At 38.9% G+C, this 230686-nt stretch carries 203 protein-coding genes, 9 tRNA genes and 6 pseudogenes (1 of these 218 running past the window's edge); 78 read left to right on the top strand and 140 right to left on the bottom strand.

Going from position 1 to position 230686, the window contains the following annotated elements; all coding sequences use genetic code 11:
• From EMK97_RS01315 to ttcA, 6 genes are all read left to right on the top strand, one after another.
• A protein-coding gene (locus tag EMK97_RS01315) for a heavy metal translocating P-type ATPase (RefSeq protein WP_130598707.1) crosses the window boundary here: on the top strand, nt 1-1094 show its 3' portion. Its footprint begins 1339 nt before the window's first position; the window shows 1094 of its 2433 coding nt (coding positions 1340-2433); its start codon lies beyond the left edge, outside the window; the stop codon is at nt 1092-1094.
• Nucleotides 1095-1100: 6 nt separating this feature from the next.
• The gene (gene ccoS, locus EMK97_RS01310) at nt 1101-1328 is read left to right on the top strand and encodes a cbb3-type cytochrome oxidase assembly protein CcoS (protein ID WP_130598705.1); all 228 of its coding nucleotides are present in this window, start codon (nt 1101-1103) and stop codon (nt 1326-1328) included.
• A 2-nt stretch (nt 1329-1330) separates the two neighbouring features.
• Entirely contained in the window at nt 1331-2041 is a 711-nt protein-coding gene (locus EMK97_RS01305) for a sulfite exporter TauE/SafE family protein (RefSeq protein WP_130598703.1), read from the top strand.
• Between the two features lie 52 nt (nt 2042-2093).
• Nucleotides 2094-2813, top strand: coding sequence for a fumarate/nitrate reduction transcriptional regulator Fnr (fnr, locus tag EMK97_RS01300; RefSeq protein ID WP_130598701.1), 720 nt, complete (start codon nt 2094-2096; stop codon nt 2811-2813).
• 186 nt (nt 2814-2999) lie between these two features.
• A complete protein-coding gene (gene uspE / locus EMK97_RS01295) occupies nt 3000-3947 on the top strand; it encodes a universal stress protein UspE (protein ID WP_130598699.1) in 948 nt (315 codons plus the stop codon).
• Between the two features lie 169 nt (nt 3948-4116).
• The gene (ttcA, locus tag EMK97_RS01290; RefSeq protein WP_130598697.1) at nt 4117-5043 is read left to right on the top strand and encodes a tRNA 2-thiocytidine(32) synthetase TtcA; all 927 of its coding nucleotides are present in this window, start codon (nt 4117-4119) and stop codon (nt 5041-5043) included.
• A gap of 41 nt (nt 5044-5084) precedes the next feature.
• Here ttcA and EMK97_RS01285 read toward each other — a convergent pair whose 3' ends face one another.
• From EMK97_RS01285 to EMK97_RS01265, 5 genes are all read right to left on the bottom strand, one after another.
• A complete protein-coding gene (locus EMK97_RS01285) occupies nt 5085-5966 on the bottom strand; it encodes a glucosaminidase domain-containing protein (protein WP_130598695.1) in 882 nt (293 codons plus the stop codon).
• A 36-nt stretch (nt 5967-6002) separates the two neighbouring features.
• Nucleotides 6003-6851 carry a YciC family protein gene (locus tag EMK97_RS01280; protein WP_130598693.1) on the bottom strand — a complete coding sequence of 283 codons (849 nt, stop codon included), beginning with the start codon at nt 6849-6851 and terminating at the stop codon, nt 6003-6005.
• A gap of 86 nt (nt 6852-6937) precedes the next feature.
• Entirely contained in the window at nt 6938-7588 is a 651-nt protein-coding gene (locus EMK97_RS01275) for a LysE family translocator (RefSeq protein ID WP_130598691.1), read from the bottom strand.
• Nucleotides 7589-8180: 592 nt separating this feature from the next.
• Complete coding sequence (locus EMK97_RS01270) at nt 8181-8738, bottom strand: DUF1415 domain-containing protein (protein WP_130598689.1); 558 nt, start codon at nt 8736-8738, stop codon at nt 8181-8183.
• A 30-nt stretch (nt 8739-8768) separates the two neighbouring features.
• A complete protein-coding gene (locus EMK97_RS01265) occupies nt 8769-10562 on the bottom strand; it encodes an ABCB family ABC transporter ATP-binding protein/permease (protein WP_130598687.1) in 1794 nt (597 codons plus the stop codon).
• Between the two features lie 111 nt (nt 10563-10673).
• Here EMK97_RS01265 and EMK97_RS01260 point away from each other — a divergent pair, with 111 nt between their 5' ends.
• Entirely contained in the window at nt 10674-11888 is a 1215-nt protein-coding gene (locus EMK97_RS01260) for a cation:proton antiporter (protein WP_130598685.1), read from the top strand.
• A gap of 158 nt (nt 11889-12046) precedes the next feature.
• Here EMK97_RS01260 and EMK97_RS01255 read toward each other — a convergent pair whose 3' ends face one another.
• The 4 genes from EMK97_RS01255 to EMK97_RS01240 all read right to left on the bottom strand — a co-directional run bounded on the left by EMK97_RS01255 (nt 12047) and on the right by EMK97_RS01240 (nt 15060).
• Nucleotides 12047-12523 (bottom strand): GNAT family N-acetyltransferase, encoded by a 477-nt coding sequence (locus EMK97_RS01255; RefSeq protein WP_130598683.1) that lies wholly within the window; start codon nt 12521-12523, stop codon nt 12047-12049.
• A 110-nt stretch (nt 12524-12633) separates the two neighbouring features.
• Nucleotides 12634-13107 carry a DinB family protein gene (locus EMK97_RS01250; protein ID WP_170176704.1) on the bottom strand — a complete coding sequence of 158 codons (474 nt, stop codon included), beginning with the start codon at nt 13105-13107 and terminating at the stop codon, nt 12634-12636.
• 179 nt (nt 13108-13286) lie between these two features.
• Nucleotides 13287-14540, bottom strand: a complete 1254-nt coding sequence (locus EMK97_RS01245) for an MFS transporter (protein ID WP_170176703.1) — start codon at nt 14538-14540, stop codon at nt 13287-13289.
• A 136-nt stretch (nt 14541-14676) separates the two neighbouring features.
• Nucleotides 14677-15060, bottom strand: coding sequence for an NTF2 fold immunity protein (locus EMK97_RS01240; RefSeq protein WP_170176702.1), 384 nt, complete (start codon nt 15058-15060; stop codon nt 14677-14679).
• A 201-nt stretch (nt 15061-15261) separates the two neighbouring features.
• On the opposite strand from EMK97_RS01240, the pseudogene EMK97_RS01235 reads away from it, so the two are divergent.
• Nucleotides 15262-15750: pseudogene (locus tag EMK97_RS01235) on the top strand (IS110 family transposase); the annotation flags it as partial.
• 11 nt (nt 15751-15761) lie between these two features.
• Here EMK97_RS01235 and EMK97_RS01230 read toward each other — a convergent pair.
• Both EMK97_RS01230 and EMK97_RS01225 read right to left on the bottom strand, forming a co-directional pair.
• Nucleotides 15762-16915 (bottom strand): IS3 family transposase gene (locus EMK97_RS01230; RefSeq protein ID WP_130598651.1). Its coding sequence is split into 2 segments (ribosomal slippage): nt 15762-16657 and nt 16657-16915, totalling 1155 coding nucleotides; the frame shifts between segments, so codons are not numbered across the junction.
• Between the two features lie 792 nt (nt 16916-17707).
• A complete protein-coding gene (locus EMK97_RS01225; protein ID WP_130598675.1) occupies nt 17708-17932 on the bottom strand; it encodes a hypothetical protein in 225 nt (74 codons plus the stop codon).
• A 245-nt stretch (nt 17933-18177) separates the two neighbouring features.
• Between EMK97_RS01225 and EMK97_RS01220 the strand changes: the two are divergent.
• A pseudogene (locus EMK97_RS01220) lies at nt 18178-19402 on the top strand (IS110 family RNA-guided transposase).
• Nucleotides 19403-20726: 1324 nt separating this feature from the next.
• Complete coding sequence (locus EMK97_RS01215; RefSeq protein WP_130598673.1) at nt 20727-21770, top strand: IS110 family RNA-guided transposase; 1044 nt, start codon at nt 20727-20729, stop codon at nt 21768-21770.
• Nucleotides 21771-22238: 468 nt separating this feature from the next.
• Here EMK97_RS01215 and EMK97_RS01210 read toward each other — a convergent pair whose 3' ends face one another.
• The 10 genes from EMK97_RS01210 to EMK97_RS01165 all read right to left on the bottom strand — a co-directional run bounded on the left by EMK97_RS01210 (nt 22239) and on the right by EMK97_RS01165 (nt 26934).
• The gene (locus EMK97_RS01210; protein ID WP_130598671.1) at nt 22239-22544 is read right to left on the bottom strand and encodes a hypothetical protein; all 306 of its coding nucleotides are present in this window, start codon (nt 22542-22544) and stop codon (nt 22239-22241) included.
• A 128-nt stretch (nt 22545-22672) separates the two neighbouring features.
• The gene (locus EMK97_RS01205; RefSeq protein ID WP_130598669.1) at nt 22673-23008 is read right to left on the bottom strand and encodes a GIY-YIG nuclease family protein; all 336 of its coding nucleotides are present in this window, start codon (nt 23006-23008) and stop codon (nt 22673-22675) included.
• An 11-nt stretch (nt 23009-23019) separates the two neighbouring features.
• The gene (locus tag EMK97_RS01200) at nt 23020-23463 is read right to left on the bottom strand and encodes a hypothetical protein (protein WP_130598667.1); all 444 of its coding nucleotides are present in this window, start codon (nt 23461-23463) and stop codon (nt 23020-23022) included.
• Nucleotides 23464-23649: 186 nt separating this feature from the next.
• Nucleotides 23650-23964 carry a DUF6980 family protein gene (locus EMK97_RS01195; protein ID WP_130598665.1) on the bottom strand — a complete coding sequence of 105 codons (315 nt, stop codon included), beginning with the start codon at nt 23962-23964 and terminating at the stop codon, nt 23650-23652.
• A gap of 80 nt (nt 23965-24044) precedes the next feature.
• A complete protein-coding gene (locus EMK97_RS01190; protein ID WP_130598663.1) occupies nt 24045-24515 on the bottom strand; it encodes a hypothetical protein in 471 nt (156 codons plus the stop codon).
• Between the two features lies 1 nt (nt 24516).
• Nucleotides 24517-24933, bottom strand: coding sequence for a type 2 periplasmic-binding domain-containing protein (locus tag EMK97_RS01185; RefSeq protein ID WP_130598661.1), 417 nt, complete (start codon nt 24931-24933; stop codon nt 24517-24519).
• Between the two features lie 122 nt (nt 24934-25055).
• A complete protein-coding gene (locus EMK97_RS01180; protein WP_130598659.1) occupies nt 25056-25373 on the bottom strand; it encodes a hypothetical protein in 318 nt (105 codons plus the stop codon).
• A 160-nt stretch (nt 25374-25533) separates the two neighbouring features.
• Nucleotides 25534-25788, bottom strand: coding sequence for a hypothetical protein (locus tag EMK97_RS01175; RefSeq protein ID WP_130598657.1), 255 nt, complete (start codon nt 25786-25788; stop codon nt 25534-25536).
• A 156-nt stretch (nt 25789-25944) separates the two neighbouring features.
• Nucleotides 25945-26397 carry a hypothetical protein gene (locus EMK97_RS01170; RefSeq protein WP_145963102.1) on the bottom strand — a complete coding sequence of 151 codons (453 nt, stop codon included), beginning with the start codon at nt 26395-26397 and terminating at the stop codon, nt 25945-25947.
• Between the two features lie 96 nt (nt 26398-26493).
• Entirely contained in the window at nt 26494-26934 is a 441-nt protein-coding gene (locus tag EMK97_RS01165; RefSeq protein WP_130598653.1) for a DUF6756 family protein, read from the bottom strand.
• Between the two features lie 183 nt (nt 26935-27117).
• Here EMK97_RS01165 and EMK97_RS01160 point away from each other — a divergent pair.
• Nucleotides 27118-27621, top strand: a pseudogene (locus EMK97_RS01160) (IS110 family transposase); the annotation flags it as partial.
• Nucleotides 27622-27627: 6 nt separating this feature from the next.
• On the opposite strand, the gene EMK97_RS01155 reads toward EMK97_RS01160, so the two are convergent.
• Nucleotides 27628-28781 (bottom strand): IS3 family transposase gene (locus EMK97_RS01155; RefSeq protein ID WP_130598651.1). Its coding sequence is split into 2 segments (ribosomal slippage): nt 27628-28523 and nt 28523-28781, totalling 1155 coding nucleotides; the frame shifts between segments, so codons are not numbered across the junction.
• 65 nt (nt 28782-28846) lie between these two features.
• Between EMK97_RS01155 and EMK97_RS01150 the strand changes: the two are divergent.
• A pseudogene (locus EMK97_RS01150) lies at nt 28847-29164 on the top strand (transposase); the annotation flags it as partial.
• 466 nt (nt 29165-29630) lie between these two features.
• On the opposite strand, the gene EMK97_RS01145 reads toward EMK97_RS01150, so the two are convergent.
• The 6 genes from EMK97_RS01145 to fdhD form a co-directional block, all read right to left on the bottom strand.
• Nucleotides 29631-29966 carry a hypothetical protein gene (locus EMK97_RS01145; RefSeq protein ID WP_130598649.1) on the bottom strand — a complete coding sequence of 112 codons (336 nt, stop codon included), beginning with the start codon at nt 29964-29966 and terminating at the stop codon, nt 29631-29633.
• A gap of 114 nt (nt 29967-30080) precedes the next feature.
• Nucleotides 30081-30368 carry a hypothetical protein gene (locus tag EMK97_RS01140; protein WP_130598647.1) on the bottom strand — a complete coding sequence of 96 codons (288 nt, stop codon included), beginning with the start codon at nt 30366-30368 and terminating at the stop codon, nt 30081-30083.
• Between the two features lie 508 nt (nt 30369-30876).
• Nucleotides 30877-31164 carry a hypothetical protein gene (locus EMK97_RS01135; protein ID WP_130598645.1) on the bottom strand — a complete coding sequence of 96 codons (288 nt, stop codon included), beginning with the start codon at nt 31162-31164 and terminating at the stop codon, nt 30877-30879.
• 448 nt (nt 31165-31612) lie between these two features.
• Nucleotides 31613-34396 (bottom strand): formate dehydrogenase subunit alpha, encoded by a 2784-nt coding sequence (gene fdhF / locus EMK97_RS01130; RefSeq protein ID WP_130598643.1) that lies wholly within the window; start codon nt 34394-34396, stop codon nt 31613-31615.
• A 2-nt stretch (nt 34397-34398) separates the two neighbouring features.
• Nucleotides 34399-36084 carry an NADH-ubiquinone oxidoreductase-F iron-sulfur binding region domain-containing protein gene (locus tag EMK97_RS01125; RefSeq protein WP_130598641.1) on the bottom strand — a complete coding sequence of 562 codons (1686 nt, stop codon included), beginning with the start codon at nt 36082-36084 and terminating at the stop codon, nt 34399-34401.
• 79 nt (nt 36085-36163) lie between these two features.
• Nucleotides 36164-37039 carry a formate dehydrogenase accessory sulfurtransferase FdhD gene (gene fdhD, locus EMK97_RS01120; protein ID WP_130598639.1) on the bottom strand — a complete coding sequence of 292 codons (876 nt, stop codon included), beginning with the start codon at nt 37037-37039 and terminating at the stop codon, nt 36164-36166.
• Between the two features lie 825 nt (nt 37040-37864).
• Between fdhD and EMK97_RS01110 the strand changes: the two genes are divergently transcribed.
• Nucleotides 37865-39529 (top strand): formate--tetrahydrofolate ligase, encoded by a 1665-nt coding sequence (locus EMK97_RS01110; protein ID WP_130598637.1) that lies wholly within the window; start codon nt 37865-37867, stop codon nt 39527-39529.
• An 87-nt stretch (nt 39530-39616) separates the two neighbouring features.
• On the opposite strand, the gene EMK97_RS01105 is transcribed toward EMK97_RS01110, so the two are convergent.
• From EMK97_RS01105 to bamJ, 6 genes are all read right to left on the bottom strand, one after another.
• Nucleotides 39617-40522 carry a peptidoglycan DD-metalloendopeptidase family protein gene (locus EMK97_RS01105; protein WP_170176701.1) on the bottom strand — a complete coding sequence of 302 codons (906 nt, stop codon included), beginning with the start codon at nt 40520-40522 and terminating at the stop codon, nt 39617-39619.
• Nucleotides 40523-40582: 60 nt separating this feature from the next.
• Nucleotides 40583-41215: an NAD(P)H-dependent oxidoreductase gene (locus EMK97_RS01100; protein WP_170176700.1), complete on the bottom strand. Its 633-nt coding sequence runs from the start codon at nt 41213-41215 to the stop codon at nt 40583-40585.
• A gap of 29 nt (nt 41216-41244) precedes the next feature.
• On the bottom strand, nt 41245-41652 hold the full coding sequence (locus EMK97_RS01095) for a GFA family protein (RefSeq protein WP_425462178.1): 408 nt from the start codon (nt 41650-41652) through the stop codon (nt 41245-41247).
• A gap of 6 nt (nt 41653-41658) precedes the next feature.
• Nucleotides 41659-42150, bottom strand: coding sequence for an AAA family ATPase (locus tag EMK97_RS01090; protein WP_130598629.1), 492 nt, complete (start codon nt 42148-42150; stop codon nt 41659-41661).
• 1 nt (nt 42151) lies between these two features.
• A complete protein-coding gene (locus tag EMK97_RS01085) occupies nt 42152-42730 on the bottom strand; it encodes a hypothetical protein (RefSeq protein WP_130598627.1) in 579 nt (192 codons plus the stop codon).
• A gap of 93 nt (nt 42731-42823) precedes the next feature.
• On the bottom strand, nt 42824-43297 hold the full coding sequence (bamJ, locus tag EMK97_RS01080) for a BamJ family beta-barrel-assembly machinery protein (protein ID WP_130598625.1): 474 nt from the start codon (nt 43295-43297) through the stop codon (nt 42824-42826).
• 299 nt (nt 43298-43596) lie between these two features.
• Between bamJ and EMK97_RS01075 the strand changes: the two genes are divergently transcribed.
• On the top strand, nt 43597-45441 hold the full coding sequence (locus tag EMK97_RS01075) for a DUF885 domain-containing protein (protein WP_130598623.1): 1845 nt from the start codon (nt 43597-43599) through the stop codon (nt 45439-45441).
• 24 nt (nt 45442-45465) lie between these two features.
• Here the strand turns inward: EMK97_RS01075 and EMK97_RS01070 are convergent, their stop codons facing one another.
• The 3 genes from EMK97_RS01070 to pbp4b form a co-directional block, all read right to left on the bottom strand.
• Nucleotides 45466-46005: a nucleotidyltransferase family protein gene (locus tag EMK97_RS01070; protein WP_130598621.1), complete on the bottom strand. Its 540-nt coding sequence runs from the start codon at nt 46003-46005 to the stop codon at nt 45466-45468.
• 65 nt (nt 46006-46070) lie between these two features.
• On the bottom strand, nt 46071-46385 hold the full coding sequence (locus tag EMK97_RS01065) for a carbon starvation protein CstA (RefSeq protein ID WP_130598619.1): 315 nt from the start codon (nt 46383-46385) through the stop codon (nt 46071-46073).
• A 431-nt stretch (nt 46386-46816) separates the two neighbouring features.
• Nucleotides 46817-49264, bottom strand: coding sequence for a penicillin binding protein PBP4B (gene pbp4b, locus EMK97_RS01060; protein WP_130598617.1), 2448 nt, complete (start codon nt 49262-49264; stop codon nt 46817-46819).
• Nucleotides 49265-49478: 214 nt separating this feature from the next.
• Between pbp4b and alr the strand changes: the two genes are divergently transcribed.
• Nucleotides 49479-50570 (top strand): alanine racemase, encoded by a 1092-nt coding sequence (alr, locus tag EMK97_RS01055; RefSeq protein WP_130598615.1) that lies wholly within the window; start codon nt 49479-49481, stop codon nt 50568-50570.
• 60 nt (nt 50571-50630) lie between these two features.
• On the opposite strand, the gene EMK97_RS01050 is transcribed toward alr, so the two are convergent.
• The 3 genes from EMK97_RS01050 to queE form a co-directional block, all read right to left on the bottom strand.
• Nucleotides 50631-51908: a GGDEF domain-containing protein gene (locus EMK97_RS01050; RefSeq protein WP_130598613.1), complete on the bottom strand. Its 1278-nt coding sequence runs from the start codon at nt 51906-51908 to the stop codon at nt 50631-50633.
• A gap of 14 nt (nt 51909-51922) precedes the next feature.
• Nucleotides 51923-52921 (bottom strand): ABC transporter substrate-binding protein, encoded by a 999-nt coding sequence (locus tag EMK97_RS01045; protein ID WP_246028848.1) that lies wholly within the window; start codon nt 52919-52921, stop codon nt 51923-51925.
• A gap of 85 nt (nt 52922-53006) precedes the next feature.
• Entirely contained in the window at nt 53007-53684 is a 678-nt protein-coding gene (queE, locus tag EMK97_RS01040; protein ID WP_130598609.1) for a 7-carboxy-7-deazaguanine synthase QueE, read from the bottom strand.
• Nucleotides 53685-53778: 94 nt separating this feature from the next.
• Between queE and queC the strand changes: the two genes are divergently transcribed.
• From queC to EMK97_RS01025, 3 genes are all read left to right on the top strand, one after another.
• Nucleotides 53779-54444: a 7-cyano-7-deazaguanine synthase QueC gene (queC, locus tag EMK97_RS01035; RefSeq protein ID WP_130598607.1), complete on the top strand. Its 666-nt coding sequence runs from the start codon at nt 53779-53781 to the stop codon at nt 54442-54444.
• 18 nt (nt 54445-54462) lie between these two features.
• Nucleotides 54463-55425 carry an ion transporter gene (locus tag EMK97_RS01030; RefSeq protein ID WP_130598605.1) on the top strand — a complete coding sequence of 321 codons (963 nt, stop codon included), beginning with the start codon at nt 54463-54465 and terminating at the stop codon, nt 55423-55425.
• Between the two features lie 454 nt (nt 55426-55879).
• Nucleotides 55880-56092, top strand: a complete 213-nt coding sequence (locus EMK97_RS01025; RefSeq protein WP_130598603.1) for a hypothetical protein — start codon at nt 55880-55882, stop codon at nt 56090-56092.
• A 19-nt stretch (nt 56093-56111) separates the two neighbouring features.
• On the opposite strand, the gene uvrB is transcribed toward EMK97_RS01025, so the two are convergent.
• From uvrB to EMK97_RS01005, 4 genes are all read right to left on the bottom strand, one after another.
• On the bottom strand, nt 56112-58121 hold the full coding sequence (gene uvrB, locus EMK97_RS01020; RefSeq protein ID WP_130598601.1) for an excinuclease ABC subunit UvrB: 2010 nt from the start codon (nt 58119-58121) through the stop codon (nt 56112-56114).
• Nucleotides 58118-59506: an MATE family efflux transporter gene (locus EMK97_RS01015; RefSeq protein ID WP_130598599.1), complete on the bottom strand. Its 1389-nt coding sequence runs from the start codon at nt 59504-59506 to the stop codon at nt 58118-58120. The genes uvrB and EMK97_RS01015 overlap by 4 nt, the downstream gene beginning before the upstream one ends.
• A 547-nt stretch (nt 59507-60053) precedes the next feature.
• Entirely contained in the window at nt 60054-61238 is a 1185-nt protein-coding gene (locus EMK97_RS01010; RefSeq protein WP_130598597.1) for a trans-sulfuration enzyme family protein, read from the bottom strand.
• A gap of 68 nt (nt 61239-61306) precedes the next feature.
• Complete coding sequence (locus EMK97_RS01005) at nt 61307-63262, bottom strand: glycoside hydrolase family 97 protein (RefSeq protein ID WP_130598595.1); 1956 nt, start codon at nt 63260-63262, stop codon at nt 61307-61309.
• Between the two features lie 510 nt (nt 63263-63772).
• Between EMK97_RS01005 and EMK97_RS01000 the strand changes: the two genes are divergently transcribed.
• The 3 genes from EMK97_RS01000 (at nt 63773) to EMK97_RS00990 (ending at nt 64222) form a co-directional block, all read left to right on the top strand.
• Nucleotides 63773-63848, top strand: a tRNA-Asn gene (locus tag EMK97_RS01000).
• Nucleotides 63849-63959: 111 nt separating this feature from the next.
• Nucleotides 63960-64035 (top strand) — tRNA-Asn (locus tag EMK97_RS00995).
• A gap of 111 nt (nt 64036-64146) precedes the next feature.
• Nucleotides 64147-64222, top strand: a tRNA-Asn gene (locus EMK97_RS00990).
• Nucleotides 64223-64408: 186 nt separating this feature from the next.
• Here EMK97_RS00990 and EMK97_RS00985 read toward each other — a convergent pair.
• The 5 genes from EMK97_RS00985 to clpS all read right to left on the bottom strand — a co-directional run bounded on the left by EMK97_RS00985 (nt 64409) and on the right by clpS (nt 73151).
• Nucleotides 64409-67525, bottom strand: coding sequence for an efflux RND transporter permease subunit (locus EMK97_RS00985; RefSeq protein ID WP_130598593.1), 3117 nt, complete (start codon nt 67523-67525; stop codon nt 64409-64411).
• Nucleotides 67525-68763 carry an efflux RND transporter periplasmic adaptor subunit gene (locus EMK97_RS00980; protein ID WP_130598591.1) on the bottom strand — a complete coding sequence of 413 codons (1239 nt, stop codon included), beginning with the start codon at nt 68761-68763 and terminating at the stop codon, nt 67525-67527. The genes EMK97_RS00985 and EMK97_RS00980 overlap by 1 nt, the downstream gene beginning before the upstream one ends.
• 38 nt (nt 68764-68801) lie before the next feature.
• Nucleotides 68802-70334, bottom strand: coding sequence for an efflux transporter outer membrane subunit (locus EMK97_RS00975; protein ID WP_130598589.1), 1533 nt, complete (start codon nt 70332-70334; stop codon nt 68802-68804).
• A gap of 218 nt (nt 70335-70552) precedes the next feature.
• On the bottom strand, nt 70553-72811 hold the full coding sequence (gene clpA, locus EMK97_RS00970; protein ID WP_130598587.1) for an ATP-dependent Clp protease ATP-binding subunit ClpA: 2259 nt from the start codon (nt 72809-72811) through the stop codon (nt 70553-70555).
• Between the two features lie 19 nt (nt 72812-72830).
• A complete protein-coding gene (gene clpS, locus EMK97_RS00965) occupies nt 72831-73151 on the bottom strand; it encodes an ATP-dependent Clp protease adapter ClpS (RefSeq protein ID WP_130598585.1) in 321 nt (106 codons plus the stop codon).
• Between the two features lie 247 nt (nt 73152-73398).
• Between clpS and cspD the strand changes: the two genes are divergently transcribed.
• Nucleotides 73399-73617 (top strand): cold shock domain-containing protein CspD, encoded by a 219-nt coding sequence (cspD, locus tag EMK97_RS00960; protein WP_130598583.1) that lies wholly within the window; start codon nt 73399-73401, stop codon nt 73615-73617.
• Nucleotides 73618-73702: 85 nt separating this feature from the next.
• Here the strand turns inward: cspD and icd are convergent, their stop codons facing one another.
• Complete coding sequence (gene icd / locus EMK97_RS00955) at nt 73703-74953, bottom strand: NADP-dependent isocitrate dehydrogenase (RefSeq protein ID WP_130598581.1); 1251 nt, start codon at nt 74951-74953, stop codon at nt 73703-73705.
• Nucleotides 74954-75241: 288 nt separating this feature from the next.
• Nucleotides 75242-77476: an NADP-dependent isocitrate dehydrogenase gene (locus EMK97_RS00950; protein WP_130598579.1), complete on the bottom strand. Its 2235-nt coding sequence runs from the start codon at nt 77474-77476 to the stop codon at nt 75242-75244.
• A 179-nt stretch (nt 77477-77655) separates the two neighbouring features.
• On the opposite strand from EMK97_RS00950, the gene EMK97_RS00945 reads away from it, so the two are divergent.
• From EMK97_RS00945 to EMK97_RS00925, 5 genes are all read left to right on the top strand, one after another.
• A complete protein-coding gene (locus EMK97_RS00945; protein ID WP_130598577.1) occupies nt 77656-78261 on the top strand; it encodes an rRNA large subunit pseudouridine synthase E in 606 nt (201 codons plus the stop codon).
• 86 nt (nt 78262-78347) lie between these two features.
• Nucleotides 78348-79490 carry a tRNA 2-thiouridine(34) synthase MnmA gene (gene mnmA, locus EMK97_RS00940; RefSeq protein WP_130598575.1) on the top strand — a complete coding sequence of 381 codons (1143 nt, stop codon included), beginning with the start codon at nt 78348-78350 and terminating at the stop codon, nt 79488-79490.
• 56 nt (nt 79491-79546) lie between these two features.
• Nucleotides 79547-80176: a high frequency lysogenization protein HflD gene (gene hflD / locus EMK97_RS00935; protein ID WP_130598573.1), complete on the top strand. Its 630-nt coding sequence runs from the start codon at nt 79547-79549 to the stop codon at nt 80174-80176.
• Nucleotides 80177-80223: 47 nt separating this feature from the next.
• The gene (gene purB, locus EMK97_RS00930) at nt 80224-81594 is read left to right on the top strand and encodes an adenylosuccinate lyase (protein WP_130598571.1); all 1371 of its coding nucleotides are present in this window, start codon (nt 80224-80226) and stop codon (nt 81592-81594) included.
• A 190-nt stretch (nt 81595-81784) separates the two neighbouring features.
• Nucleotides 81785-82258 (top strand): GNAT family N-acetyltransferase, encoded by a 474-nt coding sequence (locus tag EMK97_RS00925; RefSeq protein ID WP_130598569.1) that lies wholly within the window; start codon nt 81785-81787, stop codon nt 82256-82258.
• A gap of 7 nt (nt 82259-82265) precedes the next feature.
• Here the strand turns inward: EMK97_RS00925 and EMK97_RS00920 are convergent, their stop codons facing one another.
• A complete protein-coding gene (locus EMK97_RS00920; RefSeq protein WP_170176698.1) occupies nt 82266-82673 on the bottom strand; it encodes a DUF4826 family protein in 408 nt (135 codons plus the stop codon).
• 281 nt (nt 82674-82954) lie between these two features.
• Between EMK97_RS00920 and EMK97_RS00915 the strand changes: the two genes are divergently transcribed.
• From EMK97_RS00915 to EMK97_RS00900, 4 genes are all read left to right on the top strand, one after another.
• A complete protein-coding gene (locus EMK97_RS00915) occupies nt 82955-83989 on the top strand; it encodes a Leu/Phe/Val dehydrogenase (protein ID WP_130598567.1) in 1035 nt (344 codons plus the stop codon).
• 77 nt (nt 83990-84066) lie between these two features.
• Nucleotides 84067-84921: a transporter substrate-binding domain-containing protein gene (locus tag EMK97_RS00910; protein ID WP_170176697.1), complete on the top strand. Its 855-nt coding sequence runs from the start codon at nt 84067-84069 to the stop codon at nt 84919-84921.
• A 104-nt stretch (nt 84922-85025) separates the two neighbouring features.
• Nucleotides 85026-85670, top strand: a complete 645-nt coding sequence (locus tag EMK97_RS00905; protein WP_130598563.1) for a GNAT family N-acetyltransferase — start codon at nt 85026-85028, stop codon at nt 85668-85670.
• A gap of 134 nt (nt 85671-85804) precedes the next feature.
• Entirely contained in the window at nt 85805-87169 is a 1365-nt protein-coding gene (locus tag EMK97_RS00900) for an IS1182 family transposase (protein WP_130598561.1), read from the top strand.
• Nucleotides 87170-87425: 256 nt separating this feature from the next.
• Here EMK97_RS00900 and EMK97_RS00895 read toward each other — a convergent pair whose 3' ends face one another.
• From EMK97_RS00895 to thrS, 5 genes are all read right to left on the bottom strand, one after another.
• A complete protein-coding gene (locus EMK97_RS00895) occupies nt 87426-88529 on the bottom strand; it encodes a phosphoribosylaminoimidazolesuccinocarboxamide synthase (protein WP_130598559.1) in 1104 nt (367 codons plus the stop codon).
• A 206-nt stretch (nt 88530-88735) separates the two neighbouring features.
• Nucleotides 88736-89095 (bottom strand): 50S ribosomal protein L20, encoded by a 360-nt coding sequence (gene rplT, locus EMK97_RS00890; RefSeq protein ID WP_118959002.1) that lies wholly within the window; start codon nt 89093-89095, stop codon nt 88736-88738.
• A gap of 15 nt (nt 89096-89110) precedes the next feature.
• Nucleotides 89111-89305: a 50S ribosomal protein L35 gene (gene rpmI / locus EMK97_RS00885; RefSeq protein WP_077284678.1), complete on the bottom strand. Its 195-nt coding sequence runs from the start codon at nt 89303-89305 to the stop codon at nt 89111-89113.
• Between the two features lie 146 nt (nt 89306-89451).
• Nucleotides 89452-90009, bottom strand: a complete 558-nt coding sequence (infC, locus tag EMK97_RS00880; RefSeq protein WP_130598557.1) for a translation initiation factor IF-3 — start codon at nt 90007-90009, stop codon at nt 89452-89454.
• A 203-nt stretch (nt 90010-90212) separates the two neighbouring features.
• Nucleotides 90213-92123 (bottom strand): threonine--tRNA ligase, encoded by a 1911-nt coding sequence (thrS, locus tag EMK97_RS00875; RefSeq protein WP_130598555.1) that lies wholly within the window; start codon nt 92121-92123, stop codon nt 90213-90215.
• Between the two features lie 260 nt (nt 92124-92383).
• On the opposite strand from thrS, the gene EMK97_RS00870 reads away from it, so the two are divergent.
• On the top strand, nt 92384-94471 hold the full coding sequence (locus EMK97_RS00870) for a sensor domain-containing protein (RefSeq protein WP_130598553.1): 2088 nt from the start codon (nt 92384-92386) through the stop codon (nt 94469-94471).
• Between the two features lie 6 nt (nt 94472-94477).
• A complete protein-coding gene (locus tag EMK97_RS00865; RefSeq protein WP_130598551.1) occupies nt 94478-95221 on the top strand; it encodes an SRPBCC family protein in 744 nt (247 codons plus the stop codon).
• On the opposite strand, the gene EMK97_RS00860 is transcribed toward EMK97_RS00865, so the two are convergent.
• Entirely contained in the window at nt 95211-96860 is a 1650-nt protein-coding gene (locus EMK97_RS00860; protein ID WP_130598549.1) for an NAD(P)/FAD-dependent oxidoreductase, read from the bottom strand. The two genes, EMK97_RS00865 and EMK97_RS00860, sit on opposite strands and share 11 nt — an antisense overlap.
• Nucleotides 96861-97001: 141 nt before the next feature.
• Here EMK97_RS00860 and fdxA point away from each other — a divergent pair, with 141 nt between their 5' ends.
• The 5 genes from fdxA (at nt 97002) to EMK97_RS00835 (ending at nt 100434) form a co-directional block, all read left to right on the top strand.
• Nucleotides 97002-97334: a ferredoxin FdxA gene (gene fdxA, locus EMK97_RS00855; protein WP_130598547.1), complete on the top strand. Its 333-nt coding sequence runs from the start codon at nt 97002-97004 to the stop codon at nt 97332-97334.
• A 72-nt stretch (nt 97335-97406) separates the two neighbouring features.
• A complete protein-coding gene (locus tag EMK97_RS00850; protein ID WP_130598545.1) occupies nt 97407-98318 on the top strand; it encodes a fructosamine kinase family protein in 912 nt (303 codons plus the stop codon).
• A gap of 140 nt (nt 98319-98458) precedes the next feature.
• On the top strand, nt 98459-98665 hold the full coding sequence (locus tag EMK97_RS00845) for a CPXCG motif-containing cysteine-rich protein (protein ID WP_130598543.1): 207 nt from the start codon (nt 98459-98461) through the stop codon (nt 98663-98665).
• Nucleotides 98666-98829: 164 nt separating this feature from the next.
• Nucleotides 98830-100194 (top strand): MATE family efflux transporter, encoded by a 1365-nt coding sequence (locus tag EMK97_RS00840; protein ID WP_130598541.1) that lies wholly within the window; start codon nt 98830-98832, stop codon nt 100192-100194.
• 163 nt (nt 100195-100357) lie between these two features.
• Nucleotides 100358-100434, top strand: a tRNA-Val gene (locus EMK97_RS00835).
• Nucleotides 100435-100672: 238 nt separating this feature from the next.
• On the opposite strand, the gene EMK97_RS00830 is transcribed toward EMK97_RS00835, so the two are convergent.
• The 13 genes from EMK97_RS00830 to EMK97_RS00780 form a co-directional block, all read right to left on the bottom strand.
• Nucleotides 100673-101044, bottom strand: coding sequence for a hypothetical protein (locus EMK97_RS00830; RefSeq protein WP_130598539.1), 372 nt, complete (start codon nt 101042-101044; stop codon nt 100673-100675).
• 92 nt (nt 101045-101136) lie between these two features.
• Nucleotides 101137-101331, bottom strand: coding sequence for a hypothetical protein (locus EMK97_RS19100; protein WP_211342259.1), 195 nt, complete (start codon nt 101329-101331; stop codon nt 101137-101139).
• 4 nt (nt 101332-101335) lie between these two features.
• Nucleotides 101336-101686, bottom strand: coding sequence for a hypothetical protein (locus tag EMK97_RS00825; RefSeq protein WP_130598537.1), 351 nt, complete (start codon nt 101684-101686; stop codon nt 101336-101338).
• Between the two features lie 9 nt (nt 101687-101695).
• Nucleotides 101696-101956, bottom strand: a complete 261-nt coding sequence (locus EMK97_RS00820) for a helix-turn-helix transcriptional regulator (protein ID WP_130598535.1) — start codon at nt 101954-101956, stop codon at nt 101696-101698.
• A 221-nt stretch (nt 101957-102177) separates the two neighbouring features.
• Nucleotides 102178-102579 carry a hypothetical protein gene (locus EMK97_RS18975; protein WP_170176696.1) on the bottom strand — a complete coding sequence of 134 codons (402 nt, stop codon included), beginning with the start codon at nt 102577-102579 and terminating at the stop codon, nt 102178-102180.
• A gap of 217 nt (nt 102580-102796) precedes the next feature.
• Nucleotides 102797-102955: a hypothetical protein gene (locus EMK97_RS18970; RefSeq protein ID WP_170176695.1), complete on the bottom strand. Its 159-nt coding sequence runs from the start codon at nt 102953-102955 to the stop codon at nt 102797-102799.
• A 16-nt stretch (nt 102956-102971) separates the two neighbouring features.
• Nucleotides 102972-103178, bottom strand: coding sequence for a hypothetical protein (locus tag EMK97_RS00810; RefSeq protein WP_130598531.1), 207 nt, complete (start codon nt 103176-103178; stop codon nt 102972-102974).
• A gap of 674 nt (nt 103179-103852) precedes the next feature.
• A complete protein-coding gene (locus tag EMK97_RS00805) occupies nt 103853-104518 on the bottom strand; it encodes a recombinase family protein (RefSeq protein ID WP_130598529.1) in 666 nt (221 codons plus the stop codon).
• A gap of 285 nt (nt 104519-104803) precedes the next feature.
• Complete coding sequence (locus EMK97_RS00800) at nt 104804-105388, bottom strand: SHOCT domain-containing protein (RefSeq protein ID WP_170176694.1); 585 nt, start codon at nt 105386-105388, stop codon at nt 104804-104806.
• Nucleotides 105389-105558: 170 nt separating this feature from the next.
• On the bottom strand, nt 105559-106530 hold the full coding sequence (locus EMK97_RS00795) for a tyrosine-type recombinase/integrase (protein ID WP_130598525.1): 972 nt from the start codon (nt 106528-106530) through the stop codon (nt 105559-105561).
• A 116-nt stretch (nt 106531-106646) separates the two neighbouring features.
• On the bottom strand, nt 106647-108044 hold the full coding sequence (locus tag EMK97_RS00790) for a tryptophanase (RefSeq protein WP_246028847.1): 1398 nt from the start codon (nt 108042-108044) through the stop codon (nt 106647-106649).
• 228 nt (nt 108045-108272) lie between these two features.
• The gene (locus EMK97_RS00785) at nt 108273-108998 is read right to left on the bottom strand and encodes a substrate-binding periplasmic protein (protein ID WP_170176693.1); all 726 of its coding nucleotides are present in this window, start codon (nt 108996-108998) and stop codon (nt 108273-108275) included.
• A gap of 120 nt (nt 108999-109118) precedes the next feature.
• Complete coding sequence (locus EMK97_RS00780) at nt 109119-110291, bottom strand: porin (protein WP_130598521.1); 1173 nt, start codon at nt 110289-110291, stop codon at nt 109119-109121.
• 92 nt (nt 110292-110383) lie between these two features.
• Here EMK97_RS00780 and EMK97_RS00775 point away from each other — a divergent pair, with 92 nt between their 5' ends.
• Nucleotides 110384-112264, top strand: coding sequence for a methyl-accepting chemotaxis protein (locus EMK97_RS00775; RefSeq protein ID WP_130598519.1), 1881 nt, complete (start codon nt 110384-110386; stop codon nt 112262-112264).
• A 27-nt stretch (nt 112265-112291) separates the two neighbouring features.
• Here the strand turns inward: EMK97_RS00775 and EMK97_RS00770 are convergent, their stop codons facing one another.
• On the bottom strand, nt 112292-112756 hold the full coding sequence (locus EMK97_RS00770; RefSeq protein ID WP_170176692.1) for a TlpA family protein disulfide reductase: 465 nt from the start codon (nt 112754-112756) through the stop codon (nt 112292-112294).
• 209 nt (nt 112757-112965) lie between these two features.
• Between EMK97_RS00770 and EMK97_RS00765 the strand changes: the two genes are divergently transcribed.
• Nucleotides 112966-113445, top strand: coding sequence for a DUF2947 domain-containing protein (locus EMK97_RS00765; RefSeq protein ID WP_130598515.1), 480 nt, complete (start codon nt 112966-112968; stop codon nt 113443-113445).
• Nucleotides 113446-113454: 9 nt separating this feature from the next.
• The gene (gene rlmF / locus EMK97_RS00760; protein WP_130598513.1) at nt 113455-114390 is read left to right on the top strand and encodes a 23S rRNA (adenine(1618)-N(6))-methyltransferase RlmF; all 936 of its coding nucleotides are present in this window, start codon (nt 113455-113457) and stop codon (nt 114388-114390) included.
• Here the strand turns inward: rlmF and EMK97_RS00755 are convergent.
• Nucleotides 114353-115174, bottom strand: a complete 822-nt coding sequence (locus tag EMK97_RS00755; RefSeq protein ID WP_130598511.1) for a class II glutamine amidotransferase — start codon at nt 115172-115174, stop codon at nt 114353-114355. The genes rlmF and EMK97_RS00755 overlap by 38 nt on opposite strands.
• 213 nt (nt 115175-115387) lie before the next feature.
• Here EMK97_RS00755 and fadE point away from each other — a divergent pair, with 213 nt between their 5' ends.
• Both fadE and EMK97_RS00745 read left to right on the top strand, forming a co-directional pair.
• A complete protein-coding gene (fadE, locus tag EMK97_RS00750; protein WP_130598509.1) occupies nt 115388-117817 on the top strand; it encodes an acyl-CoA dehydrogenase FadE in 2430 nt (809 codons plus the stop codon).
• A 109-nt stretch (nt 117818-117926) separates the two neighbouring features.
• Nucleotides 117927-118613 carry a TetR/AcrR family transcriptional regulator gene (locus tag EMK97_RS00745; protein ID WP_130598507.1) on the top strand — a complete coding sequence of 229 codons (687 nt, stop codon included), beginning with the start codon at nt 117927-117929 and terminating at the stop codon, nt 118611-118613.
• Nucleotides 118614-118695: 82 nt separating this feature from the next.
• Here the strand turns inward: EMK97_RS00745 and EMK97_RS00740 are convergent, their stop codons facing one another.
• The 9 genes from EMK97_RS00740 to EMK97_RS00700 all read right to left on the bottom strand — a co-directional run bounded on the left by EMK97_RS00740 (nt 118696) and on the right by EMK97_RS00700 (nt 124861).
• A complete protein-coding gene (locus EMK97_RS00740; protein ID WP_130598505.1) occupies nt 118696-120516 on the bottom strand; it encodes an acyl-CoA dehydrogenase C-terminal domain-containing protein in 1821 nt (606 codons plus the stop codon).
• Nucleotides 120517-120856: 340 nt separating this feature from the next.
• Nucleotides 120857-120933 (bottom strand) — tRNA-Asp (locus tag EMK97_RS00735).
• Between the two features lie 62 nt (nt 120934-120995).
• Nucleotides 120996-121072 (bottom strand) — tRNA-Asp (locus tag EMK97_RS00730).
• Nucleotides 121073-121136: 64 nt separating this feature from the next.
• A tRNA-Asp gene (locus EMK97_RS00725) sits at nt 121137-121213 on the bottom strand.
• Between the two features lie 64 nt (nt 121214-121277).
• Nucleotides 121278-121354 (bottom strand) — tRNA-Asp (locus EMK97_RS00720).
• A 183-nt stretch (nt 121355-121537) separates the two neighbouring features.
• A complete protein-coding gene (locus tag EMK97_RS00715; protein WP_246028846.1) occupies nt 121538-122872 on the bottom strand; it encodes a TIGR03503 family protein in 1335 nt (444 codons plus the stop codon).
• The gene (gene dnaQ, locus EMK97_RS00710) at nt 122860-123630 is read right to left on the bottom strand and encodes a DNA polymerase III subunit epsilon (RefSeq protein ID WP_130598503.1); all 771 of its coding nucleotides are present in this window, start codon (nt 123628-123630) and stop codon (nt 122860-122862) included. Before dnaQ ends, EMK97_RS00715 begins: the two co-directional genes overlap by 13 nt.
• Before the next feature lie 12 nt (nt 123631-123642).
• Nucleotides 123643-124140 (bottom strand): DUF2919 family protein, encoded by a 498-nt coding sequence (locus EMK97_RS00705; RefSeq protein WP_170176691.1) that lies wholly within the window; start codon nt 124138-124140, stop codon nt 123643-123645.
• 4 nt (nt 124141-124144) lie between these two features.
• Complete coding sequence (locus EMK97_RS00700) at nt 124145-124861, bottom strand: DUF599 domain-containing protein (RefSeq protein WP_130598499.1); 717 nt, start codon at nt 124859-124861, stop codon at nt 124145-124147.
• A gap of 199 nt (nt 124862-125060) precedes the next feature.
• On the opposite strand from EMK97_RS00700, the gene EMK97_RS00695 reads away from it, so the two are divergent.
• The 6 genes from EMK97_RS00695 (at nt 125061) to EMK97_RS00670 (ending at nt 132361) form a co-directional block, all read left to right on the top strand.
• Nucleotides 125061-127421, top strand: coding sequence for a carbohydrate binding family 9 domain-containing protein (locus tag EMK97_RS00695; protein WP_130598497.1), 2361 nt, complete (start codon nt 125061-125063; stop codon nt 127419-127421).
• A gap of 88 nt (nt 127422-127509) precedes the next feature.
• Nucleotides 127510-129873: a carbohydrate binding family 9 domain-containing protein gene (locus tag EMK97_RS00690; protein ID WP_130598495.1), complete on the top strand. Its 2364-nt coding sequence runs from the start codon at nt 127510-127512 to the stop codon at nt 129871-129873.
• 10 nt (nt 129874-129883) lie between these two features.
• Nucleotides 129884-130339: an META domain-containing protein gene (locus EMK97_RS00685; RefSeq protein ID WP_130598493.1), complete on the top strand. Its 456-nt coding sequence runs from the start codon at nt 129884-129886 to the stop codon at nt 130337-130339.
• A gap of 220 nt (nt 130340-130559) precedes the next feature.
• Nucleotides 130560-131555, top strand: coding sequence for a cysteine synthase A (cysK, locus tag EMK97_RS00680; protein ID WP_130598491.1), 996 nt, complete (start codon nt 130560-130562; stop codon nt 131553-131555).
• A 139-nt stretch (nt 131556-131694) separates the two neighbouring features.
• A complete protein-coding gene (locus EMK97_RS00675; RefSeq protein WP_130598489.1) occupies nt 131695-132126 on the top strand; it encodes a hypothetical protein in 432 nt (143 codons plus the stop codon).
• A 22-nt stretch (nt 132127-132148) separates the two neighbouring features.
• A complete protein-coding gene (locus tag EMK97_RS00670; RefSeq protein ID WP_130598487.1) occupies nt 132149-132361 on the top strand; it encodes a DUF1653 domain-containing protein in 213 nt (70 codons plus the stop codon).
• A gap of 19 nt (nt 132362-132380) precedes the next feature.
• On the opposite strand, the gene EMK97_RS00665 is transcribed toward EMK97_RS00670, so the two are convergent.
• Nucleotides 132381-132650, bottom strand: a complete 270-nt coding sequence (locus EMK97_RS00665) for an acylphosphatase (RefSeq protein WP_130598485.1) — start codon at nt 132648-132650, stop codon at nt 132381-132383.
• 133 nt (nt 132651-132783) lie between these two features.
• On the opposite strand from EMK97_RS00665, the gene EMK97_RS00660 reads away from it, so the two are divergent.
• Nucleotides 132784-133974, top strand: coding sequence for a class I SAM-dependent methyltransferase (locus EMK97_RS00660; protein ID WP_130598483.1), 1191 nt, complete (start codon nt 132784-132786; stop codon nt 133972-133974).
• Between the two features lie 39 nt (nt 133975-134013).
• Here the strand turns inward: EMK97_RS00660 and EMK97_RS00655 are convergent, their stop codons facing one another.
• From EMK97_RS00655 to EMK97_RS00640, 4 genes are all read right to left on the bottom strand, one after another.
• Nucleotides 134014-134313, bottom strand: a complete 300-nt coding sequence (locus tag EMK97_RS00655) for a PilZ domain-containing protein (RefSeq protein WP_130598481.1) — start codon at nt 134311-134313, stop codon at nt 134014-134016.
• An 82-nt stretch (nt 134314-134395) separates the two neighbouring features.
• Nucleotides 134396-138481, bottom strand: a complete 4086-nt coding sequence (gene hrpA / locus EMK97_RS00650) for an ATP-dependent RNA helicase HrpA (protein ID WP_130598479.1) — start codon at nt 138479-138481, stop codon at nt 134396-134398.
• 135 nt (nt 138482-138616) lie between these two features.
• Nucleotides 138617-139051 carry a CBS domain-containing protein gene (locus EMK97_RS00645; protein WP_130604329.1) on the bottom strand — a complete coding sequence of 145 codons (435 nt, stop codon included), beginning with the start codon at nt 139049-139051 and terminating at the stop codon, nt 138617-138619.
• Nucleotides 139052-139446: 395 nt separating this feature from the next.
• On the bottom strand, nt 139447-139656 hold the full coding sequence (locus EMK97_RS00640; RefSeq protein WP_130598477.1) for a hypothetical protein: 210 nt from the start codon (nt 139654-139656) through the stop codon (nt 139447-139449).
• A gap of 80 nt (nt 139657-139736) precedes the next feature.
• Between EMK97_RS00640 and EMK97_RS00635 the strand changes: the two genes are divergently transcribed.
• From EMK97_RS00635 to EMK97_RS00625, 3 genes are all read left to right on the top strand, one after another.
• Complete coding sequence (locus EMK97_RS00635) at nt 139737-140312, top strand: uracil-DNA glycosylase family protein (RefSeq protein ID WP_130598475.1); 576 nt, start codon at nt 139737-139739, stop codon at nt 140310-140312.
• Between the two features lie 105 nt (nt 140313-140417).
• Complete coding sequence (locus EMK97_RS00630; protein WP_130598473.1) at nt 140418-141701, top strand: hypothetical protein; 1284 nt, start codon at nt 140418-140420, stop codon at nt 141699-141701.
• 41 nt (nt 141702-141742) lie between these two features.
• Nucleotides 141743-142930 (top strand): murein transglycosylase domain-containing protein, encoded by a 1188-nt coding sequence (locus EMK97_RS00625; protein ID WP_130598471.1) that lies wholly within the window; start codon nt 141743-141745, stop codon nt 142928-142930.
• Nucleotides 142931-143026: 96 nt separating this feature from the next.
• Here the strand turns inward: EMK97_RS00625 and EMK97_RS00620 are convergent, their stop codons facing one another.
• Nucleotides 143027-143593, bottom strand: coding sequence for a hypothetical protein (locus EMK97_RS00620; protein ID WP_130598469.1), 567 nt, complete (start codon nt 143591-143593; stop codon nt 143027-143029).
• A gap of 179 nt (nt 143594-143772) precedes the next feature.
• Here EMK97_RS00620 and EMK97_RS19150 point away from each other — a divergent pair.
• Nucleotides 143773-144216, top strand: a pseudogene (locus tag EMK97_RS19150) (NADAR family protein); the annotation flags it as partial.
• A 36-nt stretch (nt 144217-144252) separates the two neighbouring features.
• A pseudogene (gene ribA / locus EMK97_RS19145) lies at nt 144253-144890 on the top strand (GTP cyclohydrolase II).
• Nucleotides 144891-144995: 105 nt separating this feature from the next.
• On the opposite strand, the gene EMK97_RS00610 reads toward ribA, so the two are convergent.
• Complete coding sequence (locus EMK97_RS00610) at nt 144996-145907, bottom strand: LysR substrate-binding domain-containing protein (RefSeq protein ID WP_130598467.1); 912 nt, start codon at nt 145905-145907, stop codon at nt 144996-144998.
• 107 nt (nt 145908-146014) lie between these two features.
• On the opposite strand from EMK97_RS00610, the gene EMK97_RS00605 reads away from it, so the two are divergent.
• Both EMK97_RS00605 and EMK97_RS00600 read left to right on the top strand, forming a co-directional pair.
• Nucleotides 146015-147361 (top strand): S41 family peptidase, encoded by a 1347-nt coding sequence (locus EMK97_RS00605; RefSeq protein WP_130598465.1) that lies wholly within the window; start codon nt 146015-146017, stop codon nt 147359-147361.
• Nucleotides 147362-147444: 83 nt separating this feature from the next.
• Nucleotides 147445-148221: a TSUP family transporter gene (locus EMK97_RS00600; RefSeq protein WP_130598463.1), complete on the top strand. Its 777-nt coding sequence runs from the start codon at nt 147445-147447 to the stop codon at nt 148219-148221.
• Between the two features lie 321 nt (nt 148222-148542).
• On the opposite strand, the gene EMK97_RS00595 is transcribed toward EMK97_RS00600, so the two are convergent.
• From EMK97_RS00595 to putP, 6 genes are all read right to left on the bottom strand, one after another.
• Nucleotides 148543-149184, bottom strand: a complete 642-nt coding sequence (locus EMK97_RS00595) for a hypothetical protein (RefSeq protein ID WP_130598461.1) — start codon at nt 149182-149184, stop codon at nt 148543-148545.
• A 365-nt stretch (nt 149185-149549) separates the two neighbouring features.
• On the bottom strand, nt 149550-150044 hold the full coding sequence (locus tag EMK97_RS00590) for a YgjV family protein (RefSeq protein WP_130598459.1): 495 nt from the start codon (nt 150042-150044) through the stop codon (nt 149550-149552).
• An 80-nt stretch (nt 150045-150124) separates the two neighbouring features.
• Nucleotides 150125-150703, bottom strand: coding sequence for a Crp/Fnr family transcriptional regulator (locus EMK97_RS00585; protein ID WP_246028845.1), 579 nt, complete (start codon nt 150701-150703; stop codon nt 150125-150127).
• Between the two features lie 342 nt (nt 150704-151045).
• Nucleotides 151046-152587, bottom strand: a complete 1542-nt coding sequence (locus tag EMK97_RS00580; RefSeq protein ID WP_130598457.1) for an HD domain-containing phosphohydrolase — start codon at nt 152585-152587, stop codon at nt 151046-151048.
• Between the two features lie 151 nt (nt 152588-152738).
• Nucleotides 152739-153317, bottom strand: coding sequence for a DUF4136 domain-containing protein (locus tag EMK97_RS00575; protein WP_130598455.1), 579 nt, complete (start codon nt 153315-153317; stop codon nt 152739-152741).
• 177 nt (nt 153318-153494) lie between these two features.
• Nucleotides 153495-154979: a sodium/proline symporter PutP gene (putP, locus tag EMK97_RS00570; RefSeq protein WP_130598453.1), complete on the bottom strand. Its 1485-nt coding sequence runs from the start codon at nt 154977-154979 to the stop codon at nt 153495-153497.
• Between the two features lie 183 nt (nt 154980-155162).
• Between putP and EMK97_RS00565 the strand changes: the two genes are divergently transcribed.
• A complete protein-coding gene (locus EMK97_RS00565; protein WP_130598451.1) occupies nt 155163-156386 on the top strand; it encodes an EAL and HDOD domain-containing protein in 1224 nt (407 codons plus the stop codon).
• Nucleotides 156387-156626: 240 nt separating this feature from the next.
• Here the strand turns inward: EMK97_RS00565 and EMK97_RS00560 are convergent, their stop codons facing one another.
• The 8 genes from EMK97_RS00560 to EMK97_RS00520 form a co-directional block, all read right to left on the bottom strand.
• A complete protein-coding gene (locus EMK97_RS00560) occupies nt 156627-157991 on the bottom strand; it encodes an IS1182 family transposase (protein WP_130598330.1) in 1365 nt (454 codons plus the stop codon).
• A 121-nt stretch (nt 157992-158112) separates the two neighbouring features.
• A complete protein-coding gene (galE, locus tag EMK97_RS00555) occupies nt 158113-159132 on the bottom strand; it encodes a UDP-glucose 4-epimerase GalE (protein WP_130598449.1) in 1020 nt (339 codons plus the stop codon).
• 38 nt (nt 159133-159170) lie between these two features.
• Nucleotides 159171-160127: a DHH family phosphoesterase gene (locus EMK97_RS00550; RefSeq protein ID WP_130598447.1), complete on the bottom strand. Its 957-nt coding sequence runs from the start codon at nt 160125-160127 to the stop codon at nt 159171-159173.
• An 84-nt stretch (nt 160128-160211) separates the two neighbouring features.
• Nucleotides 160212-160811, bottom strand: a complete 600-nt coding sequence (gene cysC, locus EMK97_RS00545) for an adenylyl-sulfate kinase (protein ID WP_130598445.1) — start codon at nt 160809-160811, stop codon at nt 160212-160214.
• 27 nt (nt 160812-160838) lie between these two features.
• Nucleotides 160839-162566, bottom strand: coding sequence for an SLC13 family permease (locus EMK97_RS00540; RefSeq protein ID WP_130598443.1), 1728 nt, complete (start codon nt 162564-162566; stop codon nt 160839-160841).
• A gap of 35 nt (nt 162567-162601) precedes the next feature.
• The gene (cysN, locus tag EMK97_RS00535) at nt 162602-164002 is read right to left on the bottom strand and encodes a sulfate adenylyltransferase subunit CysN (RefSeq protein WP_130598441.1); all 1401 of its coding nucleotides are present in this window, start codon (nt 164000-164002) and stop codon (nt 162602-162604) included.
• A 90-nt stretch (nt 164003-164092) separates the two neighbouring features.
• A complete protein-coding gene (cysD, locus tag EMK97_RS00530) occupies nt 164093-164992 on the bottom strand; it encodes a sulfate adenylyltransferase subunit CysD (RefSeq protein ID WP_130598439.1) in 900 nt (299 codons plus the stop codon).
• A 190-nt stretch (nt 164993-165182) separates the two neighbouring features.
• Entirely contained in the window at nt 165183-165512 is a 330-nt protein-coding gene (locus EMK97_RS00520) for a ComEA family DNA-binding protein (RefSeq protein ID WP_130598437.1), read from the bottom strand.
• 365 nt (nt 165513-165877) lie between these two features.
• On the opposite strand from EMK97_RS00520, the gene mfd reads away from it, so the two are divergent.
• From mfd to EMK97_RS00505, 3 genes are all read left to right on the top strand, one after another.
• Entirely contained in the window at nt 165878-169402 is a 3525-nt protein-coding gene (gene mfd / locus EMK97_RS00515) for a transcription-repair coupling factor (RefSeq protein WP_130598435.1), read from the top strand.
• Nucleotides 169403-169474: 72 nt separating this feature from the next.
• Nucleotides 169475-171103: a CsiV family protein gene (locus EMK97_RS00510; RefSeq protein WP_170176690.1), complete on the top strand. Its 1629-nt coding sequence runs from the start codon at nt 169475-169477 to the stop codon at nt 171101-171103.
• A gap of 70 nt (nt 171104-171173) precedes the next feature.
• Nucleotides 171174-171464 (top strand): DUF1244 domain-containing protein, encoded by a 291-nt coding sequence (locus tag EMK97_RS00505; RefSeq protein ID WP_130598431.1) that lies wholly within the window; start codon nt 171174-171176, stop codon nt 171462-171464.
• Nucleotides 171465-171472: 8 nt separating this feature from the next.
• On the opposite strand, the gene EMK97_RS00500 is transcribed toward EMK97_RS00505, so the two are convergent.
• Nucleotides 171473-172627: a sensor histidine kinase gene (locus EMK97_RS00500; RefSeq protein ID WP_130598429.1), complete on the bottom strand. Its 1155-nt coding sequence runs from the start codon at nt 172625-172627 to the stop codon at nt 171473-171475.
• A 14-nt stretch (nt 172628-172641) separates the two neighbouring features.
• Nucleotides 172642-173112, bottom strand: a complete 471-nt coding sequence (locus tag EMK97_RS00495) for a c-type heme family protein (RefSeq protein WP_130598427.1) — start codon at nt 173110-173112, stop codon at nt 172642-172644.
• 265 nt (nt 173113-173377) lie between these two features.
• Between EMK97_RS00495 and EMK97_RS00490 the strand changes: the two genes are divergently transcribed.
• The 4 genes from EMK97_RS00490 to lhpI all read left to right on the top strand — a co-directional run bounded on the left by EMK97_RS00490 (nt 173378) and on the right by lhpI (nt 178352).
• On the top strand, nt 173378-175147 hold the full coding sequence (locus EMK97_RS00490) for an MFS transporter (protein ID WP_130598425.1): 1770 nt from the start codon (nt 173378-173380) through the stop codon (nt 175145-175147).
• Nucleotides 175148-175149: 2 nt separating this feature from the next.
• Nucleotides 175150-176217: a proline racemase family protein gene (locus EMK97_RS00485; protein WP_130598423.1), complete on the top strand. Its 1068-nt coding sequence runs from the start codon at nt 175150-175152 to the stop codon at nt 176215-176217.
• Between the two features lie 21 nt (nt 176218-176238).
• On the top strand, nt 176239-177324 hold the full coding sequence (locus EMK97_RS00480; RefSeq protein ID WP_130598421.1) for a M24 family metallopeptidase: 1086 nt from the start codon (nt 176239-176241) through the stop codon (nt 177322-177324).
• Between the two features lie 80 nt (nt 177325-177404).
• Nucleotides 177405-178352 (top strand): bifunctional Delta(1)-pyrroline-2-carboxylate/Delta(1)-piperideine-2-carboxylate reductase, encoded by a 948-nt coding sequence (gene lhpI / locus EMK97_RS00475; protein WP_130598419.1) that lies wholly within the window; start codon nt 177405-177407, stop codon nt 178350-178352.
• 111 nt (nt 178353-178463) lie between these two features.
• Here the strand turns inward: lhpI and EMK97_RS00470 are convergent, their stop codons facing one another.
• From EMK97_RS00470 to EMK97_RS00465, 3 genes are all read right to left on the bottom strand, one after another.
• A complete protein-coding gene (locus EMK97_RS00470; protein WP_130598256.1) occupies nt 178464-179225 on the bottom strand; it encodes an IS5 family transposase in 762 nt (253 codons plus the stop codon).
• 89 nt (nt 179226-179314) lie between these two features.
• Nucleotides 179315-179503 (bottom strand): hypothetical protein, encoded by a 189-nt coding sequence (locus EMK97_RS18965; protein ID WP_170176689.1) that lies wholly within the window; start codon nt 179501-179503, stop codon nt 179315-179317.
• Nucleotides 179503-180003, bottom strand: coding sequence for a hypothetical protein (locus EMK97_RS00465; RefSeq protein ID WP_130598417.1), 501 nt, complete (start codon nt 180001-180003; stop codon nt 179503-179505). The genes EMK97_RS18965 and EMK97_RS00465 overlap by 1 nt, the downstream gene beginning before the upstream one ends.
• A gap of 318 nt (nt 180004-180321) precedes the next feature.
• On the opposite strand from EMK97_RS00465, the gene EMK97_RS00460 reads away from it, so the two are divergent.
• Nucleotides 180322-180654, top strand: coding sequence for a hypothetical protein (locus EMK97_RS00460; protein WP_130598415.1), 333 nt, complete (start codon nt 180322-180324; stop codon nt 180652-180654).
• A gap of 66 nt (nt 180655-180720) precedes the next feature.
• On the opposite strand, the gene EMK97_RS00455 is transcribed toward EMK97_RS00460, so the two are convergent.
• Nucleotides 180721-181422: a pseudouridine synthase gene (locus EMK97_RS00455; RefSeq protein WP_130598413.1), complete on the bottom strand. Its 702-nt coding sequence runs from the start codon at nt 181420-181422 to the stop codon at nt 180721-180723.
• Between the two features lie 211 nt (nt 181423-181633).
• On the opposite strand from EMK97_RS00455, the gene EMK97_RS00450 reads away from it, so the two are divergent.
• Nucleotides 181634-184834 carry an HD domain-containing phosphohydrolase gene (locus tag EMK97_RS00450; RefSeq protein ID WP_130598411.1) on the top strand — a complete coding sequence of 1067 codons (3201 nt, stop codon included), beginning with the start codon at nt 181634-181636 and terminating at the stop codon, nt 184832-184834.
• Between the two features lie 127 nt (nt 184835-184961).
• Here the strand turns inward: EMK97_RS00450 and EMK97_RS00445 are convergent, their stop codons facing one another.
• From EMK97_RS00445 to ubiU, 4 genes are all read right to left on the bottom strand, one after another.
• Nucleotides 184962-185582 (bottom strand): CCXG family PEP-CTERM protein, encoded by a 621-nt coding sequence (locus EMK97_RS00445; protein WP_170176688.1) that lies wholly within the window; start codon nt 185580-185582, stop codon nt 184962-184964.
• A gap of 173 nt (nt 185583-185755) precedes the next feature.
• Nucleotides 185756-186910: a ribosomal protein uL16 3-hydroxylase gene (locus tag EMK97_RS00440; protein WP_130598407.1), complete on the bottom strand. Its 1155-nt coding sequence runs from the start codon at nt 186908-186910 to the stop codon at nt 185756-185758.
• A 54-nt stretch (nt 186911-186964) separates the two neighbouring features.
• Nucleotides 186965-187846, bottom strand: a complete 882-nt coding sequence (locus EMK97_RS00435) for a U32 family peptidase (protein ID WP_130598405.1) — start codon at nt 187844-187846, stop codon at nt 186965-186967.
• A 46-nt stretch (nt 187847-187892) separates the two neighbouring features.
• Nucleotides 187893-188888, bottom strand: a complete 996-nt coding sequence (ubiU, locus tag EMK97_RS00430) for a ubiquinone anaerobic biosynthesis protein UbiU (RefSeq protein ID WP_130598403.1) — start codon at nt 188886-188888, stop codon at nt 187893-187895.
• A gap of 169 nt (nt 188889-189057) precedes the next feature.
• Between ubiU and ubiT the strand changes: the two genes are divergently transcribed.
• The gene (ubiT, locus tag EMK97_RS00425; RefSeq protein WP_246028844.1) at nt 189058-189645 is read left to right on the top strand and encodes a ubiquinone anaerobic biosynthesis accessory factor UbiT; all 588 of its coding nucleotides are present in this window, start codon (nt 189058-189060) and stop codon (nt 189643-189645) included.
• Between the two features lie 87 nt (nt 189646-189732).
• Here the strand turns inward: ubiT and kdsB are convergent, their stop codons facing one another.
• The 5 genes from kdsB to EMK97_RS00400 all read right to left on the bottom strand — a co-directional run bounded on the left by kdsB (nt 189733) and on the right by EMK97_RS00400 (nt 196352).
• Nucleotides 189733-190539 carry a 3-deoxy-manno-octulosonate cytidylyltransferase gene (gene kdsB / locus EMK97_RS00420; RefSeq protein ID WP_130598401.1) on the bottom strand — a complete coding sequence of 269 codons (807 nt, stop codon included), beginning with the start codon at nt 190537-190539 and terminating at the stop codon, nt 189733-189735.
• A gap of 10 nt (nt 190540-190549) precedes the next feature.
• Complete coding sequence (locus EMK97_RS00415; RefSeq protein ID WP_130598399.1) at nt 190550-190741, bottom strand: Trm112 family protein; 192 nt, start codon at nt 190739-190741, stop codon at nt 190550-190552.
• Nucleotides 190742-190818: 77 nt separating this feature from the next.
• On the bottom strand, nt 190819-191862 hold the full coding sequence (gene lpxK / locus EMK97_RS00410; RefSeq protein WP_130598397.1) for a tetraacyldisaccharide 4'-kinase: 1044 nt from the start codon (nt 191860-191862) through the stop codon (nt 190819-190821).
• Between the two features lie 22 nt (nt 191863-191884).
• On the bottom strand, nt 191885-193687 hold the full coding sequence (gene msbA / locus EMK97_RS00405; protein WP_130598395.1) for a lipid A export permease/ATP-binding protein MsbA: 1803 nt from the start codon (nt 193685-193687) through the stop codon (nt 191885-191887).
• Nucleotides 193688-193820: 133 nt separating this feature from the next.
• Entirely contained in the window at nt 193821-196352 is a 2532-nt protein-coding gene (locus EMK97_RS00400) for a DNA internalization-related competence protein ComEC/Rec2 (protein ID WP_130598393.1), read from the bottom strand.
• Between the two features lie 90 nt (nt 196353-196442).
• Between EMK97_RS00400 and EMK97_RS00395 the strand changes: the two genes are divergently transcribed.
• Nucleotides 196443-196952, top strand: coding sequence for a DUF2062 domain-containing protein (locus EMK97_RS00395; RefSeq protein WP_130598391.1), 510 nt, complete (start codon nt 196443-196445; stop codon nt 196950-196952).
• A 66-nt stretch (nt 196953-197018) separates the two neighbouring features.
• Here the strand turns inward: EMK97_RS00395 and ruvB are convergent, their stop codons facing one another.
• The 5 genes from ruvB to EMK97_RS00370 form a co-directional block, all read right to left on the bottom strand.
• Complete coding sequence (gene ruvB, locus EMK97_RS00390; protein ID WP_130598389.1) at nt 197019-198029, bottom strand: Holliday junction branch migration DNA helicase RuvB; 1011 nt, start codon at nt 198027-198029, stop codon at nt 197019-197021.
• A gap of 57 nt (nt 198030-198086) precedes the next feature.
• Nucleotides 198087-198722, bottom strand: coding sequence for a Holliday junction branch migration protein RuvA (gene ruvA, locus EMK97_RS00385; protein ID WP_130598387.1), 636 nt, complete (start codon nt 198720-198722; stop codon nt 198087-198089).
• Nucleotides 198723-198790: 68 nt separating this feature from the next.
• Complete coding sequence (gene ruvC / locus EMK97_RS00380; RefSeq protein ID WP_130598385.1) at nt 198791-199318, bottom strand: crossover junction endodeoxyribonuclease RuvC; 528 nt, start codon at nt 199316-199318, stop codon at nt 198791-198793.
• An 87-nt stretch (nt 199319-199405) separates the two neighbouring features.
• Nucleotides 199406-201181, bottom strand: coding sequence for an aspartate--tRNA ligase (aspS, locus tag EMK97_RS00375; RefSeq protein WP_130598382.1), 1776 nt, complete (start codon nt 201179-201181; stop codon nt 199406-199408).
• 109 nt (nt 201182-201290) lie between these two features.
• The gene (locus EMK97_RS00370) at nt 201291-204185 is read right to left on the bottom strand and encodes a transporter substrate-binding domain-containing protein (RefSeq protein WP_130598380.1); all 2895 of its coding nucleotides are present in this window, start codon (nt 204183-204185) and stop codon (nt 201291-201293) included.
• Nucleotides 204186-204276: 91 nt separating this feature from the next.
• Here EMK97_RS00370 and cmoA point away from each other — a divergent pair, with 91 nt between their 5' ends.
• From cmoA to EMK97_RS00355, 3 genes are all read left to right on the top strand, one after another.
• Nucleotides 204277-205011 carry a carboxy-S-adenosyl-L-methionine synthase CmoA gene (gene cmoA, locus EMK97_RS00365; RefSeq protein ID WP_130598378.1) on the top strand — a complete coding sequence of 245 codons (735 nt, stop codon included), beginning with the start codon at nt 204277-204279 and terminating at the stop codon, nt 205009-205011.
• Nucleotides 205012-205053: 42 nt separating this feature from the next.
• Complete coding sequence (gene cmoB, locus EMK97_RS00360; RefSeq protein ID WP_130598376.1) at nt 205054-206034, top strand: tRNA 5-methoxyuridine(34)/uridine 5-oxyacetic acid(34) synthase CmoB; 981 nt, start codon at nt 205054-205056, stop codon at nt 206032-206034.
• Nucleotides 206035-206110: 76 nt separating this feature from the next.
• A complete protein-coding gene (locus EMK97_RS00355; RefSeq protein ID WP_130598374.1) occupies nt 206111-207457 on the top strand; it encodes an anti-phage deoxyguanosine triphosphatase in 1347 nt (448 codons plus the stop codon).
• 26 nt (nt 207458-207483) lie between these two features.
• Here the strand turns inward: EMK97_RS00355 and EMK97_RS00350 are convergent, their stop codons facing one another.
• Nucleotides 207484-208530: a patatin-like phospholipase domain-containing protein gene (locus EMK97_RS00350; protein WP_130598372.1), complete on the bottom strand. Its 1047-nt coding sequence runs from the start codon at nt 208528-208530 to the stop codon at nt 207484-207486.
• A 127-nt stretch (nt 208531-208657) separates the two neighbouring features.
• Between EMK97_RS00350 and EMK97_RS00345 the strand changes: the two genes are divergently transcribed.
• Both EMK97_RS00345 and EMK97_RS00340 read left to right on the top strand, forming a co-directional pair.
• Entirely contained in the window at nt 208658-210976 is a 2319-nt protein-coding gene (locus EMK97_RS00345) for a methyl-accepting chemotaxis protein (protein WP_130598370.1), read from the top strand.
• Between the two features lie 88 nt (nt 210977-211064).
• Complete coding sequence (locus EMK97_RS00340; RefSeq protein ID WP_246028843.1) at nt 211065-211754, top strand: TorF family putative porin; 690 nt, start codon at nt 211065-211067, stop codon at nt 211752-211754.
• Here the strand turns inward: EMK97_RS00340 and EMK97_RS00335 are convergent.
• The 3 genes from EMK97_RS00335 to EMK97_RS00330 form a co-directional block, all read right to left on the bottom strand.
• Nucleotides 211743-212963, bottom strand: a complete 1221-nt coding sequence (locus EMK97_RS00335) for an EAL domain-containing response regulator (RefSeq protein ID WP_130598368.1) — start codon at nt 212961-212963, stop codon at nt 211743-211745. The two genes, EMK97_RS00340 and EMK97_RS00335, sit on opposite strands and share 12 nt — an antisense overlap.
• A gap of 179 nt (nt 212964-213142) precedes the next feature.
• Nucleotides 213143-213310 (bottom strand): hypothetical protein, encoded by a 168-nt coding sequence (locus EMK97_RS18960; protein ID WP_170176687.1) that lies wholly within the window; start codon nt 213308-213310, stop codon nt 213143-213145.
• Nucleotides 213311-213601: 291 nt separating this feature from the next.
• Nucleotides 213602-214126 (bottom strand): DUF6942 family protein, encoded by a 525-nt coding sequence (locus tag EMK97_RS00330; RefSeq protein ID WP_130598366.1) that lies wholly within the window; start codon nt 214124-214126, stop codon nt 213602-213604.
• A gap of 132 nt (nt 214127-214258) precedes the next feature.
• Here EMK97_RS00330 and EMK97_RS00325 point away from each other — a divergent pair, with 132 nt between their 5' ends.
• Nucleotides 214259-215371 carry a dipeptide epimerase gene (locus tag EMK97_RS00325; protein ID WP_130598364.1) on the top strand — a complete coding sequence of 371 codons (1113 nt, stop codon included), beginning with the start codon at nt 214259-214261 and terminating at the stop codon, nt 215369-215371.
• 46 nt (nt 215372-215417) lie between these two features.
• On the opposite strand, the gene murQ is transcribed toward EMK97_RS00325, so the two are convergent.
• Nucleotides 215418-216386, bottom strand: a complete 969-nt coding sequence (gene murQ / locus EMK97_RS00320; RefSeq protein ID WP_130598362.1) for an N-acetylmuramic acid 6-phosphate etherase — start codon at nt 216384-216386, stop codon at nt 215418-215420.
• Nucleotides 216387-216673: 287 nt separating this feature from the next.
• On the opposite strand from murQ, the gene EMK97_RS00315 reads away from it, so the two are divergent.
• Nucleotides 216674-216859: a hypothetical protein gene (locus EMK97_RS00315; RefSeq protein WP_130598360.1), complete on the top strand. Its 186-nt coding sequence runs from the start codon at nt 216674-216676 to the stop codon at nt 216857-216859.
• A 106-nt stretch (nt 216860-216965) separates the two neighbouring features.
• On the opposite strand, the gene EMK97_RS00310 is transcribed toward EMK97_RS00315, so the two are convergent.
• The 5 genes from EMK97_RS00310 to rimK are packed head-to-tail and all read right to left on the bottom strand — an operon-like array spanning nt 216966 to nt 221240.
• Nucleotides 216966-217913: a zinc transporter ZntB gene (locus tag EMK97_RS00310; RefSeq protein ID WP_130598358.1), complete on the bottom strand. Its 948-nt coding sequence runs from the start codon at nt 217911-217913 to the stop codon at nt 216966-216968.
• A gap of 44 nt (nt 217914-217957) precedes the next feature.
• Nucleotides 217958-218827 (bottom strand): mechanosensitive ion channel family protein, encoded by an 870-nt coding sequence (locus EMK97_RS00305; RefSeq protein ID WP_130598356.1) that lies wholly within the window; start codon nt 218825-218827, stop codon nt 217958-217960.
• Nucleotides 218828-218849: 22 nt separating this feature from the next.
• Nucleotides 218850-219281, bottom strand: a complete 432-nt coding sequence (locus tag EMK97_RS00300; RefSeq protein ID WP_130598354.1) for an ATP-dependent zinc protease family protein — start codon at nt 219279-219281, stop codon at nt 218850-218852.
• Entirely contained in the window at nt 219278-220312 is a 1035-nt protein-coding gene (locus tag EMK97_RS00295) for a succinylglutamate desuccinylase/aspartoacylase family protein (RefSeq protein WP_130598352.1), read from the bottom strand. The genes EMK97_RS00300 and EMK97_RS00295 overlap by 4 nt, the downstream gene beginning before the upstream one ends.
• Before the next feature lie 22 nt (nt 220313-220334).
• Nucleotides 220335-221240: a 30S ribosomal protein S6--L-glutamate ligase gene (gene rimK / locus EMK97_RS00290; RefSeq protein WP_130598350.1), complete on the bottom strand. Its 906-nt coding sequence runs from the start codon at nt 221238-221240 to the stop codon at nt 220335-220337.
• 132 nt (nt 221241-221372) lie between these two features.
• Between rimK and EMK97_RS00285 the strand changes: the two genes are divergently transcribed.
• On the top strand, nt 221373-222215 hold the full coding sequence (locus EMK97_RS00285; protein WP_130598348.1) for a LysR family transcriptional regulator: 843 nt from the start codon (nt 221373-221375) through the stop codon (nt 222213-222215).
• A 283-nt stretch (nt 222216-222498) separates the two neighbouring features.
• Nucleotides 222499-222705 carry a hypothetical protein gene (locus EMK97_RS19140; protein WP_246028842.1) on the top strand — a complete coding sequence of 69 codons (207 nt, stop codon included), beginning with the start codon at nt 222499-222501 and terminating at the stop codon, nt 222703-222705.
• 307 nt (nt 222706-223012) lie between these two features.
• Here EMK97_RS19140 and EMK97_RS00275 read toward each other — a convergent pair whose 3' ends face one another.
• The 7 genes from EMK97_RS00275 to ftsH form a co-directional block, all read right to left on the bottom strand.
• Nucleotides 223013-224410 carry a sensor domain-containing diguanylate cyclase gene (locus tag EMK97_RS00275; RefSeq protein WP_130598346.1) on the bottom strand — a complete coding sequence of 466 codons (1398 nt, stop codon included), beginning with the start codon at nt 224408-224410 and terminating at the stop codon, nt 223013-223015.
• 418 nt (nt 224411-224828) lie between these two features.
• Nucleotides 224829-224914: transfer RNA gene (locus EMK97_RS00270), tRNA-Leu, on the bottom strand.
• 21 nt (nt 224915-224935) lie between these two features.
• Nucleotides 224936-225319 carry a preprotein translocase subunit SecG gene (secG, locus tag EMK97_RS00265; RefSeq protein WP_211342294.1) on the bottom strand — a complete coding sequence of 128 codons (384 nt, stop codon included), beginning with the start codon at nt 225317-225319 and terminating at the stop codon, nt 224936-224938.
• A 5-nt stretch (nt 225320-225324) separates the two neighbouring features.
• Nucleotides 225325-226095: a triose-phosphate isomerase gene (gene tpiA, locus EMK97_RS00260; protein ID WP_130598342.1), complete on the bottom strand. Its 771-nt coding sequence runs from the start codon at nt 226093-226095 to the stop codon at nt 225325-225327.
• Nucleotides 226096-226248: 153 nt separating this feature from the next.
• A complete protein-coding gene (gene glmM, locus EMK97_RS00255) occupies nt 226249-227586 on the bottom strand; it encodes a phosphoglucosamine mutase (protein WP_130598340.1) in 1338 nt (445 codons plus the stop codon).
• A 95-nt stretch (nt 227587-227681) separates the two neighbouring features.
• Complete coding sequence (gene folP / locus EMK97_RS00250) at nt 227682-228464, bottom strand: dihydropteroate synthase (protein WP_130604324.1); 783 nt, start codon at nt 228462-228464, stop codon at nt 227682-227684.
• A 138-nt stretch (nt 228465-228602) separates the two neighbouring features.
• Nucleotides 228603-230585, bottom strand: a complete 1983-nt coding sequence (ftsH, locus tag EMK97_RS00245; RefSeq protein WP_246028841.1) for an ATP-dependent zinc metalloprotease FtsH — start codon at nt 230583-230585, stop codon at nt 228603-228605.
• Nucleotides 230586-230686: the final 101 nt, after the last annotated feature.

Raw genomic sequence — 230686 nt, 5'->3', positions numbered from 1 at the left:
CGCTGTATTGGCATCAACATCTACCAGAAGAAGCTTTTTGGATCACTCTATCGGTATTAGTTGCCACCTGCCCTTGTGCGTTATCGCTAGCAACACCAACTGCACTGACCTGCGCCACCACGCGGTTAAATCGAGAAGGTATTATGACAAAGTCTGCGCATGTGATGGAAACCATGCCACAAGTCAATTGTTTTGCCTTTGATAAAACCGGTACACTGACCACAGGTGAATTTTCTATCGCAGAAGTAACCCTAAGCGATTTCTCTCTCAGTAACGGTCTTAACGAAGACAAGGTGCTCGCCATTGCTGCAGCACTAGAGGCACACTCTGAGCACCCAATAGCTAAACCATTTACTAAGCATCGCGACTTTACTATTAACGCGCATCAGGTAGAAGTAATTTCAGGCCAAGGCGTGCTAGGAAATATTAACGAGCAAACATACCGCATAGGTAAACCTAACTGGCTGTTAAGCGAACAGGAAGGACATCATTATAAAGAATACTCGTGTGTACTGGTTAAAGTAGTTGAAAATAACCACAGCCAAGTAATCGCAAGCTTTAAGTTAGTTGATGAGATCAGAGATGATGCCGACAAAGTCATCGAACAATTGAATAAGTCTGCGACGACTATGTTGCTTTCAGGTGATAGCCAAATAGCCTGCGATAAAATTAAGCAAACAATCCCTCTGCACTCTGCACAAGGTGGCTTAACCGCTAGCGATAAAATGGAAATTATCCAAGCAAAACAAGCAAAAGAGCACCTCGTGGTGATGACCGGAGATGGCGTGAATGACTCTCCAGTGTTTGGCGCCGCGCATGTTTCTATCGCTATGGGCTGTGGCGCTGATATTGCCAAAAGCGGTGCTGACGTTATATTGCTGAATAATAAACTAACCAGTATTCTGACATTAGCTAAAGTAGCGAAGAAAACCCGAAAAATCATTTTTCAAAATTATCTCTGGGCGTTTGGTTACAATGCTATTGTACTACCGCTTGCAGTATGTGGCTTTATTACGCCCTATATGGCTGTTATCGGCATGTCAGCAAGTTCAATATTGGTTATCACCAACTCCCTGCGTTTACTTAAAAGGTAAGTAATCATGAGCATCATTTATATCTTAATCCCGATTGCAATTTTACTTACCGCCTTAGGTATTTATCTCTTTTTCTGGGCGGTAAAATCCGAGCAATTTGATGATTTAGAAAAACAAGGCATGAGTATCCTATTTGACGATAAAAAGGTTGACGATAAAAAAGGCTCTGAAAACAAGCAAGAGCAAGCTGAACAGACAAAAGATTACGGTAAAGAAGATAACCAGAGTCAATAATTGTGAGCCTAGATTTACTTTCAGCGTTTCTAATCGGCTTGGTTGGCTCAGGACATTGCCTTGGTATGTGTGGCGGTATCACCACCATGTTAACGTCTGCCATTACCACTAAAGCGGATAGCCAAGTTGGCAATATCTCTGTGCAAGTCACTCAAGCAAGACAAAAGCCTAAGCTCATTATTTGCTATCACTTTGGACGCATAGCATCTTACAGTTTAATTGGTGCTCTCGTTGGCTTTACTGGCTCAATTGCAGCGAAAAATATAGGTTTACCTATCGCTGGATTAAGACTTGTCGCAGCCGTATTTTTAATTCTACTTGGGCTGTATATTGGTCAATGGTTTATGTTATTAACACGTATCGAAGCCATTGGCGCCAAATTGTGGCGGAAAATATCACCTTTAGCCAATAAGGTCATTCCTGTTGATTCAGGCAAAAAAGCACTCACCTTAGGGGCGCTGTGGGGCTGGTTACCCTGTGGGCTAGTTTATTCAACCCTCACTTGGGCATTAGCCAGTGGTAACGCCCTAACAGGCGCTGGTATTATGTTACTGTTTGGCTTGGGCACCTTACCGGCCTTACTAGCACTCTCATTTAGCCTTGCTAGCATAAAAAATCTACTAGTCAAGCCAAAAACTAAACAATTTATGGCAATATTAGTTATAGCTTATGGTTTTTACAGTTTTTTTGTTGCATATCAATTAATGTTCTAATAACATTGCCTCATTACAGCGTTTTTTACATATTTGTGAGTAAATAAAAGCTATGCCCAATAAAAGTTGCCCAAGCCAACAACATATTCACTGTCAAAATTGTAGTATTAGTGAATTATGTTTACCTTTCTCCCTGAATGATAGTGAACTCAATTCCTTAGATGAAATTATTGATCGCAAACGCCCTATCCACAAAGGCGATAAGATCTTCCATGATGGCCAAGAATTACACTCATTATATGCAATTCGCTCAGGCACCTTTAAAACCTTTACCGTAAATGAACAAGGTGAAGAGCAAATTACTGGTTTTCATCTAGCAGGTGATTTACTGGGCTTTGACGCCATCGCAGAAAACGCTCACCCAAGCTTTGCCCAAGCGTTAGAAACCTCTATGGTATGTGAAATTCCTTATACCAACTTAGATAGCCTATCAAACACTATGCCTAAGCTTAAAAAGCAAGTATTACGTTTGATGAGTACTGAAATCAAAACAGATCAAGAAATGTTAACCTTGCTTAACAGAAAGAACGCCGAGCAGCGTGTGGCAACTTTCTTAGTCAGCTTAAGTGAACGTTACCGTGCTAGAGGTCTTTCAGCAACTGAATTTCGCTTAACCATGACTCGTAGTGATATTGGTAACTATATTGGTCTAACGGTTGAGACCATTAGTCGTCTACTTAATCGTTTTCATAAAAACGAGTTAATCAAAGTTGATGGTAAATTGATTACTATTTTAGACTTAGATGAACTGACTGATGTAGCAGCGCTCTAAGTTCAGCGCTTTTAGCTTAATAAAAATCCCATAAGTTACTCAATTATTTAATTAAGTAACTTATGGGATTTTTTTATCTCCGTTACAAAGTAAATTGATATAAAACAAGCATTAATCACACTATTTTGCTATAAAGTAATTAGACCAGTTAAACAGAATTGATAATTGCTTAAATAGAGGTTATTCATGGAAATGTATCAAAACATACTCGTTGTTGTCGACCCAACCACCAACGAACAGAAAGCCCTGAAAAGAGCCATTGAGTTGGCCAGTAAGATTAACGAAAACAGCGCAACGCCAACGAAAATTACCGCCTTCTTTAGTATCTTTGATTTCTCTTATGAAATGACCACAATCCTATCAAGCGGTGAACGCGACGCTATGCGTCAAATGGTCATAAAAGATAAACAACAATGGCTCGATGATATTATTGCTGAATTAGATTCAGGTATGGATATTAAAAGCCAAGTGGTTTGGCATAACCGACCATTTGAAGCCATCGTTAACCAAGTACTTGAGCATGGCTATGATTTAGTGATCAAAGGCACTCATCAGCACGATAAATTAAAATCAGTTGTTTTCACTCCTACTGACTGGCATATATTACGCAAGTGCCCTACGCCAGTGTTACTGGTTAAAGATCATGAGTGGCCGAAAAATGGCAATATCCTAGCAGCACTGAATGTTGGCAGCGATGAAGAAGAGCACTTATCTCTTAATAATGATATTACTGAACAAGCATCAGAGCTTGCTAAGCTTATTAAAGCGAACGTGCATCTAGTCAATTCATACCCGGGAACACCTGTTAACATTTCTATTGAAATTCCAGAATTTGACTCTTCAGAGTACAACAACGCCATGTTAAAGCATCATAAAGAAGCGATGGCTGCACATGCTAACAAATTTAATATTGATGTTAAAAACACCTATGTTGAAGAAGGCTTACCAGAGACAGTAATAGAGCAAGCCGCGCAACAAATTGACGCTGAGCTGGTTATATTAGGTACAATCGGCAGAACAGGTATTTCAGCAGCATTAATTGGCAATACCGCAGAGCATGTTATAGATCAGCTCAATTGCGATGTTTTAGCGCTAAAACCACAAGGCTATATATCGCCGCTTGATAATAGTTAAGCTGAACTCGATGTAAGAGATAAGTTACCAGCTATCATTTTCTTAAAGCCAAGCGATATGCTTGGCTTTTTCATTTCTACAAACTGAGTTTTTGTTGGGCTCTCATTGGTAATCCATTTATTTGCGCGTATAATGCGCACAAATTTTTAGTGCTTGCAGTATTAGCCATATGACAAATCCATCTGAAAACACATTAACACCGACACAAAAGACTCAATTAGCTAAGCTTGAAAAAAGACTTAGAGGGCATGTTGGCAAAGCCATTGCGCAATACAATATGATTGAAGACGGTGATAAAGTTATGGTTTGCCTTTCTGGTGGCAAAGACAGCTACGCCCTACTCGCTATCTTAATGTTGTTAAAAGAATCAGCACCAATTCACTTTGATATTGTCGCGGTCAACTTAGATCAAAAACAACCTGGTTTTCCTGAGCATATCTTACCTAATTACCTTGATAGCTTAGGTATAGATTACAAGGTGGTTGAAGAAGACACCTACGCTATCGTTAAAGATAAAATTCCTGAAGGTAAAACCACCTGTAGCTTATGCTCTCGTTTAAGACGCGCAGTGTTATATAGAACGGCAAAAGAGCTTGGCGCAACAAAAATTGCCTTAGGTCATCATAGAGATGACATGATTGAAACACTGATGTTAAATATGTTCTACGGTGGAAAAATGAAAGCCATGCCAGCTAAATTAGTATCAGACAATGGTGAACATGTTGTCATCAGGCCATTAGCATTTTGTAAGGAAAGCGAACTGATCCAATATGGTGAACTAAAAGCCTTTCCTATCATTCCGTGTAACTTGTGTGGCTCTCAACCAAACTTACAACGACAAAACATTAAACGTATGTTAAATGATTGGCATGAGCAATTTCCAGGACGAATTGAGTCTATGTTTACCGCAATGCAAAACGTGGTGCCGTCTCACTTATGCGATAGTGAACTATTTGACTTTAAATCCATTGATGCCACATCAGGTGTCATCAATGGTGGCGATTTAGCTTTTGATCAAGAAAGTTATGCCGCTACAAACACAGCAAATACCGAAACTACGCCAGATAATCAATTAAATATTGTTGAAGTACAATAATAACTATCGGCACTCGCTTAAACTTAAATTAGTCACTTAAATTAATCACTTAAGTGAGTGCTAGTATCCTCATAGGCAAAGAAGCGCTGATTGTGACGCAACATATCCGTAATATCTAACACATAATGAGCACCGCGCTCTGAATACGGTAATAAACCTGTCGCCAGAATTTCTGCATCAAGCGGTTGATTATGCGCTCTTAACTGCGAGCGAATACTTCTAAACACCATGTAGGCGTTATGTGTGTTGATATTTCGAAAATAACCCTTAACCGCATCATCTACGCTATCAAACGCAGCAACTTCATGTTTTGCCCCTTCGTTACGGCCATTGGGTACCATGCCGCACTTAGGTTGATAACACCAAATACCAAAAAAGTTTAAACCAATTCTCGCAAAACGTGAGGTTCCCCATGCTGATTCATTGGCAGCCTGTACCAATACAAGCGACTCAGGAATAATATCAACTCGCTCTAACAGCTCATCAATTTTCTGCAAGGTAGAACTATGTTTATTTACCCGATATCGTTTTGCCAACTTTGCCAATTCAGCTTGTTCTGTTTCAGTCAAACCAATCTCTAAAGTAATTTGCTCTAACCAATATTCTAACTTTTGACGAGTTTGCAATAATCGCTGGTTTTGTTTCGCCACAGCCGGTTGAATAAAATCAAAGAAACGCTTTTTCTTCGTTGCGATATCCCTAATCGAAGCAAAATCAGGCAATTTGACATCGTGAAGCGGCTTTTCTTTAATGGTTTTTGGCTTTTTAACCGCCACAGCCTTTTGCTCACTTTTTGCTAAATCTGAGGTAGTCGTTTTAAGTGGTGCTTTATATTCTGGCGGTGGCATAAAAGTAAATGGCGCAGCTAAGCCAACCAATAAAAAGCCTACTAATAAAACCTTAATTAATCCACGAATCTTCATATATATCTTCCGTTACTCAGCATACTATGACAGCAATTAAGCTGAAAAAGTGTCATCTGAATTCTGCTCATCCTTTTGAGTTTTCTTGATATTTTGACTGGCGTTTGCCGTATTTTCTATGACTTTTTCCGGGTTATTGGAAGCCACTTGAATACCGAAAATATCTCGGTATAAGATACCTTTAACATTGTAGTACCAAGGTGCTAAATACGTCATACCAAATAAAAAGATCACAACACCTACCGGCGCAATACTTGACTCAACTAACAGTGCCATAGGAAATAGCAAAGCCAAAAAGCACATAATTAGCACTAAATATAGCGTCATCAGTTGAAACCATTTAAACCGTAATGCCTGCACAGATATAACAATTGCTTTTACAGGAGATAACTGTTTTTCTACCACCAAAGGAATGGTCAATGACAATACCACAGCTAAAAATATTCCCGGTAAAATCAATAACTGTAAGCCTAAGCTAATTAACGATGAAGTAAGTAAGGCGCAAATTGCCACCCAACTACCACGTTTTAAAAATGAAAAAATCATACTCGGCTTGGTTTTCATGCCAATGGAGTGTAAAACCCCCATCATTTCAACACCTGCCATAAACGGCCAAATAACCACAGTGACTAAAATATTAAGGATCATACTCGCTTGTGGGTCTTGAAAAACGGCTTCTATACCACCTAAATAACCACTCGCAATATAAGATACCAGCATACCTAGAATAAGCGAAAAACCTAAGCCTAAATTAATCGAGACACGAGCCTTTAATGTTTGCTGCCAAGCTTGAGAGAGCACTTGCTTAGTATCAATTGCATAGTCGCCTTTTACTGCTTGCTCTATGCTACCACCTACTTGTACAACAGAAATTTTTTCTGACAAAGCTAAACCCTAATTCTATTACCTTTAAACTAATTGCATGAGATTATACAGTAATAACCGCCAAATTGCTCCTATACCAAAGCGTGTTAGTTTAAGTCACTAATAACCAACTGAATTGCAAGCAGCAATAAAACCGCTCCCATTAGTCTATCAACTAAATAGCCCTTTACTTGTAATAACGAGCGAACTTTTTCTTGGGTAAGTAAAAATGAAAGAAAAATAAACCAAGCGCCTGTGGCAATAACCATATAAAACCCATAGATCATTTTAATATCAATAGGCGTTTGCGGCGCGACCACCACTGAAAATAAGCTAACAAAAAACAATGTCGCTTTAATATTCAAACCGTTTATTAAAAATCCGGTTAAAAATGCTTTTTTAGCACTTGGTAGCAGTTCATTTTGAGCTAGTTTTTGACTTTCTTGGCTATCAAGTTTCTGTTGGCTTGGTTTCTTAGCACGAAGACCATGCCAAGCAATATAGCAAAAATAAGCCGCTGCTAAGTACTTTAACCCAGTGAGTAAACGTTCATCACTGGCAATAATAAGACCAATGCCGACCAGTGAATAAGTCACATGCAAAATAATACCTGCGGCAATACCTAAACTGGTATAAATAGCTATACGGCGATTATATCGAACGCTTTGTTTAATAATTATGGCAAAATCAGGCCCAGGGCTGGCAACAGCAAGAAAGTGCACACCTGCGATTAAAAAGAATTGTTCTAAGTACGACATAGCAAATAAATAGATAAGAATACAAAAATGGCTATAGTCTACCTAATTAATGCTAAATTGTCTGATAGCAAACAAATGAAAACACGCTTATATAGTATTAGCGTGTAAACTTTCTCGCTCAGCTGACAGTATATTACGATAGAACTGCCATAGCTCATCAAAACCATTAAAGCGGTATTTTTTACCATGATAAATAGTCGTCATTACTGTTCTCACCTTGATTAAACATAATACAAGTGTACAAAAACAAGCCAACTAATAACGTAAACTAAATGTAATATTGCGTGTTAAATGGTTTATACCAAGTGGAATAATGCTTTAGTCATCTCAGAGCTATGTCAGAGGAGAGAGAACAAGAAAGATATTGTGACAATATAGTTATTCTACATTGAGCAAGTCTGCCGCAGTTATCTTGCCTCTAACAAGCTCCCAAAGGGCGAGTTTAAAAGGCTGATATGCTGCGTTGCTGAACTCAACAAGGGAATAACCATTCTTTTCATTCAGCGCCTTGCCTCTCAGCCTTTTAATTCTCGCTGAGAGAGCAAATCATTATTTCACTTGGTATTACTCAATTCCCTTTTAACAGTTAAGTTTAACTGTGCTTATGGTGAATATTTTCAAGTATACGCTTAAAATATTCACTGCCTTTTTGTTGTGCTAAAGCAATATTATTTTCAGGAATTTCTTCCGGATTTTTATAAACCGATAATACTCGCGCCATACTCTCTTCACGAATAATATGAATAATGGGATATGGTGATCGGTTAGTATAATTACTGGCATCATCAAAGTCTTCGTCGGCAAAGCAATACTCTGGATGCATACTCGCTAGCTGAAAAACACCTTCAAAGCCCTGCGCTATCAGTAAATCATTGGCATTATCGACTAAATCTAAGTAGCTATTAAAATCCCGAAAGCCATCTTGATAAATAAGTAAAGTTGTCTCGATGCTGTTGTCATCAGCTAGCAACTGACATTGTTCAACAAACTCTAATAAAGCGGCTTTTTGTTTTTTATGGCTAGAAACGTGATAACAAATTGTGTTGTTAACGAATTCTTTTTTAGCAAATGGGCAAAAGTTCAAACCAATAATAATTTGCTGCAACCAAGCTTTGGTTGCAGCAACAACGTTATTTTCTTCACTGTGCATTAAGGAAAACCTATTTGGGTAATGATTTGCTTATTCTGATTGCTGAAGCTGCCACATGGTAGCATACAAGCCTTTTTGATTTAACAATGCTTGATGGTTACCTTGTTCGACAATTTCACCTTGTTGCATCACTATAATATTATCAGCATCAACAATAGTGGACAGCCGATGAGCAATAACGATACTGGTTCTATCTTTAGCAACTTCATTTATCGCTGATAAAATAGCTTGCTCTGATTGACTATCAAGCGATGAAGTGGCTTCATCAAAAATAAGAATAGAGGGATTTTTCAGTATAGTTCTAGCTATGGCTACCCGCTGCTTTTCACCACCTGATAGCTTAAGGCCGCGCTCACCTACGACGGTTTGCTCCTTTTGAGGTAAGCTGTCAATAAACTCGGTAAGGTGCGCCATTTCAATGGCTTGCTGCACAGCTTCTTTACTTGCGCTTGGGTTACCATATTGAATGTTAGCGAATAAGGTATCGTTAAATAACACAGTATCTTGTGGCACAATACCTATATGTTGGCGCAAAGATTGTTGGCTAACTTCTTTAATATTTTGGCCATCAACACGTATTTCTCCTTGAGTAACATCATAAAATCTAAATAATAATTTTACTAAGGTTGATTTACCTGAGCCACTTTTACCAACAATAGCCACCTTTTCACCGGCATTAACTTTAAAAGAAATATCTTTAATAATTTCCCTGTCTTGTTGATAATGAAAACTTAAACGCTTAGCTTCAATTTGCCCTTGTTTAATCACTAATTGTGCCGCATTTTCATCATCTTCAACCTTAGGTTTTCTATCAAGCAAGCCAAACATATTTTCTATGTTGGCTAACGAGCCTTTAATTTCACGATAGACAAAGCCTAAGAAATTAAGCGGCATAAAAAGTTGCATCATAAAAGCATTGATCAAAACAAAATCACCTAAGGTCATTTTTTCATGACTCACTTGATAAGCAGCAAGCGCCAACATAGACGTCATCGCCATCGCAATAATAAAGGCTTGTCCGCCATTTAAAGCAAACAAAGACAATCTGTTTTTAATTTTGGCCTGCTCCCATGTTGCCAACTGTTTGTCATAACTGTTAGCTTCATAATCTTCATTGGTGAAATATTTAACGGTTTCGTAGTTGAGTAAACTATCAATAGCGCGAGTATTACTTGATGAATCCGCTTGATTAGCCTCACGGACATAACGCGTTCTACGCTCTGTGGCGTACACAGAAAAAGCAACATAAGCTAAAATGGAAGCTAATGTTATCAGCGCGAATAAGATGCCGTAGTTAATAAACAATATGCTGATCACCATAATGATTTCTAATAATGTTGGCACAATATTAAATACCATAAAACGCATGAGAAAACTGATCCCAGACGTGCCTCTATCGATATCTCGCGACAAGCCGCCAGTTTGTCTATTTAAATGAAAATCAAGATCTAAACGATGTAAGTGTCGAAATACATTTAAACTAATACGCCTAATGGCACGCTCAGTAACGCGGCCAAATAAGGTATCCCTAATTTCAGCAAAAAGCACGATAGATAAACGAACTAAGCCATAAGCACCCACCAAGCCAAATGGCACAAGAATAGCAACACGCTTGCTTGCCTCAATATTTGCATTCGCATCTAAGGTGTCAACAATATCCTTTAAAATAAAGGGTAAATATACACTGGCTACTTTGGTTAAAACCAAACATAACATGGCAAAAAAGATACGCTTTTTAAACTCAAATAAATAAGGCAATATCAACTTAAAGGCGGACCAATTGATTGAGGTGACTTCTTGATCAGGATAACTACTGCGACGCATAAAAATCTATTAAATAGTTGTTAATGTTTATAATATTACCTTAGTATCGAACAAGAATAACTAGATTAGCTGAGAATTTATTTCTCTGCGGGCATAAACAGGGACTTTTACATGCATGATCATGAAATAATAATACTCACTGTACTTCTTATTTTTGTCTTTGGCTTAGTATCTAAAGTCGCTGAGAACTCCCCTATTTCTGCGCCCATGTTCTTTGTCTTTGTCGGTCTATTACTCAGCCCTTTAGGCTTAGGTATTTATCACCTTGATATTACTGAAACCGACTCAGGCATTATTAAACTGGTTGCAGAGTTAACCCTAGTTATTATCTTATTTGTTGATGCCTCTTTTATTCACTTAAAAAACCTAAGAGCTAGATTAGCTGGGTTACCAACTAGGCTACTTCTCATTGGTTTACCGCTGACAATGATCTTTGGCACCTTAGTCGCTATGGGTATGTTCCCTGAAACGAGTATTTGGTTGCTTGCCATGTTAGCGTTAATTTTATCTCCTACAGATGCAGCCCTAGGACAAGCCGTTGTTAAAAGTCCTGCTGTTCCCTGTAAAATAAGAGAGTCAATCAGCGCCGAAAGTGGTTTAAATGACGGTATTTCACTGCCGCCCATATTTGTTTGCCTTGCAGTTATCGCCAGTGGCGCAGGTCACATTTCTGAAGATGATCATTGGCTAACCTTTATGGCAATGCAGCTAACACTTGGCCCGCTTGTGGGTGCATTCGTTGGTCACTTTGGCGGTAAATTAATCCAGTACGCTCATGACAAGCAGTGGATGAACGAAGTATTTCAACGCTTAACCTGCCTTTCTATTGCCATTCTAGCCTATGCCTTTGCTGAGTCTGTTCATGGTAATGGTTTTATTGCAGCTTTTTGCGCGGGGTTATTTCTTGGAGTGCATAATGAGTTGGTCAGAGAAAGAATACAAGAATTTGGTGAAACAGAAGGCCAAATGCTTACCTTATTTGTCTTCTTAATTTTTGGTTTAGCCTTTGTGCCTACTTTAGCCCCTTATTGGGATTTAATGGCACTGTTCTACGCCTTATTAAGCTTAACAGTCATTAGAATAATACCTGTCTTTATCTGCCTCATTGGTAGTGGTTTGAATAACTACAGCAAGCTATTTATCGCTTGGTTTGGCCCTCGAGGGATTGCCTCGATTTTGTACTTACTTATAGCCATTGACCAAATCGGCAAACAAGGAAATGAAAAGGTATTTGCCATCATAGTTTTAACCGTACTACTTAGTACCTTTGCTCATGGCATGAGTGCCATAGCTATGAGCAACAAGTTTAAAACCTTAAAAAATTAGTTCATCAATTCGGGCTTAATAGCTTTACGGAAATGTTAAGCCCCTCATCTTCAAACGTAACTCATAAAAAATGAAATTTTTATGAGATAAACTAAATTAGGATAAAATCAGCGACGAAAATACACAGGCCAACTGAATTTTCACGCTTAAATGCTTTGTTATAACCGTTTTTCCATGCGTAAAAGATCCCAAACCTCTCCGTCGAAAGAGCGAGAGCCATTTTCATGCGATGTCACGGTAAAACCAAGCAATTCATAGCAATTTTTCGCAACTATGTTTTGTTCAAATACAGCCAACGATAATAAATTAGCACTGTATTTTTCTTTTGCTAGAGTAACCAACTGAGCAAGCATGTGCTTTGAAATACCCTTTCCGCGAAAGCTGTCTGAGACAAATACGCGGCAAATCCTAAAATGCGACTCTGACACTTTAAATAGCTCAACATAGCCAGCACTCTGACCTGAGACAACAAAGATAAAAGGGAACACTTGCACTTGAGAACAGTGTTTAGATATTTGCACTAAATCCAATGGAAACTCAAAGTTTGGACCACCCCATTGATAATTCAATTTATCCGAGTCAATCCAACTAATAAGCAGGTTATAGTCTTCCTTTTCAAATGCTCTAAGTTCCATTTTTCCTTCCTAAGGTTATAACGCCTCACTTAACCAGCGCAAAATAGCAGGCTAAAGTTAACGACGAGAGAGCACAAGCCAACTGAATGTGGCCAAGAATTAACAGTTTGTTATGTACGACGACCTTCTGAAACTATAACAGGTAAATCCATACAGCCATAGTCCAAACCAAATTGACTTAACACACATGTTAGTTGACCACGATGATGAGTTTGGTGGTTAAATAGATGCTGAGTGACATCTGCAACTGCCTTAGTTATTGAGTCGCCCTCTGTTGTTGTGTAAGTAATAAATTTTTCACAATCTTCTTCAGATAAATTAGCACAATAGTAATCGATTAAGTCATCTACTTGTACTCTTAAACTCGCAAGTTCAGGTAACTGATTGTGATAAATATCTTGACGGGATTTAGGTACTGGAAATTTATCAAAGTCTTTGATTTTCAGTTTCCCGATTTCATTTGAAGCTAAGCGACCTAATAAAATAAGATCCCCAAAAAGAATATGATTCCAATAACTAACTATATTAGGAAAAAAGACTTGGTTTCCTTCTCTGTAACGTCTATTGATAAAGCTAAGCAGCAATCCATCAATTACTTATTCATCCGCTTATTGTAAATCGACATCATCCTGAAATGATTAACCAGACTCAATTGGAACTCCTAAATACCAACGCCTTACTAATGGGCGTATAAATGCTTGGCTAAAATTAGCGAAGTATGAGCGCCAGCCAAGCCTTAGACGTCCCATTCCTAATTGACCTGTTAGGCTTTCCTTGGTGCAATTTCTTCGTGATTAAACAAATAACTTCTTAGACTTGAATTTAAACTCGTTGTTATTGTTAGCACTGCGATACCTATAGAACAAACGCTAAAAATCAACTGAGTATTATTATTAGTGACAGCTCCTAAACCACCACCAATTAATAAACCTAAAGGTAGCAACCCACTGGATATAGTCATTAAAAGGCTCATAACCCGACCACGAAACTCTGTTGGTGTGTTTTTTTGGAATAATGTTGTTGCCTGTAAATTAAAAATCCCTAAACTTAATCCCGAAATAAACAAACTAATTAATGCTATTTTTGGGGATATAGTCTGGCTAAATAACATTAGACTACATGAAAATAAAAGCATTGAAAGAAACATCACCATAGTTCTACGGTTTCCTCGTACATTAATAGTTGCTGATAGCCAGTACCCCAAAATACTTCCCAATGCCATTACAGCAAGTAAATAACCATACCAGTGAGCCTCTTCGAGTAATTGCCCTGTAACATAAAAAGGTAAAAGAAGCATAACTGGAGCAATGAAAAAATTTATCGATGAGGCGAATATCATCGTTTGTAGCATACCTTTACAACTGTTCACATAACTTAACCCGTCCATTAAATCAGCTTTATGCTGCTTATACTTATTGGCAATACCACTTATTTTTTTATGCTCTTTGGCATCATATTTGATAAATGATTCACTAAAAGCTGATATAAAATATGAAATAGCATCAAGTAGAAGTAAGATTGGTGCACCTAAAGCACGGTAAAGAATACCGCCCAAAGCTTGACCGATTATTGTAGTACATTGTGTAGTTGACTGAAAAAAAGCAACAGTTTTAGATAGCTTGTTACTTGTAACTAAATCAGGAATAAAAGCATCTACAGCTGGTTGAAAAAAAGCCTTTGATATTCCATTGACTATTGAGACTGTGGCAAACAGCATAACAATAATAAACTGACTTTCATATTCACCGAAAATCATTACCGATAGCAAAAGCACTGACATACCTCGAATAAGATCTGTAACTATGAGAATATTTTTTCGGGAGAATTGGTCTGCAATTACACCTGCAATTGGTCCGAATATAACACTGGGTAATATCGATAATGTTAATATAAGGCTCATTAAAAATGATGAGCCTGTATTTTCCATAAGCCAAAACATCATTGCTATGGTATAGGCTTGCATCCCGAGTTGACTTATTAGTTGTCCCTGCCACAAAAGAAAAATATTTTTATTCAAGAGGAAGCCTTTAAGGTGCAATACATACTGAAAGCCTAACGCCTTACTAATAAGCGCATAAATGCTTGGCTAAAATTAGCGACGAAGGAGCACAAGCCAAGCGTTTTGCGTCCTTTTGAGTAACTTGTTAGCAGTTCTACAAGCACTCATATTTTCCATCATTATCAACATATAAAACAGAAGTTAATCTCCAACAACCATCGATAACTTTCAAGTGGTATTCATAAGTAGACACAAAGTCATGAATATCTTTATGTTGAGAGTGAATTATTGCTTGGTTACCTTTTTTAGAACTTTCTACAATTTTTTCCTGCTCCAAGCTGTGCGTAGACTCTGAGCCAAATGCAACTCCCTGTGGGCTAAGTGTAGAGACGCAATACTTATCTATGAGCAGTTGATAATTATTTGTCGCATTTTTCATTCCATTGATTTTGTCATTTTTATAATTGGCACATGACTCGTTGTTCCATTTTTCGTAATCAGAAATAAATGACTTAACCAACTCTTCCGGTGTTTTCACGAAATACTCCATTATTCACATAGACTGCTAACGCCTCAATATGGGGCGCACAAAAGCATGGCTATACTTAGCGACGAAGGAGCGCAAGCCATGCGTTTTGCGTCCGACGGCCATGATGGCCTTGATACTTATTGAACCTTCTCCCCGAAGCTTAGCGTACAGCTAAACTTCAAGGCGACAAAACCAAAAGGAAAAAGCTCAATGAAATTCTACACCAAATTACATGATTTTTATTGTGGGATCGACCTACATGCGCGAATTCTTTATGTCTGCATCTTAAATCATCATGGTTAAAAGGTACTTCATCAAAAAATTAAAGCAGAGCAAACCTTACTAAATCAGCTTATAGCACCTTATCTTGGCAATATCGTTGTTGGTGTTGAATGTATGCACTGTTGGTACTGGGTCAGTGACTGGTGTGAACAACAGGACATTGATTTTGTCCTCGGTCATGCGCTTTATATGAAGGCGATTCATGGCGGTAAAGCTAAAAATGACAAAATTGATTCGTATAAAATTGCCTGCTTGCTTAGAGGGGGTAATTTCCCACTCGCATATAACTACCCACAAGCCATGCGCTCAACTCGAGACCTATTGCGCAGAAGAACTAAGTTAGTACGTCATGGTGCACAGCTTAAAGCGCATATTGTTAACACCAACAGTCAATACAATTACCCTGCACTTGAGTTGATCTGGTCAAGCTAGGCCGCACACTTTCTCCTTACACTTTCAAACTCGATTGGCGACATATCGTTTAAGGTCGTATGTAATCGAACTGAGTTATAGTATTTGATGTATTTTTCAACATCGATTTTCATGCTTTCTCTTGTTAAGTGATAAACATTTAATAGCCATTCATTTTTCAAGCTTCCGAAGAACCTTTCAACTACAGCATTATCTAAGCAAGCCCCACAACCACTCATGGATGGTGTAATTCGATTAGCCCATAGCTGAGCTCGATAGCGCTTGCTGGTATATTGTGAACCTCTATCGCTATGGAATATTAAGCCTGCTTTGGGTTGGCGTAGGTTAATTGCCATCTGCATAGCTCTCATTGTTAAATCAACGGTCATACGCTTACTTAAAGCCCAACCAATAATACGGCGAGAATGTAAATCCATTACTACAGCTAGATACATCCAGCCTTGGTGAGTTCTCAAGTAAGTAATATCACCAGCCCACGTTTGGTTAGCGCTAGCTGGATTAAACTTACGCTTAAGCAAATTATCTGCAATAGCATGACTATGCTTTCGCATGGTCGTCACTTTGTAAGCTACTCGTTGTTTTACTTGTAAGCTGAGTAACTTCATCAAACTTTTTACTCGGAAAATTCCAATATTAAAACCTTCTTTGCGTAGCAGCTTCATCAAGGTTCTGGCACCAGCACTGCTTCGGCTATCATCAAATAGTCGCTTTATACGACGATATAGTCTTAGCTCATCTGGTGTGATGATTTTAGCTGGCCGCTTAAGCCAAGCGTAATAGGCTGAGCGACTCACTTTTAAAACATTACATAGCGCACTGATTGGAAAGCGCCATTGCTGCTCTTTAATATATTCGAACTTTACTTCATTTCTTTCGCAAAGAAGGCGCTGGCTTTTTTTAGGATTTCACGCTCCATTAGCAAGCGTTTGTTTTCTTTTCTAAGCTTAACCAGCTCAGCTCTTTCATCTTTACTTAATGTTTCGCCTGAAGCTTGCTTAGCAAATTTATCTTTCCAGTTATAAAGCAGCTTCGTTGTAATGCCTAACGAGTTAGCAGCTTCGGTTACGCTATAACCTTGTTCTGTAACGAGCTTTACAGCTTCTTCTCTGAACTCATCTGTATATTTTCTTGGTTTTCTTCTTTGCGTCATTTTCACACCTTTATTGTTGGATTAATTATCCTTCATAAAAGTGTGCGGTGCTATTAAATCAGATCAGAGTTGCACATGAAAAATCGTTTACACCTTGGCTGAGCCTGAAACTAACTGAACATAGCTGATAGGCTATGAATCATTCGCTTGAATAGTGACAGCAAAGGTTAACCGATAACTGTCTAGTGCCCCAACATGACTAAAGGGTTAGCCATGTTGGCAGTGATGAGACACACTAAGAGAGCCTCAATATGTGTTTGTCGTAAATGATTTTAACGACTAACTGACAGAGCGAAGTAATTGGTTTTGTTGATTGAAAAAGATTAGCTGCCTAACGGCAGCTAAAAAAATAACTATTGTCTATTGACGGGAAGAAGGTTCATATGTGTTAGCATTTATGTTAAGTGCTACTCTGTTTAACAAACCTGTAATACTTTATTAACGGAGTTAAAAAGAAAATAGCCACAAAGAAAGTGATATTTCCATAAACCAACATTTCATTTGTAGTGTACCCTCCTGCATTGAATTCATAATAAACAATCAATACAGTTATAGCAATTTGAACAATAATAATAAACAACCAAAAATGAGCGTTACTTATAACCTTTCTGGTTATTATGGCCGCACACGCTATTATAGTTAGAAAATCCAAAACAAAAGCGAAGACTGAGACTATTATGGGATGCTCTGGTTGTAAAATCTCTGGTTCTGTATAAAAAAGTAACAGTCTCTAATACTCGCAGATATTAATAGGAGCAACATACCTTTCCAAAAAATATTTTCTTTCATGGTTTAGTACCAGAAACCATAAGGAATATCGTTTGGGTCTTTAGGTAATTTAAGCCAGCCTTCAGCAGGTGAAACGTACTTTTTGATAAAATTCCTTCTTTTTGCTCCAGTAGGAGCTAGATTTGCTAGCATATTCAACAATCCTTCAGCCTCTTTAGACTCCCTCCCATAGGATTGAATTACATGCAGGGTATGCTCTCCTATATGCTTCATTTGCATCTTTTTCATTGCCAACAAATTGCCGATAAAGAAAGTGTGAGACTGACGCTATTCGTCCTGCTATACCAACTTTTTTTGTTATCTTACTTGCTGCATCCATACATTTATACTCCCTAAGTGATTAATAATACCAGACATAATGACTCCCCACGAGGTGCTAGCCTCCAATATCGTGGGTTAGCTAAAAGCCAGAGCCATAATTAGTTTGTTCATCGCGAATTGCGATAGGTAATTAACTAAAAGCGGAGGCTAGCATGAATAACCATAGCATAATTTTTATCGGTTTAGATACCCATAAATCATTTATACAAATCGCTGTTTTAAAAGATAATAGAGGCGAAAAACCACACAACCATGGCCGCATTAACTGCACTAAATCGGCCATCATCAAATTTGCTCGACAACTACAATCCAAATACCCGCAAGCAACCCTGCATTTTATTTATGAAGCAGGCCCTTGCGGTTATTGGATTTACCGATTGCTCACCAGCTTAGGCCATTGCTGTTATATCATTGCGCCATCACTTATCCCTAAAAAGGCGGGTGATAAAGTTAAAACCGATAAACGTGATGCCGCCAAACTCGCCAAGTTATTTAAAGCGGAAGAACTAACGACTATCTATGTACCTGAAAGCGAAGACGAAGCTATACGCGACTTATCTCGTGCCAGAGAAACCGCCATGAAAGATTTAAAAAATGCTAAGTTTCAGCTTAAAGGACTCTTTTTGCGTAACAACATTAAGCCACCAGTTAACGATAATTGGTCAAATAAACATTTACGTTGGTTAACTGAATTAGTCTTACCCCACCACAGTCAGCAAATTGTTTTGCAAGACAAATTTTTATGGAAAAAATTTGAACAGCTTTAGCTGGCCTATAGGTGAAATACATGGATGTATTTCATAAATGATACAAACCATTACTGAGCGCATCAATCGCGTGAAACGGCTTGATAATGAGCTACATCATCAAATACGAAATTGGCGTTTTTATCCGGTGGTCAAAGCCATTCAAGCATTACGCGGCATCAGAATGCTCGTTGCTGTTGGCACTATTGCAGAATTAGGGGATCTACGTCGTTTTGATCATCCCAGAAAACTCATGGCCTACCTTGGCTTAGTACCTAGTCAACACACCACATCCGATAAACGCAGGATGGGAAAAATAACCCATTGTGGTAATGGCCGTGCAAGGCGTTTATTAATTGAAGGTGCACAAACGTATAAACACAAAGCCAATATCTCCACTGAATTACAAAAGCGTCAAGAAGGATTAAGTAAAGAAATTGTCGATATCGCCTGGAAAGCACAGTTAAGGCTGTGTCGTCGATATCAACGGCTCATGCACAAAGGGAAACACCGTAACCTGGTGGTCACAGCCATCGCCAGAGAAATGATTGCCTATATCTGAGCAATATCTCGCGAAGTGGTCATCAGCCCTGTTAACCCCAAAGATAGAGTAGCGAGAATACCTGCATGATAAAAAGGTTAGAGTTAACGTATGTAGATCAAGCATCGGGTGTGACACAACCACCGAGGGCGTTAGGATGGCAAGGTTGCTAAGGTAACCTTGACCCACGAGCATAGATTGAAGACAGGTGTCACGACGGACTAAGTAAGGTAGGCGCTGTTAGCCAATAGGTTAATAATCCACGAATATCAGCATGATAACCGACGAATTTACTTGCTTCATCTACTGCGTTAACTCATTTACTGAGTAACAAACCAATTATGGCTCGAAAAAAAGCAGGAATTTTTACGGTTTTACTTGACGTGGGGAGTCATACCAACGCTAAGCTAAGCGGAAAAGTGCAGTTGGCTAAAATGTGCGAGGCACGAGCGCGAGCCAACTGTAATTTTTCCGTTTGAGCCCCTTGTTAGTGCTGCGTAACTCTCATACTCTTTCCATGCTTCAGCACAGTACTTGATATAGCTATAAATACAAATATATTAATTATAAGCACAAAAATCGTCTCACTATATTGATAGCCACCTAGCCTATATTCATAGTAATGAGTAACTAATAATAATAATAGATTTGCAAAAACTATTATGTTGTACATAAAAAAAGGCATTATATTAAAGTTAAATGCATAACTTGATAAAAGTAGAAGTAGTAATCCGCTTGCGACTAAGTTGCTGATATTGAGCCAATTAGGTGTATCTAATAAATTAAGGTTAAACAGCTTAATAAAATCATATAAATCATATAGGAAAAAAATTAAGAGTATAACCGTAATGAGCTTCCAGAAATTTCTTTTCATAGTTTTCCCAATTAATGCCAAAAACCATACGGAATATTATCGGGATTAGAGGGTAAATCCCTCCAGCCATTTTCATTAGCAATATATCTACGATTAAAGTTTCTTCGTCGAAGGCCTATACTTGGCAATCCCCCTAAGACGTTAAGTAGCCTAACAGCATCTGTAGAACTCCTACCCTGTTGGTTGATAGTTTTTATTAATACGGGATATAGCTCTCTATACACACTATTTGCCTTTTTTTTATCAATAAAAACTCCCGCGACAGCTGAGCCAATTGAGTAGAGTAGATTGAAAGGTGATGACATAAATTATTTCCTTATAATTAAGTAATATGAAGTGCAATATTATAGCACTAACGCCCTAATAATGGGCAAAATATAGTTGGCTAAAATTAGCGACGAAGGAGCAAAAAGCCAACTGTATTTTGTCCTTGTTAAACAGCTTGTCCTTGTTAAACAGCTTGATACTAATTGAGCCTTCTCCCCAAAGTTTAGCATTCGGCTAAACTTTAAGGCGACCAAACCAAAAGGAGAAAGCTCTATGAAATTCTACACTACTTTTCACCAATATTATTGTGGAATAGATCTACATGCACGACTTTTATACGTTTGTATTCTCGATAAACATGGTAATAAAATTCTTCATCAAAAGATAAAAGCCGATCCTAATCAATTACGAAAACTACTTAAACCTTATATCGGGCAAGTAGTTGTTGGCGTTGAATGTATGCATTGCTGGTATTGGGTCAGTGACTTTTGTCGTGAACTCAATATTGAATTTATTTTAAGTCATGCGCTTTATATGAAAGCTATTCATGGCGGTAAAGCTAAAAATGATAAAATTGATTCCTATAAAATTGCCAGTTTAATACGTGGCGGCAATTTTCCTTTAGCTTATAACTATCCACAAGAAACGCGTTCCACACGTGATTTACTGCGAAGACGAACGCACATCATGCGCCACGGCGCTGACTTAAAAGCCCATGTTATCAATACTGACAGTCAATATAACTTACCTGCTCAATCACTTAATTTAAAAAACGTCAGTGCTAGAGAAGGATTACGTCATCATTATGATGATCCCATCGTGCAACGCATGATTGAACTCGATATGAACATTCTCGATTGTTATATGCGAGAGCTTAAACATGTTGAATCCTTCATCGAAAACAAAGCTAAGCAACATTACGGCGCTCTACTTAATATTGTTCGTACATTCCCTGGTATTGGACAGATACTCGCATTAACCATTCTGTATGAAATAGGTGACATTAACAGGTTCCCAAGTGTTCAACAGTTTGCCTCTTATTCTCGGCTCGTTAAATGTAAAGCAGAATCAGCAGGTAAAGTGTACGGCACCAGTGGCAATAAAATAGGTAACGGCTATTTAAAATGGGCGTTTAGTGAGGCCGCCGTACTTTACCTTCGAGGTAATGATAAAGCGAAACGCTATTTGGCAAAATTACAAAAACGCATGAGCAAAGGTAAAGCGTTATCCGCATTAGCGCATAAAATAGGTCGTTGTGTCTATTTTATGCTACGAGATAAGCAGGTATTTGATGAAGACAAATTTTTAAAAGGTTAAGTCGCACAATGGCGCGAGCTGAACGTCTAACTGGATAATTAAGAGCATGTTGATAATTATTGCACCTGTAAGACAAAAGATAATTATTATGCCAAGTAGTTTAAGCCACATGGCTTGATTAGACTCGCCATTGGTGCGCATTATTGCGATAAGCAAAAGCGTTTACACCTTAACTGAGCCTGAAACTAACTGAACCTTGTTTAACCACAAGTAATCATATTGCTTGAGTAGTGCCAGATTAAGGTTAACCGATAAATGTCTAGTGCCCCTGTTTGCATTAAGGATAAACAAAACAGGCAGTGATGAGATCACACTAAGAGAGCCTCTATATGTGTTTGCCGTAAACGTTTGTTTAATGGCCTATCGACATAGCGAAGTAAATGTTGTTGTAAATTGCCAAACAAATAGCTGCCTAACGGCAGCTAAAAAAATACTATTGTCTATTGACGGGAATAAGGCTCATATGTGTTATACGTTTTTTAACTGGTTTAGAATTGTATTACAAGCACTGATTACTTCTGCTCTGTAGAACTCTATAGTTTCAGCTAACTCTTTATCTACTTTAGCGAGGAACTCAGGAGAACAATTGGCTCGTACATGCTTCAAAGGTAAATGATCAGTATCAGACTCAATTACACCAAATACGTGAAATTCAGTATCCCAACACTGCTCATATTTATTATTGCCAATTCGCCAGAGCCCTATGACATTATCTAAATAATCCTCATCACTCTCTAGTAATTTTGTAGCAAGTTTTATTGCATCATCAGACATTTAATAACACCAAACTCTAGAAACGTATAACGCCTTGCTAAGAGGCTAAAATGGTTGGCTTGCTTTTTTGCGGTACTTTGCAAAAAACGAGCAAACTGTTTTAGTCCTTTTGAGCAACTTGTTATGTGCTAACCACGAAAGTTCCATTTGGGTTTTAGCTTTTTAATTAATTGTATCTCAAGGTTTTCAGCTTCTTTAACAGTTGAAACAACTTGTATACTTATTTTAATAATCTGTTTATTTTTGAACATATTATCACCAGCAGAATAACCTCTAGCACTTTGACTTATACGGGTATAGTCTCTTAAACGTTTCCTAAACCCACCATTATTTCTTTCGGTAGCCTTACCTATGTAAACTAATTCCCCCTTTAATTCTCCTTTGTAAACACCAATACATTTATTGTACCGTGAGAAATCACAATTAGATTCATCTAACCATCCGACATATATCCACTGAGACATTCAATCTATACCTATATGCATTCTAATTTTTTTGATGCCTCTGTAAATCCCATTAAACTTCCTGAATAATAACGATGTCCATCAATAATTATATGTATTTCTTTTCCTTTTTTCATAGAATCCACTAAATTATGAAACATGTATGTTTCAAAGGAATTACTATATTCTGGGGCATTAGAGTTTTTTATCCATTTTCCATCATCGACTATTACTTTAAACAGAATACCTCTTGGATTAAGTCGTGATTTTAAAAATGTAACCTCTGCCTTCACCCCTCTACGGGAGCAGCTTAAAACTAACTCTCCCTCTCCTTGGTATAACTTAGTTCCAATATAGATTTTATCATTATTGTAAGATTGTTTTTCTACTCCAGACCACCAATCACTAGCAGAATAAGCAGGCTTTACAGATAAAAAAGCCATCAGCAAAAAAATATTTATTGATACAGTTTTCATAATATTAGCACTTCTTATATTATTATTGATTATATCGCTAGTACTCTAAAAAGATTTTAGAATACTAGCTTTTGACATAAAACTCTGGCACATAACGCCCACATTAAGAGGCGGATAATGCTTGGCTAAAATTTGCGAGGAACGAGCGTCAGCCAAGCGTTAGACGTCCCTTCCTTTAATTGCTTGTTAGGTGTACTTTCCACTCTCATGCCAAGCAGAAGATAAAAACTCTTTAGGAATTTCTTGCTCACTAGGATCATCAAAACCAAGCTCTTCCAATACATCAAACCATAAATCTCGTTTGGATTCTGGAAGCTTGAAACCACACCATGGGCAATAGCCAATTTCAATGCATGAGCTACCACCATCATGGATAATCAACCCGTATTCATCAAATTTAGCTGTGTAACTAATAAGCACATCAGGGCAATCAAATTCATAATCGTGCTGTTCACATTCTAGCGTCAGCTTCTGCTCCATTTGATTGCAACAATGTTTCATTTCCATGTACACCTAACGCCCACAATAATGGGCAAATATCAGTTGGTTAAAATAAGCGACGCAGGAGCAAAAACCAACTGTTATTTGTCCTGATTAATTTGCTTGTTAGCTAAATATGCACCTGACGGTTTTATAGATAACTCTTTAACTAAAGTTATTGCTTTTGATTTTTTATAACTTTTGATTGTTAAAAGCAGCTTACTTGATAGAATATTTTCGGATACCCATTCAACTTTCACTATTTCACCAAGACTGGATACTTTATAAACCTTATAATCAGCTGAATTATCAAGCTCTGATATGGAAAAATAATAATTATAGTTACAAATAATGTCGGTTTCAGAAACACAAGTAGCTGTGTAGTCAGGAACCTCTATATATTTAATCCAATGCTGTTTATCAAATGTTGTAACAACAGTTTTATTTAAATCATAAATATTTCCAATGGCAAATACTTTACTTGGTATATTTGTTATAGCAGTCAGTTCTTTTGTTGATGCAGCAGAACAATAAGCTGAAATTAAGAATACTAGCAAAATAGATACTTTCATTTTAGTTTACCGAAAAGTGAATGTGATCTTTATGCCCTGAGACTGAATGCGCGCTGCCAAGCTTTTTCTTTGTTGAGGGTCCGAAGTTCTCTCTTCTACCAGGAGCCGATTCGAATTTTTGCTGCATTGCATCTACTATGGCAGTTACTTCTTTATCTGTTCCATAACTCACTGACATTTTTTTGCCATTTATTCTTGATATATCTACAGCTTTCCCTTTTCCTTGTACATGGCGACTAGGAAATTTATGCGAATCATTTGCTGAGGAAATATAAATTTGTGAAAGTGTAAACCCTTTTGCGATATCTTTTTTAATACAATGTTGTAATGCTGTCAAAAGGGCTTGTTCGACATTTAAATTTGCTGAGTTTGCATGCCTTACGGTTACACCGTTAATAGATTGTGGAATTGATGCCATTTGTTTAAACCTCCTTGTTTTAAATTTAGCTAACGCCCTCGTTAATGGGCAAAATATAGTTGGCTAGAATAAGCGACGAAGGAGCAAAAGCCAACTGTATTTTGTCCTGATTTAACAGCTTGTTAGGCTTGCTGTTCATATGGAGCATTAAAATGAATATACAGCATCAATACAATACTTGGCGAAGCAATAAATAAACCATAACCGCCTGTGATTAATATGCATATAATTCCCAATGTAGCACCTATAACTCTAGGAAGCTTTTCAACATAATTATACATTATCCATTTAATAGAAATTTTAAAATAATAAAACCATGCCGTCCAAATCAGAGTACAAAGAACAAATTTCAGAATAATATTATCTTTGGTATTTGTGAAATTAAGAGGCTCAAAAAAAAGCTCATTAAATAAACCAGAAAGAGCTATCCAAGATAACACTAGACCCCAACAAGATAAGACGGTACATAGGAGGAATTTAAATAACCGCATTTTCATATGAAAGCCTAACGCCCACAATAATGGGCAAATAATGCTTGGCTAAAATAAGCGACGCAGGAGCAAAAAGCCAAGCTGTTATTTGTCCTGATTTATTTGCTTGTTATGTTTCAACTGCACCCATAATAACTAAAGTGATACAGATGAAGATAAATTGGTATGTAATTGATATTAAGGTGTATTTACTTTTACTACAACCACCATTTTTGACATACGCGATATAGGTAGTTTGTGAAATACGATCGTAGATTAACCAAAGAGGTAAGAGTATTAAAAAGCCAAAACTAATATGTTTTACTGATACAGAGGCTAATACCACAGCAAAAATATAATACGGAGCACCTATGACCCCAATCAAATATAGCTCCTTAGTAGAAACCTTACTCATCATCTTCCTTGAAACATAACGCCCTAATAATGGGCAAAAAATTGTTGGCTAAAATGTTGAGGAACGAAAACAGCCAACTGTTTTTTGTCCTTATTAATTAGATTGTTATATTGCAACTGTGCTAATTTAGTTTGGCTTGATTTCTTGATTGTTGCACAAAACATGACAACCACCAACAGCTACTTTATCAGTCGGTTTGAAACAAATATTGATAATGAAATCAGAGTTAACAGCAAAGCTATGATAATCAGGATTCCAAAGCCTAAACTCATACTTATTTACACCACTAAGCTTTGCAGCGATAAACACAAAACCAAATAGGTTTGCGTCAGCTGAGATAATTAAGTCTTGCTCAGAGTATTCCCACGTATTTTTAATACGAAAAAACCAACCGATAGTTAAACACAAAAAAACAAAAGCAGTATCGTTTAAAAACGCAGGATAGTGATTGAGTTGATTTAATTCAAATAACAATTTTGAAAGTACAAAAACCATTGCTACGAATATAACCATTTTCAATAATCGAATAGCGAAACTAGTTCCTTTTGGTGGATAATACTCCATGCCTACCTTTTGCAATATAACGCCCGCATAAGGGGCTGATAATTGTTTGCTAAAATGTGAAGCGAAGCGGAACCGAGCAAACTGTTAGCAGTCCCGTGCTTAATGCGCTTGTTATATGGCATTACCAAAATCAAGCTTACTTCCAATACCTATAACTCTATCATGGTGGTTTTCACACAACAGCCATTGTAAATTTTTAGATATTAAATAATATTCAAACGCAAAACACTCACCAATTATTTTTACAGCATTACTAATGGAACACTCAAAGATTGGATAATTTGGTAATTGATCATCTTCTACCATGAACCAAACAACTTCGTCTTTATCTGGAACAATTACAGGTAAACGTTTGTAGCCCAAACCATCACTAAATGATTTGGAGTTAGACTCAACATTGAATGATTCCCACCACCAACGACGATCGCCGCCTTTTACAAAGTGATTCAATAGATTTTTATATAAATCTTCATCATTAATAACCCTTACCACTGAAGATTCAAGAGATAAGTTTTTTATTGCAGTTGAGATTTCATCTAATACTTGAGACATATTCCTTTGCCATATAACGCCCTGTTAATGGGCAAAATTATGCTGGCTATACTGTGAAGCGGAGCGAAACCAAACCAGCGTAATTTTGTCCGCTTTGAACAGCTTGATACTAATTGAGCCTTCTCCCCAAAGTTTAGCATTCGGCTAAACTTTAAGGCGACCAAACCAAAAGGAGAAAGCTCTATGAAATTCTACACTACTTTTCACCAATATTATTGTGGAATAGATCTACATGCACGACTTTTATACGTTTGTATTCTCGATAAACATGGTAATAAAATTCTTCATCAAAAGATAAAAGCCGATCCTAATCAATTACGAAAACTACTTAAACCTTATATCGGGCAAGTAGTTGTTGGCGTTGAATGTATGCATTGCTGGTATTGGGTCAGTGACTTTTGTCGTGAACTCAATATTGAATTTATTTTAGGTCATGCGCTTTATATGAAAGCTATTCATGGCGGTAAAGCTAAAAATGATAAAATTGATTCTTATAAAATTGCCAGTTTAATGCGTGGCGGCAATTTTCCTTTAGCTTATAACTATCCACAAGAAACGCGTTCCACACGTGATTTACTGCGAAGACGAACGCACATCATGCGCCACGGCGCTGACTTAAAAGCCCATGTTATCAATACTGACAGTCAATATAACTTACCTGCTCAATCACTTAATTTAAATGATCTGGTCAAGCTAGGCCGCACACTTTCTCCTTACACTTTCAAACTCGATTGGCGACATATCGTTTAAGGTCGTATGTAATCGAACTGAGTTATAGTATTTGATGTATTTTTCAACATCGATTTTCATGCTTTCTCTTGTTAAGTGATAAACATTTAATAGCCATTCATTTTTCAAGCTTCCGAAGAACCTTTCAACTACAGCATTATCTAAGCAAGCCCCACAACCACTCATGGATGGTGTAATTCGATTAGCCCATAGCTGAGCTCGATAGCGCTTGCTGGTATATTGTGAACCTCTATCGCTATGGAATATTAAGCCTGCTTTGGGTTGGCGTAGGTTAATTGCCATCTGCATAGCTCTCATTGTTAAATCAACGGTCATACGCTTACTTAAAGCCCAACCAATAATACGGCGAGAATGTAAATCCATTACTACAGCTAGATACATCCAGCCTTGGTGAGTTCTCAAGTAAGTAATATCACCAGCCCACGTTTGGTTAGCGCTAGCTGGATTAAACTTACGCTTAAGCAAATTATCTGCAATAGCATGACTATGCTTTCGCATGGTCGTCACTTTGTAAGCTACTCGTTGTTTTACTTGTAAGCTGAGTAACTTCATCAAACTTTTTACTCGGAAAATTCCAATATTAAAACCTTCTTTGCGTAGCAGCTTCATCAAGGTTCTGGCACCAGCACTGCTTCGGCTATCATCAAATAGTCGCTTTATACGACGATATAGTCTTAGCTCATCTGGTGTGATGATTTTAGCTGGCCGCTTAAGCCAAGCGTAATAGGCTGAGCGACTCACTTTTAAAACATTACATAGCGCACTGATTGGAAAGCGCCATTGCTGCTCTTTAATATATTCGAACTTTACTTCATTTCTTTCGCAAAGAAGGCGCTGGCTTTTTTTAGGATTTCACGCTCCATTAGCAAGCGTTTGTTTTCTTTTCTAAGCTTAACCAGCTCAGCTCTTTCATCTTTACTTAATGTTTCGCCTGAAGCTTGCTTAGCAAATTTATCTTTCCAATTATAAAGCAGCTTCGTTGTAATGCCTAACGAGTTAGCAGCTTCGGTTACGCTATAACCTTGTTCTGTAACGAGCTTTACAGCTTCTTCTCTGAACTCATCTGTATATTTTCTTGGTTTTCTTCTTTGCGTCATTTTCACACCTTTATTGTTGGATTAATTATCCTTCATAAAAGTGTGCGGTGCTATTAAATCAGATCAACATTAACAGGTTCCCAAGTGTTCAACAGTTTGCCTCTTATTCTCGGCTCGTTAAATGTAAAGCAGAATCAGCAGGTAAAGTGTACGGCACCAGTGGCAATAAAATAGGTAACGGCTATTTAAAATGGGCGTTTAGTGAGGCCGCCGTACTTTACCTTCGAGGTAATGATAAAGCGAAACGCTATTTGGCAAAATTACAAAAACGCATGAGCAAAGGTAAAGCGTTATCCGCATTAGCGCATAAAATAGGTCGTTGTGTCTATTTTATGCTACGAGATAAGCAGGTATTTGATGAAGACAAATTTTTAAAAGGTTAAGTCGCACAATGGCGCGAGCTGAACGTCTAACTGGATAATTAAGAGCATGTTGATAATTATTGCACCTGTAAGACAAAAGATAATTATTATGCCAAGTAGTTTAAGCCACATGGCTTGATTAGACTCGCCATTGGTGCGCATTATTGCGATAAGCAAAAGCGTTTACACCTTAACTGAGCCTGAAACTAACTGAACCTTGTTTAACCACAAGTAATCATATTGCTTGAGTAGTGCCAGATTAAGGTTAACCGATAAATGTCTAGTGCCCCTGTTTGCATTAAGGATAAACAAAACAGGCAGTGATGAGATCACACTAAGAGAGCCTCTATATGTGTTTGCCGTAAACGTTTGTTTAATGGCCTATCGACATAGCGAAGTAAATGTTGTTGTAAATTGCCAAACAAATAGCTGCCTAACGGCAGCTAAAAAAATACTATTGTCTATTGACGGGAATAAGGCTCATATGTTAGGCATACTTTAGCCTTTTCTCCAGCTGTTTTATTAAACTCTGCCTGCCAATATTGGACGGTAAAGCTTTAAGTTTCTCTAATTCCTGTTCCAGATCGTGACGGTTTCTTACTTTAGCTTTAAATATATCACGCTCATATTCTCTAGCTTCTGAGGCAAGTTGCTCCTGAAGCTTTTTCCATTCTTTGGGTTTACTTTTAGGTGGAACAGGTATTTTGTAGCCTAGGTAATTAAGTTCTCCACCACATTCAGAGCAGATTGCTTTACCTGCAAATCTCGAAGACTTCCTGTTTGTGATTCTGCAACTAAAGCAGACCCAATTTCGATTGCTCATCCTGTATGCCTAACGCTCCGTTAAGGGGCGGATAATGCATGGCTATAATCGTGAGGAACGAACGTCAGCCATGCGTTAGACGTCCATGCCTTAAACGGCTTGTTATGTTTGAGATTAACTCAAACGGGCAATAATTTTTGCTGCCCACTTATCAAGTAGCTTTGCTGGTGCAAAAGATAAGCACAGACCTATTATTGGAAATAATGCCGTAAAAATTGCCGCCACAATTTTGTCCGTTTGGTCTTTAGTTGGAACACCATTGATTTCAATGGAAGCATTTGGGTCTAGCGCGGCTTGAGTAAAAACAAAGACCAAAATACTACCAACAAGTATCAATGTCCCACCGGCTAGGCGGCTTAACCCAACTACAATATCTACTTTTTTCTTTAAATCTTCTTCCATACCTGACTCAAACATAACGCCCCAAACACGGGCATATTTGATAATTAAAACCAAAGGTTACAACGTAATCACTAACCAGAACAACAATAAAAAGCGCGCAAAAATATGTCCCAGTGCTTTGGTTTGTTATGGCAAACGAGTTAGTCGCCACCATCAGATGAACCGCCGCCTCCATCGCCAAACCCACCAGAATCGGAGTGTTCACATGACGAGTCGGAATCGAACTCAAAACCTAAAAGAAATGAACCGTGGGTAAGCTTAGAAAGAATGGCAGCGATTATGAATAGAAATATCCCGAAGTATAACTCTTCACTAAACATTAGATAAATTGACCAAATGTAAAGACATAGATTGATTAAGGTAACGAACATCCTTGCTTATGGAGCTCCTTTTCTCGTGTGCCATAACGCTCCGTTAAGGGGCGGATAATGCATGGCTATAATCGTGAGGAACGAACGTCAGCCATGCGTTAGACGTCCATGCCTTAAACGGCTTGTTATGTTTGAGATTAACTCAAACGGGCAATAATTTTTGCTGCCCACTTATCAAGTAGCTTTGCTGGTGCAAAAGATAAGAACAGACCTATTATTGGAAATAATGCCGTAAAAATTGCCGCCACAATTTTGTCCGTTTGGTCTTTAGTTGGAACACCATTGATTTCAATGGAAGCATTTGGGTCTAGCGCGGCTTGAGTAAAAACAAAGACCAAAATACTACCAACAAGTATCAATGTCCCACCGGCTAGGCGGCTTAACCCAACTACAATATCTACTTTTTTCTTTAAATCTTCTTCCATACCTGACTCAAACATAACATCTTATTAGAAGGAAAAATTCCTTGTTTAAACACGGAATTATTCCTGCTTTCATGTTTTTTAAAACACATACAATACGCCTAGTTTTAATATTAATCAATTACTTATTATAAAAGCACTCAACTGGTTGATGTGTGAAAGGAGGAATTTTTCCTTATTTCACGCAAAATGAGAAATGCGCACCAAAACTGTACAAATACACAGTGCAAATTTACGATTTGACTTAAATGATTTTAGTTATTTTATTCAGCGAATATATACGAACTCAAAAGATAGAAATTAATTAAGTCATATGTTTGTTGGTGGATATACAACAGAAGGATTATGTTAAATAAAACAGAACACATAAAAAAGCCCTGAGTAATATCTCATTTAAGAATTACTCAGGGCACTATGATAAAAGTTTAAAACTTAAACCTTAACTTTGAGATTAAATCACAGGTTCAATACCAACAGATACCACTTTATACTCTGGGCACTTAGTGTGTTTATCCGTAATATCACCCGTAACGCGGTTGATCATTAGTTCTGGGAAATGGAAGGTGGTAAATAAAATACCTTTATTTACTTTATCACTTACTTCTGCCGTTAACTCAATTTCACCGCGAGCAGAAAATAATCGCACTTTTGATCTATCTTCAATCGCTTTTTGCTTGGCATCTTCAGGATTAATCAACAACACGTCTTCGCTTACAATGCGCTCATTGGCGGTTCTTCGGGTCATTGTGCCGGCATTATAATGCTCAAGGTTTCGACTGGTTGTTAAAATAAATGGAAACGCTTCACCGTGCGATAGCACCTCTTGGCTTTCTTCAAACTCATAAAAATGGAATTTACCTAAGCCGCGGGTAAAACTATCAGCATGTAGAATTTTTGTATCAGTACCATCTTTTGCTACGGGCCATTGCAGGCCATTATCACCAAGATTTTGCCAGGTAATGCCCGCAAAAAATGGCACAACTTGCGATATCTCCTCCAACATGGTGTCTGCACTGTAGTCTGCTTGCGCATAGCCAAGGGCATTCATCATATCAACAACAATTTGGCCATCAGTTTTACAACCTGCCTTGGGTGGCACGGCAGCATTTACTTTTTGTACGCGACGTTCACCATTGGTGAAAGTACCGTCTTTTTCTAAGAACGAGCTACCCGGCAATACCACATCAGCCATTTTAGCCGTTTCAGATAAGAAAATTTCTTGTACGACTAAAAGCTCCAAATTAGATAAACTGGCAACCACGTGCTTTTGGTTAGGGTCTGTTTGAACTACATCCTCACCCATTATCCATAACGCTTTTAACTCCCCCGCTAAAGCAGCATTAAACATTTCAGGAATCTTATAGCCAATATTTACTGGCCAATTTGCTTTGTCGGAAATTTGATAATGGCTTTGGTAGTACTCAATATTTTCAGCTTGAGTAACATCTAAGTAACCCGCGCCTTGATGTGGCTGACAGCCCATATCGGCGGCACCTTGTACGTTATTTTGTCCACGTAGTGGGTTCATGCCAACGCCTTTTCTGCCAATATTACCTGTTAGCATAACCAAATCAGCAATACACATAATGGCTCTACTGCCCTGCGAGTGCTCTGTTACCCCTAAGCCGTGAAAACTCATGGCGTTATTGGCTTTAGCGTAAGCAATTGCCGCCTCTTTAACCATGTGTTTATCTACATCAGCAATACTAGCTAGTTCATCCATATCTAATGCTAAAATGGCTGCTTTATAGGCGTCAAACTCTTCTGTTCTATTTTCAACAAAGCTGGTATCAAATACCTTTTCACTAATGATGTAGTACGCCATCATATTCAATACCGCCACATTGGTACCCGGACGCAGTTGAATATGCCAATTGGCAAAGCGTGCAAGCTCAGTTTTAACCGGATCAATAACAATTAATGGCGTACCCTTCATGGCTTTTTGTTTGATTTTAGCACCAGTAACGGGGTGCGCAGCCGTTGGGTTTGCGCCAATAAGTAAAATAAACTCGGTTTGTTTTAAATCCTCAATAGAGTTGGTTGCAGCCCCCGTACCAAAGCTTTGCTGCATACCGTACGCTGTTGGTGAATGACAAACACGTGCACAGCAATCAATGTTGTTAGTACCTAATACCACGCGCATCATTTTTTGTAGTAAGTAGTTCTCTTCATTGGTACAGCGTGCCGATGAAATTCCAGCTAAGGCATCTGCGCCATGCTCAGCTTTTATCGCCAACATTTTATTAGCTAAATAGTCGTAAGCGTACTGCCAACTAACTGGGGTTAGTTCGCCATTAATGCGCACCAATGGGCTGGTTAGCCTGTCTGGATGATTGTAAAAACGCCATGCATAACGGCCTTTTAAACAGGTATGGCCGGCATTAACTTCTGCATCTTTAGGCGCTTGAATGGAGATAATTTTGTTATCTTGCACCGATACTTCTAAGTTACAACCTACCCCACAATATGAACATACTGTGCGTACTGTATCTAACGGTTGGCTTTCATTAATTGTTGTTTTAGCTAATTGCTGCCTAAAGACATCAGTTATCGCTCCTGTTGGACAAGTTTGCGCACAAGCGCCGCATGACACACAGTCTGACTCATCAAAACTAACATCTTGCCCTTTGATAATGCGGGCATCAAAACCACGACCGCTAACACTTAATACTTGCTCACCTTGAATTTCATCACAAGCACGAACACAGCGATTACAATCAATGCATTGGCTTAAATCCATACGCATATACGGGTGCGAGCTATCCTCAACTGTACCATCACTGTTTTTAGGCAAGCTATCAACACTTTGCTTACCTTTGGCAAAACGCACCTCAGTAACACCAGTATCAAGTACTACTTGTTCAAATTCGGTAGTATGCGCACTTGGCTCTATCGGCAATTGTTGCTCAGGCAAGTCACTTAATACCAATTCAACAATATTTTTTCTTAACTTTTCAATACGCTGCGAATGACTAAATACATGCATGCCATCACTTATCGGTGTGTGACATGAGGCCATAACGCGCCTAGGTCCATCAGCCGTAAGTGCTACATCAACCGAACAGACACGACAGCTGCCATAAGGCTCTAAGCGTGAATCATCACATAAGGTTGGAATATTATCGCTAGTTTGCACGCGACGGCTAAACGCTAAAATAGACTCACCCTGCTCTATCGGATAAGCAACACCGTTTAAGAAGGCAGTTTTACTGTTGGTGATATCTTGATTACTCATAATTAGGCCTCCTGTACTTTAGTATTGCTGCTATTAAGAAAAGGTGATATTTCTGCTGAGAAATACTGCAAAATATTTTGTATAGGTAAAGGTACACCGCCACCTAATGCGCATAATGAGCCAAGTTGCATGGTTTCAAGCAAGTCATTTAACAGCGTCTCATCAATCGCTTGCTTACCTGATATGGCATTTTCTACCATTTCTTGCCCACGGGTAGAGCCAATTTGACACGGGTAACATTTACCGCATGATTCTGCCGCAGTAAATTCAAATAAATGCGCCATATAGTCAATCATGGAAAATTCTGTTGGAATACCAATAACACTGGCATGACCAAGTAAAAAGCCAGCTTCGGCAAACGATTCAAAATCAACGCTAAGTTCATCTATTTTACTTACAGGTACCACACCACCTAAAGGCCCGCCTATATGGAGTGCTTTAATACTTTTACTAAAGCCGCCAGCTAAAGCGATAACCTCAGCTAAAGGTGTACCCATGGCGACTTCATATATGCCAGGTTTAACAAAAGCAGAGTCAAGTGAAATCAGCTTAGAGCCAGTTGATTTTCCATTACCAAGCGCTAAATACTTCTTCGCCCCACAGCTTTGCTCTCCAGTATGTTCTGTATCTAAAATAAAATGAATTGAACCGAAAGTTTCAACATTATTGACAACCGTTGGACAGCCAAACAAACCGCTTTGCGTAGGAAATGGCGGCCTTACCGAGACAACTGGGCGCTGCCCTTCAATAGAGCGCAGTAGTGCTGTTTCTTCACCGCAAATATAGGCGCCAGCACCACGAATAATTTTGAATCTAAATTGCCAGTTATTTGGCATAGGTAAAGCTAAGGCAACAAATTCATTAATGGCTTTTTCTGTATTAACAATGGCATCTGGGTACTCATCTCGAATATATAAAATGCCGGTTTGCGCACCTGATAAATAGCCCGCCATTAGCATGCCAAATAAAACCGCATGTGGACGCTGTTCTAATAAATATCTATCACTGAAAGCGCCAGCATCACCTTCATCGGCATTACAAACAATGTATTTTTCACCACCTTGAGCTTCTAAACACGAGCGCCATTTAAAACCGGTAGGAAAACCTGCACCGCCTCGGCCGCGAAGCCCTGAATCACTGACTTTAGTTAATAGCTGATCAACACTGTAGTTATTTACTAGCTCTGTAAATAACTGATAATACTTAGCAACATTATCTATTTCAGCGGTTAAAATAGGTTCATCTAGAGTACAAGCAACATGATAATGTTCTTTTGATTGGGTTTTAGGGTCTTTCGCAATACTAGCTAAATTATCTATATCATCTGCTGAGAAGTTATTGCCTTGAATTTGAAAGGCACTATTTTGCGCACAACGTCCTAAACAAGTAACGTGACCAACATTCCCTTTACCAAAGTGTTCAGACAGTTTATCGACTACCTTATCTTGACTACCCGCACATAAACAGGAAGAGCCATTACACACATACGCCTGCTTATTGGCATTATCCCCTTCAATAAAGTCATAAAAACTGGCCGTACCTTGCACGATAGCTTCACCCACTAAAAATGCTTTGGCAAGCTTTGCTTTACCTTGCGGTGTTTGCTCTTGCTCACTAAGGACAAGCTCTTGAAACAAGGTATGCTCTACAGATTTTCTGCGAGCCAGCTGAGATAAATTTTTCGACATAGTTGCTCTCTCTGTCTTTGTAAGCTCGTTTACAATCCAGGACAGGGACAAACAAGCTCTGCTTTTATAATAATGATGGTTAACTCAATAAGCGCCAATCACCGTGATAAACATTAAAAGAGTGTTCATTGGCAAAACCAATTAAGGTGAGATCAAAACGTTTAGCCGCTTGAATAGCTAAATCAGAAGGTGCGCCAACACCCACTAATACGCTAACGCCAGCCATTAAAGTCTTTTGTACAATTTCAAAACTAATACGGCCACTTACAAGCAGAATGAATAATTTATTTACCCTTTGCTCATTTTCTACTAATAGCTGACCAATAACTTTATCTACGGCGTTATGGCGGCCAATATCTTCATTAAGCCATTGCAGCTTTCCGCTTTGATCAAATAACGCCGCGCCATGCACACCACCCGTTAGCTCGAATAACTGCTGATTTGCCCGCATACTATTAGCCAATGAATAAATTTCATTTACCGAAATAAATTCACCTACTAACAGAGGGAGTTTCGGATTTTTCAGCTCTAAATTTTTGATAGAAGTAGTACCGCATAAACCGCAACTTGAGTAGGTCATTTGATATTGTTCAAGGCTTGCCAATTTTGGTACAACGCCTTGAGCGAGTTGCACACACCATAAATTTGGCTCTGTTTGGTTAGGCTCATGCTCTACTTCAATAACAGCAATATCGGTTTTGCTTGCTATAATGCCTTCACTAAATAACAAGCCCATAATCAATAACTTGTCGTCACCGGGCGTGCGCATAGTAATAGCGAAAACCTTAGTCTCAAGTACATTAGCTTGCTGCCATAACAGTTTAATTTGCAAAGGCTGCTCTACAATCACTTTGTCACTAGCTACTTGTCTTTTACTCGATGCACCATCAGCAAAAGCATAGTGTACTTTATTCACTTTTTTACTTGATGATGTTGAGTTAAGGCTATTTTCCATACAAAGTTCATATATACTATTTTTGCTTTATGTCATTAAAGTCTAACGTTTAACTTTAAAAACGGAAAGCAGATTTATACCAATTGAATTAACTATTTGATCGTTCAGCGAGAATTAAAAGGCTTATAGACAAGGCATTGATTGCAGAGAATGGTTATTCCCTTGTCAAAATCAATAACGCAGTATATGAGCCTTTTAAACTCGCCCTAGGGAGCTTGCCAGGAAGATGATAATTTCACAAATTTCTTGGCTGGAGAATGACTACAGCGGCATAAATTTGCTTTATTCTCACCACCCTGACACAGCTCTGAATTGTTCAAATAATTATTTCACTTGGTATTGCCTATGCAAATACGGAATTAGCAGAAAGATTGTATACCTTTTGTTGCAAATCAAACTTTTTATCTGTAATTCGAGCTAGTCTATGCGCCAAATTATCATAAAGCACATGAATAGTGATTATTATAATTCCTTATTTAGATATAAGAGCGTGTTGCTCTTTGAGGTATAAATTTTGTTCGAATTAAACGCAATTTAATCGCGGCGTCTCGATTGCTGTATAGTTATTCTATATAAAATCGTGACAACAAAGAGTAAATTGCGTTTAAACGAATCTGCAAGACAGCGGCTATTGAGCATTTTTACTGCGTTATCGCCTATTTATGTGGAATAACCACATTTCATAGGCTCTGCCTTGTATAAATCCTCAATAGACAGCTGCAAAAACATACTGCAAAGATCAACACGCTCTAATTAACGCACTTAAAACCAAAGTAATTAACTTACCTTGGTGACACTTATAACAGATATAAGAAGGAAAATTTTATGGCAACTGATGTAGAAATCGCTCAGCAATTTACGCCAAAAGCAATTAATGAAATCAGCGATAAATTAGGTATTGCAACAGAACATGTTCACCCTTATGGGCGTGATGTTGCCAAAATTGACCTTGATGCGCTTAGTCAGCCTAGTCAAAAGCAAGGCAAATTAATTTTAGTTTCTGCAACAACACCAACACCTTCAGGTGAAGGTAAAACCACAACAACCATTGGCCTAGGTCAAGCATTTACTCAGTTAAATGAATCCGTTTGTTTAGCCTTGCGAGAGCCATCTTTAGGCCCATGTTTAGGTATGAAAGGTGGGGCAACTGGCGGCGGCTACAGCCAAATCATGCCGGGTGATAAAATAAACTTACACTTCACTGGCGATTTCCACGCGATTACCAGCGCCAATAATTTACTTTCTGCAGCTATTGATAACCACATTTACCAAGGTAATGCCTTAAGTATTGACCCTCGCCAAATTGTTTGGCGTCGTGTAATGGATATGAATGATCGCAGCTTACGTAACATTGTTTTAGGCTTAGGCGGTAAAATGCAAGGTATTCCTCGTGAAGGCGGCTTTGACATTACCGCAGCCTCTGAAGTGATGGCGATGCTTTGTTTAGCCAATAACGCTGCTGATTTAAAAATTCGTTTAGATAGAACCTTAATTGGTTACACCTATGAAGGTGAGCCTGTTCATGCCAAAGATTTAAATATTACCGGTGCTATGATGGCACTACTTCGTGATGCACTGCAACCTAACCTAGTACAAAGCTTCGAAGGTACACCAACCTTTGTACACGGCGGACCTTTTGCCAACATCGCTCATGGTTGTAACAGTGTTATCGCCACAAGAATGGCCATGCATCATGCTGATTGGGCAATCACCGAAGCAGGTTTTGGTTTTGATTTAGGTGCAGAAAAGTTCTTCGACATTAAGTGTCGTATTGCCGATTTAGACCCTGATGCGGTAGTACTTGTTACAACAGTACGTGCGCTGAAAATGCACGGTGGTAAAGATAAGTCTGATTTAGTCGATGAAGATTTAAGCGCAGTAGCGAAAGGTTTAGAGAACCTAGATAAGCACATTGAAAGCGTTGAGCTTTTCAACAAGCACCCTGTGGTTGCCCTTAACCGTTTTGCTACTGACACCGATGCTGAAATTGCGCTGATTAAAGCACGCTGTGAAGAGCACGGCGTATCATTTGCTGAAACAACACACCACGCCGATGGTGGTAAAGGTGCTATAGAGCTAGCGAAAGCAGTAATGGCATCAGTAGAGAAAAGTAAGCCTTATCAACCGCTTTATGATTTAGACTTAACCGTTGTTGAAAAGGTACGTCGCGTAAGCCGTAAAATGTACGGTGCAACCGATGTTGCTTTCTCAAAACAAGCAGAAAAAGATCTTAAACATGTTGAACAATTAGGATTAACACATTTACCTATTTGTATTGCCAAGGCGCCTAGCTCTTTATCTGATGACCCAACGCTACACGGTCGCCCACGTGACTTTGAAGTAACGGTAAGTTCAATTCAAATTAACGAAGGTGCCGGTTTCTTAGTGGTATTAACTGGTAATATTATGCGTATGCCTGGTTTACCGAAAAAACCAGCTGCCAATGACATAAAATTATTACCAAGTGGTGTAATTGAAGGTCTAGAATAAAGGCTAACAGCCTAATTTTCTGCCTAATTTGCTATTAAAGCCTACATAACCATAACCCTTATGTAGGCTTTTTTATGGGCGCTTATATCAGCCTTGTTTACCAAACACCATGCCACGCTTAGGGGTAACAGCTTGCTCATCTTGACCTAAAAAGGCAAAAGGCACTGAAGTAAACTTAAAACCCGCATTTTTTCGAATAACAAAGTGCAAGTGCGGCCCGGTAGAATAACCTGAAGAGCCAGAGCGCCCTAACTTATCACCTACGCTTACTCTATCGCCAACATTCACAACAGCGGTATCTTGTAATAAATGCGCATACACGGCAAATGTGCCATCATTATGTAGTACTTGTACGTAGTTTGCTTTATCTAGGAAATACTGACTTTTACCACTCATATGATAATCATCTTTAACACCTACAACGATACCCGCTCGTGCGGCATTTATTGATGTACCCACTGGCATAGCAATATCAACTGCATATTGATTTGGCTGTTTTGAGTGAGAGAAACGACCATTAAATGACTGAGTTATCAAAAACTCTCTCCCTGATGATGAGGGAAACTTATATAAACTGTCATCATGTTTTGCTTTAGGATCGCCCTGTAACCAACGGTAACTAAAAGCAGGATGATGAGTTAATTTCGGCACAACAACAGTAGTCGCCTGTGCTTTAACGACATGATGTCGTTCATTATTTGGTATGCTATCGCCCAGCAACTCAATTTCTATCGGTGCGTGAAATGGATTTTTAACGACAATGGCATAGTATGACTGATTCTTCGCCACATAAACACTTGGTTTAATATCAATATTGACTTGATGCTTAAAAGTTAATTCCTGAGTTTCAACTTCCTGCTCAGGTGGCTTATCAGAAAACACCCAATTGCCGTTTTCATCTTTATACTTATAAACGGTACTGCCTTGTACTGTGGTTATATTGCTACAAAGCAGATAAATTAGCGCAACAAGAAGAAAAGAAAAGTTATTCATAAGCATACTACCTAGCTATCTACCTACCTAAGAAAAAAACAAAAAAACAAGCGAGATGAGTTATTGACCAAACGGGTGTGTTTTTGACAATGCAACCAATGATTCCCGCACTGGTTTTAATTGCTCAGCGTATATAACTAAGCTTTCAATACCAATATTTACACGAGATTGAAGTTGAGAGAGTCTATCTTGCTCGTTTGGCGTCCATGGACATTGCAAAAAGTCTTCCACATTATGGATAATAGCGTGTAAAGGCAGCCACACTAAGTGACTATTTTTCGCCGAATATGCTTTTAATAAGGTAACCGGGTTACTACCGCCAGCTGAGGTAGAAACACCAATGGCCATTGCTGGCTTATGCCCTAACGGCAAACCACCTGCTGAGCCATTAGCGGTTAAAAGCAACAAATTAACTAGCGCAGGCGGGATCATACCGCCCCATTCAGGGGTAATAAACACGACAGCGTCGCATTGATATAATTTTGCCAATACCTGCTGCTTTTCAATTTCTACCTGAGATTTATCTTCATCATCAAAACCATAATGCCCGAGCAAAGCACTATAATCAGATAAATCCAATATTGAGCTGGTTATATTGTCTTTATCAAGTAGTGTATGCTTTTGTATATAACGCGCTAATAAGGCGCTATTTGCCTGATTACGTTGGCTGGCATTAACCAATAATATATTCAATTTACTTTCCCTAATAAAAAATAATTAAACTAACTTACACCCTGTGCATAGCGTTTGCAGTTATCGGTAATTTCTAGCCAATCAACCTTATCATCAAGGTAAATGTGATAGCTTGGCTGTACTAAGTTAGCATCATCTAATGAGGCAATGGTCAAGGTAGTATATTGGCGATATCGGGTATCACCATACGTCAGTGTCGAGCCGCATTTGTTACAAAACCCGCGCCTTCCGGTTTCAGATGAAGCGTACTCAGTCGGCTTATCTTGTAGCCAAGTTACCTGCTCTGCTTTAAAGTCCATCCAAGCAACCACAATAGAGCCATTGTGTTTTCGACACTTTGAGCAGTGACAATAATCAACCGCAAAGGGGCTTGCACTAGTTTGGTAACGTATTGCGCCACATAAGCAGCCGCCTGTTAAAACAACCTTTGTCATCAAACCTCCTTAGTCGATATTAACCATTGTATTTTCAATAATTTGAGATTTTTTACCTGAAAACTTGTCAAAAAGTGCTTGGTGAGCCTGTAATGAAAACTCATCACTTCGACTATCGTACTGGCTTATCCAATCAATCAGCATGGTTAAATTAGCATCCTGCTTGCTCTTGCTCGCATATTTATGTGGTTCCCAAGGTCTTTGCTCGGCATTAGCAATACATTGCTCTATAGACAAATTCATAAAGATGACTTCTGTGGCCTCTGACAAGACATGCGCCAGTAAGTCACTATAACAGCCTTCAATAACCCAATCCGTATTGGCTTGGCTAAACTCATCTATTTGTTGACATGATAACTGTTTATCTCGTCTCACAGGCTGCGGCGTCATATCCCATGCTAAGCTATCTAAGTCTAAATGTGCTAAGCCTTGCTCAGCAAAACGTTTAGCCAAGGTTGATTTACCTGAAGCTGAATTACCAAAAATAATGACTCGGCGCATATTAACTTACTTTACTTATTTCATTAGCAGGCGCTTTGCTAATCAGCTCTTCTAGGTGTTCAATTAAGGTAAAGCATAACTCAACATATAAGATAGCTTCCCCCTTACCTACTTGAAAACCTTCCGCGTGAGCAACACGATTACGCAAGGTTCTTAGTTCGTTAAATAACTTGCCTTTTTGCGTATCAATGATATTGGTATTGATTAAGATATCTTCCATGAGTTTATAGCGTGTTGGGCTTGATAAATCAGTAACTTGAGTTGCAGATAAAATCAGTGTCTCTGTCACTTCATCAACACGACGCCAAGCAGATAAAATAGCTGAATTGGGCATATTTTGCGCTAAGGCAATAAGGTTAGCTTTCTTATTTTGCTCTAATTCAGGAAAAGCGTCAGTAGCTCTTTGAGAGACTTGCCTAAGCTCTTGATCAAATTCTAACTCTAACGCTTTAAATTTAAGTTTTTTAGCAAGTGGAATAAGGTGAGTAAAAGGTTGCTTAAAGCTGAGTAAAGCAAACACAAATACTAGCGGCCAAATAAGCTTATCAATAAGCTCAATAATAAACTGCATACCATCCATAGTAATTTCCTATTTAGGGTTTAATATAAAATGAATAAATAAAAGCAAGCCATCGTTTTTACTTAGCTTGCTTTCATTACCAACTTGTTGAGCTTAATTAATCGCAATAAGCTCGACATCAAAAATAAGTAATGAGCCTGGTGTGATTTTTCCAGTAGCGCGATTACCATAGGCTAAATTTGCTGGTATATAAAAACGTGTTTTCTCACCAACCACCATTAATTGTACGCCTTCTGTCCAGCCTTTAATCACTTGATTTAATCCAAATGAAAGCGGCTCACCACGATCGACAGAGCTGTCAAATACCGTACCATCAAGCAAAGTGCCATGATAATGCACAGTCACTTTTGAACTTGCTGTTGGGTGCTCAGTGCCTGTTCCTGCTGTAAGCACTTGGTACTGTAAGCCTGACGCCGTTTCTATTACACCTTCAGCCTGCTTGTTTTCTTGTAGAAATTCATTGGCTCGTTGCAGATTAAGCTTAGCGGCCTCTTTATTGGCATTATTTCTAAAGAAATAAAACACCACAATAGCGATAATAATGACAAGTAATAAGGTTTTATTCATGGGTAAACTCTTGTAATAAATAGGCGTAAATAGTACTGAATTAGCAGGTGTTTTGCTATGCCAAGCTGAAAATATCACGACTTTAGCAGGAAATATCGCAATCACTTTAGCAATTAGGCAACTCAAGTAATCTTGTTATTGTTCTGTAAAGCTGTGCCCGTAAAGACAAGCGCTAGCCATAGTGGTAAACAATCATTAAACTATTTGCAGATTTACCCGAGACATTATTGTATATTGTAGAAAACACCAACCCTGAATTACTCATAATAAGAATAATGACATCCTGTTAGAGGCATATAATGAAAAAGAATTTTTTAGCTATTGCTATCGCCGCGGCGTTATCAACGTCAATCACAGCTTGTGATAATAGCGCTAAGACAACAAAGCAAGCAATGACGCAGCCAACATCTAGTCAAGCAACACCGGCAGTATCAAATCAGCAACAAACATTTCAATTAGCGCAAATTCTTGAAGATTACTTTAATGACATGCTGGTACTTGATCCATTAAGGGCAACACGTGTTGGTGAGCATCAATACAATGATAAATTCTTAAAACCTATATCAGCTCAAAGCTTACAAGAGCAGTTAGCATTCGAACAAAAATACCTTGATATTATTAGCAATATTGATGAAGAAAGCCTTTCAGGGCAAGACTTATTAAGCTATCAAGTGTTTAAGCGTGATAGAGAAATGGCCATTGCTGGCTTTGCCTTTCCTCAGCATCAAGTACCATTTAATCAAATGTACGGGATTCATAACGACTTTGCTATTTTAGGCTCAGGTAGTGGCTCTCAACCCTTTAATACGGCAAAAGACTTCGTTAATTTTGAAAAACGCGCTCAAGGTTTTGCCGACTATATGCAAAGCGCTGTTGAATCTATGCGTGAAGGTGTAAAACAAGGTGTGGTACTGCCTAAAGCAATTATTGCCAAGCTTATTCCTCAATTTCAAACCCACATTGTCAGTGACGTTAAAGACAGTGTTTTTTATGGGCCGATTAACGCGTTAGCAAACAACAGTGAAATAAGCGAGCAAGATAAACAAGCAATCACGCTAAGTTACACTAACATGATCAAGCAAGTGATCATTCCAAGTTATAAAAACACCTTGGCATTTTTAGTCGATGAATACGCACAACACGGTACTGACACGGTAGGCTTAACTGACTTACCTAATGGTGTTGCTTGGTATGATCACATGATTGCCCACCACACCACGTTAAATTTAACTGCTGATGAAATTCATCAATATGGTCAACAAGAAGTGGCTCGTATTCTATCCGAAATGAAAAAAGTTAAAGAAACGGTAAAATTTGACGGTGATTTGGCCGAGTTCTTTATCTTCTTAAAAGAAGATCCGCAATTTTACTTCGATAAACCTGAAGATCTTGTTGCCGCCTATGTTGGTGTAAAAGATAAAATTAATAACCGATTACCGCAATTGTTTGAAGTTTTTCCAAAGGCCGATTACGAAGTACGTGAAGTAGAAGCGTTTCGCGCCGCATCTTCAGCTGGTGCTAGCTATGAAGCACCCGCGCCAGATGGCTCTCGTCCGGGAATTTTCTACATAAATACCTACAATTTAAAAGCTCAACCAAACTTTATTATGGAAACCTTAAGTATCCATGAAGCCTCACCTGGTCATCACTTTCAAGCATCTATTCAGCAAGAAGTTGAATCGCTACCTAAGTTTAGAAAATTTGGTAACTTCACCGTTTATGAAGAAGGTTGGGCGTTATACGCAGAAAGTTTAGGTAAAGAGATGGGTTTATTCACCGATCCTTACCAGTGGTATGGCCGCTTGGTGGATGAACAGTTACGCGCTATGCGTTTAGTTGTTGATACCGGTTTGCATGCCAAAGGCTGGACTCGTCAACAAGCCATTGACTTTATGACACAAAACTCATCAATGGCTGATAGTGATATTGAATCTGAAGTAGAACGCTATATTGCCATCCCAGGCCAAGCGTTATCTTATAAAATAGGTCAACGAGCGATTAGAGCTATGCGAGATAAAGCACAAGCGCAATTAGGGGAAAAGTTTGATGTGAAGAAGTTTCACACGCAAATCTTAATTGATGCCTCGCTGCCCATGCCAATTCTAGCGGACAAAATTGATCGCTGGATTGCCAGCCAGCTTTAAAACAAGCACGAAAGAAGCAATGGCCTAAATTACCCTGCGTAGTTTAGGCCATTTTTGTAACCATTGCTTATCAGCAACACGCTGCTGAAAAACCGACAATGGCCGCTTCGGGTTATAACTTAGCTGTAAATTAAACAAAGACGCTAGCGAAAATGCTGAAATGCATTCATACCTTGCTTCATCTAGCTTTCTGATCGCTACCGCGGTTTCTTTTTCTGGCCAATATGACATTGCATCTAACAGGTTTTGATAAGCTTTATCTTTATTACGTAAATGCATATAAGCTTGATTTCGTACTTGCCAGTTAACGTTTGCCATCATAGCGTTTAACCGCTGCTCGTATTGATATTGCTTTTCTTGCGGCTCATAACAATCAAAGTAGATTACATCAATATCTGTTAATTCTGTTGATTGTGGCAAGTCATGTAGATGATCCCAAACCATATTGCGAACAAAACCTGCACCAACATAAGCATGCTTTATCGGTAACCTATACACGCAATCAAGTATAGCTAGGCGGTGTTTATCATTTTTGAGCAATTCGATAACTTTTTCAGTAGACATTATGTTTATTTAATCTCAGGTTTGCATAAGAAATAGCGCCAACCCTAACCAAGTCAGCAGGCTATTTAACTTTGTACAAATAAATAGAAAAAGTACCCCATTAAACAAATATAAGCCAATGAAAATAAGCTATTTACAGTCCAAAGGCATAGCCATAATCGCCCTTCAAAAAGATGATAACTTCTTACCTTACTATTAAAGAGTGCAATGGATGATGGGATCAGTATCAGTGCAGAAAAACCGAGTAACGGCGTCACCATAAACATCATAGCGATATTTGGGGTACTAGCTGACTGCTGATTGAGTGGCAAAATTAATGAATAGCATGAAAGAAATGCTACTACTGTGGTAATAAACCCTAACATTTGAAGCGCACGCATAACCTTCCCTTAGCGTAAATCGCCCTGTTGAATCTAGAGCGTGTTGACCTTTGCTGTATATTTTCGCAGCAGTCTATTGAGTATTTCTACAAGGCAGAGCCTATGATATGTGGTTATTTCACATAAATAGGCGATAACGCAGTAAAAATGCTCAATAGCCGCTGTCTTGTCGATTCGTTTAAACGCAATTTACTCTTTGTTGTTTCGATTTTATATAGAATAACTATACAGCAATCGAAACGCCGCGATTAAATTGCGTTTAATTCGAACAAAATTTATACCTCAAAGATCAACGCGCTCTTATACTCAATTCAATGGGCATTTATTATTATTGTTAACCAATACCGCTTCAATTTGGCGTTATAAAGCAAAACATACGCTGCTTTTCTGATAACTGCAATAGTCAATTTATGCAAATTTATTGATTAAAATTAATTCACTTTTAAAACAGCCTCATAGACCAAAGAAATTATGCTGCCGTATTTTCCCGTTTCAAATTGCTTACCTTCAAATTGGTAATGGCAACCCTTGCCTTTAATAGGGCTGTGTCTGACGTTTGTTAGTAAAATAATCGCTAAATCATGTGTGGGATCTATCACAGTTGCGGTTCCCGTCCAGCCTGTGTGCCCATAAGCGCTTGCACTGGCATAAGGGCCGAAATGCCAGCGATTTTCCCCTTGATTGGCTCGCTGCCAACCTAGCGCAAAGGCGGCATTGCTATCATCAGCTTTGGTAAATTCTGCCAATACTTGTGGTGAAAATAGTTCAACCTCGTTATAACCGCCTTGGTTTAACAGTACCTGAGCAAGTACCGCTAAGCTTTCTGCATCCGCGAATAAACCTGCATGCCCTGCAACACCCGCAAATGAGTGGTAAGCATTTTCATCATGCACTTCACCTTGTAGAACATAATCTCGCACTTGCTCAAATTCAACACGGCCATCGCGAGTATTGCCATGTATTTCTGTCGCGGCAAATTGGTTTTTATGCCAACCTTTTTTCAGCGGATTAAAAGCAATATTTTCTAATGCAAGTGGCTGATAGATTTCAGTTTCTACATAAGTGTCTAATGCCATACCGGTAATACGCTCAACAAGCAAGCCCAATAGCATATAGTCAGTATCACTATAGATGCGTTTTGACTGCCTAGGCGCAATGAAAGGTACTTGCGTTAAAATTAAGTGTTCAGTGAGCTCTTTATCTTGGGAGTAAAACTCCTCACCTAATCGATTATCTTTACGATGAAATTTAACTTGTGCTGCATAGCCAGCCCTGTGGCTGAGCATATCTTTAATAGTGCGATAACGCCTTCCTTCACCGACATACTCAGGTAAATAGTGGCTAATAGCTTGATTTATATCGAGCTTGCCTTGCGAGATTAATTTCATTAAAGCAAAGTTAGTAGCAAACATTTTGGTATTAGAAGCAAGGTCAAATAAGGTATCAGGACTCATTTCAACACCACGAGTTAATGGCTCTCCCGAATCATGGTATTTGCGATTAAAGCCATAAGCACTGTGCTTTATAATTTCCCCATCTTTTACTACCATCAATACCGCTCCGGGGAAACCATTAGCGACATCGTCTTGAATAAGTTTATCAACCATAGCAAAGTCATAGCGCTTGCTGATATCAGCCTTTTTAAGGGCTGGATAAGGGATGGTTACGCGTATTTCACTGCCTTTAGGTAAAACATTTTCAACTTTAACCGTATTAACACCATCTTGGCTACGACGTTTTAAGCTATAGCGATAACGGCTATGTTGATTCATGGGTTGTGCTATTAAAAGCTTTTCACCATTGATGAAGATATCTGCTGAATTGGCATTGACATTATCAATGATTATTTCGCCACGTTTAGCATAGCCCTTAAAGCTTGCTCTATCATTTACCAGCTTGCGTGAACTAGGTTCTCGCTGTGGAAAGACTTCGCTTAGCTGCCCTTTTTTTACTGGCTTATTACCCTCTACATCGGTCGCTGGGGCTTGCTCATACAGTTTTAGCAAATGCGTTAATTGTTGATGAAAGTACTTGTCTAACAGAGCAAAAATGACTGCTGCCGTTTTAACATCTGGACGTTGGCTTATCTGCCATGGAATAAAGTGTTGCTGAAATGCATGAATAACTGCCCGTGTTTGAGCATCATAATGTCCTGTCACTTGTATTTTATAACCATAGCTAAGTAGCGCTTGCTGGATTAAGGCAACACTAGGAGGCTTGTCATTAAAGCGTTGCCAATACTTAGCTACCGTCTCTTGTTCATACCAAGCACCAATACCTGCTTGATATAATTGATGCCAAGGAAACCTAGGGCCGGGATCGGTTTTACGGTTTGGCGCAATATCACTGTGACCAACAATCGCAGTAGGTTTGATATCAGGGTTGTTTGCTAAAATATCTTTAATCAAAGTAATTAATAATGATATTTGCTCTGCTTGGTAATCAGGATAAAAACATATTTTCTGTTGTGAATAACCATACTCTTGTTCGCGCTTTTGACAATTGGCAAGGTTTACCAACTCAATGCCAATACTTTGATCATTAATGCTTTCTTTACCTTGCCAATAACTGCGACCAGCATGCCAAGCTCTATGCTGCTCCTCTACTAATTGCACAACCTTTAAGGAGTTTTCAGGATAGCTAGCATCATTAAGCGCAGGAATAAGATAATGAGCGCTAGCATGCCCTTGCGTTGTTAACGCTTGCATCGACTCTTGATAATCACCAGCGGTGTAGTGCAGCACCAAAAATTTGATCCGCTGATTGTAATTATCAGACAGTTGCTGCTCTATGGTAAGTTGGCTACAAGCGCTTTGAGTTAACACCATTAAGCCCACGACAAACTTAACTAGCAAACGAGAAATATGCTTAGTTGCCATATTTATAACCATAACATCCCTTCTTTCCTTTTTATCAACTTGTGCATAGTTCAACAAACCCTAGAGAACAAAATATCTGAAAAAGTTTCCTTAATTCAGGTTATCGACAGTTAAATTAATGGTACACTGACCAATAGTTTTTCGATATCTTTTTACCCGTCGATATTGAAAATATTCATTTATATTTCATATTTTTCAAAGGCATTATCGTTTCATGGCCGACACTAAGTCCGTATCTCGCAAAACCAAAGCTGTTATCGACCTCAGCGCTTTAATTAGCAATTATCAGTACCTCGCAAGTTTAGCGCCGCAAAGCAAAACCATGGCGGTTATTAAAGCCAATGCTTATGAACATGGTGCCATTGAAGTTGCCAAAGCACTAGAGCCTGTTGTGCCAGCCTTTGCCGTTGCCTTTGTCGATGAAGCTCTATTGCTAAGAAATGCCGGTATTACCAAAACGATCTTGGTTTTAGAAGGACCATTTAAAAAGTCTGACTTTAGCACTGCCATTGCGCACAAACTTACACTGATGCTACATACTCAGCAGCATATTGACTGGCTAAAAAATCAAGAACAATACAGACACGATACATGGATAAAAGTTGATACTGGCATGAATCGACTTGGTTTTCACTGCGATGAAGTTGCAGATGTCATCAGCCAACTTTCTCCATCACAACGAAAACAATTAGTACTATGCACGCATTTCTCCACTGCTGAAGTGCCTGAAAACCCAAAAACTGCCAGTCAAATTGCCAAACTAAATCAGCTCATTGAGCAGTTCTCCTGTCAATTTAGTATGGCAAACTCTGCCGGTATATTGAATTGGCCTGCCAGTCATGGCGATTTTAATCGTTTAGGATTAGCACTTTATGGCGTCAGTCCAATTAAGCCTTGCGCTATTGTTGAGCCACTTATCCCTGTTATGACATTACAAGCAAATATCATTGCTATTCATGCAATCAAGGCAGGTGAAACTGTCGGTTATGGTGATACCTGGCAAGCAAAAAGACCGACAACTATTGCTGTCATTGCCATCGGCTATGCTGATGGCTACCCTCGCAATGCAAAAGCTGGCACCCCAGTATATATCAATGGTCACATTGCCCCGCTTGCAGGACGCGTATCAATGGATATGATCACAATAGATATTACCGATATTAGCGATGTAGCCGTTGGCGATACCGTAGAACTTTGGGGTAAACATGTTTCAGTTGATACCGTAGCAGCGTATTCAGATACCATTAACTATGAGTTACTCACGCGCTTATCAGCACGCCTACCGAAAACCTTTGTGCAATCCTAGGTGCTGTTAATCTTTATTTAATAGTTCAGCTGACAATGTCACAACAAAAATGGACATCCGCTAATGAAGTGGCGCTGAGTGCGTTACTTCAATACGATTTCTGCCTTTCTTTTTCGCTTGATACATGGCTTGATCGGCATCATTGATCAGCTGTTCAAAGCTTTTATGTCGTTCTGTCATTTCAGTAATACCAATGCTGACGGTCAAATAAACGTCCTTATCATCAGCTTTAAGGGCATGTGATGCCAGTGATTGCTGAATTCTCTTGGCAAAATCAATACCTCCTTGCTCATCACATTCTGGCAAGATGATAATAAACTCTTCTCCGCCGTAACGAGCCAAAAAATCCACCTCTCGAATGGTTTGTTTACATGTTTGGCATAAATGCTGTAACAATTTATCACCAAATAGATGACCAAATTCATCATTGATATCTTTAAAAAAGTCACAATCGAGCAGGACTAAGGTTAATTGCTTTTGATTACGTAACACACGCGAAAATTCCATATGACCACGTTCAAAAAGTGCTCTTCTATTGGCTACTTGCGTTAATGGGTCGGTATTTGAAAGTTGCTCTAATGAATGGGTGCGCTCTTCAACCACCTTTTTCATCACCTCTAAGGAAACCATAGTTTCGTTTAACTTAAGATTCATAGCATTAAATGCTTGAGCAATACTATTAAACTCAGGGGTATTATGGGTTAACTTAATTTTTTGAAAATGGCCACTATGATTCTCTTGAAAAGCGTAAGTAACCTCTTGTAGTGACTTTTTAAACACCTTAGTTAACTTCACAGCGCCGTATAATAAAACGGCTATACACAATAAAAATAACAACAAAATAAACACTACCTGCCTTTCAATCACCTGATTTATATCTTGCTGAACATTTGCAGATAATTGCACAGAGTCAGCCCTAATCGACTCTAATTGGCTGATCAAACGAGATAATAAATGCTCTCTTATTGAGCTGTTAACCGGCGCTAGTTTAACAATTTCACTATATAAGCGAGTAACGCTATGGCTTTGGCTATTAATGCTATTTTGAATAGTCTGCTGTTTTGGTGTCAGTTTAGGTGCTCTTTCTAGTATATTTAGCAATTTCTGATGCAATAAAAGCCAAGCTTCATCTTTATGCAAACTGGCATATAACTGATTACTAATAATATGTTGAGTTAAGCTATTGGTATGGTTATCTACTTGTTGCGCATATTTTTCACGTTTAAACGCCAATTCAATTTTTTGCGAAGCCCAGAGAATGCTGGCCAATAAAATAGCAAATAAAAAACAGCAGCCCACAGTAAAAATATAAATCCTTTGCGTTAAACTAAACTGCATGTGCATATACTCCATTATAAAGACAAGGTGACCGCTCCAGAGTCAACTTGTAGCAAGGCTCGGCTATCAATAAAATGATTAAATTGTGGTAGTTGCTTATGATCACTCACCTGGCTTTCTGCCAACCAAAGTGCTTGCGCTTTGATAGATAACAACAAAGATTGATTAAGGCTCAGCTTAAAAATGTAATCAGGCCAGACCCAGTCTATAAAATCAGGCTCAAGTCCTAATTCATTAATAACAATATTCTGTGCTGCTTGAGGCTTTGACGAAATAAAGTCAATCGCTTTGGCTAGTCCTTCAATGACACATTTTGCTTTATTGACGGTGACATTATCTGCAGGTAGAGAAATTAAATTAAAACTAAGACTATTAAGGTTTTTGGTATCATGAAGGTTAATTTCATTACCAAGTAAATGAATACTTTTAAAAGCAAATGGCTCCCAAGGCACAATCGCGTCGACTTCATTATTTAAATAGGCCGTTAACAACTGCTCAGGTTTATAATTTACTAAATCAACATCAGCAACTGACATACCATTCATCGCAAGCAAGCTACTAAGAAAATATTCACTCGCGGTCACTTTGGTCACGCCAACTCGCCTAGCCCTTAAATCAGCAATAGTTTTAATTTCGGCTGATGGCCTTGAAAGTAACTTTACATCATTATCAGAGTGAACAAAGGTAGCGTGACTAACAAATTTTTTTTGCGCTAAACTTTGAAAGGCAATAACAGAATCTGAAATTGTGCCAAAATCAGCCTGACCTGACATAACATTAGTAAAGGCCATTTGCCCACCAATGACATGATGAAACTCAACATCAACACAGGTATTTTTAAAGGCGTCGATTGATTTAGCCACATAAAAAGGCGTAGATAGCGGTGTTTTAGAAACAGCAATAACAACGGGCAGTTTTTCAGGTTGCCAAAATGACTGAATGCGACTAAAAATAAAGCCTGCGAACAACAAACAGACTACCGCGGCAAACAGCCCAAAATTCCTTTTAACCACTACAGACAACCTATTTTATACTAAACATCCTATCAGTATAGAAAAGAATACCTTAAATTGTATGTTTAACAAACAATTTCAGTGATTATTCAATGCCTATATACTTATGTACCTGTACCGATAGACGCCAATTATTTTCAATACAGGTTGCAATCGCTAATTCAGTCGCCCGTTGCTTTTGACTAATAGGCTGCAAATAAACCGGCGTATTGGTTACCTTATGTTTAGCAAGCAATGATTTAAGATCGTCAACATGTTGCTCAGTTGCCACCGGGTGTTTAATTTCATTTGCTCGTTTCATGGCGCTGGCCAGAATTTCATAACCTCCACGCATGTTTACTTTAGGAGAAACCGTCACCCAGCAATCTTTAGTAGTGCGAACATCAAAAGTACCTGATGTTTCTATCTGACAGCTATAACCTGCTTTTTCTAATGTTTGGCATAATGGCGTTAAATCCACCATACAAGGCTCACCACCGGTGATCACGATATGCTTAGCTTTAAAACCTTGCACTTTAAATAAGCTAAGAATTTGCTCAGGAGAAAAGCTTGCCCATTGCGATGTTTCTTGTGTTTTGGCAATAATTTGCTCTTTTGTTACTTTATCTTCGAGTTCTATTTCCCATGTATGCTTGGTATCACACCAAGAACAGGCAACAGGACAGCCCTGTAAACGAATGAAAATAGAAGGCTGGCCTGTAAATGCACCTTCTCCTTGAATTGTTTCAAACAATTCGTTGATTTTATATTCTACGGTATTCACTTTATGCTTTAGCCTATGAGGTATTTCAAGTAAAATGCTAATTTGCTTACAGTAAGCAAAATGTTTTTTTATTATACCTCAAGAGACTCGTCTAATGACTGAAAAAGTTGTTGTTATTTATTCTGGTGGCATGGACTCATTCACCGTACTCAATCGCGCCCTGAAAGATGGCAAGCAAGTCTATGCATTATCCTTTGATTATGGGCAACGTCACGTTAAAGAATTAGACTGCGCACGCACTGTGTGCAACAAGCTAAAAATAGAACATAAAGTCATTGATATTTCTGCGATAAACCAACTTTTAGCCGGCTCATCTTTAACTGATGATATTGAGATACCAGAAGGTCATTATGAAGCGGAAAATATGAAGTCTACCGTAGTGCCTAATCGCAATATGATTTTACTTTCTCTTGCGGTGGGTTATGCGGTATCGGTTGGTGCTAGCCAAGTATACTATGGCGCTCATTCAGGCGATCATGCAATTTACCCTGATTGTCGTCCAGAGTTTGTCATGAAAATGAATGATGTCTGTAAAATCGCTAACTATGAAAGCGTCGAGATTTTTAGTCCCTACTTAACAGTAGATAAAACCGCTATTTTAGCTGATGGCCTGGCTATGGGGCTTGATTACAGTAACACCTGGACCTGTTACAATGGCCGCGAAAAAGCCTGCGGTAAATGTGGCGCATGCCAAGAGCGTCTTGAAGCATTTCGCGATAACAATGAAGTAGACCCTATCAGCTACGAAAGCAGCTTATAATTTTAATAAAGTGCACTCATGATAAAGCGTCAGAAGACAACAAATGATGTTAAGCCATCACTGCGAATAAGAACTTATCAAGTTTTAGAGTCTGAAGCTCACAAGAGTGTGCTAGCTAAATGTGTAACCTACTTTTTAGTCATCTTAATTATTAGCAATGTTATTGCAGCTATTTTAGCCTCTGAAGCCAGTTATCATCAAAGATTTAAGCAGCAATTCTATCTTTTTGAATTTATCTCACTGAGTATCTTTTGTTTAGAATACCTATTACGCGTATGGTGCTGTGTTGAAGCGCCTAAGTATCACGGCATGTCGGCCACTAAAGCCCGACTTCGCTACGCTATAAGTCCAGTAGCTTTAATTGACTTGATAACAATTTTACCTTTTATCATCGCAATGTTTTTATCCTTAGATTTACGTGCGTTACGTTTATTAAGGGTGTTAAGGCTACTAAAACTCACCCACTACTTTAAAGGTTTTAATATCTTTATCACAGTAGTCAATAAAGAGCTTAAAAGTATTACCGCCGCCATGATGGTGATCTTATTCCTTATCGTAATTGCCGCTAGCTTAATGCACGCGGTCGAAGGTAAGGTGCAACCAGAATACTTTGGCAGCATTTTGCGCTCACTATGGTGGGCAGTAGTAACTATGACTACCGTTGGCTATGGTGATGTGGTACCAATCACCCCGTTAGGTAAACTTATTTCTACCTTTATTATGTTAATTGGTGTAGGTTTAGTGGCCTTACCTGCCGGTATGCTAGCGGCACGCTTTGGTGAAGAATTAAGAGAGCGAAAAAAGAAACTTGATGTCTATATTGAAAGTGCTTTAACCGACGGTACTATCGATAGACACGAGTACCAAGCGCTAACCGATCTCGCAGACAAGTTGGAAATAAGCCCAGAAGATTTACATCGCAGCATTCGTTTAATTAAGCAAGGAAAACACGGTAAACACTGCCCTCACTGCGGAAAATAACGAAAATAAAGTATTATACAAATTTGATTAAATATTTAGTCACTTAGAGTTACAAGAATAGCATTAGAACAAACAAGATTTATGAAGATATAGTCGCTCTACATCAAATAAATATTGTGCGGTTATCATGTTATTCTTGAACTCCCAAAGGGCGAGTTTAAAAGGCTTATACCCAGCGTTGCTAATTTTAACAAGGGAATAACCATTCTTTGCAATTAGCGCCTTGCTTATAAGCCTTTTAATTCTCGCTAAATGATCAAATACTTAATCAATTTGGTATTATATTGTATAAAAGCCTTAAGTAGCTTTAATAATAAATGCCGTAATTTTAATTACTTAAATTACTATAGAATATTATCTTCCTTTGATTTTCTTTTAATAAAAAATCCTTCTAACCCGCGTCATTACTTGTTCTAGACTTAATAGGTGTCCAATTTTTTTCTAAGGATTACCTATGAGCGCTACCTGGAAATATCAAGCAAAGTGCTTAAACCAAATGATCAATGCCAACAATGAAACACAAGCTCATCTGTATTTAGAGCAGCTGTTATTGTTTCCCGTGGATATTCAAGATCGTATTATTGAAGAAATAAGTCATTTAAGTAACTGTAATAGTACCGCTGTGGCCAATATTATTGGTCAATATTCAATAGTCGACCTTAAATGACTTACCCGTAAACCGCCCGTTAACTCGATAATTGCGCTAGTCTTAGCTTAGCAATATCATCACGAATAGCAGCAGCTTGTTCAAACTCGAGGTTTTGCGCATGAGCAAGCATGTCCTTTTCAAGCTGCGCTATTTTTTCATCAATTTCTTTGGTTGTCAGCATTGGCGCATCAACTTGATAATTCGCTGTTTGCTGGGCAACTTTATCTAGCGCCTGTGCATCGCTATAACCATCAACATCCATGACATCCGTTATTTTTCTGATAACGCCTTTAGGCTGAATATTATTGTCAATATTATACTGATGCTGCTTAGCCCTACGACGCTCAGTTTCATCTATCGCCGTGCGCATAGAGCCAGTAATTCTATCTGCATATAAAATAGCTTTACCATTGATATTACGCGCAGCACGGCCAATGGTTTGAATAAGTGAACGCTCTGAACGTAAAAAGCCTTCCTTATCTGCATCTAAAATCGCCACAAGCGACACTTCAGGCATATCCAAGCCTTCGCGCAACAAGTTAATACCGATAAGGACATCAAACTTACCTAAACGAAAATCTCGAATGATCTCCATTCGCTCAACCGTATCAACATCTGAATGTAAGTAGCGAGTTTTAATGCCGTGTTCATCTAAATAATCGGTTAAATCTTCTGCCATACGTTTAGTAAGTGTGGTGGCAAGAACACGTTCATTTAACGGTACGCGCTTATTAATTTCTGAGAGTAAATCATCAACTTGTGTTTCTACTGGCCGCACTTCAATTTCTGGATCTAACAATCCAGTAGGCCTAACCACTTGCTCAGCAATATCACCTGATGATTTTTCTATTTCATATTTGCTCGGTGTTGCTGAAACATAAATAGTTTGTGGTGCTAACGCTTCGAACTCTTCAAATTTCATTGGTCTATTATCAAGTGCTGAAGGAAGCCTAAAGCCGTACTGCACTAGATTTTCTTTACGGGATCTATCGCCTTTATACATAGCGCCAATTTGCGGTACGGTGACATGTGACTCGTCAATAATCAATAAACCATCATCAGGCAAATAGTCAAACAAGGTTGGCGGCGCCTCACCTGGCTCTCTTCCCGATAAATACCTTGAATAGTTTTCAATGCCTGAGCAATAGCCAAGCTCAGTCATCATTTCAATATCAAATTGTGTTCGCTGACTGATACGCTGCTCTTCAACTAACTTGTTATTATCTTTTAATTGCTGTGCCCTGTCCTTTAATTCAATTTTAATTGACTCAACCGCCGCTAAGATTTTATCTCTGGGTGTTGCATAATGCGTTTTAGGATAAATAGTCACACGCGCTAAGGTTCTTTCCACTTGCCCTGTTAGCGGGTCAAACTGGCTGATACGTTCAATCTCCTCATCAAACAGCTCTACCCGTAACGCTAAGCGGTCAGATTCAGCCGGAAAGATATCGATAACATCACCGCGAACTCGATAGGTTGCCCGAGCAAAGGCGACATCATTACGGGTATATTGTAACTCTGCTAATCGCCTTAAAATATCACGCTGATTGATAATATCGCCAACACTGATGTGTAGCATCATCTTCAAGTAAGAATCAGGGTCGCCAAGACCGTAAATTGCTGATACTGATGCAATAATGATCACATCTCGACGCTCTAATAAAGCTTTCGTGGCCGATAACCTCATTTGCTCAATGTGTTCATTTACCGAGGCATCTTTCTCTATAAAGGTATCGGTTGTTGGCACATAGGCTTCAGGTTGGTAGTAGTCATAGTAAGAGACAAAATATTCAACAGCATTGTTTGGAAAGAATTCTTTCATTTCCCCATAAAGCTGTGCTGCTAAGGTTTTATTAGGCGCTAACATCATGGTGGGACGATTAAGCTTCTCGATAACGTTAGCAATAGTAAAGGTTTTACCTGAGCCAGTCACACCAAGTAGCGTTTGATGAGCTAAACCTGACTCAATACCATCAAGCAATTGTTTAATGGCCGTGGGCTGATCGCCGCTTGGCGTATAATCAGAGGCTAATGTTAATGACTTCATATTGACTCTACCTGTGATACTGAACTGGTACTAGTAAACTGTTTGCTAAATAATCTATACGAGATCGTCGCCATAAGGACATTACCCAATAACGCACCGATGAAAAAGCCTTGTAAACCATAAAGGTATGAACCTAAATAAGCTAATGGCACATAACAAACAAATAATCTAACAATACTTAACCACAGTGCAATCATAGGCTTGTGCAGTGCATTAAAAGATGAATTCGTTAAAATAATGATCCCCTGCAAACCATAACCCAGCGGTAAAATCCAAATAAATAACTTGATGATATCTTCAACGGCTTGCTCTTTGGCAAATGCGCTTGCTATCCATGGAGCTAAGCCAACGAGAATAACAAAAATAACTAACTGCCATAGCATGACAAATTTAACTGACACCTTATAAGCTTCTTCAACACGATGCATATGCCCTGCACCAAAGTTCTGACTAATAAAAGGCGGTAATGTCATTGACATAGCAAGTACAACTAAACAGGCAATTGACTCGATACGAGAGCCAACACCAAAAGCCGCAACCGCAGATTCACCATAAGTGGCAACAATCGCGGTCATTATCGCTGCCGCTATTGGTGTTAACATATTAGCGCCAGCAGCAGGTAAACCAATTTTTAAAATACTCTTACAAGCCGGTAGTAATTTGTGAAACGGGATAATATGAGTATGAATTAAATCTAATTTACGCGTTAAAATATTAAGCACAAAGGCTAAACCAAATATCCAAGAAACTAGCGTGGCTATTGCTGCCCCTTTTATGCCAATCGCAGGTATGGGGCCTAAACCAAAAATAAAAATAGGATCAAGTATCGCGTTAACTAAACCGGCACTGCCCATAACCAGACTGGGCGTTTTGGTGTCTCCTGACGCCCTTAAAATAGCGTTACCTATCATAGGACCAATTAAGCAAACACTTCCTATATACCAAATATCAATATAATCATGTATTAACGGTAACAATGAAGCTTGTGCGCCCAATAGAGTAAACAATTCATCGGTAAACAGATAACCAACAAAGGATAAACTGGCAACAATAATCGCAGCTAAATACATAGCGGCTGTTGCAGAGTCTTTCGCCGTACATTGATCTTTTTTGCCGAGTAATTTAGCAATAACCGCTGAAGTACCTATGCCTAAACCAATAGTTAAACTGAGTACGGTAAAGGTCACAGGAAAAGTAAAGCTAATGGCAGCTAATGGTTGCGTGCCTAATAAGCCGACAAAAAAAGTATCGACCAGATTAAAAGTCATTAACAATACCATGCCGTATATCATAGGTATGGTCATTTGTTTTAATGTATCAGCAACAGGGGCTTCTAGCAGATTAGCACGCCTTTTACTCGGCGCAGAATTTGATTCTTTGGTCATTTAGTCTTATCAGTGGTTGGTATTTGTTAGCAAAGCAACACCTATTGTAAAAGAAATAGCTATTTTTACCTAGTATTACCCCAAAGTTGATTTAATAAAGGTGTAAGTAAGCATTTCAATAACAACAGGGACATTCATTCTTAGCTAACAGCAAATGAAATACCATAAACGACAAAGACTTAGTAAATAATTGAAGGAGTATACACACCTAAATAAGGCTAACGCCATGAATGTTCAAAAATCACCCTAAGTAGACAAAAAACCAACAAACCAAGATAACCTTTTGAAACTAAAGAAAAATAAAAATATGTAAAAATCATTTGACTTGCTTGTAGACCAGTAAAAACGAAAATGTACGATTTCATTACACTTTAACTCACAAAGTTATCCACAACTTTAGTGGATAAAGTTTTACTCGGATATAGGGTCAAGATTTGACCAAAGTAAGGTTATTTTTAACAGGCGAGAATAATATGCTTTATGCCTTTACTCTCGCCATAAGGATACAGCTCTGAACTGTTTAAATGACTATTTCAATTGGTATTATTTATAGCTTAGCCAAGGCATTGGCTAAATCGGCAATTAAATCTTCCGCATTTTCTAGACCAATCGATATTCTCATATCGCTATACGAAATTCCCATGCGCTGCATATGCTCAGGCGTCTGCTCAACACTACAACTAATCGCAGGTGCATATATCAGGCTTTCATGCCCTCCCCAACTAACTCCCTTTTGAAATAAGATCAGGGCATTAAAAAACTTTTTGATCTTTGCTAAGTCATCGGTATTAAGTTTAAAACTAAATAAACCACTAAACCCTGTCATTTGTTGCCTTGCAAGCGAGGCTTGCGCAAATGATGGCAAGCCAGGATAAAATACTTTAGCAACTTGGGGTTGTTGTTGTAAAAACTCAGCCACACGCAGCGCGCTTTGTTGATGCCTTTCCATTCTCAGAGGCAAGGTACGTAAACTTCTAAGCAGCATACTTGCTTCCACAGGGGCAAGCTTAGCTCCTAGTAACTCGTACTCTTGTAAGCAAATGTCTTTAATTAACGACTGGCGAGCAATTAAAGCCCCGGCAATGATATCACTGTGGCCGCCAAGATATTTTGAGCAAGAGTGTACCTCTAAATCAATCCCTAACGCCAAAGGCTTTTGATAGATTGGCGTTGCCCAAGTGTTATCTATCATAGTGGCAATATTATGTTTTTTCGCTAACGCGCTAATTTGTTCTAAATCTTGTAAAGAGAAAACCACAGAGGATGGGCTTTCAAGATAAATCAATCGAGTATTCGGCTTTATTGCCTGCTCAATTTCATTAAGGCACTCACCAGATACATAGCTTACTTCAACACCCATTTTAGCAACGAGCACATTGCGTATTAAGGTGGCTGTTGGTCCGTAAATATTTTTTAAGGTGATCAAGTGATCGCCCTGAGCTAAAAAATGAATAATGCCTGCCGATATTGCTGCCATGCCAGAGGAAAACAGCTTAGCTTTTTCACCACCAGCAAGTGAGGCGAGTTTTTGCTCGACAAATTGCACCGTAGGATTATTTCCTCGCGTATAAATCACGCTATTTTCTTTATCGGCAAAAGCCTGCTCTAATGACTCCCAGCTATCAAAAGTAAATAATGAACTTTGATAAACAGGCGGTACGACTGCGCCATAGGGATCAATATTATTGTCACCATCAAAAACTAACTCTGTGATTGGCTGTTGTTTTCTCATCTTTTCTATACCCGTTACTTTCTCTAAGGCAATAACCTCAACTATCCGTTTACATCCATTACCTGTTATTAAGGTAAAGGTACAATCCGCGCCGCCCAGCCGCCATTAGGGGCTAAAGTTACGCTAAACTTACTTTGCTTGGTTACTGTGGTGATATCTTGGCGGATATCACTCGCGTATTTATCAGCATTTATACCATCAGCCATTGACGTTAATTGATAGCGCCCAGCTGATAAAAAATTCAAATCTAGATCAAATGTTCTTGCTTGCTCGTTGCCCATAATACCGATATACCATGCTTTGTCAGAACGTCGTGCCGTTATAATATGATCCTGAAATTTAGCCGATAGCACTTGAGTTTCATCCCAAACCGTTGGTATATGACTAATAAATTCTGTGCTTGGCTTATTGGCTAAATAATTCGATGGGCTATCTGCTAGCATTTGTAAGGGGCTTTCAAAGACAATATATAAAGCAATTTGATGGGCACGAGTCGTTTTGCTCATCGGGCGATTAAAAGACACGCTGAAATTTTCCGGCTGACTATTAACCATAGCCCCTGGGGTATAATCCATAGGTCCTGCTAGCATACGAATAAAAGGTAAGGTCAAATTATGTTTTGAAGTAATATAATCAGCCCACTTATTATGCTCTAAGCCCCTAACCCCTTCCCTAGTAATCACATTTGGGTAAGTTCGTCGTAACCCTGCTGGTTTATATGAGCCATGAAAATTCACCAATAACTTATTATCCGCTGCAACTTTAGCCACACGCCAATAATACTGCACCATGGCTTGATCGTCTCGCTGCATAAAGTCCACTTTAATGCCTTTCACTCCCCAGTCAGCATATTGCGCGAGAATATTTTCTAGATCAGCGGCTACGGTTTCCCATATAACCCATAAAATAATATCAACATTTTTACTCTGTCCGTAAGCAATCAGGTGTGCTAAATCGATATCAGGTACTATCTTTAATGCATCACCTAACTCATACCAACCTTCATCAAGAATGATGTATTCAATACCATACTCTGCGGCAAAATCTATATAATGTTTATAGGTTTGTGTATTAATACCTGCTTTAAAGTCAACACCATAAAGGTTATTGGCATTCCACCAATCCCAAGCGACTTTACCTGGTTTTATCCATGAGGGATCTTCAATCGCTAATTCATTAGCCAACAAAAAAGATAACTCATTGGTTAGCAGCTGTTCATCTGTTTGACTAATAGCAAAAATGCGCCATGGAAAATCCTTTTTCTGCTTGCTAGTTTGCTTAGCAATATCATCATATCTTTGTTTAATATCTTGGTTTCTATCTGAGCCAGGCTTTAATTGCGCAACTTTAACCCGCTTAGGATGCACACCTGATAAGCTGTGATTATTGCCACCAACAACCCATAGCCCAGGATAATCATGCAGCGCTGTTTCAGTAAATACTATTTTTTGTTTCGGGGTTTGCACCAGTAATGGCAAACTCGCTAAATCTTGCTCAGTTAATTGATTTAAACGAGTCGGTAAATAAGCACGTTCATTATGAGAGTAAAAACTCTTCTCTTTTGGATAAAAAACCTTATAGTTTTCATTAAAGGCTAAAGTCATTTCTTCATTTAAAACAGTCAACTCACGCGCGGCATCGCTTCTAAAGCGATATGCAACACCTTCATTGAAAACACGAAATTCAAGTAAGATATGCTGCAAAAAACGTATAGTAAGTTGATTATAGTGCTCAATAATATGCTGAGATTTTTGCTGTACAACCGGCGTAATCGTTCGTGTTGTTGAGCTGACATTATGGGATTGATAGTGCAAACCATTATTAGTAATATCAGCCAAATGAATACCAGCTGATGCCTGTGAAATAATCAGCTCTTGATGTGAAAGTACATCATATTGCACTTTGCCAGACGCGGTATTCACCCTAACCGTAATGTTTTTATCAGGTGAAGATATCTCTATAACCTGAGCCATGGCAGGGAAAACCAAGCAAGTAAACACAGTGAAAAAAAGTATCTTACGCATATATCAACCTATTAAGAACAGACCACATTAGCGGCTAAAAATCATGTCAAAGATAGATTTAATCATGGCTTTTACCTAATAACGTATCGGTTATAAAACAATTTCTCCTAAAAAATAGCGTAAGAAATAATGAAGTCTCTTTATTGTTCATACCAAGTAAGATAACGATTTAAGCTATTCAGCGCTGTGCCTATTGAGTGTCTTCAAATAGTCAATTCAATTGCTATGGTTTTAGGCAAGCGACTCTTTAAAGGCCAACCTTGAAAATAACCATATGTCATAAACATTGACCTTTTCCAATTTCCAAAAATATTCAACAGGAATATGAGTATGTTAAAGCTTACTGAGCACGCATAAATTATCTACGAATGTCGCATTAAAAACACTCTGAGTGAGCATATTTCAAGCAAACAGCATGCTAATTGTTTTTTTTGTAATTTTTGTATTGACACTGCCGCCTCAGGACTTTAATATTCCGCCCCGTTAGCCAAGATGCTAACGCAAAACGATTCCCCAATAGCTCAGTTGGTAGAGCGACGGACTGTTAATCCGTGTGTCACTGGTTCAAGCCCAGTTTGGGGAGCCACATTATAAATTGGTGATAACCTAATCAAAGCGTGTATCACTGATTGGTACTCAAGTATCACTTGAGAAACCAGATCAACTTCACTAATAAACAGAAGTTTAAAAAGTTTATTCCCCAATAGCTCAGTTGGTAGAGCGACGGACTGTTAATCCGTGTGTCACTGGTTCAAGCCCAGTTTGGGGAGCCACATTATAAATTGGTGATAACCTAATCAAAGCGTGTATTACTGATTGATGCTCAAGTATAACTTGAGAAACCAGATTAACTTCACTAATAAACAGAAGTTTAAAAAGTTTATTCCCCAATAGCTCAGTTGGTAGAGCGACGGACTGTTAATCCGTGTGTCACTGGTTCAAGCCCAGTTTGGGGAGCCACATAAAGAAACCTGCTACGGCAGGTTTTTTTTCGTCTTGAAAAAATAAATGAAATATTCTTCCTTTAATAACTCAATTGCTAGAGCGACAGACTGTACTCTCTATAATAAAAGCGTATGTCACTGAGATACTCAAAAGGCTACAACAATTGTAACCTTTTATATCTACTAAGTTCTTGCCAGCAGGCTAAGCGACACCAGCTACACTTTCACACTTTTTTGACTTTGAAGAAAAAATACTTTTTACATCTTCAATCAGCATATAGTTAATTGGCACTAATAACAGTGTAATAAATGTGGCAAAGATAATGCCAAAGCCTAGGGAAACAGCCATAGGTATCAAAAATTGTGCTTGTGTTTCTTTTTCAAAGAGTAACGGCATCAAGCCTATAAAAGTAGTTAACGACGTTAACATAACCGGCCTAAACCGCGCTTGACCAGCTTTGACAACGGAGTCAAGCACAGAGCCTGTTTTAGCCTTAGTTTTATTAATAAAGTCGACAAGCACTAAACTATCATTAACTACCACACCAATTAACGCCATTAAACCAAGCATACTCATAATGGTAAGGTTCATGCCCATGATCCAATGACCAATAACAGCACCTATGGCACCAAAAGGAATAACTGACATAACAATAATAGGCTGTAAATACGATTTAAACGGTATGGCAAGTAAGCAATAAATAATAAAGAACACAAACACTAAACCTATTGCTAAGCTGTTAAAAGATTCCGCCTGCTCTCTCGCCTCACCTTCTAAGGTATAGGTCATGCCAGGGTATTTTAAGAGTAACGCTTGTAAAAAGTTTTCTAGATCTGTATTTAACACGAGCATGTTGGTTTTTTCTTTATCGACATCGGCAGTAATATTCACGGTGCGATATCTATCAATACGCCTAATTTCACTTGGGCTTTTCCCTGGTGTTAGTGTGGCAACATGCGATAAAGGTACTTGTCCACCTGATGGGGTACTAATTAACATATCGGTTAAATTGGCAATTGATAACCGTTCTTCAAGCGGAAACCTTAACATCACCCTAACATCATCTCTGCCTCGCTGTATGCGCTGTACTTCTGCACCAAAAAACGCATCCCTAACTTGTCTAAGCACACTAGTACGGGTCATCCCCATTGCATAGCCCTGTTCAGTCAGCTCTATTTGCAGCTCTTCTTTACCGTCAGATAAACTATCTGAAATTTCAAAAGTAGTTGCATAAGTCGCAATTTGTTGTTTCACTTCGGTAGCGGCGAGTTTAAGCTGCTCTAAATCACTTGCAGCAAGTTGCACATCAATGGGATCGCCACCACGGCCGAACTCAGCTCTAAAAGTAACACTTTCAGCTCCTGGCAACGGCCCAATTAACTTTCGCCACTCCCTAACAATCTGACTCGAGCTAATACCACTGATATTTTTTTCAGCTGGTTGAATTTCAAAACGAACTTGCCCTTTATTACTGCCACCACGGCCTCCTGTAATGGCTAAAATATTAAGAATCAAACTTTCATCTTCACCATTTTTATATTGTTTTTGCAGCTGTTTGGCAGCACTTGCCATTTTGACAACATACAAGTCAACCACATCATAACTCGTACCAACAGGCATAGTTAAACTGGCTCGTACCGTTTCGCTGGGAATACGAGGCATAAAGGTAAATCGCATCCAACCGCTGGTAATAAAGGCAAGCATAACAATAAACACACCAATAAATAGCGAGAGAGTCAATAAACGATGCGCTAAGGCCTTTTCTAACAGTGGCTGATAATATTTTAAAATGCTTCGCTCAAAACCATCAGCAAACTTTTGTTGCCAAACAGAAAACCTTGATTGCTTTGCTTTTTCTTTACGTAACTTCAAATGCTTTAAATGTGACGGTAAAACAAATTTTGACTCTATTAATGAAAAGATGAGTACAGGAATCACTATAACCGGAATTTGCGCAAACATATTGCCGCGATGCCCTTCAATATAGGCTAAGGGTAAAAAAGCCGCCACGGTTGTTAAAATACCAAAGGTCACTGGTGTTGCGACTTCTTGTGTTCCTCTAATAGCCGCTTGCTCACCCGTTTCTGATGTTTGCAAATGTCGATAAACATTTTCACCTGTCACTATAGCATCATCAACAACAATACCCAGCACTAAGATAAAACCGAATAAACTCATAACATTAAGTGAAATACCGAAAAATGGCATAACGATAAATGCGCCCATAAAACTAATGGGAATTCCTACTGACACCCAAAAAGCTATCGAAGGTCTTAAAAATAAAGTCAGTAGTAGTAATACTAAGAAACCGCCTTGAAGTGCGTTAGAGATCAAGGTATTTAAACGCGCTTTAACTACTTGAGAGTCATCATCCCAATAACTTAAGCTATAGCCCTCAGGTAAGTCTTGCTGCCTTTTCTCGATATAATCTTTTACCGCATCTGCCACGCTAATCGCACTTTGATTACCAATTCGGTACACTTCAATTAGCGCAGCTTGTTGACCATTAAATCTTGCTCGTAATGGATTTTCTTCAAAACCATCCGTTAGTTGAGCAACATCAGCGAGTTTAATAATATTGCCATCGGTATGGGTTTTAATCACAATATTGTCAAATTCGTCTTTGCGATAAGCTTGTCCTTTCGTTCTAACTAAAATATCACCGCCATCGGTGCGAATATTACCTGCTGACATATCAACTGAGCTGGCATTAATCGCCGTAGCAATATCAGATAAGGTTAAGCCAAATTCGCGCAATTTATTTTGCTCGACAGCAATGGTAATTTCATAATCTCGCACAGCATCTAAGCTCACCTGAGTGACTTCAGGCAATCTCAATAAATCATCACGTACTTGCTCAGCAAATTCTTTAATTTCTTTTTCGCTATAAATTGAAGCAATCGTTACTGACAACACTTCCCGCTTACGTTGCTGCAGCGCTATGATTGGATTTTCTGCATCAACAGGAAAAGTATTAATAGCATCAACGCGGCTTTTAATATCTGCTAATAATTCTCTTGCACTAAAGCCAGACTCAGCTTCAATTGCCACAGACGCAGAGCCTTCCACTGACTTAGAGGTGATTTTTTCAATACCTTCTAAATCTTGTACCGCTTCCTCGATACGAATAGCAACGCCCTGCTCAACATCTTCTGGTGTTGCACCTCGTAAGCTAACCGTGACACTAATAACCTCAGATTCAAATTCAGGAAATACTTCCAACGGGATACGTGTTTTCACTGATAAAATGCCCACCATTAAAATGGTAATCATTAATAAATTAGCGGCAACGTGATTTTTGGCAAACCAAGCTATCATTATGATTCACCTCGCTTAGCTGCTCTTTTTTCATTTCTCTTTTTGCTGTTTTCTTGCTGCTTAACAGGCTCGCCATCTAATGCAGAAATTGACACTATCGTCCCTGAGTTAACTTGCCCTAAAGGCGTTAATACCAACTTATCTCCTTCGTTAAGCCCTGATTTAATTAATGCAAACGCGTCATTTTGCCAGGTAATGTTAATTTCCTGACGCAACAAAGTATTATTTTTCACCAGATAAACATAGCTTCCTTGATAAATAGCTTTATTCGGAATAATAAGTACTTGCTGTAACTGCTTTCCGGTGATTTTTGCACTAACATACTGACCAATTTTAATTGGCAGGACACTATCATTGTTTAGGCCATAAGGATCATCGATATGAGCGACAACAAATAACTGTTGCGAATTTTGATCAAACGCACCTTCGGTGCGCACAATTTTACCGCGCCATTGCTGCTTTACTGAAATATCAGAGCTAATAATTACCTCTGGTTGCTCCGACACTAGCGCACTGTTATAGCGACTGTTTTCAGGCAGATTGATAAAAGGCAGGTCATTGTTCTTAATAGGTAACCTAACTTCTACGTAATCAATGGCGTATATTTCCGCTAGCTGAGTATTTGATGAAACAACCTGACCAAGATCAACAAACTTTGTCAGAATACGCCCGGAAAAAGGTGCTACTATCTTAGTTCTTTCTAAAGCTAACTCTGCTTTTGAAAGGCTCGCTTCGGCAGATAACACATTCGCTTGTGCCGCCAATAACTGGGGCTTTCTTAGTACTAAATCCGGCGCTTGCTCGCTATTACCTAACCGTTGCCAATCTTGCAATGCTTGCTCAACTCTAGCCTGCTCTTCACTAAGTGCTTGTTTGGCAGTAAATAAACTCGCTTGAGCAATTTTAATTTCAACTTGATAATCTCTATCGTCAATTTCAACTAAAACTTCCCCCTGCTCAAAAAAGCCACCTTCACGAAAATTGGCAGAAATATAATTAATTTGGCCAGCAACTTGTGGTAATAACATACTTTGTGTGCGCGGCTTTACCGTGCCGTAACTCGATAAGTTTAATGCAATATCACGCTTTGCTATGGTTTGCGCCTCAACCACCAATTGTGGCTTGCTACTTGGCTTTGAACGTTTACTCTCGGGCGGATTACTGGTTATCACATAAGCAATACCAATAAAAGTTAGCAATACGGCAAGGGGGATAAGTTTTCGGGTCATAGGCTTCATAGTAAATTCACATTTATATTGATATTTTTAAACAAAGGTTAACGAGCATTTTGCTGTTCAGCGGTATTATTTTCTGAGGTATTATTTTCTGAGGTATTAAAGTTACCGCCTAAAGCGATATAAACATCAATTCTGTTTTGCAATAATTGGTTGGTGAGCTGAATCAGTGTCGTTTGTGCATCAAACGCCCTGCGTTGCGACTCAAGCACTGTGGTATAGCTAACTAAACCTTTCAAATATTGGTTAAAAGATAAGTTCTCTGCTGCGATGGCATTGTCTTTAGCAAGATGGTAATACTTATGCTGCGCTTTTAAAGCATTACGGTTACTAATATGGTTTTCAACATTGGCGAAGGCTTGATAAACCTGCTGTAAATACTCTTGCTCTTTACGCACAACAGCCAACCTTGCCTGCTCCTCTAAAGAGGCTAACTTGCCCGCATTAAATAACGGCATGGTGATATTACCGACTAAAGACCAAGCAAGTGCATTGCCATCAAGTAAGTTATTTAATTCATCAGAGCTTTTGCCCGTGGTTGCATTAAGGGAAATACGTGGGAACTTCTCCTTATGAGCAACTGCCAACCCAGCATCTAACGCGAGTAATTCATACCAACTTGCCTTAATATCCATGCGGCGCGTTAATAACTCTGCTGGAATACCTGTTGGAATATCATCCTTAATTACCGGCAGTTTCTTACTTGCCTTTATCGAGGCATTGGGATAATCCCCCATAAGCAACTCTAAATTTCGACTTGCTTTTAATACTGCCTGTTGCTGCTCAGCAACTCTAGCAACTTCTCTATTTACATCATTTTGGGTCAGGTATACATCTAACGCTTCATTTAAACCTAAGCGATACGCGGCTTGTATTGTTGTTAAATTATCCTTTAAGTTTTTCGCGCGCTCTTGATATAAATCGAGTAGTTGACTTGCTTCTAACAAGTTAAACCAAGCGCTGGCAATTTCTGCAACGGTATTAATTCGGCTACCTTGATATTTAGCCTCTTGTGCCGCATAAGTTAATTTGTTCTGTAATTGTTGATCAGATAATTTTCCCCATAAATCAAGCTCATAAGCGAGCTGTAAACCAACTTCATTATTATTGTTATAGCTTTCACTCTCAGCAGAAACTTGCTTAGCACGTGAGCTCGACATGGCTAGAGATAGTTCAGGAAAGTCTGTTGCTTCTGCTACATTGAGCTTTTCTTTAGCAATAGCAACACTTGCTTGTTGCGCTTTTAATTGATAGTTGTTGCTCAAGGCATAGCGTACCATTTCTGTTAGCTTGGCATCATTAAGGCTAGCAAGCCAACCATCTAATGCTTGATAATCTTGAGCGCTATCTTTTGCCGAGCTCTGATTGCTGGGCGCTTTATTTCCTGATAACGTCATTTGCGATTGCCACTGCTCAGGGCTTTGCAAGTTTCTTGTTTTATCTGTTATCGCTGAATTACTAGCACATGCCGTTAAAGCAAAGACAACTAGCAGCAAACAACTACTTCGAAGTGGCGACTGATTAAAAACGTGATTAGGAATTATCTTTTCTTGTTTGTTAGACATTACTTTCATTTTTATGACTTCTTAAACAAACTACATCTCTATTTATTCAAGCATAATAATTAAAGAAACTCCCACAAACAAAGGACTTTACAAAAGTTTACACTGGCAATTTCGCTATTAACAACTGATAACAAAGGCCTGCTAAATTCTCTTTAAGAGTAAATTTCAGCCATAAAAAAACCTACCAGTTACGGTAGGTTCTTTACGATTAAAATCAGCAAGTAGTGTTATTTTTCCGTTATTAGCTCTTGCTTACTTTCAAAGTTAATCACTAACTTATCTTTTTTAACCGTTACTTTGGCAATACCACCTTGAGTTAACTCACCAAACAGTAACTCATTAGCCAGCTCTTTCTTAAGCTTCTCTTGAATTAAGCGCGACATAGGTCTTGCCCCCATGGCTTTATCATAGCCGTGTTCAGCAAGCCATAGTTTGGCTTCTTTACTAAGCTCTAATGAAACACCTTTTTCATCAAGTTGAGCTTGCAGTTCAACAATAAATTTATCAACAACTTGCTGAATTACCTCTGTAGATAAGTGATCAAACCAGACAATATTATCTAAACGGTTTCTAAATTCAGGCGAGAATACCTTATTGATTTCACTCATGGCATCCAAACTATGATCTTGTTGCTTAAAGCCAATCGATTGACGCACGGTCTCCTGCACACCAGCATTAGTTGTTAAAACTAAAATAACATTTCTAAAGTCAGCTTTACGGCCGTTGTTATCAGTTAACGTACCGTGATCCATCACCTGCAGTAAAATGTTGTAGACATCTTCATGAGCTTTCTCGATTTCATCCAGTAATACCACCGCATGCGGATGTTTTAAAACGGCATCCGTTAATAAACCACCTTGCTCATAACCAACATAACCAGGAGGCGCACCAATTAAGCGACTAACTGCGTGTTTCTCCATGTATTCAGACATGTCATATCTTAATAACTCTACACCTAATATTTTCGCCAGTTGCTGAGTCACTTCGGTTTTACCAACACCGGTAGGACCGGCGAATAAGAATGAACCAACAGGTTTTTCTTCATCACCTAAGCCTGCTCGCGATAGACGAATCACCGAGGTTAATTCTTCTATCGCCTGATCTTGACCAAAAACCACCAACTTTAAATTGCGATCTAAATTCTTCAGGCTATCTTTTTCCGTCAAGGACACAGATTTTTCCGGTATACGTGCCATTTTTGCCACTATGGTTTCAATATCCGTATTATTGATAACCTTCTTACGCTTGCTTGGTGCAACTAATTGCTGCTTAGCGCCTGCTTCATCAATCACATCAATGGCTTTATCAGGTAAAAAGCGCTCATTAATGTATTTAGCCGACAATTGGGCTGCCGCATGTAAGGCTTTATTGGTATAGCGAATGCCATGATGGCTTTCATACTTATCTTTTAGCCCCTGCAAGATTTTAGTGGTATCAGCAATGCTAGGCTCAGCAATATCAATTTTTTGAAAGCGTCGTGCGAGCGCGCGATCTTTTTCAAAGATACTTTGATATTCTTGATAAGTCGTTGAACCTAAACAACGTAACTTACCAGCAGACAATAACGGTTTAATTAAGTTAGAGGCATCCATCATGCCACCAGATGCAGCGCCAGCGCCTATAATCGTGTGAATTTCATCGATAAATAATACCGCATTGGTATCAGCTTCTAGCTCTTTTAATAATGCTTTAAAGCGTTTTTCAAAATCACCGCGATATTTAGTACCAGCTAATAACGCCCCCATATCTAAAGAATAGATAGTGGCATCACTTAAAAACTCCGGCACTTTCTCATTTACAATTAAATTAGCTAAGCCTTCAGCGATTGCAGTTTTACCAACCCCAGCTTCACCAACAAATAACGGATTATTTTTACGACGGCGACTTAACACTTGCAAGGTACGCTCTAACTCATCATCGCGACCAATCAGCGGATCAATATTTCCTTTTAACGCCTCTTCATTTAAATTAACTGAGAAATTTTCAATCGTTCTTGGCTCTTCCTCAGTTTGCTCTCCTTCACCAACCGTATGATTGGCATCGTTATTATCTATTTTCGCGATACCGTGAGAGATATAATTAACAATGTCTAAACGGCTAATATCTGCTTTCTTTAAAATGTAAGCAGCTTGCGATTCTTGTTCACTGAATATCGCCACTAATACATTTGAACCACTTACTTCGCTTTTACCTGAGGATTGCACATGAAAAACTGCGCGTTGCAATACCCGTTGAAAACCTAATGTTGGTTGAGTTTCCCTTTCTTCTTCACCTACAGGGATCATAGGTGTTGTTTCAGTAATAAAGTCTAATAAGCTCTTTCGTAATTTGTTTAAATCAGCCCCACATGCCCCTAAGGCTTCAATTGCAGACGGGTTGTCTAATAAGGCAAGCAATAAATGTTCTACCGTCATAAACTCATGGCGAGACTCTTTCGCTTGGCGAAAGGCTAAATTCAACGAGATTTCTAAGTCTTTGTTTAGCATAGGTACTCCAATTAACTAATTATGCTTTTTCCAGGACGCACTTAAGTGGGTGCTGATGTTCAAAAGCAAAACGGACAACATGATCTACTTTCGTTTCTGCAATATCTGCAGTAAATGTGCCACAAAGGCCTTTACCCTTATAATGAACGGTTAACATTATTTCTGTCGCTTGATCAGCATCCTTATTGAAAAACTTACGCAACACTTCAACAACAAAATCCATTGGTGTGTAGTCATCATTAAGTAAAAAAACATTATATAAAGCCGGTTCTTTTACTCTGTCTTCAACTTCATCTTCAACAACGCTTTCGGTGTCTATTAACTCTTTCCAGTTACTCATATATTTATCTTAGTCTCTAGTTTTTACTTTTGCTGAAACTTTTCCTACATTAAACCATAAAAAACCAGCATTTTTTTGCCTTTTTAACTTGACTAATTCCGTAAATTATCTACGATTCTATAAGTGACTAATTTTTAGTCGCTTAATTGCTTGTCTAATTGCATTGGCTAGTTGTATGCCTTTATTCTAAGGCAAAAGCTTAGTTAAGCATAATTAAATACTGAAGGATATAGAAGGAAGTAGATGTATGGCTCACGGTACAGTTAAATGGTTTAATAACGCAAAGGGTTTTGGCTTTATTCGTCCGGATAATGGTGGTGAAGATATATTCGCTCATTACTCTACCATTGAGATGGATGGTTACAGAACGTTAAAAGCCGGACAGGATGTCAATTACGAATTAAATGAAGGTCCAAAAGGACATCATGCCGCCAGTATAAGACCTGCTGACAGCGACACTGAATAACAAAAACCATATTTCATACCATATAAAAAACACAGCAATTGCTGTGTTTTTTTATACCTACCAGGTTACGCAGTTAGTTATGCAACTACATATGCTCAATTATACAGTCACCAAACTGTGAACAAGTAACCAAAGTAGCGTTGTCCATCAAACGCTCAAAATCGTATGTTACTGTTTTAGCTCCAATGGCGCCTGACATACCTTTTAATAATAAGTCAGCTGCTTCAACCCAGCCCATATGGCGCAGCATCATTTCTGCTGATAAAATTACCGAACCTGGGTTAACCTTATTTTTACCCGCATATTTCGGCGCTGTACCATGAGTTGCTTCAAATATTGCCACTTCATCACTTAAATTAGCGCCAGGCGCAATACCAATACCCCCCACTTGTGCAGCCAAGGCATCAGATAAGTAATCACCATTTAAGTTTAAAGTAGCAATGACACTGTACTCAGCTGGGCGAAGCAGAATTTGTTGCAACATAGCATCAGCGATAACATCCTTAATAATGATCTCTTTACCTGTGTTAGGGTTAATAATTGAACACCAAGGCCCGCCATTTACTGTAGTTGCGCCAAACTCTTCCTTAGCTAGTTCATAGCCCCAGTCTTTAAAAGCTCCTTCGGTAAATTTCATGATATTACCTTTATGCACTAAAGTTACTGAGTCACGATTATTATCAATAGCATACTGAATTGCTTGACGTACTAAACGCTGAGTACCCTCTTTAGATACAGGTTTAACACCAATACCGCAATCTTCAGCAAAACGTATTTGTGTTGCTCCCATCTCTTCCTTTAAGAAAGTTATCATTTTTTGAGCATCTTCGGTTCCTGCTTTGTACTCAATGCCTGCATAAATGTCTTCGGTATTCTCACGAAAAATCACCATATCAACTTCGCAAGGCTTTTTAACTGGGCTTGGTACACCGGTAAACCATTGCACAGGGCGCTGGCATACATACAAATCAAGCACTTGGCGCAGCGCTACATTTAACGAACGCATACCACCACCAACAGGTGTTGTTAATGGTCCTTTAATACCTACTTTATACTCTTTAAATGCCTCAAGTGTTTCATCTGGCAACCAAGTTTCAGAGTCATATATCTGAGTTGCCTTTTCACCTGCATACACTTCCATCCAAGCTATTTTTCTATCACCACGGTATGCTTTTTTTACCGCGGCATCGACAACTTTGATCATAGGTGGGGTCACATCGACACCTATACCATCCCCTTCAATAAAAGGCACAATAGGGTTATTTGGCACACTCAACTTGCCATCTATGTAAGCAATTTTATCACCAGTACTAGGTATAGTTATGTGACTAGTCATAAGGCTTTCTCCTAATAAAATCAAAGTAATCGCCACAACATTTAAAACAAATTATTGCAGCATAGATTGTAATAGTGATTGGTTATCAGCTATTAACCTTTAAGTTAAAGGAAAAAGTTAGGCGACACTAATAACTATTTTGTGATACTGGCTATCACTAAGATGAATGGCGTGGTATTAGACTATAGTCTAATGGTTACAGGATAAATTGAAGGCAAAAAAAAGGCTAAGTTTTAAACTTAGCCTTATGATGATGTTCAGCCGATACTGAACTATTTTATCTAACGATTATAATAATGCAGATAAAATCGTATTAAAGGTTTCACTTGGACGCATCGCTTTATCAGCAAGCTTAGTATCAGCAAAATAATAACCACCGATATCCATAGCAACGCCTTGTGCGCCATTTAACTCAGCAACAATTTTTTCTTCTTGCTTAGTTAATGCTTGTGCAACACTGCTAAATGTTTCTTTAAGCTCACTATCTGTAGATTGCTCTGCAAGCGCTTGCGCCCAGTACATAGCTAAGTAGAAATGGCTACCACGGTTATCTAATTCATTAACCTTACGTGATGGTGACTTATTCTCATCTAAGAACTTACCTGTTGCCGCATCAAGGGTATCGGCTAGTACTTGTGCCTTAGCATTATCTGTACTTTCAGCAACATGCTCTAAAGAAGCTGCTAATGCTAAAAACTCACCTAAAGAGTCCCAACGTAAGTGGTTTTCTTTTTCAAACTGCTGAACATGCTTAGGAGCAGAGCCACCAGCACCGGTTTCAAATAAACCACCGCCATTCATTAATGGTACGATAGATAACATCTTAGCTGAGGTACCTAACTCTAAAATTGGGAATAAATCCGTGTTGTAATCACGTAATACATTACCCGTTACAGAAATAGTATCTTCACCCTTACCACAACGCTCTAAGGTATGCTTACACGCTTCAGTTGGTGCAAGAATGCGTAAATCTAAACCATCAGTGTCATGCTCTGGTAAGTATTGATTCACTTTCTTAATAATTTCTGCATCGTGGGCACGGTTTTCATCTAACCAGAATACCGCTGGTGTGTTAGATAAACGTGAACGAGTCACCGCTAATTTAACCCAATCTTGAATAGGTGCGTCTTTTGTTTGACACATACGGAAGATATCGCCTTGAGCCACATCTTGCGCTAATAATACATCGCCAGTTGCTACATTGACTGAACGAATAACACCATCAGCAGGTGCTGTAAATGTTTTATCGTGTGAACCGTACTCTTCCGCTTTCTTAGCCATTAAGCCTACGTTTGGTACCGTACCCATAGTGGTTGGATTAAAGGCGCCATTTTCACGACAATAATCAACTACCGCTTGGAATACACCGGCGTAGTTACGATCTGGAATAGTAAACTTAGTATCTTTTTGCTTACCATCTGGGCCCCACATTTGACCAGATGCACGAAGTGCTGCTGGCATAGAAGCATCAATAATAATATCACTTGGTACATGTAAGTTTGTGATACCGCGATCTGAGTCAACCATGGCCATAGGTGGGCGTGTTTTGTATACCGCTTGAATATCCGCTTCAATTTCTGCTTTTTGCTCAGCAGATAAACGCTCAATTTTCGTGTATACGTCACCAATACCGTTATTGGCATCAACACCTAATTGCTCAAATACGTCAGCATGCTTGGCAAATACGTCTTTATAGTACACCTTAACGCAGTGACCAAAGATGATAGGATCAGAGACCTTCATCATAGTCGCTTTCATATGCAGCGAGAATAATACGTCTTCTTCTTTTGCTTTATCGATTTCTTGTTCAAAGAATTCAACTAATGCTTTTTTGCTCATTACTGAGGCATCAATCACTTCTTTATCTTCTAATGCTACTTTTTCTTTTAAAACAGAAACATTACCTGATGCATCAACAAATTCGATACGCATATCAGTAGCACCGTCAACAGTCATTGACTTTTCACTGCCGTAGAAATCACCAGCAGCCATATTAGCAACGTGAGATTTTGAGTCTTTTGACCAAGCACCCATTGAGTGAGGGTTATTTCTAGCATATTGCTTAACTGAACCTGGAGCACGACGATCTGAGTTACCTTCACGTAATACCGGGTTTACTGCAGAGCCTAATACTTTGGCATAAGTTAATTTAATTGACTCTTCCGCTTCATTTTGTGGCTCAGCTGGGTAGTCAGGTAAATCGTAACCTTTCGCTTGTAACTCTTTAATGGTTGCTTGTAACTGAGGAATAGAAGCTGAAATATTTGGCAACTTGATAATATTCGCTTCAGGTGTTTTTGCTAATTCACCTAATTCAGCTAACGCATCATCAATACGTTGCTCTTTAGTCAAATATTTAGGAAAATTAGCCAATACACGACCAGCTAAAGAAATATCACGAGTTTCAACATTAATGCCAGAAGATGCAGTATACGCTTGAATAATAGGTAATAAAGAATACGTTGCTAATGCAGGTGCTTCATCAGTAATGGTATAAATAATTTTAGAGTTGTCAGTGCTCATTGAGTTTCCTACTTTAAATTAGCCGAAAGCTAAGGTTTTCGCATAAACATCCACAAAAACGTTATGGTTATTCACCTAAGCATGAAAAATAATTTGCGCGCATAATATAGTAATTCAACACATATTTATATAGCTGAGCCACAAGGCAGTCAGTTTTTTTATTTAACAAAATGGCAATAATGATGCACAACAAAGGTTATTCAAGACATAAAGGCCGACAAAACAAAAAGGTACGACCAGTTGGTCAAGATCGTAAAATTGTACTTTTCAACAAACCATTTGATGTTTTGTGCCAATTTACCGATGAACAAAATCGCAAAACATTAAAAGATTATATTAATGTAAAAGATGTCTATGCCGCAGGTCGTTTAGACAGAGATAGTGAAGGTTTATTACTACTAACCAATGATGGTCAACTGCAGCATAAAATTGCTGACCCTAAAAAGAAAACCAGCAAAACCTACTGGGTTCAAGTTGAAGGGGTACCAACAGAGGCCGATCTTGAAAAACTTCGCCAAGGGGTCGAGTTAAAAGATGGCCTTACCCTGCCCGCGCAAGTAAAAATTATCCCTGAGCCCAACATTTGGCCGCGTAATCCCCCCATACGAGAACGCGCCAACATCCCGACCACTTGGCTTGAATTAACCATTAGCGAAGGTAAAAACCGTCAAGTCAGGCGTATGACTGCCCATATAGGCTACCCAACTTTACGTCTTATTCGATATCGCATAGGTAAATGGACGCTAGATTCCATAGAAAATGGCGCTTATAAAATTATTGAATAATGCAGTGCAAGCCACTATTTAATCACACTTAGTGACGTGTTATAATTTTGCGCCTTTTTATTTAGTACAGTAAATTTTTATCTTATATGACCATTGCAAACGCGTTATCTGCAAAACACCACAAAGCGCCTGAAGAGACCAAAGTTATTGTTGGTATGTCGGGTGGCGTTGACTCTTCCGTATCTGCCTACTTATTAAAAGAACAAGGTTATCAAGTTGAAGGCTTGTTCATGAAAAACTGGGAAGAAGATGATACAGACGAGTATTGTGCCGCCGCAGAAGATTTAAAAGATGCGCAAGCAATTTGCGATAAATTAGGTATTAAATTACATACTATCAACTTCGCTACTGAATATTGGGATAATGTCTTTGAGTATTTTCTTGCTGAATACAAAGCAGGACGTACACCTAACCCTGATATTATGTGTAATAAAGAAATCAAATTTAAAGCCTTTTTAGAATTTGCCTGCGAAGACTTACAAGCGGACTTTATTGCCACAGGCCACTATGTGCAACGCGAATTTCGCGATGGCAAGTGGGTTATGGTACGCGGCCTAGATAACAACAAAGATCAAAGCTATTTTTTATACACCTTAGATGAAAAGCAATTATCACAAACACTTTTCCCTGTAGGCCATATTGAAAAACCTGAAGTAAGAGCTATTGCCGAAAAAGCAGGTTTAATCACTCACAACAAAAAAGACAGCACAGGTATTTGTTTTATTGGTGAGCGTAAATTTAAAGACTTTTTAGCCCAATATTTACCAGCACAACCAGGCGTTATTGAATCAGCCGAAGGTGAAGAAGTTGGTCGTCATGATGGTTTGATGTATCACACCTTAGGACAACGTAAAGGGCTACGTATTGGCGGCTTAGCTAATGCCGGTGAAGAGCCTTGGTATGTTGTTGAAAAAGATTTACTGCGTAATGTGTTAATTGTGGGTCAGGGTCATAATCATCCTAGACTTTTCTCAAAAGGCCTTATTGCAAACCAGCTTCACTGGGTTGATAGACAAGAATTATCTGCACCAATTCGTTGCACCGTAAAAACTCGCTATCGTCAGCAAGACGTTGCCTGTACAGTAACCGCGCTTGATGGTGAACAAGCGGGCAACTATCAAATTGATTTTGAAGAGCAGCAAAGTTCTGTCACACCAGGACAGTCCGTGGTGTTTTACCAAGGAGATATTTGTTTAGGTGGCGGTATTATCGATACCCTAATTAGATAAGCTGAACGCATAATCAACTTAGGCCAAAAAAATAATTCTTCAAACATAGAGATAATATGAACAATCAATTAATTACCTTTGCTGCCTTATGCCAAGTCGCTTATCAAGTGCAACAGGTATCTCGCAAAGGTATGATAGAGGACGCTGAGTTAAGTATTCTGCTCAATAGCATAATGCAGACCTCTCCTGAGAATACATTGGCTGTTTACGGTGGTGATTTACATAATGTAAAACACGGCTTACAGCTAATGATAAATCACTTAGGTGATGAACCAAATCAGGCTGGTAGTGTTAAAGACCCAGAGTTTACTCGTTATATCATCAGCCTAATTAATTTAGAGCGAAAATTAACAAAACAGCCAAATAAGTTAGCCCAATTAGGCCAACGCATTGAAGAGGCTAAAAGGCAACTTGGCCACTATGAACTAACCAGCGAAACACTCATCGCCAGCTTTGCCAGCATTTATAGCGATATTATTAGCCCATTAGGTTCAAAAATTCAGGTAACGGGTGAACCGAGTATATTGAAGCAAAGCAGTAATCAATACAAAATTCGTGCGCTACTGCTTGCTGGTATTCGCGCCGCAGTGTTATGGCGACAAGTTGGTGGGAAAAGACGCACTATTCTGTTTTCTCGCAAAAAACTAGTTCAAGCAGCGAAAGATTTATTAACAACAATTAATTAAGAATTTAATTTTATACCATTTTAGTATTTAACTTTTAGGAATTTATTATGGAACTTTCAGCATTAACTGCAGTATCACCAGTTGACGGTAGATACGGTAGTAAAACCAAAGCCTTACGCCCTATTTTCAGTGAGTTCGGCTTAATAAAATACCGTGTTACTGTAGAAGTTCGCTGGTTACAAAAGCTTGCAGCAACAGCACAAATCAACGAAGTTCCAGCATTTTCAGCTGAAGCAAATCAAGTACTTGATGCTATTGTGAGTGACTTTTCAGAGCAAGATGCTCTACGTATCAAAGACATTGAAGCCACCACAAACCATGATGTAAAAGCGGTTGAATACTTTTTAAAAGAAAAAATTGCTGATAATGCTGAGCTTAATGCGGTTACAGAGTTTATTCACTTTGCCTGTACTTCAGAAGATATCAATAACCTATCTCATGGCTTAATGTTAGAAGAGTGTCGTGCTCAGGTGTTACTACCTGTTATGGATGAAATTCTAGCTGAAATTAAAGCATTAGCTATTGAATATAAAGCCATTCCTATGATGTGTCGTACCCATGGTCAGCCTGCATCTCCTAGTACTTTAGGTAAAGAGATGGCTAATGTTTACGTACGTCTACAGCGTCAACGTGAGCAAATTGCTAACATTGAAATGCTAGGTAAAATTAATGGTGCTGTAGGTAACTACAACGCTCACCTAAGCGCTTACCCAGAAGTCAACTGGCACCAGTTCTCAGAAGAGTTTGTTACCTCGTTAGGTTTAACTTGGAATGCCTTTACCACACAAATTGAGCCGCATGATTATATCGCAGAGCTTTTCGATGCTGTAGCACGCTTTAACACCATTTTAATCGATTTTGATCGTGATATTTGGGGCTACATTGCATTAGGTCACTTCAAGCAAAAAACTATTGCTGGTGAAATTGGCTCTTCTACTATGCCGCATAAAGTTAACCCAATTGATTTTGAAAACTCTGAAGGTAACTTAGGTATTGCTAACGCTTTGTTTAGTCACCTAGCACAAAAATTACCAATTTCTCGCTGGCAACGTGACTTAACAGACTCTACTGTATTACGTAACTTAGGTGTTGGTTTTGGTCATGCATTAATTGCCTATCAAGCAACACTTAAAGGTATTAGCAAGTTACAAGTAAATGAAGAAAGCTTAGCCGTTGAACTAGATAGCAACTGGGAAGTACTAGCTGAGCCGGTACAAACAGTAATGCGTCGCTACGGTATTGAAAAGCCATACGAAAAGTTAAAAGACTTAACTCGTGGTAAGCGTGTAGATGGCGACTCTATGCGTGAATTCATTAACAACCTTGAATTACCAGAGCATGCTAAAGAAGAATTACGTCAATTAACACCGGCAAGTTACATTGGCCGTGCCGTATCATTTATTGACGAGTTAAACTAGTCAGTAGACGCCAATGCCATTGACAAAAAAGAAGACTACGGTCTTCTTTTTTATTGGCTAAAGAAAAATTCTTGAGATTTATTGGCAAAAATGCCACATGTTAACTAGTCTAAGGTAACGGCCTTGGCTTTGTACGCGCTAAGTCACGTAAATACTAGCCTTGAAGAGTTTGAAGGATTAAATATTTCTTATGTCATACAGCATTAGTCGAGTCAATTGGCAACAAGCAGCACCGTTACTAAAAAACATTAGAGAAAAGGTATTTATTTGCGAACGTAGAATTCCTAAAAAAGTTGAATTTGATCAACACGATGCTAGTGCGTTTCATATGTTAGTTTGCGATGATACAAGTCAAGAGCCTATTGCTACAGGCCGAATTTCACCTAATGGCGAAATTAGTAGAATTGCAGTTGTCAGTAGCCATAGAGCAAAAAACATCGATAAAGTAGTATTGCATGGCTTATTTGCCATAGCGCAAGAGCTATCGCTAAAGGAAGTATTTATTCTTTGCCCATTAGAAAAGGTTGATTATTTTATTATGCACCAATTTCAACCGATTGGTTCTGTATATATGGTGGCAGGCAGACCCAAACAGCGCATGGCATGCTCAATAAAAACGGCATTAGAACATGCCAGCCAAGCTAAATATTATCTAACTCATTAAGAGCTTATTAGCTCATATTCCATAAACTATCGTTTTCATAGAGTTTATATAAACCTTCTGCTCTGCCTATTAATAATTGCGCAAATTTATTTTGATCTTGTTCATTAGCTCTTAATAGGTTTTCTGCTTGCATTTGCCATTTTAGGGCAAAATGTCTAATTGCTTCACGAGCATCGGGAGCTACATCAACATTACTATGATCGGTCGGCAAATCACCACAAATAACCCAGCACTGACTTTTATCAGTCATGGTTAACTTCCATACCGCCAAAGCTGGTACTAAATAACGACTTTCTTTATCTGCGACACTTTCAGTAATTAAGCCTTTCTGCGCTAAGTATTTTGTTGCTGCTTGATATTGTGTTCTCACCCACTCCTGCTGCTCTTGCTCTGTCATTTGTTTTTCTTGTGTCATTACTCTTCCTACTAGGGTTTTAAACTCGATTATTTATACATTATTTGCAAGCTGCTCTATCTTGGTTTGTAGCTAATTGTAGATTTAACTGAACACTTTGAATAAATAAAGTGAGTGCTAAATTTACCTCGTTGACTAGCCTGCATATTAGCTAAGTGCTAAGGTTCGCTGGAATATTACAACATCTGTTTCAAATAATATAGTAATGTCCTCACTATCATCGCTATATATAATTAAAGAAACTTCCCCTTGATCTAAATGATAATTGGAGATATTAGGTAATGGCATTTTTTGATTTAGCTGATTTTGATGATCACGAACAAGTCGTTTTTTGTAGTGACAAGGCCAGTGGTTTAAAAGCAATTATTGCTGTACATAGCACAAAATTAGGCGCTGCAGTTGGTGGCTGTAGAATGTGGGATTACGCTAGTGATGAAGAAGCATTAGTCGACGTTTTGCGTTTATCAAAAGGGATGACTTACAAGAATGCATTAGCAGGCTTAAGCATGGGTGGTGGTAAGTCAGTTATTATCGGTGATGCTAAAAAACTTAAGTCAGACGCGCTATTTAAAGCATTTGGCAACGCACTTAATGGCTTAAATGGTCGATACTATAGCGCTGAAGACGTTAACATTACCACCAGCGATATTGCCATTGCCAACTCAGTAACACCCTACGTTACTGGCACTGAAGGTAAAAGTGGTAACCCAGCACCGTTTACTGCACTAGGAACCTTTCTAGGCATTAAAGCCTCTGTTAAACACAAGTTTAAACGTGATGATTTAACCGATCTTACTGTCGCGGTACAAGGCCTTGGTAGCGTTGGTTTCTACTTATGTGAGCACCTACATAAAGCCGGTGCCAAGTTAATTGTGACCGATATTAACCAAGAGGCGCTTGATAAAGCTGCCACTGAATTTGGTGCTAAAGTGGTTGGCTTAGATGAGATTTACGATCAAGATGCTGATATCTATGCGCCATGTGCCTTAGGTGCAACCATTAATGAAAACACTATTGATAGAATTAAGGCTAAAATCGTTGCTGGCTGTGCCAATAACCAACTTGCCACACCTGAGTTTGACCAAGCACTAGTAGAACGCGGAATTTTATATGCACCTGATTATGTTATTAATGCCGGTGGTATTATTAATGTTTCTTTTGAAAATGATTATTGCGCTGAAAAGTCAACGAAAAAAGTAGAAGAAATCTACGATACCTTAATGGATATATTTGCCAAAGCCGATAGCCAAAATCAACCAACAGGTATCATTGCTGATGAAATGGCCAGAGAAATTATCAAAAATGGCGGTAAATAAAACCCGTTAAATTGATCATGCGCTTTTAAAGCCATTGACTATACTTGCTAGTATCTTAAATGATTAAGGTACTAGCAATGAAGCTACTCTCCTTTCTCCTATTTTTCATACTAAGTTTTAATTGTCTTGCGCTGACCACTGTCACCACAACGGGAAAGCAAAAGCCCGATGATGCCAGCCATGATTACTTTATCAACTTGCTGCGCCTTGCTTTAATAGTAACCAGCGAAGAATACGGCAATGCTATTATCCGCACTGTCCCTCACCCAGGCCAAGAGCGCGTCATAAAGCTATTAGCCATGGGCGCATTTTATGATGTCGCCTGGACAGGAACATCAATCGCCAGAGATACACAGTTGCATAAAGTTCCCTACCCTTTGTTTCGTGGTGGTTTAGGTTGGCGAGGCATGGTCATTCGTCGAGATAACCAGCAAAGATTTTCGTCAATTAAATCCATTAAAGACTTAAAAGGTACAATAGCTTGTCAAGGCTCTCATTGGCCCGATGCCGATATACTTGAGCACAATGGCATTACCGTTTACCGCGTTGGCCATTTTGATGCTATGTTACAAATGATAGTGCTAAAACGCTGTGACTTCTTGCCGTTAAGTATTTTTGAAGGAGAAGCTGAGCTAGCTTTAGTTCAACAAAGCTTTCCTGAACTGATGTTTTCTCAAGAATTAATACTACGCTACCCTCTGACGATGCATTTTTTCGTTAACCTAGAAAAGGCGCAACTTGCCAAGCGCATCAACCAAGGTTTAGAAAAGCTTCACGCCTCAGGCGAACTTTCACGTTATATGCAAACGCACCCTCTAACTAAAAATGCCTTCCCATTAAGCAAGTTCGGTAATGCCCAAGTATTAGAACTCATTAACCCCGAAAGCCAAGAGCCTAATCCGTATACTTTTAAGTGGCCCAATAAAAAATAATCGTTCGCCACAGCAAATATCACATGACTTGTTGGTTTAGTTAATAGAAAATAGCAGGCATATTATCCAATTTATCCCAATTACCTTGCTTGGTACTTATAATCATGATGAATCTATCAATAGAGTTTAAAAAACCTGAAATCACCGCATCTTTTGACTGGCAGCTTTCTCAAGAGGTCAATGTTAAAAATGAACAAGATCACGTCATTGCCAAAGCCGAAATAGAGCTAATTACACTGAACAAGCACAGAGATGCAACAAAAAGCTATGAAATGCTTGAGCAACTTGGCAGTACTGACTGGGAAATTCCCCTAAACTTATACTTTAAAGGGCAAAACCTAAACGCCGAGTTATGTGACACTTTAGCCATAACGCCAGATACAAAAAAAGCTAAAACTCACATTATGCTTGAAGCGATAAGCGTTCATCCTGATTATCGTAAACAAGGTGTCGCCAACTATCTTATTAGTGAAATATTCAAGCACTATAACAAAGCACAATCTATTACCGCATTTAGTATGCCGCTTAATAGCTTTGTGAATGCCGAAGATTGCCAAGAAGAGGAAAGTAAAGCGTATTACCAGTCACTTAACTTAGAAAGTGAAACTATCGCAGATGAAGAGCTAGCACAGTTTTTCAAACAAACCGGCTTTATTGAGTATCAAGTAGATGAGGCATTACTGGCAGAGCCACTGGCGTTTAAAATATTTGTTGCCAACCAAGCAAGCATTACTAGCGTCAGTAAATAACATCTTGCCTACTTAGCCTACTTACATAACCAAAAAATCCCAGCATTTGCTGGGATTCAGACTGATGACAAAGTCCTAGACAGTAGTCTAGGACTTTGATCTAATAAAAACATGGAAAATTACAAAAATTAACCATGTTAAGAGAACCTTCCCCGCAACAACATGAACTCGAAATGGTCACGCTAGACCAGTTAGTTCCAGCCAACCATCTAGTTCGTAAACTCGATAAGTATATTGACTTTGAGTTTATTCGAGATGAAGTCAAAGACTTATATTGCACTGATAATGGTCGTCCTCCGGTGGAGCCAGTCCAGCTATTTAAAATTATGCTACTTGGGTACTTATTTGGTATTAAAAGTGAGCGCCAAATCATCAAAGACATCGAAGTAAATGTCGCGTATCGATGGTTTCTCCGCATGGGGCTTACCGAGAAAGTTATCGATGCCTCAACACTTAGTCAAAATCGTATTCGTCGTTTCAATGGCACAGATGTATTTGAACGTATATTTAATCACATCGTCCAACAAGCCATTAAACATGGTCTAGTTGGGGGCAAAACCTTATTCACCGACAGCACACACTTAAAAGCAAACGCCAATAAACGAAAGTTCACCAACAAGCTCAAACCCGTCTCAACCAGTGCCTATATTAAGCAAATCAACAAAGCTGTGGAGGCAGACCGTAAAGCGGCTGGAAAAAAGCCACTCAAGGATAAAGGCTATTGTGAGATAAAGCGGAATAAGGTAAGTAAAACCGATAGTGATAGCGGTTATATGCACCGAGATGAAAAGCCAAAAGGTTTTTTCTACCTAGACCACAGAACCGTAGATAACGACTATAACATTATTGTAGATACGCATATTACGCCAGGTAATGTCCACGATTCTCAACCATACATTGCTCGCCTTGATGCCATTGAAAATCGCTTTGCACTATCCCCTGAATTTGTTGGTATTGATGCAGGCTACTTCACAGCGCCCGTCTGTTTTAATCTGGAACAACGTAACATCCAAGGGGTGTTTGGTTACCGTCGTCCTTCACGAACGAAGAATGCCATTAAGAAAAAGCACTTCAAATACGACGAGAAAGCAGATACGTATACCTGCCCGCAAGAGCAAACGTTAATCTACTCGACCACCAGTCGAGAGGGTTACCGAGAATATCATTCTGACCCCAAGGTATGCGTTAATTGCCCTCAATTAAAAGATTGCACTAAGAGTAAAAGTCATAAGAAAGTGATAACACGCCACGTAATGGCTGCGAGTCAAGATCGGGCTAATGAATTTCGCTTAACAAGCCTTGGTAAATACCTTTACAAACGACGATGCGAAACCGTTGAAAGAAGTTTTGCTGATGCAAAGCAACACCATGGTCACAGGTATGCAAGATACCGAGGTAAGCATAATGTTCAAATGCAAGCATATATGGCTGCGGCAGCACAAAATATGAAGAAGATAGCAATGACGCTATCAAATATTCCCCAAATAATGGCAATCTAAAAAGGATAGCCCTTTAAAAGCTCAATTCGAGACATTAACACGCCAAATAGGGAAGATAAGCCCCAAACAAGTCCAGAAAAACCAAATAAAATAGAAAAGACGTGGCTAGAAAAATATCGAGATCGCAGCCTACGGCTGCTCATAAAAGACAAACCCCGAACAGAATGACGGGGTTTGTCAGTAATCTGAATCCCAGCATTTGCTGGGATTTTTTATTTGCATCAAAGCGAAACTAATTAACTTGAGTTCAGGTTAGTTAATCAACTAATTGATATTGCTCTTTTAAAATCGCAATAATTTCTGCTTTTGGATTATCAGATAATACTATTTTTTCGCCAGTAATTTTCTCTGCAATATCAATATATGTCTTGGAAACATCCATTAATACCGACTCAGGTAAGTCATTATCGCGAGCTAACGCTTCACGCTCAGCCATTCTATCTTTATTCAATAAAATATCTGCATCTGGGAAATGATTTAGTAATAACTGTCTAAAGCCTTCTTTAGAGTTCTCAACTACCTTGCCTGCTCTGTACTGCTCACCATCCCAAATACGTGAAGAATCTGGCGTACCGACTTCATCCATGTAGATTAACTTATCATTACCGGCACTGTCTTTGACATAGCCAAACTCAAACTTAGTATCAACAAAGATCTGATCTATCTTTGCCAACGCAGTCGAGATAACATCAAAGCCCTGCGTTAATAATTTCTCGTATAAAGCAATATCATCAGCCGATTTAAAATTAAACGCGGCATAATTATCTTCAATGTTTTTACGGGTAATATTAACATCATCAACCACAGGAACACCTGGGATACCTTCTAAAATACCTTTCGTTGAAGGCGTTTGTAAAAGCTCAGGTAATTTACTGTCTTTTTCTAAGCCTTCAGGTAGTTCAATACCACAAAAATCACGCTCACCTTTACTATATGAACGCCACATAGAGCCCGTAATATATTGACGACAAATCGCCTCAATCATCACAGGTTTTGCTTTTTGTACTATCCAAACAAAAGGGTGTGGAATATCTAAGATATGGCTATCGGCTAGACCTTGCTCTTTAAATAATTTGAACCAGTGGTTTGATATGGCATTTAATGCCGCACCTTTACCCGGTACGCCCTTCATGCCACCTTCACCGTGCCAAATACAATCAAAGGCAGAAATACGATCACTAATAACCATAATAGCTAATGGCGTATCTGGTGCAACATCATAGCCTTTTTCTTGAATAAGGCGTTTGCTATCAGCAGCGGTTAACCAATAAACACTACGCACCTTACCACTATGCACTGGCGCATCAGTGCGAATAGGTAAATCATTATTTACTGCTAAAACTTTATCAGCAAGACTCATGGTAATAACCCTATATATTAAAACCTATCGTTAATGTAATAAATATTATCTCAGTAATGAAATAGCATTGATTACATAAACTTAAGCTTAGTTCTTACAATTTGTTGTCTATATTTTGCAACTAAATAATATAAAGGCAATAAAATATTACAACAAAAAGAAAAGGACGCCCGAAAGCGTCCTTATCATTTAAAGCTTTTTCAATTCTATGCCGCTAAAGAAGCTTGCGCTTTTTCAACTAAGAATGTGAATGCTGCTTTATCGTATACTGCGATGTCAGCTAGGATCTTACGATCGATTTCAATAGAAGCCTTTTTAAGACCGTTAATGAAACGGCTGTAAGATAAACCATTTTGACGAGCTGCCGCGTTAATACGAGCGATCCAAAGTTGACGGAATTGACGCTTACGTTGACGACGGTCACGGTATGCGTATTGGCCAGCTTTAGTTACAGCTTGAAAAGCAACGCGATAAACGCGACTACGAGCACCGTAGTAACCTTTAGCTTGCTTTAAAACCTTCTTATGACGTGCACGCGCTTGTACACCACGTTTTACTCTTGCCATTTTCTATCTCTCCTATTAACCGTGACGTAAAAGTTTTTTAACTGACTTGATGTCAGAAGCAGCGATCATGCACTTAGCACGTAAGTGACGCTTAACTTTTGTACGACGCTTAGTCAAGATATGACGTAAACCAGCTTGTTTGAACTTATAGCCAGTTGCAGTTGCTTTAAAGCGCTTTGCAGCACCTTTATTGGTTTTCATTTTAGGCATGTGAATAACTCCGCATTGTTATGCCAAATATTAAGTAGCCAAGGCGAAAATAACGTTGCCATTACTTTACTTGCAAGCCTTTACTACCGCGTAAAAGATAAAGTTGGTGAATAACTGAAATCAGTTATTACTTGTCAAACCAAGTTTTATCTATTTTTAGGGGCTAGAACCATCACCATTTGACGTCCTTCCGCTTTACGCGGGAAGAACTCAACTACAGTAAGCTCTTCTAAATCGTTTTTAACACGAGTTAAAAGCTCAATACCAAGTTCTTGGTGGGCCATTTCACGGCCACGGAAACGTAATGTTACCTTGACCTTGTCGCCGCCTTCTAAAAAGCGTTTCAGGTTGCGTAGTTTGACCTGATAATCGCCTTCATCTGTACCAGGACGGAATTTAATTTCCTTAACCTGAATTTGTTTCTGCTTTTTACGTTGTTCTTTTTGTTCTTTAGCTTTTTCGTAAAGAAATTTGCCGTAGTCCATAACTCGACAAACTGGAGGCTTAGCTGTAGGGCTAATTTCCACAAGATCGACACCAGCTTCTTCTGCTTGGTCCATTGCTTCATTCAATGAAACAATACCGCCTGGTTCGCCATCAAACTTAATTAAACGAACTTCGTTACCTGGAATACCTGTGATTAACTCATTTAAACGATGTGCTGGCTCTTTGCGCCCGCCTCGTTGTCCACCTTTAATAGCCATGTTCCTCCAAAAGAACTCTTTTTTATCTACTTAGTTTATTGTTCTTTTGCCCTATTTCGGTGTTGCCTGTACTCATTGACTCTCGTCAACTCCGTGCAGGCTCCTAGAAATAAAGCAAAAGTCCTGCTATCTAAGCAGTAAAATTACTAAATAGATAACTTATTTTATTTTTATTATGTCTGATGAAGCAGATTACCTGCTCATTACTGACGGTTATTTACTTCGTCAGTTAACTTAGCAATAAAGTCTTCTATCGACATTTTTCCTAAATCTTCACCACTTCGCGTGCGGATGGCAATTTCGCCAGCTTCCATTTCTTTGTCGCCTACGACTAACAAGTATGGAACACGCTTTAAAGTGTGCTCGCGGATTTTAAAGCCTATCTTCTCATTTCTCAAGTCTAGTTTTGCTCTAAATCCACTTTCTTTTAGTTTTTTAACAACTTTTTCACAATATTCGCTCTGTTTATCGGTAATATTCATCACAGTTGCTTGAATTGGCGATAACCAAGTTGGGAATTTTCCTGTGTATTCTTCGATTAAAATGCCAATAAAACGCTCTAGTGAACCTAAAATTGCGCGGTGAATCATTACAGGAACATGTTTTTCACCATCTTCACCAATATATGACGCATCTAAACGACCCGGTAAAGCGAAATCTAGCTGAACGGTACCACATTGCCAGTTACGTCCTAGACAATCTTGTAGTGTGAATTCAATTTTAGGGCCGTAGAAAGCGCCTTCACCAGGTAAGTATTCAAACGCAATACCTAAGTTATCAAGTGCATTGGCTAAGCCTTGTTCCGCTTTGTCCCAAATTTCATCTGAGCCAATACGCTTTTCAGGGCGAGTAGACAGTTTTACGATAATATCTTCAAAACCAAAGGTCTTATAGACATCGTAAACCATCTTAATACATAAACTTACTTCGTCTTGTACTTGCTCTTCCGTGCAGAAAATATGAGCATCATCTTGAGTAAAGCCACGAACACGCATTAAACCGTGTAATGAGCCAGACGGTTCATTACGGTGACAACAACCAAACTCACCCATACGAAGTGGTAAATCACGGTAAGATTTTAACCCTTGATTAAAGATTTGCACGTGACCTGGGCAGTTCATTGGCTTAATTGCATATTCACGCTTTTCTGACTCTGTGGTAAACATGGCATCGCCATATTTTTCCCAGTGACCTGATTTTTCCCACAGTACGCGATCCATCATTAACGGACCTTTTACTTCATCATAATCATATTCATGCAGCTTTTGACGAACAAACTTTTCAAGTTCAGTGTAAATAGTCCAACCGTCGTTATGCCAAAACACCATGCCTGGCGCTTCTTCTTGCCAGTGGAATAAATCTAGTGCTTTACCAATTTTACGGTGATCACGTTTTTCCGCTTCGGCTAAACGTTGAATATAAGCTTTAAGCTGTTTTTTATCAGCCCAAGCAGTACCGTAAATACGCTGAAGCATTTTATTTTCTGAATTACCACGCCAATATGCGCCAGCCACTTTCATCAATTTAAAATGATGACAGTGACGCATGCTAGGAACATGCGGGCCACGACACATATCAATATATTCTTGGTGATGATAAAGCGCAGGCGTATCGGTTTTCTCAATGTTCTCATCAAGAATTTCTAATTTGTAGGTTTCACCACGCTCAGAAAAAGCGTCATAAGCATCCTGCCAGCTACCTGTTTTCTTAATAACTTCATAACCTGTACGCGCTAACTCTGTCATGCGTTTTTCAAGCTTAACAAGATCATCTTCTGTGATGGTTTCATCTAAATCAACATCATAGTAAAAGCCATTATCAATGACAGGACCAATTGCCATTTTAGTATTTGGCCATAATTGCTTAATAGCATGACCTAATAAATGCGCACATGAGTGACGAATGATTTCCAGTCCTTCATTATCTTTGCTGGTGATAAGTTGTAGGCTGGCATCTTCAGTGATTAATTCACAGGCATCAACTAAATCACCATTAATACGGCCAGCAATAGTCGCTTTCGCAAGACCAGGGCCAATATCTAGTGCAACATCCATTACCGATACGGCATTGTCAAATGAGCGTTGAGAACCATCAGGGAGAGTTATAACAGGCATGTTTTTTCCTTTAGTCAGTGGCGGCGCATACCAAGCGTCGCATGATTTTTAACATTAATAGAATAAAAAAAAGAGCGAAACGCTCTTTAAAATAATGGCATAGATTGTAAAAGCCTTACTGAAAATAGACAAGCCTTAAATAAAGATTTATCGAGTTTAAAACAATAAAAAATAATCAATACCTCTGAAATAAAATTAAGCTATTATATTTATTATCAATAATATAAAAGTTAACTGCTTTACTCTGCAATATACAAAAAATGGACGCACAACAATTAATTGAGCAATCTGAAGATATATTTAAAGTATTGACTGAAGAGTCAACACAAGGAATTAGTGTTGCCGATTTAGATGGCAATTATATTTATGTTAACCCTGCCTTTTGCCAGATGATGGGCTATAGCGAACAAGAACTATTGCAATTAACGGTTTTTAATATGAAGGCGCCAAAACAAGATCACAGCTCATTCGACAAAACTAAAAACAGCAAAGAAAAACAAGCAGTACAAGTGAACTTGCAGCGTAAAGATGGCTCTATATTTCCCTCAGAAGTTATCGGCAAGAAAATCAATTATAAAGGTGAGCTATGCGTACTTGGCACAGTACAAGATATCAGTGATCGCATTGCCACGCACCAAGCATTAGCAGAAAGTGAATATCGCTATCATTCAGCAATGCAAGTAGCCAATGACGGTATTTGGGATTGGAATATAAAAACTGGCGTAGTTCGCTTTGATGAGCGTTATTTTACCATGGCAGGTTATGAAAAAGATGGCTTTGCTTATACCTTAGTTGAGTGGCAAAAACGTGTTCATCCTGATGATCTACATATTACCAACAAAGCCATGCAACAATACCTAGATGGCAAAGCCAACAGTTATGATGTCGAGTTTCGCTTTTTGCGTAAAGATCAAAGCTATATGTGGATTCGCTCACGCGGAAAAGTCATTGAACGTGATGAAGACAACCAGCCTAAACGCTTTATCGGCACGCATTCCGATATTAGTGTGCAAAAACAACATGAAGAAAAAATTCTTCACCAAGCACATTTTGACTCACTAACCTATTTACCCAACCGATTTCTTTCCTTGGATAGGCTGAAACACAGTTGCCAAGAAGCTAATCGAAAAAACGAGCTGGTTGCCTTGCTCTTTCTCGATTTAGATGACTTTAAAAAAATTAATGATACTTTAGGCCATGAAACAGGTGATTTATTATTAATTGAAGCTGCGAATAGATTACGCAGTGTTGTTCGCAGCGTAGATACTGTCGGCAGACTTGGCGGCGATGAATTTGTTATTATTTTGGGTAGCCTCTCAAATGTTGAAGAAGCACACCCTATTATTGAAAACCTGCTCAACCAATTTAGGGAAATGTTTATCATTCGTGGTCGTGAACTTATGCTCACCGCCAGTGTTGGTGTTGCGGTATTTCCCAATGATGCCAGTGATGCATCAGAATTACTGAGAAATGCTGATTCAGCCATGTATGACGCTAAAGCATGTGGCAGAAACACCTTTTCTTATTACACCGCACAAATGAACCAATGCGCACAAAGGCGCTTAGCGATTGAAGAGCAAATTCACGGCGCCTTAAATCGTCAAGAGTTTTCAATATGTTATCAAGCAAAAACAGACTTAACGTCAGGTGAAATTATGGGGGCTGAAGCCCTCCTTCGCTGGCATAATCCAGTATTAGGTAATGTTCCCCCCGATGAATTTATCTCTGTTGCTGAGCAAACGGGCAATATTATTCAACTGGGTCAGTTTGTTTTAAAGCAAGCACTATCTCAAACGGCGCGTTGGCATAAGCAATTTAATGCAGACTTTCAAATCGCTATCAACCTTTCTCCAAGACAGTTTAGAGATCCTATGTTAGTGAATTTTATTGAAGATTCATTAAAAGCGACGGGCGTTGCAGCAGACAAACTGGAACTAGAAATTACCGAGGGCGTACTGTTAAGTGGTCATAACTATGTCGAGGCCATGTTAACTAATATAACTAACCTTGGGGTACAGTTGGCTATGGATGATTTTGGTACTGGCTATTCGTCGCTTAGCTACTTAAGAAGTTACCCTTTTGACGTACTGAAAATAGACCGAAGTTTTATCAATGAGATTACCAATTCAGACAAGGATAAAGCATTAATCAATGCCGTGGTTTCTATGTCGCATGCTCTCAATTTACGTGTAGTTGCTGAAGGCATAGAAACAGATGAGCAATGTAACTATTTGCGCAAATTAGGCTGTGATTATGGTCAAGGCTACCTATTTAGTAAGCCTATAACGGCTGATGCTATGTCATCCTTGCTAGAGCAAAGCATGCAACTAGCTCAGCCCAAAAACTAGTTAGCTATGAAGTATTCTCTTTTGAAGTATTATTGGCTAATAATACTCGTTGTCAGTACGGGATTATTATTAAATGAAGCTTTTGCAGCAAGCCAAGAGCAAGCTCAGTGGACGTTGTGGCGAAACAACGAGCAACTTAAAGTGAGTTATCGAAATATTCGCCGCCCGCAGTTATCAAGTAAGACAAAATTACTCGAAATAAAAGCTAGTGCTTATGTCAGCTCTTCTATCTCAGGTTTTTTATTATTTATTCAAGATATTGATAATATTTCAGCCTGGTTAGATAACGCAGATAAAGGCCAATTAATAAACCAGTTTAGCGAGAACAAAAATCAATTCTACATACATTTTGCCGGTTTATGGCCGATTAAACCACGCTTGTTAGTTTTACGTTCACACTACTGGCAAAAGCCTGATCTCTCCGTTGAAATCAAACTCACGGATGACAATGATTTTCAAAATAATAACATTCAAGCGCCATACAGTGATGCCATTCGTATTCACATTCACCGTGCTCATTGGCGTATAAGTCCGCAACTTTCAATTGATAACCAGCAAACACTTTTTATAGAGTATCAGTTTATCGCTGATGCAGGCGGCAAGGTACCACAGTGGTTAGCCAATCATTTCGCTCTAAAATCTATTTGGCAAACCATGGAAAATATCACAAGGCTGCTGCCAAGCTCTCAATGGCAACAGCACACCATAACTGGCATTGAAGAAATCACGCCAGAGCCGACTAGTCCTTAGCAACCATTGAAAGTGCCATAGCCTCGGCCACTTTAATACCATCAATACCTGCTGACAGTATTCCCCCAGCATAACCTGCACCTTCACCTGCCGGGTATAAGCCTTTAACGTTAATACTTTGCAAGCTATCTCGGTCACGGGTTATTTGTATTGGCGATGAAGTGCGAGTTTCAACCGCGGTTAAGGTGGCTTCATCCATGGAGAAGCCTTTAATTTTCTTCTCAAAGGCAGGTAATGCTTCTCTTATTGCTTCAACTGCATAACTAGGAAGAGACTCACTTAAATCGCAATATGTCACGCCAGGCTTATACGATGGAATAACGCTACCGTGCTCTCCTGTTTTTCTGCCAGCAAGAAAATCACCCACAAGCTGTACCGGCGCATCATAAGACTCACCGCCAAGTTTAAAGGCCTTTTCTTCTAATCTTCGCTGAAAATCAATACCGGCTAAGACATTACTGGTATCACCATCTTCAGTAAAATCTTTTGGTTCAATACCAACAACAATGGCGCTATTGGCATTACGTTCATGGCGAGAGTATTGGCTCATACCATTTGTCACCAAACGATTCTCTTCTGATGCTGCCGCGACTACAGTACCACCTGGGCACATACAAAAACTATACACTGAGCGACCATTTTTACAGTGATGTACTAGTTTATAATCGGCTGCACCTAATATCGGGTTACCAGCATTTTTACCAAAGCGAGCCGCATCAATAACAGATTGCTCATGTTCAATACGAAAACCAACAGAGAACGGCTTGGCTTTAATAAATACACCATGCTCATGTAACATTTTAAAGGTATCACGAGCACTATGACCGATTGCCAAAGCGATATGGTCGGTGTCAATCGTTTCACCACTGGCTAGCGTTAAGCCAGTAACTTGTTGAGTTTGTTCGCCATCTGCTTTATTAGTCGGGGCAAAGTGTATTTCGTCAACTCTTTGTTCAAATCGTATTTCGCCGCCCAGCTCGATAATTTTCGCGCGCATTTGCTCAACCATAGTAACCAGTTTAAAGGTACCTATGTGAGGTTTGCTTACATATAAGATTTCATCGGGTGCGCCAGCTTCAACAAATTCATTCAGTACCTTACGGCTATAGTGTTTGGGATCTTTTACCTGACTATATAGTTTGCCGTCAGAAAATGTCCCTGCGCCCCCTTCACCAAACTGTACATTTGACTCAGTATTTAAAATTTTCTTACGCCAAAAGCCAAAGGTATCTTTCGTTCTTTCTCTCACCTCTTTACCGCGCTCTAAAATAATTGGCTTAAAACCCATTTGTGCAAGCACTAAACCAGTAAACAAACCACAAGGTCCCATACCAATAACAACCGGACGATGTTTCAAATGCTCTGGCGCTTGCGCAACAAACTTATATTCCATATCTGGGCTTGGCTTAACTTTGTTATCTGCACTAAATTTAGCTAATAAGCCTTCATCATCGGTTGTTGAAACATCCAAGGTGTAGATCAAAATGATTGTATTTTTTTTACGGGCATCATAGCCACGTTTAAACACGGTATAATTAACTAATTGTTGAGGGCTGATCGCTAATTTCGCTAAAATGGCTTGCTCTATTTCATGCCCTTGATGATCAAGTGGTAATTTTATATCGGTTAAACGTATCATAAAGAGATATCCAAAGAAGAAAGACGAGAATTGGCGCGCATTTTACCTGATTGTCACAATCGGTAAAACAAGAGATTGTAATTACTGTCAACAAAGGTATGATCTCGTGCCATTTAGCGCTAGTAAAGATAGGAAAAACCAATGGCCTTTGTAGTGACTGACAACTGCATTCTATGTAAATACACTGATTGTGTGGCAGTATGCCCAGCGGATGCTTTCTATGAGGGGCCTAATTTTTTGGTCATTAACCCAGATGATTGTATCGATTGCGACTTGTGTCCGATTGAATGCCCAGCAGAAGCTATTTATCAAGAAGACAGCGTGCCCGAAGATCAAAAAGACTTTATCAAACTCAATAAAGAGCTTGCGCAAGTATGGCCAAGAATTACCGACTTAAAGCCGCCACTTGATGAAGCAAAAAAGTGGGATGGGGTAAAAAACAAAATTCAGTACTTAAAAGTAGAAGAAGATTAACCAATAAAAGCACGGCAAGTGCCGCTATTAACGCTATACTCTTATCAACTAGATTAAAAATCGGTGGCAATTATGTGGCACTGTATAGAGCAAGCAATTAGTGCGGAAACGGGTCAGCAATTTAATATTGTAGAAAAGCAAACCATATCAAATGGCGGCTTAAGTAACTGCAATTTCGATGATAATGATAAGCCACTCAACCTCTCTTTTAAAATAAGCAATAACGAGCAAAGTTACTTTGTTAAGCTTAATAGCAAAGAGTGTTTAATCAACTTTCAAGCTGAAGCCTATTCACTTAAACAACTCGCAAAACTTACCCAGATACCCTGCCCGAAAATAACCACTATAGGTACCAGCTTAGATAAAAGCTTCTTAGTGTTAGAGTATATTCCTTTTAGTAAAGCAAACCCTAAGCTTTGGTTTGAGTTTGGTCAACAGCTAGCAAAAATGCACAATAACACCAGCCATGGTCAGTTTGGCTGGCAGCACGACAACTATATCGGCAATACCATTCAGCCCAATCACTGGAAACGCAACTGGACAACGTTTTTTTCTGAGCAACGTATTGCATGGCAACTTCAGTTACTTTCGGAGAAATCTATTCTTCTTGGCGATATAGATCACATAGCACAAGTTTGTCATGATCAACTACTTCACCATAAAACAAGACCTTGTCTGGTTCATGGCGACTTATGGCAAGGTAATGTTGGCTTTACTCATGAGCATGCCATGATATTTGACCCTGCCTGCTATTACGGCGATAGAGAGGTTGATATTGCGATGACAGAGCTGTTTGGGCAATTTCCTGATGATTTTTACCGCGGTTACCAAGCCGAATATCCCCTTGATAAGGGTTATGAACGAAGAAGATTAATTTATAATTTTTACCATGTGCTTAATCATGCCAACATTTTTGGCGGTATCTATATAGAGCAGGCAAAAGCCATGTTAACGCGCATTATGGCACTGGCTCATCACGAGTAATGCTTTGAAACAATCGCCAAAGCGTAACAGTGCCTGATAGAGATCAAATTAAGCCCAAATTTATTGGCTTAGCTCTGGCAGATTCAAGCAAAAGTATCATAATTAACGCATAGGTAAAAAAGAAGCACTTGGAGTCGTTTATGCGTGAAGAATTAACTGAAAAACGTATCACCTGCCCACATTGTGGTCATCATTTACATGCAACAATTGACTCATCAGCAGGAGATCAAGATTATTATGATGAATGTCCAGCTTGCTGTATGGAAATTCATTATCGTTTACACATAGATGAATACCATCAAAAAATTCAACTTGCTGTAGATAGCGATGATGAACAAGTATTTTAGCGTTCGAAACAATCCATGACATTTTATTTCTTTCTTGAGCTTGTTTGAGCTAACCTTCTACTCTATGATGCAGCTAATATCTTATATATGCTAATTCAGTACTGATAAAGCTTACACCGTCACGTACTAATTATCATTTTCTTTGCCTTAGCACAGTATTTTCAATGAAATTGTCTGCCTTTATTTTTCATACAAAAAGTTTATTAAAGCTCACCTACCCGATATTAATCGCTCAGTTAATTCAAAACCTTATGGGCTTTGTTGACATTGTTATGGCGGGTCGAGTCAGCGCAACTGATTTAGCAGCGGTAGCTGTTGCCAACAGCATTTGGTTACCACTTATTTTAACGGTTTATGGTTTAATCATGGCACTTGCCGCCATAGTTTCACAGCTATCAGGGGCAAAAAAATATCATCAAGTCATAGAACAAACCTACCAAACAGCGTGGATCGCCTTAACACTTGGTCTTAGCCTAATCGCTTTATTTTACTTACTGGCACCAATAATCATGCCGCAGGTAACCTTAGAGGGAAATTTAGCCAGCTTAATGTTTGATTATCTCAACTTTATTGTTTGGGGAGCGCCGGGCTTTTGTTTATATCTAGTGTTAAGAAACTATTCTGAAGGTTTATCTTTTACTAAACCTACCATGCTAATTAGTTTAATCGGTTTACTGGTTAATATTCCCGCTAACTATATTTTTATTTATGGCAAATTCGGCATGCCAGCATTAGGCGGTGCCGGATGTGGTTTAGCAACAGCGATTGTTTATTGGGCAATGTTTTTTAGCATGCTAATTTATTGCGCTTTTTCAAAAGTTCTAGGTAAAGCCAACTTATTTAGTCGTTTTTACTGGCCAAATATAGCCGAAATAAAAACCATACTTGCCCTAGGCATACCGATTGCGCTGTCGTTATTATTTGAAGTCAGTCTATTTTCAATTGTAGCTATCATACTTGTGCCTTTTGGCGCCCAAGTAGTGGCTAGCCATCAAATTGCACTTAACTTTACCGGCCTTATTTTTATGGTGCCATTAAGTATTGCTATGGCAACAACAATAAAAGTGGGTTTTGCCATTGGTGAGAAAAACTTACAGCAAGCAAAAGATTATTGTTTTTACTCCATTGTACTGGGGCTATTACTTGCCTGCTTAACCGCCTTTATTACCGTAGTATTTCGCCAAGAAATAGCTAGTATTTATAGTGCAGAGCCTGAGGTAATTACCCTTGCTGCCAGTTTAATGCTACTAGCAAGCTTGTATCAATTCTCTGATACAGTACAAGTAGTTTCAGCTGGAGCACTACGTGGTTATAAAGACACTAAATCTATTTTATATATCACCTTTATTTCTTATTGGTTAGTTGGATTAAGCGTAGGTATGATACTTGGTGTTACCGATTGGCTTGTTCCGCAAATGGGTCCTTATGGATTTTGGATTGGCTTTATCATTGGCCTGACAACCGCAGCTATTTTGTTAGCTTGGCGTTTACGCGTAGTACAAAAACGTATGACGTTAACCCTACAATAGCGCCTTTTACCTGCTACCAAGGGTAAAATTGCTTCATAAATAAACAAACACATTGCAAATTGCGAGAAAGTCATTAAAACTACTTGCAAGCAAGTAAGGCAAAAGCTAACATAGCGCCCGTTGAGCTTAACAGCACTATGTAGCTTAACCTTTTCAAGACAATACGTCCGTAGCTCAGTTGGTTAGAGCGCTACCTTGACATGGTAGAGGTCGGTGATTCAAATTCACTCGGACGTACCACTTTTTCTCTTAAATACAAATACTTAATTTAGACTTATAGAAGTTAAAATTCCTGAAAATAGTAGCATAACTGTGAACGTTCACACAACCATTCACAGCACTGTCAAGGTTGGCAATTACAAGTAATTGCTGGCAGCTCTAACAAATGAGCTACGGACGTAAAATAAAACGCTAAAAAACTCTCAATGTGGTAACAACGGCACAAAGTCAATGCCCCATAACACAGTGATTAAATAAATTATTTAGCCAGCCTTTCAATATCAGCGCTATAATCCTCTGTAACCTTTAATTCAATAGCTGCCTTGTGCTCATCACCAAGATTAGTAGTTCCTTTAGGTCTACCAACAGGGCGACCAAAGCCAAGCAAGGACTTAAGCTGACTAACAGCGCTAGCATTCCCCTTTAACACTTCATTAATTAAGCCAGACTTAGCGCCCTCAACTATTCTAAATAGCCTTTCATCTTCCCAAAGGTTTATCTGGTCTCGATTCTTTTCTTCGTAATTCCGCCAACAATCAAAGTTTTTAAAGTTATCCCCTACCCACTCATATAAATTATCAGCATTAACATAGGACATTCGCAATTTAAATTCTTGCGTTTTACTTACCATTATTATTCCTCTTAGCACTATTTAACAGTATGAAGAAAGCCAGTCTACATCTAGCTTTAACCACTCGTTTATTATTTCTACACCCCCTGTCATTACTTACACCGCGCACAGTGAGCTATATAAGAATCAATTGCTTTTTTAGCAAACTCCCTGTTTGTATAAACGCTACGCAGTTGCTTCGGAACGCTCCCTCTACCAACAGGTTTAATATTGATGTAACCGTAAACGCTATCATGAGCTAACTTAAATCCAGCATACTCATCTAAAGAGCTATTATCATAATTCATAAGTCTACTCTCCTGACACACCATATTGTTTATATACCTTAGCCTTGATTACTTTCATTAGCTCGGCTTGGCTTTTAGTAGTATTCATTTCACCTTTGGTAATTGTCACCCTACCATCATCATCTACTGTGAATGGCTTTACTTTATGTGGATTTAGCACAGTTTCTTTGTCTATCTGAACACTGTTATCTATAACGCCTAGCTTTTGATTCACCTCAGCCTTACATCGTTTGTAACGCTCTATTAAGCCATCACATTCTTCAGATGACTGCTCTTGGCTTGCTGTGTTATTTAATTGTTGTGCTGGTTCATCGTCCTGAAATAAGTTATCAGGGTCTTTAAATAAATCTGTCATATATTTCCTTTAGTAGTGTTTGATTATTTGGGTTTGTTCTAGCACTGCCTTGTCATAGTTAATGCTGTATGTGCTAGGCGCACTAGGAATACGGTTAACGATAAGTATCCCTGTTGATTCCCAACGTTTTACAAATCGTATAAAGCCGTTATTACTACGATAACCACACAACTCAGCAGCATCGCTAATACTAATTGTTAGTGAATTATTTGATTGCTTGATGCAAGCTAAAAATACTTGAATCTTTTTTGTTAGATATAAATTAATCATTCATTTCCTTTGTTAAATTTAGAGCGCACTAAAGCGCTACAGCGTAGGTAGTTATGCACTATTCATTGATGTTGTTTCTCAGTAAGATGAGTCTATTTTAGGTAGGGGTTATATATAGTCGTTAGAGCGCCTCAGAGGTCATTTAAGGCACGTTATTATTTAAGATAAACAATCACCTTTTAAAGTAACAGCCTCCTTAAAACGCTTCTGATAACCTCACTTTACCAAGGGTTGTCTAGGTCTTGCTCATAATCTTCTTGATGACCTGGCAACTCTTGAATCTTGTGAGCTGAAGTAAGTTTATTGTCCAATATGTTATCAGCTTTCACTCGCATGGCGCTGGTAGTTAGATTCGCATCATCAACAAATGGAAGTAGCTGTTGAAGGTACTTATTAGCATTTCCACCATTAGGTGCTCTAGATTTATCCACCTTAGCTTCGAGCTTTAATTTTATTGCCCGTATAAATTGTTGATAATCAGCTAGCCCTTTATCTAATATCACAAGGTTACGGCCTAGCTTACCACTATCACTATATCTAAATGGTATTCTTGCAGCCCAGCCTTTCTTGCATAGCCGATTAGTTAAATCTATTACAGCCTGTTCACTCTTCAGACCAAACATTTCAGCTAATACTCCATTCGTCTTGCTATAACATTCAAGTGTATTGTCAAATGGATAACCAACCTCATGCCTCTTCTGGGCTTGGGATGCAAAGCTACAATAGTCTGACCTTAGCAAGCACCAATACTTAAAGTCATTACCATCAAGCTCTTGCATCGCTAGACTTGACACAGATGGACAGTATATTGGGCTACTTAGGTTTGTGGGGTTAAGGTATTTATGTTGTTGATTTCTTTTCGTCATTCAGTTCCTCTTTAAGTTGGGAATTACAGTATTGCGTTATCATCCAAATTACAGCTTGCGTAGCTGAAATACTCTTTGCTTTAGCCACTCTTAACACATGCTCTCTAGGCTTAGCTGGTAGGCTTATTCTCATTGTTACTCCTAAGTTGTTACATACCGTCAGTGGTATTATCAAATGCATCTCCAGATTTAAATCCTATCAATACATTCAAGTCTTTTAATTGCTGCTCTGTAGTTCTGATAGACGCATACCAATCTTCAATAATGTAATTGGCCGCCTGAGTTAGAGATAAGTTACGCTCAAGTGAAATAGCCCTGAGCCTGTCACGATTAAAACCATGAATACCTACTTTCATTAGCACCTCTTAAGTTTAAGTTAGGCAACAGTTAGGTACAGGTAAGCGCAAACCTTCCTGGATAACTGTCACTGATTAATACTGGGGAGCTTAGATTCTTTATGCGTATAAAAGGGAAGCTGTTGATTAACTTACTTACAGAGCTAACTAGGTGAAACCACCCTACAGCCCTTGCTGTTGCCGAAACCCAAGTTTGAGAAGTGTTTTTGTGCATAAATACATGGGAAACTTGGGTGAAAGAAATATCCTTTACTTAAATAAATACCCTTTATATAGACGGGGCTTCGCCCCTGACGCATTAAAGAAAGAGAAAAAAGAACACACTTTCTATTAATTTTTGCGCTTAAGTATGTTTTGTTTATTGAAAATAAACGTCAGATATCACCCATCAAAACTACAGGCCTTTATTTAGACAAGTAATATTTCAAGCGACCAACTATATAACTGCTCAACTGCTGCTAAGTAGAACTTATATATTATTAATTATTAAAACTGCCAGACTGCTTACTAAGCTACAATATTATCTCGTTACACTCGCATAATAGTAAACTAGCTAGTTAAAAATACTAACGCTTATACTAGTATATATCGATTTTTTGCGTAAAAGTTAACACCTCCCTTTCATTTATTTTACAAACCATTGATTTTAAAAACATTAAACAAACAGGTAAATTCTACACTTGTGATTTATATCTTTCCACGGTGCGCTTCACTTGCATGGCTGTGAACTTGCCACCTCTTGCGGTTTTATAATCAAGTTTATTCAATTCGTCAGCTATTCTCTGTAGCGATAAACCTTGCTGACGTAATGGCTCAACAATAGTAATCAGCCTAGTGGCCCTGTCTTTGGCTTGTTGCTGAATAACTTTATTGCGTTCATTGGTTTTATCCCTCAAACCACCTAGCTTAACACCACGAGCCTTAGCCTCTTTTAATGCAGCTTTAGTTCGCTCACTTATAAAGTCTCGCTCCTGCTCCGCTAATACAGCATATAATTGTAATTGGAACTTGTCAGCATTTGGCATACAAGCCACTTTAAAGTCTAGTTTCTTATTCTTAATCAGCTTATCGATTTGGCCTACATCACGGCTAAGCCTATCCAATTTAGAAACAAGTAGCACTGCACCACTATCACACGCTAATCTAATAGCTTCGCTCAATGCTGGCTTGTCGCTATTCTTTCCCGAAATAACATCGGTAAACACTTCGATTACCTCATACGGCTGACCACTGTAGTTACTCAGATATAAATCAGTATCCCTCTTTTGAGCGTCTAAACCAAGCCCTGACTTAGCTTGCTTGCCTGTACTAACGCGATAATAAAGAACATATTTAATCATAAGACTTCCCACTGAATTACTGGCTATAAGTATCAAACCACAACAACATATCCAATGTCAACGTTCGTTGTGACTGTTACACACTCTATTTATCAGGGGAGATTTTAGGCAAGGTTAAGGCTGGGATATCTGACATAAAATTTAGAAAATAAAAGGCAAGTGTTAATTGGGTAACAATTCTAAGGGGTACAGAGGGGGGGATGGGGGTCACTACTCTATATGCAATACCCCTTATATATCTCTAACAAAAATCAAGCTCATTCAGTGCAAAGTTTTATAGAAAAACTATAGTTCGCTTAAAATTTCTTTTCTTTTTTCTTTGTACTCTGACTGAGTAATTATTCCGTCCTTATATAGCTCTGAAATCTTTTGAAGTCTAGATTCAATATTTTGGTTAGATTGGCGAGTGCTAGGCGCCTTATTTAATCTCGTACCATCTCGGTCAAACTCATAAACACCTTTACGAAAATCGAATAAGGTTGTAAGACTGTTTGTTTTATCAAGTTCCACCTTAATATTTTCAATAATATTTGTACTCAATAATGGGTTATTTCCTCGCTCAACAATGGAATAGTAATATCCTTTGATTACGTTACCATCGATGTCCACCCCCTCTGCTGGAATAATTCGTACAGTCGTTTTAAGATAGTCGGGGCCGAAAGTGTTAATCACCTCGTATCCTCGCTCCACGCCCTGAACCTCGTTCACAACCAAGTCTTTTCCTGTACTATTCATCACGCCATACACAATTCGGAACATCTCCTGTTCACCTAATTTGTATATTTGAGTAACTCCATCTTGCTTCAAAGATGATATTTGTGTTGTACAGGCTACTAACAATAGACCAAATATTAAGGGGATGAATTTCATGCGCATTCCTTTAGCACTAAATTTTTCTTCAACTTGAAAAGCTCAGGCTAACAAAATAATGTATAACTTAATAGTGTGTTTATCCTATTTAAAATTAAGTTACATATCTAACTTAAATTTCTATGAATAACAAAATCACTACTCAACGTATAGTCAAGTAGTGAAATGCTTTATCCCAATAAGTCTACAACGCTCTTAGCATTTAAATGTGTATACCTAGCTAACTGACTTAAAGACTTGTGACCTGTCACAGCTGAAAGCTGCAATGTAGTTAAACCTAACTCTGCATAGCGAGTGGCTGCACTATGCCTTAATGAATGTAGAACAAGGGATTCATCCATATTTAACTTTCGGATTGTCCGCTTAAATGCCTGTGTAATAGATTCTTTTTTATAAGGATATAAACGCTGTTGACCTTTAGCTTTACAATAGTTGTAACGTGCAGTGATTATATCTAACGCCTGACTAGATAAAGGGCATAGCCTATCCTCTCCGTTTTTAGTTTCTCTTAATAAAACGGTTCTATTTTTCAAATCAACGTCAGATAATTCTATTTTCACTAACTCAGACCGCCTCATAGCAGTATAAAAATAAACCTTAACAAGCTCACCTTTACCAGTGGGCATAGCATTAGCTATCTTTAACATTTGCTTTTCATTAACAATACTATCCCGACCTTTACTTGGTGGTGGTTTACTCACCCCTTCTGTCGCATCGATTATATTTAGGGAAAGCTCTTTAATTGCAAACCTCAACACTCTACCTAGCAACTCGATTTCTCCCCGAACAGTTGAGTTAGCTCTTCCTAAGTCAAGCCTGTACCATTTATACCCGTTTACCTCTGCCGCACTTTGAGGGATAGTGTTTTTATAATACTTAAGTAGTTGCTTGGCTCTGTCTCTCGCTGCTACCTCACCACTGCGTCCTGTCATAACACGTTCTATATATTCATCAATTAAACCTGATAATGTAAGCTGGTTGTACTTGCTCTCGTTTAACCTGATAAATTCTTTAGATTCTATCCAGTCATCAATAACTGATTGACTAGTATTCTTTGGAAAGGTTTTACTTATTGGCTTTTGTCCAGATAGACGAACCTGAACATTAATTGAGCCTGATTTTAATACCCTTACGCTTGCCATTATAGCTCCTATACTTTCACAGAGACTATAAGCCCAAGATATTTAAGTGTTTATTTTTATTTCTGAATTGACATGGTAGAGGTCGGTGATTCAAATTCACTCGGACGTACCACCTTCTAATCTATCTCTTTTAACCTTGCGGTAAAATGCCTTAGTACTGGCGGCTCATACTCAAACGTTAAACCTTTAATATTTTTGCTATCTGCTTTTATTGCTATTAAACAATCAGCGATGTATTTCATATGGTCATTAGTATAAACGCGTCTTGGAATGGTTAATCGCAACAGCTCTAATGGTGAGTGTTTTTGCTCTCCCGTTTCAGGATCTCGTCCTAATAATAATGAGCCAATTTCAACACCACGAATACCACCTTCAATATAAATACGATTTGCTAAGGCATGTGCTGGAAATTGCTCCGACGGAATATGCGGTAATAACTTACCCGCATCAACAAATACCGCATGACCACCCGTTGGATATTGAATAGGAATACCGCCCTCCCTTAATAATTCTCCTAAATAGGCCACTTGCCCTATTCTATATTCTAAAAAGTCTTCATCTGCACATTCCCATAGGCCGACACTTAACGCTTCCATATCCCGACCATTTAAACCACCGTAGGTAATAAAACCTTCCATAGGTACACAGCTTACTTGTACAGCCCGAAAAAGCGCTAGATAATCATCATTTTTAAAACAGCACAACCCGCCCATATTCACCATAGGGTCTTTTTTAGCTGACATAGTAAAAATATCACCGCAATCAAACATAGCGCGGATAATGTCGCCAATAGGCTCTTGAGCAAAACCTGCCTCACGCTGCTTAATAAAGTAAGCATTTTCGGCAAATCGAGCAGAATCAATCACCACGATGATATTATTTTCTTTAGCAATTCTTGCCACTTCACGCATATTAGCCATAGATACAGGCTGACCGCCCGACGAATTACAGGTAATGGTGATAATAATGGCGACAACATTTTCAGCGCCGTGCTCAGCAATTGTTTTTTGTAGTGCTTCAAGGTCGAAATTGCCCTTAAAATCAAACCAACTTGAGGTATTTAACGCTTCGGGTGTTAATACATTAATGGGCTTAGCACCACTTAACTCTACATGTGCCGCCGTAGTATCAAAGTGATAATTCGATATAAAAACAGGTTTAGCACTGCCCTTATGTTTAACTAAATTAGGAAACAGTATTTGCTCAGCACCGCGCCCTTGATGCACAGGTATAACATGCTGCCAACGAAACAAAGTCTGCACTGAGGCTTTTAACTTTTCAAAACTTCTACTACCCGCATACGCTTCATCACCTATCATAAGCGCCGCCCACTGGTTGGCACTCATGGCACCTGTTCCTGAGTCTGTTAACAAGTCAATATAAACGTCTTCGCTTTTTAGTAAGAATGGGTTGTTACCTGCAGCCGCTAAAGCATCTTTACGCTCTTGCTCTGTCGTCATTTTAATTGGCTCTACCATTTTAATGCGAAATGGCTCTGGAATTCTTTTCATCATATATACTCATGTTTCTATTAATGTAATAGGAAAATTCCCGATACTTAAGGTATTGGAAATTAATTAAGAGTGAATAAATAGAAAATAAATTAATAACGAAAAAGGGACTGAGCTAACCTAAAGTCTAGGTTATACCATTTAAGTGAAGAGTTGGTTATTGAGTGAACACTAAGCATGACTTAATTATGCTCAGTTCATTTTAATTTTGTCAATATCTTATAAAAGGAGCTAATGATGAGATAGGTACTTATTAATAATATTATTCGAAATACCTATTTTTTGAATTTCTAATAAGGCGTCATCCATTTTTTTTATAAAATCAGCTTTATAGGGGTACTTTGCTATTCCTTCCCTTACATATCCTATATGAGCTGTTTGTTCCATAACTAAATACGTTTCCTGAATATTGCTAAAATCGACTTCCGCATGTTGCTTTTGCAACTCTGTTAATTGCCAAAGCGTAGACACTCGGTCGTTTATATAACAATCAATACGTCGAAAAATAAGCTTCATAATGTTTGCTGAAGTATTTTTATTCTCCCATATTCTTATAAGGCCTTGTGCTTGAGCGGTTTTTAATTCTTTATTAAGGATCAAAAAACCAGCATTCATCCCTACTTGTATAACTTGTTGACTGCCTTTTGAATTAATAGCATCTTCTAATGAAACATCTTTATGACAAAATGCTACAACCGTCTCCAAAAATAAAGCGGTTGAATATGGCCAAATATAAGGTCGTTTTGCTTTACGCTTATATGGAGGAATAATGGCAAAGTGCTCAGAATTTTCTAGTGATACTAACCCTCTTTTCCAAGGCATTGTGATAATTTCTATTTGATAATACTTTGCTATTCGCTTAGCTGCGGCCTTAATTATGTCGACATAAATCCCCTTAATCTCCTCGTTTTCAAGATAGCTATAAGGAGGGTATGAATCATCAGCAACAATTGTCACCTTAATAGGCTCGCTTGCTTGAACGAAAAAAGATACTCCGAAGAGCAAACTATAAAAGTAATACTTACACAGATGTTTTCCAAGTAAAGACATCCCTTGAACGAACAACGTTAACAAAGCTTAATACTGCCACGTGTGAGAAAAATCATAGCGAAACCCTAATGTCCACGAAGAAAAGTCGGCTAAATAATCGAAATCCCTATGAAGATATTCTAAATGAAAACGTAAATTATCAGCTGGTAACCACTCTAAGGTTGTATTAACACCGTTGAACTTTCCGCTGCTCACTGAAGAAATACCATCATCAAAATCAAAATAGCCTAGCTTTATTTTAAACAGTTCAGAAAGTTGATAGGCGGCAGCTATATCTAAAGTATGACCGGAGCGCTCCATAGCATTGTTGTGTTTGTATGTACGATCTTGATAACTTGTTGCAAGATAAAAATCATCAGTAATATCATAAGCTAAAGAGACTGCCCATACTTCATCTTCACCCTGCACAAGCTCTTCAACAATATTATCTTCAATTAAGTAGGTAGCCCCTGCATGAAAGCCACCACGATCAAAGCTAGCGCCTAAGTTCAACAAATCGCTACCGCTATCCCCTTTGCTGCCATCAAATTGTGAAACAGCCATCCAAGTAATATCACCAGTCTTTAGTGAGTAACTCAATAAGTTATTAACAAAAAATACACTTTCAGAATCATAAGCAAACGGACTATTACTGTGATTAAAAATATCAACATATTCAGCAATAAATAGATATTGTGTCGGGCGTTGCTTCCCTATTCCTAGCCTGCCAGCTGGACTATTAACCGCTACATATACTTGACGTGCTTTACCAAAGTCAGCATTGTTTGCTAAATCAATACTCCACTCTCCATGTAACTCCGCACTCCAGTTATCGAAAAAATGTTGATTAGCTTTAAAACCAGCATGCGACAAAGCATCTCTAACATCCCAAAAGCTCTCTCCTGATTCTTCAATGTAACCGTAAGTGGGCCTTAACGTTGCATAAAGCCTAACATCATTTTTTTCTTGCTTTTGTTCATCTTTAGCAGCTGGTTGAATGTTATGGTTAACTTGCTCACTTTGTTGTTGCTGTGCATTGTTTTTTTGCTTGCTTTTTTCCCTGTTTTTTTGTTCCAACTGCTCAACTTTTTTAGTTAATAGCATCAGTTGCTTTTTCAGCTCAGCTAATTCTTGCTCGTCGGTCGATTCCACAGCATTAATAGGTGGCGCAACACAAAGCAGTACCATTAATACGGCTAAACTTAAGTTAATATTTTTCATAAAAATAATCCAAAAGTTCACAGTATGTAAAAGTGTAGACTATATTATTCAATATTATGGAATTGTTATTCCTTTGCATGCAGGTAAATCACATGAAAATAAGAACTAAATTTTCCGTCGCATCAGGCATCGTTATTTTTATCGTTATCTCATTGTTATCCTTTTCAACCTATCTACTCGTCGACACTACCTTAGAAGAAAAAACTCAAGCTTATGTTCAAGATAACTCTTCACTGCTTGCTCAAAACATCAGTAGTTGGTTAGCAGGAAAAACAGCACAAATAGAATTAGTTAAAAGTAATATTGAACGTGAATACTCACCAGAATCGTTCCAGAATTCTCTAGAAATTAGCGCATTAAAAACCGATTTTTTACTGGTCTTTGGTACCTTAGATAATGAAACAGGATTGCGTTCAAACAACCCAGACAGGCAAAACCCAAAAAATGTCGATTTTAGACAACGACCTTGGTATGCATTAGCAAAACAAAAAAATGCTACCATTTATACTGCTCCCTATATCGATGCGGCAACAAATGAATTATTACTATCTGTGGTAACCCCTGTTTATGATCAAGGGACATTTAAAGGCGTTTTAGGTGGCGACTTAAGTCTAGATGTTATTGCTAAAAGCGTTAATACCATTAATTTCAATGATACGGGCTTTGCCTTTATAACAGATAGCAGCGGCAAAATAATCACTCACCCAGATGCCAAATTAAATGGAAAAAGTACTCAAGATATTTACCAGCAATCACCAAATAAAACGGGAAAAATCATCAGGTTCAGCCATCAAGGTATTGATCAACTTATCTACTTCTACCCCTTGCCTAATACCAGTGGTGTCGATTGGTATTTAACCGTGTTGCTTGATAAAGATAAAGTCTATGAATCATTATCAGCACTCACATTACGTACGATATTATTCGCAATTTTCAGTATTGCTTTATGTATTTTTATCCTTAGAAAACTTGCTAAACAATTACTACTACCATTAGATGACCTTGAAGCGGCAATAAAAGAAATTGCTTCTGGTGGTGGTGACTTAACGCAAAGGTTATCGATAAAATCAGACGACGAATGTGGCGCAGTTGCCAGTAATTTTAATAGTTTTCTAGAAAGCCTACAAAAGTTAGTAAAAGATATAAAACATAAAGCTGCCCTGGTGGTAGAAAAGAGTGATAGCGCAAAAGAGCTTTCAACTCAATCAAGCCAACAACTTATTGAGCAAGTTGGCTTAGTTGATAGTTTAGCAACGGCAATGAATGAAATGAGCGCCACATCAACAGATATTGCCGCAAGTGCTCAAGATGCCGCCAGCTCGATTACATCCGTTAATGATCGTGCTGAAGAAGGTAGAAGCGTATTCTCCCAAACCTCGCTTGATGTCTCTGAATTATCTGAGTCCATTTCTACCTCACAGCAACTTAGTAATCAATTAGCTGAATATAGCCAAAATATAGAACAAATACTGTCGGTAATTAACGGAGTAGCAGAGCAAACAAACCTGCTAGCACTTAATGCTGCTATCGAAGCTGCACGTGCAGGTGAACAAGGCAGAGGATTTGCCGTAGTAGCAGATGAAGTAAGAACACTCGCCTCAAGAACTCAAGAGTCAACAACTGAAATTAAAGCCATGATAGAACAAATTCAGCACTTTTCTAACAAGGTGCAAACGGCTATGAACGAAAGTAAAAATAAAGCCGAGTCATGTGTGCAGCACACTGAATCTGCCAATGAAATGTTAAGTGAGATATCAGGGGCAGTAAAAGATATTATGGATAGGAATATCCAAATAGCGACAGCAATAGAAGAGCAAAGTGTTGTGATAGAAGAGATTAATAAAAACACCTTACATATTAATGATATTAGCATTCAAGTTGGAGACTTCTCTAAACAACAATTTAATACCAATGAGCAGCTAGTTGAAGAAGTGAACCAACAACAAATATACTTAGAAAAATTTGTTGTTTAACAGCAGACACGAGCAACTTTTTAAAACTTACCACTGAATATAATCAAGTTGCTTATAGCCTTCGGCAAGTACCATGCTGGCAATACGATTATCCTTAGTTACCATAATTAAACGAGGAATACCCGCGCTAGCAAAGCGCTGATAAATCTCCCGATTAGGATCTATTGCCAAGGGGACATTAATCTCATTAATATCTCGCCAAAGCGCAACTGTTTCTGCATCTTCTTCTCTGGCAATGGCAACTACCTCTATGTCATTATCAACAACAAAATCAGAGGTATTTAAAGCCCGCAATAAGCGGTTGGAGTCTGAGCACCAAGTAGCAAAAAGTACAATGAGCTTTCGTTTATTCTGATTTTGTAAATTTATCGTATCACCATCAATTGTCTGAATTTTAGTTAATGGCAAGCTATCACCTTGATTAACGAATACTTGATACTGCGTTTTTGTCATATCGCCATTAAGCTGGCAAGCCGTTAAGGCTATAGTCAATATGAAAGCTATTATTATCTTAACCATGACACCAAACTGATTGATAAATTATTGAAATAACTGTAAACATATCATATTTCCTTATCGTAAAACATTAACTAATTTACCCTGTAATGCAGGACTATTTTGCAATAATTAATTTAAACTCTACTAGGTTATTTTTATAGAGCTGATATAATTTGCGCTCGCTTTCATAAAGAGTTCCATTGATGAATTACCTGCCATTAGATCAACTTAAAAACGCTTGGGTTTTTAAACATAAAAGCTTACCAATAAGTGATGATGACCTGACTAAAATAAAGCCCATGACTTCAAGTCGCTCCAATGTGCTCTGGGACCAATTTATCAGCAAACAAGTAGATCACCCTGATTTTTTTAAAAATGGTGACTGGCCGTTTGATAACAAAAATTGGTCAGAACAAGGAAAGTGGGAAGGTATTTGGGATAGCGATGAAGTAGCCTTACCTGACTTAGTATTACAACACTTAAATTGGGATGTTAATACGGTTGTCTATTACTGCACCGATAGAAACCAAGTATTTGAAACAACGTGGGCCGTATTTCAGCGCTGTTGGAAGAACTTTCTATTTATGGATGATGGCAGCATCTTAATTGGCAAAAAACGTAAAGAAGCAGTGCAATTTAACAGCAATGGCTATTTCAAAATTGGCCAAAAGCCCAACAATTAAGCGCGTATTATGGCTAAACCTTCGCTAACAATTAAGGCTAATTTGCATCCCCGAAATAAACATAGATCAGGTTATCATTTTGACCTTTTAGTAAAAGCGCATACTGCACTTGCCAAACACCTAATAAAAAATGCTCACTCAGGCAAAACCACCATTAACTTTAGTGATGAAGAAGCCGTTAATGCCCTTAATACCGCACTATTAAAGGCACACTACCAACTAGCTTACTGGCAAATCCCTAAAGAGAACCTTTGCCCGGCAATACCTGGTCGTGTTGATTATATTCATTACCTAGCTGATTTACTTAAATCAACAACCAAAGTATTAGTTGCAAACAAACAAACAACACGCGTACTGGATATTGGTACTGGCGCAGGTTGTATCTACCCTATTTTAGGCTTTAAAGAATATGGTTGGCATTTTACCGGCACAGATATTGATAAAAATTCAATTGCCTCAGCTAAAAAAATAATTTCAAAAAACGGTGAGTTAGCTAATGCTATCAGCTGTCAATTACAAAAAAGTCGTAAAAACATTTTTTGCGGCATTATCCAACCTGATGATTTTTACCACTTAACCATGTGTAATCCCCCCTTTCACAAATCATTAGCAGATGCGCAAAAAGGTAGTCAGCAAAAGTGGCAAAACCTCAAGCAAAAAACGGCGGCAAAACAAGGTAAATTAAATTTTAGTGGTCAAAAAGCAGAGCTTTGGTGTGAAGGCGGAGAAGTAGCATTCATCCGCACTATGATTAAAGAGAGTAAACAGTACCAAAAACAAGTACTTTGGTTTACTTCGCTGATTTCGAAAAAAGACAGCTTATCACCGATAAAACTTAGCTTAAAAAAAGCGAATGTTACCCAATTTAAAGTGGTTAAAATGGCGCAAGGGCAAAAAATTAGCCGATTTATTGCTTGGAGCTTTCAGCCGGAACTGTCGCATTAACATCTTCAATACTGCCGGCAACTAGCTCACCCAAACAAAACAACTGCCATTGTGTCGGCTTCATTTTATGCCAAGTTTCATCATCTGTTAATGGCTTAGTCGCGATAACAGTGACAATATCATTCGGCGTTGTTTCTTGTTGAAAATCAACCGCCATTTCCGCATCAATTAAACTGGCTTGGCCAAAAGGAGCTTTTCTTGTTAGCCAATGCAGGTTATTGGAACAATAAGCAAATAACGACTCACCATCAGTGATAATAATATTGGCAACACCCAAAGCATCAATCTTATGACTCAGCTTGGCAATAAAGCTAAACAATACTGTTGCTTTAGGCTGCTCTGCGCCAAACTCAAGATGTAACTGATCGAGTATCCAGCAAAATGCGTGCTCGCTATCTGTTGTACCTATAGGTAAATGTAATTTTATCGGTAAAGCTTTGTGAAAATCCTTAAGCTGACCATTATGAGCATATGTCCAGTTCTTGCCCCACATTTGCCTAACAAAAGGGTGAGTATTCTCTAAACAAACTGCACCTGAATTAGCTTGGCGAATATGACAAACAACCGCTTCACTCTTCATCGGGTATTTAGTCACAAGCTCAGCAATAGGCGATTGAGCACTTGGCATAGGATCTTTAAAGCTACGACAGCCCTTCCCTTCATAAAAGGTAACCCCCCAGCCATCTTTATGTGGCCCGGTATTACCACCACGCTGCATTAGGCCACTAAAACTAAAGCAAATATCTGTGGGTACGTTAGCAGACATCGCTAATAATTCACACATTGTAATCCCCGAATACTTCTGTTTTATCAATACAGTACAGCACTATATAAAGAAAATAATATTCTATAACTTTGCTTGGCTATATTGAGTAAATTGTTCTATAAATAGAGTATAACATTGACTAAAATTTTATTAAATTTCAAATACTTTAAATTCACTGTTAGCCGTTGAATCGGTTAAACAGCATAACAATTGACATTAAAAGGAATCTTTGTGGATATTATTATTTGGCTATTTTTTGCCACAGCATTAACTTGGTTTATGACCTACGCTAGAGTTTCTTTATCAAGCTATACATTAAGCTTTATGGCTCTCATGGCCATTGGCAGCTTTTTCAATGTTATTGGCTTTATATCTTGGTTGCTATTTGCGGTTATTGCACTGCCTCTGAACATTGAGAGTATTCGAAAGCAGTTTATTAGCTTACCTTTATTAACCATCTTTAAAAAAATCATGCCGCAAATGTCATCAACCGAGCAAGAAGCGCTTGATGCAGGTACCACTTGGTTTGATGCCGACCTATTTCGGGGTAATCCTGACTGGAAAAAGCTACATAACTACCCTCAACCTAGACTAAGCTCGCAAGAAAAAAGCTTTTTAGAAGGCCCAGTAGAAGAAGTATGTGCCATGGTCAATGATTGGCATACTACCCATGAAATTGCCGATTTATCAGATGAGGTATGGCAGTTTTTAAAAGACAATCAATTCTTTGCCATGATTATCAAAAAACAATATGGTGGCCTAGAGTTTTCAGCGTATGCACAGTCTCGCGTATTACAAAAACTTACCGGAGTAAGCTCTGTTTTAGCCAGTACGGTTGGCGTACCCAACTCATTAGGCCCTGGTGAATTACTACAAGAATACGGCACAAAAGAACAACAAGATTATTATTTACCCCGTTTAGCACAAGGTAAAGAAATCCCCTGCTTTGCTTTAACTAGCCCAGAAGCTGGCTCAGATGCCGGTGCTATTCCCGATAGCGGCATTGTTTGCTATGGCGAGTTCGATGGCAAAGAAGTATTAGGCATGCGCCTTAACTGGAACAAGCGCTATATCACCCTTGCTCCGATAGCTACCGTGCTAGGTTTAGCGTTTAAGTTAAATGATCCTGAGCATTTATTAGGTGATAAAGAAGAGTTAGGTATTACCTGTGCACTTATCCCAACAGACATAGCGGGAATCACCATAGGTAGACGACATTTTCCGTTAAACGTACCATTTCAAAATGGACCAACCCAAGGAAAAGACGTTTTTGTTCCGCTAGATTTTATCATCGGTGGTAAAGACATGGCGGGGCAAGGCTGGCGTATGCTCGTTGAATGTTTATCTGTTGGCAGAGCCATCACCTTGCCATCAAACAGTGCTGGCGGCATTAAATCTGCGGCATTAGCAACAGGGGCTTATTGTCGCATTAGACGACAATTTAAAATCCCTATTGGTAAAATGGAAGGCGTTGAAGAGCCATTAGCACGCCTTGGCGGTAATGCTTACCTAATGGATGCTGTAACAACTATGTCAACAGGTGCCATTGATTTAGGCGAGAAGCCCTCAGTTATATCTGCCATTTCAAAATACCATTTAACTGAAAAAATGCGCACATCCATCATTGATGCCATGGATATTCATGGTGGTAAAGGTATTTGTATGGGACCGAATAATTACCTTGCGCGCGGTTATCAGGGCGCACCAATTGCTGTGACTGTTGAGGGAGCAAATATTTTAACGCGGAGTATGATCATCTACGGACAAGGCGCTATAAGATGTCACCCTTATGTATTAGCCGAGTTGGCCGCTGCCAATAACGACAACCCAGAGCAAGCACAAAGCGATTTTGATCATGCCCTCTTTGGTCATATTGGCTTTAGTATTAGCAACATCAGCAGAAGCTTATGGTTCTCTTTTACCGGTGCATACTGTCTGAAAGCACCTTTTACTGACGAAACTAAACGTTACTATCAGCTGCTAACTCGTTTTAGTGCTAACTTAGCTATGCTCTCAGATATTGCCATGCTAGCAATGGGCTCAGAGTTAAAACGAAAAGAGCGTATATCAGCAAGACTAGGTGATATTCTTAGTAACTTATACTTAGCCACCGCAGCATTAAAGCGTTATAACGATGAAGGCAGACACCAAGCAGATTTACCATTACTTCAATGGGCTGTAGAAGATTGCCTGTTCAATATTCAACATGCTATTGATGAGCTACTGAATAATTTAGGCAAACCTTGGTTAGCACGAGCATTAAGGTTAATCATATTCCCATTTGGTCGTTGGTTGAAAAAACCAAGTGATCTTATAGATCATAAAGTTGCGCAGTTATTGCAAACGCATAACGCAACAAGAGCTAGACTAGGAAAAGGACAATACCTTACCCGTGATGGCAGTAACCTTTTTGGTAAGCTGGAACAAGCATTGGAAGATATTATTAATTGTGAAGGTATTTATCAAAAGATCTGCTTGTCATTAAAACAAGAGCCACCTTTTTATCAACTAGATAAACTAGCAGAGCAAGCCTTAGCTGCGAAAATTATTTCAAAAGCTGAAGCTGAATTACTGATTAAAGCGGAGCAAAGTCGTCTATGGACAATTAATGTCGATGACTTTGATTCGAGCGAGCTTGTCGCGGCAAAAAACAAAATGTAACTAACTGTACATAAATGTAATGCTGGTATAACAACTTTTTTCACGATATAGCAAAAAAGAATGTTAAAATCTAGTTAATATTCTTTTCTAGATTACAGTAATTACCTCTATGACAGTAGCAGAACTCGACACACTCAATACAGCAAATAAGACTAAATTACGTCACCGCACTAAAGGAGAGCGTACACGTGAAAAGGTGTTAATTGCTGCTATTGATGTCTTAGCCGAGAAAGGCATTAAAGGCACCACTCACCGAGCAATTGCCAACCAAGCACAATTGCAATTATCGCTTACAACCTACTACTTTAAAGATATCCAAGAATTAATTCATCAGGCATTTAAACTAAATTCTGAGCAAATTTTATCACGCAGCGATTCTGTCTTAGAGCAAGCATTTACCTTAATTAATAGTGTCGACAAAGCAAGTTTACGCAAAGTAGCCGTAAAAGAGCAGCTATGTAAGCAATTATCACGTATCACAGCAAACTATCTACATGATCATATTCAAAACCAAGCAACCTCGCTGGCTGTTGAACAACTATTATTTACTGAGATTCAAGTAAGTCCGCAACTTCGCCAACTAGCAAGCCAGCATGAACAGGCACAATTAATGCCGTTTGAGTATTTATGCCGCTTTTTCAATAAAGTTGATCCTGAGTTGGATGCTAAAATAATGCGCACTGTCTTCACTCAATTAAAATACAGTCACTTGGCGCAATGTAAAAAATCTATAGATGTAAAAGAAATAGAGACAACCACACGAAAAATCATTGGCTGGGTAATGGGCTTAAAATAAATTTTCTATTATCTAGCTACAAAAAACGTAGCAACAAAAAAACGCACTACATGTAGTGCGTTTTTTTACATTACTTTTATAACTAAAGGAAAGAAAGTAACTCTTGATCTAATTGCATCAAAGTTTTTGGGTCTGCCATCATAGTTTTTGCATGGGCTTTACAACGAGGAAGTAAACGCTCAAAGTAAAACTCAGCCGTTTTAATTTTCGCTCGATAAAAGTCTCTGTTCTCAACATCCGTTGCCAGCTTTTCATATGCTGATTGAGCCATTTGCGCCCAAAAATACGCCATAACAATATAACCAGAATACATTAAGTAATCGACAGATGCTGAGCCAACAACGTCGCGATTTTTCTTCGCCTTAAGTGCAATTCTTAGTGAATATTGCTGCCAATTAGCAACCGCTTTACTTAATGGCCAAATAAACTTATTCATTTGACGTTTATGAGGGTTTTTAGATAAAACACTTTTGTCTTTACAGAACATCAACACTTCTTTAGTGAAGTTATTTAATGACTTGCCACGAGTTAATAGTATTTTTCGTCCCAGTAAATCTAATGCTTGAATACCCGTTGTTCCTTCATAAAGCGTTGAAATACGCGCATCACGTACAATTTGCTCCATGCCCCACTCTTTTATGTAGCCATGACCACCAAAAATTTGCAAACCATGGTTAGCACTTTCTAAACCAAGCTCAGTTAAAAAAGCTTTCAAAATAGGGGTAATAAAACCAAGTCGTTCATCCGCTTCAACTCTTTCTTGCTCAGTTTTGCCCATTTCAATATCGTCCACTAATTTAGCGGCATAATAAATCATGGCGCGACCACCTTCAGAAATCGCTTTTTGTGTCATTAACATTTTGCGCACATCAGGGTGAACAATAATAGGATCAGCAACTTGCTCTGGATATTTCTTGCCTGTTAAAGAGCGCATAGATAGGCGTTCTTTAGCATAAGTTAATGAGTTTTGGTAAGCCAATTCAGCACTACATACCCCTTGTAATGCTGTACCAATACGTGCGGTATTCATAAAGGTAAACATACACTCTAGGCCTTTATTTTCTGGGCCTATAAGCACGCCTTGAGCATTATCAAAGTTTAATACTGCTGTTGCAGATGCCTTAATGCCCATTTTATCTTCAATTGAACCACAACTTACATTATTAAACTCACCTAAGTTACCTTGTTGATCGGTTTGAATTTTAGGTACGATAAATAATGAAATACCACGAGTTCCCGCCGGGGCATCTGGCAGTCGTGCCAGTACAATATGAATAATATTTTCAGTTAAGTCATGTTCACCAGCAGAGATAAAGATCTTAGTACCCGTGATACTATAAGTACCATCACCGTTAGGTACTGCCTTCGTTTTAACTTGACCTAAATCCGTACCACATTGCGGCTCAGTCAAGCACATAGTGCCTGTCCAAGTACCTTCAGTTAAACGCGTTAGATAAAGCTCTTTTTGCTCTTCGCTACCATGAGTTTGCACCGTATTCATTGCACCATGGCTTAAACCTGGGTACATAGCCCATGACCAGTTTGCCGTACCCATCATTTCAGACTTCACCATGCCTAGCGAAGGGGGCAAGCCCTGGCCACCGTGCTCTACAGGATGAGATAACGACTGCCAACCACCCTCTACATATTGCTGATACGCTTCTTTAAAGCCTTTTGGTGTAAACACTTGGCCATTGTCAAAACGACAACCTTCTTTATCACCACTTTGATATAAAGGTAATAACTCATTTTCACAGAACTTAGCGCATTCTTGGAAAATCGCATCCACTAAATCAGGCGTTGCTTCTTCAAATTCAGGTGTTTTCTGATAATGACCATAGTAATCAAAGACATCTTCAATCAAAAATTTAATATCTGCTACTGGGGCTTTGTAACTAAGCATAAATGAGCTCCACTCATATAAACGACTTTAAGAATAATTATGTCTTGATTAAACACTGGTCGTACCACTAATGCAAGTTTTTTTTAAAATGAGACAAACAAGAACACCTAAAACAATTTCTCATGAACGGTTATGAAAGAAAAATTAGCGAGTACTGAAGATGAAAGATTTACGAAGTTAACTGAAGTGAAGCAAAGCTAGCTCAACCACTTGAACAAAAATAAAAAAGTACTTAAGAGTTGAACAATAAATTTATGGACTAGAAACACGAAAAACCCTAAACGGGCATGAATCAATAAAGAGGGAATATAATAAGAAATACTAATTGATTTAAACAAATTGGCGGAGTGGACGGGACTCGAACCCGCGACCCCCGGCGTGACAGGCCGGTATTCTAACCAACTGAACTACCACTCCGCTATTCGCTTACAGTATTTAACGAAGCTTCCTTCGCATCATATATGATGATTATGCAAAATTGGCGGAGTGGACGGGACTCGAACCCGCGACCCCCGGCGTGACAGGCCGGTATTCTAACCAACTGAACTACCACTCCGCATTATTCGCGTTAAGTTTTTAACGAAACTTACTTCGCATCATTTATGATGATTATGCAAAATTGGCGGAGTGGACGGGACTCGAACCCGCGACCCCCGGCGTGACAGGCCGGTATTCTAACCAACTGAACTACCACTCCGCATTATTCGCGTTAAGTTTTTAACGAAACTTACTTCGCATCATTTATGATGATTATGCAAAATTGGCGGAGTGGACGGGACTCGAACCCGCGACCCCCGGCGTGACAGGCCGGTATTCTAACCAACTGAACTACCACTCCGCGATCTTTGCTAACATTCAACAGCGTCTCGTTGAATGCGGCGAGATAATACGGTTAAGAGACGCCGCAGTCAACCACTTTTTTAATAAAAATTACTGTATGGACAAATGCTAATCAAAATGATGATTTTAACAGCGAATTTTGTCCTATTTTCCATTATCACTATAAAAAACAATGATAATGTTATTTCTTTATCTTTTTCGACTTGCCCTTTCGCTTAATAAAAATAAACACGGCAAATGCTAATGCAATGATAATAGCGTTACCGCCAGCGATGATTAATAATCGGCTTTGCTCGTTTAATTCAGGCTTTTGCTCAACAACTAACGGCTCTTCTACTGCCATATCAGTTATGGCCTCTTGTGACATATCAGCACCGGTATCGGTTAAATCACTTTCTGATAACAGCATAGCCTCTGCTTGCTCTGCGGTTGGCTTAACATGAAAAGTAAACTCAGGCACCACCAAACGAAACTCTCTGCCAGCGATTGTTTTGCCAAATGCGCTCATATTGATACGATAAATACCAGGTTCGGTGTAAGTAAAATCTTTCTCTCTGGTATTGCCTTTCTCATCCATAATTGAAAAAGGTTCGACCTGCCTATCAGGAAAAGTAACTTTTCCTTGAAAGACCAAACTATCAGGATCAACAAAGGTACTATCAATTGTTAAATTGAGTTGATGTGGAGTCTCTTCGTTATCGGATTGCTTAACGGAAATTTCAACAGGCGTTTTATGTAGCATAATTGGCGTTTGCCTTAACTCACGGGTCGCCATTGGCAATTTTACAAGATAGACAGGCTGCCACTCTCCGGGGGCAAAATTTAGTACGAACTCCCCAGTAAAGGTACTGTCATTAGCATACTCATCTAAGCCTCGGCCATCATCACGAAACGAGGTAACTTTAATTGCGTCAGCACCAAAGTTTTCATAACTGGCATTATTGGTACTGTAAAAGTTAACATCGAGCTTAACGACTTCCCTAAAACTTGGGCTATCAATCGTCTTATCACCATTAAAGAGTTGTCCTTCTACTTTCAGTGTTTCGCCAGAAAAAACAATTTCAGGTAAAGGTTTTACTTTAATAACCACATCAGAAACGACTAAGATTTGGCTATTAGGTAAAATATCACCAATGGCCTGCCATGGCCCCGGCATGGGTTTTTTAATTTTAATCATGTCAAAAGTGCGATCGTCATACCACTGCACTGTGTCATGATCAATATTATTGACCCTAATCTTACTGCCGTCAGGCCGTACTAAAATAATTGGGACACTACCGCTTTTACGATAAAAAATAAGCGTAATTTCTTCTAGCTCACCATCGATACGAAAGCGGTTATCAAAATAAGGGATTTGGTTGGTTTTGTTATCGTTTTGATAATACTCCACTTGTGCAGTATCAAACGTTTGCTCTGTAGGCGTTGCACAAAATAAGGAAAATGAGGCAAGGAAACTACTACTAAGTAAGCACCGCATTACCTTGCGAGTAAAATTAATGCGCTTTAGCTCTTCCAAAGTGGCTCTCCCCCTTTTTCTCTTACAATATCAAGACGTTCTTTGTGTGCTATTAATTCATCGGCAGATGCAGCAACAATCTTTAATTTATTCCTATTTTCACTAACGCGACGTATTGCATCGGCATCTTGTGCATTTGATTCACCTACCGATAAATTAAGCGCCGACTGCTTACGCGTCATTTCAATATAAACAAAGGCAAGCAGCTGAGCATCAATTAATGCCCCGTGATAAGTACGATCAACCAACTTATCTACTTTGTAAAATCTCGCTAAATAATCAAGTGTTTTAGGTGAGCCAAATTCATCTTTAGACACGTGTAAGGTATCGGTCACGGTACAGACATCATGCGTCATAGGTACATCAGCTTGATTACGATGACGGGCATTAAACATGGCAAACTCATGATCCATAAAGCCAATGTCAAACTTTGCATTGTGAATAACAAGTTCAGCACCGCGAATAAAGTCAATAAACTCATGTACCACTTCATCAAACACTGGCTTATCGAAAAGAAACTCATTAGTTAAACCGTGAACATCTATAACCTCTTGCTCCATTTCCAACATTTGGCCGCGTTGATCAAGCGGTTTAATATAAGCATGATAAGTTCGGCCAGTCAGCTGACGGTTAATCATCTCGACACAACCAATTTCAATGATTCGATGTCCTTCTTTTGGATTGATACCTGTCGTCTCGGTATCAAGAATAATTAATCGTTCATCTTGTTGATTTGCTTGCTGTTCAACACTTGTCACTATTAACACCTTTTATTTTTCTGGCAACGTCTCGGGAAACTCTGCCAAATTTAACTGAATTCGTTTACTGGTAAAGCAAACAGTAATCAAAGTTACTACTATCACGCCTTGCGTTATTAACCAACTAATCGATTGTAATTGCCATACATAAAAAGCAATAAGGTTAATGAGCAAATCAAATAATAAAGCAATAACTAAAATAGCTCGACAATGTGACCAACAAGCTTTCACCCAAGTTGGCGCATCAGGTTTTCTTAAACTTAATATCAGTGCTACAAATAACCCGAGCACTCCTGAGGCTAGGCTCAAGAAAAATAAATTTTTCTCTGGATATAACCATTCAATTGTGGCAACTCTATCACGCATATTAGTCACTGACATCAGCCAAACTAAATAACCACGTAAAATAAAAATTAATGTCAGATAAAAACGTTTTGATAACTTTAAGCAATCAAACTTATCAAAGTCATTAACACTGTAGTCTTGGTATTTATTTGCACTTGCTTTCACGTGATTACTGCTGACTTTCTCTTTCTTGATGAAGAATTCTTTGCCCTACTGTGATTGCCCTAACCGCTTTAGAGTTAAATTCTCGTGTATATAAAGTATAAACAACCCACAGGCTCATTATCATTAATAATACCGGATGAAAAAACCAGCACATAGCTGCTAAGGCAAAATAATAAGAACGCAAGCCGTAATTATAAGAATGAGCCGCTTGATCTTGCACCACAGCCATTTGCTTAGCATAAGCCTTTAAGTTTTCATTCTGCCCGGCTAAATCTATCGGGGTTGCACCTATCATGACATTTAAAAAGCCATACTGCCTCATAGACCAGGTAAACTGGAAAAATGATAAGACAAAAATAAATGCCAACAAACCGAGTTTTAATTGAATCGCTAAATGACTTGGATAATCAGCAAAGGGTAAAGAGGCAATCACATTTTCTAAGGTTTCAATTTTAGCAAATAAGGTAAATAGACCGGCTAAAATCAGCAAAGTACTTGAGGCAAAAAAAGCAATGTTGCGCTCTAAATTTGCCAATAAAGCAGCCTCACCCACTCTAATTTCTCGGGTAACCACTTCATACATCCAATGAATACGGTGCTGATGTAATGAACGGGCAATGCAATCGGTTGTTTTCGCTTTTTTACGGGCAAATATTGTATAGCCAAGCCATGAGAGAATAAATACAGCAAGGGCGAAGAGGTCTATGATAGAAAATGGCATTTATTTACAGCTTCCAAGGATAAGTAAGAAAAATTATACGTTAACTCACCTATGGGGTTAAGGATAAAATAGTCAAAAAACGCTTAATCTTAATTAAACAACCAGTTATCGCTTTTTTTTTGACATCAACTGTTACATTAAACAACATGCGTTAACGTTTTTCTCATTTTCATATATCCGTCAATTTATTGGAGCTTTGATGTTTGCTCATAGTAAAAAACTCGTGGTACTTTTTACGCTTTGCTTTTCCTTATTTGTTAGTGCCCAAGCACAGTCACCAATTCACATAGCTCGCATACAAGATACCATTAATATAGATGCCAACCTTGATGAAGTTGCATGGCAAAGTGCTACTAAAGTGCAATTAAATATTGTTACTCGCCCATACGATAATACGCCTAGCCCTATCAGCACCGAAGCCTTATTAATGGAAGATGGCAGCACCTTCTATTTAGCATTTATTGCACAAGATCCTGATCCTGAGCAAATACGCGCCTTTTTAAAAGACAGAGATAAAGCATGGGGCAATGATCTCGTTGGTATAAAGCTAGACACCTATAACGAACAGCGAAGCGCCTATCGATTTTTAGTCAACCCTCTCGGGGTACAAATTGACGGTATTGAAAATGAAATCACTAAAAAAGAGAGTGACTCATGGGATGGTATTTGGCAAAGCGCAGGTAAAATCACTTCAACAGGCTACATTGTAGAAGTGGCGCTGCCGTTAAGAATGTTAAATTTTAACGATAAATTACCTCAACAAACTTGGGGTATAGAATTAATGCGCTTTTTCCCTAGAGAGCAAAACCTGCGCATCTCTAATATTAAGCTTGATCGTGGTAACAGCTGTGAAATTTGTCAATTAGCAAAAGCACAAGGCTTTGCTCAAGCAAAGCAAGGCAGCAATTTAATGATAACGCCTTCACTTGTAGCTAGCAGCAGTGAAACACTTGATGATGACGATGATACGCTTTGGCATAAAGAAAATGATGTTGAAGCCAGTTTAGATATACGTTGGGGGATCACACCAGATATCCTATTAAATGCAACCATTAATCCTGACTTTTCCACGGTAGAAAGTGATAATGCGCGCTTAAATATCAATAATAACTTTGCCCTATTTAATGAAGAGAAAAGGCCGTTTTTTCTCGATAACGCTGACTACTTTGACTCTAACTACAACTTGGTATACACCCGTAATATCAATGCACCAAACTATGGTGCGAAACTTACTGGTCGTCATAATAAGCACTCATTAGGCTTTTTTATTACCGATGATAGCGACACCAATATACTTGTTCCTGGTAATAGAGCCTCTTCTATTGCGACAATTGATGGTAAATCTAAAGCAAGCGCTTTACGCTACCAAAATAACTATAATGACGATATCACCTTAGGTTGGATAAGCACTTATCGTAGTGCTAAAGACTACCACAACCTGGTAAACGGAGCCGATGGTCAAATTCGTTTCAATACAGAAGATGTCGCCAAGTTTCAATTTTTGCACTCAAACACCCAGTACCCTACTAACTTTTTCCAGCAATTTTGCGACATTGATAATGAAGAAGATTGCCAAGTTATTGAGCAAAAAGAAAACTGTGATCTAAATGAGTGTACCTATAATGAACCTGCGCTTAGAGCGATGGATGATCAACCTTTTAGTGGTTATGCCTATAAAGCAAGTTTTACTCACACTGACAGCGCTTGGCATTACTTTACTCGTTTTAATAAACAAAATGCTGATTTCCGTGGTGATTTAGGCTTTATGCCACGAGTTGACTTTAATAAATTTGTTATTGGCGGTGACCGCCGCTGGTATGCAGATGAAGGCCAATGGTGGACTAAGTTCAAGGTTTACTCAGACTGGGACATCAGCCATAACGATGCTGGTGAATTACTCGAGCGAGAGTTTGATATCAATGCCCAGCTCAACGCCAAGTATGAGTCATACATTCGCTTATCATATACAGATAGAGAGCAAGTAGGCAGTAGAATAGATAAAAGTTCATTAGCCATCGACGGTAATACAACATTATTTAATGAAAAACAGTGGTCACTGTTTGCTGAAATCAAGCCAATACTTGGCTTATATTTAAATATTAACCTATCAGGTGGAGATGCCATTGACTATAGTAACAACCGACTAGGTCAACGAGAGCAAATTAGCCCAAGAATTAACTGGAATATCAACGAGCATTTAGAAGTTAAATTTAAACAAACCTACCGACGCCTAGACGCTGACAATGCCAAGGTTTTCATTGCTCGCTTAACCGACATTAGAGCAACCTACCAATTTAATGTCATGAGCTATTTACGTTTAAGTGTTATTTACAACAATACTCATAGAAATGCTGACAATTATCTATACAAAGATCCCGATGATATCACCGCTAAGAGCAAAGACCTTTCGGCTGAATTGCTTTATGCCTATAAGCTAAACCCACAAACGGTGTTTTACTTAGGTTACTCTAGCCATCAAGATAGCGAAGAAGACTTTGCCAACTTAACAAGAGATAGCCATAAAGCCTTTGTAAAACTCAGTTATGCTTGGATTAAGTAAACATTGTCTTAACTGCTTAAATTTGTAACAATTTATCCTGAAATCAACTTGATAGAAAATCAAGTCTATAAGAATTAATGGAAGAAATATGTACAAGCTAAGCAGTTATAGCTTACCTCTGCTACTTTGTGGCTTTTTATGCTCAATACCAACTAGTTTTGCCCAAGAGCCTTCACCAAGCAAGAGTAATATAGAAAGCGAGAATTTAGAGAGCAAAAATTTAGCCGTTATCGGCTCAGGTAATATTAGCGTTCCCTATCTAGCCCAAGAAATTACCTTAGACGGCGAATTAGATGATGCCATTTGGCAACAAGCCAATACCGTATCGCTTAATTTAGTTAATAGTCCGTGGCAAAATTTGCCCAGCCCAATAAACACCGAAGCCAAAATCATTGAAAATGGTAAATATCTCTACATTGCCTTTATTGCCGATGATCCTGAGCCTGAAAAAATTCAAGGTTTTTTAGGTGATCGAGACACAAAATGGTCTGATGATATTGTTGGCATAAAACTCGATACCCATAATAACCGCCGCTTAAACTACGAATTTTTTGTTAACCCTATGGGTGTACAAAACGATGCTATTTTTAATGAAATTACCGGTGAAGCCAATGATTTATGGGATGGTATTTGGTATTCCTATGGCAAAATCACTGAACGTGGTTATCAAGTAGAAATTGCTATCCCCTACAATATTCTCAACTTTGAAGAAGACGGCAAAGAAAAGCAATGGGCGATTGAGCTACTGCGTATTTACCCAAGAGAAACTACCTTACGAATCTCACATACGCCGCTTGATAGAGATAACCCCTGCTGGCTTTGCCAATACCCCGAGGCCGTTGGTTTTGCTAATGCTGAAACTGGCAATAATATTCGCTTAACACCAGCCGTTACCGCCAGCAAAAATCAAACTAAAGATATCTATGCTCCCAATAGTCAGTGGCAAGATGATAACGACATGGCGGCAGGCTTAGATTTACGCTGGGGTATTGATGCAAACAACTCTTTAAACGCCACAATCAATCCTGACTTTTCCACCGTTGAAGCTGATGCGGGTCAATTAAGTATTAATAAAACCTTTTCGTTATTTTACGATGAAAAGCGTGCCTTCTTTTTAGATAACAGCGATTACTTTAAGTCTAATTATGATTTAGTTTACACGCGAAACATCGTTGCTCCTGACTACGGGGCCAAATTTACTGGTCGAGCACAAAAGCACAGCTACGGTGTATTTATGACCAATGATACTGAAACCAACTTCTTTATGCCGGGCAATTTAAGCTCAGATATTGCCACGTTAAAACAAGACAGTCATTCAGCTGCCTTAAGGTATCGCTACGATCATAATGAAGACCTTTCACTTGGTGCTATTTCAACCATCAGAGAATCTGATAACTACCATAACTATGTTGCAGGTTTTGATGGCAAATACCGGTTTAATGACTCTAATGCCGTGAGAGCACAGTTTTTAACCTCCAGCACGCAATACCCAGATGACTTATATAAAAGCTTTTGCCTAGACAGTGATTGCGAAGGTGAATTTAGCGACCAAACTTATAAGCTCGACTTTAATCACGACTCTGAATACTGGCAAGCTCACTTAGGCCATGAAAATATCGGTAAAAACTTTCGCGCTGATTTAGGTTATATGCCAAAAGTTGATTTGCAAAAATCACAAGCTAGGCTGTCACGGTTATTCTACGCTGAGCAAAACAGTCTTTGGCAAGAAGCAAAACTTTCGGGTAATTGGCACTTACACCATAATGAAAATGGTGAGTTTATTGAGCGTTATATCAGCACTAACTTTGAAATAGATGGCCCGAAACAGCTTTTTCTTGATATTACCTTAAGCAATGCCGATAAAGTAGGCTTAAGACATGACGATAGCTCGTTAGCAATTGAGGGCAACACCACCACCTTCACAGAAAATCAACTGAACATATTTGCTGAAGCACAACCTCATGCCCGACTATTCTTTTATGTTGATCTCACCTTAGGTGACAAAATAGATTACAACAATGATCGCTTAGGTGAATTAACAGAAGTGGCGACTAATGTTACTTGGCATATTACCAAGCACTTAGAGCTCGACTTAAGTCAAACCTATAGTCAGCTTGATGCTGACAACGAAAATAGACAATACAGTGATAACGTTTATACCGCTAACCTAACTGACTTAAGACTTTCATATCAATTTGATGTGCAAAGCTATATCAAGCTCAGCATGGTGTATACCAATATAGATAGAAACCCACATAATAATCCGCATATCGCGGTATCAGAAAAAAACAATTATTTATCCACTCAACTGCTATATGCGTATAAACTTAATCCACAAACCGTGTTTTTCTTAGGTTACTCAGATAGTAGCTTTCAAGACGATGAGCTAAGTAAACTAACGCGAGAAAAACGAACCTTCTTCACTAAATTAAGTTATTCGTGGATGCCTTAAAGGAGCGCTTATGAAAACCTCTATCACCGCTTTAACTATGACGCTGATATTATTTTTGAGCGCCTGCGCCAATAACGTCAAGCCTTCTGCTACATCAACAGTACCGCCTGGCAAGGCAAACCAGCAATTAATAGGTCATTGGCTAGTTGAGTATATTGACAGCAAACCAGTTATTGATAAAAGCCCAGCTAAGCTCATTTTTTTAGAGAAAAATAAGCTAGCAGGCTCAGCTTCATGCAATAATATTTCCGCACGCTACAATAAAAATGCAGAAAAATTATCAATCACGAAAGTGGCAACCACCAGAAGAATGTGTACTGAAAGTTTAATGACGCAAGAAGCACGCTTTTTGAAAACACTAGCTAAGGTAAGGCATTATCAAATAAAGCACGACATGCTTTACCTTTATAACGAAAACAACCAAGTCGTTTTTAAAGCAAGTCGCAGTCAAACTATATCGCGCTAATTTATATCGCACTTTTATCGATATTATTAGCGTAAAAGGTGCATAGCCCCTTGCCATGCTTAAACTATCAAATCAAGTTAAGGCATGGCGGCTATTTTATACTAGATAATTAGCCATCTATTCCATTTTGCTATATAAGATATAACAAAATATCACTTCTTTTTTTAGTATAACTAGCTAACCTTATACAGTTAATGAAAATAATTCATAGGGTTTCAAAATGTCTACAATATTCAAAGATAATTCAACATCTATTGGCAACACGCCATTAGTGAAATTAAATCGCGTTATTAATGAAAAAAACAGCGATGGTCAAGCAAGTGCTAACGTTTATGCAAAGGTTGAAGCAAGAAACCCAAGCTTTAGCGTAAAGTGCCGTATCGGTGCAAGCATGGTTTGGGATGCAGAAGAAAAAGGCTTATTAACTGAAGGTAAAGAGATTGTAGAGCCTACCAGTGGTAACACAGGTATTGCCCTAGCCTTCGTCGCTGCAGCACGCGGCTATGGCATAACCCTTACTATGCCAAATACGATGAGCTTAGAGCGTCGTAAACTTTTAGCTGCACTTGGCGCAAAATTAGAACTTACTGATGGTGCTAAAGGCATGAATGGTGCCATTGCTCGTGCTAAAGAAATTGCTGAGTCAAACCCAGATAAATATGTATTATTAGGTCAGTTTGACAACCCAGCTAACCCTAAAATTCACGAAGAAACCACTGGCCCTGAAATTTGGCGCGATACTGAAGGTAATATTGATATCTTCGTTGCTGGCGTTGGTACGGGTGGTACATTAACAGGTACAAGCCGTTACATTAAGTTAACTGAAGGCAAAAAAATTACTACCGTTGCTGTTGAGCCAACAGACTCTCCTGTTATTTCTCAAGCACTTGCTGGTGAAGAGTTACAACCTGGTCCTCACAAAATTCAAGGTATTGGTGCTGGTTTCATTCCTGGTAACTTAGATTTAGAAATGGTTGATGCCGTTGAAACGGTAAGCAATGAAGATGCGATGAATATGGCTCACCGCTTAATGAAAGAAGAAGGTATTTTAGCCGGTATTTCTTCAGGCGCTGCCGTAGTTGCTGCAAAACGTTTAGCTGAAGCACCAGAGAATCAAGGTAAGAATATCGTGGTGATCTTACCAAGCTCTGCAGAGCGTTACCTTTCTAGCCCATTATTTGCAGAAAGCTTTTCTGATAAAGAATTAGTACAGTAAAAGCAAAAAGCATTTACTCTGATAAAAAGACACGCTTGCGTGTCTTTTTTTATTTCCGCACAAAATGTACTAGCCGATAGAAAACAATATACGTTATGATGACTGCTATCATTTATGTTTAAAAATCAAATGAGTTGCCATGTCCTACTTAAGATATTTAATACTAATTACCGTATTTATTTTGACTGGTTGTGAATCAGATAAAAATAAAATCACCAAAGTAGATAACCCAGAACATGTTGCTGTAGCATTTTTCAATGCCCTGTATAACGAAAAAGACGTCAAAAAAGCAGCCCTAGTGTGCAACCCTAAACTTGCTAGGTTACTCCTGCATTATCAGACCCCACAAGCCGTAGCACGCCACCTATTTAACATGTCCTATGATAAAGTCGAAATTAAGCCAGATGACAGTGGCGTTAAGCTTAGAGAACAATTTAAAGGCAGTGCAATTATTACCATATATTTTGATGGTTATTATCAAGACGAAAGGCTTAAAGACGTAAAAAGATTATCAATACTGCAGCGCGACGGTAAATGGTACATAGATAAAATTTTAAAAGACCCTTTTTAAGCGTTAAATAGAAGAGAGAAAAATGATACAAGCAGGCATTTATCAACACTTTAAAGGTAGTTATTACAAGGTTCTACATATTGCACGCCATAGCGAAACTGAAGAATACCTTGTTGTGTACCACCCACAAGAAACCCCTGATGACATTTGGGTTAGACCCCTAGCAATGTTTGACGAAACTATTGAGCGCGAAGGTAAAACAATAAAACGTTTTACCTTGATTGCTAACCAATAATTATTTGCCTATCAGCCAACTAACCTATCGAGAAAAAAGGATGATCTTGCCAAGGTATTTTTTTATGTTGAATTGAGGTAACTTCGGCTTGCTCTGGCCCATGAGCAAGCCACTCGAGCATACGTTCAATGTTTTTTTCTTCGCCACATAATAATACCTCAACATCACCATCAGCCAAGTTCCTTGCGTAACCGCTTAAGCCATAATCAATTGCTTGTTGTTGGCTAGAAGCGCGAAAATAAACACCTTGTACTCGTCCTGATATATGAGCAATATAGCTTACATTCATATGTTCATCTCTTATCTTGTCTGTCCAATCTTGTTATTTTCGTTTGCACCAATGCCTAGCATTGACTAAAATCGGCGCAAATCACCTCATTAGGCAGAACATTAGCCTGCCACTTAAAAGTAAGTATAGACCTATGTCATCAAGAATTTATTTAAATGTTGGAAGAGAGAAATCTTTATTACGCCGACACCCTTGGGTTTTCTCAAAAGCTGTCAATAAGATCAAAGGTAAACCTATGCTTGGGGAAACCGTAGATATCTTTGATAGTAAAGGAAAATGGTTAGCAAAAGGCGCCTATTCTCCAGACTCACAGATTCGTGTAAGAGTATGGAGTTTTGATGAACATCAGCAAATTGATAGAGATTTCTTCTTACAAAAATTATCCAATGCGCAAGCGAGAAGAGACTGGTTTATTGCACAAGGAAAGCTAACAGGCTATCGATTAATTGCCGGCGAATCTGATGGTCTGCCCGGCATTACCATAGATAAATACGATAACTTTATTGTTTGTCAGCTATTAAGTGCTGGTGCAGACTTTCACCGATTTACTTTAGTAGACTGCTTAAAGGAGCTCTACCCAGGCTGTCATATTTATGAGCGCTCTGATGTTGATGTCAGAAAAAAAGAAGGTCTTGAGCCGACAACAGGTTGGTTAACTGAGCCGCTAGACTCTACTGAATGCGTTATTGAAGAACACGGTATTAAAATTCACGTTGATGTTGCTAATGGTCATAAAACGGGCTTTTATTTAGATCAGCGCGATTCACGCGTTGTTGCAGGTAAATATGGTAAAGGGAAAACAGTACTCAATTGCTTCTCTTATACCAGCACCTTCTCATTGCACTGTGCTGCTAATGATGCTGAAAAAGTCATTAATGTCGATGTATCACAAGCGGCATTAGATATGGGTAAGCGTAACTTAGCATTAAATAATTTATCCGACAAACAAGTCGAATTTATAAAAGAAGATGTTTTTAAATTGCTACGTCGTTACCGTGAAGAAAAACAAAGCTTTGACATGATAATTCTCGACCCACCTAAATTTGTTGAGTCTAAAGCGCAACTAACCGGTGCTTGTCGAGGTTATAAAGATATAAACATGCTTGCTATGCAATTACTGAAACCAGGCGGCACCTTATTAACCTTTTCATGCTCTGGATTAATGGACGCTAGCTTATTCCAAAAAGTGGTTGCCGATGCTGCCCTTGACGCCAAGCGTAATGTCTATTTTGTTGAGCGCTTACAACAAGCAGCAGATCACCCTATCGCCTCAAACTACCCAGAAGGCTACTACCTTAAAGGCTTAGTTTGCCAGGTGGAATAATGTAAAAAGGCGGTTTACTAAGTAAACCGCCTTTATTAATTAATCTATCTCTTCAATGGTAATGCCGATGAGATAACAATCTTTACTCTCTTCTTCAACACGGACCACTCGACCACTTGCATCGAGTGCTTGAACTTGATTGCTGGCAGAATCAACCTTGACTCGTACACAGGTGGCAATATCTAACGGATGTTCCATCTCAAGCGCCATCCCTGTTGCACTCAAATCTCGGCACGTTGCCGTCACTTGAGTATTCACTTCATCATCAATAATAGTTACCACGACCTCCGTGTTTAACATCATTCGATAAAAGTTTCGCTTATCATCATAACTCGCCATTACTGCTCCCATGTATCTAATACTGACCAAGACATTTATACTGAGCTAAGCTATTAGTGTCAACACAAGCTTTAAGGTCAAGTTACGCAAATGCCTTTAAATGGTTCATGATCCGTTTAACAGATATAGGTACTGATGTACCTAAGTTCTGAGCAAATAAAGAAATTCTTAACTCCTCTATTTGCCATTGCGTTTGCAATAAATCATCACTTATTGGCTTATCTTTACGTTGTTTTGCCAATATGCTTTGGTACGCTTGTACAACTTTATCAACCTCTATCATCTTTAATCTATCCTGATTCGGGTCAATAGGTAACTTTTCCAATCGCCTTAAAATACCTTGTAAATAACGAATGACATCATCAAGACGTTCAATACCACTTGCTTCAACAAAGCCTTTAAAAATCAACTGCTCACACTGCTGCTTAATATCGCCATGTGATTGAATAACATTAAGCGGCACACTGCCCTTAAGTTTTTTGCCTATGTCATGACGTAAGCTAAGCGCTTTTTCTACTTTGATTGCCGCCGACAGTACCGTATCTGCTATTTCAGCCCGCACATAATCAGCACACTTTTCAAATTGTGCTTGGCTTCGAGGTAAACCATCAAGCCCTTGTGCTTGGTGTTGATTAATAAAGACTTGCACCAAATGATTACAAGCCCCTTGAATACAGTCTTGCAATAAATCATTAATTGAACCAAAGGGGTTAAAATACAAGCCCAATTTCGCCTTGTTCGGTAGCTTTTGCTGAAGGTATTTAATCGGCGAAGGAATATTTAATAAAATTAAACGGCTAACACCTTTTAACATGGCCTGTTGAGCATGCTCTTCTTGTTCAAACAATTCAATAGCGACACTGTTTTTATGATCAACCAGCGCAGGAAATGCTTTAATGGTTATATTAGCGACTTTTTTCTCATAACCTGTCGGTAAATTATCAAAACTCCATTGCGTTAACCCTGACTGCTCAATGCCTTTTTCTGCAACCTTTTTAATAGAGGCTTTCACCTTACCTTGCAGCTCGGCTTTTAACTGGTTTAAATCTCTTGCCTGTTTTAGTAGCTTACCTTTTTCATTTACCACCTGAAAATTCATGGTTAAATGCGCAGGTAAATCAACCTCTTGCCAAACATCTTCAGGCAATCTAACGCCTGTCATACGTAATAACTGTTTGGCTAAGGCTTGATAAAAGCTGCCCTGCTCTTGGCTCATATTAGCTAAACAAGCCTCAGCGTAGTTTGGCGCTGGTACAAAATTTCGTCTTAATGTTTTAGGCAATGCTTTTATCAAGGCAACCGCTAAATCAAAGCGCAATGCCGGAATAAGCCAATCAAAGCCCTCTACTTGCACTTGATTAAGCAAAGCAATCGGAATAATGACTGATATACCATCATCAATATCGCCAGGACTAAAATGATAACTAAGTGGTAAAGTTAACTGCTGTTGCTGCCAAGTATCTGGGTACTCTTGCTTATTTAAGGTTTGAGAGCTTTCATTAAGTAAAAATGCCTTAGTGAAATTGAGCAGATTTGCCTCTTGTTGCTTGGCCTTTTTCCACCATGACAAAAAGCTGCGTTGACAAATCACTTGCTCAGGTAGTTTTTCATCATAAAAATCAACAAGCTGCTGTTCATCAATAAGAAAATCTTTACGACGCGCTTTTTGCTCTAATGCTTCAATGCTCGCGACCAATTGTTGATTGTGCTTTAAAAACGCCTCTTTTATAAAGCAATCACCATTAACTAGGGCTTCGCGAATAAATAATTGCCGACAAGTCTCTGGCTCAATTTGATTAAAGTTAACTTTTCTTTTACTAACAATACTCAAACCGTAAAGGGTCACTTGCTCTAGCGCCATCACTGCGCCTTGTTTCTTCTCCCAATGCGGTTCGCTGTAATGTCGTTTAACTAAATGCTCAGCCAGCCCTTCTAACCACTGTGGTTCAATCTTAGCATTCATACGAGCAAATAAACGGCTGGTTTCGACAAGCTCAGCCGACATCAGCCATTTAGGTGGCTTTTTCGCAAGGCCAGAGCCTGGAAATACATAAAACTTGCTACCGCGTGCGCCCTTAAATTCCCTGTCTTCATCCAGTTGGCCAATATGACTTAGCAAGCCTGATAATAACGCTTGATGCACGGGCACTAAGGCATTCGCTTGCTCTTGCTCAAGTGCTTTATTGTTCTCTTGCTTAAGCTCAAACTGATAATCAATTCGTGTTAAGGCAATTTTTTGTTCTTTTAAGGTGAGTTTTAACTGACTAAAAATGTCTTGCCACTCGCGAATGCGAATGTATGACAAATATTCTTTTTGGCATAACTTTCTAAATTGATTTTGCGATAAAGCGCGTTGCTGTTCACTCAAGTAATGCCATAAGTTAAGTAAGCTAACAAAGTCAGATTGCTTATTTTTAAAGCGGTTATGCTTTTCATCACTGGCTTGTTGCTTCTCGTGTGGCCTTTCTCGTGGGTCTTGAATACTTAAGGCACTAACAATAATAAGTACTTGTTCAAGACAACCAAAATCAATGGCCGTTAGTACCATTTTCGCTAAACGAGGGTCAATAGGGAATTTTGATAATAAACGCCCTGCTTTGGTTAGCTGGGTAATGTTTTCGGCATTTTTCTTAGCGTTTTTGTTCCCTTGTTTTTTCTGGCTTGATTCAATTGCAGCAAGCTCTTCCAATAAGCGCATACCATCATTGATATTGCGATTATCTGGCGCTTCTACAAAAGGGAACTGGCTTATATCGCCTAAATCTAGCGCCAGCATTTGTAAAATAACGGTAGCTAAATTAGTACGTAATATTTCTGGATCGGTAAATTCATCGCGATTATTGTAGTCATCTTCACTGTATAAACGAATACAAATACCTTCAGAAACACGTCCACAGCGCCCTGCTCTTTGGTTGGCACTAGCTTGTGATACAGGCTCAATAGGTAATCGCTGAACTTTAGTTCGATAGCTATAGCGCGAAATTCTCGCCGTACCCGGGTCAATAACATACTTAATACCTGGTACAGTTAAACTGGTTTCAGCAACGTTAGTTGCCAAGACAATATTTCGCCCGCTATGTGGCTTAAAAATTCTATTTTGCTCAGCAATGGTTAACCTAGCGTATAAGGGTAAAATTTGTGTATGCTTTAAGTTAGCTTTGATTAATGCTGCAGCGGTATCACGAATTTCCCGCTCACCATTAAGGAAAATAAGAATATCGCCATGGCTTTCTAGCGACAGTTCATCCACAGCATTTAAAATACCCGAGATAACATCAACGCTCTCAGGAGAGCCATCATCGTCATCTGAGCTTTCATTTAACGGTCGATAACGCATCTCTACTGGGTAAGTTCGACCTGATACTTCAATAACTGGTGCTGGCTTTCCTGAACTATCAGCAAAGTGATTAGCGAATCGTTGTGGGTCAATGGTTGCAGAGGTGATAATAACTTTTAAATCAGGTCTTTTAACTAAAATTTGTTTTAGGTAGCCGAGAATAAAGTCAATATTTAAACTGCGCTCATGCGCTTCATCGATAATAATGGTATCGTACTGACGAAGCAGTCTGTCTTTTTGCATTTCCGCCAGCAAAATACCATCAGTCATCAGTTTAATATAACTTTTTTCACTGACTTGATCTTTAAAACGAACCTTATAACCGACCTGTTCACCCAGCTTTGAATTGAGCTCTTCAGCAATGCGATTAGCAACCGTTCTAGCAGCAATTCGTCTTGGTTGGGTATGACCAATAAGTCCATCCACACCACGCCCTAGCGCTAAACAAATTTTAGGTATTTGTGTGGTTTTACCTGAGCCAGTTTCACCGGCAATAATAACTACTTGGTTTTCAGAAATTGCCTTAGCAATCTGCTCGGCACTTTCGGAAATTGGCAAGCCTTCAGGATAGGTAATTTGAGGGCTGTTATCTATTTTATATTGCTTTTCACTGATTGATTGACAAATGGCTTGAAATACTTGTTTGCTCTGCTGCTCGAGCTTTTTTATCGAATGCTCTTTGCCCTTCGCGTTTGTCATTCTTTTAATGTTAATTAAGCGTTTTTTCAAGCGAAAAACATCACACTGTTTAACTTGTGGTAATAGGTCAAATAAAGATTGTAGATCAGGTACTGATTGTTTATCAGTATCAGCAGAGGAGAAATCAGACAAAGCGCGCTCTAAACGAAATAAAAAAGAGGCATTTTAAACACTAAAAGCAAGGAAAGCCAGTAGCTAACCTTGCAATCTTTTCTTCTGAGAATAGCCTAAACAGCGCAATGTAACTATGCTGCAAGGCTAGAATTATTACCGAGCAGCGTGAGCTAAGTTTTTAGCTAAATGTGCACGTCTATGACGGTCAAACGCTTGCAACACTTCGTTGCGGCAGATGGTTCCTAGTAAGTTACCGTCATCATCAATGACAGGATAAACTTTAGGCTTATCTTTTAGCATGTTTTGCGCGAGCTCTAATATACTATCGTAAGGTTTTACCGACAGTACGTCCTTGCGCATAATATCGGCAACATGGGCAATATGTTCATTGTAGTAAATGGTATCAATCATTTTAGCTAACACATCACTTTCAGATAAAAACCCTAAGAGTTTAAAGTTATTATCAATCACTGGACCACCAATTTGTTTGGTTTTTAGAAAACGTAAAGATGCCTCTTCTAGCGCCATATCTACAGTAAACGTAACTGGGTAGTGGTTCATATATTCTTGTACTTTTAATGACTCCATCATAATTCCCTCGCGATTATCAACCTTTTTGCCTTTGTCTATCGTTACTAATAAGCGTAGATAAAGCCTAAGTAAAAAACCAATTTTTCAATGATTTAATTGCAAGTTAATTTACAGAGGTTCATTATCTTAAATGAATTGATAGTTTTGCTGAATCTATAGTAGCGAATAGTGGCGAAACGAGACGAAAATACCCGATATCACCTTAGTTACCTTCTTATGCCAATTGCATTCACTATTTGAGCATTCAGCGAGAGTTAAAAGGCTTATAGGCAAAGTATTGATAATGGTTATCCAGGAGAATTTGCTCTGGCATTCCATAATAAGTTCAGTGCTAAACGCATTTTCTTCCGTGGTTTTAGCTTGATATTATATCCAGCGAGTAAATCCAGCAACTAAATGGAAACATCAACATTACTTCCTAAGCGCTCATTTTGATTTGCTTGAGAAGCCTGTTGTCTTTCCACTTCCTCAACTCGACGTTGCTCTTGTCTAGCCGCTTCTTGCGCCTGTTGCTGTTTTTGCGCTTCAATCTGTTGATTTTGTTGCTGAACAACTTGTGCTACAGCATTTGCACTACTGGTGTTAGTAACGGATGAAACCATAGTTCCTCCTAGCTTGTTCAAGGCTTTATCGCCTACTAAGCTTATGTCATTATACCTTTACTAGTAAGTATACGCGCAAAATATCTATGGACAAATTGCTCAATCAGATAATGCAGTGTCAATTATGCCAAGATAAATTGCCACTGCCGCCAAAGCCAATACTGCAAATAAGTGAGCACAGTAAAATACTGATAGCAGGTCAAGCGCCCGGTATTGCTACACACCATAAAGGTATTCCTTTTGATGATAAAAGTGGTGATAGATTAAGGCACTGGCTTGGTGTAAATAAAAACCAATTTTATGATAAAAACCTCTTTGCTATTGTGCCTATGGGCTTTTGCTACCCAGGTAAAGGAAAGTCCGGCGATTTAGCCCCATTAACCCAGTGTGCCGATACCTGGCACCGCAGTTTACTCGCAAAGTTAACGCAAGTTGAACTGACCATAATCATCGGCAAATATGCCAGTAAATTTCACCTACAAAGCGATGACAGCATCACGGATTTAACACAGCGTTGGCAAACATTATTAACAAAAAATATGATAGTACTACCTCACCCTAGCCCGCGTAATAATATCTGGCTAAAACGAAATCCTTGGTTTGAAAATGAAGTCATTCCTCAGTTACAAATGCGCGTGCAAGGCATTATTAAATAACAGAAAAGCAATACTTGCATAGCTTAGATTAACAAGGTAATTTACTAAAATATCTCAACCAAATTAACCACTTCGCCATAATTGCACTCGCTGCTTGAGGATCTGATGACAACTGCTAACTATACCTATCTAGGGACTGCTGATGATTTAGTACAACGTTACCCTTGGCAGATTGAAATGAATTTAGAAAATTTCAATAACATGCTTATACGTAAAGCATTATTGGGCGAAAGAGTACTCATTAATGATGGTTATTTGCTCAATTTACCTGCCGCGAGACTTGCCTTACTCAAGCCAGAATGTTCACCATTAAAAGCACTTATAGAAGCAAATTTTGTGCGTATCTTATCGCGCAATAATGACTTGGTTTCTATGCCGAGTAATATGGCGAAACAAGGCGTCACCAGTTTTGCTAACCTAGGAAATAACAGTGAATGGCAAGCACTCAGCGCCATGTTAAAGAAATGGCAGCCCAAATTACAACATATTGATAATTTTATCGCATGGCCTAAAAAGCATATCAGTCATGGCTTTGATACCATTATGATGCGTTTATATCAAAAGTCACCACAGCAATTGGGCTTACTGCATACCAGCCATGATGAATTATTGCGTGTTTTTGACAACTACCAACAGCAAAATATGCACGATAAAGAAGCCACCAGAACCCGCTGGGAAAACGCTGTTATCTCTGAGCTTGCAAATTCTAAACATGATAAAGAAAAAATTAATGAGCTTATTGGCTTAGCGTGCGAAGGCTACCACTACAATTTTGGCATTTGTTTAAGTAACTTTAGTGCTTTAGAGAAGGCAAACATTATTGTTGAAACGCGATATAGCCAAGCATTTGATGACTTTATGGAAATAAATGCAACCCAACAAGAATGTTTAGCTGAAATGCCTGTACTGGATATTCCCAAAAACTTACCATTAGATAAACCTGAGCTATGGAAACAAGTTGTCGACCCTTTTAGTGACATTGCTGATTTACAAACAACCTATAAACAATCAATGTCTTTATATAGCGCAGGGCAAACAAGTAAAGAGGCATTAAAGCAAGCTGCAAAAGAATACTCAGTTGCGCTGTCAAAACATTTTGGTCAAAAAGAAGATATGGGCTTAGGCGCTAAAAGCAAACGCGTACTAGGGTTAGGCTTTTTTGGTGCTGGTGCCTTAGTTTCTTTACCTGTTGCTGCATTGTTATGGTTTTCAGAAACTGAGCTATTACCTGCAGTTATGAAGCGATTTCAAATACGAGATAAAAAATTTTTTAGTGAAAATAAAAGTAACTTACCTCTTGTTAATATGCAAAATAAGCCCATGATTACCTCAGTTGCTTTAAACAAAGAAAAAGCGTTAACGCTATCAAAGCATATTCCATCATTTTAATCCGTATCACATGTAACTTTTCAACAAAGGTTGTAGTAGCAATGGCAGCAAAGCTCACTAAATTATTTACCATGTTCTGCAAAGTAACTTGCCTGCTACTCACCTTGACTGCCTTGCAAAGCTGTACCAGCTATGATCAAAAGCAGTTAAGTAAAGCTATCACCAGTAATGATCCTGAAAAAGCAATAAAGCAATACGCAAAAAATAAGTCCCGCCAATACCAACAGTCGCCTGAAAGCGTCATACATGACATTAATCAACTAAATAAGCGTTTCAAAGAGCTAAAAAACATCATTGAATCAATATGGGGCAAAGATAACTCACAATTACCTAGCAAAAAGAAATACGTAAAATACACCAATAAATACCAATCAAAAGCCTTAGTCGATTTTGAACAAGGTCATATTATTGTTGAAACCATAGCAACGAAAGAGCCAATAGAAAAACTGCAAAAAGCAATTGTGACCACCTTGCTTACCTCAGAAAACCCAGCCAATACTGATATTTTTTCAGATAAGTCTCCCACCCTACAAGGTAAGCCTTATTTATTAGGGCAAGTTGTCGATCAAGACAATAAAGCGATTGAATACCAATGGCGTGCCAATCGCTTTGCTCAATATCTCATTACCAAACAACTAAAACAAAAAAGGGCCAATGGTAAAACAATTCGCTATGTTGAAATAGCTATGGTGAACAAGCATCAACAACTACGGAAAAACAAATACGCTAACTATGTACTCGCTTCTGCTAATCGCTATCAAATCAAACCAGAGTTAATTTTTGCCGTCATTGAAACTGAAAGTAGCTTTAATCCTTTTGCCGTTAGCTCATCTAATGCCTATGGTTTAATGCAAATTATGCCGCAAACTGCCGGTAAAGATGTCTATCAACGCATTTTAAAAAAGCCCGGTGTGCCCAGTAAACAAACATTATTTAAAGCAGAGCAAAATATAGAGATAGGCACCGCTTATTTACACATATTAGAACAGCAATACCTGAAAACAATTAACCGCGCCCAAAGTAAGCACTACGCGATGATTTCAGCCTACAATGGTGGTGCTGGTAATGTATTTAAAACCTTTGATAGCAATAGAGGTATTGCTGCAAAGAAAATCAATAAGCTCACTTCGATGCAAGTATTCAATACCTTAACTAAGCGCCACCCAAGAGCAGAAACAAGACGTTACCTAAGCAAAGTTAGCAAGGCTGAAAAGCGCTATCAGCAATAAATTATCATCACAACAAAATAAATAGGACAATAATTGCTTTAGAAATTATTATTTAAAAAACTATCTATTCAAAAGCTGTTATTCAAAAGAAACGATTTAAAAGCCGTCACTCTGTTCCATCAAAGTCATCACCCAAGTAATATTCTCTTGTATAAATTTTTTATCTTGTTCAGAAGTGTTCGCTACCAGTTTTTCCATAAAAGAGCTCATTTTTACTTGCTCAGCCAAATTAGCCTTCAGTTCTGACATCATTTGCTCTGGCATACCATTATTTTGCATTTGCTCTAGCTGCCCTTGCATTTGCGCCATATAATCCTTCATTGACATACCGTTAAGTACTTGAGTTGATTGATAAGCATATAAGCCCCCCATAATTCGATAGCTTAAATCGACAAAATCATCAACACTATCAAAGCCATTTGCTTCAACCACGTCCTGAATTTGAGGATAAATACTTAACGACTTCAGCGCCTTCATTGATTCAGCTTTATCTAACATCATAGTGTTATCTAGCTGCGCCTCCAACTCGGGCTTACCTTCTACCTGAATATTTATTTGTTGTACAGCGTCACCAAAACGCTGCAGTAAGGGTTTGCTCAGCGGCTCCGCTGCCATTACTGAAAAGCTCAATATGAGAGAGAACAATACAATTACTTTTTTCATTTTAATCCCTTAAATCACGATTTCTTATTATTGATATGATTAATTTTCGCTCTTTAGCCTAGCTTAGTTTTACCTTAATGTCGCCCTAACAACCAAAGTAATTATTCTCGCCTAAGTCAAAATGGTACTTGTTTACACTGTACGCATAATGCCTAGGCTAAAAGTACTCTGCGAAGTTAATGATAGTTATGCACTTTATCGCAAAGCTTCTACACTTAAAGAGAATGGTACAAGACAAGGAAGCAAACATGAGTAAAGATCTTTGGTTTTATGAGCCCTTTGACGCCGACGGATACCTATCCAATTTTGCCGCCTACCCTATTACATTTAACCAACAACAATGGCAAACGAGTGAGCACTGTTATCAAGCCAGTAAGTTTAAAGATAAAGCAATCGTTGATAAAATTAGGCAAGCAAAAACCCCAAAAGAAACTTTCGATCTAAGCAGGAAATATGCCGAGCATGTGCGTGAAGACTGGCTAAACATACGCTACCAGTGCATGCTTGATATTGTCAGAGCTAAGTTTAACCAGCATGTTAAATTGGCTTATTATTTAGTGGCAACTGAAGAGCGCATCATTAAAGAGCATTCTCATAAAGATGACTATTGGGGAGATGGTGGTGACGGCCATGGCCAAAATTGTTTAGGAAAAATTCTGATGCAAGTGCGAGAAGAGTTAAAACAAACGGCTCGCTTCTCTCTACTCAGATTTTCTGAATCCACCAAATTACCAACTCAGTTCGGTCAATTTCAAATGCATGGCTTTTATGAGCCAGAAACTGGCAAAGAGCATGTCGCCTTAACCTTTGGTAAATGGCAAGAAAATGAACCTGTACTGTTACGTATTCACTCAGAGTGCCTAACAGGTGACGCATTTTCCAGCTTGCGATGCGATTGTGGTCCTCAGTTACAATTTGCGATGAAAAAATAGCTGAGCATGGCTCAGGTATGCTTATTTACTTGCGCCAAGAAGGACGAGGTATAGGTTTACTTAATAAAATTAAAGCATATAACCTACAAGATAAAGGAGCAGATACGGTAGAAGCCAACGTACTTTTAGGCTTTAACTCCGATCAACGTAGCTACTTTTTCTGCAAAGGTATCTTTGAGTTTTTCAATATCAAACAGGTTAACTTAATGACCAATAATCCATTAAAGCTGCAGGCGCTCGATGAGATAGGCATAACAATAAATGAGCAAGTACCGTTAAATGATGGTCATAACAGTATTAACAAAAAATATTTAACTACCAAGAAAAATAAAATGGGACATACCTTAACAATTGAGAATATCTAAAGGCTCTGTACTTACTAAAACTCAGTTGTACTAGCTCAGACTTGAGCTAGTACAACTAGCGAGATAATTTTTGCGACTAGCCTAATCATTGCTCATATCAAGGTATTACTCATACCAAGGCTTAGCACCAATAACTTCTTTTAATCGTGTTAAGAATCTTGCCGTTCTTTCAGCTCTAGCACGTTGGTCGGTATTAAGTAAGGCGACAATATCTGCTTGCGGTAATTCATAATCACTTAAAAGCCTAACTAAATGTCCCTGGTTAATTTCTTTGGCAACATCCCACTCAGATCTTGAAATTATCCCATAACCATCCATCGCCCATTGCTTTATCACATTACCATCATTACAAGATAATTGCGGAATAATACGGATTGATTCAGTACTGCCAGTATTTCGATGCTGCATTTTCCACATAGTCACATCCTCATTATTTTCCTTTAAGGCGATACAGTGATGTTGTCGTAATTGCGCAGGATTTTCAGGCATACCATATTTGTCAATGTATTGAGGCGATGCACACAAAAAGCGTTTATTCGTAGCTAACGTAGATAGTTTTAATGTCGAGTCTCTAAGCTCGCCAATGTTAATAATAATATCCCACGAATTTTTCTCTGACCAATCCGGGTTATCTGATAATTGCAATTCAACCGATAAGTTCTGATGCTGCTGTTGAAACTCAGTAATTAACGGCGCGATATATTTTCGGCCAAAACCTAGTGGCGCTAAAACTTTCAAACAACCTGCAACTTCATTGCGCTGACTGTATATCGCCTCATGCATATCATCCATTTCGGCCAGAATTAGCGCTGCACGCTCAGCTAGGAATACTCCCTCTTCCGTCAAACTAATACTGCGTTTGTGCCTATCAACTAACTTTAACTTCAGTTTGTTTTCTAAGATTTGCAGCCTTTGTGTAATGGAAGGTGGCGTTACATTCAGTGCTCTAGCCGTTGCCGCAAGAGAAGTATTAGAGGCGACCGTTCGAAAAAATCGCAAGTCATCACTGTTTATCATTAAGTTAAAACCTAATTAAAGAATAAGTTTTAGTTAATATTAATCTACACAAAGCTTACGTACAATCCATTCATCGAAATTAATAACTCATCATTTATAGGATATGTATGTTTAAAAGAATAATCACCTTACTGGCTATTTTCCTGTTAACGCTAAGTGTAAAAGCAACAACTCTGGAACACTATCAGGCAATGCTTCAACCTAGCCAAGCTAAACAAGATATTGAGCAATGGTTAACTTTCATTGATAAAACCCACCCTGACTTATCTTATACCGTTAAAGATATCAACGGCTTCTATCAACAGGTGAATGACTTTAAAAAAAGCATCACTAAGTCTATTTCGGTACGGGAGTTTTGGCTTAAGATGATGACATTTAATAGCCTAATGTCAGATGGTCACGCATCAATTACACCAACAGCTCGAAACAGCTTAATTAAGAGCTACCTTAACAATGGCGGCACATTATTCCCTTTTACGGTAAAATTCGATAATGAAAAACTCATTATTAAAAGCAAGTTAAATGGCTCTGCTACAAAGCTTGCAGGTTGCCGTATTACTAAGATAAATGGTTTATCTATAGATGAGGTGTTGACTCCCTTAATAGAAAGAACTCATGGCGATAGTCATGAACATAGAAAAGTGATTCTAGAAACACGATTTGCAGCCTATTACTGGATGATGTTTGGCGAACAAAAGCAATTTAGCTTAGACATCACTAAAGGTGATATTAATATCGCAAACATTTCAATAGAAGCTGCAAGTGAAATAGCAGCTAAAGACAGCAGTTTTGAAGCAAACTTTCAGTTTTCACAAATTAATGAAAATACCGGCCTGCTGACCGTTAATACCTTTTTATGGCTAGAAGATGAAGCGAGAGTGTTTGATTTTTTCGAATCTACGTTCAAGCAAATTAAAGAAAACAAGTTAACTCATTTAATCATAAATATTAGAAGAAACGGCGGTGGTGATGATCACTTCTGGAAACAAGGTATTGTTAAGTATATTGCCAATAAGCCATGGAAGTCAGGCTCAAATTATAAGGTTAAAGTCATTGCTGGTAGAGTTGGTAAAGATCAAAAAGAAGGTGATGTAGTTGAAGGTGAAATTACTACCATAGAGCAAGTAGATACCGACAACCCACTAAGATTTACAGGTAAGGTATCCGTATTAGTAAGCCCATATACTTATTCTTCCTCAATATTATTTACCAATACCATGCAAGACCATGGATTTGGCACGCTAATTGGCGATAAAACTGGCGGGAAAAGCGGACAAAGCGGTGGCATTCAGCGCATAACATTAACTAACTCAAACTTAACAAGCGTTATACCACGCTTTTGGTTAGCCAGACCTAGTGGCACAGATAACTTAGCACTGATTACATTAGATAAAATCATCAGTTATGATCCACTACAACCTGAACAACTCATTGACAAGCTACTCGCTGAGTAAAAGCGCAATCATTAATGAGCCTATGAGTATCAAGCAATAAAACTACTTGATGCTCTTTTTCAACGATTAACTAGAGTAAACGAATGGAAATCCCAGTCATTACCTTTGAATTAATAGCCATATTATTTGCCATCGCGATCTTAGCTGGCTTGCTCGATACTTTAGCTGGCGGTGGCGGACTCATCACCATTCCAGCATTAATATTAAGTGGTGTTGGGCCATTAACCGCGTTAGGCACCAACAAACTACAAGGCAGTATGGGCACAGCCACCGCAACCTATATTATGCTGCGCTCAAAGCGAGTAAAATGGCGCAAGGTACGAAGCTTAATGCTAATTGCCTTTCTAACAGCAGGCCTTGGCTCACTCGCCGTTCAGTTCATTGATTCTGCCATGCTAAGTTATATTATTCCTGTGGTGATTTCTTTTATTGGCGTGTATTTTTTACTATCACCTCCCCCTTCACAAGATATTGAAAAGTCAGATAAATCTAAACGTTACTACAAGAAAATCGCCGTACCTGCCATTGGCTTTTATGATGGTTTTTTCGGCCCAGGCACCGGCTCATTTTTTACTTTAGCTGGAGTCAGTTTAAAAGGCGGAGATATTATTAATGCGACCGCAGTTGCCAAAACATTAAATTTTGCCACCAACGCCGCCTCGTTAATTGTATTTTTACTCGCCGGCAAAATTGCTTGGCTTATTGGCCTTGCCATGATGTTAGGACAAGCCATTGGCGCTTGGCTAGGTTGTCATTGTCTTTTTAATATCAACCCTAAGTTATTAAGAGTGCTGATTGTGGTTATGTGTTTTGCTATGTTGATTAAGTATTCGTATGAGATGAATTGGCTTGCTTTTTAATAGCCGTTTAAGTTGTGCATTCTGCATTAGCTTGCAAAGTTAATAGCCACGAAAACAGATTACTGTGCGCAGTTTATGTCGGGATTATTGTCTTGACTTGTACCTTGATATATACCTTGAATTGTACCTTGATTTCTATCTTATTTTTCACCTTAATCTTAGCAAAATTAAAGCAGGCTTATCTTTTAACAGCATAGCGAAATAAAGTCCCTGCTAGAGAGCCTTATGATGAACAGGTATAAATAAACCACAACCGTCATCAAGTAAGACTCTCTACTAAGGCGAATAAACCTTTACTGATTTATTAAACAATCAACGCTTTTAATTGATAGTCACATAATCCGCTTGATAACCGTTAGTATGCACTGATAAGCAGTTATCATTGGCATCAGTTACCAGCCACTTATTGCCAGGGTAACCTGTTTGAGTTACACGCTCGCCTTGAGCTAAAGTATAATAGTAAATACGCTCGGCATTCTCATACTTTAACCAGTACACCTTAATATCGCTCTCACGATTATTGGTGAATTCAATACCATAGTACTCATCAAACGTTTCAGCTGTTGATGGCGCAATATTACTACAACTAGTATCTTCTGGTGATGCGATAACAATAGTCTCTTCATCAATATAAGGGCGCAAGTGTGGAACCTGAGCAACCGCTGTTACTTTGTGAGTACCCGGAGTTAATTCTGCAACAGTAGATGTGCCATAGCCTATATTACCATCTATATCTGAAGACCAAATAATATAATTACTAATATCATCACCATAACGCACCGCAGTAGCGCTTAGCGACACACTAGTTCCATCAATGTTGTCAACGCTAATATCAATACAAGTTGCAGGACCTGAAGGGCCACCACCTGTTGAAGTTTCTACATAACATTGTTCGGCAAAGCTTTGCTGACTTGCAAAAGACGTTAGCGCGAATACGAGTACAGAGGCGAGTTTATTTGACATTTCCATAATACCTTTTATTAAAAATAAAAATTGAATCCTAAATTTGTTCGCTAGTTACGAACAAGCAAAGTATACAAAATACAAAACATTTTTAAACAAGATATCATCTGAGTTATTTTGACAAATTCGCATTAGTTTTTTTAAGGGTAATTAGCAAACTTGTCATAAAAGTTAAATAAAACCTCTTAAATATTAATATGATAATATTAATCGAATAAAAAACAAAAATAATACCAAATAAACCCAGTAATAAAAAAATCACAAGTATAAAAATATACAAAAAAAACAAAATCAACGTAGGCACGCTAGCTAAATCACCTTCTTGGCGTTGCGCTTTAGTGCAAAAGCATTAACTGACTAAACCATTAACTTATGGCCGCGACTTTGTGTAATCGATAAAAACCAATGATATTGCTGAGCAAAAATCCACTTTCTAACGCGATCGCCATTGGCGAGCCGACATAAATATTATGGATAAGCCAACTTAAGGTACCAAACATCATAACAATGCGTAAACGCTTCTGCTCAGTAAAAAATGCTCCGAGCGTAAGTAAAGCGCTACCAACAATAGCATATAGCTCATAATACTCAGCTAACTGATTTAAAGGTGGAATAATGATCAATAATAAAAACAAGATCAGTAAACACTTATTCTGATACTTAATAAAAACGGCATAGCGTAGGCTGGCTATTGCCATTAACAGCGCCGCATTGTAAACATCAAGAAGGTAAAAGTGAATTGAGGTTAATGCCGTAGAGGCACTTAAAGCCAATAGCACTTGCCAGCGTTTCGCTAATTGAAACGAAACTATATCTAAACTGATGGCAATAACCATCAAGATCTGTGACAAAAGAAACATAGTGAACTCCTTAAAATCAGCATTATCTAGTGATAATTTTAATAAGTAATTCACTTAAGTTAATTTACTAACAAATAGAGTTAAGATTGTTTTATTCTTGTCTTTAGCCGCGATAATGCCTGAGGAGTGGTCGCTAAATAATTAGCCAGATCTTGATTCGAGACTGCTTCAAGCCAATTTGCTTTATATTGCTGTAAAAATTGATAGCGTTGCTCTAAAGTATTGAGTAATAAAAACGCCTCTTTGGCTTCTTTAAACAGTAATTGTTGCTCTAACAAGCGTAACCTTAATGTTTGCCATTTCAGACTATCAAGTAGCACTAACGGCACCTCAACTACTTGTGCATCAGCTAAAGCGGAAATCTGATAATAGCTCGGTGTTTTACGCAGCCATTCAGCAAATAAAAGGCTTAACTCTGTTGGAAAATAAAACTCTTTATAACGTACCCGCCCTTCCTCATTGACTCTAGATGACACCAACATGCCTTGCTCTAGGTAATAACCAAGCTCTTGTCTGTTACCTTGCATCAACAAAATGTCGCCACGGCGATAATTACGCCGTTTTAACTGTGGATTCTCAGCTAAAAGCGCCAACATCAGTGACTGACAATGCTGACAAATTTCTCCTAAGGCGTGATAAGGCAAATTATTCTCCGGCACGGTTGTTACATATTCGCGTTAATAATAGCCTGACAAAAGAGTTAGTAAGCTATATTTTATCGCTGCAGTTTAACGCCGATAAAAGTGGATTAAAAGCCCTGTTTAAATTACATAAAGTGCGTATGTTTGCCTGCCTGGCGTGGCGGTGGCGACGGCACGAAAAGAGGAACGAGCGCAACCCCAGATACCTGACGTATACGTTAATAAAAAGTTCATTCCTGAACACCGGCAGCTCTCGACACCCATGTTTCGGGTCGAGGCTTGCCATGGCTAGTTAGTCATTTCATTGCTGAGATGGGAGCTAGTTGATCTACTAGCACAGATAAGCCCGAGCTAGCGCACTTATGGTTCATCAGGGAATTGCTCTCGAATTTGTAGAAATTCATCAAAGTTGTCAATAACAATATCAACCAGCTTGGCTTCAAACTTTTTGCCTTTTTCGCTAATTAAAAAAGCCCTAATTTGCTCATTAGGCCATACTTTTTTATAACAGCGTTTAGAGCCAAGCGCATCAAATACATCGGCAACAGCCATAATTCTTGCTTCTAAAGGAATATCTTCACCCGCTAAACCATCAGGATAACCACTACCATCCCAATTTTCATGATGATAATGGGCAAGCTTAGCACCTAATTTAGAGACACTAACAGTAGATTTATTTAAAATTTCTCCACCGAGTTGAGCATGAGATTTCATTATTTCCCACTCTTCCCCTTCGAGCTTACCGGGTTTATGTAAAATGGCTTCAGGTACACCGATTTTCCCTAAATCATGCAACGGAGCAGCTAACTTAAGCGCCTCTATATAGCCCTCATCTAAATTCAGTTTTTTCGCAATTAACTCACAAATAATCGCCACACGTTTAACATGGGCACCTGTTTCTTTACTACGCGCCTCTACAGCCTCACCAACAACAAACAGCAACTCTTTTTGTGTTTTTTCAATTTCTTGTTGTTTGGTTAAACTCTCTAAAATCAGCGCGACATTGGTAGCAAATAACTCAGCTAAATTCGCTTTAAAGTGCTCACTATCGTCTTCAAACTCAATATAGAGCACAGAGGCAGCGCTAGTACCTGCTTTATAATAGCCAACAAAGCAGGTATTGTCGGTATAATGAGACTCTTCTTTAAATACTTGTAGTATTCGTTGTTTAACATCATCGTCAATATCTGAAGACTCCAGCGAATCAGACTCACAAACATACTTTCCCGTACAAGCAATAATTGAGCTGGTTGATTGCTGAGCAAAATCTACTTGGGTTCTAGCAATGTAAAGGGCTGAGCTTTCAACATTCATTAAGGCGAGAAGGTGATTAAGTGCTGCTGAGCCAAACGGCCTAAGCTGATTAATTTTAAGCAAGTCATGAGTTGCTTCTATCAACTTTTTAAAGGCATCTAAACTGCGTTGAATGGTCATAATATCACGGTAAGCCCTTATACTCGCATAGACCGTGGTAATCATCTTATTGGCAGTGAAGTCTGTTTTTTCCTTATAGTCGTTAATATCAAAGTCTTTGATAACCTTAGCTTCTGGAGCACTGCCCGCCTGACCTGTTCGCAATACCAAACGAATCGCCTGATTTTTGTGAACCTTACGTATCCACTCAACCAACTCTAAACCGGCATGATCTGTTTCCATAACAACATCAACAAATGCCATACAAAAGCTATCATCTGTTGATAAAATTGATTTTGCTTCTTCACTACTATAAGCAGAAACTATTTCCAATTGACGATGCTCTATTTCAGCATCGGCGAGCACTAGCTTGGTCACTTGATGAACAGAGTCATCATCATCAATAACCAGGATTCGCCATAGTTTTTCTTGCTTTTTATCGACGCTATTTTCAGTTTCATCTTCATCCTGAAAAATAAAGTTACTCATCTGATTTCAATCACTTAATTAGGCCATAATAATCAGTGTAATTCAGATATAGCATTTTGACTAATCTTGAAGGGGTTAAATTAAAAAATCTTTATTTACACCATAAAAAAAGCGACCTAGGTCGCTTTTTAAATTCTGCTTTAACTAAGGTTTAGTTAAAGCTGTTTACAACCTGAGATACGATATCTCTAATTGCTACTGATGGTGTTTCTTTATCATCAGATGTTAAACGTTTAGTTGCCCAGCCATGCCATACGGGTTGATGTGTTTTTACATCATAAACATCAATTGCTAGCTTTCCTTCAGTATATTGTCTAACCGATGTTTCCGTGCCCATATGAACTGAGCCATAATAACCACGTCCACCATAGTAACCGCGCCCCCAACCAAAGCCAGTGTTGTATGTTGCTGGGTAACTATTCACCTTAATTTTATCTCGACTGCCTACTGTATAGGAAATAGTAAAATCAGCCTGCTCTGGATCATCAATCAGCTTATAGCCCTTAGCAATAAATGCTTCTTCAATAGCGTCATCAACACGCACTTTCATTACCGGGTTAATATCCGCCGGCGGTGCCATAATTTTCCCTTTGGTTAACCAAGCAAAGGTTTTATAGTGGATTGTTTCAATTTCAGTGTTTCTATCAAAATCAACCTTTGCTGCATTTGTGGCGCAGCCGACAACAAACACTGACAAGACAAAAATCATTACTTTTCTAATTTGGCCCATAATACTCTTCCATTTCTTTGGCTTGAATGCCTAAATTAATTCAATTAGTTCAACAAAGCTGTCACAGTTTGTTAACGAGTTTAATATAAATCATATTCAGTCACTAATATAGGGGCTAAACCTCTATATTACATAAAAAAAAGAGCTAACTTGTTAGCTCTTCTATAGTAAGCGTGTCTAGTGCTGTTTTACCATTTCAACAAATTTGCTCTGTATTGGCTCACTAGGCTCGCTATCTAACTTACTAACAATATAAATAGCAATCGCACAAACAATAAAACCCGGTACAATCTCATAGATGTATGAGCTTAACGGCTGCTCATTAATGGTTACTGGCGCATAAATCCAAAGCAGTACTGTTAATGCCCCTAAAATCATCCCCGCTAAAGCACCATTACGTGTCATTCTCTGCCAATACAGGCTTGCAATCACAACTGGACCAAATGCAGCACCAAAACCAGCCCATGCATTACTCACTAATGTCAAAATAGTGCTATTTCTATCATAAGCAAGAAAAACAGCGACCAAGGCCACAATAAGCACAGAGATACGGCCAACTAAAACAAGCTGTTTTTCACTGGCTTGTTTATTTAAAAACACTTGATAAAAGTCACTGGTAAGAGAGCTTGAAGTCACCAGTAATTGCGAAGAAATGGTACTCATAATTGCAGCTAAAATCGCTGCCAGTAAAAAGCCGGCAATAAGTGGGTTAAACAATATTTGAGAAAGCACAATAAAAATGGTTTCCGCATCCTTTAATTCCATCCCTGTTTTAGTTACATAAGCAAGACCTGCCAAACCAGTGGCCATAGCGCCAATTAAAGCGACTATCATCCAACTCATTCCTATACGACGAGCAATTGGCATATCATCAACATGACGAATCGCCATAAAACGAACAATAATATGTGGTTGGCCAAAATAACCTAAGCCCCAAGCCATCGCAGAGATAATACCAATAAAAGTGACGCCGGAAAAAACATCTAGCAGTTCTGGATTAATCTGAGAAATTGTTGCTTGCATTTCAGTTAAACCACCCACTTCACTCACCGTGACTACTGGCACAAGTACAAGCGCGATAAACATAATACAGCCTTGAACAAAGTCGGTAAGGCTGACAGCCAAAAAACCACCAAATAAAGTATAAGCAACAACAACCCCTGCCGTTACATAAAGACCAAGTTCATAATCTAAAGCAAAGGAGCTTTCAAATAACTTACCGCCAGCAACAATACCACTAGAGGTATAAAGGGTGAAAAAAACCACGATAACAATCGAAGAGACCACTCGAAGCAAGCGAGAGTTATCATTAAATCGATTCTCAAAAAAATCAGGTAGAGTGATAGAATCATTAGCCACTTCGGTATAAGTTCTTAACCTAGGCGCAACAATTAAATAGTTAAGGAAGGCGCCAATAATCAAACCTAGTGCAATCCATAAACTACTAACACCTGAAATATACATGGCACCAGGAAGGCCCATTAGCATCCAGCCACTCATATCAGAAGCGCCAGCAGAAAGTGCGGCAACACTCGGTGATAAATTTCTACCGCCAAGCATATAACCAGACACATCACTGGTTGATTTACGATAGGCATAAAACCCTATCCCTAACATAACAATAAAATAAAGTCCTAATGAAAATAGTGTACCGAATTCCAAAAATCACCTATAGCTCACGATTAATAACGCAATTAAATTAACAAGATTGAGGTTAAAAAGATACCATTGCGACAAAAAGGTATAATTTATAAAAATAATGTAACAAAACTAATGAAAAACACTTCGCTTTGCCATATATTCAGTAAATAAGAAAACTAATTAAACAAGCAGTCCGATTTCTCTATGTATTTTTACGCAGCTCGACAACCTATTTTAGATAGAAATAAAAAACTTTTTGCCTATGAGCTTTTATTTCGAGACAGTTTAGATAATGTCTTTCCCGATATAGATGGTGATGAAGCCACCAGTAAAATGATTGAAGCTAGCCAGTTTAATATGGGTATTAGTGAGTTTACTGGTAGCAAACCTGCCTTTATCAACTTCACCCAAGATACTCTGGCAAAAAACTACCCAGAGATGTTAGCACCAGAAGAAGTGGTAATAGAGATACTTGAAACGGTAAAACCAGGTAAAAAGCTCCTTGCGCAATGTAAAGAGCTACATCAAAAAGGTTACACTATAGCCCTAGATGACTATGTTCACCAAAGCGTTTGGGCGCACTTCTACCCTTTCATTAAAATCATCAAGGTTGATATTAAAGATACCAGCCTTGAAGATATCAAGCAGATTATTAACGCAGTAAAAGATCATTCGCATATCCAATTATTGGCTGAAAAAGTAGAAACTTACGAAGAATACAACCAATTATTGCAAATGGGCTTTGAGTACTTCCAAGGCTTCTTTTTTGCTAAACCAGAAGTGGTCAAAACCAAAAGCTTATCACCATCGCAAATGGCAATGGCAGAGCTGCTTTACGAAACATCAAAACCTGAGCTAGATCTTAATAGCATAACCAGTGTATTTGAGCGTGACGTTTCACTATCATACAAATTGCTTCGCTATGCCAACTCAGCTATTTTCAGACGCAGAAGCGAGATTTCAACAATAAAGCAAGCGCTGGTGATTTTAGGCTCAGGTGAGCTTAAGCGCTTTTTAGGTTTAATGTTTGCTGTTACCGCAAACCCTGATAAGCCAACCGAATTAATTAAACTTGCCATGACTAGGGCTAAGTTTTGTGAGCTAATTGCCCATGAAATTCCTTCTAAAATTGATATTTCTATTGCTTTTCTTACTGGGTTACTCTCAATGATAGATGCCATATTAGATGAAGATATGGCAAGTGTTTTAGAAAAGCTGCCGTTAGCGCAAGAAATTAAAGATCCACTCCTTACGCGTAAAGGGGTTATGGCTGCTTTAATTAAGCTAGTTGAGCTAATAGAACATGCTGAGTGGGACAAAACCGATATTGTTATGGACAAATTAAAGTTAAACAAAGAAACAGCGGTTGAACATTATAATCAAGCGCTCAGCTGGGCTGATGAACAAACTCAAGTGACAGGTTCTTAGCACTTTAATTTAGTAATATATACAACAAGAAAGGGAGCGTTTAGCTCCCTTTCAGATTACTGACAAACCCCGTCATTCTGTTCGGGGTTTGTCTTTTATGAGCAGCCGTAGGCTGCGATCTCGATATTTTTCTAGCCACGTCTTTTCTATTTTATTTGGTTTTTCTGGACTTGTTTGGGGCTTATCTTCCCTATTTGGCGTGTTAATGTCTCGAATTGAGCTTTTAAAGGGCTATCCTTTTTAGATTGCCATTATTTGGGGAATATTTGATAGCGTCATTGCTATCTTCTTCATATTTTGTGCTGCCGCAGCCATATATGCTTGCATTTGAACATTATGCTTACCTCGGTATCTTGCATACCTGTGACCATGGTGTTGTTTTGCATCAGCAAAACTTCTTTCAACGGTTTCGCATCGTCGTTTGTAAAGGTATTTACCAAGGCTTGTTAAGCGAAATTCATTAGCCCGATCTTGACTCGCAGCCATTACGTGGCGTGTTATCACTTTCTTATGACTTTTACTCTTAGTGCAATCTTTTAATTGAGGGCAATTAACGCATACCTTGGGGTCAGAATGATATTCTCGGTAACCCTCTCGACTGGTGGTCGAGTAGATTAACGTTTGCTCTTGCGGGCAGGTATACGTATCTGCTTTCTCGTCGTATTTGAAGTGCTTTTTCTTAATGGCATTCTTCGTTCGTGAAGGACGACGGTAACCAAACACCCCTTGGATGTTACGTTGTTCCAGATTAAAACAGACGGGCGCTGTGAAGTAGCCTGCATCAATACCAACAAATTCAGGGGATAGTGCAAAGCGATTTTCAATGGCATCAAGGCGAGCAATGTATGGTTGAGAATCGTGGACATTACCTGGCGTAATATGCGTATCTACAATAATGTTATAGTCGTTATCTACGGTTCTGTGGTCTAGGTAGAAAAAACCTTTTGGCTTTTCATCTCGGTGCATATAACCGCTATCACTATCGGTTTTACTTACCTTATTCCGCTTTATCTCACAATAGCCTTTATCCTTGAGTGGCTTTTTTCCAGCCGCTTTACGGTCTGCCTCCACAGCTTTGTTGATTTGCTTAATATAGGCACTGGTTGAGACGGGTTTGAGCTTGTTGGTGAACTTTCGTTTATTGGCGTTTGCTTTTAAGTGTGTGCTGTCGGTGAATAAGGCTTTGCCCCCAACTAGACCATGTTTAATGGCTTGTTGGACGATGTGATTAAATATACGTTCAAATACATCTGTGCCATTGAAACGACGAATACGATTTTGACTAAGTGTTGAGGCATCGATAACTTTCTCGGTAAGCCCCATGCGGAGAAACCATCGATACGCGACATTTACTTCGATGTCTTTGATGATTTGGCGCTCACTTTTAATACCAAATAAGTACCCAAGTAGCATAATTTTAAATAGCTGGACTGGCTCCACCGGAGGACGACCATTATCAGTGCAATATAAGTCTTTGACTTCATCTCGAATAAACTCAAAGTCAATATACTTATCGAGTTTACGAACTAGATGGTTGGCTGGAACTAACTGGTCTAGCGTGACCATTTCGAGTTCATGTTGTTGCGGGGAAGGTTCTCTTAACATGGTTAATTTTTGTAATTTTCCATGTTTTTATTAGATCAAAGTCCTAGACTACTGTCTAGGACTTTGTCATCAGTCTGAAAGGGAGCGTTTAGCTCCCTTTTATATGTTTGCAATGGGTTAATTAATAACCATTTGGGTTTTCTGATTGCCAACGCCATGTATCGGTAATCATATCGGTTAAATCCAATTTAGCTTGCCAATCTAATAAGTCATTTGCTAAGTCAGCATTAGCAAAAACAGTGGCTAAATCTCCCGCCCTTCTTTTTGCAATCACGTAAGGGATATTTTGACCGCTGATTTTTTCAAAAGTCTCTACAATTTGTAAAACTGAAGTACCATTACCTGTACCTAAGTTAATTGCCTTACAACCAGAAATTTTATCCAAATTTTGCAACGCTTTTACATGGCCTTGGGCAAGGTCAACCACATGAATGTAGTCACGTACACCTGTGCCATCTGGGGTATCATAATCATCACCAAACACCTGTAACTGCGCCAATTTTCCCACCGCTACTTGCGCAACATAAGGTAATAAGTTATTTGGAATACCATTAGGGTTTTCACCAATTAAGCCTGATTGATGAGCGCCAATTGGGTTAAAATAGCGTAAACAAGCGATAGACCAAGCTTCATCACTTTTAGCCAAATCAAATAAGATATTTTCAACCATTAATTTAGTTTGACCATACGGATTGGTCGCTGAGGTTGTCATTGACTCATCAAGTGGTGAGGTATTATTACCATAAACAGTGGCAGATGAGCTAAACACAAGCTTTTTCACTGCGTACTTCGCCATAACTTCAAGCAAAGTTAATGTACCAGCAACATTATTTTGATAATATGCCAATGGCTTCTCATTTGACTCACCTACTGCCTTCAAGCCGGCAAAGTGAATAACGGCTGCTATCTTATATTCCGTAAATAGCGATTCCATCGCGGCTTTATCACAAATATCGGCTTCAACAAAGCTAACTGTCTTACCGGTAATTTGCTTGATACGCTCAAGAACTTTTACCGAAGAGTTTGCCAAATTATCAACAATAACAATATCTTGATAACTTGATTCTTCGGCTAACTGTAATAATTCAACTACGGTGTGGCTACCAATATAACCGGTACCACCTGTGATTAATAAACTCATAACTTGCTGTTTCCTTACAAATTTTTCCAGCAATTGTATTAGGTATAATATTTTGCCACAGCGGTAATAAATTCACCAAGCATTTGCTCTGGTAATGCGTTAATTCCTGCAGCTGCGGCTCTGCCACCACCAGTAGGAAAGGCTGCACAAATATCTCCCGCACCTTGTTTATTATTTAAAGGGGCACGTAAACTCACGGTAAAGCTATTATCACTATTACGCGTTAATACTGCGTGAGCTTTATCTGGTGATTGATTTGCCAGTTCATTACCAAATACACCACTCACCCTTCTAGCCCAAGCTTCATCAGCTAATAATACTGCTTTAACCTTCTCCTGCTCTGCGAGTACTTCCGATTTCGCAGCTAGAGCCATATCCTGATGGTAAGCAGCTTTTAATTTTGCAAAAATTGAATCTGGCTGATTAACAAGTAGAAATGGGTCTGGGTAATCAAGCAATGCTTTATACAAATCAGCAGGATGATAATGTAAGTCTGCAACGCTTCTGCCATAACCATTGTAGTTAATATAAATACCTAACTCTTCAAGCTGTCCTTGCTGGCTTTCACTTAAGCTATATTGCTGAGCAAGGGCGGTTGCTGACGCCTTCATATTATCACCAAAAGCTGCGGCTATAGCCCAATAAACATATTTACCATTTAAATAGCGATTAACCAATAAACTGGTACAAGTATTTGCGTCAGTATCAATAATAGCGTGTAGCTTGTCTGACTCTGGAATATTGCCTGCTCTGTGATGATCAACATAAAAAACATCAATATCATGATTAAGTAGTGAAGTTAACGCATCAGCGTTTTTTTCCATTGAAATATCAAGTGCAGTAACAGACGTTGCCGTATTTTCGTCAACTTGTTGTAACAGACTGATATCACGCTTTACGCCAGTTATTAACTTAGCTTCTTTTGGCGAAGCTAAACGTAGTTGTAACAAGGCAATAATGCCATCAGCATCGCCATTAAATACATCAAAATGCATATTTCAATCTCTATCTATTAAAAACTAAAAAGACAACTGTAAGTACAGTTGTCTTTATAAAGCCCTGTATTTTTATTTCAGCGTTTAAGAAATAAAACCTTGCTCAATTAAGTGGTTAACAATTTGCTCTGCACACTGCTCAACAGACTGCTGATCAGTTTTCACATGAATTTGCGGCGTTTCAGGCACGTCATAATCTGAGTCTATACCGGTAAAATCTTTAATTTCGCCCGCCCTAGCCTTTTTATACAAACCTTTTGGATCTCTTTGTTCGCAAACAGCGATGGGCGTATCAATATAGACCTCAATAAACTCACCCGCAGCAATTTTCTCTTTTGCCAAAGCGCGATCACTGGCAAAAGGAGAAATAAATGCGGTTGAGACAATTAAGCCCGCATCTAAAAATAGTTTTGCCACTTCTGAAATACGGCGAATATTTTCAACACGCTCTTCATCAGAAAAGCCCAAGTCACCGTTTAAACCATGACGAACATTATCACCGTCGAGTAAATAACTATGACAGCCTCGCTCAAAAAGTAACGCATCAACCGCATTTGCCACCGTCGACTTACCCGAGCCACTTAAACCAGTGTACCAAAGCAGGCATGGCTTTTGTTTCTTCAGTTGAGCACGTTGTTCTTTACTCACATGCTGATCATGCCATACCGTATTTTCTGTTTTCATGGGCTCTTTACTCAACTCACTATAAATTTAAAAAGGAAAAATAAATGGGATCATCAGCATGACTGTTAGGCTATAGACAAAAGAAATTGGTAAGCCAAATTTAACAAAATCTTTTAACTGATAATTTCCCGCGTTATAAACCATTACATTCGTCTGATAACCATATGGACTAATAAAACTGCCACTGGCAGCAAAGGCTACTGCCATAACAAACGGCGTTGGATCAACATTTAAACCAATCGCCATATTATAAGCGATAGGAAAAGACAAAGCCGCCGCTGCGCTGTTGGTAATAAGCTCGGTCATAACTAAGGTCAAAATAAAAATAACCACAAAGGCTAAATAAACACTTTGCCCCTGTAACACCTGCTCAATGCCATTGGCAATAAGTTGTGCTATGCCGGTATTTTCAATCGCGGTTGCAAGCGTTAACGCACCAAGCACTATCATCCATATTTCTAATGGAAAGCGGCGTTTAATTTCATTAACGGTAAGTGAACCACTAAAAATAAGATAAGCCACATAAATAAACAGCGAGCTTAATAATGATATTGGTGTAAATACTGAAATCAAAATTGCGGCAAAAAAGCCCCAAACCGTGGTATAATCGCGCCAACCGCTGAGCATATTTTCAGCTTGTCTACCCGAGACAATGAAAAAGTTTTTGCTTAAATTGGTGCGTGTGGCAAAGTCTTTACCAACCGCCAGAACAAGTAAATCACCTGACTGTAAGACGATATCACCTAATTTGCCAGATAAGGCACTACCTTCACGTCTAATCGCGACTACCGCTGAATCAAATCGAGCCCTAAAGCCCGCCTTTTTCAAGGTTTTTCCGGCAATGGCTGAGTCAGGCTTAATCAATACTTCAGTTAAGTTTTCTTTAAGTAAATCATCTTGCTCAGCAAACAAGGTTAAGCCATCAAACTGCTGCAAAGTTAATACTTTGGAAATATCGCCACTAAAGATTAACTTATCTTTCGCCTGTACACTTTCTTCAGGAGTTACAGGGGAAATAAGCCGCCCTTGGCGTACAATTTCAACTAAAAACAGTGAATCTAGATTTCTTAAGCCATTTTCTTCAATACTTTTACCAATCAAGGCAGAAGACGTTGACACTTCAGCCTCTAACAAATAGTCATTAATAACCAACTTAGCTTGTGCCATTTTAGGCAATTGTCTTGCGCGAAAAACAATAAATAACAAGCAAGTAAGTAATGCCGTTAAACCTATAATAGTGAAATCAAAAAACTTAAAGCCGGCAGCGCCTTGCTTAAGCATTAAACTATTAACGATCAAGTTGGTAGAAGTACCAACTAAGGTTAAGGTGCCGCCAAGAATAGCGGCAAATGAAAGCGGTAGTAATAAACGCCCAGGGTTAATTAAGGTATTTTTCTTAACGGTATTTATTAAGGTAGCCACTACAGCAGTATTGCTCATAAAGGCAGAAGCAAACGCTGTACCTAGCAATAAACGCAGACTAGATTTAATTTTTGAGCCATTAAAAACACTGGCAGATAAGCGGCGAAGAATGCTGGTGCGTTCAAAGGCAAATGAACATAACACCAGCAAAATTAAGGTCACTAAGCCTGGATTAACGGCGTTAGCTAAAATATCATCAGCAGTAACAAATGACAGTACTAAACAAACCAACACAGTAACAGAAAAAACCCGCTCTGGTACTTGCTGGTATTTTACTAAACTAGCAAAAGTGGCGATAAATACCGCAATCATCAACCACTGTTCAATTATCATCAATTGCCCTATCTAACGTAAGTTAGTGATAATGATTATTTAGTAATATCACGAGCACCCCAATGAGGGAAGTGCTTGCGTACTAGCGCATTGAACTCTAATTCAAAGTCTGAGTACTCATGAACGGTTTCATCAAGTGCATGATTAATCATACCAGCGCCGACAGTAATATTGCTTAATCTATCAACAATAATAAAGGCACCTGAACCTTTGTTTTCTTGGTAAGAATCAAAATGTAATGTTTCACCAACAACAAAGTCTACTGTACCAATATCGTTAACCGCTAATTGAGTACTTGGTAACTTTTCCATCGTGTTAATATCAAATTTATTCACTATGTTATCAGCATGACCTGTGGTCATTTTACTACCATGCTTGATAAAGTATTCACGACCAGATTCCAGTTCGTTTTCATGCATCCAGACAACGGTGGCATTAAACTCTTTTGCTGACGTAGGTAAATTACCTTTTTTAACAATAATCTCACCGCGACTGATATCAATTTCATCTTCTAAGGTTAAGGTAACTGCCATCCCCTTATCAGCACGTTCTAAGTTACCGTCAAAAGTAACGATTTCTTTAACAACACTTTCTTTACCTGAAGGTAAGGCAACAATAGTATCACCCACCAAAACATGGCCTGATGCGATAGTGCCAGCAAAACCGCGAAAATCTAAATTTGGACGGTTAACGTATTGCACTTGGAAACGAAATTGCGTGAATTCATCTTGCTCTTTAATATCAATAGTATTTAAAAGCTTCATTAAAGTTGCGCCTGGGTACCAAGGCATATTTTCACTTTCTTCAACCACGTTATCGCCGTTAAGCGCCGACATAGGCACAAAGCGAACATCATTAAAATTCAATGACTCAGTAAACTCACGGTATTCTTTTTTAATGGCTTGATAACGCTCTTGCGAGTAATCAACCAAATCCATTTTATTCACGGCAACAACAATATGCTTAATGCCTAATAATGAACAAATAAATGAGTGACGACGTGTCTGCGTTTGTACACCATAACGCGCATCAATTAAGATAATCGCTAAATCACAAGTAGAAGCGCCTGTTGCCATGTTACGGGTATATTGTTCATGACCAGGGGTGTCAGCAATAATAAACTTACGCTTATCTGTTGAAAAATAACGATAAGCTACATCAATGGTGATGCCTTGTTCACGTTCTGATTGTAAACCATCTACCAATAAAGCTAAGTCAACCGCTTCACCTGTTGTACCTGATTTTTTTGAATCATTTTCAATGGCAGCAAGTTGATCTTCAAAAATCATTTTTGAATCGTGTAATAAACGGCCGATTAAGGTACTTTTACCATCATCTACGCTACCACAGGTTAAAAATCTAACTAGCTCTTTGTTTTCGTGCTGCTTTAAATACGCTTGAATATCGTTTTCAATTAAGTCTGATTGATGACTCATGTTCTTTCCTTCACCAAGCAGGTAAAATCGCTACCTGCTCTGATTTTAAATTTATCAATAGTTACTAAGTAATGTGCTTGGGGTTATTGTTTAAAAATAACCTTCCATTTTCTTCTTCTCCATAGAGCCTGCTGAGTCGTGATCAATAACACGACCTTGACGCTCTGAGGTTTTCGTCAGTAACATTTCTTGAATGATTTCAGGTAATGTCGCGGCATCTGATTCAACCGCGCCTGTTAATGGATAACAGCCTAATGTTCTAAAGCGTACACTTTTCATTTGTACTTCTTCATCTTCAGCAATTGGCATACGATCGTCATCAACCATAATTAAAGTACCATCACGCTCAACAACTGGACGTTTAGCTGATAAATACAAAGGAACAATTGGAATACTTTCTAAGTAAATGTATTGCCAGATATCTAACTCAGTCCAGTTTGATAATGGGAAGACACGAATACTTTCACCTTTATTTACCTTACCATTGTAGATATTCCAAAGCTCTGGACGTTGGCTTTTTGGGTCCCAACGATGATTTTTATCTCTAAAAGAGTAAACGCGCTCTTTCGCTCGTGATTTTTCTTCATCACGACGAGCACCACCAAAGGCGGCATCAAAACCATATTTGTTTAATGCTTGCTTTAATGCTTGAGTTTTCATGACATCCGTATGCTTAGCACTACCATGCGTAAATGGACCTATGCCCATAGCTAAGCCTTCTGGGTTTTTGTGTACCAGTAGTTCAAAGCCATAATCTTTTGCCATTTGATCACGAAACGCGATCATTTCTTTGAATTTCCAGTCAGTATCAACATGCAAAAGTGGGAAAGGTATTTTACCTGGTGCAAATGCCTTGCGAGCAAGGTGTAAAAGAACCGCAGAGTCTTTACCCACTGAATATAACATCACTGGTTTATCAAATTCAGCAGCAACTTCACGAAAGATATGGATAGATTCAGCTTCAAGCTTTTTTAAATGGGTTAAATTCATTTGCCTACACAAACTTATATCAGAAAAATATGGGCTCGATAGTGCCATAAAGTGTAGTTTTTTTCCATAGTATAAATAGCTTCTTTATAACCAAAACGAATAAAAAAAGATTAATTTGCACAGATATAGAAATATACAATAAAAAACCAGCGATAACGCTGGCTTTTGCAGGTAAATGATTCACTTAAATTTAGATAGTCAATCGCGCTAAATTATCTTGGATAATTTTTTCACCTATACCTTTTACATTAAGCAATTGTTCCACCTCAACAAATTGACCAATTTGCTGTCGGTATTTCACGATTGCTTGTGCTTTTTTATGACCAACACCTTTTAACGTTTCCAGTTGCTCAACCGAGGCATTATTTAAACTTACTTTAGCAAGCTGATGGTTATGCTGTTTAGCTGATTGACTTGTCAGCTCATTTGCTTGAGCTACACTGGGTAGAAAACTTGCAGCGAGGGCAATTGAAAACGCGGCAACTAAAACATGACGAGATTGATGTAGTGCTTTTTTCATAATAAAATCCTTGTTAAATCCATGTATTAATCCAAATACTTATCTTAGCTACTCGCAATGTAATCATTACATAACAACGAAAGTAACTACTTTTAGGTTTAGACAACAAATCTTGCGTAGTCAATATATTGTATAAATAAAAGTCGATAATACTGACTAAAATCTAAAATCAACAATGATCAAGAAAATATACTAACAATCAGACTAGCGCTTTAGCTGTGCCTTATTTAGAATACCGAAAACTATTTAGTAACAGGCATAAGCCCCTTCTTAAATAAGCTAGTAAATTGCCACGCTAAATAACAAAACTTAAGCAGCAGCACCAAGACTAAGCAGCACAAAAAACAAGCAGCACCAAGGAACACATGAGTAAATTAAAAAGCCTACTTACCCCGATTCTAGCAAAACGCAAAGGAAAAAATGCTGATAAGAAAACCTGGCATAATTTATACGGCAGCAGTGCCAGTGTCGCTATACTCAACGCAGCACAAATAGCTGAATCCCCTATTCTATTAATTACTCACGATACACCTTCAGCGCTTAAATTTGAGCAAGAGCTTATTAGTATTCAGCCTAAGTCAGATGAAAAATTAACTATTTGCCTGTTCCCCGACTGGGAAACTCTACCTTATGATACCTTCTCACCTCACCAAGATATCATTTCGCAGCGCTTAGCGACTTTGTATCAATTATCTCGAATGGATAAAGGCATCATCATAGTGCCTATTTCCACCTTAGTACAAAAGCTGTCACCTAAACACTATATTGAAGCCAATAGCCTGCAGGTGAAAACTGGTGAGAAAAAAGATCTCCATCAGCTCAGATTAAATCTAGAAGCATGTGGATACCGCTGTGTTGAGCAAGTAATGGAGCATGGTGAATTCTCTGCTCGCGGCGCTATTCTTGATTTATTTCCTATGGGAAGCAAGCAGCCGTTTCGTTTAGACTTTTTCGATGATGAAATTGATGAAATCCGACTATTCGACCCAGAAAACCAGCGCTCAAGTGACAAGGTTGATAGTATTGATTTACTACCAGCACATGAGTTCCCAACAGATAAAGACGGTATCAACCTATTTAGAAGCCAATACCGAGAAGCTTTTAAAACCAATATAGATAAAGAGTCCATTTATCATCAAGTTAGCAATGGAATTTTACCACCGGGTATCGAATATTATTTACCACTGTTCTTTGAAAGCACCAACACCTTATGTGATTACCTTAATGATGACACCTTAATTATTGTCTCAGGTGATATCGACAAATCACTGCAGCAATATTGGCTTGATATAGAATATCGCTATGAAAACAGGCGTTATGATCCAACCAGACCATTATTATCACCAGAGCAGCTATTTCTTGATAGTGAAGCACTTTATAGCGCATTAAAACCGTTTGATCGCATAACCATTAAGCCAGCAGTTACTGAGCTAGCACAAGAAGATACACCAGAAAAAAGTAAAACTAGCGCAATCACCTATGACGTTACTCCATTACCTGATTTAACCATTAACCATAAGTTAAAGCAGCCATTTGCACTGATAAATGATTTTATTAGTGATAAAAGCACTCCAGGTAAAATACTCTTTATTGCCGAAAGCCAAGGCCGACGCGAAAGCGTACTTGAACTATTACTACGTGATGATATTAAGCCGCAACTGTTTGATAGTATTGATGACTTCATTCAATCAGACGCAAGCTTAGGTATTACAGTAAATACCTTAAGCCATGGTTTTATCTTTCAAAGTAAAGGTGTTGCCGCGAAAAATGCTATTGCGCTGATTTCAGAAGCAGAGCTACTTGGCGATCATGTAAGGCAAGAGCGACGTCAAAATAAATCATCTGATATACAAGCCGATGCCTTATTTAAAAACCTTGCAGAATTATCAATAGGCCAGCCTGTTGTGCATATAGAGCACGGTATTGGCCGCTACATGGGCTTGCAAACGCTAGAAACCGGCGATATAAAAACCGAGTTCCTTACTTTAAGCTATGCAAATGATGCCAAACTTTATGTCCCTGTCGCCTCACTGCACTTAATCGGTCGCTATTCAGGTAGCGACAACGACAATGCGCCGCTTCATAAACTTGGCAATGACGCTTGGAGTAAAGCAAAGCAAAAAGCTGCAGAAAAAGTACGCGATGTTGCAGCAGACTTACTCGATATTTACGCCAAACGTGCAAGTCATCAAGGCTATAGTTTTAATCGAAATAAAGAAGATTATCAAAGCTTTTGCGATAGCTTTGGCTTTGAAGAAACCTTTGATCAAAAGCAAGCAATTAATGCCGTTGTGAGCGACATGCTTTCGCCAAAACCTATGGACAGGCTTGTCTGTGGCGATGTTGGCTTTGGTAAAACCGAAGTGGCTATGCGTGCAGCTTTTATCGCCGTTAACGACTCTAAGCAAGTGGCTATTTTAGTACCGACGACATTACTTGCTCAGCAACATTATGAAAACTTTAGAGACAGGTTTGCCAATTGGCCGGTGAGCATAGAAGTATTATCTCGATTTAAAACCGCCAAACAGCAAAATGAGGTCATCGCACAAGTTGAATCAGGTCAAATTGATATTCTTATCGGTACCCATAAACTGCTACAAAACAGCATAAAGTACAAAGATTTAGGATTACTTGTTGTTGATGAAGAGCACAGATTTGGTGTTAAACAAAAAGAGAAAATAAAGCAACTGCGCAGTAATGTTGATATCTTAACCTTAACGGCAACCCCGATCCCAAGAACGCTTAATATGGCGATGGGCGGTATGCGAGACTTATCTATTATTGCGACACCACCAGCAAAACGTTTAGCGGTAAAAACCTTTGTTAGACAAAGAGATGATGCGCTCATTAGAGAGTCAATTCTCAGGGAAACCTTACGTGGTGGCCAAGTTTATTTTTTACATAACCATGTCGATACCATAGAAAAAACCGCGGCAGATATTCAAGCATTAGTGCCAGAAGCACGCATTATTACCGCCCACGGTCAAATGCGCGAACGTGACCTAGAGCGCATCATGAGTGACTTTTATCACCAGCGCTATAACGTAATCGTCTGTACCACCATTATAGAAACCGGTATTGACGTACCCAGTGCGAACACCATTATTATGGATAGAGCCGATCATCTTGGCTTAGCTCAACTGCACCAATTACGCGGGCGTGTTGGTCGTTCGCACCATCAAGCCTATGCTTATTTATTAACGCCACATGAAAAGCGCATTACTAAAGATGCTAAAAAGCGCCTTGATGCCATTGCTTCACTGGAAGATTTAGGCGCCGGCTTTACCTTAGCAACCCATGATTTAGAAATTCGTGGCGCTGGTGAGCTGCTTGGTGAAGATCAAAGTGGCTCTATGTGCCAAGTCGGCTTTAGCCTCTATATGGAGATGCTAGATCAAGCCGTGGCAGCACTAAAAGAAGGAAAGCAACCATCACTTGATCAAGTCATGTCTAGCCAAACAGATATCGAACTGCGACTTCCAGCCTTGCTACCTGAAGATTATATTTTCGATGTTAGCCTGCGCCTTAGCCTTTATAAGCGTATTGCCAGCTGTAAAAACAAAACTGAGCTGGACGATATTCAAGTAGAGCTAATTGATCGCTTTGGCTTACTGCCTCAGGCAACAAAAAATCTCATTCACATTGCTAAGTTGCGCTTAAAAGCACAGGCTATAGGTATATCTCGTATTGAAGCTAATGCACAAGGCGGCTCGGTTGAATTTAGTGACAATACTCAAGTTGAACCTATGACAATAATTAACTTAATTCAAACGCAACCAGCGCAATATAAAATGCAAGGTGCCAATAAGCTTAAGTTTATTAAAGCCAGTGAAGACAGCCAAGCTAGATTTACTGTGATAACGAATCTGTTGAATGAATTAGCAAAATAACGCTATCATCATACTGCTTAACAAAAAATAATGAGTGCCGTTATCCATATAACGGCCCGAAATGGACGATTAATGAAACACAAAAACGCCTTCATGCCCTTTATTATTAGCACCTGTTTAACAACAAGTTTAAGCATGATGGCTTTTTCTAGCGCAGCTGCAGAAAAAAAACCACCTCGCTGGTTTGAAATAGAAGTGATTTTATTTCAACAGTTAGGAGACAAAACACTGCTAAAAGAGCAGTTTAACAAGGCTGTAGCATTACCTAAATACAAACGCTCTTTTGATCTGTTGTCATCTTATTTACAGCCAGATATTAGCTCACTAAAACAAAAGCTGCCGCTGTGCTCAAACAGACAACAGCTCTTTTTTGCACCTGACAGTATTATCTACGCAGGCATAAAACCAGAGCATGAATTAATTCAATCAGCGTCTTTATTTAAGGAAAAGTCCTTATCTGATATATCCAGTCAAGCACTGCCCATAGATGATAGCCGCTTTGATGAGTTTATCATTAACGGTATTGAGCCGACTGAGGCTTTAAAAACGGCTGATATTTTAGAGGCAAACACTCAAGAAATTACAAGCAAGGCTCAGGAAGTTAATCAGCAGCCGCAAGCTGTAACTGAAATAGACTCTTTTAACAACGACGAAAAAGAGGTTTTTGTCTCAACACTTTCTGCTGAGCAAATTAAGTTAATTTCACAAGCAGAGCGTTATTTTGAGCAACAGGCGATACCACATTATCAAGCTTTCCCAAACACTCAAGGTAACCGCTTATGTCAAATACCTTACAGCAGCTTTGCCCAATTGCTGACTCCAGCACAATTAAGCACATTTAAGCTAGATGGTTTTCCTGTCGAAAAAACACCTAAGGTTATCTCAGCCAGTGGCCATAGAAATGATGCTAGCCCTTACTTAATTAATAAAGACTCACTGTTACTTGGCGATATGATCACCCGCCTACGTTGGAGTAAAAATTTCAGACCATTAATGCATCTAGGCTGGCGACAAATTGGCATTACCCGAACAAAAGCGATACCAATGCAATTCTTTGCAGGCAAACACTTACAAAATGACTATCAACAAGCATTAAATAGCTACCAATATGCGCTTGCTTTACAAGAAAATGAAGTCGTAAAAGCAAACATTATGCAAGCACCTGCTCTAGATGAACAAGTAGAGCAACAGCAAATAAACCCAGATGAGCAAGCTAAAACATCAGCGAGCGAGCAGCTATTTTCCGCCAAGCTAGCCGCATTAATTAATCAGGCTAAGCAGCTTGATACTAGCAATAGCGAAGACGTTATCAAGCAACTAGGTCAAGAAATACAGCTTGAAATTGCCACTGAAGACTCTGGGGCTATAGCGGCAGATAAAGGCAATGAGCAAAACCTACTCATGGCGCCATTACCTCCAATTCAGCCATGGGAGCTAACCGGGCTGTTTAAAGTACACCTTGATCACTACTTATATATCACCGCTGACTTTAATATCGCAGTTGCAGATACTTCACTTGATGGCAACAGCAATCAAACAGCGTTAACTCAATATAAGCAGGTTAACTTTAGTCAAGACAGACGCGTTATCAGTGGTGAGGTGCACTACTTTGATCATCCTTACATTGGCATGATAGTGCAAATTCGTCGTTTTGATCCCAGCAAGCCAGCCGATGAAGCCGTTAGCCAAGCGGTTCGCTAATTAACTGCAGCTATAGCAACGACTATTAAAAACAATATAACAACTACACATTATTCAATAGGTTAAACTAATGGAAAAAGAAATTGAAATTCAAGCAGCCGTGTTTCGCCGCTTATTAGCACATTTAGACAGTAGAAAAGATGTGCAAAATATTGAGCTAATGAACTTAGCTGGTTTTTGCCGTAACTGTTTCAGTAAATGGACGGTCAGTGAAGCAGAAAAGCTTGGCGTTACCATAGACATTGAAACAGCCAGAGAGCAAGTCTATGGCATGCCATATAGCGAGTGGAAAGAAAAACATCAATTGCCAGCAACACCAGAGCAGTTAGAGAAATTTAACCAGTTAAACCCGAAAAAGTAATCGCACTATTATGGCTCTGCTTCCTTGCTAGGACACTTTGCCGGGAAGCAAATATCAAATATAACCCCTTGCTCTTGGTTACTAACCAGCTTAATTTTTCCCGCTAACTTTTGCGTTACTATGGTATGAACAATACTCAAACCTAAACCGCTGCCCCCCTGCTCTCGCTTGGTGGTAAAAAATGGCTCCATAACTTTATCTTGATGTTCCACAGGGATGCCGATGCCATCATCTTGATAGTGAATGTTAATATTACCCTCTGCATTGCCATTTAAGGTAATAATAATTTTGCCACCAGGCTTTTGGCCAAAACCATGTATAAGCGAATTAGTGATCAAATTAGAAACAACCTGAGATAACAAACCTGGGTAAGTATAAAACTGACAATCTTGCTGACAGTCAACTAAAACTGTCGCTTTAGCTCGAGTTAATCGAGGTTTTAAGCTATGCACTATCTCATTAATGTACTCAGATAAAACAATCTGACGCTGCTCTTCACTAATTTGATCAACTGATACCTGTTTAAAGCTCTTAATTAAGTTTCCAGCAGAGACAAGATTACTTGAGACAACTTGCATTGACTCAGTAGCGCTGGCAATAAATTTTTCCATATCAGATTTAGTTAACTCGCCCTTAGCAATTTGCTCTTCAATACGCGCTATTTTATCTGACATTAAACTCGCCGCAGTAATACCAATACTTATCGGCGTATTGACATCATGAGCAACACTTGCCAGCATTCGCCCTAAACCATCAATCTTTTCCGACTCCATTAATTGCTGGCGTTTTTCTAGTGCCTGTGTTTTTAACAAAGCCTGCTTAAAAGTGGTGAATGCTTTTGCCATTTGCCCTATTTCCAAGGTAGATGAAGCCAGATCAACTTGCGCGTCAACATTGCCATCCCCCAATTCAACCATAGCTTTGGAAATATAGCTTACGTGTTTAGTAATACGCCGCGTCACAAAGAAGAAAATCACCATTAATAAAACGTAAGCAAACATAATAAAAATAACGATAGCACTACTAATTTGTTCTGCTAAAGCCATTTGTTTGGTAATATCTGTGCTTATTTCAAGTACGCCACGCACATCACCTAACTGCCAATCAGCTTTAGGCGTTAATGGATGGTTATTATGACAATCAACACAAGCTTGTACTTGCATTTGATCCGCGATTGCTACCTTAAAAGACTTTTATCTCCTTGAATTTCTAAAGTTTCAATCACTTTCTCTGGTTGTTGATTTAATGCAAACCAAGCTTTTTCTTCAAATTTATCTAAATGGCGTTGCTCACGTTGTGGAAATGGGTAATGACTATATAAACGTAATTGGCTGCCATTTTTATCGAACAGCTCACTCAAGTCATGAATCATAGTCGCAGGTAAAGGAATGGTATCGCTTTTATTGTAGTGATCAATGGCTACCAACATATCAGTATTATCTTGTACCTTCTTGACAATATGCTGCGTGTAGTAAGCACGTAAGGTCTTAATCTGTTGAAGCGCATTAATCGAATTATGTGAGACTTGAGATTGGATTATTCTTTTTACAAAACTTGGCGTAGTGAAACTCACCAGCAAGACAATAACCAGCATAGCCATAGCAATGGGGAATATAATTTGAAAACGCAATGTCCTTTGTTTATTCATATTACATTATAATTTCTGGTGAGATGGCCCAATTAAGCCTGGTGTAAAAGTAGATCGTAGTCCTTTAACCTTAAGACAATTTCGACATATTTCAATGAGTAACCTTGTAGTTAAAGATAGACATATATACGCCGTTTTAACAGCCGTAAATTAACATAACACTTTCCTCTGTACAGGCACCGAATAGACTCTGATAAATTGCTTGTAAACAATCGCAAATTGTATACAATCGACAATACTATAATTCTAGTAGATAAATATTGTTATGAGTCAAATTCAACGAACTCCTTTTCAGAGTGCTTTTTATGTCGCCAATACCATGGAGATATTTGAGCGCTTAGCTTGGTACGGTATGTACACCTTACTAGCAAGTTATATTATGACCCCAGCTACACAAGGCGGTTTAGGTTTAGGCAACACAGAGCGTGGCTTAATCATGGGTGTTGTACCATTTTTCTTATATCTATTTCCTGTTATTTCAGGTGCGCTAGCAGATAGATTTGGTTATAGAAAAATGTTCCTGTTATCTTTTGCTTTAATGGCGCCTAGCTATTATTTATTAGGCTATGCCAAAGATTTAGCCAGTTTTATGAGTATCTTTATGCTCATCGCCTTAGGCGCAGGTATATTTAAACCTGTCGTCACCGCTACCATTAGTAGAACAACCGATGAAACTAACCGAGGCTTGGGCTTTGGTATTTTCTATATGATGGTAAATATTGGTGGTTTCTTAGGGCCAGTAATTGCACCCATAGTGCAAAAGAACTACGGCTGGGAATGGGTGTTTGTTTTTGCCTGTATTTGGATTTCTGTCAACTTTATACCTGCACTGTTCTTCTATAAAGAACCAAGCAGAGAAGCCAAAAACAAATCATTGAAACAAGTTTTTCAAGAGATGCAACAGGTTTTAGGTAATGGTCGTTTAGCACTTGCTGTTGTACCTCTGCTTATTTTACTGGTCTCTTACTACGCAGGTTTTATTACCAGCGGGAAATTAACAACAATAATCGCAGTAGTATTGATTGTTTCAGCCCTGTTATGGGACCTAGTTATTGCCAAGCTACCAACAAAAGCAAATGAAACACCCGCTTGGTATCTACAAAAAATGCGTGTTGGTAATAAGCCATTTATGACTTACTTACTGATTTTGACGGGCTTTTGGACTGTATACCTACAAATTTTTATCACTTTACCTGTTTATGTAAGAGATTATGTAGATACCAGTGATTTAGTGCGTCTATTACACTCAATCAGCCCATGGTTACATGACATATTTACAGCAGTTAACTTAGAAACCTTAGCCAGTGAAATCGCACGTTTAGCAGAAAAGTTCAACACCATTGAACTACAGCAAGCACAAGGGGCGATGAAAGAAATCACCACTACATTAGCAGCGCTTGATGTACGTATTCCAGCACAAGAATTAAAACAAAGCTTTGAAACCTTAGCACAGGTGCAACAATCAACAGGCTCAACCCTAGAATTAAGTGAGCAACTTGCCAGCAAGTGGGCGAATGATTATCGACAAATGAACCCGGCCACTATTTTAAGTCTAGACTTTTTAATGATCATATTATTCCAAGTAGTCATTAGCCGTTTTATTGACAAGTTTAAGCCATTACCAACGCTAATCGCTGGTACAGCCATTTTATCTTTCTCTATGTTAATGAATAGTGCTGGTCATGCCGTTGTCTTTGGCGGTTTATTAGTGGCCTGCTCAGTTATTGTTTTTGCTATTGGTGAAATGACAGCATCACCAAAGAGTCAAGAGTATGTTGCTTCATTTGCTCCAGCTGATAAAGCAGCCATGTTTATGGGTTACTATTTTGTCTCTATGGCATTAGGTAACTTATTTGGCGGCTTACTATCTGGTTGGCTTTATGACTCATTAGCAGTCAACCTAAATAACCCAGCGCTAATGTGGGCTGTTATTGCCTTACTTGGCCTAGTAACCTGTGTTGCTTTGTATCTATTTAACCGTCACTTTGTTGATGAGATTGAAAAGCAACAACAATTACAGTTAGAGGCAAGTTAAGCATGCAAATTAGAAAAGTAAACCCTGCCAAGCAATTTGAACAATGGCAAGTAAACACTGAGCAAGAAAGTTATAAAACTATCAATACGCTGGAATGTCACACAGGTGGCGAGCCTTTACGTATTATAACCAGTGGCTTTCCTGAGCTTGCCGGAAACACTATTTTAGCAAAACGTAGAGATTGTCAGGAAAACCATGACGATCTTCGCCGCGCCCTGATGTTTGAACCACGCGGTCATGCCGATATGTATGGCGCGATTATTACTGAAGCAGAACGAGAAAATAGCCATTTTGGTGCTATTTTTATCCACAACGAAGGCTATAGCACCATGTGTGGCCATGCGGTAATTGCCCTAGCGAAGTGTGCTGTTGAGTCGGGTGTGGTTGAGCAAACAGGTCAAGTAACCGAGGTTGTTATTGATGTACCTTGTGGGCAAATTTTTGCCAAAGCCTTTGCAGAAGGTAATATTATTACTCAGGTAACCTTTAACTGTGTGCCATCTTTTGTTTTAGCAAAAGAGCAAAGTGTTGATGTTGATGGTATTGGCAAGGTTGATTTTGATGTTGCCTTTGGCGGCGCATTTTACGCCTACGTTGATGCTGCAAAGCTCAATTTATCACTCGAGCCTAAAAACCAAGAGACCTTAATTGATTATGGCCGCAAAATTAAAGCCGCTGTGATGAATCAAATGGCTATTGAGCACCCTGTAGAAGAAGATTTAAGCTTTTTATATGGGGTTATTTTTATCGATAAATCACCTAATGCCGATGTTCACAGTCGTAATGTCTGTATTTTTGCTGACGGTGAGCTAGATAGAAGCCCTACTGGCAGTGGTGTTAGTGGCCGCATTGCTTTACACGTTGCCAAAGAAGAAGTGGCGCTAGAGCAAGCCATTATTATAGAAAGTATTTTAGGTAGCCAATTCAATGTTAAAGCCATCGAAAAACTTGACTTTGCAGGCTTTGATGCTGTCATCCCTCAAGTCACAGGCGATGCGCATATTTGTGGTAAAGCACAATGGTTAATCAACCAAGCTGATCCACTAAAATACGGTTTTTTATTAAGATAAACGAATTTAAAGAGAGTAACTATGAAACTTAATCGCTTACGCCAACAAGTCTTCACTCAGTCACAAAGTGCGATGATCATTTTCAGTGATATCAACATCACCTATTTGTCAGGCTTTACAGGTCATGCTGCCACATTAGTGTTCACAGAGCACAACAATTACCTACTGACTGATTATCGTTACGTTGAGCAAGCCGAAAAACAAGCAACTGAATTTACAGTGATTTGTCGTGACCGCGCTAACCAAAGCTTAGCATCATTAATTGCTGAGTTATTGCTAAAAGATAACTGTCAACAAGTAAACTTTGAAAGTGATCACATCAGCGTTGAACAGTGGCAACAAATTCAAGCAGAGATCCAACAACAAGCCAATATTAGCGAATTTATTGGCAAAACCGGTATTGTTGAAACCTTTAGAATGGTTAAAAGCCAAGATGAAATTGACTCGATTCGCCAAGCGGCAAAAATTGCTGACCAAGCCCTAGCTAATATTCTACCTTTAGTGAAAGAAGGCATTAGTGAGCGCGAATTATCTAACGAACTTGAGTATCAAATGGCTAAACTTGGCTCTGAAGAGCTCTCTTTTGCCACCATTTTATTATTTGGTGCTCGTGCTGCCATGCCGCATGGTATCCCGTCGGCATCAGTAAAATTAAAACGAGGCGACTTTATTCTGGTTGACTTTGGTGCTGTGGTAAATGGCTACCGCTCAGATATGACGCGTACCTTTATCTTTGCTGAAGCTGACGAAAAACAAAAGTCTATCTACCAAACCGTAAAAGATTCTCAACAAGCAGCACTTGATGCCATTAAAGAAGGTATCGAAGGTAAAGCATTGCAAAAGATTGCTGACGATATCTTAATTGCTAGTGAATATGGTAAATATCGTGGTGAAGGATTAGGCCATGGTGTTGGCTTGCAGCTGCATGAGTGGCCATTTATCGGTCCACATTGTGACTATAAAATGGAGCTAGGCTGCGTATTTACCGTTGAACCAGGCATTTATATCCCTGATTGGGGTGGTGTAAGAATTGAAGATGATGTCGTCTTAACCGAGAACGGTCTTGAAATCCTTAATGAATCACCAAAAGAGTTAATCATTTTATAATGACTTAGCAGTACTAGAGTGCAAGGCAAGCTTAGCCTTGTACTCTAATGCTGTTGAATTAGCGTTAACAAGAGAACAACATGAAAATCATCAGTACAGAACAAGTACAGCAATCCCTTAACTTTGCCGAGCTGATCCCCTTACTAAAAACGAGTTTTGCTAAGCCGTTTCATATGCCACAGCGCAATGTACTTTCATTAGAACCAGAGAACGACGATAACCATGATGCCTTTGCTTTGCTTCCTTCTTGGAATGAAGAAGTCATTGGCAACAAAATGTTTACCTATTTTCCCGACAATGCTGCCAAACATGACATTCCAGGGCTTTTTTCTAAAATCATGTTATTTAAGCGTGAAACGGGTGAGCCATTAGCATTAGTTGATGGTACAAGTGTTACCTATTGGCGTACTGCGGCGGTTTCCGCTTTAGCAAGTCAACTGCTTTCAAAACCAGATAGCCGTAATTTCATGCTTTTTGGTACAGGCAATCTTTCCGGCTATTTATTAGATGCACATTTATCAGTAAGAGACATCAAGCAAGTAACTATTTGGGGGCGAAGCCAAGAAAAAGTTGCCCAGCTAATTGAAAGCTATAGCACAAAATACCCTGCCGTTAACTTTCGTGTAAGCCAAGATGTTAATGTTGAAGTTGCCAGTAGCGATATCATCTGTTGTGCTACAGGCTCACACAGCCCATTATTTAATGGTGAAGCACTAAGCCCTGGCACTCATGTTGATTGTTTAGGTAACCATATGCCTAACGCTCGAGAATGTGACAGCACAACAATCACCAAAGCAAGAGTATACGTTGATAGCCTAACCAATACCTTAAATGAGGCCGGAGAAATACTTATTCCTATTGAAGAAGGTGTATTTAATGCAAAAGATATCGTAGGTGAATTAGCTGATATGTGTAAAAACCCTGATCTGCTTCGTCAATCGGATGAGGAAATCACGGTATTTAAATCTGTAGGCACAGCGATTAGTGACCTTATTGCAGCCCACTTAGTATTTAAAAAGAATAGTTAGAGGTTAGTTAAGGCTCTTTTTAACTATAAAGTAAGCTAATTAAGAGAAGGCCCCCCTGCCTTCTCTTAATAACTCACTAGGGGTTGTTGATCTTTGCTGTACATATCTTGTTCAGCAGTACATCGGTAGCCACATTAACATAAATGCCAGCGATACCATGCTGGCATAATTCCTTCCTAATTTATCATATCTCGTTGAAATAGCTCTAAAATGCTTGATTCTCGCAAATGCATTTTCAACCAAATGACGATATTTGTATAAGCACCAATCCATGCTTGTTTTATCTATGTCTTGTCCGTAATTACGTTTGGCAATAACCGTTACCCCGCCCAGCTCTCGAACAAATTTGCGAAATGGCTCACTGTCATACCCTTTATCACAAACTACGGTATTTACATCATCTAACTGCGCTACCAAACTTTCTGCATGAACGATGTCGTGTCGTTGACCTTCTGATAGCTCAAAGCAAATTGGCAAACCACCACTATCCACTGCCAAGTGAATTTTAGTTGAATTTCCCCCTCGACTTTTTCCTATTTGTTCAGAATTGTCAGTAGCAGCCCCTGTACTGTGTTGGTGTGCTCGAACTATAGAACCATCAAGAAAGACCCAATCATAATCTGAAAGTTTGGCTAACTCATTGAATAGCATATTCAATAAGCCTTTCTTCGACCACAAATTAAAGCGACGATAAATGCTACTCCAGCCGCCAAACTCTGTTGGTAAATCGCGCCACGGGATGCCTGTTCTCAGTCGATATAATATCCCCTCAAACGTCATTCTGTGTTTTGGTTTGTTGTATATGCGGCCAGTGCTCTTCATTACTTGAAGTAGCTTTAACCACCGCTTATCAGTTAGCATTAGTCTAGGCATGGTATTGAGTTGTTAGTTTACTTTTGGCGAAGCAAATTATAACGCTTTACCATGCCGCTCAAAAAACACTCGCGAAAGATCAACAGCCCCTAATCAATAAAATCAATTTTATCCTCATACGCCGATAAAATAGCACTGACCCGAGTACCTAATGCTCTTGTTCCTCTTCTTACTTGAATGCATCTAGCCTGCCTAAGCTCAGTTCGTTTTAACTGATTAATATCCATCGCCTCTTTGCCATCAATAATAAATAATGTTGCCCGTTTAGTTTTGCTCATTAAAGTACTCCGCCAGTTTCATCTGCGTAGGAATCAACACACTCAGTTGATAAATCAATTATTTGTCTACTCCAGCCGTTAATAATGCCATTAGCCTGATGATCGATAAAAATAAAGGTTGCATTGGTTTTTCTTTCATTTTCACCCAGTTGTGCAATCGGCATTGAGGTTTGAAAGTTATGATCGTAATAAATATCGACAAAAGCATTGGAGTGCTGACCATCTAAATAGACAAGCCAGCGAGCACTTTGTGATTCAGCCTTATAATTTAAGCGAAAAGGCTCGTGACCATCTTGATAAAAAATAAGATAAAAATCCTCTACTGCTGGCTCTAAGGTTGAGAACTTTTCTTCTAGGCTTAAACAACTTGCTATCGCCCCTTCAATAGGCTTGGGGTTATTAATGGCTAAAATAGGGTCTGGTACTGCCTCTGGCTCAGAGGAGTTACAGGCAATAAGCAATGAGCTTAAAACGCCTACGACAAATAAGTTTCTAATCATAAAATCTAGTCAATCTGCTGAAAATTAAAAAACACATCAAAGGTAAGAAAGCAGCAAATGAAATGACTCATATGCTTCGTAGAAACAGTTTATTTGTAAGAAAAAACGAAAACTGTGCTTATTCGTCAGTTTGCTGTAGTAATTTGTTATATATCAAAAAGGGCGAAATTAAATTCCAAATACGCCCTATTGCCCGTTATCATAGAGATACAAACCAATAGACCAAGTGTATTTAACGATAAGCATATATAAACATGTGACTAATCATGTTAAGTAAGACGCCTTTGGTGAAAAAGTGTAATGAAAAGAGTGTAATAAATGAAAGAACCTTTAAAGCAAGTATCTGAAATCGTCGCCAAAGCAAACGATCTTTTTTATCAAAAATACACTGATGTAAATACCATTATTGGTATCATTGACAAAGCGCTTCGACAACAAGGCATGAATACTGATGCCGTCACCATTGATTGTATCGCTCAAAACAAAAAGCTTGTCTTGTTAATGCATGATGACAGACCCGATACCATTGATTTAGCCTTTGGCGATAAAGAGGGAAATATTTTTGCTAGCTCACATTTAGAAATGAAAAGGCTATCAGTTGAGCAAATGCTGGCATTACTTGAGAGTAACTTTGTCGTTAAAAAACATTAACGCCGTATTGGCTTAGGAGAAACTTGCCGTTAATGTTCCTTCTAAGCCTTTTATTGTTCTTTATCGTTATTTAAACTGTGCAATTTCTTGCTCAGATAAATATCGCCACTCACCTGGTGCTAAATCGGCAAGCTTTACATTACCTATGCTTTCTCTATGTAAGCCAACAACACGGTTACCAACCGCGGCAAACATGCGCTTAACTTGATGGTATTTACCTTCAGTAATAGTTAAGAGCACTTCATCAGTATCCACTTGCTGTAAAACCGCAGGCCGAGTTAAATTAGCTTCACCTTGCAATTGAATGCCTGCTTTAAAGTGCTCGACTAAGCCAGGTAATTCATCTGCCATAATCTCATCACGAAGCCAGACACGATAAACCTTAGGACACTGTTTTTTCGGCGAAATAACATTATGAGACCATCTGCCATCATCAGTAATCAACACTAGGCCTGTTGTATCAGCATCTAACCTACCAGCAATGTGTAAATCAAATGCTTTATCAACATCTATAAAATGTAAAACTGACGGATAAATTTCATCAACATTTGAGCAAATGGTTTCGGCGACTTTGTGCAACATAATATAGCGTGAACTTCGCGCGACTAATTCGTGACCATCAATAGTAATACTATTGTTTTCGTGAACTTGCATCGCAGGATCTTTAGCTACTTCACCATTAACTTTGACATCACCTGTTTTAAGCAGCTTTTTGGCTTCGTTTCTACTTAACTCAGTGCTTTTACAAATAAACTTATCTAGGCGCATTACAATCTTTTACTTCACAATAAATACTAAACCGCCATTATCCTCATTGCTCGCGTGCGCGCAATAGTAACTTTTCATTTCTCCAAGGTATTTAATAAGCTATAAAAGCAATTAAATAAAACTCAGCATAAAAAATAAACAGACAAGAAAAAATATTGTTATGATTGATAAAAAATAACCATATTAGCGCAGTCAATTACAAGGAAGCATAATGAAAACCTTGCCTCGCCGATTAAAAAAACACACCATTCGCTATACCGTTGTCAGTATCTTTATTTTGGCGACCCTAATCACAGCCACAGTTGCTATTGGCCTTCAGTATTACTTTAGTAAGTCTATGGCAACAGAAACGGCAAGCGAGCTTTTTCAATTAGCCAGTAAAAACACTAAAAACCATCTACTTGCTACTGATATCAAAGCTGAAAGCTTAACCCTGATCTTAGCGCAAATTGGTGAGCTAGTTGCCGAGAATGAAATTGCTCCTGATACTTACAACATCTTTGCCGAAGTTTTAAAGTCTAATAGCGATTTATATGCTATCTACATCGGACTAGATAACGGTGATTTTTATGAATTAATTAATCTAGAAGCCAGCCCGAAAATTCGCGCGCAAATCAAAGCCTCATATAAAGATCGCTGGGTAAGCGTCACCATTAATGGTCAAGGTGAACAAAGAAAGCGAACCTTTAACTATTTCGATGCAAATATGCAGTTACGTGCCAGCCGTGCAGAGCCAAGCCATTATGATGCCACGACAAGGCCTTGGTTTGTCAATGCCAGTCAGGCAAGTGTTTATAGAACAGATCCCTACCTATTTCAGCATTTACAGGCTCCTGGGCGTACTTATTCAACTAAAGTACCCAACACAAACATTACCCTTGCAGTTGATATTGCCTTATCTTCAATCGATGCTTACCTCACTAAACAGGGCCTCAATGCGCAAGGCAAAACAGATAAAGATATTTACCTTTTTCAGCAATCCGGTGAAATTATATCCACCAATAAAAGTCAAACTAGGCAGCTAAGTACATTAACTAGCTCACCACTGCCATTAACTGTAGCAGAGCAGCAACTGGTGCAGTCAAGTGGCGAAATTATTGTCTCTAATGAAAATGACTGGGCACCGATAGACTTTTCGGTGGCGGGAGCCCCACATGGCTACAGCATTGATTATTTAAATTTAATTAGCCAAATGACCGGCTTAAACTTTAAGTTTGTTAATGGTTTTAGTTGGTTAGAACTAACAGAAAAATTTAAACAAAATGACATAGATATCCTACAACCTATTTTCAAGAACAAAAATAATGCCCAACTCGGCCTGTATTCAAACAGCTTTTTATCACTCCCCTTCGCTATTATTACCCAAGAGTTAGGCCAAGGGAGTGACAATAATATTAGCCATTTATCACAACTTAATGGTAAAGAACTCGCTATACCTGCTGGCTGGTCCATTATAGAAAGTGTTAAAGCACATTTTCCACAAATCAGCATTATTGAGCTTGCCTCAACCAAAGCTGTGCTAGAAGCGGTGGCAAACGGTGAAGTTTATGCGGGCTTAGATAATGAAATTATTTTTAGCTATACACAAAAACAATTCTTTATTGAAAATATCAAATACCACACCAATATCGATTTTTCACCTGCCAAGGTAAGCCATAATTTACATTTTATGGTTAATAAATCGCGAGCTGATTTATTGGCTATTATTAACAAGGCGATTAAACATATTAGCCTTGAGCAACATCAATTTCTTAAAGATAAGTGGTTAAGCGACAAACAAATTGAAAAACAAGAGCTAAGTGTCGTGCCCCATAAAGAGCTTTTGCAACTGACAGAGCGAAAAGATAGCTATGATCAGTTAGTCCCCTTAGAGATTGACGGTGTCTTACATTATATTTACTTAACTCCTGCAAACCACGATCATAGTGAATTTTTAGCCATATTAACGCCAAGTGACAGTATTTTTGCTTCCAGTAATGCCAAGGTGCAGCTTTCTATTCTAATCACCTCTGTCTGTCTGTTTTTTGTTTTACCGGTAAGCTGGCTATTTTCAGGCCCCATAGTAAAACCAATAAAACAACTTGCCCAAGAGAATGAAAAAATTAAGAACAGGCAATATGCAAGCGTGACCAAAGTTGCAACAAACATTAAAGAAATTGACGCATTGGCAGTCTCTCTAGTTGAAATGTCTAGCGCTATTCAACACCATGAAAAGAGCCAAATAGAGTTAATGGATGCTTTTATCCAATTAATTGCCCAAACCATAGATGATAAGTCCCCTTATACAGGCAATCACTGTAAGCGTGTTCCTGATTTAGGCTTATCATTAGCAAATGCCGCAGCAGAATCAAACAGCCCGCCATTTAAGGACTTTTCTTTTAAATCAGAAGAAGAGTACCGAGAGTTTAAAACCGCGGCCTGGTTACATGATTGCGGGAAAATTATTACCCCAGAGCACATAGTTGATAAAGGTTCAAAGCTTGAAACTATTTACAACCGCATTCACGAAGTCCGTATGCGCTTTGAAGTGTTATGGCGTGATGCTGAAATTGAGTTTCATCAACAACTCGCGAAAAATCCAGAGCAAAAACAGCAATTAAGCGCAGCATTAGCCGATAAACAGCAACAACTAACTGACGATTTTGCCTTTATCGCCAGTGCCAATGTTGGCGGCGAATTTATGAGTGATGATAAGGTGGCACGCTTAACTGAACTAGCCAAAATAACCTGGCAACGACACTTCGACGATACCTTAGGCTTATCTCCGGTTGAAGAGCTAAACCTTAAAAGCAGCAAGCCAACATTGCCAGCAACAGAAACCCTGCTAATTGATAAGCCAGAGCATATTATTGCCAGAACAAATGCACCAAACTTTGATGATAAATTAGGCATAAAAATGACAATTCCTGAACATCAATACAATCTTGGTGAGCTATACAACTTATCTATATCTAGAGGCACATTAACCGCCGAAGACAGGTTTAAAATTAATGAGCACATCATTGGCACAATTAAGATGTTAGACAAACTGCCCTTCCCGAAAGAGCTGGCTAGAGTCCCCAGATACGCATCGACACACCATGAAACCCTGATAGGTACAGGTTATCCTCGAAAATTGAGCGCAGAAGATTTATCCATTCCAGAAAGAGTGCTAGTGATAGCCGATATCTTTGAAGCGCTAACAGCAGGTGATAGACCCTATAAAAAAGCAAAGTCGCTTAGTGTCGCCATTGATATCTTGCATAAATTTGCCTTAGAGCAGCATATTGACTTTGATCTATTTGAGCTGTTCTTAACATCGGGAGTCTATTTAGATTTCGCCGAAAAACATATGAAAGACGAGCAAATAGATAAGGTGAATATTGCTCAGTATATTCGCAAAAATAAACAAGAAATAGCCATAGCGAGTTAAAGCAAGTTAAGCCTAACTAGGCCTAACTTGGCTTAGTTAGAGCTTGTTTTGCATAGAGAATAATAGCCAAAAAAAATCCTGCCTCGGCAGGATTTTTTATCAACTAATCAACTAAGTTAATCGTTTATTATTTCTTAAACTGTTTGCGTGAAGCAAAACCTAATAAACCTAAGGCAATAAGCGCGACACTGGTTGGCTCAGGAATACTTGCAGCATTTAAACTTGCTACATTTAAGTTATTCCACTGGTTAGCATCATTTTTAAAACGAATTGAGCTAGCACCATTACAACAATGTTCAGCCCAGAAAATATCAACCACTTTATTCGCGCGCGTTAAGTCGTTTAAAGCGACAGTGAAAACATCTGAATTATTCCAGTTATATCCCCACCATAAATCATCAGTTCTTGACTGTACAAGTTGACCATCTAAATAAACAGCAGCGCCAAAACCTGCATCTAAACCTAATTCAAAGATCCAGTTAGTGTTTGCTCTATCAATATTTAAATCGATTTGTACATGGCTAAAACTGTCATTACCAGACTGAACTCGAGTAAAGTCTAATAATTCAGTGCTGGTAATTGCCGATAACTGTGCATTCCATGACGCCATAAAGTCAGTATTATCGATACCATGATTTGGCGCATCGTGATCTAAACCACGAGTTTCAAACGTAATTAGCGTTGCACTAGCATTGGCACAAAGTAATAACGCCGTGGCACAAAGTGTTTTTATATTCTTTAAAATCATTACTACATTTTCCATTATTCAAAAAAATTATGACAAAAAAATCACTCGCCCTATAAGGCAAAAACCACGCCAACTTATAAGCTTATGAAATTAAACATGTTTAAAATACAAGCAAATTGATATGTAAAGAAATCTGACAGTCATCAACCAGTTATTGGACATTAAATCAATAATCAAGCTTCGCTTTCAGCTAAATACCAATAACCTTGATCAAGTAAATCTTTCATTAAATTGATGAAATCTAAATTGCTCGACCACTGAGTCAATTCCTCAGGCTCTACCGTGACCTGATCACACAATAATTTAACCGCAGGTATGATTTCAACAGAGAACTCAACTTGTTCGCCATTAATATAACAAATCCCCTGTTCAATGGTATTCGCTAAATAAAAAGCACGTAAACCACCTAATCGCTTAAACGCATGGCTCGTTAATAACTGGCTAACCTCTTCTAAGGTAAATGGCTCCTCTGGTAACATAATATCTAATTCATGTTTTGCCGAGGTTAAAAACTTACCGGCAAAGCTTGCAAATAAGCGCTCATCATCAAGTAAGCCCTGTATTTGCGCCTTAATGCTTTGGTAGTCTGCTTTACTGACTTCACCTGAGTGTTCAACAACTTTTCTATCAGGATCTTCAAGTAATTGCCCTCCAAGCTCATTATCAATAAGATAATCAGCAAAACCGCTTAATAAATTCACCGCCGCATTAGCCCTAAAGCCAACAGAAAAGCTCATTGAAGTTTCAAGGGTAATACCCTCATGTGGAAATCCAGGGGGAATATAAATAATATCTCCAGGCTCGAGTTCTGCATCGATTATCGCTTCAAAAGGCTCAACATGGAGCAAAGCTTCGTGGGCAGCAAATTCAGTATGTTGGCCTCTATCCCCTACACGCCATCGCCTTTTACCTGAGCCTTGGCAAATAAAGACATCATAATTATCAATATGTGGACCAACACTACCGCCTGGGGTTGCAAAGCTTGCCATTAAATCATCTAAGCGCCAATGCGGAATAAAGCGAAATGGCTCAATAAGCTGTGCCGCTTCTTCTGAGAAGTTATCAAGGGCCTGTACCACCAAAGACCAATTTTCATTCCCCAGATGCTCATAGCTTTCAAAAGGGCCAAACTTAGCTTGCCACTTGCCCTCTTCCTTATAAACTAAGCGAGACTGCACTTCTTCTTCCATGGCTAAGCCCGCCATTTCATCTGGGCTAATCGGATCTTGAAAATCTTTAAAACCTTGGCGAATAACTACAGGCTTTTTCTGCCAATATTCATCTAAAAACGCTTGCGGCGTTAACTGTGCTAAATCTAAAACGTACATGAAAGTCTCATTTTCTTGAAAAGTAAGGTCATTAATCAGCTGAAATAAGCAAAATTAGGCAATCGACATACCAGCAATTTTATGCCAAAAGCCATTACATTCATTAACACCATCAAGTGGGTAGTTAACAGGCTCTATTAATTGCGCTTTAAACTTATCTAATTGCTCAAATGCTTGCTCACTATCAGCACTAATGCGGGCAATATCAACTCCCATTGCCTGAAGCGAGCTCAGCTCATTAATCAAATTATACTGGTATCCTGACATAGTTTGAATACCATTAAGCACAAAGACTTTTTCTCCTTCCCTACTGTTCATGCGTCGTCCCTGCGGATAGTTAATGCAGCAGTATTGGCAATCATCTTTTGCTCTATCTTCTGAGCGGGCGGTAAAACAACGTGCTGAGTAAGCTAAAGGTAAATAACCCCATGAAAAGACTTCACACTCAAACTGCTCACGTATCCCCTGCTCTGTTGCTTGCTCAAGCAAGGTTTTTAACCAATCACCAGATAATTCAACTGGCATCAACCAACGAATCATGCCTTGTTTTAAAAGCACTTTTAGTGTGGAAACGTTATAACAGTTAATCGCAGGCCCTGCGACAAACGGCATTTTAAGATCATGCATAATTTGCACGGCACTTAAATCATTGGCTTCAACAAGAAAATCACCATTATCACAAAGTCGTTTAAGGACCTGAATTTCAGCGGGTGACTCTAATAATGTCATGGTTGACACAACCACTTGCTTATTACAGTCTTTCGCGACTTCATGAGCAAGATTTAGCCAATCTTTGGCTCTTAATTCACGACGCTTTGAACATACGGTTTCGCCAAGATAAATAATGTCTGCACTTGAAGATTTTGCTTTATGGTAAAAGTCTTCAACTTGCGCTTTAGGCCAGAAAAATAAACTAGGGCCAAGAGAAAATTTCATGTTTTTTCCTATACGATGTAATTGAGTATCAGCACGCACTTAGCATTTATTGCCACTTTCTATGGTAAGCACCTAAGGTGGTTTGTGAGCCTTCAGATAAGTTTGCTAAGGTATTCATCCAAGCACCTTCCACGGCAAAGTCTTCAGGGCTTTGTTTATATCTATCAAGTGCCATACGCCACGTTTTTGCTACTTGTTCAACATAAGCTGGGCTTCGCTGTCTGCCTTCAATTTTTACCGAAACAATGCCCATAGCAATTAATTCAGGAATCAGCTCTAACGTGTTCAGGCTGGTTGGCTCTTCTAGTGCGTGATAGACATTGTTATCAACTTCAAAACGACCTTTACATAAGGTTGGATAACCGGCATTTTCATCACTTTGGTATCGATCAATTAAGACATTATTTAAGCGCGACTCTAACCCTTGCTCTGTCTCTTGCCAGCGCACATATTTAGCTGGGGAACACGCGCCTACAGTATTAGGCGACTCACCTGTCATATAAGAAGATAAGTAACATCGCCCCTCAGCCATAATGCATAAGCTACCAAAGGCAAATACCTCTAAAGAGACAGGGCTAGATTTTGCCAATTGTCTTACCTGCTGAACTGAAAGCACCCGTGGCAATACCACACGATCAACATCAAAATTATTTTTAAAAAACTTTATCGCTTCAAGGTTAGTGGTTGAAGCTTGTACCGACACATGGCGTTCAACATCAGGGTACTTATTCGCGGCATAATCAAGTACACCAACATCGGCAATAATTAATGCGTCAGTACCAATGGCAACCGCATTATCAACCGCCTTACGCCAGCGCTCTTCGCCATCAGCATGAGCAAAAGTATTTATCGCCACATGCAATTTTTTACCGCGCTCATGTACGTAATCTGCGGCTTTGGCAAGTTTACCATCGTTAAAATTAAGGCCAGCAAAATGTCTGGCATTAGTGTCATCTTTTAAGCCAATATAAACCGCATCAGCACCGTTATCTATGGCAGTTTTTAGCGCAGGTAAATTACCCGCAGGACAAAGTAACTCCACATTTATCTCCAGATTTACTCTCGCAGAGCATTGAAAAATGGCGTTTAGTGTAAAGTTTAACGATAACTGCTTTATTGATATGTATTAAAGAAAACTTGATCTGCATTAGGTTAATTTTCTAATGAATTGCTAGAATTCTTGCCATTGTAAGTTTAATTAGAGACTGCCTGTGTTGAGTACTTCCTTCGCCCTTATAAATAACATCATCCCGAGTAAAGATACCTTAGACACGATTGAACAACGCTTACCACTAAAACTTAGAGCAAATATCATCAATATCATGCCTAAAATATTAAAGCCAAGCTTTAGCTTACTGCCTTTTAGTGCGCAAAAATCAGCCTTAATTCCAGCATTATCATCGGTGTTTAGGGAAGCGTTAGAAGACGGTGACTTTGAGTTTCTCCAAGACAAATGGCTTAAGATATCAGTCACTGACTTAGGTTTAAACTGGTGGCTCAGCTATGATCACGACAGATTAATTATGGCCTCACCCGATGCGGCTATCCAAGAAGATGTCAGTTTTAGCGCTAATGGTGATGATTTAATCCTGATTGCTGGGCGTAAACAAGACCCGGATACCTTATTTTTTCAGCGTAGATTAAAGATTGAAGGCGATACCGAGCTTGGTTTAGAAGTTAAAAATTTGATTGATGCCATAGATATTGACCAGCTACCTAGCACAGTGCATAACTTAGTTGAATTTAGCGCTAACTTTATCCAAAACACACAAGATTGCCTAAAATCTGCTCAACAATAAGCGCTCAATAAAAAAGGCTTTGTACTTAAGTGCTCTATTATTAACACCTAAAATACAAAGCCTTTTCAACACATAGCAGATATACAGCTAGAGCCTTGCCGCGTACTCTCTTGCTTTGGCAAGATCTTCTGGGGTATCTACCCCTTCAACTGGCACATTACTTGATGCCACAGCCACATGAATTTTTTCCCCCTGATAAAGCACTCTAAGTTGCTCTAGCGCTTCTATTTGCTCCAATTCACTGACCGGCCAGCTAACATAATCTTTAATAAAACCTGCACGATACGCATAAATGCCCACATGACGCAAATAAAAATCCCCGATGGCTTTAATATCTTTATCTGTACTGGCTTGAGCGGTTAAAAAGCGCTCTCTATCATAAGGAATTGTCGCTCTTGAAAAATACAAGGCATAGCCGTTTTGATCGGTAATCACTTTCACCGCATTAGGATTAAATGCTTCTTCCACACTGTGAATTTTAATGGCAAGTGTCGACATGCGCGCAATATTTTCACTGCTTGTTTGCGCGCTTAAATTTTTCGCTACCTGACGAATATTCTCAGGTGGAATAAATGGCTCATCCCCTTGAACATTGACAATAATTTCATCATCATCAAACTGATAAAGCGACATCACTTCAGCTAACCTTTCAGTACCAGATTGATGATCGGCACGTGTTTTACATACCTCCCCACCAAAGCCCGTTACTACCTGCTCAACTTCATCATTATCGGTTGCGACAATCACTTTACGTGCGCCACTTAGCTGTGCTTTTTCAACCACCCATTGAATCATAGGTTTGCCTTGAATATCGGCAAGCACTTTACCCGGTAAGCGCGAAGATTGATACCTTGCAGGAATAACAACCACAAATGAAGGAATAGCCTCGGTCATGTTCTGCTCCCTAGCTAGCACTTGTGTCAGTTGTGTCTATTTTACGTGCTTCTGCTTCCAATAACACAGGGATACCTTTTTCTATGCTGTAAGCTAAACGGTCAAAATTACATATTAGCTCTTGCGCTTCTTTGTTGTACTCAAGCTTTCCCTTACATACTGGGCACGCTAAAATTTCCATTAATTTTGTATCAAAAGCCATAGTCATTCTCTTTAATAAATTATTTTCTTAATATCATCTAACATCACAAGCGTTAACTTAGCTAAGCTTACGAAACTTTAGTCAAGTTTAAGCTTAGTGGTTAAAAGTTGTAGTAATTGTGCTTGCTGCTCTTCTGAGTAGCTTGCCTCAACGGGCAAGTACCACCAATTATCTTGGGCAAAATGGCGACACTTTACCGCATCTTTTTCTGTCATAAGTAGCGGAGTATTATCGTCATAGTGAATAAAATCATCAAGGCAAAAACTGTGGTGATCAACAAAGCCTTGTTGTATATCAAGCTCAAAGCCTAAGTTTGATAGGGTATTAAAAAAGCGCTGCGGATCGCCAATACCAGCCGCAGCATTGACGTTAACTGATTTATCTCTCAATGCTTTAACTGATAAAACCTTGCCCGTTTTTAGCTGCACTACATCCGTTGCCAGCAATGACATCGCAATCGTTTTCTCTTGGCAGCTTGCCAGTGCATTATGTAATGAATTATCTAACGCTTGCCCGCCATTAACCACAACTAAATCCACCTCGCTTAATCGGCTAACACCTTCACGAAGCGGCCCCGCGGGTAATAACAAGCCATTACCAAAAAGCCTATTACCATCAACAATAATTAACTCAATATCTCGTTGTAAGCGATAATGTTGAAGACCATCATCACTGATAATGACATCACAACCTTTATCAATTAATGCTTGTGCGCTCGCTATGCGATCACTACCAACAGCTAATGGCACCTGACAACGCTGATAAATTAATATTGGCTCATCACCTGCTTGCTCAGCCGTGCTGTGCTCATCTAATAAAAATGGATAATATGGCGCTTGTCCGCCATAGCCACGAGATATAACACCAGGATTAAAGCCAAGTGCTTTAAGCATTTTCACAAGGCTTAGCACCATAGGGGTTTTGCCATTACCGCCAATGCCAATATTACCCACGACAATAACCGGTTTTGATAATTGCACAGATTTAATGAAACCGAGGCGAAAGAACAGCCTGCGCACTGTCGTTATTAAGTAAAACAATAGCGTTAATGGCAGCAGTAACGGCACTAATACGTACTTCGCCTTATGTTGCTTAAACCAAACCTTTTCTATTAATCGCATATTCAGTTAAACGCCAACAGTATTAGGAATCAAACTGAAAACTATGCAATTGTGCATAAGCACCGCCTTGTTCAAGTAGGCTTTGATGATTGCCCTGCTCGATAACCTTTCCTTGCTCCATAACAATAATTTTATCCGCACTTTCAATGGTAGAAAGGCGGTGAGCTATCACAATAGAGGTGCGGTTTTGCTGTAAGGTTTGCAGCGCATCTTGAATATGGCGCTCTGATTCTGTATCTAAGGCACTGGTTGCCTCATCTAATATTAGGAACGGCGCATCACACAATAAGGCCCTTGCGATGGCGACACGTTGTCGTTGACCACCCGAGAGTAAAGCACCATTTTCACCAATATTGGTTTGTAAGCCGTGCTCCATATTTTCAGCAAACTCTAACACATGAGCGCTTTTTGCCGCAGCAATAATTTCTTCTTCTGTGGCCTCAGGTTTACCGTAAGCAATATTGTTTGCTAAGGTGTCATTAAATAGCACCACTTGTTGTGATACATAAGCAAACTGCTTACGTAAATCATCAAGCTTATAGTCTTGAATATTTACCTCATCAATTAAAATTTCGCCCGAGGTTGCATCATAAAACCTCAGCAATAAAGAACTTGCCGTTGATTTACCGCTGCCAGAACGACCAACTAAAGCTAAGGTTTCCCCCGGAGCTAAATCAAAAGAAACATTATCTAATGCTAACTGTGATTCACTAGCGTTTTCAGCACTTGAATCATAAGCAAAACAAACTTGCTTAAAGCGAATATGACCTTGTGCCTTATTAAGCGCTATTGTACCTGCATCTTGCTCTTTTTCTTGATCAAATACTTCAAAAATACTAACACATGCCGCCATACCACGTTGAAATTCACTATTAACATTGGTTAGCAATTTCAATGGTCTTAATAACATGGTCATATAGGTAATAATACTGACAAAAATACCTGGTGATATAATTTCCCGTAACGTTTCTGAAGTAACTGCGTAAAAAACAAAGGCAAGTGCAAACGATGCGATAATTTGAATAATAGGAACACTTGAAGCCTTAGTGGCAATCATTTTCATCCGTTGTTGGCGGTTATGTTTATTGATTTGACCAAAGCGAGCAAACTCTCTTTGTTGACCATCAAAAGTAAGCACCACTTTGTGACCATTGAAGGTTTGCTCTGCCGCTGTGGTTACTTCCCCCATAGCCCCTTGAATACGCTTACTGACGGCGCGAAAACGCTTAGATACCACATTAACAATAACGGCAATCACAGGTGTAACCAGTAAAAAAATAACCGACAATTGCCAGCTATAGTAAAACATCAAGCCTAACAGACCGATAACTAAAGCACTTTGCTGAATAATGGTTAAAATGGATTTACTTACCGAATGTAATACTTGTTCCGTATCAAAGGTAATTTTTGAAATAAGCGCGCCCGTTGATTCTTTATCGTGAAAAGCAACAGGTAAGCTCATGATATGTTCGAACAATTGTTGCCTTAAATCAGTAACCACATGGTTGCCCACCCAAGCTAAACAATAGTTGGCGACAAAGTGAAAAATACCGCGAACAACAAAGGCACCGACAACAAAAACCGGCGCCCACTTCATAAATTCAGGATTGGTACCAACCAGCCCTTCATCAATCAGTGGCTTTAATTTAGATAAAAAATAAACATCAATGGCAGCATAACCTAGCATACCGATAATGGCTGCAACAAAGCCTAACTTATATGGCTTGGCATATTTCATTAAACGAACAAAGTTTTGCCAAGTTGTTGCTTGCGGACTAGGTACGATAGAGTTATTTACAGAATTATTTGAAGATGAGTCGGTCATTCGTTATGAGATCTCAGCGATTTTGCTTTAAAAAGCAATCGGTAATTGAATCGAAGTACTAGTAATATAGGTATATTAACGTGAATTTAAAGGCTAACCAACTAAATAAAAGCCGCTAGCGTTCAAATACAAGTTAAATAGCAATCCAAAAGGGTCTAAAGTCTTCTCTAAAATTGCCCGTTACCCAACCTTGCTGAGAAAAATCAATCACTATCATGCCAAGCTCGGCACTATTAAGTAACTGAATATCATGCTGACGATAACGCTGTTTAACTTCTGGCACAGGCATATTCCAGCGATTATTAAAACCTGCACTGACAATAGCTAATGATGGTCTTAAACTTGCCAAAAATATATCACTTGATGAGGTCTTTGAACCATGATGTGGCACGGTTAATATATCCACTTCAAGCTCTGGGTAATGTGCAATAAGCTTTGCTTCAACCTTTTTAGAAATATCACCGGTAAGTAATACCTTGGAAAAACCATCAGATATTAGCAAAACACAAGAGTCATCATTTTTCTGCTTACCGTCAGTTGCCGATAAAGTCGTCGCTAAATGCGCTTTTGATGGCCATAACACCTCAAATGTAAGCGTTTGCCAAGCAAAACTATCGCCTTGTTGGCAAGGAGTACTATCTATCGCTATTTCTTCAGGCACACTAACATTCGTTAATAAGCGCTTGATAGTTAACTCGTTAGCTAGCTGGGCTAACCCGCCACTATGATCATTATCACCGTGACTTAACACAAGTGCATCAAGTTGCCTTATCCCTAAATGTTGTAAATATGGCAAAATTGCCGCATCAGCCATGTTAAAGCCACCGCGATAACTAGGACCTGTATCATACAACAGCGCCATATCACCTTGAGTGATCAATATTGATAAGCCATGACCAACATCAATAAGATGTAGTTGCCACGTTATCGGCAAACTTGCATGATTTATAGTGCGCTTGTTACCTTCAACAAGGTTAGAGCCTTCAACAAGGTTAGAGCCTTCAACAAGACTAGAGCCACTAAGCAAAACACCACACAGTAACACAGCAGATACCTTACCCAAGTTTAACCAGGTAGTGAAAAACTGACTACGCCAAGGGTAAGTAAAATTAGTCATAGTCATTAATAGCACTAAGGTCACGGTTACCATAATTAGTTGACTTAGTGTGTTAGACAATTTCACCACAGCAAACGGAAGGTTAGCCAAATACTCAAGCCAAAGCCAAATTAACTCAAGTGCATAGCTGGCAAGCTCAATCAAAAACACTGCCAACGATGGAAATACTACACTGCTTACCACTGAGACTAAGGTTATAGGTATGACAATAAAACTCATAAAGGGTACAGCAATCAAATTAGCAGGCAATGCAAGTAAAGGTATTTGTGAAAAGAAAAGCGCTGACAAAGGGAGTAAAAATACCGTTAAAGCCAACTGTACTATTATCAAGCCCTTAAAAAATGTTAACAGCTTATGTTCTGCAGAAAAATAAGCTCGAAACCGCCATAACACAGAGAATATCAGAGCCACCGCCGTTAACGACAACCAAAAGCTTGCCGTCATTAAGCTTAATGGCGAGAGTAAAATAATGGCAAAGACGGTGAGCAATAACCAGCGTAAATAGCTTAAGTGAATTAAGCATAATTGACTAAACCAAAAGATAAACAGCATCACTAACGCCCGCAATGTCGGCGTAGAAAAGCCGGCAAGAAAGCCATAAGCAACTGCGCAGCATAAGCTAAGCAATATAGCGAAATATCGAATATTTAATAGCGGCCAACTATCATGCTTTAGCGGTAAAATTCTAATTAACAACATGCAAAGCACATAGCTAAAACTGGCAACTAAACCAATATGTAACCCTGAAATAGCAATTAAATGACTGGTACCTGTAGCTTGTAATACCTGCCATTGTCTTGGGCTTAATTGCTTTCTATCGCCAAACCCCAAAGCCAATAAAATACCTTGGTATTTGCCTTGTTCAGGCAATAACTGCTGGTACTGAAAAAACAAACGCTGTCTTAAGGATTGGTTATTTTCTAATACCTTATGATCAGAGCCTGATAGCGTTTTTGACTGATTAACAACATAGCCTGTCGCAACAATGCTTTTACTAATTAACCAGGTTTTATAATTAAAGGCCGCTAAATTAGCCATGCTATGGCTAGGCTTTAACTTCACCCTCAAACTAAGCACTTGCCCTTGTGCTATTGAAAACGATGGCGCCTGCCAAGACAGTCGCACAATAACCGGCTTAGCTAAGACTTTGCTACTAATTTGGATGATCTCAAAATTAAAGCGTAGTTTTTTAGCTGATGTACTGACAGAAGAGGTTTTAGCATCAAGCTTTTTATCATTACCAAGGTGTTCACCATAATCTTGTAAACTGAGCAACTTGCCTTTTACCTGAATGGTTTGACTTTTTGCGTTAGCTATTTGATGACTAATATCATCAAACAATTGCTGCTTAGCTGAAAAATATTGATTAGCTCCATACAATACCCAGACTGCGCCAAGCAACATAGCAGCACACTTTTGCAATGGTTTGTAATAAAAAAGCCCCAGTGAGAGCAAAAGAAGTAAAAATAGCTGAAAAATCTCTGGTACTATGGGCAAAAATAGTGACAATATAGCACCAAGAAAAAAGCTCAATAACCACCAGTCCATAGTGACGTTAAATCCTTTAACTATCCTCACTTAATCATAGTAGAATAATTAAAGCTTAACCCGACAATTAGTTAGAGATTAATTAGTTTTATGCCAAAGAAAACCATAAAACGTATGATGCCGGATCATCAAACCATTAAAGACAATAAGTATTTAAAGGTTTTTGGTAACTTATTACACAATGCCAACTTATGGCACCTCAATCGTCATTCAGTAGCAAAAGCCTTTGCGATAGGGTTGTTTTTCGCCTTTATTCCTGTGCCTTTTCAAATGGTGTTAGCTGCTGGCGCTGCCATTATATTTCATGCCAATTTACCCCTTTCTATCGCCTTAGTGTGGTTAACTAACCCACTTACTATGCCAGTAATATTCTACGCCTGTTATCTAGTCGGTACTTTAGTGCTAGCACAGCCACAGCAAGAATTTGCCTTTGAAGCGAGCTGGCAATGGGTGGTAGATAGCCTATCAACAATAGGCCCAGCATTTTTACTTGGCTGCGGCATATTAGCTACAGTATTTGCAATTATTGGTTACTTTGGGATTCAGGCGCTTTGGCGTTACAGTGTCGCCAAAGCATGGAAAGAAAGAGCGCAAAAATAATCATAGCAATTGAATTAACTATCGCTGAATGCTCAATGAGTTAATGCAACTGCTATTAGTTAACCATCAACTATCTTTAGGTCGCTCCATTGCAAAGTGTTGATAGGCTTTATCGGTTGCAATTCTGCCTCTTGGCGTGCGTTGTAAAAAACCTTGCTGAATTAAAAATGGCTCTAGAACATCTTCAATGGTTTCACGCTCTTCACCAATTGCAGCCGCCAAATTATCCAAACCTACAGGTCCGCCCATAAACTTATCAATGATAGCATGCAGTAACTTTCTATCCATGATATCAAAGCCTTCATTATCCACTTCGAGCATATCCAATGCTGCAGCGGCGGTATCTTGGCTAACAACACCTTGAGTTTTAACGTCGGCATAGTCACGCACTCGGCGCAATAAACGATTAGCAATTCTAGGCGTGCCACGTGAGCGCCTAGCCACTTCAAAAGCGCCTTGCTCATCAATGTTTAAATTTAAAAAGTGTCCTGAGCGAGCAACAATGCTAGTTAAATCTGCAACGTTATAAAATTCTAGGCGCTGCACTATACCAAAGCGATCCCTTAACGGTGAAGTCAGTGCGCCAGCTCGGGTGGTAGCACCAATTAAAGTAAATGGCGGTAAATCAAGTTTAATAGAGCGTGCGGCCGGCCCCTCGCCTATCATGATATCTAACTGGTAATCTTCCATTGCAGGGTAAAGCACTTCCTCTACGGCTGGGCTAAGGCGATGAATTTCATCAATAAATAAAATATCATTTTCTTCTAAGTTGGTTAGAAGCGCGGCTAAATCACCGGCTTTTTCAAGTACAGGACCCGAGGTAGTACGAATATTAACGCCCATTTCATTGGCAACAATATTGGCTAAGGTGGTTTTACCTAAACCTGGCGGACCAAAAATAAGTAAATGATCAAGTGGCTCACCACGATTTCTCGCTGCTGGAATAAAAATTTCCATTTGTGCTTTCACATGAGCTTGACCAGTATAGTCTTGCAGCATTTTCGGGCGAATAGCCCTATCAACACTTTCATCTTCCACAGTAGCAACTGGCTCAATTAAGCGATCCGCTTCAATCATTATCTAGATATTCCTGTATATCAGTACTTCATATTAGCTAACAGTTTAACTTTGCTTTTACAGCATAGATTTTAAGGCATCACGTATTATATCTTCACTCGACATACCTTGACTATAAACTTGTTTCACCGCTTTATCTGCTTGAACCTGTTTATAACCTAATGATAATAAGGCATTAATCGCATCACCTTTATTATCACTAACAAAATTATCAACAAAGGTATATTCAGCTGATAGCTGCTCTGGCATGGCATCGGTTGCTGGCGTATGCATTGGCATTTGTGCTTGCCAATCATTTAAGCGATCACGCATTTCAACCAATAAGCGCTCTGCCGTTTTTTTGCCTACCCCAGGTATTTTTACAATGGCACTAACATCATCATGATTAACACAACTAACAAATTGATCGGCAGACATGCCAGATAAAATTGCTAACGCCAGTTTGGGACCAACCCCATTCACCTTGATTAATAATCGAAATAGCTTACGCTCTACTTTGTTGGCAAAACCATACAATAGTTGGGCATCTTCACGTACCACAAAATGAGTGTAAATAGTGGCTTGCTCATTAAGCTCAGGTAAAGCATAAATACTGGTCATTGGCATACTGACTTCATAACCAACACCTGAGCATTCAATTAAAATTTCTGGGGCAATTTTTTCTATTAACGTTCCGCGTAAACGACCTATCACATCAGTTACCTAACTAAGCATTTTATTTGGCAAATATAACACTATATATTTATACAGTAAAGTTACCTTTAGCGAAGTCTTCCACGCACGGTTTTACTTGCTTGCCCAGATAACTTAGTAATATTGTCAAAACTATTGGCATGACACAGTGCCACTGCTAACGCATCAGCAGCATCCGCTTGTGGCGTGCCTGGTAGTTTCAACATGGTCTTAACCATATGCTGAACCTGAGATTTATCAGCCCCACCTGTGCCAACCACCGCTTGTTTTATTTGTCTTGCCGAATACTCATAAATAGTTAAATCATTGTTGGTAGCGGCAACAATAGCCGAGCCTCGTGCTTGACCAAGCTTTAACGCGGAGTCAGGGTTTTTCGCCATAAACACTTGCTCTATGGCAAACATATCCGGTTTAAACTGCATGATTATTTCACTGACTCCAGCAAAAATGGTCTGTAATCGTGAGCCTAAGTCATCCCCTTGACTCAGCGCTTTTATACAGCCACTGCCTAAGTAAGTCAGTTGTCGCCCTTGCTGCTTGATTACACCATAGCCAGTAAAGCGCGAGCCAGGATCTATACCTAAAATAATACTCATAGGTTATTCTTTACCCAAAAATAAAAAGCGTATTGTGGTTACCCATACAATACGCTTTTATCAGTTATTAAGTCACTAGCTATTTTCTTAGGCTTCTTCAGAAGACTCTTGAGCAATTGTCGCTATACCTAATTCTTCTAATTGTGCTGGGTTTGCTTGACCCGGAGCATTGGTTAACGGACAAGCTGCAGTCGTTGTTTTCGGGAATGCCATTACATCACGAATAGAGCTTGCACCCGTCATTAACATCACTAAGCGATCTAAACCAAAAGCTAAACCTGCGTGCGGTGGCGCACCGTATTGCAATGCTTCAAGTAAGAAGCCAAATTTTTCTTGAGCTTCTTCATCACTAATACCTAAAATTCTAAATACGGTTGCTTGCATGGTTTGATCGAAAATACGCACCGAACCACCACCTAATTCACAACCATTTAATACCATATCGTAAGCATCAGATAAGGCACCAGCTGGGTTTGCTGCTAACTCTTCTGGTGTCGCATTAGTTGGTGCTGTAAATGGATGATGCAAGGCATGCATATGACCATCAATTTCTTCAAACATAGGGAAGTCAACAACCCATAATGGCTTCCATTCACCTTCTAATAAGTCTAAATCTTCACCGAGTTTAAGGCGTAATGCACCTAAAGCTTCACTTACGGTAGTATAAGTATCAGCGCCAAAGAAAATGATATCACCAGATTGTGCGTTAGTACGCGCTAATAAGGCGCTTACTGACGCTTCATCTAAGAATTTTAAGATAGGTGATTGTATGCCTTCAAGGCCAGCATCGCGATCATTCACTTTCATCCATGGCATACCCTTAGCGCCATAGATGCCAACAAACTTAGTTAAATCATCAATGTTTTTGCGTGAGAACTTAGCCGCTCCACCTGGTACATTAATTACCGCTACGCGACCTTTTTCATCATTGGCAGGGCCTGAGAACACTTTAAACTCGACATCTTTTAAGATATCAGCCACATCAACGATTTCTAATGGATTACGTAAATCAGGCTTATCACTACCAAAACGTGCCATGGCTTCTGAGTATGGCATACGAGGGAATTCGCCTAAATCAACATCAAGTAACTTTTGGAATAATTCACGGATCATAGTTTCCGTTACTGCCATTACTTGCTCACTGGTCATAAATGAGGTTTCGATATCGATTTGCGTAAATTCAGGCTGTCTATCGGCACGTAAGTCTTCATCACGGAAACACTTAACGATTTGATAATAACGCTCCATACCCGACATCATAAGCAATTGCTTAAATAACTGTGGCGATTGCGGTAATGCAAAAAAGCTACCTTTATGAGTACGACTTGGCACTAAATAATCGCGGGCACCTTCTGGCGTTGCCGCCGTTAAAATCGGCGTTTCGATATCTAAGAAGCCTTGCGCTTCAAGTGATGAACGTACAGCAGAGGTTACCTTAGCGCGAAAACGCATACGCTCTGTCATTTCAGGGCGGCGTAAATCTAAATAGCGATATTTTAAACGTTGCTCTTCAGAGTTGGTTTGGTTTGAATCTAACGGTAATGGTGCTGATTTATTTAAGATGGTTAATTCTAAACCTAGCACTTCAATAGCACCGGTTTTCATATCTTTATTCACTTGACCTTCAGGGCGAGCACGCACTTTACCTTTTAACTGCACACAAAACTCATTGCGCAGGGTATTTGCTACCTCTAACACTTCAGGCAAATCAGGATCGTAAACAACTTGTACTATACCTTCTCTGTCTCGTAAATCGAGAAAGATAACAGCACCTAAATCACGACGACGATTAACCCAACCACAAAGAGTGACTTCTTGACCAATGTGAGATTCATTTACCTCACCACAATAAAGACTACGCATTTAATTTTTGCCTTGATAATAATAGCGACAAGCGGCTAATACATTCATTACCGCTCGTTAGGATAAAATTTTGCGCCTATTATAAAGCAAAGATTAGCAATGTCACCTGCTAGGATGCCTCATTGAAAACAAAATGATTTTTGCCTGCCGCCTTAACCTGATACATAAGTGTATCGGCAACTTTTAACAAGTCGTTATCAGTCTCACCATCACCTGGGTACATAGCAATACCAATACTACAGCCTATGGTTGCTTTCGTTTTTGATAACTCAAATGGCGTTTGCATTAAATGTAATACTTTTTCAGCAACATAGGCGGCTTCATTCTCACTATGTAAACCAGTTAACAGTAAAACAAACTCATCACCACCAAAGCGAACCACAGTATCTGACTTTCTCACGCAACCTGATAACCGCTGCGCAACAATTTTAAGTAACTCATCACCAACATCATGACCATAGCTATCATTAATCGTTTTAAAGCCGTCTAAATCAATAAATAACACCGCCATTTGCAAGGCTTGTCGTTGATGAAATTCAATGGCTGTGCTTAACCTATCTTTTAACAGCACACGATTTGCCAGCCCAGTTAACTCATCATGGGTGGCCATATGCTTCATTATTTGTTCAAGCTGCTCTCTGTGGTTAATTTCACTTTGTAAGCGTCTATTCCACATTACTATCACAATAAGCACTAATAAAATAATAATGCCGATTTGCGCGCCAACTTGTAGCACTACGTTTTTATCTAACCCGGTATTAATTTCTACTGAAAACCAATCATCATAAATGGCTTGTTTTTCTTTTTCCGATATCGACATTAGCCCTTTATCAATAATATTCACCAGTAAAGGTAAGTTTTTATTGATGCCAAAGCGGCTATCATCAAGGTTAACGGTTTCCATCACAGAAACCATCATAGTGATTAAACTCTCTTGTTTTAATAACTCAGTGGCGGCGGCAATTGTAGTAATAAAGCCATCAACTTTTCCTTGCTGTAGTGCTTTTAAACCCTGCTTTCTGTTATCAACTAAGATAAAAGATATCAGCGGATGCTGTTTTCTTAATTGGCTGATTAAATAGTAGCCACGAACAATGGCGACACGTTTGCCATAAAAGTCGGTTAATTTAGATTGTTTGCCAACATGCTGAGGATGCATTATCACCCAAGGCATTCGCCAATAGCTTTCGCTAAAGCGCATCTGCTCTTTACGTTTATCTGTCGGAGTAATGCTGCCAAGTAAATCTATCTCTTCATTTAATAATGCTTGGAATAATTGCTGCCAGGTATCATAACCTCGATAAGTAAAATTCAAGCCAGTTCTTTGTGCAATTAAATCAAGTATATCTCGGTTTATGCCGGCAAATTCGCCGTCATCATTAACAAATTCAACTGGCGACAAGTCATTTACCATACCAACACGAATGCTTGATTTTGCTTGCAAAAATGCTTGCTCTTCTGCGGTAAGGGTAATTTTTTGCGCCAACTTTTTATAATACCTATCAGTGCTTGTTAGCCAGCGCTCTTCTAACTTAACTAACTGCTCTATATCTAGCTCAGTAAAAGTTTGATTAATCAAGTTAAGTAGCTCTTTATTGGCTTGATGTACTAGCGGCGATAAACTCACGGTAAAAACAGGTTTGTCTAATCGATAAAAAGACGATTGCAAATTAGCCTGCACTAATTTTGCATCCATTAAATCAACTAAACTTATCATGGCGCTGATCTCATTACGCTCAGCCGCTTTTAACATCTCGTCTGAGCTTGCATAGACACGATAATTAAGGTTTGGATATTGCTCAAGCAACTGCGCTTTAAAGGGCGAGTCTTGCCAAATTCCGATAAGATGCTCTTTACTTTGCTGAGTAAAAGAGGATAGTGACTCAATCCCTAAAACATGCTTTGCCACATAAACTTGCGCGCTTGATTGATAAATATCTTGAGCAAAAAGCACATCGTCTATGCCATTTCCTGTGTGTGGATAAGCCAATAAAACATCAACTTTTTTCTCTTTTACTAGGCTAATATCCTCAGTAATTTCACGTGCCACAAATTCAATGTTTACCCCGGCTTGTTGTGCCCAATAGCGCCAAACATCAACCAATAATCCTTGCGGTTTACCACTAGGCGTTAACGCCATATAAGGCGAATAGTTTGGCGCAATCGCTACCAACAAACTATTTTTTTGCTTTTCTAAGCCAAGCCATTTTCGCTCAATTGCGACACGCTCTGCTAAAGTGATCTTGGCAAAGCCTTGCTCAATAAAGGCAAGCAAGTCCACTCTATCTTTAGCAACCGCAACGCCATACTCTCCTTGTTGATATCTCAACCTTTTATGCGCAGGAAACATTTGCTGTAGCTGCTGATAAAACTCATAATCAGATGCCAGCTTTTCAAGGCCTGTAAATACCAGCACCTCATTATTCATGGCCGCTTGATATAGCTCATGGCGGCTATTAAATAAACGTTGTTTTAACTCAGGGTAAGCATTAGCGAGCATATTAATATGAGCTGAGCCTTTAACCACGCCAACAGCATAAGGGCTTAAATCATTAACGCTGTTTATATTAGTTAATTCTCTATGAACATAAACATGAGTGTATAAAGGAAAAATGGCTTGCGAGTAAGCTAAAAACTCACGGCGCTGCTCGATAATAGATAAACCCGCGTGAATATCAACTTCGCCTGAGCCAACCTGTTTTAAGGTTTCTGTCCAGCTTAAGGGCACAAACGCTATCTCGACTTGCTGCTTTTTCGCCCACAACCGCCATAGATCTATCATCAGGCCAACAGCCTGCCCTTGTGAATTGATTGAATGATAGGGAAACGATGTTTTGTTAATCGCTATGGTGAGTTTGCCCTCAACCTTAGAAAAATCAGCGGATTGATTCTCCTCAGCGCGATAAAATGACAACTCACTATTTGACCAAGCAAAGACAAAATCACTGGCAAATAAGCTAAATAATGCCAAGACAACACAGAAATACCGAATAAAAGCTTTCAAACACGAACCCTTAAATCTCTATTATTTATCTTATCTTGGTTATCAGTTAAAATAGCGCTTCGCTATAAACAACCAATATATATACGCCAACATGCACGCTTCTGATACTGATTTAATCTACTCAAACCCACACAAGCAAGTAAAAGACTTTGCTTTTGATGCGCAAGTGGTCGAAGTATTTCCTGATATGATTAGCCGTTCAGTGCCAGGCTATAGTACCATTATCGACACAATAGGGCGACTTAGCCAACAATTTGTTCAAGAAAATAGCAATATTTATGATTTAGGCTGTTCATTAGGTGCAGCAACCATTGCTATGCGTAAAGGCATTAACGTTGAAAATTGTCATATTTATGGTGTTGATAATTCAGCCGATATGGTTAAACGCTGTAAATTACATATCGATGCCTTTAAAGGCAAAACCCCAGTAACTATCATTGAAGGTAATATCCAAGATATTGAAATTAACAATGCCAGCATGGTAGTCCTTAATTTTACCTTACAGTTTATTGAAAGATCACAACGTCAAGCGCTACTAAACAAGATAGCTGCTGGCTTAAATAAAGGCGGCTTATTAGTCTTGTCTGAAAAATTTAACCATGGTGATAAAGTCGCCGATGAACTGTTAATCGATTTACACCACAGTTTTAAGCGCGATAACGGTTATAGTGAATTAGAAGTTGCGCAAAAGCGTACCGCACTTGAAAAAGTGATGTTAACAGACACTATACCTGAGCATATTGAGCGTTTAGAAAAAGCAGGCTTTAACCATATATCGCCGTGGTTTCAATGCTTTAACTTTACTTCTTTTGTCGCCATTAAATAATATACAGCGACAGTTAATTTTCGATTACCAATAAGACATTCCATGAATAAGCCATTTACTCAATTTTATCAACAAATCGCCAGCAACCGTTTAAGTGAGTGGCTAAATACCCTGCCTGCACAACTTAGCCATTGGCAACAGCACGAATTACACGGCGATTATAAGCTGTGGCAAAAATCGCTAGACGCTCTACCTAAACCTCACTGCGATACCCCTGTTGAGATTGATCTTAAAAAGGGTGTCTTTGTTGGTAAGCAAGAAGATTTAAATCAGGGTGAATTTAAACGCCTTGAAAACTTAATGAAAAAATTTAAGCCATGGCGAAAAGGCCCTTATCACATTCATGGTTTGCACATTGATACCGAGTGGCGCTCTGATTTTAAGTGGGATAGATTAGTTGATCATATCAGTGACTTATCAAATCGCTATGTGTTAGATATTGGTTGTGGCAGTGGCTATCATTTATGGCGTATGCGTGGAGCGGGTGCAAAGTTTGTTGTAGGCATAGACCCAACACAATTATTTTTCATGCAATTTAATGCTGTTCAACACTTTATCCAAGATGAAAAAGTCAACTTACTACCACTGGGTGTTGAGCAATTACCAGAGCTAAAAGCCTTTGATACCGTTTTTGCCATGGGCGTACTTTATCATAGACGCTCACCTATAGATTTTCTCTATCAACTCAAAACACAACTTGCACCTGGAGGAGAACTAGTACTGGAAACCTTGATTGTTGATGGCGATGAAAACACTGTACTAGTACCCGGTGAACGCTACGCCAAAATGCGCAATGTATGGTTTTTACCTAGCGCACAAGCTATGTGTGCCTGGTTAGAGCGCTGCGGCTTTATTAATGTTCGTGTGGTCAATACCGATATCACCGCATTTGAAGAACAAAGAAAAACACAGTGGATTGATACCGAGTCGTTACAAGATTTCTTAGACCCTAACGACAACAGCAAAACCATTGAGGGTTACCCTGCCCCTAAACGAGCAATATTTATTGCAAATGTTAAATAAGTGAACAACTTAGTCTCGTAAATAAGCATTCATTAGGTTATAAATAAATCAGCGAGATTTATTTAGGTGAATGTGCATGAGTGATATTTGGTTAGAGCGTCGATTAAAAAAAGTATCTAAAAGACAATTAGATCACCGTGATCCCTTTCAGCGTGACAGAGCCCGAGTACTGCACTCGGCTTCATTTAGGCGTTTACAATCAAAAACCCAAGTTATGGGCTCTCGCCAAGGTGACTTTTTTAGAACGCGGCTAACTCACTCACTTGAAGCAGCACAAATTGGCTCTGGCATTACCGCACAACTTCGTTGTAAGTACCCAGAATTAAGTGCAGCACTATTTCCTGCCACAGACAGCTTGATAGAAACTATCTGCTTAGCCCATGATATAGGTCACCCACCCTTTGGCCATGGTGGTGAAGTAGCGCTGCATTATATGATGCGTGAACATGGCGGCTTTGAAGGCAACGGGCAAACATTACGCATTGTCGCCCGCTTAGAAACCTTTAGCGAACACTATGGTATGAATTTAAGTCGGCGCACCCTACTTGGTTTAATGAAATACCCTGTACAAATCGAGCAGTTAAATCAAGCGCGTGACCTAACACCTGTGACTAACTTTAGGCAATTAAAAGCACACGACTGGCATCCACCTAAAGGCTTATATAGTGACGACAATGACATTATCGATTGGGTGCTTTCACCGTTATCAAATGACGACAGGCTGTTATTCCAACAAGTAAAACAGCAATCAGAGCCAACAAAGCATCATAAAACCCGCTTTAAATCGCTCGATTGTTCTATTATGGAGCTGGCAGATGATATTGCTTATGGCATTCACGACTTAGAAGATGCCATTGTCACTAATATCGTCAATCAAACTGACTTTAAAGAACATGTTATTGCCCGATTACAGCAAATAGATGATGCTTGGTTGTTTGACTACAGTAAAACCCTAACTGACAAGCTCTTTAGCGAGCAGCACCACAAACAAAAAGACGCCATCGGTGGTTTAGTTAACTATTTGATCACCGCCATCACCATAGTCGACTTAAATGAACAAGATGACGTGAATTTTTCTGAGCCTTTGCTTAGATACAATGCGGCTTTGCCTAAAAATATCGCACAGGTTTTACAAATATTTAAAGACTTTGTGCTCACCTTTGTTATTAAGCAAACCAATATTCAACGGTTAGAATATCGTGGTCAACAAATCGTAATGGAATTGTTCGAAGCGCTGTCATCAGATCCAATCAGACTAATGCCAAACAATAGCGCTAAACGCTGGCAAGAAGCCAAGACCAATAATCAAAATGCCCATAGAGTTATTGCTGATTATATTGCCGGTATGACAGACGATTACGCCACACGACTGTATCAATCGTTATTCTCTGCCAATGCAGATAGTAGCTTTCAGCTTTACTAAAAAGCACTTAAGCGTATCGGCATAGTTTAAAATGGCTTGATGTTCTCTAACGCTTGCTTGTTAATAAAGTCATCAAAACTCTCTGCCAGTCTTTCTGTTTGCGCCAACACCGATTGCCAGTATTTGATACGCGGCTTAGCATCCATAGTGGTAAAGTCGGTACGATCTGGAATCTTGCCAAAGGGCAGCGACTGAACAAATTCATCAGATGGCACCAACATAACCACATTGTCATAATTATATGATTGCACATCGCGATTTAGGCGCTTGTCAAACCAACCTGCCTTTGGCCTTGCATTAAAATGTGGGTATAAAGTTAAGCCATCTCTGTTGGCAATATCGATATCAAAATGATAGTCAACAATACCACCATCGCGATACATGCCTTTTGTTGCTTGCGGTATATCTCGCACACCTTGCATTACCATAGGTATAGAGCCTGAGGCTAACAAAGCCTGTTTAAAATTTGATACGGATAAATCGACATACTCTGTAGTAAAGCCACAATAATCTTTAATAGCTAAATGGCTACTAGGTGATTTAAAAACATAGCGCTGATACTGAGAAGCCAATAATTTACGATCAAAACGATTAAGCACAATACTCTTAATCAAGCCTAATGATTGGCATAACTTGTTTTCACAGCCTGCTAAACCGCTCACTTTATTCACTAAAAAGTGAGTTTTTATTATCTCGTTAGCAAGAATTTCATCGACACCATGACCTGCCATAGTGTAGTCAATTATCTCTTTAGCTTTAGCGGTAATTTCATCTGCTTTAGCCTGTTTAGAATAAACCGTTTGCGAATAGGACTCAGCCATGCGAGTAATCGCAGCAACAGGGTCAGCTTGAGCAAAGCAAGCAGCACGAAATGCACCAGCTGATGAACCCAGCAAGTTAAGCCTTGTTGTTCTGTCTTTAAAAAACTCACCAAATATCAGTTTATCTAAGCCAAAGAGCGTAAACCACTTAGGCCCGCCAGATGCGCCATAGAAAGAAGTAAATAACTCCTGCTTAAAACCTTGCCCTTGTATTTTTTCTAAGGCTGCTCTGCCTGCGTATATATCTAACATAACCTAACTCTTGTTGACGCTGTAATGATGACTAACCTGGTCAATTACAAACAGTTCAAAAAACAAACAAAAATATCAAAAACAGACTAAACTTCTTTTTATGGCTTAACTTGCTTGAGTGTTGCCCATGAAAATTTCTAATAAGATCATTCTTGCTTCAGTATTACTTTCTGCCATAGGTATCATTACCGCGGGCTCTTTAGTAGGCTGGCAAGCATCCTCCATTGCTGCTACTGCTTTGGAAAATAGAGCCTTTAGCCAATTAATTGCTATTCGAGAAGTTCAAAAAACACAAATTGAGAACTATTTTTTAACCTTAAAGCATGAAGTGGTTACCTACTCCAATAACCGCATGATAATCAATATGATGCAAGAGCTTAATGATACGTACTTTAACTACGAGGCTCAAACATCAATGCAAAATAATGATAAATTACGGCAATATTATACAGAGCAATTTGATCAAGAATACAAAAAGCAAAACCCTGCATCAACAATAAGCTCTGTCGATAAGTTCCAACAACTCAATCAAAACTCTAAATCCATTCAACATGCTTACATTAGCGGCAATAACAACCCTCTGGGTAACAAAAACAAACTTAATTATGCCAACGACAACAGTACTTATAGCCAAGTCCACAAAAAATACCATCCGCACTTAAACCAATTTTTAGATGCCTTTGGTTTTTATGATATTTTCTTAGTCGAGCCTGAAACAGGCTATGTTATTTATAGTGTATTTAAAGAGCTAGACTTTGCCACATCACTCATCAGCGGCCCTTACCGCGATACTGGACTTGCCAAAGCATTCGCTGCTGCAAATCAAAGTACAGAAAAAAACAGCAGTTTCTTAATTGATTTTTCCCCCTACTTTCCTTCTTACGATGCCGCAGCGGCGTTTATCTCTTCCCCTATATACTCAGATGCAGGTAAAAAAATTGGCGTGCTTATATTTCAAATGCCCATTGGCAAAATCAACTCGTTAATGACCTACAACGAACAATGGCAGAATATTGGTTTGGGCGAGTCAGGAGAAACTTACCTAGTTGGTAGTGATTTACTACTACGCAGCCAAAGTCGCTTTTTAATTGAAGACAAAGCAGGTTACGTTAACGCACTTAACGCCTCAGGTATTGAAAAACATATTGTCGATAAAATTAGCGCTAGCAATTCAGGTATTGGCCTTCATAAAGTATCAACCGAAAGTGCTAAGCTAGCCATCAGTGGCCAATCAGGCATTAAGTCGATACAGGATTATCGTGATGTTGATGTCTTATCAGCATTTGCACCATTAAAAATAGATGGCGTAACTTGGGCTATTTTAAGTGAAATAGATGTCGCCGAAGCCATGAAAGATAAAGATGAAATGCTCTCGAGAATTTGGCTTGTCATCAGCGTCATCATTCTTGTCCTTGTTCCAATAACCTTACTTTGTGGCTTTATGGTGGGTAAAGGTATTTCTACGCCAATTAATAATTTTATCAGCCAAGTAAACAAAATAACCGCAGATAAGAATCTAAACAACCGCGTAGAATACAATGGCAGCGACGAACTGCACAGCTTAGCAAACTCCTTCAATCAGCTCATTAATGATATTCAAGAGATACTTCACTCCGTTGAAAAACTCTCTGAAACTTTACTTGAATCAACAGAAACCATGCTCACCAATATGAACGAAACCACAGAGCAAACTCAACATCAATCAGACAATGCTGATAGCATGGCTGTTGCCACAAATGAGCTGCTTGCCACAATTCAAGAAGTTGCCCGCAATGCCGCTGATGCAGCTAATACGGTAAAAGAGACCAATATAAAATGTGAAGACAGTGATCATTCTGCTGAAGAGTTACAACAAGATATGAACGACCTCAATTCAACCATGAGTTCAGCTTCACAATCTATTGCCAAGCTAGCAGAAGAGAGTCAATCCATTGGCTCTGTGCTCGATGTTATTCAATCTATTGCTGAGCAAACCAATTTATTAGCGTTAAACGCTGCAATTGAAGCGGCAAGAGCTGGCGAGCAAGGTAGAGGCTTTGCCGTTGTCGCTGATGAAGTAAGAACCTTAGCCAGTAGAACTCAGCAATCAACTGAAGATATTCGTAAGAAAATCAACTCGCTTCAGCATGAAACACAAAATACAGTGAAAATGGTTACCTCCTCAAGTGAAAAAGCTAATCACAGTATTCATTCATGTGAGAAAAATCGACAAACCATTACCGATATATTAAGCCTTGTTGAACAGCTTAGCGATATGAATATTCAAATTGCCAGTGCCTCTGAGCAGCAAAGTATGGTGGTAAACGATATCAACAAAAATGTTACTGAAATTGCTGATAACTCCCATAATATTTCTGATAAGGCGAATTTAAGTAAAGAAGATGTAAAACGCCTTGATCAACTGGTGAAAAACTTAGAAGAGAAGATGAGTGAATTTACCCTCTAACTCACCATGAGCAATTGAGATAAGCAATAAAGCAAAAACAATAAGCTGCTCAATCAATTGATGTTTTTAAGATGAATACGAGGCCACCATGAAGATATTATTTTCCCTACTATTGATGATGATAACTTACCTCAGTGCCCCTTTAACTTATGCAAAAAACCAACTATCAGCTAACGTTGGCGCTACCAGCAACTACTTATGGCGCGGATTAGAACAAACCAATGGCAAAGCTGCTATATCTGGCGGTTTAGACTATAACATGAGCTCTGGCTTTTATGCTGGCACTTGGGTATCAAATGCTGATTGGTCAGACGGTATGAGCTATGAACTAGATTTATACGCTGGCTACGCTGCTCAAATTAGCGAGATTGATTACTCTGTTGGCGTTATTTATTACGCCTACCCTGACAGCGACGCGGATGTTGATTTTAGTGAAATCAATGCCAGCTTATCTTACGGCATGTTTACACTAAGTTACTCGGTTTTAGCTCATGCCGATGGTTCTGACTTTACGGATGATTCCTATCTTGCAGCTGATATTAACTTTAACGTGCTTACTGATGCTGAAATTAACTTACATTTAGGTGCCGGGCTTGATGATTTTTATGCCGGCGAAAGCTATATAGACTACGGCGTAAGTTTTAGTAAACTTGGCTTTACCTTAGGGGTTTCAAATACTAATTTGTCTGATAGCGATGTTAAAGCCTATATATCATACAGTATCGCACTAGAGTTTTTATCAAAAGCGCAACAGTGTATTAGCGAACTAGGTTATTGAGTCCCACTCTCTTTTCCAGTAAACCACACGCTTGGCTTCGAGTGGGCGACCTATATAGTAGCCCTGCGCATAATCACAGCCCATCTCAGTGACTAAGCTCATGATAGAGCTATCTTCTACCCCTTCAGCAATAGTACGAATATTGAGTTTTTTAGCCAGAGACAAGCTACTATTGATTAATGATAACTGGTTTAAATTGCCTTTATTATCAATAAAATAACTTTTATCTAACTTGAGATAATTAATCGGGAGTTTTTGTAATCGTTCAATGGTTGAGTGGCTTTGACCAAAGTCATCTAAGGCTATTTCGACACCGCGCATACTCAAACGGTTTAAGTTGGCTAACTCTTGAATTTGATCATCCGCTAATACACCTTCTGTTACCTCTAGGCATAAATTCTTAGGTTTCATGGCATATTGCGCTAAGAGCATAAATACCGTATCAGCAAACTCTGCCTGCTGCAAAGCAACGGGTGACACATTAATAGATAACTTAATATTTAAGCCATTAAGGTACCACTTCTTCCAATCTTGCATCGCCTTTTTAAACACAGCTAAGGTTATATGAATAATCAGTTCGCTTTCTTCAGCTTTATCAATAAACCTATCAGGTGAAACCATACCTAACCTAGGGTGTTTCATTCGACATAAGGCTTCAACCCCCATAAATTTTCTTGCCACTAAATCAACTTGTGGTTGATAAAGCACTTCAATATGATTGTTTTTAATCGCGCGAATTATCTCATAAGTTTTTAGCGACTCTCGCTGTTCAAGCTTTCTTCGCGATGTACCAATTTTATCAATGATGTGAATAAAATCATTTTCATGAATAGGTTTAAGCAAGGTACCTATGTAATTTAAGCCATATTTCTTGGTTAGGTTCTCCACAGACGAAATTATTTGTGTAGAAATACCACTCATAATAACGATATAGCCTTTATATTGCAGGCGATGAATTTGTTCTAACAATTGAATGCCATCAACATTAGGCATATTTAAATCAAGAAAAAGTAAATTGATATGTTTAGATTGACGCAATACTTGCATTGCTTCAGGTGCAGAAGAGGCTGCGTGAATATTAGAAATATTGAAGTTTTGTTCTAGTACGGTGCTAACATAATCTAGAATCGCTGAGCTGTCATCCACCAGCAATACATTTATCCAATCAAAGCCCTTGGTTTGCGTATTAACGTCCATTTTGCTTTCCATTTGCTAGGTTCCTAACGCGCTACTTAACAACAAAAAGCGCTCAAAGTAAGTATTGCCCTAATTGCCATAAAAGCAAGCTATTGAATTAAAAAGATAAGCAAATATATAAAAAAAGCGAGCTATTATTTTTCATAATAAGCTCGCTTATTGTTAACTAATATTGATATCAACAGGCATATTTAGCCTTGATATAACATAGCTAGAAAGTCTTTTGATTCATTAACGCGAGAAAATTTAAACAATTGTGCGCCAGACTGATCTTTAACAACCACATTAAGTTTGTTTACCGATACCGATTTAACTGGTTTTTTTATTGTATAAATTTTGCCCTGATATGTATAAGACATACTATTACTCCTTAACGAACGTATAAACGCCGTCTACCTAGCTTTAGCGCGCAACGAGGCGAAACAAAATTCAACTTGAAAATAATGCAGACAAGATTGCAGTAAAGCTAATTTTACTTACATGTATAAGGTATTGACTGACTGTGAAAGGGAAAGACAAAACACGAATATTCATTGAGGATGAATGTTCCATACTTTAGGCAAAACTATGGAACGGGCGCAACTATACCTATACTTGCGCAAAAAGTAAACACCCCATCGGATTTATTAACAATTTAGTTTGTTAGTGCTCTATTTAGCTAATTGCTTTAGCAAACTCACCAAGTAAAGTACTTTACTATTAGACAGCTGTCGATAATCAAAATAAGGACAAACAATTAATCGCTTGTGTTTATCAATAGCAAACTCATTATCTAACCAAGTTAATTGACAGTTAAGCTTATGCTCCTTAAGCAGCTGTTTGGCATAAGTTCGCCCGCAAATAATATGAATGCAGTTTTGTTGAGTTAGCTTGGGGGGAGAAAACAACAAAGCGAGTTTACTTTGTTGCTGCAATAGTGATTTATCGCGAAACTGCTGCCAACTTTCAGCACCATCAACATAAGAGAATAAATCTACTGGTAAAGCAAAAACCAGTTTAGCATAAACATTAAAAACCTTACGCCAACCATTACCGCAAGCCTGCCCTACGGCATAAATTTCACCCGGTGCCATAGGTATAACCGAGGTTAAGTCTGCATACTCAATAACATCAGGCTTATTAGCAATATAAACAGCCAAGTTATAATCGCGACACCCTAAACCTATATCCTGCATTTTTACCTTTCTGTTAGTTAATTTTTCTATTAGCTTTTTTCAGATAGTTTTTTCTGATAAACAAGAATGCTAATGGTAACATCTTCAAAATGAAAATAAATTGCTAACCGCGTTAAAAAGAACTCTATTACTATGACCACAGCAGCGCCAGAATTACTTTTCTATAAACAAGCATGCGATTACCGAATTGCCCTATTTAGCCAATCATTTGCACTTACCAATGTATTTAGAATATCGCGTGGCGCAAAAACACAGGCAGAAACCTTAGTGGTAGTGATTTCAGATAATAACCACTTTGGCTGGGCAGAATCAGTGCCCTATGCAAGGTATCAAGAATCGATTGCCAGTGCCAGCACGCAATTAATAACGGCGATAACTCAAAACAACACGTTAGCTAAACTTAAACAACAGGCAGCTAAGCACGTTAGTGGTGCAGCCAGCAATGCCTTGAATTGTGCGCTGCTGGACTTACAAGCAAAACAGCAGCAAAAATCAGTGCAACAATTACTGGCACTAAAAAACGCCAAGCCATGTGTAACCGCACAAACCCTGAGTATAGATACCCCAAGTGCCATGGCAAAAGCGTCGCAAACTCTCGCACCAGCGCCATTGATTAAAGTAAAGTTAAATAATCAAAACATACTTGAAAAAATGACTGCCGTGCACGCGGCATCGCCAAAAAGCCGTTTTATCATAGATGCCAATGAGAGCTGGACAGTTGATGATCTCACCGCGAATGATCACGCTTTATCTTTGCTTAATGTAGATTTAATAGAACAACCCTTGCCTGCAGGTAATGATCAAGCACTAGCCGAGCTCTCATTAAAAGTTGCTCTATGCGCTGATGAGTCATGTCACAATCTCGAAAGCTTAAATAATTTAAACAACTTGAACAATTTAAGCGAGCTGGCAACACGTTATAACGCCATTAATATAAAATTAGATAAAACCGGCGGCTTATCTCAGGCCGTTGAACTAATGCGCGCAGCACAAGCACACCAGTTAAAAATTATGCTCGGCTGTATGGTAGCTAGTTCATTAGCCATGGCACCAATTTCCTTACTTAGCCCTTATGCAGACTTTATTGACCTTGATGGCCCTGTGCTCATAAAGCACGACAGAGCCCATGGCTTTGATATCAAAACAGGTATGATGTCGCCATTAAATCAGCAATTATGGGGCGGTGTAGAGTCATCAGCACAGGCAATTAATTTGCTAAGCCAAGCGAAAAAACAGGCGAAATAACTGGCTATAGCACAAGCTAAAAGCAATGAGTAAGTTAACTAACAAACTACTTTTTATACTCATCTACCGCTGCACGTAAAAAGCCATCATTGTTATCAATGAGTGTTTTCGCGGTTTCAACATCAACATTGGTGAGTATCATCAATATCGCTAATTTAGCGCTGTAATTAGCCGCTTGTAACGCCTCGCGCGCTTGTTCATGAGTGCACTGAGTTGCTTGCATCACAATACGACTGGCTCTGGCATAAAGCTTTTCATTACTGGCGTGCACATCAACCATAAGATTTGTATAGCTTTTACCACGACGTATCATACTTGCGGTAGTTAACATATTTAAAATTAGTTTTTGCGCAGTGCCAGATTTCATTCGCGTTGAGCCAGTAAGCGCCTCAGGCCCGACTTCAGCGCAAATACCTATATTGGCATTAGCCAAAATGGGCGCGCCCGGATTACAGGTAACAGAAACCGTAGTTGCACTTAAGCTATTGGCATAATCAATGGCTGAAATTACATATGGCGTTCTACCGCTGGCAGCAATGCCAACTAAAATATCCTTTTCATTAAAGTGTATTGCTTGTAACTCTTCAATTGCTAAACTAGCGCTATCTTCTGCCCCTTCCACGGCTTTATACATAGCTTTTTCGCCACCAGCAATTAAGCCAATCACCATATCATCACTGACCGAAAAGGTTGGTGGACACTCTACCGCATCTAGCACCCCTAAACGGCCACTGGTGCCTGCGCCTACATAAATCAAACGTCCGCCAGCTTTAAACGCCTCAACAATGGCATCAACCGCTAAGCTAATGTTAGGAATTGCTTTTTCAACCGCACCAGCCACTAACTTATCTTGCTGGTTTATCAAGGTTAGTACCTCTGTGGTGGGTAAAGTATCAATAGCTAATGTCGCAGGATTTTGTCCTTCAGACACCATAGTAGCCAAATCTGATAATAAAGCTTTTTCTTTGGCAATAGCGTTAATTGATGAGGTTGAAGAAGTTGACGAAGCTGTCATTGATAAGTTTCCTATAAAGCTAATGTACTTTGTACTCTGTAATCAGTGCTAAGCGCTCAATACTCGGCGTCCAGTACAATTCAGGCGAGAATGAAAAACAGTATAAGCTAGCATACTGTTAACACCTACTTTTTTATCAAGCAATGAATAAGGCACATTTTAGTTATAAAGCGTCTAAAATATCTTGTTACCATTATTTGTATGACAAATTCGCCAACTGTAAAAACTTATCTATAATTACTTTTGTTCAAAAAACACACAAAGATTAACCACAGTAAGGGAATACCATGCAATTAAATACCCCAAAAGCCATCCGTGAAATTAAACATTCGGCTAGAAATACCATACTTATCAATGGCAAAAAACAGTGCAAACTACAAGCAATGACCTTTGCCCTCAACTATCACAGCGTAGACGTAACGGATACGCCTAATGGCTTACAAGTAAAAGGCGTTACACCTATTGGTGGTTAAACCCTCTGTTAAAAAGCGCACCAAGGCGATATAAAAACAGGCGCTAAATTGCGCCTGTTTTCGTTAAAACTTTATCTTGTATATAGCTATCCTTACAAAGGATTCTTTACAAAAAGCGCAGTCGTTTAAATAAATATATTTCAAATACTCCAATGCCTGTTAATAGCCCACAAAACCAGTAGAATGCACTGGAATTTTCAACGCCTGGCATACCACCAATATTGATACCAAATAGCCCGGTAAGAAAACCTAACGGTAAAAAGATGCCGGCAATAATAGAAAGCAAATAGGTGTTTCTATTCATAACTTCACTATTTAGTTGGGCAATACGGTTGTTAATCACATCAATTTGCGCAATGTAAAAGTCAATGGTATCAACGATACGTTGCAAGGTATCAAGCTGATTGGCAATATTCACTTTATAGGGTTCAAAAGCGGCGATATCGTTTTTACTTAAGGCTGATAAGGCATAAAGTTGCGGTTTTAAGAAGCGATTAAGCTTTAATAATTTTCGATGCTGTGAGTTAATTTCCGAGATTTGCTCATTACTAAACTCATCACTGTCTTGTGCATTGATAAAGTCTTCAATAGGCTCTATTACCGCATCAATTTTAGCATTAAGCTGAGTTAAAATAGCGATAACCAATTGCTCTATATTTTCAGGGCCTCTTGCCTTGCGCAAATCTTTTGCCACCGAGGCAATGGCTTTAGACTGCTGTAAATTACAAGTGATCACTCGTTTAGGGGTGTATAACAGCCTAATGGAGAGCATATCGTCAGGCTCTTTACCGGCGTTAAGGTTTACCCCACGCAGAATAAGAAAAAAACTACTGTCATCTATTTGCTGAAATCTTGGCCGGGTATCACTTGCTAATAAGGACTCAATAATGGACTCATCAACCCCCTCATCCATTAACCACTTTTCAAATTGCGCTGAAGAGCGGTTACAATGCAGCCAGTAAGAATCGTTTTCTAACTGGGCATTGCTTTCTATTGGTGTTGATTTTCCTTGCTGATCAAAATGCCAACTTTCAACAATAAAATCGTAGATCATTTCTTTCCCCTCTTCCTTTAATCCTTTCTTAACCTCAAATTTCGCTATTGCAATGTCTTAATAATGTTAAGCGTACCATCAAGGTGAACATCTCGTTGAGGGAAGGCAACCACTACCTCGTGCTCTTTAAAGGCCTTATCCAAATCAAAACGAATATTACTGGCCACCAAGCGTAAGCCCCCTTCTACTTGAGAGTTAATCCAAAAATACAATTCAAATATTAAGGCATTATCACCAAACTCTTGAAAAAAAACTTGTGGCTCACGGCCATGTTCATCTAAGGTTTCTTTTTGCTCATTAGCAATATCTAGCATAATGGTTTTCACTAAATGACAATCACTGCCATAGGCAACGCCAACGGAAACTGTACCTCGGATCAGTTTGTCTCTAAGTGTCCAGTTAATCACAGTATTTTCTAATAATTTGCTATTAGGGATCAACATATGCACCCCGTCAACACGTCTTACTCGGGTAGAACGAGTGTTTATCTCTTCAACAATACCTTTTACGCCTTCAACTTCTAAAAAGTCACCAATACGTATGGGTTTTTCTCCCATTAATATCCAGCCACTAATAAAGTTATTAATAATATTTTGCGCGCCAAAACCAAAGCCTATGGCAATAGCCCCAGATAAAAAGGCAAATGCGGTAATAGGTACATTTAACATCGACAAGGTGGTAATAAAGATAACGGCCAACACCACTATATATAAAAGCCTTTGTACCAAATGGATTACGTTGGGATCTTTATTTTTACTTTGTAATTTCTTACCTAGCTTAGTAATTAAAAAGTTAGCAAGCAGAATACTGACAATTAACCAAATCGGCACAGCCAATACTTCAATGAGCGTTATCACACGCTCATTAAAGGTAAATAAAGGATAATTTAACCAGTGTTTCAATTGCTCTAACATACTTATCTCCAAGCAAATATAGTTAACCGTGTGATGCGACAAAAGCATTGGCCGCATCAATATAAAAATGATCACTTAAGGCTTGCCTGCCTAATAACATCAAATAGGTCATATCAGATCTATCCGTTAAGGTGATTTCAATATTCCAGGCATGTTCACCAAGCTTGGCTGGTGTTTTAATAACATAACGCTGCTCACTTTGACCATTAGATGACTTCACCTTTCTAACATCATGTAATAATGCCGTACACCTGACCTTTTTATCAACATCATGAATTTCTGGGTGAATATCAAATAAAACCGCAGGTTTGTTATCAATAGACGTACGTTGAATGTTATCAACATGCAGGGACGATGTTTGCGCCCCCGTATCTACCCTTACCGTCAGTTGTTTAATACCGAGCTTAGGTAAGTCAATATTTTCAATATGCCCTATAATCATCCTCTCTGTCATAATAACTCCTCTGTAGACTCAAAGCGATTGACAAGTTCTTCTGCAACCAACTCAATATGCTCAGCAATGGCTTCATCGTCTTCTTTAAAATAAGCAATGTGATACATGGCTTCACCTTCTTGCACTAAGGGAATATTTTGCTTACCAATAATCACGCCACTTTTATGCGCTAACACAGTGCCCAATAATTCACCATACGGGCTGCCAATATCGGCTAATACTTCGCCTTTTTTCACTTGATCGCCCAGGCCAAAATGATGGCTGACAATACCACTACTGGTTGCTCTAACCCAACCACTGTTGTTAGCAACAAACTGACTGGTGATCTTTTTACTCACTCTGCCTTTGGGCATCATTTTTAAATGTTTAAGCACATTAACAATACCTTTAATGCCTGCTCGAATAGAAAACTCATCAAAGCGTAGCGCTTCACCAGCTTCATATAACAGCACTTTGGTATTACTGTTTACCGCGGCATCACGTAACGAACCTTCAATAATATCTGAATTTAAAATTACCGGGGCACCAAATGCCTTTGCCAGTGCTAAAGTTTGCTCATCGGCTAAATGCGCTCTAATTTGCGGTAAATTAGAGCGATGCACAGCACCAGTATGTAAATCGATACCATAGTCACAATGGCTAACAATTTCTTGCAAAAAGATATTCGCTACACGTGCCGCTAATGAGCCTTTAGACGAGCCGGGAAAGCTGCGGTTTAAATCTCGTCTATCTGGCATATAGCGGCTTTGATTAACCACACCATAAACATTAACCATAGGCACAGCAATAAGGGTACCAGCTGAAATTTTAAAACCCTTTAAGTTAATTAAACGGCGAATAATTTCAATGCCATTAAGCTCGTCGCCATGTACCGCAGCACTAACAAAAATAGTACACCCTGGCTTTTTGCCCCGAATAATATAAACAGGCAAGTTTACATCAGCATCGGTATAAAGCTTAGCAACAGGTAAATCTATTTTTTTAGTTTGCCCTGGCAAAACAACATGCTCGCCAATTTTTAAGCTATCCATTGTCACTCCTAATCAAGCTCAATTAGCCTTGCCCTTTGGTCTTAGTGGCATTGAACTTGGCATTCTTTTCCAAAAACTCAATTACTTTGCCAGCAACATCTAAACCCGTTGCTGTTTCAATACCTTCTAACCCAGGTGATGAATTAACTTCCATCACCATAGGACCATTGTGTGAGCGCAATAAATCGACACCACAGAAGTTTAATCCCATCACCTTGGCAGCATTTACCGCCGTAGCGCGCTCTTCCTTGGTTAACTTCACTATCTCTGCACTGCCACCACGATGTAAATTCGATCTAAACTCACCTTCTGCGCCTTGACGCTTCATTGCTGCAACAACACGGCCACCAACCACTAAACAGCGAATATCAGCACCACCTGCTTCTTTTACATATTCTTGCACTAAAATATTCGCCTTTAAGCCCATAAAGGCTTCAATAATACTTTCCGCAGCCTTTGAGGTGTCAGCCAATACCACGCCAATACCTTGAGTCCCCTCTAATAACTTAATCACCAGTGGCGCCCCACCAACATTTTTAATTAAGTCTTTAATATTGTCGGGTTTACTAGCAAAACCAGTACGCGGCAACCCAATGCCTTTACGTGATAGTAACTGCAAAGACCTTAACTTATCCCGAGAGCGACTAATGGCGACTGACTCGTTAATATTAAAGGTGCCCATCATTTCAAATTGTCTAGCAACCGCAGTACCGTAAAAGGTAACGGATGCACCAATTCTAGGAATAATGGCATCATATTTAGGTAACTCTTCACCGTGAAAACGTACCGTTGGTCGATTGCTGGTAATATCCATATAGCAATGCAAGGTATCAATAATGTCTACCTCATGACCACGTTCTAAGCTCGCTTCTTTTAAGCGGCGAGTTGAGTATAAATTTTTGTTACGAGATAAAATGGCTATTTTCATGTTTTAATTCCTTCTTACGCGCGTTAAGCGCTTTGCTTACTGATGTAATTAAATTTAGTTGAAAATTTTTAAAAAGAGAATCAAAATAAAAGCAGCTAATTGATAAAATTATTTTATTAAAGGAATGATTATATGAAGATTGAGTTGCTTACCACCTTTTTAGAGGTTAGCCAAACGCTGCATGTTAGAGTGGCGGCAGAAAACTTGTATCTAACTCAAGCGGCTATCAGCAGCAGAATCAAGCAATTGGAAGAAGAATTAGGGGTTTTGCTATTCGATCGCACGCAAAAACGTTTAAAACTAACCGCTGAAGGCCACAGACTAGTCAAGCATGCCAATGAAATGATCATCATGTGGCAAAAACTCAAGCAAGATGTCGGCATTGCTGAGTCCAGCTCATCACAGTTATTTGTTGGTTCAATGATGTCAATCTGGGACATAGTATTACAAGATTGGCTGCAAAAAATACATCGCAACTTAGACGATGTCCACCTGTACACACAAACCTACTCACCTTTAGAGTTACGAAAACAAGTGATCAGCCGTATGGTTGATATTGCTTTTTTGTTTGAGCCGCCCTTTATTGAAGACATCATCAGTGAGAAAGTGGCCACAGTTCCTTTACAGCTTGTCTCTACAGAAAAAGATTTAGCACTGCACCAAGTAAATAATATGGTGATGGTTGACTATGGCGAATCAGTGAATAGTCAAATTATGCGAGCTCACAGGGAAAGCAATGCCATTCGCCATAATATGAGCCAACCGAGAATAGCGCTAAATTTTATTCTAGAAGCATCAGGCTGTGCCTATTTGCCCAGGCAAATGAGCTTTGAGCATATTAGAAAAGGCAAGCTACACCCAGTTGTAGGAGCGCCAGAGTACGGACGTGATATTTACGCTATTTATTTGGCAAAAAGTCATAAAACCACACTTATTCAAGATGCCCTAATGCTGTTTCCTTACGTGAGAAATTAACAAGATTATTTAATTAATTTTTACAACTTAATAAATAATATTAATTGATTAGATAATTTAAACCATTAAGTTTAAAAAAATTTGCACTGTCTATTGTGTAATCTTAGGCCGTCATTGTTTTAGCTACTATATTGATTTACGATTTCATAGGTTCAAAGCACAGTTATATAATTACCGTTGCTGTGATTAGCTATAGTATTACGCCAACTGTACCTAACTTTATTTATGAATGGACACAATCAGGCATTTTCTAAATCGCCTAAACAATGAGGGTTAAAAATTTATGTTTATACCAAGTGAAATAATTATTTCACTTGGTATTAGTCGTCAAAAATATATTGAAGTCACCAAAGGTACCGAGCGTGTCTATCAATTAGCGAAAAAACTTGGCGTAAAGCTTGTTTTCGGGACAGATACCTTATTTGACCCTGAATTAGCCGAAAAACAAGGAAAGCAATTCGAAACTCTCTCGCTGGTTTACCCCTGTTGAAGCACTAAGACAAACGACCTCAACCGCAGGTGAGCTGTTAGCGTTATCGGGTCCACGCTCGCCATACCCTAATGGCTCTCTAGGGGTTATAAAAGCAAGCGCCTATGCTGATATTATCCTAGTAAATGGTAAGCCATTAAAAGACTTAAACTTAGTGGCTAATCCAAAAGAAAACTTTGCTTTAATGATGAAAAACGGAAAAATATATAAAAATACACTTTAATACCAACAACCTTAAAGCAGATTACATCACCTATAGCCCCACAGTTAACAGCACAACGTGGGGCTTTTCAGTTAACCTCAAACGTTAAATCGTCGTCACTCTATTTCGCCCTAAAGATTTAGACTCATATAATGCTTTATCTGCTCTTTCAAAAAGCGCATGTTCATCGGTATCACCTTCGTATAGTTGCGTAACGCCGAGACTTAAGGTTAACTTGAGAGTATTACCACAACTTAATTTAAAGGCGTGTTGCTCTGCTTCAAAAACAATCCTTTCAGCTAATACCAAGGCAGACTCTTTATCACAATGCGGTAAAATTAACGCAAACTCCTCGCCGCCCACTCGCGCTAAGGTATCTCCGTATCGGGTAAATTGATTGATAAGACTCGGCAATTCAATCAACACCTCATTCCCTGATGAGTGCCCGTATTTATCATTAACCGCTTTAAAATAGTCGATATCAATCAGAATTAAAGAGAGTGGCTGGCTATACCTAGCGTTTGAGGCAAACTCTTTTTTTAGTGCTTGTTCAAAATGCCTTTGATTATAAATTTTCGTTAAAGGATCAATTAAAGTAAGCTCTTCTAGCTTCTTGTTTTCGGCAATTTGCCCTTCTAAAGAGGTAATCAAGGCCTCTATTTTAGTCATATCACGAATCGTAGCTAGCGCATAATCACCATAGGCAGTTGAGATTAAATTTAAGGTAATTTCAACCTGTAACGCTTGTCCATCTCGGCGCAATGCCGCCATTTTTCCTCGCTCGGCGCCCATTTTTCGAGCGCCACCTTGCTTAAAGTACGTTTGAATATTTTTGTTATGATTGGCGGAAATACCTTTAGGAATTAAATCAGAAACATTCATTTGTTCAAGTTCAGCTTTTGAATAGCCAAAAAGCTTTTCTGCTTGAATATTCGCCTTAATAATATGGCCTTGTACATCAACCTGTAAATTAGCATCTGGCGCCATTTCAAATAGCAACTCACTTTGCTCCAGCGCTAATTTAGTAATAGCATAGTGCTTATCAAGCTCAGAAAGATTGCGTTGATACCTAGCCTCAGCCTCTTTTAACCGGGTAATATCAATATGAGTGCCTAACATGCGCTTAGGGCGCCCATCATTATCTCTAATGGCAATGCCGCGACAGCGAATCCATACCGTGGAGCCATTTTTATGCTTATATCTAACCACTTGATCGTATGGCTGCTCTTTATCTAGACAATGCTTTTCAAAATTATCGAGTGCCACCTTTAAATCATCCTGATTAATAATATCTTGCCACTCTGAGGCTAAGTGCTTCTTTTCGCTTGGATCATAACCTAATACTTCCCAGAAGCGCTTATTCATCCACTCGTTTTCTGGGTTGTCTATATCCCAGTACCAAAGACCATCAAGCGCTCCCTCTTGAAGAAAATCAAAAACCCTAGTGTCCGTTTTGATTAATTGATAAAGTTCTTTTTCCAAATAGCTGCCATTATTTTCCATATACAACCCTGATCATGAACTGTAGCTCTACATTACTATAATACTCGCATTAAAGTGTAGTAAATGATTTAGCCAAGTGTAATCAAGCTTCTTGTTATTTCACTCCCTACTCTACTGAGCAAGTTTTCAACCAAAATGTCAAATCAGGCGTTTTAAGTGCAACAAGCACGCAGCTTGGTTAGGCTGAGCAACAGAACAGGATATTCTGTTTGGCTGCAAATCATCAAGGATGTGTTTACAGCTTAGATAAAAGCTTGAACTGATTTGTGAGGTCAAGAGTGATGGCTATAACCTTTCATATTTACTGATACTGCTTATTTGAAATAGCCAATATTGTATTATGGGACGGAAATGGGACGTTTTTCAGGAAAATTAGCAATAAAAAAGGGCTGTATCTCTACAACCCTTTGTTTATAAGTGGTGCGGATGGTGGGACTTGAACCCACACGAGCATAGCTCACCACCCCCTCAAGATGGCGCGTCTACCAATTCCGCCACATCCGCATAACTATTTTTCAGCGTATCTTAGTTTGGTACTTCGCTGTTTTCTTCTTTCTTAGCTGTGTCACCAGAGCCAGGTACATCACTATTTTTAGGCTCTACGCTTTCGCTAGGGATAGCATCAACCGCTTCAGTCGTTGGCGCGCTTAAGTTGTTCCACTCATCAACCGCTTTAGTACGGTTAGCGGTTAAGTTACCTAAAATTAAGCTAATCGCAAAAAACGCAATCGCTAGGTAAGTTGTTGCTTTGGTTAAGAAGTTACCCGAACCACTTGAACCAAATACTGTAGCTGATGAACCTGCACCAAATGATGCGCCCATATCAGCACCTTTACCTTGTTGGATTAATACTAAACCAATAAGGGCTAACGCAATTAATACGTAAGCGATAATTAAAACTTGATACAACATTTCTATTTTCCTTTAGCTGCTAAGCAAATTGCTTTAAATTGCTCAACCTTTAAACTTGCACCGCCGATTAAACCACCGTCTATATCAGCTTGTGCGAATAATTCTTCACTGTTAGTTGCATTAACGCTACCACCGTATAGTAACGGCACCTTAGCTGCAACTTCTTCATTACTTTGTGCTAAAAATTGGCGAATAAACTGATGAGTTTCTTGCGCCATTTCGCTTGAAGCAGTTTTACCTGTACCTATCGCCCACACTGGCTCATAGGCTACAACTAAATTAGCAAACGCTTCAATGCCTACTTCATCAATTACCGGTTGTAATTGCGAGGCAAGCACAGTTTCTGTTTGCTCAGTTGCTCGTTCACTTTCGCTTTCACCAATACATAAAATTGGTGTTACCCCTGCTTCAAGCGCAGCTTTAACTTTATGAGCAACTAAAGTAGAGGTTTCTTTATATAAACTTCTACGTTCAGAGTGTCCAACTATAACATAACTTACCGAGAACTCTTTCAACATACTTGTTGAAACTTCTCCCGTAAATGCGCCACTTTGCTGTTCACTTACATTTTGGCTACCAAGATAAACATTACTTGGCAATTGCTTTGCTTCAACAGCACGTGAAAACTCTGATAAATAAGGAAAGCTTGGACAGATCACAACATCAACATTCTCAGCTAATGAGATATCAGAAAACCCTGTTACCATGTCATTAACTAAAGTTAAATTACCGTTCATTTTCCAATTAGCGGCAACAATTGCTCGTCTTGTCATTTTTCTTCCTCGGTTCATTGCTAAAATGAAGCCGCGAGATATTAACTAACCTGAGCAAAAGATACAAGTAAATAACAAGATATCTTTTGCCATTTGCTCGCTTTTTACTCGAACTGGCGTAAAAGTAAGTAAACTATGAAGAAGTCTAGCTTTTTAGCTTACTTGCTTTACTACATCAGCAATTTGATTTGCTAATGCGGTCACTTCTTCTTGCTCAGGGCCTTCCACCATAACGCGAATTAATGGCTCAGTACCAGACTTTCTCAGTAATACCCGACCACGGCCTGATAATTGACCATTTACTTTTTCTACTTCCGCTAATACTTGCTCATTATTAAGCGGGTCGCTATCGCCTGCAAAGCGCACATTGACTAAAACTTGTGGCAGCATAGTCATACCTTGGCGAAGTTCGAACAATGATTTGTTATGCTGACATACCGCAGTTAATACATTAAGTGCCGCAATAATACCGTCGCCCGTTGATGTGTGATTTAGGTTAATAATATGACCTGAGTTTTCAGCGCCAAGCTGCCAACCTTTTTCACCTAGCATTTCCATAACATATCTGTCACCCACTTTACTGCGAGCAAATGGAATATCTAGCTCAGCAAGTGCGAGTTCTAAGCCCATATTACTCATCAAGGTGCCAACTACACCACCTTCTAAGGTGCCTGATTTTAAGTCATTACAAGCGATAATATACACGGCTTCATCGCCATCAATAACATGGCCTGTGTGATCAACCATCATTAGGCGATCACCGTCACCATCAAGGGCGATACCTAAATTAGCGTTATGCTCAACCACAGCTTTACTGATCATATCCATAGAAGTTGCACCACAGCCATCATTGATATTGGTACCATTTGGCGCTGTTGCTAATTCAATAACATTAGCGCCTAACTCTCTAAAGACATTCGGTGCAATGTGATAGGTTGCACCATGCGCACAATCAACAACAATATTTAGACCTTGCAGAGATAATTGGCTTGGGAAGTTACTTTTACAAAATTCAATATAACGCCCTGCCGCATCATTAATACGTGTAGCTTTACCTAGCTTGGCAGATTCAACACAGCCCATGGCTTGATCAAGCTCTGCTTCAATGGCTAACTCAACTTCATCAGGTAACTTTTGCCCATCTTGAGAGAAAAACTTAATACCATTATCGTAAAACGGGTTATGTGATGCGCTAATAACAATGCCTGCTTCAGCACGAAATGTTTTTGTTAAATAAGCAATACCTGGTGTTGGCATAGGGCCTAATAAACCAATATCAACACCGGCTGCTGAAAAGCCCGCTTCTAGTGCAGATTCAAGCATATAACCTGAAATACGGGTATCTTTACCTATCAATACCTTTTTTGTTCCTTGGGCAGCAAGCACTTTACCTGCCGCGTAACCTAACTTCATAACAAACTCAGGCGTAATTGGGTATTGACCAACTAAACCGCGCACACCATCGGTACCAAAATATTTACGATTTGACATTATATTTCCTCATTTCGTTGCACTTTACTGTCGCCTTAATTAAGAAGGCAAAACGACAAATAAGTGATTAATTCTTTTAACTAGCATTAATAACACTAGTTTTGATATTGATTCGTTGTAGATAAAACTTTCAAGGCATCTACTGTTTCTTGTACATCATGTACTCTAATTATTTTTGCTCCTTGCTGTGCCGCCAAAACTGCCGTGGTTAAACTGCCGGCTAAACGCTCGTTTACTTCACGTTCAAGTAAATTACCTATCATCGACTTTCTCGATGTACCAGACAGTATTGGTAAACCTAAGCTTGAAAATTTACTTAAATTAGCCAGCAATTGATAATTCTGTTGTAGCGTTTTACCAAAGCCAAAACCGGGATCAAGTATCAACCTATCTTTGCCAATACCTGCTTGCTCACAAACGTCAATACGCTGCTTGAAAAACGCCATGATATCATTAATAACATCATCATAGTGCGGATTTTCTTGCATGGTGCGAGGTAAGCCTTGCATATGCATCAAACACACAGGCACATCACTTTGCGCTACCGCTTCAATACAGCCCTGATTTTGCAATGCTCGCACATCATTAATAATATCTGCCCCTTGCGCTATTGACTCAGCCATAACCGCAGCTTTACTGGTATCAATAGACACACAGATATCAAAACGTGATTTAATGGCTTTTAATAGCGGAATTACTCGTGCTAGTTCATCTTGCTCAGTCACTTCTTTTGCGCCGGGTCTGGTCGATTCACCACCGATATCAATAATAGTTGCGCCGTGGGCTATCATTAATTCAGCTTGCTCAAGCGCAGCATCAACTCGATTGAACTTGCCACCATCAGAAAAAGAATCAGGCGTAACATTTAAAATACCCATCACATGAACGGGGGCATCTTTACTTTGCAGTGATTTGATTATTGGAACAGACAAGGCGTTGTTTTCTCTTTTTTAACTAAAAAATAAAGCCTCGATGTTAATAACATGGAGGCTTTTGATTATTGCGCTAGGTGATGTTTAGCTTGTTGAACCATCACCTTTTGGCTCTGATAAGTCAGGCTTAACCGCATCATCAGATTCAGCTTTAGAAGCGCTATCTTTCGCCGCTAAATCTTCATCTTCTTCCTTAGATGCAGCGCCACCAGAGCTAGTATTTGAACTTGAGCTATTACCTTTATCGTCCCAATCTGCTGGGGCACGAACTTCTTTACGCTCCATTAAGTCATCAATCTGATGAGCATCAATGGTCTCGTACTTCATTAAGGCATCTTTCATGGCATGTAAAATGTCCATGTTATCTTTGATCAGTTTTTCTGCTCTATTGTAGTTGCGCTCAATAACGTCTTTAATTTCATCATCAATGGCTTTAGCAGTCTCATCAGACATATGCAATGATTTAGCAGAGGTTCTGCCTAAGAAAACTTCGCCTTCTTCTTCAGCAAAAAGCATTGGCCCCATTTTCTCTGAAAGACCCCACTGAGTTACCATCTTACGAGCAATATTAGTGGCACGTTCAATATCGTTTGAAGCACCAGTAGAGACTTTATCGCTACCATAAATCACTTCTTCAGCAATACGACCACCATAAAGTGATGAGATATTGCTTTCTAAATGCTGTTTAGAATGGCTGAATCTATCTTGCTCTGGCAAATACATAGTCACACCTAGGGCACGACCACGAGGAATAATACTTACTTTATACACTGGGTCATGATCTGGCACTAAACGACCAATAATAGCGTGACCTGCTTCATGGTATGCCGTCATTTCTTTTTCAGACTCACTCATCACCATAGTGCGACGCTCTGAGCCCATCATGATCTTATCTTTTGCTTTATCAAACTCAGCCATACCCACTACACGACGTGAGGTACGGGCTGCAAATAATGCTGCTTCATTCACTAAGTTTGCTAAATCAGCACCAGAGAAACCTGGCGTACCGCGCGCAATAACAGTCGCTTTAACATCATCTGCTAAAGGCACTTTACGCATATGTACTTTTAAGATTTGCTCACGACCACGAATATCAGGTAAACCAACGGTAACTTGACGGTCAAAACGACCCGGACGAAGTAATGCAGGGTCAAGTACGTCAGGACGGTTAGTTGCCGCAATAACAATAACGCCTTCATTACCTTCAAAACCATCCATCTCTACTAACATTTGGTTTAAGGTTTGCTCACGCTCATCGTGACCACCACCTAAACCTGCACCACGCTGGCGACCTACGGCATCAATCTCATCGATAAAGATAATACATGGCGCTGATTTTTTCGCTTGGTCAAACATGTCACGTACACGTGATGCACCCACACCAACAAACATTTCAACAAAGTCTGAACCTGAGATGGTAAAAAATGGTACTTTTGCTTCACCAGCAATGGCTTTTGCTAATAAAGTTTTACCTGTACCCGGTTGACCCACTAATAAAATACCTGATGGAATACGACCACCTAATTTTTGGAATCGTGTTGGTTCACGTAAATAATCAACTAATTCTGCTACTTCTTCTTTGGCTTCATCACAGCCAGCAACATCAGCAAAAGTCGTTTTAATTTGTTCTTCGTTTAACTGGCGAGCTTTACTTTTACCGAAAGACATTGCGCCTTTGCCGCCACCGCCTTGCATTTGACGCATGAAGAAAATCCACACACCAATTAATAAGATCATTGGGAACCAAGAAACGAAAATCGTTGTTAAGAAACTTGTTTCTTCTGGTAATTTACCTTGAGCGCGTACACCTTGTTTAACAAGATCATTAATCAAATCGCGATCATAACCACCTGGAATTACAGTTGTATAAGCTTCACCACTACGCTTTTCACCGGTAATCACACCATTTCTATCTACACTGGCATCACGAATTTGTCCTTGGCGAACATCCTGAATAAAGCGTGTATAGTCCATTTGTTGTTCATTCGCAGTATTTGGAGAAAAACTCTGAAATACGCTCATTAAAACAACCGCAATAACTAACCATAAAATAAGATTTTTTGCCATATCGCTCAACTTAATGACCTCTTTTGGTACTTAAAAAATTTTTATAAATAATACATTTAAAATTATAGCGTGTAATCTACTACAATTTAAGGCTTGTCGCC

This window comes from Litorilituus sediminis (genome assembly GCF_004295665.1).
Classification (GTDB): Bacteria; Pseudomonadota; Gammaproteobacteria; order Enterobacterales; family Alteromonadaceae; genus Colwellia; species Colwellia sediminis.
The sequence above is the reverse complement of the archived record's forward strand: the minus strand, read 5'-3'. Positions and strand labels throughout refer to the sequence as shown.

Bases quoted from the DNA above. Each gene is read 5' to 3' on its own strand.
- ccoS (WP_130598705.1), top strand. From the start codon at position 1,101: ATGAGCATCATTTATATCTTAATCCCGATTGCAATTTTACTTACCGCC.
- fnr (WP_130598701.1), top strand. From the start codon at position 2,094: ATGCCCAATAAAAGTTGCCCAAGCCAACAACATATTCACTGTCAAAAT.
- uspE (WP_130598699.1), top strand. From the start codon at position 3,000: ATGGAAATGTATCAAAACATACTCGTTGTTGTCGACCCAACCACCAAC.
- ttcA (WP_130598697.1), top strand. From the start codon at position 4,117: ATGACAAATCCATCTGAAAACACATTAACACCGACACAAAAGACTCAA.
- EMK97_RS01285 (WP_130598695.1), bottom strand. From the start codon at position 5,966: ATGAAGATTCGTGGATTAATTAAGGTTTTATTAGTAGGCTTTTTATTG.
- EMK97_RS01275 (WP_130598691.1), bottom strand. From the start codon at position 7,588: ATGTCGTACTTAGAACAATTCTTTTTAATCGCAGGTGTGCACTTTCTT.
- EMK97_RS01270 (WP_130598689.1), bottom strand. From the start codon at position 8,738: ATGCACAGTGAAGAAAATAACGTTGTTGCTGCAACCAAAGCTTGGTTG.
- EMK97_RS01265 (WP_130598687.1), bottom strand. From the start codon at position 10,562: ATGCGTCGCAGTAGTTATCCTGATCAAGAAGTCACCTCAATCAATTGG.
- EMK97_RS01260 (WP_130598685.1), top strand. From the start codon at position 10,674: ATGCATGATCATGAAATAATAATACTCACTGTACTTCTTATTTTTGTC.
- EMK97_RS01255 (WP_130598683.1), bottom strand. From the start codon at position 12,523: ATGGAACTTAGAGCATTTGAAAAGGAAGACTATAACCTGCTTATTAGT.
- EMK97_RS01225 (WP_130598675.1), bottom strand. From the start codon at position 17,932: ATGAAAAAGATGCAAATGAAGCATATAGGAGAGCATACCCTGCATGTA.
- EMK97_RS01215 (WP_130598673.1), top strand. From the start codon at position 20,727: ATGAAATTCTACACTACTTTTCACCAATATTATTGTGGAATAGATCTA.
- EMK97_RS01210 (WP_130598671.1), bottom strand. From the start codon at position 22,544: ATGTCTGATGATGCAATAAAACTTGCTACAAAATTACTAGAGAGTGAT.
- EMK97_RS01205 (WP_130598669.1), bottom strand. From the start codon at position 23,008: ATGTCTCAGTGGATATATGTCGGATGGTTAGATGAATCTAATTGTGAT.
- EMK97_RS01200 (WP_130598667.1), bottom strand. From the start codon at position 23,463: ATGAAAACTGTATCAATAAATATTTTTTTGCTGATGGCTTTTTTATCT.
- EMK97_RS01195 (WP_130598665.1), bottom strand. From the start codon at position 23,964: ATGAAACATTGTTGCAATCAAATGGAGCAGAAGCTGACGCTAGAATGT.
- EMK97_RS01190 (WP_130598663.1), bottom strand. From the start codon at position 24,515: ATGAAAGTATCTATTTTGCTAGTATTCTTAATTTCAGCTTATTGTTCT.
- EMK97_RS01185 (WP_130598661.1), bottom strand. From the start codon at position 24,933: ATGGCATCAATTCCACAATCTATTAACGGTGTAACCGTAAGGCATGCA.
- EMK97_RS01165 (WP_130598653.1), bottom strand. From the start codon at position 26,934: ATGTCTCAAGTATTAGATGAAATCTCAACTGCAATAAAAAACTTATCT.
- EMK97_RS01145 (WP_130598649.1), bottom strand. From the start codon at position 29,966: ATGAGCAATCGAAATTGGGTCTGCTTTAGTTGCAGAATCACAAACAGG.
- EMK97_RS01140 (WP_130598647.1), bottom strand. From the start codon at position 30,368: ATGGAAGAAGATTTAAAGAAAAAAGTAGATATTGTAGTTGGGTTAAGC.
- EMK97_RS01135 (WP_130598645.1), bottom strand. From the start codon at position 31,164: ATGGAAGAAGATTTAAAGAAAAAAGTAGATATTGTAGTTGGGTTAAGC.
- fdhF (WP_130598643.1), bottom strand. From the start codon at position 34,396: ATGAGTAATCAAGATATCACCAACAGTAAAACTGCCTTCTTAAACGGT.
- EMK97_RS01125 (WP_130598641.1), bottom strand. From the start codon at position 36,084: ATGTCGAAAAATTTATCTCAGCTGGCTCGCAGAAAATCTGTAGAGCAT.
- fdhD (WP_130598639.1), bottom strand. From the start codon at position 37,039: ATGGAAAATAGCCTTAACTCAACATCATCAAGTAAAAAAGTGAATAAA.
- EMK97_RS01110 (WP_130598637.1), top strand. From the start codon at position 37,865: ATGGCAACTGATGTAGAAATCGCTCAGCAATTTACGCCAAAAGCAATT.
- EMK97_RS01105 (WP_170176701.1), bottom strand. From the start codon at position 40,522: ATGAATAACTTTTCTTTTCTTCTTGTTGCGCTAATTTATCTGCTTTGT.
- EMK97_RS01090 (WP_130598629.1), bottom strand. From the start codon at position 42,150: ATGCGCCGAGTCATTATTTTTGGTAATTCAGCTTCAGGTAAATCAACC.
- EMK97_RS01085 (WP_130598627.1), bottom strand. From the start codon at position 42,730: ATGGATGGTATGCAGTTTATTATTGAGCTTATTGATAAGCTTATTTGG.
- bamJ (WP_130598625.1), bottom strand. From the start codon at position 43,297: ATGAATAAAACCTTATTACTTGTCATTATTATCGCTATTGTGGTGTTT.
- EMK97_RS01075 (WP_130598623.1), top strand. From the start codon at position 43,597: ATGAAAAAGAATTTTTTAGCTATTGCTATCGCCGCGGCGTTATCAACG.
- EMK97_RS01070 (WP_130598621.1), bottom strand. From the start codon at position 46,005: ATGTCTACTGAAAAAGTTATCGAATTGCTCAAAAATGATAAACACCGC.
- EMK97_RS01065 (WP_130598619.1), bottom strand. From the start codon at position 46,385: ATGCGTGCGCTTCAAATGTTAGGGTTTATTACCACAGTAGTAGCATTT.
- pbp4b (WP_130598617.1), bottom strand. From the start codon at position 49,264: ATGGCAACTAAGCATATTTCTCGTTTGCTAGTTAAGTTTGTCGTGGGC.
- alr (WP_130598615.1), top strand. From the start codon at position 49,479: ATGGCCGACACTAAGTCCGTATCTCGCAAAACCAAAGCTGTTATCGAC.
- EMK97_RS01050 (WP_130598613.1), bottom strand. From the start codon at position 51,908: ATGCAGTTTAGTTTAACGCAAAGGATTTATATTTTTACTGTGGGCTGC.
- queC (WP_130598607.1), top strand. From the start codon at position 53,779: ATGACTGAAAAAGTTGTTGTTATTTATTCTGGTGGCATGGACTCATTC.
- EMK97_RS01030 (WP_130598605.1), top strand. From the start codon at position 54,463: ATGATAAAGCGTCAGAAGACAACAAATGATGTTAAGCCATCACTGCGA.
- EMK97_RS01025 (WP_130598603.1), top strand. From the start codon at position 55,880: ATGAGCGCTACCTGGAAATATCAAGCAAAGTGCTTAAACCAAATGATC.
- uvrB (WP_130598601.1), bottom strand. From the start codon at position 58,121: ATGAAGTCATTAACATTAGCCTCTGATTATACGCCAAGCGGCGATCAG.
- EMK97_RS01015 (WP_130598599.1), bottom strand. From the start codon at position 59,506: ATGACCAAAGAATCAAATTCTGCGCCGAGTAAAAGGCGTGCTAATCTG.
- EMK97_RS01010 (WP_130598597.1), bottom strand. From the start codon at position 61,238: ATGAGAAAACAACAGCCAATCACAGAGTTAGTTTTTGATGGTGACAAT.
- EMK97_RS01005 (WP_130598595.1), bottom strand. From the start codon at position 63,262: ATGCGTAAGATACTTTTTTTCACTGTGTTTACTTGCTTGGTTTTCCCT.
- EMK97_RS00985 (WP_130598593.1), bottom strand. From the start codon at position 67,525: ATGATAGCTTGGTTTGCCAAAAATCACGTTGCCGCTAATTTATTAATG.
- EMK97_RS00980 (WP_130598591.1), bottom strand. From the start codon at position 68,763: ATGAAGCCTATGACCCGAAAACTTATCCCCCTTGCCGTATTGCTAACT.
- EMK97_RS00975 (WP_130598589.1), bottom strand. From the start codon at position 70,334: ATGAAAGTAATGTCTAACAAACAAGAAAAGATAATTCCTAATCACGTT.
- clpA (WP_130598587.1), bottom strand. From the start codon at position 72,811: ATGCTAAACAAAGACTTAGAAATCTCGTTGAATTTAGCCTTTCGCCAA.
- clpS (WP_130598585.1), bottom strand. From the start codon at position 73,151: ATGAGTAACTGGAAAGAGTTAATAGACACCGAAAGCGTTGTTGAAGAT.
- cspD (WP_130598583.1), top strand. From the start codon at position 73,399: ATGGCTCACGGTACAGTTAAATGGTTTAATAACGCAAAGGGTTTTGGC.
- icd (WP_130598581.1), bottom strand. From the start codon at position 74,953: ATGACTAGTCACATAACTATACCTAGTACTGGTGATAAAATTGCTTAC.
- EMK97_RS00950 (WP_130598579.1), bottom strand. From the start codon at position 77,476: ATGAGCACTGACAACTCTAAAATTATTTATACCATTACTGATGAAGCA.
- EMK97_RS00945 (WP_130598577.1), top strand. From the start codon at position 77,656: ATGATGCACAACAAAGGTTATTCAAGACATAAAGGCCGACAAAACAAA.
- mnmA (WP_130598575.1), top strand. From the start codon at position 78,348: ATGACCATTGCAAACGCGTTATCTGCAAAACACCACAAAGCGCCTGAA.
- hflD (WP_130598573.1), top strand. From the start codon at position 79,547: ATGAACAATCAATTAATTACCTTTGCTGCCTTATGCCAAGTCGCTTAT.
- purB (WP_130598571.1), top strand. From the start codon at position 80,224: ATGGAACTTTCAGCATTAACTGCAGTATCACCAGTTGACGGTAGATAC.
- EMK97_RS00925 (WP_130598569.1), top strand. From the start codon at position 81,785: ATGTCATACAGCATTAGTCGAGTCAATTGGCAACAAGCAGCACCGTTA.
- EMK97_RS00920 (WP_170176698.1), bottom strand. From the start codon at position 82,673: ATGACACAAGAAAAACAAATGACAGAGCAAGAGCAGCAGGAGTGGGTG.
- EMK97_RS00915 (WP_130598567.1), top strand. From the start codon at position 82,955: ATGGCATTTTTTGATTTAGCTGATTTTGATGATCACGAACAAGTCGTT.
- EMK97_RS00910 (WP_170176697.1), top strand. From the start codon at position 84,067: ATGAAGCTACTCTCCTTTCTCCTATTTTTCATACTAAGTTTTAATTGT.
- EMK97_RS00905 (WP_130598563.1), top strand. From the start codon at position 85,026: ATGATGAATCTATCAATAGAGTTTAAAAAACCTGAAATCACCGCATCT.
- EMK97_RS00900 (WP_130598561.1), top strand. From the start codon at position 85,805: ATGTTAAGAGAACCTTCCCCGCAACAACATGAACTCGAAATGGTCACG.
- EMK97_RS00895 (WP_130598559.1), bottom strand. From the start codon at position 88,529: ATGAGTCTTGCTGATAAAGTTTTAGCAGTAAATAATGATTTACCTATT.
- rplT (WP_118959002.1), bottom strand. From the start codon at position 89,095: ATGGCAAGAGTAAAACGTGGTGTACAAGCGCGTGCACGTCATAAGAAG.
- rpmI (WP_077284678.1), bottom strand. From the start codon at position 89,305: ATGCCTAAAATGAAAACCAATAAAGGTGCTGCAAAGCGCTTTAAAGCA.
- infC (WP_130598557.1), bottom strand. From the start codon at position 90,009: ATGGCTATTAAAGGTGGACAACGAGGCGGGCGCAAAGAGCCAGCACAT.
- thrS (WP_130598555.1), bottom strand. From the start codon at position 92,123: ATGCCTGTTATAACTCTCCCTGATGGTTCTCAACGCTCATTTGACAAT.
- EMK97_RS00870 (WP_130598553.1), top strand. From the start codon at position 92,384: ATGGACGCACAACAATTAATTGAGCAATCTGAAGATATATTTAAAGTA.
- EMK97_RS00865 (WP_130598551.1), top strand. From the start codon at position 94,478: ATGAAGTATTCTCTTTTGAAGTATTATTGGCTAATAATACTCGTTGTC.
- EMK97_RS00860 (WP_130598549.1), bottom strand. From the start codon at position 96,860: ATGATACGTTTAACCGATATAAAATTACCACTTGATCATCAAGGGCAT.
- fdxA (WP_130598547.1), top strand. From the start codon at position 97,002: ATGGCCTTTGTAGTGACTGACAACTGCATTCTATGTAAATACACTGAT.
- EMK97_RS00850 (WP_130598545.1), top strand. From the start codon at position 97,407: ATGTGGCACTGTATAGAGCAAGCAATTAGTGCGGAAACGGGTCAGCAA.
- EMK97_RS00845 (WP_130598543.1), top strand. From the start codon at position 98,459: ATGCGTGAAGAATTAACTGAAAAACGTATCACCTGCCCACATTGTGGT.
- EMK97_RS00840 (WP_130598541.1), top strand. From the start codon at position 98,830: ATGAAATTGTCTGCCTTTATTTTTCATACAAAAAGTTTATTAAAGCTC.
- EMK97_RS00830 (WP_130598539.1), bottom strand. From the start codon at position 101,044: ATGGTAAGTAAAACGCAAGAATTTAAATTGCGAATGTCCTATGTTAAT.
- EMK97_RS19100 (WP_211342259.1), bottom strand. From the start codon at position 101,331: ATGAATTATGATAATAGCTCTTTAGATGAGTATGCTGGATTTAAGTTA.
- EMK97_RS00825 (WP_130598537.1), bottom strand. From the start codon at position 101,686: ATGACAGATTTATTTAAAGACCCTGATAACTTATTTCAGGACGATGAA.
- EMK97_RS00820 (WP_130598535.1), bottom strand. From the start codon at position 101,956: ATGATTAATTTATATCTAACAAAAAAGATTCAAGTATTTTTAGCTTGC.
- EMK97_RS18975 (WP_170176696.1), bottom strand. From the start codon at position 102,579: ATGTTTGGTCTGAAGAGTGAACAGGCTGTAATAGATTTAACTAATCGG.
- EMK97_RS18970 (WP_170176695.1), bottom strand. From the start codon at position 102,955: ATGAGAATAAGCCTACCAGCTAAGCCTAGAGAGCATGTGTTAAGAGTG.
- EMK97_RS00810 (WP_130598531.1), bottom strand. From the start codon at position 103,178: ATGAAAGTAGGTATTCATGGTTTTAATCGTGACAGGCTCAGGGCTATT.
- EMK97_RS00805 (WP_130598529.1), bottom strand. From the start codon at position 104,518: ATGATTAAATATGTTCTTTATTATCGCGTTAGTACAGGCAAGCAAGCT.
- EMK97_RS00800 (WP_170176694.1), bottom strand. From the start codon at position 105,388: ATGAAATTCATCCCCTTAATATTTGGTCTATTGTTAGTAGCCTGTACA.
- EMK97_RS00795 (WP_130598525.1), bottom strand. From the start codon at position 106,530: ATGGCAAGCGTAAGGGTATTAAAATCAGGCTCAATTAATGTTCAGGTT.
- EMK97_RS00790 (WP_246028847.1), bottom strand. From the start codon at position 108,044: ATGATGAAAAGAATTCCAGAGCCATTTCGCATTAAAATGGTAGAGCCA.
- EMK97_RS00780 (WP_130598521.1), bottom strand. From the start codon at position 110,291: ATGAAAAATATTAACTTAAGTTTAGCCGTATTAATGGTACTGCTTTGT.
- EMK97_RS00775 (WP_130598519.1), top strand. From the start codon at position 110,384: ATGAAAATAAGAACTAAATTTTCCGTCGCATCAGGCATCGTTATTTTT.
- EMK97_RS00765 (WP_130598515.1), top strand. From the start codon at position 112,966: ATGAATTACCTGCCATTAGATCAACTTAAAAACGCTTGGGTTTTTAAA.
- rlmF (WP_130598513.1), top strand. From the start codon at position 113,455: ATGGCTAAACCTTCGCTAACAATTAAGGCTAATTTGCATCCCCGAAAT.
- EMK97_RS00755 (WP_130598511.1), bottom strand. From the start codon at position 115,174: ATGTGTGAATTATTAGCGATGTCTGCTAACGTACCCACAGATATTTGC.
- EMK97_RS00745 (WP_130598507.1), top strand. From the start codon at position 117,927: ATGACAGTAGCAGAACTCGACACACTCAATACAGCAAATAAGACTAAA.
- EMK97_RS00740 (WP_130598505.1), bottom strand. From the start codon at position 120,516: ATGCTTAGTTACAAAGCCCCAGTAGCAGATATTAAATTTTTGATTGAA.
- EMK97_RS00700 (WP_130598499.1), bottom strand. From the start codon at position 124,861: ATGCCATTTTCTATCATAGACCTCTTCGCCCTTGCTGTATTTATTCTC.
- EMK97_RS00695 (WP_130598497.1), top strand. From the start codon at position 125,061: ATGTTTGCTCATAGTAAAAAACTCGTGGTACTTTTTACGCTTTGCTTT.
- EMK97_RS00690 (WP_130598495.1), top strand. From the start codon at position 127,510: ATGTACAAGCTAAGCAGTTATAGCTTACCTCTGCTACTTTGTGGCTTT.
- EMK97_RS00685 (WP_130598493.1), top strand. From the start codon at position 129,884: ATGAAAACCTCTATCACCGCTTTAACTATGACGCTGATATTATTTTTG.
- cysK (WP_130598491.1), top strand. From the start codon at position 130,560: ATGTCTACAATATTCAAAGATAATTCAACATCTATTGGCAACACGCCA.
- EMK97_RS00675 (WP_130598489.1), top strand. From the start codon at position 131,695: ATGTCCTACTTAAGATATTTAATACTAATTACCGTATTTATTTTGACT.
- EMK97_RS00670 (WP_130598487.1), top strand. From the start codon at position 132,149: ATGATACAAGCAGGCATTTATCAACACTTTAAAGGTAGTTATTACAAG.
- EMK97_RS00665 (WP_130598485.1), bottom strand. From the start codon at position 132,650: ATGAATGTAAGCTATATTGCTCATATATCAGGACGAGTACAAGGTGTT.
- EMK97_RS00660 (WP_130598483.1), top strand. From the start codon at position 132,784: ATGTCATCAAGAATTTATTTAAATGTTGGAAGAGAGAAATCTTTATTA.
- EMK97_RS00655 (WP_130598481.1), bottom strand. From the start codon at position 134,313: ATGGCGAGTTATGATGATAAGCGAAACTTTTATCGAATGATGTTAAAC.
- EMK97_RS00645 (WP_130604329.1), bottom strand. From the start codon at position 139,051: ATGGAGTCATTAAAAGTACAAGAATATATGAACCACTACCCAGTTACG.
- EMK97_RS00640 (WP_130598477.1), bottom strand. From the start codon at position 139,656: ATGGTTTCATCCGTTACTAACACCAGTAGTGCAAATGCTGTAGCACAA.
- EMK97_RS00630 (WP_130598473.1), top strand. From the start codon at position 140,418: ATGACAACTGCTAACTATACCTATCTAGGGACTGCTGATGATTTAGTA.
- EMK97_RS00625 (WP_130598471.1), top strand. From the start codon at position 141,743: ATGGCAGCAAAGCTCACTAAATTATTTACCATGTTCTGCAAAGTAACT.
- EMK97_RS00620 (WP_130598469.1), bottom strand. From the start codon at position 143,593: ATGAAAAAAGTAATTGTATTGTTCTCTCTCATATTGAGCTTTTCAGTA.
- EMK97_RS00610 (WP_130598467.1), bottom strand. From the start codon at position 145,907: ATGATAAACAGTGATGACTTGCGATTTTTTCGAACGGTCGCCTCTAAT.
- EMK97_RS00605 (WP_130598465.1), top strand. From the start codon at position 146,015: ATGTTTAAAAGAATAATCACCTTACTGGCTATTTTCCTGTTAACGCTA.
- EMK97_RS00600 (WP_130598463.1), top strand. From the start codon at position 147,445: ATGGAAATCCCAGTCATTACCTTTGAATTAATAGCCATATTATTTGCC.
- EMK97_RS00595 (WP_130598461.1), bottom strand. From the start codon at position 149,184: ATGTCAAATAAACTCGCCTCTGTACTCGTATTCGCGCTAACGTCTTTT.
- EMK97_RS00590 (WP_130598459.1), bottom strand. From the start codon at position 150,044: ATGTTTCTTTTGTCACAGATCTTGATGGTTATTGCCATCAGTTTAGAT.
- EMK97_RS00580 (WP_130598457.1), bottom strand. From the start codon at position 152,587: ATGAGTAACTTTATTTTTCAGGATGAAGATGAAACTGAAAATAGCGTC.
- EMK97_RS00575 (WP_130598455.1), bottom strand. From the start codon at position 153,317: ATGGGCCAAATTAGAAAAGTAATGATTTTTGTCTTGTCAGTGTTTGTT.
- EMK97_RS00565 (WP_130598451.1), top strand. From the start codon at position 155,163: ATGTATTTTTACGCAGCTCGACAACCTATTTTAGATAGAAATAAAAAA.
- EMK97_RS00560 (WP_130598330.1), bottom strand. From the start codon at position 157,991: ATGTTAAGAGAACCTTCCCCGCAACAACATGAACTCGAAATGGTCACG.
- galE (WP_130598449.1), bottom strand. From the start codon at position 159,132: ATGAGTTTATTAATCACAGGTGGTACCGGTTATATTGGTAGCCACACC.
- EMK97_RS00550 (WP_130598447.1), bottom strand. From the start codon at position 160,127: ATGCATTTTGATGTATTTAATGGCGATGCTGATGGCATTATTGCCTTG.
- cysC (WP_130598445.1), bottom strand. From the start codon at position 160,811: ATGAAAACAGAAAATACGGTATGGCATGATCAGCATGTGAGTAAAGAA.
- EMK97_RS00540 (WP_130598443.1), bottom strand. From the start codon at position 162,566: ATGATAATTGAACAGTGGTTGATGATTGCGGTATTTATCGCCACTTTT.
- cysN (WP_130598441.1), bottom strand. From the start codon at position 164,002: ATGAGTCATCAATCAGACTTAATTGAAAACGATATTCAAGCGTATTTA.
- cysD (WP_130598439.1), bottom strand. From the start codon at position 164,992: ATGAATTTAACCCATTTAAAAAAGCTTGAAGCTGAATCTATCCATATC.
- EMK97_RS00520 (WP_130598437.1), bottom strand. From the start codon at position 165,512: ATGAAAAAAGCACTACATCAATCTCGTCATGTTTTAGTTGCCGCGTTT.
- mfd (WP_130598435.1), top strand. From the start codon at position 165,878: ATGAGTAAATTAAAAAGCCTACTTACCCCGATTCTAGCAAAACGCAAA.
- EMK97_RS00510 (WP_170176690.1), top strand. From the start codon at position 169,475: ATGAAACACAAAAACGCCTTCATGCCCTTTATTATTAGCACCTGTTTA.
- EMK97_RS00505 (WP_130598431.1), top strand. From the start codon at position 171,174: ATGGAAAAAGAAATTGAAATTCAAGCAGCCGTGTTTCGCCGCTTATTA.
- EMK97_RS00500 (WP_130598429.1), bottom strand. From the start codon at position 172,627: ATGCAAGTACAAGCTTGTGTTGATTGTCATAATAACCATCCATTAACG.
- EMK97_RS00495 (WP_130598427.1), bottom strand. From the start codon at position 173,112: ATGAATAAACAAAGGACATTGCGTTTTCAAATTATATTCCCCATTGCT.
- EMK97_RS00490 (WP_130598425.1), top strand. From the start codon at position 173,378: ATGAGTCAAATTCAACGAACTCCTTTTCAGAGTGCTTTTTATGTCGCC.
- EMK97_RS00485 (WP_130598423.1), top strand. From the start codon at position 175,150: ATGCAAATTAGAAAAGTAAACCCTGCCAAGCAATTTGAACAATGGCAA.
- EMK97_RS00480 (WP_130598421.1), top strand. From the start codon at position 176,239: ATGAAACTTAATCGCTTACGCCAACAAGTCTTCACTCAGTCACAAAGT.
- lhpI (WP_130598419.1), top strand. From the start codon at position 177,405: ATGAAAATCATCAGTACAGAACAAGTACAGCAATCCCTTAACTTTGCC.
- EMK97_RS00470 (WP_130598256.1), bottom strand. From the start codon at position 179,225: ATGCCTAGACTAATGCTAACTGATAAGCGGTGGTTAAAGCTACTTCAA.
- EMK97_RS18965 (WP_170176689.1), bottom strand. From the start codon at position 179,503: ATGAGCAAAACTAAACGGGCAACATTATTTATTATTGATGGCAAAGAG.
- EMK97_RS00465 (WP_130598417.1), bottom strand. From the start codon at position 180,003: ATGATTAGAAACTTATTTGTCGTAGGCGTTTTAAGCTCATTGCTTATT.
- EMK97_RS00460 (WP_130598415.1), top strand. From the start codon at position 180,322: ATGAAAGAACCTTTAAAGCAAGTATCTGAAATCGTCGCCAAAGCAAAC.
- EMK97_RS00455 (WP_130598413.1), bottom strand. From the start codon at position 181,422: ATGCGCCTAGATAAGTTTATTTGTAAAAGCACTGAGTTAAGTAGAAAC.
- EMK97_RS00450 (WP_130598411.1), top strand. From the start codon at position 181,634: ATGAAAACCTTGCCTCGCCGATTAAAAAAACACACCATTCGCTATACC.
- EMK97_RS00445 (WP_170176688.1), bottom strand. From the start codon at position 185,582: ATGATTTTAAAGAATATAAAAACACTTTGTGCCACGGCGTTATTACTT.
- EMK97_RS00440 (WP_130598407.1), bottom strand. From the start codon at position 186,910: ATGTACGTTTTAGATTTAGCACAGTTAACGCCGCAAGCGTTTTTAGAT.
- EMK97_RS00435 (WP_130598405.1), bottom strand. From the start codon at position 187,846: ATGAAATTTTCTCTTGGCCCTAGTTTATTTTTCTGGCCTAAAGCGCAA.
- kdsB (WP_130598401.1), bottom strand. From the start codon at position 190,539: ATGACCGAGGCTATTCCTTCATTTGTGGTTGTTATTCCTGCAAGGTAT.
- EMK97_RS00415 (WP_130598399.1), bottom strand. From the start codon at position 190,741: ATGGCTTTTGATACAAAATTAATGGAAATTTTAGCGTGCCCAGTATGT.
- lpxK (WP_130598397.1), bottom strand. From the start codon at position 191,862: ATGCGATTAATAGAAAAGGTTTGGTTTAAGCAACATAAGGCGAAGTAC.
- msbA (WP_130598395.1), bottom strand. From the start codon at position 193,687: ATGACCGACTCATCTTCAAATAATTCTGTAAATAACTCTATCGTACCT.
- EMK97_RS00400 (WP_130598393.1), bottom strand. From the start codon at position 196,352: ATGGACTGGTGGTTATTGAGCTTTTTTCTTGGTGCTATATTGTCACTA.
- EMK97_RS00395 (WP_130598391.1), top strand. From the start codon at position 196,443: ATGCCAAAGAAAACCATAAAACGTATGATGCCGGATCATCAAACCATT.
- ruvB (WP_130598389.1), bottom strand. From the start codon at position 198,029: ATGATTGAAGCGGATCGCTTAATTGAGCCAGTTGCTACTGTGGAAGAT.
- ruvC (WP_130598385.1), bottom strand. From the start codon at position 199,318: ATGAGTATTATTTTAGGTATAGATCCTGGCTCGCGCTTTACTGGCTAT.
- aspS (WP_130598382.1), bottom strand. From the start codon at position 201,181: ATGCGTAGTCTTTATTGTGGTGAGGTAAATGAATCTCACATTGGTCAA.
- cmoA (WP_130598378.1), top strand. From the start codon at position 204,277: ATGCACGCTTCTGATACTGATTTAATCTACTCAAACCCACACAAGCAA.
- cmoB (WP_130598376.1), top strand. From the start codon at position 205,054: ATGAATAAGCCATTTACTCAATTTTATCAACAAATCGCCAGCAACCGT.
- EMK97_RS00355 (WP_130598374.1), top strand. From the start codon at position 206,111: ATGAGTGATATTTGGTTAGAGCGTCGATTAAAAAAAGTATCTAAAAGA.
- EMK97_RS00350 (WP_130598372.1), bottom strand. From the start codon at position 208,530: ATGTTAGATATATACGCAGGCAGAGCAGCCTTAGAAAAAATACAAGGG.
- EMK97_RS00345 (WP_130598370.1), top strand. From the start codon at position 208,658: ATGAAAATTTCTAATAAGATCATTCTTGCTTCAGTATTACTTTCTGCC.
- EMK97_RS00340 (WP_246028843.1), top strand. From the start codon at position 211,065: ATGAAGATATTATTTTCCCTACTATTGATGATGATAACTTACCTCAGT.
- EMK97_RS00335 (WP_130598368.1), bottom strand. From the start codon at position 212,963: ATGGAAAGCAAAATGGACGTTAATACGCAAACCAAGGGCTTTGATTGG.
- EMK97_RS18960 (WP_170176687.1), bottom strand. From the start codon at position 213,310: ATGTCTTATACATATCAGGGCAAAATTTATACAATAAAAAAACCAGTT.
- EMK97_RS00330 (WP_130598366.1), bottom strand. From the start codon at position 214,126: ATGCAGGATATAGGTTTAGGGTGTCGCGATTATAACTTGGCTGTTTAT.
- EMK97_RS00325 (WP_130598364.1), top strand. From the start codon at position 214,259: ATGACCACAGCAGCGCCAGAATTACTTTTCTATAAACAAGCATGCGAT.
- murQ (WP_130598362.1), bottom strand. From the start codon at position 216,386: ATGACAGCTTCGTCAACTTCTTCAACCTCATCAATTAACGCTATTGCC.
- EMK97_RS00315 (WP_130598360.1), top strand. From the start codon at position 216,674: ATGCAATTAAATACCCCAAAAGCCATCCGTGAAATTAAACATTCGGCT.
- EMK97_RS00310 (WP_130598358.1), bottom strand. From the start codon at position 217,913: ATGATCTACGATTTTATTGTTGAAAGTTGGCATTTTGATCAGCAAGGA.
- EMK97_RS00305 (WP_130598356.1), bottom strand. From the start codon at position 218,827: ATGTTAGAGCAATTGAAACACTGGTTAAATTATCCTTTATTTACCTTT.
- EMK97_RS00300 (WP_130598354.1), bottom strand. From the start codon at position 219,281: ATGACAGAGAGGATGATTATAGGGCATATTGAAAATATTGACTTACCT.
- EMK97_RS00295 (WP_130598352.1), bottom strand. From the start codon at position 220,312: ATGGATAGCTTAAAAATTGGCGAGCATGTTGTTTTGCCAGGGCAAACT.
- rimK (WP_130598350.1), bottom strand. From the start codon at position 221,240: ATGAAAATAGCCATTTTATCTCGTAACAAAAATTTATACTCAACTCGC.
- EMK97_RS00285 (WP_130598348.1), top strand. From the start codon at position 221,373: ATGAAGATTGAGTTGCTTACCACCTTTTTAGAGGTTAGCCAAACGCTG.
- EMK97_RS19140 (WP_246028842.1), top strand. From the start codon at position 222,499: ATGTTTATACCAAGTGAAATAATTATTTCACTTGGTATTAGTCGTCAA.
- EMK97_RS00275 (WP_130598346.1), bottom strand. From the start codon at position 224,410: ATGGAAAATAATGGCAGCTATTTGGAAAAAGAACTTTATCAATTAATC.
- tpiA (WP_130598342.1), bottom strand. From the start codon at position 226,095: ATGACAAGACGAGCAATTGTTGCCGCTAATTGGAAAATGAACGGTAAT.
- glmM (WP_130598340.1), bottom strand. From the start codon at position 227,586: ATGTCAAATCGTAAATATTTTGGTACCGATGGTGTGCGCGGTTTAGTT.
- folP (WP_130604324.1), bottom strand. From the start codon at position 228,464: ATGGGTATTTTAAATGTTACGCCTGATTCTTTTTCTGATGGTGGCAAG.
- ftsH (WP_246028841.1), bottom strand. From the start codon at position 230,585: ATGGCAAAAAATCTTATTTTATGGTTAGTTATTGCGGTTGTTTTAATG.